This is a genomic window from Larsenimonas rhizosphaerae (genome assembly GCF_026240105.1).
Classification (GTDB): Bacteria; Pseudomonadota; Gammaproteobacteria; order Pseudomonadales; family Halomonadaceae; genus Larsenimonas; species Larsenimonas rhizosphaerae.
On record NZ_JAPIVE010000001.1, the window covers coordinates 577,873 to 803,576 of the forward strand.

Sequence of the window (225,704 nt, forward strand, 5' to 3'; positions counted from 1 at the left end):
ATGGCGGTGTTCAGGTTGGACTGGGACTTGTTCAGGTTCTGCTGAGTCTGGAGAGACAGGGTATTGGTGTTGATGACCATTGCCATGATGTCGATTCCTTAACGCTGTGTTATGGAAATGGCGGTGGTTCGCCATTTTTGGTGCGGCTGTTCTCGCCGCTGGTGAAGTTATCGACGCAGGTAATATTTGCTTTAGTCCAAGAATAAAAAATGTTTGTATCTAAATGTATCATTGTGCTACGCGTGTGTAGCGCAAAAAGGGAAAGAGCGGGCTCAAGGTGGGGCTTATCAGCGAATCAGGTTTCATGGATGGACGTAAGATAGCCTGCATGGGGAGTGCTGAACTTTGGTTTTCAGTGGCATCAGCACTTCAGGACCAATCGGGCAGGCTTGCAGAGTACCTCATTATGTATACCGCCGAAGGCAAATTGAGTCAGTCGAATGTGGTCGAACAGTATATGCCTCTGGTTCGACGGCAGGCACTTCAACTTCAGGTGAGACTTCCTTCAAGCGTTGAGCTGGACGATTTGATACAGGCGGGCATGGTGGGTCTGCTGGATGCTTATAATCGATTCGATTCCGGGCAGGGCGCTACCTTTTCCACGTATGCATCTCAACGTATTCGTGGTTCGATGATTGATGAGCTTCGAAGTCGTGACTGGTTGCCCCGGAGCGTTCGTCGTACCAGTCGTGATATTGATCGAACCATCCATCAACTCGAACAACAGAACGGAAGGGCTGCAACGGAGCGTGAAATAGCAACCGCACTGGATATGTCCCTGGAGGACTATCGCAAGGTGCTGACAGATACCAATAACGGCTATCTATTGCCGTTTGAAGATACCAGCACGGATGAAAGCGAGGCTTCTCATGTTTCCCGGGATGTGGCTTTCATGGATACACCTCAGGATGCCTGTTTTGCCAATGCTGATCGCCAGCAGCTGACAGAAGCAATTGATCTACTGCCCGAGAGGGAAAAGCTGTTGCTGAGTCTCTATTATCAGGAGGAGTTGAACCTCAAGGAGATAGGCGCGGTGTTGGGCGTGAGTGAATCTCGCGTTTGTCAGCTTCACAGCCAGGCGGTCGCCAGGCTGCGTGTGAGTATGGTGGAGCAGTTTGCCTGACTCTATTAAGTGGCGTTTGAAAAAACACCCGCTCAGGCGGGTTTTTTTATGCCTCCATATCCTGCCCTTCATATCATTGCCAGGTAATGGTGACTGGATACATGGCTAGTAAATATCGCCATTAAGGTTGTTGTTTATATCCAGAAAGTAACATTGAATATATTTTTGTTTTAAAAATGGAATTTTATGTTTTTAAAGTAAAATTGTTATGTTTTTGTATTTAAAGGTTTTTTTATTTATATCGTATAAATAAAATTAGACGTCTAGTACTTTTTATTTACCTTTCCTTGGTTCTTTGTTGGCGAATAGACTTATCATTAGTCCATTAAACAACCCCTCAAAGCGCCATTTTTATAAGCATACCAGGATTCATTCTTCCTTTGTCTCATAGGCAACGATAGGCTTTGCACAAGTTCGGGATTGGTGACCACTGCTGACGCCCTGCAAGGGATAACGGGCGGCTTCAGTGAGAGGGCAAGGATGGCTTCGCGTCCCCAATCAAATGACCACGATCCGAACCATAAAAAATATCGCCTAAGGGATGGGAAACGATATGAACTGCAAAGAATTCGATGTTGCTGCAACAGAAGTCATTCTTCACGAACATACCAGCGAATTGCTACCGATGACGGTTGTGGCAAAACAGGTCGGGCTATCTACTTCCCACCTGCGCCGCAAGTTCAAGCAATCGTTCGGCGTGACGCCTACTGACTATCATGCCACGATCCGTCTTGATCGCGCTGCACTGCTTCTTGTTTATACACGCAAGAGCATCATGGAAGTGGCGCTGGAGTGTGGTTATCAGGATCACGCGGCGTTCAGCCGGGTTTTCCGCCGCCACTTTGAAATGTCTCCGCGGGCCTACCGCGACACGGTGCGCATGACACTGGGTGCTGGCGCCTCTGCACAGAAGTCCGTGCGTCCGGTGAGTGTTGTAGAAAGTACGGAAGAGTCCTTCTTTCTTGTCATGCGCTCCTTTGGTAACGAGCAGGGCAGTGATGAAAGCATTCGTCGCCATCTGCTGGATCTGTGCCCGCATGGTACGCGTGAAAGTATTCTGGAGCCTGTCTGTTTTGTCTATGATGATCCGCGCATTACGCCGGAGCATCGTACTCGCAAGGACGTCGGTTACCGGATGTCTCGCCGTGAAACGTGGAATCCGCCTCTGCCGCTTCGCTGGCTGCGTGTAGAAGCCGGTCGTGAAATGCATACTACCCTGACGCATTGGGATCAGCTGGAATCAACATTTCAGCATATGGCGCTGGACTGGGCCCTGACCCATGGCGAGCAGATCAAGGTGGACCATTCACGCATTACCTTTCACGACGGCCAGAAAGACGCCAACGGTGAAAGCGCCATGACATTGACTATCCCGCTGGAATAAATGGCGGCGACTCCAGATACTAAAAGGCAGCCTTCAAGGCTGCCTTTTTTATATCAATGCGCTCTGCGACTTATTCAGCCTTCAATACAGTGAACAGCATATTCAGCATGCTGGCACCTTCAGCCTTCAGATCAAAGGCGGTGGGTTCTCTCAGCCAGTCATAAATGATGCCCTGAAGTGCAACATGTATCAGGCGCGCTGCGCAGTGAGGTGATATGCAGGATTTAAGCCGGCCTTCACTGGCAGCCTGTTCCATCATCTTGAGCATATGATCAAAGCTTTCACGCACGATACTGGTGTGCGTCTTGAGGGGATCGATGTCATCGGTCTGCTCGCACCGGTAAAGAAGAATCGTGTAAGTGCGGCGATAGCGTGGCTGGACTATTCGTTGAAATGCAACGTTGATGGCCCGCTCAAGGTCAATCAGGGGATGGCCTGCATGTTCGGATTCCTCGAGGTCCTGGATCAACTGATTCAATGGCAGTTTGACGCGGTCCAGCAGGGCATTGAACAGGTCGGCCTTGTTCTTGAAATGCCAATACACAGCGCCGCGCGTCATGTTGGCACGCTGAGCGATCTGCTCCAGAGACGTACGTGAAACCCCCTTTTCATAGAACAGGTTTTCCGCAGCATCCAGCAATACCTGACGAGTCTCTTCCGCCTCGATTTTTGTTCGTCGCGCCATTAACGATAAATCTCCATGAATAAGCGGCTATAGTATAAGGCAGAATAGTCAGTTTACATACATACATGAATGCATCTAAACTGGCTGTTATCCTTTATGATCGGAGTGTAAGCCAACATGAGCTTGGGAAAAGTACGTGCCTGGCCAGGGCGGCCTGTATGGGTGCTATGCGTAATCGGCCTGCTGATGGCGGGCTGTGGTGACGGCGAGAAATCCTCGCAGAAGAACCAGGCCAGCGCAGCGTCTGCAAAGCCGGCTCAGGTGGAAACGGTTGCGCCGATGGATTTAACGCTTGAGCGTGAGTATCCGGCCAAGATTCGTAGTGATCTTTCAGCAGATATCGTGGCCAGGGTCAGTGGCGTGCTCGAAAAGCAGCTTTACACTCCCGGAGATACGGTAGAGAAGGGGCAGACCCTCTTTATTATCGAGCAGGCTCAGTACAAGGCGGCTGTTGAACAGGCTCGAGCGGATGTTGAAAGTGCCAGGGCCACGCTTGAAAACAATCGCAGGGATTACGAGCGCTACAATGAGCTTTACAAGCAGCGTTCTGTCAGCCAGCAGCAGCGGGATTCAGCGCTGAGTGCCTACCGTACGGCCAGGGCTTCGGTTGCTCAGGCTCAGGCCGCCCTTGATGATGCTCAGATCAGTCTGGACTATACGACGGTCAAGGCACCGGTCAGTGGCCGGGTGGGGCTGAATGAGGTCAATGTCGGCAATTATGTAGCAGTTCAGACTGAATTGACGACGGTCACTCCTCTTGATCCTCTTGAAGTGCGGTTTGCGTTACCTCAGTCCGACGCCTTCGCCCTGAGACGACAGCGCACTAATGACCCTGAGTCCATTAAGGCCAGCCTCGAGTTTCCCTATGCCGACCAGAGTGGCAGCACCGATACCAGTCTCAAGGGAACCTTGAACTTCCTTGGGTCGCGGGTTGACGATACAACCAGCACAGTGCAGGCGCGGGCGGTATTCAAAAACCCGGGCGACCTGTTCCTTCCCGGGCTGTTCGTCCGTGTCAAATTGCTTGGTGTGAAGCATTACAGTGCGCTGGCTGTACCGGAAGTTGCTGTTACCGAGGGGCTCAAGGGGCCTCAGCTTTATATCCTCAATGACAAGGACGTAATCGAAAATCGCTTTGTATCACTCGGCGAGCAGGCCGGCGGATGGGTGGTGATCAGTGATGGTCTTGCAAAGGGTGACAGGGTCGTTGTGTCAGCCATAGGCAGTGTATCGCCGGGTGACAAGATCAAACCTCAGGCATTTGATGGTCAGCCTACCACCACTCCAACGGATCCGTCCGGCAAGAATGGTGCGTCGACGCATCAGGCGATGCAGGGGACCAGTATCAGTGGCCAGGACACTCAAAAAGATGCGCCATCACAGCAACAGGATCAGTAAGCGGGTTAATCGATGAATATATCCAGCTTCTTTATAAACCGGCCTATCTTTGCGACGGTGGTGTCTATCATCATCACGCTGGTAGGCTTGATGGCGATGCGGACGCTGCCCATTGAGCAGTATCCGCAGGTAGTACCCATCACCGTCTCCGTTCAGGCCACGTTTCCCGGAGCAGATGCAGAGACGGTGTCTGAGACTGTGGCCTCACCTCTGGCCGAGCAGGTCAATGGTGTGCAGGACATGATCTACCTGACCTCGGCAAGTGCAGATAACGGGGTCATGAACATGAAGGTGTACTTCAGGATTGGTACCGACCCTGATATAGCCACCATCAATGTTAACAACCGAGTCCAGCGAGCGCTGTCACAGCTGCCATCATCCGTTCAAAGTCAGGGTGTTACGGTTGAGCTTCAATCCAGCAGTATCCTGTTGTTTGCGGCCCTGTTGTCGCCGAACAATCAGTATGACTCTCTTTATCTGAATAACTACGCCAACATTAATGTTGTCGATGAGCTTAATCAGCTCAACGGTGTGGGCAAGGCAGAAGTTCTGGGTAATCAGAGCTTTGCCATGAGGATCTGGCTCAACCCTGACAAGATGGCCCAGTACGATATCACTCCCGCTGAAGTATCAGCGGCCATTCAGGCCCAGAATACCGTGGTGTCGGCGGGCAAGCTGGGTGGAGAGCCTCAGCGTACGCCGGTGGTCAATACTTATACCATTACCACTCAGGGTCGTCTCAAGAGCGTTGGTCAGTTTGAAAATATTCTATTAACCACGAAGTCGGACGGTTCCTCGCTTTATCTGAAGGATGTTGCCCGCGTCGAGCTGGGGTCGACCCAGTATGGTATCCAGGCGCGTACCAACAATAATCCGATTGCACCGATCGCGGTCTATCTGCAACCCGGCGCCAATGCGCTTCAGGTGGCCAGGGAAGTCAAGTCCACCATGAAGGAGCTGAAAACGCGCTTCCCGGCGGGCCTCGACTATGTCATTCCCTATGACACTACGCTGTTTATCAATGCCTCGATCGAGTCGGTTGTCCATACCTTTGTCGAAGCCCTGATTCTGGTGGCGCTGATTGTCTTTATCTTCCTGCAGAACTGGCGCTCGACCCTGGTGGCAATGTCGGTAGTGCCCATCTCGGTGGTAGGTACCTTTGCCGGCATGTATATGCTCGACTTCTCGATCAACCTGTTGTCGCTGTTCGGGATGATTCTTGCTATCGGGATCGTGGTGGATGACGCCATCGTGGTCATCGAGAACGTTGAACGTATTCTCGAGCATAATCCGGATGTCAGCCCCATGGAGGCGGCGTTCGAGGCCATGAGGGAGGTAACCGGTCCGGTACTGGCGACGGCATTCATCATGGCTGCCGTATTTGTGCCGGTTGGGTTCCTGACTGGACTGACCGGGAAAATGTACCAGCAGTTTGCCATTACCATTGCAATCTCGGTCAGTATCTCGGCGCTGGTAGCCCTGTCCTTTACGCCGGCCATGTCAGCGATCTTCATCAAGCGCAAGGATGATCTCAAGCAGTCGCGTCTTGCAAAAGTGCTTCACAAGCCGTTCGAGTGGTTCAACCGTGGCTTTGACAAGCTGACCAACGCCTTCATGGTGGTAGTCGGCTTTTTGATCCGCCATGTCATCGTGTCACTGGCTCTTCTGGTGGGATGTTGTGTTCTGTCAGCCTGGGTATATATGCGACTGCCCGGCGGGCTTATTCCGGCGGAGGATCAGGGGGTGCTGGTAGCTTCCGTTTCCCTGCCGGCCGGCTCGTCGGTGGCGCGTACCGATGAGTATGTGCAGAAGCTCAATGCCGAGATACAGAAAAACCCGGCGGTGGAATATACGACGTCAATTACCGGGTTCGATATTCTGACCAGCGCGTCGAATACCGCCAAGGCCAGTGTGTTTGTGTTGCTGAAACCATGGGGTGGGCGCGATATAGATATCACTCAGATGATTGGCAATGTCATGCAGGCTGGTGCCAGTATTCCCGGGGGCAAGACCATTGCGTTCAACCTTCCGCCAATTCAGGGGCTGTCCACCACCGGTGGTTTTACCGGTTATCTTGAATCCCTGGGAGGGGACTCTCCACAGCAGCTTTATCAGGCATCACTCAAGGTCATGCAGGCGGCTGGTAAACGGCCGGAACTGGCGCAGGTTTTCACAACGCTTAATGTCAGCATTCCCAATTATCGGGCGCATGTGGATGAAAACAAGGCCAAGAGCCTTGGCGTCGACCTCAATGACCTGAATACAACGCTGTCGAGCACGTTCGGCAGCAGCTTTGTCAATTACTTTACGCGCAATAGTCGTAACTTCCAGGTTTACCTGCAGTCCGAGGATCAGTTCCGCCGGTCGCCGGATGATCTGAGCAAGGTCTTTGTTCGTGGCGGCGATGGCAGCCGTATTCCGCTGTCCACTCTGGTAACCCTTGAGCGCACACATGCACCGACCGTTGTGGACCGGTTCAATGTGTATCCTGCCGCTCAGTTCCAGGGGCAGCCTGCACCAGGCTATAGTTCGGGTCAGGCAGTTCAGGCCATGAAACAGGTGGTAAACGAGACGCTGGGCAGCCAGTACAAGATGGGCTGGACCGGTGAAGCCTATCAGCAGGAGAACGCTGGCGACGCATCAACACTGGCCATTGTCTTTGGTCTGATCATGGTCTTTTTGATTCTGGCTGCTCAGTATGAGCGTTGGACGCTGCCGATCGCCGTAGTATCTGCCGTGCCCTTTGCCTTTGTCGGTTCGGTTCTGGCGGTATGGATGCGGGGGCTTGAAACCAGTGTTTATCTGCAGATCGGCCTGCTGGTTGTGGTGGGGCTGGCGGCGAAAAACGCGATTTTGATCGTGGAATTTGCCCAGCAGCAACGTGACGAAGGCAAAAGCATTGTCGATGCTGCGACAACGGCGGCCCGCATGCGTTTTCGTCCTATCGTCATGACCTCACTGGCCTTCATTGGCGGTACTCTGCCACTGGCGCTGGCTTCAGGCGCGAGTGCTGCCAGCCGCCACCACATCGGCACCCCGGTGGTTGGGGGCATGCTGACGATTACCATTCTGGCCAGTGTGTTTGTTCCGGCGTCCTATGTCTTCATCATGACGGCACAGGAGAAAATGGCCAAACGGTTCGGTCGTGGCAATAAAGCGCAGGATCAAGCCTGACATGGCAGGCAGGTGGAGTTGCCACCTGCCTTTTCTGTTCTATTCCCACTAAAAAGCCGCCTCGAAAGGCGGCTTTTTAGTGGGAGCGTGATTTTTACAAATCCTCGTCCGACACATCTTCCGGAGCAAGGCGCAGCCCTGAGGCCGGAAGCGGATGACCATCAAGCGTTGGTCCCTTGTCAGCCAGTTGAAGGCGGCCGTCGAGAAACCAGCGCACTGTCATCGGATAGATCAGGTGTTCACGCGTCAAGACGCGCTCTGCCAGAGTTGATTCATCGTCATCGGCCTCCACCGGTACGGCAGCCTGTACCACAATCGGGCCGCCATCCAGTTCCTCGGTGACGAAGTGCACACTGGCGCCATGCAGTGTGGCGCCTTCTTCCAGCGCCCGTTGATGTGTATGCAGCCCGCGGTACTCTGGTAAAAGTGATGGATGAATGTTCAGCAGGCGACCGTGATAGCGAAGCACGAAGGCCTTTGACAGGATGCGCATGAAACCGGCCAGCACGACAAGATCAGGCTGGTGATGGTCAATGATACGAATCAGTTCGGCATCGTAAAGGTCGCGGTCACGCTCGTCATGAAAATGACGAAACCGGGCCGGGTCGACGACTTCTGCGATGACGCCAGCCTCGCGTGCGCGCTCCAGACCGTAGGCATCGGCCTTGTTGCTGATCACGGCAATGATGTCACCGCCGAGTTCATCATGTTCCTGGGCATCAAGCAGGGCCTGCAGGTTACTGCCACTGCCTGAAATCAGCACCACGACCCGGCGAGGGTCGGCTGTTTCTGCTTCAAAACTCATGCCTTCACAGACCCCAGCTGAACCTGTTCCTCATCACTCTGACGCTCGGTAATGCAGCCAAGTGTATAAACCGTTTCGCCGCAGGATTCGAGGTGGGCACGGGCCTTGTCCGCATCTTCGGCCGGGACCACTACCACCATGCCGATACCGCAGTTGAGTACACGGTACATTTCACGCTCTTCAACCTTGCCCCGATCCTGCAGCCAGTCAAAGACGGCAGGACGTGCCCATGCGCTGGTATCGACCTGCAATGTGGCATGTGCCGGAAGCACCCGCGGCAGGTTTTCAAGCAGGCCGCCGCCGGTAATGTGGGAGAGGGCATGTACCCGGGCATCGCTGTCCCTGAGCAGCGACAGCAAAGACTTGACGTAGATGCGCGTGGGCGCCATCAGTGCATCACCAAGGGTGGTGCCATCAAGATCCTGCTCCAGTGATTCGCCGCTGCGCTCGATGATCTTGCGGATCAGGGAGTAACCATTGGAATGCGGGCCACTGGAGGCCAGGCCCAGGGCCACATCGCCGGTGGATACCTTGCTGCCATCCAGGATATCGGCCTTTTCAACAACACCGACACAAAAGCCGGCCAGGTCGTAATCGCTGCCTTCATACATGCCAGGCATTTCAGCGGTTTCGCCACCGACCAGTGCACAGCCCGCTTGCAGACATCCTTCACCGATCCCGGTCACTACATCCGCGGCGATATCGATGTCCAGACGCCCCGTGGCGTAATAATCCAGAAATTGAAGTGGTTCGGCCCCGGCAACCACCAGGTCGTTGACACACATGGCGACCAGATCAATGCCGATGGTGTCATGACGGCCAAGCTCCATGGCCAGACGAAGTTTGGTGCCGACGCCATCGGTGCCGGTGACCAGTACCGGCTGCCGGTAACCGGCCGGCAGCTCACAAAGAGCCCCGAAGCCACCCAGACCGCCCATGACTTCAGGGCGATGGGTGCGTTTGGCGACGCCCTTGATGCGCTCAACCAGTGCGTTGCCGGCATCAATATCGACACCGGCGTCTTTGTAGCTGAGGGGAGCATCGGAAGAGTGCGAAGTCATGTGCGTTCCTGTACTAAGCGATGGCCGTGGTCTGAGCGACCTGGAAAGAAAGCGGGAGTATATCACTGCCTCTTGTGGCTCGCATGGGGTCACCATGCAAATGGAGGGATGGCAGCTGCAGAGAAAGTCCCTAGAATGCAGGGCAGGCTTTATTCATCGTTTTCAGGAAAACCCGTATGTCGAAGCGTTTCTGGTGGGGAATCGTCAGTTCACTGGCGGCGCTGTGGTTGTTTGTTACCTTGACACCTATTTTGATGCCCTTTTTTGTGGGCATGATTCTGGCGTACCTGGGGGATCCGCTCGCAGACAGACTTGAAGCGCGAGGCCTTTCACGGCGCCTCGCGGTGTCGGTCGTGTTTGTGCTGCTGTCGGTAGTGGTGATCGGGTTGACCATCATTGTCATTCCGGTGATGTGGCGACAGCTGGTGCAACTGGCTGACGCTGTTCCAATGATGATCAACTGGACGCAGCAAACGGTGTTGCCCCGGATTCAGGAATGGACCGGTTCCGACTTTACCGCCGATCTTAATCAGGTGCGTGATATGGTTACCGGCCATTGGAAGGAAACCGGCTCCGTGGCCGCGCAGCTTCTCGCACAACTGTCTCGTTCCGGTCTGGCGCTGGCCTTCTGGCTGGGCAATCTGGCCATTATTCCCGTGGTAACCTTTTATCTGCTGCTGGACTGGGATCGGATGAAGGCACGGATACGTGACGCTATCCCGCGCGACTGGGTGGGTACCGTTACCGGGCTGGCCCACGAGTGTGATGAGGTATTGAGCGCGTTCATGCGAGGGCAGTTACTGGTTATGCTGGGTCTTGGGGTTGTTTACGCGACCGGCCTGACGCTGCTGGGGGTCAAGTTCGGCTTTTTGATCGGTGTATTGGCAGGACTTGCCAGTATCGTGCCTTATCTTGGTGTCATCTTTGGCGTGGTGCTGGCGGAGCTGGTGGCATTTTTCCAGTTTCAGGCACTTTGGCCACTGGCCGCCGTAGGGGGCGTATTTGTGCTCGGTCAGATTCTGGAGAGCACCGTGTTCCAGCCATTGCTGCTGGGAGATCGAATCGGTCTGCACCCGGTAATAGTGATTTTTTCCGTTATGGCGGGAGGCCAGCTGTTCGGCTTTGTGGGGGTGTTGCTGGCACTGCCGGTGGCCGCCATGCTCATGGTAGTATTGCGCTATCTCTTTACACAGTACAAGGCGAGCCGCATGTATACGTCCAACACTTCCGTTTATATCGATCAGGACTGATAGCGACATGATTTCAGGGCCTGCACAGTTACCTCTGGGCGTCGGGCTTCGCGATGATGCGACCTTTGCCAATTTCATGGGCGAGGGCAATCTTCCGCTGGTCAATCAGCTCGAGTGCCAGCTGACTCCCGCCGGGGAACCCTTTCTCTATGTGTGGGGTGCGTCGGAATCCGGCAAAAGCCACCTGCTGCAGGCCGCCTGTCACGCTGCCAGTATCAATGGCGTGTCTACCCTGTATCTGCCGCTCGCTGATATCGGCCACTTCCCGCCGTTGATGCTTGAGGATCTGGAAAACCTCGAACTGATTGCCATTGATGATCTGGATGTGGTGATAGGGCGCAAGCGGTGGGAGGAGGGGCTGTTTCATTGCTTCAATCGCCTGCGGGATGCGGGGCGTCGATTGATCATTGCGTCGGAAAGACCGCCTCGCCAGTTACCGGTCAAATTGCCGGATCTGGCATCTCGTCTGACCTGGGGAGCCACGTTTCACCTTCACCCGCTGGATGACGAACAGCGGCTGGGTGCGTTGAGACTCCGCGCCAGAGAGCGCGGCATGTTTCTGCCCGACGAAGTGGGGCGGTATTTGATTCACCGTGGCCCGAGACGGCTGTCATCGTTGTTTGAAACGCTGGCTCGGCTGGATGATGCGTCACTTTCTGCGCAACGCAAGCTGACTATCCCGTTTGTCAAACAGGCGCTTGAGTGGTAGGTCTCTACTGTTTTCTGCGCCGCTTTTCTCTTTCTTTCATGGTATATCGGCCCCGCCCGGGGTGGCAGTCCTGCTGTAATATCAACTGCCTGCATCGAATAACCTCCTTTTTCCCTGCTGCTGATAGAACTTTCGCGTAAGTCGAAAGCAACTTTAGTCATAGCCCGGAATTTCCTTCCTGCGCCCCTGTACGCACCGAGTATGGTCTTGCACTTCATTGATATCAGAAATGATATGGGTAGCAGGCCTAAACGCTATTAGTCGGTTATCACTTTGCAGATTAATGTCGTGACATGAACTTTCTGTATTTTCCTGCCAATAACAACTGAGCCTCTCTGGGCCGGAGATTGCCAATGATTCGCTTTATTACCACTTCCTTTTTGACGCTGGGTATCAGTCTGGGCGCAGGCTTGAGTGCCGCCCAGGCGCAGGATGATGTGAAAATCGGGTTTATCGTTAAAAAACCCGAGCAGGCCTGGTTCATCAATGAGCAGAAGGCGGCCAGTCAGCTGGGCGAGGAAAAGGGCTTTTCAGTCGTACGGCTTGCCGGTGAGGATGGTCAGCAGGTATTGAGCGCCATTGATAATCTGCATTCTCAGGGGGCGCAGGGGTTTGTCATTTGCCCGCCGGACGTTCGTCTTGGGCCGGCCATCGTCAACCGGGCTGAACGGTATGGCATGAAGGTGGTTACGGTCGATGATCGTTTTGTCGGTTCGGATGGCGAGCCCATTGCCTCCGTGCCGCATCTTGGCATGTCCGGGTACAAGATCGGGCAGCAGGTCGGTGAGGCGATTGCAGCAGAAATGAAGGCGCGCGGATGGGATCCTGAGACCGTCGCGGCGCTGCGTATCAGCAATTATGAGCTGCCTACTGCCAAGGAGCGCACTGATGGCGCGACCCAGGCCTTGCTGGCGTCCGGATTTGTCGAAGGCAATATCTATGATGCCCCTCAGCAGAATACGGATACCAGCAGCGCCTTTGCCGCCGCATCCCCCATTTTTTCCAAGCATGGTGATTTCGATCACTGGGTGATCTATGCGCTGAATGAAGAAAGCGTATTGGGTGGCGTACGTGCCAGCGAACAGTATGGTCTGTCGCCTGATCAGGTGATCGGAGTGGGTATCAATGGCTCCGGTGCGGCCTTTGCCGAATTTTCTCGCCAGAAACCTACCGGCTTCTACGGCACGATGGCTGTCAGCTCAACCATGCATGGCCGTCAGACTGCCGACAATCTGTACACCTGGATCAAGGAGGGAGAAAAGCCCCGGGACAATACTGAAACCACCGGTACGCTGATGACCCGTGATAACTGGGAACAGGTGCGTGCTGACCTCGGGCTGTGATACGGGGCCTGGTCTGCCACCGGGCATTACATGAAGTGGGAGTAGGTTCATGACGGATGCATATCTGCGTGTTGAAAACGTCACGGTAGAGTTTCCCGGTGTAAAGGCTCTTGATGGTGTCAGCTTCTCTGCTCATGAGGGGCAGGTGCATGCCCTGATGGGGGAAAATGGGGCCGGAAAGTCAACGCTGCTCAAGGTGTTGAGTGGCGTAAACCGATTGTCCGAAGGCTGTCTTTATATAGGGGGCGAGTCGTACGCGTTCAGCAATGCCCGCGAAGCCCTCAAGAGCGGTATTGCCATCATCTATCAGGAGTTGACGCTGGCGCCGAATCTGTCGGTGGCAGAAAACCTGTTGATGGGTCAGCTGCCTGCCCATCACGGGTTTGTGGATCGGCGGCGTTTGCGTGACAAGGCGCTGGCCATTCTGGAGGAGCTCGGGGAGGGCAAGCTTCACCCGTCCACCAGGGTGCGAGAGCTGTCTGTTGGTCAGCAGCAAATGATTGAAATCGGTCGGGCACTGCTGCGCAATGCCCGCATCATCGCCTTTGACGAGCCCACCAGTTCACTGTCCGTTCAGGAAACGCGTCATCTCAAGCGGATTGTGGCCCGCCTTCGTGACGAGGGGAAGGTGGTGCTTTATGTCACCCACCGAATGGAAGAAGTCTTTGAGATGTGCGATGCCGTCACGGTATTTCGTGATGGTCGCCATATTCGCACCCACGACACGCTGGAAGGCCTCGATCACGATGCGCTGGTCAGCGAGATGGTAGGGCGTGACATCAATGATGTGTATGGCTATCGCCCCCGTGAACAGGGAGATGTACTGCTTCGTCTGGACGGTATCAAGGGGCGCGGCGTTACCGCGCCTGCCAGTCTGGATATCCGCCGCGGTGAAGTGCTGGGGCTGTTCGGGCTGGTCGGGGCGGGGCGCAGTGAGCTGATGCGACTGGTCTGTGGGGCTGAGCATGCCAGTGAAGGGGCCGTGGTATTCAAGGGGGCGGCCTGCCGCTTTGAATCGGCTCAGGCGGCGATTCGGGCCGGTATTGCCATGTGCCCGGAAGATCGCAAGACACAGGGTATTTTTCCGGTAGCCAGTGTATCCGACAATCTCAATATCAGCTGTCGTCGCTTCTTCAAGCGCCTTGGCCTGTTTCGTCACCCGCGTCGGGAAACGGAGAACACACTGAAATACATCCAGGAGCTCAGTATCAAGACGCCCGGGCCTCGAACGCCTATTGCGAACCTCTCCGGAGGCAACCAGCAAAAGGTAATTCTGGCTCGCTGGCTGTCCGAAGATATTGATCTTTTTGTCATGGATGAGCCAACCCGCGGCATCGATGTCGGGGCGCGACGAGACATCTATTCGTTGCTCTATGATCTGGCGGAGCAGGGCAAAAGTGTTCTGGTGATTTCAAGCGATCTGGCCGAGGTAAGTTCGATTTGCGACCGAATTGGGGTCATGAGAGGCGGGGAGTTGCTGGAGATCATCCCTCGTGAGCAGGCCACACCAGAGCGGCTTCTGGGGCTGGCACTGCCCGCCTGATTCAGCTCATACAACCAGTCAAGAGCCTTATTCTAACAAAGGGATAACCCATGTCTCAGGACAAGATAGCCTCCATGGCGCCAGTAGAACCTGCCCGAAGTGGTTTGCCCAAGCCACTTCGTACCCTGCTGGATACTTCCGGGCTTATTGCAGTATTTGTATTGCTGTTTGCAGGGCTGGCCATATTCGTGCCGGACTTCCTGACCGGCCGTAACATTGTAGGTCTGTTGCTTTCGGTCACGCTGATTGGCTCCATTGCCACCACCATGATGATGGTTCTGGCCCTGGGGGAGGTAGATCTATCGGTAGCCTCTATAGTGGCTTTGGCAGGGGTGGTCGCTGCGGTCGTAACCTCGGCCAGTGGCAGTGTCACGATCGGGGTCATGGGTGGGATTGCCGCTGGTGCGGCCGTCGGTGCCTTCAATGGTTTTGTGGTAGCCCGGTTTGGAATCAATTCGCTGATTGCCACTCTGGCAGCCATGGAGTTCGTGCGCGGTCTGGCTTACATCACGTCAGGTGGTGATGCGGTCATGATTACCGTGCCGGAATTCTTTGATCTTGGCAGTGCAGCATTTCTTGGGTTGACGTTACCGGTGTGGACGATGATTGCCTGTTTCATCGTCTTCGGGGTTATCCTCAACATGACAAGCTTCGGCCGCAATACGCTGGCTACCGGTGGCAACGCCGAGGCAGCGAGTCTGGCCGGGGTGAACGTACGCAAGTTGAAGATTACGGTATTTGCCCTGCAGGGGCTGATCGCTGGTATCGCAGGTGTGCTATTGACGTCCCGCATGGGGCTGGGTGATCCCAATACTTCACAGGGGCTTGAGCTTGCAGTGATTTCAGCCTGCGTGCTGGGGGGAGTTTCCCTCTCGGGCGGTGTGGCCTCGATCACCGGTGTGCTGGTGGGTGTATTGATCATGGGCTGTGTGCAAAATGCCATGGGGCTTTTGAATGTTCCCACGTTTTATCAGTATCTCGTACGAGGAGCGATCCTGTTGCTGGCGGTCATGTTTGACCGGTGGAAGCAAACGCGTCGGGCAGGTGGTTAGCGCGTTGGCTTCTTCAGTACTACACCACTGGGCCGTCCGTAGGGACGGCCCAGTGGTGTGTACGCGTTGTGCTGGCTCATTCACCGTTAAGCGTCAGCATCAGCCTCCTTGACCCGCCGTGGTCGCGGTGTTCTCCCAGCCAGATTCCCTGCCAGGTACCGGTTGCCAGTCCACCGTTTCGTACCGCCAGTGTCAGTTCCGTTCCAAGGAAACTGGCCTTGATATGGGCTGGCATATCGTCGTCGCCTTCCAGTGTGTGGCGAAAGTAGGGCAGGTTGCCGGGAATTCGATCATTGATGAATGCCTCCATGTCATGACGCACGTCCGGGTCTGCATTCTCGTTCAGGGTCAATGAGGCAGAGGTATGCAGCAGCTGCAGATGAAGCAGGCCCACCTTCAGCTTGCGTAGCTCCGGCAGGAAATCGATCACCTCTGATGTAATGAGATGAAAGCCACGTTTTCTGGGCCGCAGCTCAAGCGTGTCCTGTTTCCACATAATGACTCCATTTGCAAATGAGACGAATTATACTTTTCGGCATGCTTCCCGTATTCGGTCTATCCTAGGGCCGACACGCGATGTACCTTCATTGTACGGGAGAATAGATCATGGCCAATACACGCACCGAGCGTGACAGCATGGGGGAACTTGAGGTTCCTGAATCCGCACTGTATGGCGCGCAGACCCAGCGTGCGATCAATAATTTCCCGGTGAGCGGACAGCCACTGCCCTTTGCCTTCATTCAGGCCGTAGCCCGCGTAAAACGGGCTGCTGCCCAGGCTAATCTGGATCTTGAGCTACTTGATGATGCTCGTGCCAATGCCATCATCAAGGCGGCTGATACGTTGCTTGCCGGCAAGCACACGGATCAGTTTCCCGTCGATGTCTTTCAGACCGGCTCCGGCACATCGACCAACATGAATGTAAATGAAGTGCTGTCTCATCTGGCCTCTACCGATGCGTTGAGTGTCAATCCAAATGATCACGTCAACATGGGGCAAAGCAGTAATGACACCATTCCGACAGCGCTGCATGTGTCTGCTTCACTTGCGCTTCACCAATCCCTGTTGCCGGCACTGGCGCATTTGAAGTCGGTCATTGATGACAAGGCGGCTTCACTGGATGACGTTGTCAAGACCGGCCGTACGCATTTGATGGATGCCATGCCGGTACGCATGAGTCAGGAGCTGGGCGCCTGGTCCGCTCAGGTCCAGCAGTCGGTGGAGCGTCTGAAAGATGTTCAGAAACGCCTGTTGCGTATTGCCCAGGGCGGTACGGCGGTTGGAACAGGGATAAATGCCCATCCAGAGTTTGCAGGCCGTGTGGCCGCCGAATTGAGCGAGCAGACCGGACTTGAGTATTCACCCGCGGATAGCTTCTTTGCCGGGCTGGGGTCTCAGGACGCCACGGTAGAGCTTTCCGGCCATTTGAAGGCTTTTGCCTGTGCTCTGATGAAAATCAGTAATGATCTGCGCTGGATGAACTCCGGCCCTCTGGCCGGACTGGGCGAAATCGAGCTGGAGGCATTGCAGCCGGGAAGCTCCATCATGCCGGGCAAGGTGAACCCGGTTATCCCCGAGTCCGCGGCTCAGGTAGCTGCTCAGGTAATAGGAAATGATGCTGCCATCACCGTTGCCGGGCAGTCCGGAAATTTCCAGCTTAATGTGATGTTGCCGTTGATGGCGCACAATGTACTTTCATCCATGACGTTGTTGAGTAATGTTTCGCGCCTGCTGGCGGACAAGGCCATTGCGACCTTTAATGTGCGCCGAGACAACATTGAATCGCCGTTATCAAAAAATCCGGTTCTGGTGACGGCGCTCAATCCGGTCATTGGTTACGATGCTGCGGCAAAGGTTGCCAAAAAAGCCTATCAAAATGGCCGTCCCATCATTGACGTGGCAGAAGAAGAGACAGAGCTGTCACGAGAAGAGCTTGAGCGTTATCTGGACCCGGCACGTCTGACCGATGGCGGTCTTCAGTAACTGCCCTGTACCCGGCATGAAAAAAGCCCCTTTCGGGGCTTTTTTCATGCTGCATGAGTCTCAGGACGTTGTGCTTTCAGCGGACGCAGTGCTGTTTCTGTAATCGGCGCAACGGGCATCGATATAACTTTCGAGCACTTTCTTTTCCGCTGCGTTCAAACGCAGATCCATTTTGGTTCGGCGCCAGATGACATCTTCAAGCTCTCTGGCCCACTCATGGTCCATCAGGTAGTCCACTTCGCAGGCCGTCATGCCGGCACCAAAATCCTGCCCCATCTCATCCTGACTTTTAACCTTCTCAAGGAAGATCTCGCACAGGCGGCCGTAGCTTGACGCGTAGCGAGATGCCTGTTCCTCCGTCAGGAACGGGTACTGGCTCTTGAGTGTTCGTGCATACGCTGCACGACTTTCGATGTTCCCGCCAGGCATGACAGCCTCTGCCGTCCAGCTTTCCTTCATCTTCGGGAAGTAGGGTGATAGTTCCTTCATGGTGGCTTCAGACAGCTTGCGGAACGTCGTGATCTTGCCACCGAAGATTGACAGCAGCGGTGCGTTTTCAGTGTCCAGATGCAGTGTGTAATCCCGAGTCATGGCTGAGGGATCGTCAGATTCGTCATCACACAGCGGGCGCACGCCGGAATAGCTGGTGACCACATCATCTTCAGTGATCTCGGCACGGAAGTGACTGTTCAATACCTTCAGGAGGTAGCTGGTTTCTTCCTCGCTGATAACCACCTTGGAAGGATCGCCTTCATAAGCAACGTCCGTGGTGCCGATCAGGCTGTAATCGTTCTGGTAGGGCAGGACAAAAACAATCCGATTATCTTCATTTTGAAGAATATAGGCCCGGTCATCTGTATTGATGCGTTTGGTGACCAGGTGACTTCCCTTGATCATCTTTATGCCGTAACGCGGCTTGCGGCTGGTTCCCTTCTTGATAAAGGACTCCACCCACGGCCCGGCTGCGTTAACCAGAGCCTTCGCGCGACGTGTTATCGTCTCGCCGCTCAGGGTATTTTTCAGGGTCAGCTCCCAGTGGCCATCGCTGTTGACCGTGGCGGCTTCACACCGGGTGCGTACCAGAATTTCAGCGCCCTTTTCCTGAGCCTGAAGTGCGTTCAGTACGACCATGCGCGCATCATCAACCCAACAGTCCGAATATTCGAATCCCGTGGTGATGGCCGGGATCAGCGGTGTATCCGGGCCAAACTTGATTTTCTTGGCGCTGGGCAGGCTGTCGCGGTGGCTCAGATGGTCATAAAGGAACAGACCTGCACGCAGCATCCATGCGGGGCGCAGATGGGGCTGGTGGGGCAGGATGAAACGCATCGGCCATACAATGTGCGGGGCTTTTTTAAGCAGCACTTCACGCTCGTGCAATGCTTCACGCACCAGCCTGAATTCGTAATGTTCCAGGTAGCGCAGGCCGCCGTGAATCAATTTGCTGGATGCGGAGGACGTCGCGCTGGCCAGGTCTGCCTGTTCACACAGGCCTACAGTCATGCCGCGTCCTGCTGCATCGCATGCGATGCCCGTGCCGTTGATCCCTCCGCCGATGACATAGAGGTCCAATAAGGGCGTTGCCTGATCTGACATGACGTTCTCCGCCGAAAAATAGGTGTACATGGACGCGCGTTGGAGCGGCTGTCCACGAATGTTCGGAATAGAACATAATTGATGTTCGTTCGAACATCAATAGGTCTTTGGCCTATATTGCCGGTGTGGCTATGGTCAGGCGGACATCATGCTGCTCCATGATCCTGCACAGGGATTCAGGGGGGTGCTGGTCGGTAAAAAGCGCTGTGATCTGGCTGATATGGGCCTGGCGTACTACGGCATTGCGCATGAACTTCGAGTGATCTGCCGTGAGAAACACATTGCGGGAGTTATTGATAATGGCCTGGGCAACTCGTACTTCCTGATAGTCGAATTCAAGCAGATCGCCATCCTGATCTATGCCGCTGATACCAATGATGCCAAAGTCGACCTTGAACTGATTGATGAAGTCGATGGCTGCCTCTCCGATGATGCCGCCGTCTCGTGATCTGACGACGCCACCCGCGACGATTACGTTGAAGTCCTCCTTCTTGTGCAGCATGGCGGCGACGTTGAGGTTGTTGGTGATTATCTCCAGTCCCTGATGATTCAATAGCGCTTCAGCCACAAGCTCGGTGCTGGTGCCGATATTGATGAACAGTGAGCTGCGATCGGGGATGCAGGCTGCCAGCGCTTCCGCGATCGCCTTCTTTTCATTGTAGTGCTGGGTCTTGCGCGTCGTGTAGGCAGTATTCACCGTGCTTGATTCAACGGCACCGGCACCGCCGTGTACGCGGCGAATCAGGCCGCGCTCGGCCAGCGCATTGAGATCTCGTCGCAGTGTCTGCGGGGTGACATCAAAGCGGGCTGTCAGCTGTTCGATGCTGACGTACTTCTGCTGTTCGATCAGATTGACCATCTCGGTCTGACGTTTCAACTGTGCCATTTCACGCGCTTCCTTACCTGATTGTGCTGATCTGCGTGTTCCGGGGATTACATACCTGTTGTAGTAAGGCGTGTCTTGACGATACCAATGTCTAACGACAATGAGACATATTTTGTTTGTTATTCAGCGAGGCGAGCCAGTACTGTAGCCAATGTTCGGAATCGAAAATAAGTGAACATGTCTTTGTCGCTATCAAGGATCCCCGTATGACTTCATTAATACTAGCTATAGATCAGGGCACTACCAGTTCTCGCGCTATTCTGTTCGACAAGGGAGGGAATATTGTTTCCCTTGCGCAGGAAGAATTTCCGCAGCATTTTCCCAATAGTGGCTGGGTAGAGCATCATCCCGATGATATATGGGGATCCACACTCAGGACCGTCAAGCAGGCCATTACCAACAGTGGCAAGACGGTTCATTCCGTGGCTGGTATCGGTATTACCAATCAGCGCGAAACAACGCTGATCTGGGACAAGAATACCGGTGAAGCCGTTTATAACGCCATCGTCTGGCAGGATCGCCGTACCGGTGATTATTGCCGATCCCTTCGTGATGCGGGCCATACGGATATGATTCAGGCCAAGACCGGTCTGTTGATCGATCCGTATTTCTCGGCCACGAAGGTGCGGTGGATTCTTGATAATGTGGACGGCGCTCGCGAGCGGGCTGAAAAGGGCGATCTGCTTTTCGGCACCGTCGATTGTTACCTGATCTGGAAACTGACAGGCGGGGCGGTTCATCGTACCGATGCCACCAATGCGTCACGCACCTGTCTGTTCAACATTCATGATCAGACCTGGGACAAGGAGCTGCTTGATCTGTTTGGTGTGCCCGAGTCGATGCTGCCAGAGGTCATGGATTGCAGCGATGACTTTGGACGCAGCGAAGCACAGTTGCTGGGCGCGAGTCTTCCCATTGCCGGGGTGGCTGGTGATCAGCAGGCAGCACTGATCGGCCAGACATGCTTTGAACCTGGTATGGTCAAGAGTACGTACGGTACCGGCTGCTTCATGATCATGAACACCGGTGAGCACTCCGAAACGTCTCATAACAAGTTGTTGAGCACGGTAGGCTATCGTATCGATGGCAAGGTTACTTATGCGATGGAGGGCAGTATTTTCATGGCTGGTGCCACCATTCAGTGGCTCCGTGACGGCCTGAAGCTGTTTTCCAATGCTTCCGAGACCGAGAAGCTGGCCCGTGCAACCAGTGAAGATCATGGTGTTTATCTGGTGCCTGCCTTTACCGGGTTGGGTGCGCCTCACTGGGATCCCAATGCACGCGGGGCCATTTTCGGTCTGAACCGCAATTCAGGTATTCCTGAATTGGTGGCGGCCGGCCTGCAGTCCGTGTGCTATCAGACGCGTGACCTGCAGGAATGCATGAACCGTGACGTCAAGGCCTCCACTGACACGTTGCGTGTAGACGGTGGCATGGTAAGCAACAACTGGGTCATGCAGTTTTTATCCGACATCTTGGGGGTTCAGGTTGATCGTCCCACTGTACTTGAAACCACTGCACTGGGCGTGGCCTATCTGGCCGGTCTCAGGCTGGGCTGGTACGACTCGCTCGAAGAGATCGCCACCCTGTGGCACAAGGATCGGTCATTTACACCTCGTCTGCCCGAAGACCGCCGTGAAAAGCTCTATGACGGTTGGCTTGATGCGGTGGCTCGCGTCAAATCAGACCATAACGACTGAGCAACCTTCCAATTTGGTTCGGCACGCCGACCCAGGCGTGCCAGCGGCCTTATAATTAAAAAAAGGGGCGAGCTTCATGCATGCGTTTATAGGTGAGTTTTTTGGGTCCATGACATTGATTCTCTTCGGCGATGGGGTAGTAGCGAACGTGCTGCTGCAGCGCTCGAAAGGAAAGGATGGAGGATGGATGGTGATTGCCACGGGCTGGGGGCTGGCGGTCATGGTGGCGGTCTTTGTGGCCAATGCGATGGGATCGCCGGGCGCTGATATCAATCCGGCGGTAACCGTAGCGAAGTGGGTCATGGGCATGTATACGGATCCGGCCGTTGTGGGTGGTTTCATTCTGGCCCAGATAGCCGGGTGTTTTGCCGGTGGTGTGCTGGTCTGGCTGATGTATCTGCCTCACTGGAAGGTAACCGATGATCCCGGACTCAAGCAGGCCGTTTTCTGTACGGCACCGGCGATCAACCATCCGGTCGGCAATATCATCAGTGAAGTCATCGGCACGATTGCACTGATCGTGGGGATCGGGGCGATTGTAAGTGCCGGTGATATCGCTGGCGGTATGCTGCCGTTTCTTGTGGGCGGGCTTGTATGGGCAATCGGTCTGTCGCTGGGTGGCCCTACCGGTTATGCGATCAATCCTGCACGTGATCTCGGGCCGCGACTTGCCCATGCCATACTTCCCATTGCAGGCAAGGGCGCATCCGGATGGGGCTATGCCTGGGTGCCAATTGTGGGTCCTGTACTCGGTGCGTGCATTGGTGCCTACATGTGGATGCAACTGATGTGATTATTTTGCGCTAAACGGTTGCATGAAAAGAAAAAATCCGTAGAATAGCGCATCGTTACTTGGGCATGACCCGGCAGCAGGACCGTAGCTCAGTTGGTTAGAGCGCCACGTTGACATCGTGGAGGTCAGCGGTTCAAATCCGCTCGGTCCTACCATGCTGGAAGTAATGACAAGTGAAGGACCGTAGCTCAGTTGGTTAGAGCGCCACGTTGACATCGTGGAGGTCAGCGGTTCAAATCCGCTCGGTCCTACCAGAATATTAAAAGCCCGATCCTTATGGATCGGGCTTTTTTTGTTTTTAACCCCTTCCACAAGTTGCAGACCGCTATTAATCGCGGTGCGGGGTGTAAGCCTCTCGGAAACCCGCAGTATTAAAGGCAGAAAAGTGCTGGTTTGTTAAAACTATGGATTTAAGCATCGATTCATTCTTTTGCATTTTCCTGTTTCAAGTAATTACCTGAGGGGCGCTCGTGACTGATCAGACTGCATTCGACACGATTGTTACGATCGAGCACATCGAGGCGCTGCGCGCCTATGAACCGTTGTTGGACGGTCAGGTGGTGCAAGTGCTTTATCACACCTACTTCTGCCACGGTGGTGGGCGATTTGTGGCTTCCGATGACACATCCAGCGGGGATGACAATGGTCTTGTGATTGTCTCTCGCAAGGGATGCCGCTGGAAGCGCCTTTTAGAGCACCATGAACGGGGGAATATTCTGAATTGGGGGGCAGATCCATCAGGCGAGAAGGATAGTGCTCCTGCCTTCATAGCAGCAGTGGCCGACGAGGAAGCTCGCACTGTGGTTGTTCCTCATGAGGGCTTTTACAGGATAGGGCAAAGCGTGGATCTTGTTGGCCATGTCAGCCTTTTAGGTGGGGCGTGTGATGAGTTTGGTCAGCGGTCTGCCTATTCAAATGTGGTAGCAGGTATAGGCCTTGATGGCCCGATGTTCATTAATGTGGGCGGGAGCGTACAGGGTATTGCCTTCGATGGCTGTAATCAAAAGGGAGGCGGGCTGCATTTACTGGGTTACGGCAATGTCATCAAGGATTGTACCTTCAACTCCTTCAAGGAAGCTGTTGTCATGCCGGATGGGGGTGAAGTCAGTCTTGTTGATAACATCTTTACTCGTACGGGCATGGCTATCCGCATTACTGGCGCTGTCACTTGTATGGCAGGTCGCTTTATCCGTAACAGGTTCCAGTGTGTGCATGACTGTATTGTGGCTGAAGGTGAGCTTGTTGGTTGGAATTTTGTAGACAACAGCTTTGAACATGTTTCCGGCAAGGGCATTCATGGGCGGGCGGTGCATGACTGCTACTTTCAGGGTAACTGGTGGGAATGCCGTAATGGTGCCGAAGATGGTAGTTGTATCAGCGCGGATAATTATCAGCAGTTTTTCAATAATACGGCCTGTGCCAATTACTGTATTCATGGATGGGTCAGTATTTTCTCGGATGAAAGATGCGATAACCGCATTGGTGGCGTCATGACAGGATCCGGGCAGGTGATAGCTCGTTTACCTGTTGAACACGCCATCCAGAACGGCAGTAGTAGTGCGTGCGGGAATGACGGGGTTATCAGCTCATCTGAAGGTGAAATGTAGAGCTGGGAAGGCAGGCTGCAATGCATTGCCGGTGACGATGGCAAAAAACCGGTGGAAGCGCATGATTTGATGTCATGCCGATTGGCTTGTCCGATTGGCGAAGCTGGCGTGCCGTGTGATGAAAATGCCCGCACTGCAACATTTGTGACTCTTTGGCAGGTGATGTGGGACTCTGGTCATTTTACGGGAGGATCCTGTTTCTCATCCATTGATGCCTGCCAGCTTGCGCCGTGAGTACTCTCAAAAGGAAAGGGCGCTTGAGGGCGCCCTTTTTTCTGCTCAGGAAATAAAGGCTGTCTGCTGTATAAATACGCGGCACAGGGCTTCGATGCCGGCAGCATCTTCTTCAGAAAAACGGTCAGGTTCAGGGCTGTCAATGTCCAGTACTCCCCAAAGCCCGCTTTCGAGTGTGATGGGGATCACCAGCTCCGAGCGTGATGCGGCATCACATGCAATATGGCCAGGGAAGTCATGCACATCGGCAACGCGTTGCGTTGTCAGGGTGCGAGCAGCCTTCCCGCATACGCCCTGATCGAACGGTATTGGGTTGCAGGCCGGTTTGCCCTGAAAGGGACCCAGCCTCAAAATGCGGGGCTCTCGTTGAATATAAAAGCCAACCCAGTTTACGTCTTTGAGCTCCTGAAACAGGAAAGCGCTCATTTGGGCAGCATTGGTAGTAACGTCAGTGGTATCAAGCAGCGCGGCAAGTTGCTTTTCCATCATGGCATAAGACATGACTCTTTCCCTTTACAATAAAAAATGACCAGGCAGGCCTGGTCATTTTTTCGAATTTAAAGGCTTACTTCCAGCCGGCAACCGCGCCGCCCTGGAAGAGTTCCTTCGCTTTCTCGACAACAGTATCTGTCTGATAGGCTTCTACCAGATGCTTGATCTTTTCACTGTTCTCATCGCCCTTGCGAACAACGATCAGGTTGACGTAGGGCGAGTCTGCGCCTTCACGAATCAGTGCGCTGCTAAGTGGCAGGCCAGCAGGTTGTGAATAGGTGCTGTTGATGAAGGCCATGTCCACGTCATCCAGGGTGCGTGGCAGCTGAGCAGCGTCTATTTCGCGGAACTGGTAGTCATGCGGATTCTTTTCGATATCCATCGGCGTGGCGTTGAGGTTCGTGTTGTCCTTCAGCGTCAGCAGGCCTTCCTTGTCCATCAGGATCAGGGTGCGCCCTTCGTTGGATGGATCATTGGGCAGAGCTACCGTGGCACCCTCCGGGATATCATTGATATCGGAATATTTCTTGGAATAGGCTCCGATAGGATACACAAAGGTGTTACCGGCAATGGCGAAGTCATAACCACGGTCGTTGACCATGTTTTCAAGGTAGGGCTTGTGCTGATAGGCATTGGCATCAAGGCTGCCATCAGCCAGCGCCGCATTGGGCGAGTTGTAGTCCGTGAATTCAACAATCTGAACATCGAGATCGTACTTTTCCTTGGCTACCTTTTTGGCCGCTTCCATGACACTGGTTTCGGGGCCGGCCATGGTGCCGACCTTGACAACATTGTCATCGCTGGCGGTATCGCCGCCACAGCCTGCAAGGGTCATGGTGCCAAGCGTAACGGCAGCCAGTGCCATGGAACGAAGTGGAAAACGCATAGTAAGTACTCTCCCTGCGAGTAAAAAGGTGAAGGCTTGCCGCCTTCTACTTATGACTGGCCTTTTTGACCAGTTGATCACCCAGTGTCTGGATGCCCTGGACCATGATCACCAGAATGGCCACGGTGATAAGCATGATGACGGGTTCGAAGCGATTGTAGCCGTATCGAATGCCGACATCGCCCAGGCCGCCGCCACCCACTGCACCTGCCATGGCGGAATAGCTGATCAGCGTCACTGCAGTAATGGTGAAGCTGGTAATGATGCCACCCTTTGCCTCGGGAATCAGAACCTTGGTCATTATCTGCCAGGGGGATGCCCCCATTGCCTGGGCTGCCTCGATCAATCCGGAGGGGATCTCGTTGAGCGCACCCTCGATCAGGCGAGCAACAAAGGGAATGGCAGCGATTGTCAGGGGAACCATTGCCGCATTGGTACCGATGGAGGTGCCGGCGATCAGTCGCGTAAAGGGAACGATGGCAACCATGAGAATGATGAAGGGAATGGAGCGCCCGATATTAACGATGGCACTGATGATTAAAAAGGCCGGTGGGCATGCCAGGAAGCGGCCCGGACGAGTGGTATAAAGAGCCAGCCCCAGCGCCAGTCCCAGTACGCCGGAAATCAGCCCGCTGATCAGTACCATGTAAAGGGTCTGCAGTGTTGCCTGGCCAATCAATGTCATCATGCTACTCGACATATCCCAGTACCTCCGTGGTCAGTTGCATGGATTCAAGGTGGGCGAGTGCTGTTTGAATCTGGTCAGGACTGCCTCTGAATTCGGCGATCATCAGCCCCAGAGTGTGGCCCTGAATGTCTTCGATTCTTGCCTGCAGGATGCTGATGTCGAGTTCGAATTCTCGTGCCAGCTGCGAGATCAGCGGTGAAGAGACATTCTCGTCGTTGAAGACCAGCCTGACGATGGGGTGAGGTTTATCCGGCGCGCTGCTTTCCAGGCGTTCGCGCAGGGAGCGTGGCGGCTCGATACGCAGAAAGTCTTCCAGAAAGGCGCGCCCCAGCTCGGTACCCGGCCGCGTAAAGAAGGGGCCGACACGAGAGGTTTCCACCAGACGCCCATCACTGATCAGTGCCACGCTGTCGCAGATCGATTTAACGACTTCCATCTCATGTGTAATCAGCAGGATTGTCAGCCCCAGTTCCTGGTTGATCTCACGCAATAATTCAAGAATCGAAGTTGTTGTCTGAGGGTCAAGCGCTGATGTTGCTTCATCGCACAGCAGTACCTTGGGTCGACTCGCCAGCGCTCGTGCAATGGCTACACGCTGTTTCTGCCCACCGGAAAGCGCTGATGGATAGTTGTCACGCTTGTCGGTCAGGCCGGTCAGCTCAAGCAGGGGCGTAATGCGCTGCTGGATTGCCGCCTTGTTGAGTCCCATGAGTTCCAGAGGAAAGGCGATATTGCGGTAGACCGTACGGGAATCCAGCAAATTGAAATGCTGAAATATCATTCCAATATCGTGGCGTGCCTTTCTAAGGCCCTGTTCATCGAGGCAGGTCAGATCCTGACCGTCAACCCATACCTTGCCGCTGGTGGGGCGTTCAAGAAGATTGACGCAGCGGATCAGGGTGCTTTTGCCCGCTCCGGATACTCCAATGACGCCTGTAATACTTCCTTCGGGGACGTGAAGCTCCACATCCTGCAGGGCAGCAACCGCTGATTGGCCGGAGCCATAGAATTTACTGAGATGTTCAAGTCGTATCATGGTGCCTGAGGGAAACCCTGTTCTTGAATGGGTGTTTGAGCATAAAAAAAGCCACCCGTGAAGGGTGGCTCAACGCTGGACACACCCTTTTAGCAGTATTTGATAATGCGCCCCGCAATCCAGGTACAAATCGGCGCTAAAATTGGAGCGCAATCTTAGGAGGCTCGTCTCGCCCTGTCAACGCGTGGCAGAATGGCAAGTATACACGGTTGTAGTGGGCTAAAGGGCGGTCACTGGCCGGATACGTGGATAGGCCTTATTCAAAAACATGCGGGGAAGAGTGCGATGTTTACAGGAATCGTTCAAGGATGTGCCGAGGTAGTGAGCGTTGAGTTGCTGCCCGGACTTTCCCGGCTTGGCCTGCGCCTGCCGGAGCATATGCTGGAGGGTCTGGAGCTCGGGGCATCGGTGTCGGTTGATGGATGCTGCCTCAGCGTGACATCGATGAATGGGGCGATAGTCACATTTGATCTGATGCGGGCAACGCTGCACCTGACGACACTTGAAAAGTGCGAGCCTGGTCATCTTCTCAATGTCGAACGCGCGGCTCGATTCGGTGAGGATATCGGAGGGCATTTGATGTCCGGACATATTTCATGTCGTGCCACCATCACCGAGCTGGATGTGGCGCCCAATAACCTCCGTATCTGGTTTAGTGTGCCGGACGGATTTCAGAGCTTTATTCTGGACAAGGGATATATTGGTATTGATGGCATCAGCCTGACCGTGGGAGCGCTGCGTGAAGGCGCCTTTTGCGTCAATTTGATTCCGGAAACGATGGCGCGTACCACGCTGGCTGACAAGGAAATGGGGGATGAGGTCAATATTGAAATTGATCCTCAGACTCAGGCGATCGTGGAAACCGTTGAGCGAGTGCTCAAGACACGCAGTATGGTTTGATCGGCTCGATTAAAACGCCCGTTTTGGGTAGTATGCTCGGTTTTTCATCCGGTATGGATCGATATAGGGAAGGTGCTCGACGAATGAGTATTTACGGTGACTACATCAAGTCGGTGATTCGTACCGTGCCTGACTGGCCGCAGGAAGGTGTCAATTTCCGCGATATTACGCCGCTTTTGCAGAACAGTTCGGCCTTCAGGAAACTGATTGACAGTTTTGTACATCGCTATCAGGAGCTTGATCTGGATGCGATTGCTGCGATCGATGCGCGTGGCTTCATTATCGGCGCGCCACTGGCATATGAGCTGGGCTGCAGCTTTGTACCGGTACGAAAGAAAGGCAAGTTGCCGTTCAAGACCATCAGTGAAACCTACTCGCTGGAGTATGGCCATTCATCGGTTGAACTGCACTCTGATGCCTTTCAGAAAGGGGATCGAATCCTTGTGATGGACGATTTGATCGCCACCGGCGGCACCATGCTGGCAGCGGCCAAACTGATACAGCGCAGTGGTGGACAGGTGGTGGAAACCGCCACGATTGTCGATCTTCCCGAGCTGGGTGGGTCCCGCAGGATTCGTGAAGAAGGCCACAACGTCTTTGCGGTATGCAGTTTTCTGGAAAGTGAGTAAAAGTAATTGTCATGACAGATACATTGGCGCGGAGTGTCCATGAGTACTGAACGTTATCAAGCACACCTGACTATTTCATGGGATCGCCTGCATCGTGATGTACGCGCTCTTTGCCATGGATTGCTGGCCCGGCAAACCTCTTTCAAGGGGATTATTGCCATTACGCGGGGCGGGTTGATACCGGCAGCTCTGGTTGCGCGCGAACTTGATGTCCGGTTGATCGATACCATATGCATCAAAAGCTATGACCATATGGATCAGGGCGGCCTTCAGGTACTGAAAGGCATCGACCATGATGGTGACGGCTGGCTGCTGATCGATGACCTTGTGGACACCGGCAAGACCGCTCGCGCGGTACGTGACATGCTGCCCCGTGCCTTTTTTGCCACCATTTATGCCAAGCCCGAAGGCAAGCCGCTGGTGGATTATTGCCTTGAAGACGTGGGGCAGGATACCTGGATTCAGTTTCCCTGGGATATGGGGCTTTCCTATATCGAGCCGCTGGTGTCTCGCCAGCATGGTGAGCCGGAGTCCTGAGTCATGCCCAACCCGCTGCCGCCGAGCTGGAAGCGCCATCTTGGAGATGAGCTGGAAAAGCCTTACATGCAAGCGCTTCGCCATTTTCTGGCCGAAGAGAAAGAGGCTCGCAAGGTGATCTATCCGCATTCCGCTCACTGGTTTGATGCCTTTCACCTTACGCCGCTTGATCAGGTCAAGGTTGTTATCCTCGGACAGGATCCTTATCACGGCCCGGGTCAGGCACATGGATTATGCTTTTCCGTGCGGCCAGGTGTCCGGGTGCCACCGTCGCTGGTCAATATCTATAAGGAATTGCAGGCGGATGCGGTTGATTTCGAGCCGGTCAATCATGGCTTTCTGGAAGCCTGGGCCCGGCAGGGGGTGCTGATGCTCAATAGTGTGCTGACTGTAGAGCAGGGGCAGGCTGCTTCGCATCGAAATCAGGGGTGGGAAACCTTTACCGATCAGGCGATCGACACTGTCAACCAAATGTGTGATCACGTGGTGTTCATACTGTGGGGCAGCTATGCCCAGAAAAAGGCTGCCTTTGTTGATCAGGAGAAACACCTCGTGCTTCATGCACCGCACCCCTCACCGTTGTCGGCCCATCGCGGCTTTCTTGGGTGCCGGCATTTTTCAAAAGCCAATCAGTTTCTGACTGAGCATGGTATTGCGCCAGTGGACTGGCGGTTGCCGACAGTGCCCGATACGGCCACTACAGCATGAACGGCACGGACATGATCTCGTTTATGCATGATACTAACGTCAAATATATCTAAAGAGGACGCCGCATGAGCGTACATGAAATCGATCACCCACTGATCAAGCACAAGCTTGGCTTGATGCGTACAGCTCGTGTCAGTACCAAGAACTTTCGCGAGCTGGCCTCCGAAGTCGCAGAACTGCTGACCTATGAGGCTACCAAGGGGTTTGAAGTCGAGAAAACCATGGTGGATGGCTGGAGCGGCCAGCAGATCGAAGTCGAACACATCAAGGGCAAGAAGGTCACGATTGTCCCGATACTTCGTGCCGGCCTGGGCATGATGGACGGTGTCATGGCATTGCTCCCCAGTGCACGTATCAGTGTCGTGGGACTGTACCGTAACGAAGACACGCTTGAGCCAGTTCCTTATTTCGAGAAATTCGTCAGTGATCTTGATGAGCGTCTGGCAATTGTCATTGATCCAATGCTTGCCACCGGCGGGTCAATGGTTGCCACCATTGATATGCTCAAGGCCAAGGGGTGTACGCAGATCAAGGTGATTGTACTTGTAGCAGCCCCGGAAGGAATAGAGCGGGTAGAGAAGGCCCATCCTGATGTCGAAATCTACACCGCTTCGGTAGATGAGCGGTTGGATGAAGCCGGCTACATCGTACCTGGTCTTGGCGATGCGGGTGACAAGATTTTTGGAACGCGCTGATTTCGGCGTGTTGTGAATGTCAAGAAGCGCTCATGCCTGTCATGAGCGCTTTTTTTTGTCAGGTCGACTCACTGCCATGATGGCGGAGGCCTTCTGAAAAGGAGGGCGGGGTATTGGCGCTGACAATGATGCAGGTGACGTTACTGGTATTGCGAAACCGGTGTGGCAGGGTAGAGTCGAAGTAATAGCCATCTCCCTTTGACAGGTGCCGGCTTTCGCCGTCCACGGTCAGTTCTATTTCGCCTTCTACGATGACGCCGCCTTCCTCGCCTTCATGAGCAAGCATATCGTCACCGGTGTCTGCTCCTGGCGGATAGTGCTCGTGAAGGATGGTCATTTTGCGGTTGCGCCTCGAGGCTCCAATCAGTCTGAATGACAAATGACCATCACCAAGCTCGGCAAGTTCATCGGCATGGTAGAAGAAGCGGTGGTGTTCTGCGGGTTCATCGGTAAAGAAATCGTTGAGAGATACCGGAATGGCGTCCAGTATCTTGCGCAGTGAGCTGACGGAGGGGCTGACATTATTGAGCTCTATCAGCGAGACGGTGCTGTTGGTCACGCCGGCACGCTTGGCCAGTTCCCGCTGTGAGAGATTGTGATGTTGTCGCAGCTGCTTCAGACGTTTGCCAACGTCCATCACCGGAGGCTTTTCTTGCATGAGTAGAGAAATGTCCTGTAGGGGTGGCTATGTTAAAGCGTTTTTCTTTTCGAACAGGATAACGCGTTGATTTAAGGTGATGTAGCCCATGAGCGAGAGATTTGATCCGGCGGCGCATTCTATCAGTGGGCTGATCCTGGCAGGTGGGCAGGCGCGTCGACTCGGTCATGTAGACAAGGGGCTTGTCAGGATCGGGTCGCGCGAGATGGTGCGCCATGTTGCAGCCGCGCTTGTGCCCCTGGTAAACAATGTTCTTGTCAGTGCCAATCGCTCCATCGATGTCTATCACACGCTGGGGCTGGATGTTGTCGAGGACTGTGTCGGCGAGTCTGCCGGCCCATTGGCGGGTATGCATGCCGGACTCAGTGCCAGTGAGTGTGCGTGGGTACTGGTCGTTCCCTGTGACGTGCCGCTGATCACAACGCTTGTTCTCGAACAGCTTTGCCGCGCAGCAATCGAGTCGCATGTCGATATTGCCTATGCCTGTGACAGTGAGCGTAGCCACCCTGCCGTGGCCATGGTGCGTTCCTGCCTGGTGGAAGACCTTGAAAAATTCCTGAATGCGGGGGGGCGCCGCATTCTGGCCTGGTATGAACGTCATGCCGTGATTGAGGTGAATGTTTCGGCTACTCATGAATTCATGAACGTAAATACGCCAGCGGATGTCGAGCTGGTCGCCAGATACTTGAGTTGAAAAGTCAGGTATCTGCTACAATGGTTAGCATGCTTTCAATATTGCCGGGGTGTCGTCTTGCCACATGACAGTAGTCCAGCGCCGGTAGTCACCCTGGGTATTTCGGGATTCAGCAACAGCGGAAAAACCACGTTGATCGAAGCAATGGTCTCACGCATGGCGGGGCCATCCTGCATCGTCGTTGTTATCAAGCATTCGCATCATCATGTGGTTCCCTTTCAGCCTGGTTCCGACAGTGAACGCTTTCGCTCTGCAGGGGCCAGCGATGTGCTTTTGAGTGCTGCCAACGGGCTTGAGCAGCAGGGGCAATGGTGCCCCGGCGTTTTGCCAACGCTGAAGGAACTTTTGAACTATGCTGGCAAATCTGCTCCTGATCTTGTACTGCTCGAAGGGTTCAAGGACGTGGCGGGTTTGCCACGGCTGTGGCTGCACCGGGGAAATCATCTGCCTTCCGAGCAGGAAGAAGCGTACTTGGCCAGGTCGCTGGCGGTAGTCACCGATTATCCCGCATTGTTTCCTGCGTTGACACGATTACCCCTCGACAACCCTGACGAAGTGGCGCGCTGGGTTCAGCTCTGGCGGGCAGGTTTTACATCAACGAATGAGTAGGTAAATGTCCCTGACACATATCAATCACCGCGGTGAGGCTCACATGGTCGATGTGGGCGACAAGTCGGTTACTTCACGTTCCGCTACGGCAACAGGCTTTATAACCATGCAGCCGAATACGTTACAGCTGCTGGTTGATGGGGCGCTTCCCAAGGGCGATGTGTTGGCAACGGCACGAATTGCCGGCATTCAGGCCGCCAAAAGAACGTCTGACTTGATTCCATTGTGTCATCCATTGCCCTTGACGCATGTCAGTATCGACATGGATATCGATATGACCAAAGGGGGTATTCATGTGATGGCGACATGCCGTACTGATGGCAAGACGGGTGTTGAGATGGAGGCATTGACGGCAGTCAGTGCTACATGTCTTACCCTGTTCGACATGTGCAAGGCTGTAGATCGTCGTATGGTGATTGGTGACATTCGTGTAAATGAAAAGACCGGCGGCAAGAGCGGTAGCTGGAGCAGGGAGGATACTGTCGCACCAGGGAATGCGGTACCCGAGGAAAAGGAGGATGCTGCTGGCAGCAGTATGTCGACAGCGCTGCTGTGTGTTCGGTTCTTTGGTGAGGCGCGTGATCATGCTCGGGCCGGCATGCTGGATATCAATATTGAAGCCGTCGAGCCATTGACCGTTGCAGGGCTGAAAGCCTGCCTGATCGCTCGGGGGGACTTTGATCCCTCTCGCCTCCAGGCAGGGCGTCTGATGGTCGCTGTCAATCAAAAAATGACCAGTGAAGACCATCTCCTTTCCCCGGGTGATGAAGTTGCCTTTTTCCCACCTGTAACCGGGGGCTGAATGATCCGTATCCAGCAGGAACCCTTTGATGTATCTCATGAGTATGACGTACTGGTGGGCGAAACAGGCAGTATTGGCGCGGTAGTCAGTTTCGTGGGTCGTGTCAGGGACCTGGCCGATGAACAGGTCTGTGGGCTTACGCTTGAACATTATCCGGGCATGACGGAAAGCGTGCTGGCTGACCTTGTTGACGATGCCATGATCCGGTGGTCACTTGAGGGCGTCAGTGTTATTCATCGCACAGGCTACCTGGGGCGCGGGGAAGATATTGTTCTCGTCATGACCGCATCCGCGCATCGCCACGCAGCGTTCGAAAGCTGCGACTACATCATGGATCATCTGAAGACCAGGGCGCCTTTCTGGAAAAAAGAGCACACGCAGGAAGAGGTCTGCTGGGTTGCTGCAAAAGAGCTGGATGACAAGGCCGTGTCCAGATGGAGAGATAAATGAGTAGCTTGATTGACGGCTTTGATCGCAGGATCCGTTATGTTCGCATTTCGATTACTGACCGCTGTGATTTTCGCTGTGTGTACTGCATGAGCGAAGAGATGGAGTTTCTTCCTCGAAGCCAGGTGTTGTCCATTGATGAGCTGGCTTTTGTGGCGGAGGCATTTGCATCACTGGGTGTGGAAAAGATTCGTTTGACCGGGGGAGAGCCACTGGTCAGGCGCGGTGTCAGTGATCTTGTCAGCCGCATCGGCAAGTTGCCGGGTGTGCGCGATCTTGCGATGACGACCAACGGGTCAATGCTGGACCGATACGCCGAGGAACTTCGGCAGGGCGGGCTGGACCGGCTCAACATCAGTCTCGACTCGCTCAGGCCCGATCGCTTCAAGGCACTCACGCGTACGGGTGATCTGAACAAGGTATTGGCGGGGATGAGAGCGGCCAAAAAGGCCGGGTTTGAACACATCAAGCTTAATGCCGTTATCCTCAAAAATCGCAATGATGATGAAATCCTTGATCTTGTGCAGTTTGCCTGTAACGAAGGGATTGATATTTCCTTTATCGAGGAGATGCCTCTGGGAGACGTGTCAGACCATCGTCGTGATGAGACATTCATGTCCAACGATGAAGTTCGCGCCCGTATCGAGGAAAGGTATGACTTGCTTCCCCTGGCTGAAACAACGCTGGGGCCTTCGCGATACTATCGACTGGTCGGCGAGGGCAGCAAGATTGGCTTCATATCACCGCACTCGCATAATTTCTGCGCCGACTGCAATCGGGTACGGGTAACTGTCGAGGGTAGATTGTTACTATGCCTGGGTAATGAGCATTCGGTTGACCTGAAGCAGGTGATCAGGGAGTATCCAGGCAACCTTGAATACCTGAAGCAGACAATAGTCGATGCCATGTCGCTCAAGCCCGAGCGCCACCATTTCACGACAGATGGTGATGTCCAGGTTGTTCGAATGATGAACATGACCGGGGGGTAGGTAGTGATGGGGACGTGCAGCCTGCCGGTACAAAGCGGCAGCTTCAGGTACAGACCTGTTTTATTGGTGGCTTGATTTGGTGCACCTGTCTTGAATTCTTCTGCTTTTGAACAATATCTGAGTACTGCCGTCCCGATAGGCAAGGGGAATGATCGCGTGGTATATCGATTACCAGCCTGTCCTGAGCGGTGTATAAAACTGCCTCGCTACCCTTTGCGAGGCAGTGAACAAAGTCGACGTGAAAAAAAATACTTCGAACGACTTGAAGCTCGCGGCATCCCTTACTGGGAATATATCCCGCGATATCATGGTGCAATGGTAGTAGAAAATCATGGTGAAGGGCTCATCTATGACCTCATTCTCGATAAGGAGGGTGGCGTCGCCAGAACCATACGCCATTACCGATCCAATCAATTTGACGTTTTCCAGGGCGATGCCTTTTGCAGGGCTTTTGAAGCATTATGTGTTTTCCTGATGAACTACTGGATTGTTCCTTCCGACATAAATGACCGAAATATTGTATGTGTTTTTACTGATCAAGAAGGGTGCCGTCTTTACTTGATTGATGGTGTATCCAATCCTGCGCTATTTCCCATAGCAAATTATTCTTCCTGGTTTGCCAGAAGAAGGATAAGGAAAAGATTAATAAAGTTGGCCGGGAAATTTAAAAACTATGGGTTGATCAACAATAAACAATGCAATATTATTATTGAAAAATTAACCCTGTAAGCTTTGAGAGTAAAATCATGTCTCTTTTGAATCAATATATGGAAAAAGAGCAGCTTTTGAAAAAGCTGCAGGATGAGCTCAGTTCGCTTGAGCAGGATCAGCGGCTCAAGAAGGAGCTTGAGTTCAAGTCCCGGCTTGAATCCCTGATGGATGAATATGACAAGCGCTCCGAGCATGTTATCGAGCTGCTCAGCCCGGGTGGCGCAGGCGCCAGTGCCAAGTCTGCACCGGCCAGCACTACCCAGCGTAAAAAAAGAAAACTGAAAGTATATAAAAATCCTCATACGGGTGAAGTTGTTGAAACTCGTGGGGGGAATCAAAAAACCCTGAAAGTATGGAAAGAAGAGTTTGGCCCCGAAACGGTAGAGTCCTGGCTTCAGGATTGAATGTTCAAAAAGGCGCCGCAGGCGCCTTTTTTTGATGTGATCGAAACGGCATATGCCTTGCCACCCCTTTCTGATATCGTACCCTCAAATTTAATCCCCATGCGCCGTTATGATCTCCATGTGAATATCCGCAGTTTCGGGGTGTGTGTTGAATGGCTTTTCAAAGGATAGTGAGCTGACCCAATGAAAAAAATATACGGTTGTGCGGTACTGAGTTCAGCGCTTCTGCTGGGTGGCTGTGTGATGGCTCCTGGTGGCGATATTGATTACAGCGCCGATCAGGGGCCGTCCATGGACGAGCATGTCGAAGTAAAAGGGATTACCTTTGACCTGATCCGGCAGCAGGAAGCCGAGCGCAAGAAAGTCGAGTCTCAGCAAACCGACAACAAGACCGTCTCACTGGACTTTGCCAATAAGCTGAGTTCATACGAGTATGAGATTGGTCGCGGTGATATTCTTAATATTATCGTATATGATCACCCGGAACTGACTATCCCGGCAGGTGCAGAGCGTAGCTCGAGCGACTCCGGTTATGTGGTACAGCGTGATGGCACCATTTTCTATCCCTATGTTGGTCGCATTCGTGTAGAGGGCAAGAGCGTTACTCAGGTGCGCAGCATTATCTCATCTGCACTGCAGGACTACGTGGCCGACCCGCAGGTGAATGTCAATATTGCCAGTTATCGTGCCAAGAAGGCGTATGTTACCGGCCGAGTACAAAATCCGGGGCCGCAGCCAATTACCAACATACCGCTGACGCTGGTTGATGCGGTAACCCAAGCCGGTGGTGTTACCAACGAAGCCGACTGGCACCATATTGTCCTGACGCGTCATGGCAAGCGCCAGGTTATTTCCCTTTACGATCTGCTCGAAGACGGTTATCAGGGCATCAACGGACTTATTCAGGACGGGGATATTATTCACGTACCTGATGTAGGCAGCCAGAAAGTATATGTAATGGGTGAGGTCAATCGTCCCCAAGCATTGCCGATGGGTGGCTATAACCTCAGCTTGACTGACGCCATCGCCCAGTCTGGCGGTATCGATGAGCTTCAGGCGCAGCCTTCCGGAATCTTTGTCATTCGTCGTAATGCTGATTCCGATACATCCGGCAAGGAAGCAACGGTTTATCAGCTGGATATTTCCAACTCGGCTGCCTTTGTTCTGGGTACGGAATTCGAACTTCAGCCGAAGGATATTGTCTACGTGACGGCAGCGCCTCTGGCGCGCTGGAACAAGGTTATCAGCCTGCTGCTGCCCAGCACCAATATCACGCGTCAGGGAACCAGTATCAACAACGACTTCTAACGTGACGATAATAAGGCGCCCGCTGCATTTCGCAGCGAGCGCTTTTTTTAATTTTCCCAGGTGTGCATAAATGGCTTCATACGAAAAAAGCGAGAACGCCGCGGGCGGTGAAGATCTGGATATCGGCCGGATATTAGGCCTTTTATTCGATCGGAAATGGCTGATTGTTGCGGTTACTTTGCTCTTTGCAGTAATCGGTATTGTATATGCGTTTGTTTCGACTCCCATTTATCAGGCTAACTCGCTGATAGAAATCGAGTCTCGTCCCAATGCCAGCAATGCTGCTGGTGACATGGGAAATATCTTTGGTAACACTGGCCCTAAATCAGTGGCAGAGATGCAAATCCTTCAGTCGCGGAAGGTACTTGGTACTGCAGCGGATCGCGTTAATCTGCAAACGGTTGTTCGTCCGAAGAAAATGCCGCTCATCGGTGAGTTGCTTATCCGCAAGGGTGTCAAGCGCCCCGGATTTGCTGATGGCTGGTCATATGTGTTCGGTGGTGAGGGCATCAACGTAACTCGACTGGTGCTTCCTTCTCGTTTGGTAGGTCGCCCACTTACCTTGCGTGTAACAGGAAAGACAAAGTACGAGCTGTTGTCCAATGGGCAGCGTGTACTGAGCGGTGAGGTCGGTAAGCTTGCACAGTCGTCTGATGGCACGGTCGAGTTGCGAGTGATGAATATCGATGCTCCGGCCGGTGCTGAATTCATAATGTACAAGCGTTCTGAATTGTCTGCGGTTGGAAGCCTTAAAAGCAGATTTAGTGTAGAGGAAACCGGTCGCTCCGGAACAGGTATTCTGCAGCTGACGCTTCTGGGACCGGATCCGGCCCTGACGGAAGCCAGTCTTCAGGCGATCAATGAAGTTTACCTCGAGCAGAATATCAACCGTCAGTCTGCAGAAGCGCAAAACAGTATCGACTTTCTTAAAAAGCAGATACCGGAAGTGCGTGCAAACCTGGCTGATGCAGAAAACAAGCTGAACGATTATCGTGTCCGTCAGGATTCCGTTGATCTTACTCAGGAAACTCAGTCGACCTTGAATCAGCTGGTTAACGTTGAATCACAGCTTAATCAGCTCAAATTCGATGAGGCAGATCTATCGCAGCGTTTCACCAAGAATCATCCGTCCTATCAGTCACTGCTCGAGAAGAAGAAGCAGCTTGAAAATGAAAAGGCGAATCTGCAGAAACGCATTGGTAATCTGCCTGAAACACAGCAGGAAATTCTGCGCCTTCAACGTAATGTATCAGTGACGCAGGATATTTATGTTCAGCTGCTTAACAAGTTGCAGGAACTCAATATCGCCAAGGCCGGCGCTGTAGGTAGTGTACGTGTGATTGACGATGCGGTTGTAAGGCCCGGTCCGGTAGCTCCGCGCTCAACCCTTATTGTCTTTATCTTTACCGTACTGGGCTTTGTGCTGAGTGTGCTGTACGTATTCATCAAGTCCGCCCTCAGCAAGGGGATCGAAGATCCAGATGATATTGAAAAGGCTGGTCTGCCGGTTTATGCCACTATTCCTCTGGCAGAAAAACAGCAGCAACTGACCAAAAAGGTCAAGAAGTCCAAGGTTTCCAAGGGAATCACGGTCGATACCGGTCTGCTCGCATTCCACGATTCCACGGACATGTCCATTGAAGCCATTCGCTCTCTGCGCACCAGCTTGCAGTTTGCAATGATGGAAGCACCCAACTCCATTTTGATGATCACTGGTGCAAGCCCTGATATCGGCAAGAGCTTCCTGACCTCGAACCTGGCGGCTGTCTGTGCTCAAGCCGGTCAAAAGGTGTTACTGGTGGATGCAGATATGCGAAAGGGCCATGTCCATCACGCTTTCCGCACCAAGTCTGAAAATGGCCTGAGTGATGTGCTTAGCGGTGCAGCCATGCCTGCAAGCGTTATCAAGGAAACATCGCATGAAAATCTTCACTTTGTTTCCAAGGGCAAAACGCCGCCTAATCCGTCAGAGCTTCTGGCCAATGAACGATTTGCTGAGTTTTCAGCCTGGGCAAACAAGAACTATGATCTCGTGATCATTGATACTCCGCCGGTTCTGGCTGTCACTGATGCAGCTGTCATTGGCAAGCATTCAGGTACCACCATGATGGTTGTCAAGTATGAGGGCAACTCTCTCAAGGAAGTGAATACCTCTCGTCGTCGCCTTGAGCAGAATGGCATCGATGTGAAAGGGTGCATTTTCAACGCTGTTGAAAAGAATATGCGCAATCAGTACAGCTATTATAATTACTCTTATAAGTAAGCATCAGGGCCGGCTCATTGGGCCGGCCTTTTTAAATTGTAAAGGGATATGACATGCAATCGTTCAAGGACAACCCTGGCAGGAATCGGCGCCACTCCCTCTGGTACGAAAGAATTTTATTCAGCCGCAGCGTGAATCTTCTTCTTGGCGTCGTGTTATGCGTCATTCTGCCGTTCTGGTTTTTCAGGGATTCATTTGCCACTAGTCCGCAATCTGCTACGTTCATAACGTTGTTTTTGTGTGCTGCTGCATTATTGGCCACTGTAAGTGTTGTTCGACAAATAGCTTCATATCCCGGTGCGCGCTCGTACTTTTATATTCTTCCCGTGGCTCTGGTGTCATTTGGTCTGGCGTATCTGGTTGCTTATGTCGTCAATCTGCCAGTGCTGGAGTCTGTTGTTATCGTTTCTCTGGTCTGCTCGATCATCTACTGCTTCGCGGGTAGTTATGTTGGAATAAAATATCAGTCCAGAAAGCTGGCTGTTGTTCCCTTTGGACGCATTAGTGAGTTTTGTGTCAGTAGTGATATTGACTGGCGCTTCCTTGAAACTCCTGATCTGCATTCCATGCGAGTGGATGGGGTCGTGGCGGATCTCCGTGCTGAAATCCCGGACGAGTGGCAAAAATTTCTGGCTGAATGCGCCATACACAGAATTCCCGTGTACAACGCCCGCCAGATCCATGAGTCCGTGACCGGCCGTGTACATCTTGATCATATGTACGAAAACAAATTCGGCAGCCTGCTGCCGCGCGAAGATTACGAGTTGCTTAAACGTGTCTTTGACGTTATTGCCGTGCTGCTGGTGTTACCTGCCGTAATCCCGGTCATGCTGGTTACTGCGTGGCTTATTCGTCGCGATGATCCGGGCCCTGTCTTTTTCAACCAGATCCGTATGGGGTTCAAATGTAAACCCTTCAAGGTTTACAAGTTTCGCAGTATGTACGTCAATCCAGGTACTACCTTTACTGCTGAAGGTGAAGATCCACGTATTACACGTATCGGCAAGGTTATTCGAAAATACCGTATCGATGAGCTTCCGCAGCTTTTTAACGTATTGCAGGGCAATATGAGCCTGATTGGGCCGAGACCCGAGTCACTCAGCCTGGCGGAATGGTACGAAAAGGATGTTCCTTTCTTTCATTATCGTCACGTAGTGCGCCCCGGCATTTCCGGATGGGCACAGGTTGAGCAGGGGTATGCCGCCGAAGTTGAAGGTATGACCAAGAAACTTGAATACGACTTTTATTACATCAAGCATTTTTCATTCTGGCTGGATATTTTGATTGTTGCGCGCACAATTAAAACCATGTTGACCGGCTTCGGTGCACGATAAAAAATACGGTACTTTGATGAAAATTGCTTTTTTTGTTACTGGCTTTCCCAAGCTTTCAGAAACTTTTATTCTTAACCAGATCGTAGGTTTGCTGGATAAGGGACATGATGTGCGTATCCTTTCCTTTGAAAAGGAGTACGGCATTTCACATGATACGATCGCAGAATACGGTCTGGTTGAAAAAACGACGTATTTACTACCTGAAAGTGAAAGCAGGTATATGAAAGTACTGAAACTGGCTTTTTGGTCACTTTCAGGAATGTTGAAAAAGGGTGTAGCACGCAAGGGCTCCCTTCGGGAAACCGTGAATCATTATGCCGCCCTGGGTAAGCATTCCCGGGTGGGGAATTATGATGTGGTGATAGCTCATTTCGGGCCTGTTGGCGTGCAGGCGTTGAATCTCAGGCTGGATGATTTCTTTACGGGTAAACTGGCTACCGTCTTTCATGGCTATGATATTTCACGATATCAGGTACTTGAAACGTACACGGAGCGGTACAGGAAATTATTCAGAGAAGGTGAGTTGTTTTTACCTATCAGCCAGCTTTGGTCTGACAGGTTGCAGTCACTGGGCTGCCCGCCTGACAAAATCATGCTTCATCGCATGGGCGTTGATCCCGAAAACTTTGCCTGGATTGATCGTTGCAAGCATGAATCGGGGGAAGCTCTTCGCTTTCTGAGTGTTGCCAGGCTGGCTCCTAAAAAGGGAATTGATGACGCTATCAAAGCTCTTGCCGAGCTAAAGGTGCGTGGGTACACATTTGAATATGAAGTGATTGGTGGTGGCGACCAGCTGGATCGCTACAAGACACTTGCAGCCTCTTTGAATGTGTCTGAAGAAGTATCCTTTCTTGGTGAGCGGACTCAAACGGTTATTCGGGAAAAAATGGCGAAGGCACATTTTTTCCTGTTGCCCAGCAAGGTTGCATTTGATGGTGATATGGAAGGTATTCCTGTGGCCTTGATGGAAGCCATGTGCTTGGGTTTGCCTGTGATCTCTTCTACACATAGCGGTATACCTGAACTGATTGAGCATGGTGTTACCGGGTTCCTTGCCATCGAAAACGATAGTGCTTCTCTAGCCAATGTTGTTCAGGAAGCTGTAGATACACCTCCGGACAGGATTGAAATCATTCGTGATGCAGCGCGGGAGAAAGTCAATAAGGAGTTTAACAAGGTGCATCTTATTGACGAGCTTGAGGAGATCTTGAGCAGGGTGGCTGCATCATGAAAGCAGGCGGGCTGGCAGGAAATGTCTCATGGACTTTTCTTGCTACAATAGTCAATTCCATCGTTCAAATTGTTCAGTTGGGGATTGTCGGGCACTATGTGGCTGTCTCCGACATGGGCCTGCTGTCGGTCGTTGTTGCTATTGTAAATATCGGTATTATTTTCCAGGACGTGGGGTTTTCATCTTTTCTTATTTATAAGCAGGATATAAAAGATCGTCAACGCCATCTCCTTTTTAGCCTGAATATTTTGCTTGGTATATTACTCTTTGGTCTGAGTATTGCTTCTTCCGGATTTATTGAGGATTTGATTAATAAGCCAGGATTTGCAGCACTGTTTTGTGTTGGAGCACTGAATTTTCTGGCATTGGGGTTGGGTAGCCAGGCTCAGGCCTTGATGATAAAGAGCAAGGCCCTTAACACGATGGCCCAGTTTGATATGTCGGCCAAATTTCTGGGACTTGGTGTTACCGTAGCACTGCTATTTGTCGGCTATGGTATCTATTCCCAGCTGCTGGGAATGATTGCTGCAAATCTGTTCATGAGTCTTCTGTGCTTTTTCAAGGTGAACAAAAGTTATCCGATACGGTTTTATTTTGGCCGTGACTGTTTGACGGATCTCAAGGAGCCTCTGGCGTTCGGTAGCTATCATCTTGGCAGTGTGCTTATTGGTGAGTTCCGTAAACAGTTTGATGTGTTTCTGGCGGCTCGCTTCTTGCCTGCTCACACACTCGGGCTTTATACAGTGGGTAAGGAGCTGGCACTGCGTTCCATGATGATTATTCGGCCTGTTATTCAGAAAGTGGTAATGCCTATTTTTGCGGAACAGCAGAGTACCCCTGATAAGCTTAGGAAGTCATATCTCACTACACTCTATGGTATTACGGCAGCATTCGGTATTCCTGCTGCCATAGGGATGATATTTTCAGGTTTCTTCCTAAGTGTTATTTATGGTGATAAGTATATTGAAGCCGATCAGTTCTTTTCAATATTTATTCTTATTGCCTATCTGCGTTGTCTTGGGCTGCCTACTGGCGTACTTGCTCAGGCCATGGGTAAAACAAATATCGAATTTTACTGGAATATTATTTCCACGATCGTTCTTTGTGCAGTGCTGGTGCTAACCGTATTTGTCGGTGTTGGCTATTTCGCCTTTGCCATTCTTGCCGTTCAGGTAGTGCTGACCATAATGCAGCGTCGACTTTTTCTGAATCGACTGATTAATGTGGGTCTATTCCAATATACGATCAGTTGGTTGGCTGGCTTTATTGCTTTGTCGTTGGTTTACTTTTTCTGGGTGGGTTTCTGATATGGACGTCAGTGTTGTTATTCCAACATATAATAGTTCGGAATTTATATACAAAGCGATCGATAGTGTCATCGTTGCGGCTGAAGGGCTTCAGTTTGAGGTCATTCTTGTCGATGATTTTTCCAACGATATCGATAAACTCAAGGAAGTGGTTCAAGGGTATGCCAGCGCTCGATTGATCCTGAAAGAGAGCAAGTCGAATGCTGCTGTATCACGAAATACCGGAATCATGAATGCTACTGGTAAACATATCTTTCTGCTTGACTCGGACGATGCGTTTGCACCGGATCATATTCGGAACCGCATAAGCCTGCACGCCGACACCGGTGCAGATTTTATTTTTGGCGCCTTCACAGAGCGGGGCAGCAGGGATCGTCATTTCATTGACAGGCACAAGGACTGTTCTGCGCGTGATTACCTGTTCGTACATGATGGCGACATAAGGACATCTACCATATCCCTGGCCAGTAATGCCCTATTGATGAATGGTTCTCTTGACAAGCATCAGGACTGGGGCTTTTTTCTGGATGTAGACGATGCCCAGGTCAAATGGGTATATGATGATCGTCCTACGGTCATTCTGTATGTCGACCGAACAACCAATATGAGTAGTTCGGCCAATACGAAAGCCAGCCAGTTTTTCATCGATGCCTATTTGCGTCAGAATGCTCATATTACAGGGTTTTGTAAAAGGCAATTTTTGAGCGCCATTGTCAGCAACGATGAGCAAAGCTACCGTTTCTTTACTCAACGCATGACGTTGTCCTGTCTTTCGACGCAGCTCAAGGCGATCAAGATTTTGGGCGATGCAAGCCTTAAACTTGGCCTTTTTTCGTCGTTTTCAGGCTTGCTGCGCCAACTACGATCCAATCGCTAGGAACTGCTATGACATTTGAACTGGCAGGCTATCTGTTGATCTGTGCTCTGACAATATTTGCAACACTATCAACGCGCAATGTTTTGTCAATTCTGTTTATCTATCTGTCAGTTATTGGTTATATGATAGCTGTACGATTTGCTGGATATGACTATGACATGTACTTGTATGCAAGGATGCTGGATGCAGGCCTTGATTTCAGTGCTGACAATGTATATTACGTCCGGGAATTTGTTTTCTGGTTTGGGCTTCCGAAGATTTTTGATCTGGTTCAGGATCAGAAGTGGACATTTATTGTTGTAGACATTATTTGGGTGTCATTGCTGTTTTATGCGTTGCTGAACAAGAAGAACAGCTCAAGAATCCCATTGTTTTGTGCTCCTTTCATGATAGTGTTTTTTCCTCTATTGATGGGGTATCAAAATATTTATCGGCAGTTCCTGGCCTCTATCTTCGTTCTTTTTGCCTTTTATGGCTTCAGAAACAAATATGTTGTTTACCTGCTGAGCATGGTTGCTTTCTTTATCCATAACTCTGCCATAATTTACCTGCCACTTTTGTACTTGTATGCAGCTAGAAAGGCATCGCCGACAGGCAAGCTCAATATCCTGCAGAAGGGGATGTTTGCCCTTTCATATGTGGTCATGGTGGGCGGTATATACTATTCCTCTCTTAGTGATACAGATCTGTCGAAGTCTTCCGACAGTACCGGCATTTCTCTGGGGCCGGCTTATGCAGCCCTCTTTGCAGCATTTTTTATAGCATCCATCTTCATGGCTCGCTTCAAGGTCAAGGAGCTGTTCTCTCAGTATGCGTATATCGTCTACTCATTCTTCTCGTTTTTGTTGATATGGCCAGTCCTGGGTGGTGCTCAAGGGGAGCGCGTTGGCATGATGCTTTTGATCATTATAGTGCCTATGTTTGTTACCCAGCTTGATGGTATTTTCAGGCAACCAACATTACGTATAACCGTTCGACTTTTATTTGTCTTGTTGGGTATTGCACCATCATTCTTATTTTCATCGGCGTTTAACTTCCTTTTGACTGGTAGCTGAAATGAAAACCCGTATTCTATACATCGTTACTACGATGAAACGCTCTGGGCCTATAAATCAGCTTTTTCAGCTGATTTCAAATCTTGATCCGGAGCGTTATGAATTACATATGATCTCTCTTTCAGAGGAGGGTGATAATTCCATAAAGGATAGATTTGAACCTTTCATGTTGACAATGTCCTGCCTGGGCTTGTCCAGATATTCATCCTTTTTCGTGGCAAGAAATTCCCTCAGGAGTGCGGTAGAAAGAGTTGAGCCTGATCTTGTTCATACTCAGGATCTGAGAAGCGATTTTTACTCGCTTTTTTTGAACGGGATTCCTTGTGTCAGTACAGTGCATAATTATCCCTATGGCGATTACCCTTACTCCTTTGGCAAGGTCAAGGGAAGGGGGCTCGCATGGTTACATTTACGTATCTTCAGCAGGAAGCAGCGTTGTATCACTGTTTCAAGAAGTATTCTGAAATTTCTGAACAAGCTTGATGATCCCAGATTTACATTTATACGTAATGGGGTTGATGACACGTACTTCATGCCTTCCACCCATGATGTTAAAATCCGGTTCAGACGTGACAAGGGGTTACCGGAAGATGCGACAGTTTATATCGTCAGCGCGCATCTAACCGAACTCAAGGATCCTGAAACAGCAGCTCGCGCCATTACTGAATCCAGTGGCAATAATATTTTAGTCTGCCTGGGTGATGGGCCACTCAGAGAGTCATTGGAACAGCGTTATGGTGGTGAGAAGGTAAGGTTTGTTGGTTATCAGTCCAATGTCATTGAATGGCTTCATGCCGCTGATGCCTACCTTTCTGCTTCGTTTACGGAGGGGCTGCCCATGGGAGTTATCGAATCCCTGGCCTGCGGTTTGCCAGCAGTTCTTTCTGATATACCTGCACATCGTGAGCTTCATGAGCTTAATAACGACGCGGTGGCGCTCTTTGAAACCGGAAATGTCGCGTCTCTTGTCCAGACGCTGAACAAGGGCCTGTTTTCTGATGCAGAACAGGTCGATTATCGTTCCCGGTGTGCACTTTCCATTGTTCGGGATCATTTAAGTGCCCGCGTCATGGCCGGTCATTATCAGACGGTCTATGACGAGGCCATCAAGAAGTATGCAGGAGCCTGAAACAATGCCGTTTTCCGTTTTAATGTCCATTTATGTCAAGGAAAAGCCGGATTATCTCCGACTGTGCCTTGAAAGTCTTGATGCTCAAACCCTGAAGGCCGATGAGGTTGTCATTGTTGAAGATGGCCCGATTGGTGACGATCTTCGGCGTATCATTGATGAATATCGTGAACGAATTTCCATCGTTTCCGTGCCACTTCAAACCAATGTGGGTCTTGGCGCTGCCCTGAATGCCGGTCTGGCGCAGTGTCATCATGAACTGGTGGCGCGTATGGATACAGACGATCTGTGTCGGCCCGACAGATTTGAAAAGCAGGTGCGTTATTTTGAGCAGTATCCTGATACAGATGTGCTGGGTGGGGCCATCTCCGAATTCAATGTGACGCCTCAACAGCCTCATGCGATTCGTGAGTTGCCGGTAGGTCGGGACAAGGTACGTGAATTTGCCAAGGCACGTTGCCCGGTCAATCACATGACCGTCATGTTCCGGAAATCGGCCATTGATGCGGCCGGGGGCTACCAGCCGTTTCTGGGGATGGAGGATTATTATCTGTGGGCAAGACTACTGGTCGCAGGTCAGGTCATGGATAACATGGCTGACATCCTGGTTGATGCACGTGTAGGTAATGGAATGCTTACGCGTCGGCGTGGCTGGCACTATTTCAAGCAGGATGTCATCTTGCAGAACAAGTTTCGCAAAATGGGGTTCATCAGTACGGGTGAGTGTGTTCTGAATGCTGCCAAACGGGCGCCTCTTCGTTTGGCACCCGAGTGGTTACTGGCGCTGGTGTATCAGCGGTTCCTGCGTAAAAGCGTGTCCTGAGCAATATTTTCGAATACGTTTATAGCTGAAGGCCATGCCTGTTCCAGGGCATGGCTGATCCTGTCAATCTGAGCTTCGCGCTCCTTTTCATAATCGTATTGTTCTCTCTGCCTTAGACCTGCCCATGCAAGTAATGAATCCAGTGCGTCGGGCGTATCAAAAATGCCATGAAGATAAGTGCCGGCAATCTGGTTATCTGCTGATAGCATGCCGTCTTCATGGCCATCGTCGCATCTGATCAATCGCCTGATGGTCTCGGTTGCCCTGCTTTGGCCAACATGAATTTCATACCCTTCACATCGCGTCTGGTCGTGGATGAATGCACCCTTTACTCGCGCCAGTGCCTTCCTGCTGCTCAGGGTCGTATGCAGGGGAAGCCATCCCAGCCCTGTACTGCTGCCGGCGGTACCTTCAACGCCATCAGGGTCATCAATGGCAAGCCCCAGCATTTGAAACCCACCACAGATTCCAATGACCTTTCCTCTATAGCGTAAATGACGTGCAATGTGTTCTTCCCACCCATGGCTTTTGAGCCACGCAAGGTCAGCGCGAGTATTCTTGCTACCGGGTAGAATAATCAGATCCGCTTCTCCGGCCTCATTGGGCGAAGTACAGAAACGTACGGCCACTTCAGGGTGGCGACGAAGCGGGTCAAGGTCAGTATGATTCGATATCCTGGGCACCAGAGGCACCACGACCTGCAGGGCACGTGTACTGTCGCCGGTATTGCCACCCCGGGATAGCCCATCCTCGGCTTCAAGATGAAATTCTTCAAGAAATGGAAGCACGGCCAGTACCGGTTTACCGGTGCGTTCTTCAAGCCATTTAAGGCCTGGTTCAAGCAGGGTGATATCCCCGCGGAAGCGATTGATGATAAAGCCGATAATGCGTTTCTGCTCAGTGGCAGACAGTACGTCAACGGTGCCGGTGAGGTGGGCAAACACCCCACCGCGATCAATATCTGCCATGAGAATTACCGGGCAATCCACGGCTTCGGCAAACCCCATGTTGGCGATGTCATGTTCTCGCAGGTTAACCTCACCGGCACTTCCGGCACCTTCAACAAATACCCGGTCATACTGATGTACCAGACGGTCGTGTGCTTCAACGACCTTCGTAAGCAGTTCGGGTTTAAAGTAGTGATAACGCTTTGCGTTCATATTGCCAACGGCCTGGCCATGTACAATGACCTGAGCACCTGTATCGGAATTGGGCTTGAGCAAGACCGGGTTCATGTCGGTGGTTGGCGCAATGCACGCCGCCATTGCCTGTACTGCCTGGGCCCGCCCGATTTCGCCACCATCAATCGCTACTGCACTGTTAAGCGCCATGTTCTGCGGCTTGAAAGGCGCAATGCGGTAACCCTGACGGGCAAAGAGCCGACACAATGCAGTGACCAGCGCACTTTTACCGGCATCAGAGGTCGTTCCCTGAATCATCAGCGTGGTGGGGGAGCGAAAGCGGGTCTTCGATACATCTGAAGTCATTGAGCCTGTTCCTGGCGTTGATCGAGGGTAAGCAGTAGGTGTTCTAGTTGTTCCTCCCGGATCCCCGGGGTCTGCCAAAGGCCTCGCTGGCAGGCTTCCAGCAGCCGCTCGCCCATTTCCTGAAGGGCCTGTGGGTTATGCGCTTCCAGAAAGTGGCGATTGTCAGTATCAAACAGCAGAGCCTGGGTAACCGCTTCGTACTGATAATCGGCGATCAGCATCGTGGTGGCATCGTAGGCAAACAGGTAGTCAACCGTGGCAGCCATTTCAAAGGCGCCCTTGTAACCGTGTTCACGCATGGCGCTGTGCCATTTTGGATTGAGTGCGCGGCTCCTGAGCACCCGGTCAAGCTCTTCCTTGAGCGTTCGGATCCTGGGATGGGCCGGCTGGCTGTGATCACCATGATAGACAGCCGGGGCATGCCCCTTCAGCGTGGTAACGGCGTTGGTCATACCGCCCTGAAATTGATAGTAATCATCGGAATCAAGCAGATCGTGCTCGCGGTTGTCCTGATTCTGTACGACGGCGTCCAACTGACTCAGCTGATAGGCCAGTGCCTGACGTGCCGGAGTTCCAAAGGCATGCTCGCCGTAGGCATAGCCCCCCCAGTTCAGGTATGCCTCGGTCAGGTCGCTGCGATCCGACCAGCAACGTTCGTCGATGAGTCCCTGCAGGCCGGCACCATAGGTTCCGGGTCGTGAACCGAAAACACGATGGCGTGCCGTTTCCCGAGCCTGATCAGCAGGGAGTGTAGCCTTCAATGCCGCTTCTCGAGCCGTGACATGCCGCCGAATCGTATTGAGCTCCGGTGGCTCCTCAAACTCGGCCAGTTGATGTATGGCCGCGTCCATTAAATGCATCAGATTGGGAAAGGCATCCCGAAACAGTCCGGAGACACGAAGGGTAACGTCTACACGGGGCCTTCCCAGCAGAAACCCGGGGATGATTTCAAAACCGGTAACGCGCTGAGAGCCTGCGGCCCAGCGGGGCTTGACGCCCAGCAGTGCCAGTGCCTGGGCAATGTCGTCGCCGCCGGTGCGCATGGTCGAGGTGCCCCATACGGAGATACCAATGTGTTCCGGATAGTCACCGTGTTCCTGCAAATGTCGTTCAATCAACAGCTCGGCAGACTGCTGGCCGAGTGTCCATGCCATTTTGCTGGGCACGGCGCGGCTGTCGACCGAAAAGAAATTACGCCCGGTTGGCAGGGTATCCAGCCGTCCGCGCGTCGGGGCTCCACTGGGGCCTGGTGGCACGAATCTTCCACTCAGCGCATGTCTGATGGCGTAAAGCTCGTTTTCTGCACTACGCTCCAGCGCGGGCATCAGCTGTTTTTCCAGCAGGTGGATTACATGGGTCATTGCCGGCCCCTGCAGGGGTGTTTCAACTGATAGCAGGTCAGTGTCAAGCCAGGCCTCGATCGCCTGAATGGCCAGTTGCTCAAGCCGTTCCCGAGTATCGAATTCGGTGCGCCAGGCTGCACCGCTGACGTCACTCAGCCGTTGCGGTCGAGGGCCTGCCCAGGTAGCGGCTGTCGCTGTCAATGGGTCAAAGTCGGGGGGAAGCAGCAGGTCCGAAGCGAGTGCATGCAGGATTCCCTGATCTTCATTGCCATCGCCTCTGGGTAATCTGAGCAGGGCAACCAGTGTCTCGATCAACTTGTCACGCTCCGGCAGAGTGCCGAGACGGTGCAGGCCATGCCGAATCTGCGATTCCTTGATGTCGCACAACCAGGTATCCAGTGCTGCCAGCGTATCGTCTTCTTCAGTGGACGGTGATAACTCTTCCAGTACGTGAGATTCCCGGGCCTTGTCCAGCAGAGCATTTTTCAGGTGTTCGGCTCGGCGGTCGTCCATGCCCAGCGCCTGGTAATATTCATCTGCAAGCTCTTCGAGTTCCGAAAGGGGGCCATAGAGCTCTGCTCTGGCCATGGGAGGCATCAGGTGGTCGATGATAACGGCCTGGGTTCGTCGCTTGGCCTGAGCGCCTTCACCCGGGTCGTTGACGATGAAAGGGTATAGATGGGGCAGGGGAGCGAACGCGGCTTCCGGCCAGCATTCGGATGACAGGGCCGTTCCCTTGCCGGGCAGCCACTCCAGGTTGCCGTGCTTGCCTACATGAACCACGGCGTTTGCCCCCCAGGTCTCCGTCAGCCAGAAATAAAAGGCCAGATAGGCATGGGGGGGCACCAGATCCGGGTCGTGATAATTGGCATCAAGGTCAATATCAAATCCTCTGGCCGGTTGAATGCCGATAAACACATGGCCAAAAAGGCGGCCGGCAATCATCAGGCAGCCGGCACGATATTTAGGGTCCTGTTCCGGTGTGCCCCAGCGCTCGTTCACGGCCTGCTGGAGCGTAGCCGGCAGTCGCTTGAAACGCATGTGATAGGCATCAAGGGTCATGCTTTGAAAGCAGGGGCGCTGGTCGAGTGTATCGAGGTCATTGGTGATGCCCTCGCATAGCCGCTGGATCAGCGCATCCCCGTCATCAGGAAGGTGGCCTGTCCTGTAGCCTGCATGGGACAGCATTTTCATGATGGCCAGAGTCGATGCCGGCGTATCAAGGCCTACGCCATTGCCGATGCGCCCTTCCCGGGTAGGGTAGTTGGCCATGACAAGCCCGATGCGCTTGTCTTCATTGGGAAGTGTGGATAATGCAGCCCATCGGGCGGCCAGAGTCAGTACGTGACGGGCGCGATCGGGCTGAAGGCGAAAGCGAATGACCGGGCTTTGTGTCCGTGTGCTATAACGTTCAACGTGCTTGAAGGCCATGGCACGACTGATGATCCGGCCATCCATTTCCGGCAGGGCGACCTGCATTGCCAGATCCCGGTTGCGTAATCCGCGGGTCTGACTTTGCCAGTCTTCCTCGGTGGTACTGGCAAGAATCGCCTGGATAACAGGAATATCGGCCTTGAAGACGCGCTGGTCCTCTCGAGGCAATGAAGACATGGCAGCATTACCGTGCTGGGCGAGGGAAAATCCGGTGGTATTGATAATAACCTGCACGTTGGCGCGCTCGGCAATATCGGTGATCAGTGCCATGCAGTCATCGCGCTTGAGCGAGGTAACTGCCACCGGCAAGACAGTCAGCAACTGTTGCCGAGCTTCCTCGAGTAGTGCATCGAACAGCCCGGTGTCCAGAGCCTGCAGATGGCTTCGATAAAAAATCAGTAATGCTGTTGCCTGATTCTTCTCTCGGTGCTGCTGCCATTCACTGAAGGTGGCTCCCATGGCGTGATCGGGATGATAAATCAGTGCCGGGGGCAAGGCACGAGGCGGTGGCGGTAGTGGCAGGCTGTTATCCTGGCAATGACACAGATACCCGATGGCCTGATTCAGGTTCCAGGCACCCCCTTCCCGAAAGTACCGCCATAAGGTGTGCGCCATTTCCATGGGTACCGATCCATCGGCCCAGAGCTCGGGATCATCCTGGTCATCACCGGGTACGAGTATCAGCTGGCGTTCCGGTTGAGCATGCTGCCATGACTGGAGCTGCTCCAGACCGTACGGCCAGTAGTTTTTGCCGCCCAGCAGGGAAACGACCACGATCCGTGCCTGAGTCAGCACATTATCAGCATAAAGATCGAATGAGGCCGGTTTGGAGAGGTTAAGCCAGTTGGCCAGCCGAATGCTCGGCAAGGGGCGATCATATTGATCAATGCAGTCGGCCAGGCCGGCAAGAAGGCTGTCGGCCGCGGCCAGAATGATGATTTCGGCGCTTTCCTGAGCCAGATCGATAATGCCGTCGTCGTCGCCAAAACCGCCGGGTTGGGCAGCAAAAAGATGCATGGGAAGTAGTGCTCTCAGCGTCGCGGGGGAAGGCCACCAAAACGTTGAGCATACCATACCGAAACGGCCCCTCAGAGGGGGCCGTCAATGCGATATCTGGTAATTATATGCTTTGTGACAGGTACGCCTTCTGCGCCTTGCCCTGCTGCTGCTGTCGTGTGGACTCTCTGGTCAGATGGTCCTTGTTCTGATTCAGAAGCACTGCGATCTGCTCGTTTTTGGCGATCAGAAACGCCAGAACACGTGCCTTGTCCGGAAATTCAGCATCCGTACCGGCCGCCTCGTCGGCAGCTTTTACTGCCTGGATGGCATCATCATGCTGTGTTCGAAGGGCCGCCAGTCGCTCCATATCTTCATTATCAGCAGCATCCAGCACACTATTGGTAATCCTGACCAGCGCCTGGTAGCTTTTTTCCACGTCGTTCATGAGTACACCGCGCCATCGACGGTCTGGCCTATTTCCTTCCAGGCGCCACTGATATCGCTCAACAGGGCGCTGACCCTGCGGATCGCGTCAGCATCATTACGAACATTGGCTTTTGTAAGCTCTCGGGACATGTAATCGTAAAGGCTGTCGAGCTGCTCTGCCAATGGGCCACCCTGTTCCTTGTCGAGGCTGGCGCGCAATCCTTCTTCGATAATGCGAATGGCCTTGGACAGTGATGTTCCCTTGAGCGCGATATCCTTGTTGTCGATGGCCCAGGTGGCTTTCATCAATGCCGCCTGGGCGCCATCAAACAGCATGACAATCAGTTGATGTGGCGTAGCGCTCATGACACCGGTTTCAAGGCCGATATCGGCGTATGCACTGGCTCGAGTACGTGCAAGCATGTTGCAACTCTCCCTTAATTTTGAGGCGTATTCAGTGCTGAAAGCTGCTGACTTAGATAGCTACTGGTGGAGTTGATATTCGACAGGAGCAAATCCAGGTCATTGAACTGCTTCCTGTAACGATCCACGGTAGAGTCAATGCTTCTCTGAATGGTTTCCTTGCGATCCTTCAACGATTCCAGTCGGCTATCAATACTGCCTGTGACCGTATCAAGTACCCCTCCGTCATCCAGCATGCTGCCCAGTGTAGTGCTCAATACTGACGTTACTCCGGATTCTCCATCTGCTCCGATCATCAGGGTAGAAAGGCTGGAGACATCCGCCATGGCCTTGTCAAAACGAGTATTGTCAATTTCCAGTTTGCCGTCCTTGTTCAGGGATATGCCGGCCTGTGTGAGATAGTTGAGACTATCGCCACTGACACTGGTATTGAAGGCACCCCGAATCTGGTTCTGGATGGAGCGAACCGTGGACTCCCCCAAAAGTGAGCCGTTACTGCTTTTGCTTTCGGCATCATAGGTGGTCTGAATATCGATCAGGTCCTGCATGGAGTTATAGCTGCTGACCAGCGTCTCGAATGCTTCACGTATCGTGCCATCATCCTGAGCCACCACCATGTTTTCAGCTGTGTCATTGACCGAATTCAACGTAAGTGTCACACCCTGAATGGCTTCTTCAACGGTATTGGTATCGCTGGTAATCGCCAGGCCGTTGATCTCAAGATTGGCGTTTTTGGCCTCACTGGTTTCCGTCAGATTACCGCTATTATCGGCACTGTTGTAATTGAGAAGATCCTGAAGTGACGTGTCTGTATTCAGGATATCGTCATTGGTGACCGACATGTTGATCTGAGAGGATTCACCTGTCTTGTCAGATGTCATGACCAACCGATAGGGCGTGCCGCTGCCATCATTGATAATCGAGGCCGTCACGCCTGCATCAGCAGTATTGATGGCATCCCGGATACCTTCGAGGGAACTGTTGGTGCTGTCCAGCGCAATATCTGTCGTACTGGAAACATTGCCAGCGCCATCAGTGATCGACAGCGTCAGTGTGCTGTTGCCGCCAGTACCAATGGTGTCCGTGCGGCTGGCCTGACCTGTAGTGGCCAGCGACTGCGCAGACGCCAGGTTCAGAACCTTGATGCTGTAATTGCCTTCCTGGGCATCTGTGCCGCTGGTAGCGGAAAAGGCGGTACTGGTGGTGGTAATACTCTTGCTTTCATAAAGCGCCGGGTCGGCCAGTGCATCGACAGCTCCCTGAAAACCTTCCAGGGCACTGGAGAGGCGGTTGTAGCCGTCCAGCTTGTTGGTGTAGCTTTTTTCCTGAATCTTGATGGGCTCCAGACGAGAACTCTCTGACCTTTCAAGTCCCTTGAGAAGGGTGGTCAGGTCCAGCCCTGAGCCAACGCCGAGCGATGTAATTGAAGGCATGATGTCCCCTGCAGCACATGAAGAACTGATTGGCTGTATTATCTTCGCGCGACATGAGCGAAGTTCCATGGTGCAGTTAACGGCATAACGTGTAGCGGCTTTAGACTTTCATTCGGAAAATTCACTGCCTGTTTTCACAGGCAGTGAGCCGGGTGATTCAGCACTCGGCCTGTCTTAGTGCTTCCTCGAGGATCGAGGCATCAAGTCCCTTGCCAATCAGTACCAGGCGGGTCTCTCGAGGTTCGTCACTGTGCCAGCGACGATCAAAGTGTTGCGTCAGGCGCTGGCCCACGGCGTGGACTACCTGACGCATCGGCTTGCCGACATCGGCAAAGCCCTTGGCCCGAAAGATGCGATGCGTTGCAACCAGCTTCGCAAGGGCAGACTCCAGTGCCACCGGATCGACCTGGCCTAGCCGAACAACAACATGGTCAAAGTCATCGTGGGCATGGTGATGCTCATGGCCATGATCATGGTGATGGTCGTGATGGGTGGATAGATCCTCGATTCGGGTTTCGCTGGCGAGCCCCAGCCCCATGAGAACCTCGGCATCTACCTGGCCATCACGGATGCGCAGGGTCTTGACGTGATCAGCGAGCTTTGATGACAGCATCTGTTCCACGCGGTCGATATCTTCCTCTGACATCTGATCGGTCTTGCTGATGGCGACCAGGTCAGCGGAGGCGAGCTGGTCGTCCAGTAATTCCTGCAGGGAAGGGTCATGATCCAGGTTTTCATCCGCCAGACGCTGGGAGGCCACTCGCGCTTCATCATGGGCTACCTGCCCATCGGCCAGCGCCGGGCCATCAACGACCGTAATGACCGCATCGACCGTGCAGAACTGCCTGACTTCCGGCCAGTTGAAGGCTTGTACCAGTGGCTTGGGCAGTGCCAGCCCTGACGTTTCGATCACGATGTGGTCAATTCGATCACGCCGAGCGACCAGCTTCTTCATGACAGGCAGAAATTCCTCTTCTACCGTGCAGCAGATGCAGCCGTTGGCCAATTCATAAATGCCATCATCATCGTCGACTGCCGCACAGGCAGCGTCACCATGATCGAGCTGGCAGTTCTTCAGCAAATCAGCATCGACATCCATCTCGCCGAATTCATTGACGATTACGGCGATTCGCTTGCCACTGGCTTGCCGCAGGACATTGCTCAGCAGGGTAGTCTTGCCGCTGCCGAGAAAACCGGTTACCACGGTGGCGGGAATCTTGTTGAGATGCATGGGGGAATCCTTGGAGTATCAACGCTTGACCCGGCGAGGGGTCTGCGTACTGAATTTAGGGCGATAAATGTGGGCCTGGTCGGCGTCGTACAAATAGGAGTCGCGGAAGTCCTGCGGGTCGAGCACTTCACCGACCAGAATCAGGGCCGTACGCGTAATCTTCGCCGCACGCACCTGCTCAACAATGTTCGACAGGGTGCCGACAAGGTGTTGTTCATCAGGCCAGCCCACGCGGTAACAGACCGCAACCGGCGCTTCAGCACCATAGTGGGGAATCAGGGTCTCGACGATGCGATGAATGCGGGTAATGCCCAGATGAATCGCCAGTGTGGCGCCATGGCGTGCGAGTGCATCCAGATTTTCCCTTTCGGGCATCGGCGTCTTGCCGGCAAAACGGGTCATGATCACCGTCTGGGTCACACCGGATAGCGTCAGTTCACGCTTCAATGCAGCACTTGAGGCACTGGTGGAGGTGACGCCCGGGACGACCTCGCACGCAATTCCCAATGCATCCAGTCGACGCATTTGTTCACCTACAGCGCCATAAATGGATGGATCGCCTGAATGCACACGGGCCACGTCCTGACCATCGGCATGCGCCTGCTTCATTCGGGCAATAATGGCGTCCAGTGACATGGAGGCCGTATCAATGACATCTGCCCCCTCTGCGGCTTCACCCAGAATTTCCACCGGCACCAGCGAGCCGGCGTAAAGAATGACCGGACAGCGCTTGATCAGGCGTAACCCCTTGACGGTCATCAGCTCCGGGTCGCCGGGGCCGGCACCGATAAAGAACACGGTCATGAAGAGGCTCCAGCGCGTTTCTGTTCGTAGCCGCGTGGGGTATAGACCCACTCGTTGCGGCCAAAGCGGATGTGCCGGGTCGTAGTGCTGCCGACCATTACCAGCGTCAACATGTCAATATAAGCTGCATCCAGATCTGCCAGCCGTACTACGGTAACAGCCTCATCGGTTCGGCCAAGGTCGCGGGCAATGATGACCGGCGTATCCGCCGAGCGCTGTGTGAGCAGCACGTCACGGGCATGATTGAGCTGCCAGTCCCTGCGTTTTGACACCGGATTGTAAAAGGCAATGACGAAATCGCCCATGGCAGCAGCCTCGATGCGTCGCTCGATGGTTGGCCAGGGCGTCAGCAGGTCCGAGAGTGAAATGGCACAGAAATCGTGCCCCATGGCGGCGCCCAGTCGGGCAGAAGCCATCTGCATGGCACTGATGCCGGGGATGACCCGGATATCAATCCTTTCCCATCCCCGGCCGTTTTCCTCGCCTTGGTTGGCCTTGTCGAGCAGCTCGAACACCAGCGTTGCCATGGCGAAGATGCCGATATCACCACTGGATACCAGTGCGGTGACGTGACCGGCGCTGGCAAGGTCGAGCGCCAGACGGGCACGCTCGGTTTCCTCGCCCAGATCGCGCTTGTGATGGCGCTTGCCGTTCATGCGCTCACCAAGCAGATCCATGTAAAGGCCATAGCCGACGATATCGCTGGCGTGCTCGATGGCATCCAGGGCTTCGGGAGTGATGTGGGCCGCGTCGCCGGGGCCGATACCTACAAGATACAGGGGAGTCATGGCATTACTCGTAATAGCTGCGGGCGATGGCACAGGTCGCCCGGCGGGTTTTCTGTTTGGGTAGCACCAGCTCGGCCGGGCGGTGGGTCAGTCGGGTCGCTGCAACAAGGGCCGCTGCTTCCGCGACGCCATAGACACCAACTTCACGAAAGACCACGTCGGAGCGCTGGCTCAGCAGGTGTTCGACATCGCGCAGTTCAGGCACGCTGAAGGTATGATAAGGCCAGCCATGGTGCGCGGCTGACTGGATCAAACCGATTTCATCGGCCTTGACCGCGATGCTGGCCAGGCCGGCGATATCCTGATGATGCAAGTGACACTGCATCAGGCAGTCGGTTATTAGTGCATCCAGGTGGGCCTGGTCGCAGTGACGCTCACAACCCATGCCAAGGGTATACACGGGACGGGTGTAGCGCGCAGCGCTGGTCGCGACTAGCGTGGCTCCCAGACACGTGGCCAGTTCATCTCCCAGCGCATTGGCACCACCTTCGTGGCCTGAAAGCATTGGAATCACGAATCGGCCGGCTTCATCAAGCACCAGTACCGGCGGATCCTGATACTTGTCGGTCAGCACTGGCGCCAGTGTGCGCATCACGATGCCGGTAGCGCAAATGAACACCAGGGGGCGCCGTGTGGCACGGCTGTCAATAAAACGGGTCTGTATCTGATGGCCGAACGGCGAAGGGCGGTGCCAGTGTTCGGCGTTTGGCCAGTGTCGGCAAATGCGCTCGGCCAGGCCACGGCCTGCCTCGGTCAACGATACCAGAGTGGTCATCGGGCGCCTCCCCTGTGTCGGCGGCTGACAACGAATAGCGAAAAATAGGGGCCTGGACCCTCGGGCAGACGGGTAAGATCAGGGTAAAGCGCCTGCCGCGGGGTACTCAGGTGCTCAAGGTAATACCCTTCATTCAGGCGGCCGGCGGCGGCGATGGCTGCCGTAATGGTGTGGCGCTTGCGCCCCCCCTTCATGATGACCAGCGTATCGAAGGTATCCAGTGCCTGACGCAGTCGGTCGTCATCGTCTCTTGCGCTGATGATTGCCAGGTGTTCGCCCAGCATGGTCAGCGGCAGGCCGGTGGCGGCACTGGCGGCGTGCAGCGAGCTGATGCCTGGAATGGTTTCACAGGGAAAGTCATCGGCGAGGCGGGCGAGCAGGTAGGCAAATGACCCGAAAAAAAGGGGATCACCCTCGCATAGAAAGGCCACATCCTGGCCGTTTTCAAGCGCCCGACGAATCTCGCCGGCGGTGCGCTCATAGATGATGTCGATGGTGGTGCGGTCATGACTCATATCGATCTGTACGGTCAGATGACGCTGGCGCCGGGTGGCCGGCAGGCTGTCACGGGCAATATCTGCAGCCAGCGAATAGCCTTTGGCATTGGTGATATAGCACACCACATCGACCCGCTGCAGCACGCGGTGTGCCTTGAGGGTCATGAGCTCCGGGTCTCCTGGACCTACACCAATGCCATAGAAGGTCGCACTCATGTCGGGAGTCCTTGCTCGGTAGGCTGGTCTGGTTTGATGAAGCGTACCAGGGTGACCGGCAGGCGGGGGCGCAGCAGGCGCTGGCCGCCGAGCAGGCTGCCGCGGCTGATGTCGATGCGACACCAGTGACCGTCCAGGCCGTGTTGGCCTTCAAATCGCGTCAGACAGGCCTGGCTGGGTTCCGTGACGCCACTGGCGATCAGTCGTCCGCCGACCGGTAACCGCTCCCAGACCTGTTCCAGCAGGTCATCCAGGGCTCCGTCACTGCCACCAATGAATACCACGGTCGGGTCAGGCAGTGTCGCCAGCAGCGACGCTGTAGCCGTGGCATCGTGCAGTACCAGTTGTCGGTCAAGCCCGAAGCGACCCTGGTTGGTCGCAAGGGCATCAAACCGCTCGGGATGATGTTCAATGGCATGAACGTATCCTTTGGTCAGCCGCCTGGCCCATTCGATACTCACCCCACCACACCCTGCGCCAATATCCCAGCCGGTCTCGGTTGGGTTCGGGTCAAGCATGGCCAGCACCTGCTGGCGGACTTCCTGCTTGGTCAGCATGCCTTGGCCCGGCGTGGCGTGATCCGTCTGATACTGAGTGTCGGTCAGGGCTGTGCGGGCCCATGCCTCAGGCGCCCTGTCCGGCAGTGCAAGCCAGACCACGTTGAGGGCATCAAAGTCGGGAGCTGTCGCGATCAACGCGTTCAGGCTGTCCCACTGCGTGACGCGCTCTTCGGGGTAGCCCAGTCGTTCTCCCACGGCGCAGCGAACGTTCTGCCAGCCCAGTGCGCTCACGTATTCGGCAATGGCCAGGGGATGGGTATTTCCGTCAGTAAGAAGGGCCAGTTGCCTGCCTGGTACCAATGCGTTGTAAAGGCGTGACAGGGGGCGGCCGTGCAGGCTGATGGTGGTCAGCTCGTGCAGATTTTCCTGCAGCCGGTGTGCCAGAGCCTGAACACTCGAAATATTCGGGTGGCTTACGAAGGTGATGTCGGGCCAGCGCATCTTCAGCGTATTACCGATGCCATAAAAGAGAGCATCTCCAGAGGCCAGTAGCGCTACCTGACCCTTCAGTTTCCTTAGCAGGGTGCCCAGATCATCAAGGGGACGGGGCAGCAGGTGCTGCCGTGCCGGCAGGTCCAGATGAGTCACCATGTCGAACTGACGGGCGCTACCGACAATGTGGTCTGCCTGCTTTATCGCCTCGTACGCGGCACGGGAAAGCACGGCCGGGCTTTCAATGCCAAGGCTTACTACCTGTAACGGCTGCATCAGTAGCGCTCTCCGACATCAAGGCGTAACAGGGTATTGAAGGCTGCAGCCGTCAGTGCACTGCCGCCCTGGCGGCCCAGCAGAGTCATGCAGGGAACACCGAGAGACTGACTGGTATTCCATAGCAGCGCCTTTGATTCCGCGGCGCCCACGAATCCTACCGGCATCCCGATGATCAGTGCCGGCTTCGGCGCGCCGTCGCGAATCATTTCCAGCAAACGGAACAGCGCCGTCGGAGCGTTGCCGATCAGCACGATGGCACCCTCCATGTGCGGACGCCAGGCGCTCAGTGCGGCCATGGTGCGAGTTTCCTGGCGTGCGCGGGCCTGCTCGATGGTGGCAGGGTCACGCAGAAAGCAGGAGGGGGTAATACCGCGCGCTTCGAGAAAACGCTGGGTCAGGCCAAAGCGAACCATTTCCACATCACACAGCACGGCTGCCTGCGCGCAAAGGGCTGCCCGCCCGGCGTCGGTAGCGCCCGGGCTGATGCGAAGAACATCAACAATGTCCGGCTGGCCGCAGGTATGTACCAGTCGCAGAGCGACCTGAGCGTCATCCTCGGTCAACCCGTCAAGCGGTGTCAGCTCACGGATGCGCCGAAAGCTTTCGGCTTCGATCGCCCGGGGGTCATGCTCATATGCTGGCCAGTCCGATACAGTCATGACTTGTCGCTTGCAATCGTGTCGTGATGGTGGGGATGGCCATGATCATGGTGATGCCCGTGGCTGTGATGAGCATGATGATGCCCGTGCCCATGATGATGGTCGTGATGGTGATCGGCATCCGTTCCCGCACCGCGGACGTGGTGATGGTGGCCTTCCTGCGGTGCTCCGACCTTGTGCTCATTGCCCACGATCTGAACCCGATACTGACACAGCTGACAGTTCATGTTGGGTGTGCCGTTTTCGATGTCATTCAGCCGGTCTGCAAAGGTTTCTATGACCAGCGGATGATCATTGAGGTAGCCGGCCTTGACCACCCTGACGTCCGGATGCGCGCCCTGATACTCATCTGCCCAGGCGTATATCTTCTTGATCAGCCGTCCCGTAAACAGAAAATAGGGGAACACGATGACCTGCTTGTACCCCAGTCGATGGGCCTTGTCGAAGGCTTCCGGCAGCAGGGGCGTGGTTACGCCACTGTAGCCGGTAGTGGCCCAGCCAAAGCCCATGCCTTCTTCAAGCATCCGCGTGATCTTGCTGATGTTGGAATTGGCATCCGGGTCGGAGGCGCCGCGGCCTACCACCATCAGCAGAGTATCTTCGCGCCGGTAGTCTTCGCCGAATTCAGCTTCGGCGTCTTCAATGCGGTCACGTGCGGCCTGCAGCATATTGGCGTTAACGCCCAGTTCTGCCCCGTAATTGATCGTTACGCCTTCAAACTCGGCCTGCAGGGCATTCAGTTCGCTTGGAATGTCATTCTTGGCGTGGCCAGCGGCCATCAGCATGCCGGGAATGGCCGAAATGGTGGTGGCGCCCTGATCCACCAGTTTCTTGACCCCGTCATAAATCACCGGGCTTGCAAACTCCAGAAAGCCATAGTCACACAGGCGGTCAGGATAACGGGCGCGGAAATGCTCGGTCAGCCGGGTAAATTCCTGCACGGCGTCCACATCTCGGGAGCCGTGTCCTACAAACAGGATGGCGGGTTTATCAGTCATGATTTCTCCTCGTTACACGCTCGAGCCGGCCGGGCGCACAGCGCCCTGATCAGGTCAGCCGGCTGATCGAATTGGCGCGATGTCACCGGCAGGGCCGGGCGGCGCAGTAAAAGTACGGGCAGTTTCAGGGCGCGGGCCGCGTGCAGCTTGGCCGAGGTGGCATGACCACCACTGTCCTTGGTGACGACACAATCGATGCCGTGGTGCCGTAACGTGGCCAGTTCATCGCTGACGTTGAACGGGCCGCGGGCAATCACCAGCTCATGTGGCGGCGGTACGTGCAGTGTCTGGGCGCTGCGTATCACCATCTGCTGGCTGGGCAGGGCCCTGTTCACCAGGGGCAGGCCGCTGGCTCCCAGAGTGATCAACGGACGCTGCCAGGCGTCGAGTGCCTGTCCAAGTGCCTCGATATCGGGCAGATAGTGCCATTGGTCGTCGGGATGCGGTTGCCAGTACGGGCGTATCAGTTGCCAGCAGGGTAACCCGGCTGCCTGTGCGGCGGTGGCAGCCGTTTCGGAAATGCGGGCGGCAAAGGGGTGTGTGGCATCCAGTACATCGGTGATGTGATGCTTGCGTAATAAGGCGTCCACCCCCTGACGGCTGGTGTGTTCAGGACCTGAAAACCCACCGACCCTGGTCGGAAAGGGAAAGTCATCCACCGGCAGGCGTCCGGCGATGCTGTAAAGCAGTGGAACTCCGAGTCTGTTCAGTGCCTCGGCCAGCCGACGGGCCTGGCCGGTACCGCCAAGTATCAGTACCTTCATGAAGCCTCCGATGGCCAGCGGGCCAGGGGCTGGCCCTGCCGGTCGACAGCGGTCACGTCCAGTACGGTGCCTGCCGGCAGCCGACGGTGTGCCTGTTGCCAGGCGCGGTGGCAAAGCATCGTCGCCAGAGGAATGTCGGAGGCACGAGCAAGGGCTTCCCCGGTAGTGTTGGCGGCAAGAATGGCCTGCTGAACGGCCTCGCTGGCCCCGGCAGCCTCGGCGCAGGCCCGCATGAATTCAAAGTTGATCGATGAGGCGCGACTGTGCAGGTCAAGATGGCCGTCAGCCAGCTTGCTGATCTTGCCAATGCCCCCTACCAGAGAAAGGCGAGCCATGGGAACGCGTTTCAGATGCTTGAGTACGGCACCCGCAAAATCCCCCATCTCGATCAGTGCCATATCGTCCAGGCCAAGCGCCGTGCGGGCATAGCGCTCGCTCATGTTTCCGGTCGTTGCCGCGATATGGCTCAGGTGATTGGCGTGGGCCACATCGATGGCCTGATGAATCGAGGCAATATAGGCAGCGCAGGAAAAGGGGCGAACAATGCCGGTAGTGCCCAGAATCGACAGGCCTCCAGTAATGCCCAGGCGGGGGTTCATGGTTTTCAAGGCCAGGGTTTCGCCCTGTTCGACACCTATGCCGACATGAAATCCACCGCGATAATTCAGCTCGCTGGCCAGTGCCGTCAGGTGCTCTTCCAGCATGCGGCGCGGAACCGGGTTGATGGCCGGTTCACCGACCGGCACGGGCAGTCCGTCACGCTGAACAATCCCGACGCCCCGCTCGGCATGAAAAAAAACGCCCGGTCCGGGGCTGCAGGTGATCACTGCGAATACAGTAGCGCCATGCGTTACATCCGGGTCATCGCCCGCATCCTTGATGGTGTCCGCCCGGGCCTGGCCCGCTCGGGGGCAGCTCAGCGCCGTAATCGGCAGGCTGACCCGCTTGCCCGGCTGGCCACGCCGTGAAGGAAGGTCAATGTCGCACTGCTCGGTGCGCTGGCCCGTAAGCAAAAAACGCGCCGCTGCCAGGGCGCAGGCTGTCGCACAGCTCCCTGTCGTTAGACCGCTTCTCAGCGGGCGGGCGGATTCATCGCTCTCGGGCCACATGATCAGGCGTCAGCCATTGCAGCGATCGGTGCACTAGTCGTGGCTACGAACAGCTTCGCGATTGCCACCGGATGGGAGGCGAAAAACAGGTGTAGATAGCTCGCTGTCAGCCGACCCTGGCGGTAGATGGCCTCACCCGGCGCCGTATGAAAGGCCCGCCGACCGTGAGCGATGGGCGGCAGGGTGTCATGGCTGCGTGAGTGATGATGAGCATGGCCCCTGATCTCGCCCTCCGGCAGGGGCGCGGCTTGCATACCCTGGCAGCCGCGTTTGGTCCGCATTTCACCGTGGCCGGGTAACAGGCCCGACATCGGGTAGCAGTGTCCATCCAGATCAGTGAGGGTCTGTTGCAGCAGTAGCATGCCCCCGCATTCGGCCAGAATGGGACGTCCGGCCTGATGATGGTCTGCCAGGGAGGTATGCAGCGCGGTATTGCTGCTCAGTGTGTGGGCATGAAGTTCGGGATAGCCGCCGGGCAGCCAGCAGGCATCTGCCTCAGGCAGGGCCTCGGTCAGGGGTGAAAAATACGATAGCCTCGCGCCCATGGCCTCGAGCAGCCGCAGGTTGGCTGCGTAGATAAAGCTGAAGGCCGCGTCTCGACCAACGGCGATATGGGTCCCTGACAGCAGGCGGGGCGGCGCGGGAATATGCTGATCCGTAAAACGGCACGCGGCCGGCAGGTCGGCCAGCGGGCTGTCGGCAAGGTGATCGGCGGCGGCGTCAAAGCGTGCATCAAGGGCCTCCTGCTCATCCGGCGGCACCAGCCCAAGGTGACGGGAGGGCAGTGCCAGCGCCTCCTCACGGGGGAGGTTGCCCAGCAGAGCGATATCCGAGGGCAGGCTGTGCTCGATCAATTCCCGGTGACGAAGGCTGCCCACGCCATTGGTGACGATACCGGCCAGATGGTGCCGGTTGTCTGCCGAGCGAGGCAGATGCTTGAGACCAAAGGCGACAGCGGCTACGGTCTGGGCCATCCCGCGTGCGTTGATCACCGCGACCACCGGAATATTGAAGGTGGCGGCCAGGTCCGCGCTCGAGGGCTGACCGTCGAACAGCCCCATGGCCCCTTCAATCAGAATCAGATCATGGTGTCTGGCGGCATCAAAGAGTTGTTGACGGCAGAATTCGGGGCCGGCCATCCATAGATCCAGCGGCTCCACCGGACCGCCGGCAGCGTGGGACAGGATCAATGGGTCGAGGTAGTCCGGGCCGGTCTTGAAGACGGCCACACGGCGACCCTGGCGGCGATGAAGGCGCGCCAGTGCCGCGGTCAGTGTGGTCTTGCCCTGACCGGATGCGGTCGAGGAAATAAACAGTGCCGGGCAGTCCACGTGGCGTTCACTCATCAGTATTCGATTCCCGGTTGTGCCTTGACGCCCTGGCGAAAGGCGTGGCGTTCATCATTGATGATGCTGATGGTATCGGCGCAGTCCTGCAGTTCTCGGGCCATGGTGCGACCGGTCACGATCACGTTCTGATGGCGAGGGCGCGCTGCGATCGCTCGGGCAACCCGTTCAGCCTCCAGATGGCCGTACTTGATCATGTAGGACAGTTCATCAAACAGCAGGAAATTGACCCGTTCATCCTGCAGGTAGCGTTCTGCCAGTGTCCAGGCCTCAAGGGCGGCCTGGCGGTCCTTGTCTGCATCCTGGGTCTCCCAGGTAAAGCCGTGCCCCATGACGTGAAATTCCACCTGCGGGTGATCCTTGAAAAACAGGTACTCGCCCGTGGCCTTGCGGCCCTTGATGAACTGGATTACTGCTGCGCGATGGCCGTGTCCCAGGCTTCGGGCCATGGTGCCGAAGGCCGAGCTGCTTTTGCCCTTGCCATTGCCCTTCATCAGAATAAGAACGCCTCGCTGCTCGGTGGCATTGGCAATGCGCTCATCGACGATGCGCTTCTTGGTCGCCATGCGCTGGCGGTAGGCATCGTCCTGGGTGTCGGTATCCGTCATTGCCGGGGCTCCTGCAGGGAAGTGGCGGCCATGGGCGTGTAAGCATCCAGCCGGGTGTAACGGGCACCGAGTTCGGTGGCCAGGGTGAGGCAGCGGCCGAGTCTGACCCGGCCCTGCTCGGTATCAATCAGCGTCATCTCGCCAGGCCAGGGACGCTGTGAAGGAAGCGCGGGGGCGCGACCATCGGTCAGTAACACGCTGTGTATGGGGCGAGGCATCTTCGCCTGCCAGCGGGTAATGCGCTGTCTGGCGGTGTCCAGCGCCTGCAGCAGTGGTGTGCCGCCGCCGGCATCGAGGCCGTCAAGCCAGACGGTGGGGTGTTTGGGCGGTCTGCCGGCAGGCCAGGCCCAGTGTACCCGGTTCTGGCCGAACCCGAGTACTGCCACGTGCTGGCGCCTTTTATAGGCCTGGTCAAACAGATCAGCCAGCAGGCCCTTGGTCTGAGCGAAGCGGGTGGCGCCCAACAGGGACGCTGAGCAGTCCAGCAGGATGAGCATCAGTGTCTTCTGCCCCTGACGTCTGGGATGGCGGTGCAGGGTAGGTGACGCATCCATGCGCCGTGACAGGGCCGTGCGGGCCCAATGGATAGCGCCCTGATGGTGTAGCCCCTGGCGTTTCTGGCCTCTGGCATTTCCCCCGGTTCGTGAACGCTCAGCCTGCGGTGAATGCTGGTCGGCAGGCGATGTTTCCGAGGTCGCCCGAGGCTGCCAGCGACGACGCTGACCGGTGGCTTGCCTCGTGGGGGGAAGGGCACCGCCCTGACCCTCTGCGTCGGGAGGCGCGTTTGAGTCCTGGGTATCCTTGCCTGGGTCGTTGGTATCCGGAGGGGCCGCGCCGGCAGTATCCTTGTCGCCCTTGTCGCCCTTGTCGCCCTTGTCGCCCTTGTCGCCCTTGTCGCCCGGGGTCTCCGGTGGCGGTGATGAGGTGCCGGAAGGCGGCTTCGGGGTAGTGCGACGGTGATCGAGTACCAGTGATTCCGTGGCATCCACATCTTCCCGGGTAACATGACCGCGACCCTGCCAGGCGGCGTGGGCGCAGCAGGCGCGCTGCCAGGCGATATCAGCGCGAACTCCTTCAACACCGGCACTCATGCACTGTTCAGCGATGTGCAGTTCCAGGGAGGAATCGAGTGTCACCCCTGACAGCATGGCGCGGGCCGTAGCGAGCCGTTCTGCAAGTGCCTGTTCCGTGGCACTGAAACCTGCGCAGAAATCGGCCGGGTCTTCATCAAAGTCGCGGCGGGCCCGGACAATGGCAACGCGTTCGGCTGCGGTCGGTTGTTCATCAAGGCTTACGCTCAGGCCGAAGCGGTCGGTCAGCTGCGGGCGCAGCTCTCCTTCATCCGGGTTCATGGTGCCGACCAGCAGAAAACGGGCCGGATGCTGGTGGCTGACGCCCTCGCGTTCAACGACATTGATGCCGGAGGCCGCCACGTCCAGCAGCTGGTCAACCAGGCTGTCAGGCAGCAGGTTGACTTCGTCCATGTACAGAATGCCCTGGTGGGCCTGCGCCAGTAACCCGGGCTGAAATCGGACGCCCTGACCGGACAGGGCATGATCAACGTCAATACTGCCGATCAACCGATCTTCACTGGCGCCCAGGGGCAACGTGACAAAGGCACCATCCTGGTGTGGCAGAAACGGTGTCATGCCTCGGGCGAGGGTTGACTTGGCGCTGCCTCGTGGTCCGCTGACCAGTACGCCACCCAGGCGAGGGTCCAGCAGGGCCAGTGTGAGGGCCAGCTTCAGGCGCGGCTGACCGATGACAGCGGTGAAGGGGAAGGCGAGAGGTTTACTCATGACGGTACCTCCGCCGAGTCGAACGCACCGCGCTGCAGAGCTGTTGCCCTGCCATGGTGAAATGGCCTGATATCATGATCGGTTCCCGCGCATCGCCCGTACGCGTTAAAGGTAGTGTCGAATGGAGTGCGCTCAGGCCGGTCTCCGGGCTTGCAGGGGCATGTTTCATGCGATGGCCTTCCCGCTTGATGGCAGTGACCTGTCGCGCCTTGCCTGCTTACCGTTGCGGGGACAGCAGTGAATTTGCATCACTTTCCCGATTATCCCGTCGCGTACGCCGGGCACCCGAGTGCAGGGCACCATCCTATGCAGGCCGGTGAGGGGAGTCAACGCGGTGACCATGGTTGTAAGCACCCGGGGGGGTTGGTATGTTTCAAGCGCTTTTCTTCCGCCGTCGAGACCCCCACCCATGTCCTTTACCATTTCGCTGCCCTCTGATGCGCACGATGCGCTCATTCAGGCTCGTATCGATAGCAAGACCAAACCGCCGGGCGCCCTTGGCATGCTGGAGCGTCTGGCCCTGCAGGCGGCCAGGGCGCTGGGGCCGGAGCAGCCTCGTGTCGAAAGGCCCCGCCTGCTTGTCTTTGCCGGTGATCACGGTGTGTCCGATGAGGGAGTCTCTATAGCACCTTCAATTGTCACTACCCAGATGGTGTCGAACTTTCTGGCCGGGGGCGCCAGTGTCAACGTGTTTGCCCGCCAGGCCGGGCTGCCGGTCACGGTAGTGGACTGCGGTATTCGGGTCCCGGTCGAGGATGAGCGGATCATCAATCATCGGCTGGGAGCGGGCACGGCGGCCATTCACCTCGCGCCAGCCATGAGTGAGGCGGCCATGCAGGAGGGGCTGGCCAATAGTCGCCGTCTGATCGGGACACTGAAGGCCGAGGGGACCAATGTCATTGCCCTGGGGGAAATGGGGATTGCCAATACGACGGCCAGTAGTGCACTGCTGGCTGCCCTGACTGGTGCTCCGGTCAGTGATTGCACGGGCCGTGGGACCGGCATTGATGCGCCGACACTGTTGCGCAAGAAGGCTGTCATTCGTCAGGCGCTGCAAAGACACCAGACGGCGCTGGATCAGCCGGAGACGTTACTGGCAACACTGGGTGGCTTCGAGATCGTCGGGCTGGTTGGCGCCATTCTGGCCGCTGCCGAAGCCGGCATGCTGGTACTGATTGATGGCTTCATTGTCACGGTTGCCGCGGCGGTGGCGTGCGCCATGGTACCTCAGGCACGGGCCTGGCTGATCTTCTCCCACTGCTCTGATGAACGCGGTCACCAACTGGCGCTGGACTGGCTGGAAGCCGAGCCATTGCTATCGCTGGGTCTTCGGATTGGCGAAGGCAGCGGGGCTGCCCTGGCTCTGCCACTGCTGCATGCCGCCCTGGCCTTTTATAACGACATGGCCACCTTTGAGCAGGCCGGGGTGACGGTGTGAGTGAAAAGGCGCCTACCGAGTGGCGCCGGCTGGGCTGGGCGCTAAGCTTTCTGACGCGGCTGCCTGCCATGACACAGGCAACGCCGCGTGGTAACGAGCTGGCCAGTTGCCCCCGTTATTTTCCGCTGATCGGCGCCGGACTGGGACTTCTGGCTGGAAGTATCATGCTGGCGGGGCAGGCCTTGTGGCCTGCGGCAGTAGCCGTACTGCTGGGGCTGGGCGTACTGATACTGGTTACCGGTGGGCTGCATGAAGATGGACTGGCCGATACGGTAGACGGTCTGGGTGGCGGCATGGATGTGACCGCCAGACTTCGCATCATGAAAGATAGCCGAGTGGGCAGTTACGGCGTGCTGGCGCTGGTGCTTAGCCTGATGCTTCGAGGCGTTCTGTTGACCCTGCTGGCCATGTTTTCGCCACTGGCCCTGCCAGGCATTCTGGTGGCCGGGCAGGGCGCCAGCCGTGCGCTGGCGGTATCGCTGATGCCGGCGCTGAATTATGTTCGCCTGGAGGATAGCAAGGTACGTGCCGTGACGCAGGAACTGGACCGACGATCACTATGGGTGGCGCTGGGTACAGGGGGGCTTTTACTGTGCCTCGGGCTGGGATTTAATGCAGCGCTGATCGTCGGGGTGGCGCTGGCCGTGCTGTGGTGGGGGCTGCGAAGCCTTTATTGTCGTCAGCTTGGGGGCTATACCGGCGACACGCTGGGAGCGGCGCAACAGGCTGCTGAACTGGTTATTTATCTGGTGGTGGCAGCATTATGGTTGAACTGATTCTGGGCGGCGCTCGAAGTGGTAAAAGCCGATTTGCCGAGCAGCGTGCCACGAAGGCGGCAGAGGCGGGCAAGGAAGTGGTGTACCTGGCGACTGCCACGGTAGGGCAGGACAGCGCGATGGCGGCGCGTATTGCACTGCATCGCGATCGGCGTCCGGCGTCCTGGGCCCTGCATGAACAACCACGAGACCTGCCCGAGGCACTGGATACCCTGATGGCGCCACAGCGACTGGTCCTGGTGGACTGCCTGACCCTGTGGCTGACCAATGAACTGCTGGCCGAGGCCGACATGTCTGATGCGCTTGACCGGCTTGATCAGGTGCTGCGCCGTGCCCGCGGCCAGGTTGTACTTGTCAGTAATGAAGTCGGTCAGGGGGTCGTGCCAATGAATGCTCTAAGCCGGCGTTTTGTTGATATCAGTGGTGAAGCTCACCAGCGAGTGGCGCAGTGTGCAACTTCGGTCTGGTGGGTGGTCGCCGGGCTGCCACAGTGCCTCAAGGGGCCGGTAAATGAGGAGCCATCCTGTTCATGAACGCTGCCATTGTCGATCTGGTGCGCCATGGCGCCTGTGAGGGCCCTGCCTGTCTGCGTGGCCACACGGATGTGTCGCTCAGTGCCGCAGGTCAGGCACAGATGGACAGTACCCTGGGGGTTCTGCCGCGGCCGCAGGCGCTTTTCAGCTCTCCGCTGATGCGTTGCCATGTGCCGGCACAGCGCTGGGCCGAGTACTGGGATATGCCACTTGATCACGTGGCCGCACTGGCGGAAATGAATTTTGGTGACTGGGATGGCGTGCCGCTGCCGGACCTTCATGCCCGCGCCCCGGAAGCGCTGGCTGCATTCTGGGCGCGGCCAGCCGCGGCGCCCCCTCCAGGGGCTGAGGGGCTGGCGGCATTCGAAGCCAGGGTCATGGCTGGCTGGCAGGCGTGTCTATCGAGCGATAGGGACTGCTCCCATCGTGTGATTATCACTCATGCGGGGGTGATCAAGGCACTGATGGCAACGCTTTTACAGCTTGGTCATACCGATGGATGCTATGTGCACGCGCTGGATATACCCTACGCCGGACTGGTAAGGCTTCGGCTGGACTGGCTTGAGGGTCGAACTGATCCGCTGGTTCGGCTGCTTCATCTGGGAATCGTTCAGGGAGCGATGCCCCTGCCGACTGATATAGTTGCTTAAATATACCGTTATCTTCGAGTAGATCACCATGTCCTTTCTGATTCTTTTCTTTGCCTTTCTGCTCGACCATACCCTGGGCGAACTCCGCCGCTGGCATCCGCTGGTAGGGCTGGGTAATGCCATCCTGGCCGTGGAGCGGCGGTTATATCGGCCCACACGGTGGGCCGGCGTACTGGCCGTGCTTGTACTGATGCTGCCATTGATGCTGCTGGGTATCTGGGTAGAGACCCTGCGTGACTCGTCCCCCACACTGTATGGCGTGATAGCGGTGGCTGTTGTGTATGTTGCGGTGGGTTGGCGCAGCCTCAAGCAGCATGCACGTCGGGTGGCAGGCCCGTTGCGCCGTGGCGAGCACGACCTGGCACGTCAGCGTCTGGCGCTGATTGTCAGCCGGGATACCGACTCACTGACGCCCTCGGAAGTGTCTGCCGCGACCACGGAATCCGTGCTGGAAAACGGCAGCGATGCCATTTTCGCGGTGGTGTTCTGGTTCATGGTGGCAGGTGTGCCAGGCGTTCTGGTTTACCGGCTGGTCAATACGCTGGACGCCATGTGGGGGTACCGGACACGTCGTTACGTGGCATTCGGCTGGGCTGCTGCACGGCTTGATGACGTGCTGAACTTTATACCGGCGCGACTGGTGGTCGTGAGTTATGGGGTGGCAACCCGGTCCTGGTGGCGCTTTCGTCAATCCATGGCCTGTGCCCTGCAGCAGGGACGAGGCTGGAAGAGCCCGAACGCCGGTCCGGTCATGGCAGCGGGTGCGGGGGCATTGAATGTCGTTCTGGGCGGTGACATGCCTTACCACGGCCGGGTGCAGTCACGGCCGGTGCTCGGGGTAGGGGATGCGCCCTCTGCCGGCACCATTGAAGCGGCCTGCAGGCTGGTCAACCGTACCGTGATTGTCTGGATGCTGGTGGTAGCTGCGCTGGGCGCCGTCGGAGTCGGCCTGTGACGCCCGCACCGACTCATGGTGGCAACCTCGAGGCAGCCATCCGTCGATTCGGCGGTGCCCCGTCGGACTGGCTGGATCTGTCTACGGGGATCAACCCCCGACCTTACCCGTGCACGCCGTTGACGGCGGCCATGCTGCATCGTCTGCCGGAGACACCGGAGGCACTTGAGGCCGTGGCCCGTTCGTATTACGACGTGTCAGATGTCGTGGCGGTGCCCGGCTCACAATGGGCCATCACGGAGCTGCCCCGACTCGTGCCGCCCGGGCGCGTGATGGTTCACTTTCCCGGCTACGCAGAGCATGGCTTTCGCTGGCAGGCAGCGGGGCACGAGGTGGTGACCTGTGCTGCTGAAGCAACCGTGGATGAGCTGATGGCCATGGCCGAGCGGTGGCGCGCATCGGCCATTGTACTCGTCAACCCCAATAATCCCGGGGGCGGATGTATTGCCGATGAGGATATAGAACGTCTGGTGCCGGCCTGTCAGGCTGCCGGGCGGCTTCTGGTGATTGATGAGGCCTTCATGGATGTTCATCGCGGCGCAGTACCAGCCGCTCTTCAGGCGCCTGGTGTACTGGTGCTGCGCTCGTTCGGAAAGTTTTTCGGCCTGGCCGGGGTGAGGCTGGGATTTGTGACCGGTGATACGGCGTTATGTGAGGCATTGCGTGCTTGTCGTGGCCCCTGGGCATTGACGACAGCAGCCCTTGTTACCGGTCTGGAAGCGCTGTCGGATACATCATGGCAGCGCAGAATGAGACTCCAGCTGGGGGAGTGGAGTCGTGCCCAGAGTGGTGCCTGGCAGAGGTTGTGGCAGCACGAGGCCGTCGATATTCGCAGCAGTGTGCTCTTTACCACGGCTCGCCTTGCAACAGCACGTGCATGGGGGTGGCAATCTGCACTGGCGGCACAGCGCATCTGGGTGCGTTGCTGGCCGGTCGATGAGCATACGGCGTTGCTTCGGGCCGGGTTGATCGATCCTGCCTGCGGTCTTCAACAGGATCATTTTCATGCCGCACTGGCGACACTGAAGCATGATCCTGACAGTGTTGCTGACCAAGAGGCATGTCATGAGCAGAAATAATGCGTTCAGTGCCGAGGAGCAGGCGGCTGTCTATCGAGCCATTTTCGAGCGTCGTGACATGCGCCATTTTCTGCCTGATCCGGTACCGGAGAAGGTCATGCTACGGCTGCTTGAGGCTGCTCATCACGCGCCAAGCGTGGGCTATATGCAGCCATGGCGGTTTGTGCGGGTGACATCCGACGTGCTCAGGGATCAGTTGGCGTGTCTGGTGGATGAAGAGCGCATGTGTACGGCGGCAGCACTGGGAGAGCGTGGTGAGGACTTCATGGCGCTCAAGGTCGAGGGAATTCGGGAGTGTCCCGAGCTGTGGGTCATGGCGCTGGCGGATCAGCGTGAACATCATATCTTTGGGCGTCGTACCATGCCGGACATGGATCTGGCATCCGCGAGCTGTGCCATTCAGAACATGTGGCTGGCCGGGCGGGCCGAAGGAGTAGGGCTGGGGTGGGTATCGCTGTTTGACCCGGTACGGGCAGGCGCACTGATTGGCGCCCCGCAGGGCAGCCGCGTCATGGCCATTTTATGCATGGGGCAGGTAGAGGCCTTCTACGACAGGCCCATGCTGGATAGCCTGGGCTGGGACAAGCGCCGTGTCCTGTCGACGCTTGTCGCGGATAATCGCTGGCCTTCAGCCAGCCAATGATCAGCTGTCCTTTTTGGTCTTGCTGTCGCCCTTGCTCGTGTCCTTGTCGAGCAGGTCCGCGACTGACTGGAGTACCCATTTCGGCTGGAACGGATAACGGGCAATTTCGGCGTCATCGGCAATACCGGTCATGACCAGCACGGTATGCAAGCCGGCTTCGATGCCTGCTACCACGTCGGTATCCATTCGGTCACCGATCATGGCCGTGCGCTTGGAATGGGCACCAAGCTTGTTCATGGCCGAGCGGAACATCATGGGGTTGGGCTTGCCGATCACGTAAGGCTCGCGCTTGGTCGCGCTGGTAATCATGGCGGCCACGGCGCCGGTGGCCGGCAACGGCCCTTCGGCGCTAGGGCTGGTGACATCCGGGTTGGTGGCAATGAAGCGGGCGCCGGCATTGATCAGGCGGATGGCCTTTGTCAGGGCCTCAAAGGAATAGGTACGGGTTTCGCCCAATACGACAAAATCCGGGTCCACATCGGTCATCACAAAGCCGGCTTCATGCATGGCGGTGGTGATGCCTGCCTCGCCGATCACGAAGGCGGAGCCGCCGGGCGCCTGATCCTTCAAAAAGGCTGCGGTGGCCAGCGCCGAGGTCCAGAGCTGTTCTTCCGGTACATTGATGCCACTTCGGGCCAGGCGAGCACTCAGGTCTCTGGGGGTGAAAATGGAATTGTTGGTCAGGACCAGAAAGGGCTTTTTCTGGCGATGCCACTGCTCGATCAGTTCGGCGGCGCCCGGAATGGCCTTGTTTTCGTGAACCAGAACCCCGTCCATGTCCGTCAGCCAATAGTCGATGCTGGATGTGTCCACTGCGTCGTACTCCCTGTTATCGGGTGAGATAGTCTGGCCAGTATAGACCAGCCTGTCTTGTCACCTCTGGATGAATCATGGTTATGTTGAGCATGTCACAGCCGGTGCCTGCTGACTACATGCCTGCAGGCAGACCTCGGCGACCCGAAGGATTCGATAACAGGAGTGAGAGCATGTGGGAAGGAAGTTGTCTTTGCGGTGAAATTCGCTACACGCTGGCGCAGTCACCTGCCTCGCTGATGATGTGCCACTGCCAGAAATGCAGAAAGGCGTCCGGCACGGCCTTTGCGGTCAACGGGCTGGTCAGACGTATCGATATGACCTGGCAGGCGGGTGAGGCACTTGTCACGCGGTTTGAATCCTCACCGGGTGTGTTCCGGGTATTCTGTTCCCGGTGCGGCTCGCCCCTTTACAGCGAGCGCCCTACGGCAGACCCGGAACACGTTCGCCTGCGCATTGGATCACTGGATACGCCGATTGAGACAAGACCTCAGGCCCATATCTTCGTGGGGACCATGGCGGAATGGGACAGGATCGAAGATGACCTGCCACAGTTCAATGAGCGCCCCCCGGCATGAGTGAGCTGCTATTGCGCGCGCGCTGCTTTGCCACTGCGGCGCATGCCGCCATCGATCAGCGCCGCAAATATACCGGTGTGTCCTATATCGAGCATCCGGCCGCCGTCGCAGCCATGGTGGCCGAGCATGGCGGCAGCGATGTCATGATTGCGGCGGCCTGGCTGCATGACGTGGTGGAGGATACGGCGATTACGCTGGCACTGCTGCGTCAGGAGTTCGGTACGGAGGTTGCCGCGCTGGTGGAGTGGCTCAGCGACCTGCAGACGCCGGAAGATGGTAACAGGGCCGTGCGAAAGGCCCGGGAAGCCAAACGGCTTTCCGGCGCACCGGCAGAGGCGCAAACCATCAAGTACGCGGACCTGATTCACAATACCGCCTCCATCGTGCGCCATGATCCGGGGTTTGCGCGTGTGTACCTGCGGGAGAAGCGGCATGTGCTGGCGGGCATGACATCCGGTCATCCCGTGTTGTATCAAAAGGCGCTGGACAGTCTCCAGGCGGGCGAGCAGCAGCTCTCGCTGACGCCGCGACAGGCAGGCACGGCCTCTCAATAGGGGGCAAGGCCGTAGGCATCCGGGCAGACGAGTCCTTCCAGCCTGCCCAACTGGGCAAAGTCCACTCGATTGAGTACCTCATTGAGGACTGCACCATCCTGGCTCGTGTTTTTGACTACACGGATACGTGAGGGCTGGCCGGATTCATCAAGATGGATGACCCAGGCGAGGTAGCCTTGTGAAAAACGTATCAGACTGGCAATGGGATAAAACCCGTGGCGCTGAATATAACGTACAACCCAATGTCGATCGAAGCGCTCGGGTTGTCGATAAAGCAGCTGATAGGCTTCCATGGCGGTACTGGCGCGCCGATCGCCGCGGGGGCGGGTCATGGCGTCGATGGTATCTATGACCGAGGCCATGCGGGACATTGGTGTCATGCCATGTCGGTCCAGCCCCTGGGGGTAGCCTGTGCCGTCCAGGCGCTCATTGATCCCGCTGATGATCTCGGCCTGCATCTCGCTGGTAACAAGGCCACCATGTTCAAGTGCCTCGATCAGCACCGGTACGTGTTGGCGCAGTCGCTCGAGCTGGCCGGATTCAAGGGTGCCTTCAAGCGAGGGCAGTTCGGCACTGACCAGCATTGCCTTGCCCATGTCATGTACCAGCGCTGCGATGGTGGCCTCGCGCGCCCGGGGTGCATGCTCGGGTTCTACCAGCATCAGGTCGCATAACCTGCAGGCTACGGCCAGGGAATGCTGAACCCAGGCCGGTTCGTCGCTCAGGCAGCCCAGGGCATAGAAAAGCTGCTGTCGATTGTGCTGTAACAGCTGCATCAACGTATCGGCGCTTTCCGCCAGTTGTTTGTTCGGCAATGGGGCCTGCTGCTGAAGAGCCAGCAGAAAAAGGTGCTGTGTACGAACGATGCCCTTCAGGTCCTCGACCATGGGGGCACTGACGCTGATGGCTCTGGACTGATGTCGGCGCCTCCGGGTCCGGTCTTCGGCGTAAAGGGTCGAGGGGCCGGCAAGCTGCATGCCTTCTCCCTTTCGCCATGCCACTTCGCGGTCGGTTTCGTTGATGACATGGGAAAGCTGTTGGATGCCCTGCTGGTCGAGACCGGTAAACGCCAGGCCAATCGAGGCGTGATGTGAGCGCGCTGCCGGTTTGATATAGCGAATGCTGGCCTGAGTCTTGAACTGTTCGCCATTCGGGAAATGCAGGGATACCGACGGAAGATCCATGTTGCCTTTCAGCGAGCCACACCGTGAAAGCGGCATGTCCAGCATGCAGCCTCCATGCGAAATATTGCCAAGTGTGGCAATCAGTGGCTCCTGGTCTGTAAAGCATACGATTCTGGCCTGAACCTTCATGGCGCTGGTGAGACTGATACGGGCATCCTTGCGCTTGGAGCCGGTATGAAGAACCGTCGGAAGGGACACTTCAAGCGTCAGCCCCTGGGCTAGGTGGGTTGTCCTCTGGACGCGCAGTTCACCAAAGGAGACCAGTGTGCTGTCGGTTTCCGCTACCAGTGTCAGCAGGCATGATGCCAGTGAAGCGTCTTCAAGACCGGGAGCGTCACAAAGGCTCAGGTAAAGGAGATTTTCGCCGGCATCCATGCGCTCGATGTGCGTGGGATAGGATATATCCGAGACTTCGTTGAATTTCAGGGACAGGCTGTGCGGCTGATATTCCAGACGCTCCAGTACTTCAGTGATGTGGCGTACATCGCGTATTTCTATCTGCCCATTGACCTTCCCGGCGGAGGACGGTGGGGGTGAATCTGCCATGACAAGGAAATCCCGTGCTGGAAACAAGTGGACGCTTCCACGAATATCGGCCTGCAAGGATCAGCCTTTATTTCCACCTTGCGTGATGGTACCCGTACGGGATGAATCCCTGTCATTGCTACCGCTCCCGGTGCCTGCGTCATCACTGCGTCTATGGCAGGCTTCATGGGCCGGTCACGGATGCAACCAGCCAGCCGGTATAGGCTGAAAAGACGGCAAGCAGGAGTCCCCCTTCGAGCCGAGAGACTCGCCCTGGATGACGCGTACCCACGCCCATGAGCAACAGGGTGACCGTGAGTGCCATCATGATGCTCCAGTCTCTCATGATGATGTCGGGTGACATCGAGTGCATGGGGGAAATGGCGCCGGCAATACCGATAACCGCCAGGATGTTGAAAAGGTTCGAGCCCACCACGTTGCCGATAACGAGGCCGCTTTCCCCCTTGCGGGCGGCAATGACAGACGCGGCCAGTTCGGGAAGGGACGTGCCAATGGCGACCACGGTCAACCCAATGACCAGATCGCTGATGCCCATACCCTGAGCAATCACTACAGCCCCCCATACCAGCAGACGAGAGCTGGCAACCAGCAGTACCAGCCCGATGATCAGCCAGATAATGGCATGGCCCGGCGAAGCTGCCTTGCCATTCGGCGCTACCATGTCGGCCGCCAGTGGTTCATGTACAGCGTGGGAGGTCAACGCCGTTCTGATCGACCATCCGAGCAGTGCGGCAAGTGTCAGGAGGAGAATAAACGCTTCCATGCGCGTCAGGGCATTATTCCACAGCAGCAGGCCGGCCAGTGCACAGGCAACCAGCAGCAGTGGAAGTTCCCGGCGGACGATGGTTGAGTCGACCGTGATGGGGGCGATAAGCGCTGTCAGGCCAAGAATCAGGCCAATATTGGCAATGTTGGAGCCGAGAGCATTGCCAAGGGCGAGTTCCGGGTTGCCATCGAAAGCCGCTGAGGCCGAGACCACCATTTCCGGTGCCGACGTGCCAAATCCGACTACCACCATGCCAATGAGCAGAGGCGGCATGCCTGCATAACGTGCGGTAGCTGCGGCCCCATCAACAAATCGATTGGCGCTCCATATCAGTAGTATCAGCCCCCCGATCACTGCCAGTGATGCCGTTAGCATGACATTTTCCTGTTCATGACGTGCTGATTTAAAGAAAAATCGCTGGGAGAGCATGCTGGCAATGATTCAGCGGATCTTCCTTTTCGTGACACGCATCATGTTACAAGCGACCATGAACAATGCGCCAGGACAGATTCTGCATCGACAGATTGTGGTAGACATCAGGCATGTGCCGGCACCAGGGAGAAAAGCCTTGTGCGATCAGCAGGAGGAATGGCGTTTGGACGGCGATGACTTGAAAGGACTGGAGCGGGCAAAGGGATTCGAACCCTCGACCCTCAGCTTGGGAAGCTGATGCTCTACCAACTGAGCTATACCCGCTTCAAGAGGCCGTATCTTAGTGAGATCAGTGCAGAAACTCAAGCCATTAACATGCTCGATGAGCGAGGCCTGCACTTTTTTTAAACTTTTTTTCGCACATTAAGGATATAAACCGTGAAGCGGTGGTCATAGTAGGCAAGACGATGTGAATTTCAGTCAGTCGCTGATAGCAGCAACGTCTTGCTTACTGTTCCTTGTACTTGACCGCCACACCCTTGTGGCGGTTTTTTTATGCCTGATGTCTGGCCGAGGGTTGGTATGTGGTCGATCCATCCTCATATGTAGTATCAAGGGCAAAGGAGGTTCATCATGAATGCACGAGAGTATCTCGCCCGCCAGGGAATTTCCCTGGACAAGGAAGAAGACAAGCCCAACACGCTGGAAGAAAAGGCCTGGGCCCGCGCAAGGGCATCGGGTGCCCAGCGACCTCGTTCAGGCACACCGTTTGACTGGGAAGACTGGGAGCATTATCACGATGAGCTGGCGGGGGATGCCGAAGCGCTTGCTCGCAAGCAGATAAAACGTGATGATGACGGCGGGTCGGGATCGACCTGAATTCATTGACTTACTATGACAAGGAGCCGTCATGGACATTATTCGCATTATTCTGGCAATCATCTTTCCACCGCTGGGTGTGTTGATGCAGGTGGGGATTGCCAACAAGCATTTCTGGATCAATATTGTACTGACCCTGTGTGGCTTCATTCCCGGTATCGTGCACGCGGTCTGGGTTATCGCCAAGTACTGATGCACGCTGCGTGAAAAGGCCTGCCTATATGGCAGGCCTTTTTCATGTCTGCTCGTTCGTCAGGCAGTGCGGTAGTAGTAGCGAAGGTACTCGTTCTTGCGTGGCCCCTGGATATGCCAGTCAAGTTGCATATTACCTCTTTGGAGTGTGAGAGCTGCACTGTAGCGATCATCGCCGCACAGATGTGGCGTGTCCGTCACCAAGCGACGGGCATTCAGGGGATCGGCCACCAGGTCGAACAGCCAGACGGGATGTAATGGGCCACGGCGTTCGTGGTGAAGGGAAATGCGTTCAGCGGCATGAGTGAAGCGGAACACGTTGCGAGTGATGCTTTGATGGCCGGCGTTGTCGATGAACGTTCCGGTTTCATACAGGCGAACTACTGTACCGGTGGCGTCCTGTTCAGGCGTTGCGGTGCCTTCACCAGTACCCGACCAGCCGGAATGTGACCCGGGGCCGGGATGGGCCTCAAAGCGGTAGCGGCAGGTGTTTAACAGTGCCTGTCGGCACTCTATAATGGCTGTTAACCAATCATCGATTTCAGGTTGACAATGCAATGGGCTATCTCGTATTTGTTACCGGCCTGTGGGCCTTCTCACTCAGTTTCATCGGCGTTTATATCGCCGGACAGGTCGACAGCTACTTTGCGATCCTGACGCGTATCGTGCTGGCCTTTCTGTTGTTCCTGCCATTTTTGAAGCCCGGTTCGGTGCCTCATCGCGTCAAGCTGGGCCTGATGGCCATCGGGGCGATCCAGCTCGGGTTGATGTATGTCTCCTACTATCAGTCCTTCCTGCTGCTGAGCGTGCCGGAAATTCTTCTGTTCACCATCTTCACCCCCATTTATATCACGCTGCTCAATGACATGCTGGCCCGTCGATTTTCACTGCTGCACCTTGTAACGGCGTTGATCGCGGTGGCAGGTGCTGCACTGATTCGTTTCGAGGGGCTGACCGAGAACTACTGGCTGGGCTTCATGATGGTACAGGCCTGCAACCTGTGCTTTGCCATCGGTCAGGTCGCTTATCGTCATCTGATGGCACGTGAGCAGCTGGATGTGCCGGCCCGGACGGTATTTGGCTGGTTCTACGCCGGCGCACTGGTAGTCGCTGTACTGGCCTACCTGATACTGGGGGACAAGAGCGCCCCCGCACCGGCGCCGCTTCAGTGGGGTATCCTGATCTGGCTGGGGCTGATGGCGTCCGGGCTGGGCTACTTCCTGTGGAACGAGGGGGCACGGCGAGTAGACGCCGGTACCCTGGCCATCATGAACAACATGCTGATTCCCGCAGGCATCCTGGTCAATGTGCTGATCTGGAATCGCGATGCCGATCTCGTTCGGCTGGCTTTGGGCGGAGCGGTCATGGTGGTCGCGCTGGTATTCAATGAACTGCTGGACCGGCGGCGGCAGGCCGGATCGGCCGCCGCACCGGCCTGAGTGGTCAATCAGATCGATGGCCGTGATGTGCATGCTCATGTGCTGACCGGCCCTGCCATCGATGCACCAAACGTTGCCACAGGTCACTCACAATCGCCACGGCCAGCAGAACAGACGCGGTAACGCTGATGGCCGTGGGTACCAGCTGGCCGGCCCCGGTCAGCTCTCCCTGAATATCAACATGGCCCAGTGCTACCAGCGCGTTGGTGGCGTAGCCAAAGCCGATGGCAACCCCAATGACGCCCACCAGATAGGCGGCCAGAGCACGAGGCCCCATTTCACGATGCACGATACCCAGCGTGGCCATATTGGTCGCAGGTCCTGCCAGCAGAAATACCAGTACGGCGCCCGGGGATACTCCTGCAAGCATCAGCCCGGCGGCCAGTGGGGTAGACGCTGAGGCACAGATGTACATGGGTACGCCTACCAGGGCCATGATGATCATTGCGCTTGGGCCCTGAGTAACTTCCGCCAGGGCGTCATGTGGCACCAGTGCAACGATCAGCGCCGAGGCAATCAGACCTGCGATCAGCCACAGAGACAGATCTCCCAGCACTTCGGTAAAGGCATAGCGCTGCCCGTCCCAGAGCCGACGTGCCAGAGAAGGCGGTTGAGTGGCTGCCATGCTGTCCGCCAGGCGCGAATGACCGCAGCATCGGGTACTACAGCTGGTCTTCGACACATCATCGGCTGCCGGTAGAGGGGCAGACCGCCTACGGTCGCTGAACAGGACCAGCATGGCGGCGGCAAGCGCCGAGCAGGTAGCAGCCACCGGGCGAATTATCGTCATGAACGGGCCCAGCAGGGCCCAGGACACTGCGATCGAGTCGGCGCCGGTTTCAGGTGTGGAAATCAGAAAGGCTGTCGTGGCGCTGTTGGAGGCACCTGCGCGTTTGAGGCCGATCGCTGCGGGAATGACCCCGCAGGAACACAGGGGCAGGGGAATGCCGATCACTGCTGCCTTGATGGCAGGCCAGGGGCCATTGCCCTGCAGCTGACCCCCCAGGTGAGCGCTTTTGACAAATGTCTTCAACAGGCCGGCCACGACCAGCCCAAGCAGTAGCCAGAAGGCGGCCTCCTGCCAGAGTTCCAAAAAGGCGTTCAGAATATCAGTCATCATGTTCATGCGGGGCTCCAGGACGCTCGCCGTCGGCCAGGGCTGTCAGGATGGTGCAATGAGTGGCAGCGTGTGTGCCGCCACAGCAGCGTTCGTTGATAAGGCTCAGGGCGTCATGCATGCGGCTCAGTTCGCTCATGCGGGCCTTTATCTCGCGCTGCTTTGTCCGTGCAATTGCCTTGACCTCTTCACAGGTGTGCGCATCGCGGTTGACCTCAAGTGTCAGCAGCTCTGCTATGTCCTTCAGGCTGAATCCCATGTGCTTGGCGCGCTGAATAAAGGCGAGGCGCTCGATATTGGCGGGGTCAAAACGGCGATAGCCGTTGGGCTCCCGGGTTGGCGTGAGCAGCAGATCCTGCTGCTCGTAGTAGCGAATGGTTTCAACGGACAGCCCGCTTTCACGGGCCAGTTCCCCGCGCTTTAGTCCGATCATCGTTGGTTTCCCGCCATTAAGAATGCTTATCTTCCGACAGGATAAACCCTGTAGCCTACCCCAGGGTCAAGCCTGTTCTTGGCATGCCGGATCGAAGGGCGGCCAGGGCGGCAGTCCGATCCGCGATGGCCAGTCAGGGCTGGCCACCATCAGCCGGGTTATCGCACCGGAAGCGTGCTTGCACCAGAAGGGATGATGCTGTGTTTCGGCTATCTGCGAAAGTGCCGGGATAAGGTCGCCGGGTGGCCTGAAGTCCTCGAGTGATGGGGCCGCAAGCCAGTGAGGCTTGCCCATTCGACACAGCCCTTCGATGGCGTGGGCTTCCAGAAAGGCTGTCAGGGCTCGGGGATAGACCCAGTGGCCTCGCAGGTGTTCTGCTGCGGCCCCCCGAGGCGCTGGCAGCGAAGGTGCGCCATCCTGCCAGGGATAAAGCAGGGCACCTGTGACATGAACCTGCTGATGCAGGGAGATATCTGCCGTCAGGCCAAGGCGAGTGCCATCAACATGGCGTGCGATGGGGAGCTGATGACGCATCAGCCGTGCTGTTTTACGGGCTAGGCTATCCACGCCGCTGGTGCCAATCCAGCGCGACATGCTGTCCGGCTGCCCGGGCCCCTCAGGCAGGCCAAGAAAAAACTTGGCCGCCACTTCCAGGTGAAACAGGGAGTCATGGCGCTGATACAGCAGGTCCAGTTCGCCCAGCGTCACGGGGCGGGTGCCGGTGTCGTCGATCAGCGGCAGATTGTGGGCCAGCAGGGTGGTGTCACCCCGAGCCGCCAGTAGTGTTTGCCATAATTGCTCTACATAAAGTCCCAGCCGCGGCAGGCGAGGCAGCGGGCCCAGCAGACAGGACGGCGGAGCAGCGCCGGCTGCGGCCTGACCCAGCAATACCGATGTGGCCGGTGTGGGGGCGCCCAGATCGATCAGGCGGGGAGAATGGGCCAGCCACGCAAGGTCACGTGCAATTTTTACGGGGTCAAGCATTGCCCCGGTTTGCTCCGGGTCTGGTGTTGATCGCATAATGCGCGGACTCTGAAGGTTACTGGAAATAATCTCATGCCATCGTTCAAGACGATCGGCCTGATTGGCCGCCTGGGCAGTGCCAATGCACTGATTACTCTGAAGCGTCTGATCCGGTTTTTACAGGAGCGCGGCTGCCGCGTCATTATTGAAGACCATATTGCCGAATCATTGCTGGGGCAGGCTCCGGAAGTGATGAGCAGTGAGCAGATGGGGCGTACCTGTGATCTGGTGATTGTCGTCGGTGGTGATGGCAGTCTGCTGGGTGCGGCTCGCGTGTTGTGTGCCTATGGTACGCCCGTGCTGGGGGTCAATCGCGGTCGTCTCGGGTTTTTGACCGATATTGCCCCGGATGAAGTGGAAACCCGTGTCGGTGATGTGCTGGATGGCAACTTCGAAAGCGAACAGCGCTTTCTGCTTGAGATGGATATCGTGCGTGATGGCGAGCAGGTGGCCAGCGGTACCAGCCTCAATGACGTGGTGCTGCATCCCGGCAAGGCAATCCAGATGATCGAGTTCGAGCTGTTCATCAATGATCAGTTCGTCTATACGCTGCGCGCGGACGGCCTGATCATTGCGACCCCGACCGGCTCAACGGCCTACGCGCTGTCCGGGGGCGGCCCGATTCTGCATCCCGGGCTCGAGGCCATCGAACTGGTACCACTGTGCCCGCATACGCTGTCGAGTCGGCCGATCGTGGTCGATGCCAGCAGTCGGATTACGCTGCATGTCGGGGAGACCAACGATGCGTTCCCGCATGTCAGCTGCGATGGCCAGTCTCAAGCCGTGGCCCGGCCAGGCGATATCATTCATGTAGCACGCAAGGCGGCACGACTGAGGCTGATTCACCCCATCGGCCACGATTTCTACGATATCTGCCGAAGCAAGCTGGGATGGAGTAATCGACTTGGGGAGTAATGCCATGACCACCACCGGACAGGCCTATGATCTGATCGGCGATGTGCATGGCTGCGGCGCGACGCTTGCAGTGCTGCTTGAACGACTGGGGTACCGCCGGGATGACGGGGTTTACCGCCATCCCGAGCGCAAGGTCATCTTTCTGGGTGATCTGATCGATCGTGGGCCGCGGGTGCGGCTGGCCCTGAGTATTGCCCGCAGCATGGTGGAAGCCGGCGAAGCGCTGATCGTGATGGGCAATCATGAGTACAACGCGCTGACCTACTGCCTGCCGGCACACGATGGCAATACCTGGCTGCGCCCGCACACGCCGCGGACGACCCGGGTCATCCAGGAAACGCTGGACCAGTTTGCCGATACCCCGGCTGAATGGGACGACTATCTGGCCTGGTTCATGACCCTGCCGCTGTGCCTTGAACTTCCCGATCTTCGCGTGGTGCATGCCTGCTGGGATGAGGACCTTGTGCGCCGTTTTCTGGCTCGGCGCCCCGAGGGGAATATTGATCGCGCCTTTCTTGAGCGTACCGTGCGCCGAGACAGTTTCGAGCATCAGGTCATGGATCGCCTGACCCGGGGAGTGGACGTCATCATGCCGGATGGGATTCAGATCCATTCCGGCGACGGGTTTACCCGGCGAAGCTTTCGAGCCAATTTCTGGGCACAGTCGCCGCAGACCTATGGCGATGTTGTCTTTCAGCCGGATCATCTGCCGGCCGAGCTGGACGATCACCCGCTCAGTGAAGAGGAAAAGGCCCGATTACCGTTTTATGGTCCTGACGAACGTCCGCTGTTTATCGGGCACTACTGGTGTGAGGGCATTCCGGCCTTGCCGGCCCCCAATATTGCCTGCCTGGATTACAGTGCCGTCAAGTATGGTCGGCTGGTGGCTTACCGGTTTGACGGCGAATCCCGGCTGGATGCCAACCGATTCGTGTGGCTCAAGGTACTGTCCGGGCGGGATGCTGAAAAAAAATCCAGAGAATTTTACAGATAGCAGGAACTTTGATTCGCTGCCGCCATCTGAGTAAGTGTTCCCTTGAATGATCCCTTGCTCAAGTCCGGTGGTTTATCCCCCGGGCTTCTTTTTTTGCGCGCTATACTGACCGGCGTCGCTTCTGGACAGGTGGCAATGTTTTTTCATGACAGGGCACAAGGCCATGGCAAAAGTACTTCAATTTCCCACCGACATTGATCTCTCGGTGCTGCGCAAGGCGCTGTGGGATCACCGCATTTCTCACCATTATCGCCGCGACGACAATGAGCAGCTGATCTTTTTGATGGATGACAGTCAGCTCGATCAGGCCGTGACGCTGACCGAGCAGTTTCGCAACAATGACGCGCTGACGCTGTCGCCGGACACTGATCATCCCCGGACCTCTTCTGCAGGCAGCCTGCGCCATGCATTGGCCGCTGCTCCGCTGACCAGCGGCTGTATTGTCCTGTGCGCCCTGGTATACCTGCTGATGAATGTGGTGGGGGTGGAAGTGGTTACCCGGCTTACCATCGTTCCCATGATGCTGACCTCGGTCGGTCTTCAGGCCGGCACACTGGGCCAGGCCCTCACGGCAGGCGAGTTCTGGCGTCTGCTGACGCCGGTTTTTCTGCACTTTGGCTGGATGCACCTGGTCTTCAACATGGTGTGGCTCTGGTACTTCGGCCGCCAGATCGAGCAGCTTCAGGGGCAGTGGCGCTGGCTGCTCATTGTTATTCTGACCGGCATCGGCTCCAATCTGGCGCAGTATGCGATGGGCACGCTGTTGTTCGGTGGCATGTCCGGTGTGATTTACGCGCTGGTCGGGTACGTCTGGCTATGGTCACGGGAAAAGGACAGCGGGTTCAACGTGCCGACAGCGCTGGTGGTATTCATGGTGGGCTGGATGGTGCTGTGCATGACCCCCCTGTCAGCGGCTGTCGGCTTTCCAAACGTAGCCAATGAAGCACATCTGGCAGGCATGCTGGGTGGCCTGATTCTGGGTAAACTGACACTGCTGCTGCATCGCCGCTGAACTTCAGGAGATCTCATGAGCGATATGACCTTTGAAAAAATGATTGAACAGATGACGCCGGAAATGTACCAGCGCTTCAAGTCGGCCATCGAGCTGGGACGCTGGCCCGATGGCAACCGTCTCTCCAGAGAGCAGGTCGGGCTGTGCATGGAGGCCGTCATGCGTTATGAGCATGTTCGAGATATTCCGGAGAAGGACCGAATCGGCTATATCGAGCGTAATCAGTGTGCCTCGGATAGTGCGCCCGCCGACCAGGATGCTCCGATTAAATGGATGAACTGAACACACCGCATACCGGTGTGCTGGGCCGGATGCCATCGGTACTTTCCAACGGCACTGCCAGTTATCTGTTGCCGGTAGGCGATGCGCGGCTGCCCATCGATCAGTACCTGGGCGCGCATGTTTCATTATCGCCCACCGGCCGAATCTTCTGTCTGAACTGTGGCCGTAAAACGTCCAGAAGTTTTGCTCAGGGGCATTGCTACCCGTGCTTTACCTCACTGGCCCGGTGTGATCTTTGCATCATGAAGCCGGAAACCTGCCACTTCGAGCAGGGCACCTGTCGTGAACCGGAGTGGGGGCTGACGCATTGCTTTGCGCCGCATCTGGTCTATCTCTCCAATGCGTCCGGTCCCAAGGTAGGAATTACCAAACCCGGCCAGGTGCCGGTGCGCTGGATCGATCAGGGAGCCAGTCAGGCACTGGTCATCTTTCGTGTGGCCACGCGCTATCAGTCCGGACTGGTCGAGGCGCTGCTGCGGGAGCGGGTGAGTGATCGTACCCAATGGCAGAAGATGCTCAAGGGGGCGCCACTGCCAGTGGATCTGCCGGCCCTGCGCGATTCCCTGATGGACGAACTGGGCGAGAACATTGACGCATTGATCAATCGTTTTGCACCCGGCGAGATTCAGCCTGTCAATGAATCGGTGTGGTCACTGGAGTTTCCGGTCAGTACCTGGCCCGAGAAGGTCAAGGCCTGGAATCTGGACCGGCATGACCGGGTGGAAGGCGTGCTTCAGGGCATCAAGGGGCAGTATCTTCTGCTCGATACTGGTGTCATCAATATCCGCAAGTTCGGTGGCTATGAAGTCACGCTCGATATCGAGCCGATCGCCGGCCATGCGGCACCGGCGACGGATGATCTTTTTTCGTGATCAGGCGCGCCGTGCGCTCATTCGCGCCAGAAAGACCTGCATGACCGTGTCATAGAGCGTTTTACCTGCCACCACGTCCTCGATGCCGGCATCGAGGTTGGGGTTGTCGTTGACCTCGATGACCACAACCCGTTCACCGGACTGCTTGAGATCCACGCCATACAGGCCCCGCCCGATCAATCGAGCCGCTTTCAGTGCTACCTTCAAGACCTGGGGCGGTGCGTCTTCCGGTGCCAGGGTGTCAAAACCGCCGCTCTTGGTCTTGCCCTTGCTGTGATCATAGATCTGCCAGTGGCCTCGAGCCATGTAATACCGGCTTACGAACAGCACCTTGTCATCAAGAATGCCCACCCGCCAGTCATAGTCTGTGGGCATCCATTCCTGCAGCAGCAACAGGGCTGAATCCTTGAACAGCCCTTCGGCCTGCTCCAGCAATTCAGCAGGTGAGCGCACCTTGCTGATGCCGCGAGAGAATGCTCCATCGGGTATCTTGAGTACCTGCGGATAGCTCAGCGTTTCAGCCAGTGCCGCGAGCCCTGCATCGTGGCGCGACAGAAGGTGGCCCCCCGGGGCTGGTACGTGCCGGTCCCGCAGCATCGCATGCAGATAGACCTTGTTGGTACAGCGCAGAATCGAGGTCGGGTCATCAATCACCACCAGACCTTCATGCTCGGCGCGGCGAGCCATTCGGTAGGTGTGGTGGTCGATGCGCGTGGTTTCGCGGATGAATAAACCGTCGAATTCGGCCAGCCGCCCTTCGTCGTGTCGCGTAATCAGGCTGACATCAATTCCGATTTTTCGACCGGCGCGAATGAATGCCTTCAGCGCCCCCTTGTTGCTCGGAGGCATGGCTTCTTCGGGATCAATCAGAATGGCGAGGTCGAACCGGTAACGGCGTCTGGCGGCTGGCGTGCGCCAGATCTGGCGTGAGTGGTTGTTCAGGGCAGAGGCAAACCGCTCTTCCTCTGCCTGTGGCAGGGCGCTGAACGGCAGCGGCTGAAGGCCGGTCAGCTGCCAGCGTCCGTTATGGCGTGACAGGGTCACCTCCATCAGGGGGCAGGGCAGGTGTTCGAACAGGCGCCGTCCCAGAATGGCCAGGGAAGGCACATCGCTGTGGCCGAAGAACAGCCGCAGGACGAGCTCGTCTCCGGGCACGCTGCCCTGACGCTCCAGCACGGCCATCCAGCGTTGCAGGCCATCGAGCTCCAGTGCCAGCAGGTCATGGCGAGACATCTGGCTCAGGGTTTCAACACTGGGTTGAACGCGCTGACCGCGCGCCTGCGCCAGCAGTGAGACGTAATAACCGGTGCCCAGATAATCCAGCTCACTGCACAGGTTGATCACGTGGGTGGCCTTCATCGGCGCCGGAATATCCGTGTCCTGGGCGAGATACTCCTCGGCCGTGATCACATCATCACTGGGATAAAACGAGCGCCAGTCGGAGAGCTGGTCAACCACGATGCGAAGCCGGGACATGAATACCTCGAAAACGGCGATGAAAAATCGAAGCATGAGGCTGTACCGAGTCACACGCAACAGGGCGGGCGTGAAATAATTTCATGGCTCGGTCGATGGTCATCCCGACGCATTGCAGTAACACTACCGCTTTTCAAACAAGGATATGTTCATCATGACGGCCTCCGTGCGCCTTGCCACTCCGGATGATCTTGATCGTCTATGGCAGCTCGAAACGACCTGCTTCAGCGACGATGACGATCGGTTTTCCCGCCGGCAGTTGCGCTATCTGCTGACCCGCGCCAAAGCCATTACCCTGGTGTGTGGTGATGAAACGTTATGGGGCTACGCGACGCTGCTGATTCGTCGCGCGAGCGGTTTCGGCCGGATCTATTCCCTGTGTGTGGCACCGGATGCGCGTGGCCAGGGCGGCGGTGAGGCGCTTCTGGAGGCGCTGGAGGCGCAGGCGCAGAGTCTGGGGCTTGATCAGCTTCGCCTTGAAGTGCGGGTCGATAATGACCGCGCGTTGCGACTCTACCAGCGCCGTGGGTACGATCGTACTGCCTGGCTGGATGATTATTACAGCGACGGGTGTGCGGGCTGGAAAATGATCAAGTGGCTTACGCCCACAGCACCAGCACCGCAGCCAGAGACACAAGAACCAGGCCGGTAATGTCACGTCGGGTAAATGGATCCTTGAGCCAGTAACGCGCGATCAGCAGGGTAATCAGTATCTCGACCTGACCCAGGGTCTTGACCAGTGCCACCTGCTGGAGGCTGACGGCATTGAACCAGCCCAGTGACCCCAGAAAGCTGGCCAGACTGATTGGCAGGCTCAGGCCGGGGCGGGTGATCAGGGTGGTTAGAGTAGCCGGACGAGTGGCACCCAGCCACAGCGCCAGTATCAGTGTCTGAAAGACAATGGACGCGGCCAGTACCCAGCCCGCGGCATGCAGGAAGGGCAAGGCCGGCATCAGATGCGTTGCCTGGCGTACCGAGAGTGTTGTCAGGGCGAAGAAGATGCCACTGCCAAGCCCGATCAGCAGCGTCCGTCCTGTCGGCATGTTCTGCTGCTTGATGCCTTTCATGATCCAGACGGCAATCGCACCGATCACTACGCCGGCCCAGGCCATCAGCGAAAGGTGCTCGCCAAACACGATAACGCCAAGAATGGCGGCGATGAGCGCTTCGCTGCGGGCCAGACCGACACCGGTTGCAAACCCCTTCATGCGAAACAGCGTAATCATCAATACCGTGGCAACGATCTGAGCGACGGCGCCCCCCAGCACGTAACCCGCCAGTGGCAGGGTCAGGACAGGCAGCGGCGCCGGAACAATGGCATACATGGTTGCAAGCCATGCCACTGCCATCGGCCCGGCCCACAGAAAGCGGGCCAGGGTGACACCGTAGGCATCAACGCTGCCGCTCAGGCGTTTCTGGAAGGCATTGCGCCAGGATTGCATGAAGGCAGCCAGCAGGGTAAAGGCAACCCAAAGAGACATCGACCTGTCCTTGTAGTGGTTATAAATTAGCCACTTAGCCTACTGCGATGTTTTGCCCTCCACCAATGAAAAGAAGTGATACCGAGTATTCCTCGCGGTATGATGAGGTGCACATCTCAAACGATAACCATTCCTGTTAAAGTGGCATAGGCACCGCGAATGCAGCCAGACAAGCAGACAACCTCTCGTCAGCAGCACACTGATCCTCGCCGCTGGGGCATGCCCCGGCACTGCTGGGTAGGATTGGCGGTGGTGTGCTTTGTCATCGGTCTGGCAGGCATTGTCTTACCCCTGCTGCCGGCCACGGATTTCTTTTTGCTGGCGGTAATATGTGCATCCCGGGGCTCGGTACGCTTTGAGCGCTGGATTCGCGCCAATGCACTGGCAGGCCCCATGATCAGGGCCTGGGAAGAGGAGCGGGCCATTCCAGGGGCGGCCAAGATCACTGCGGTGATTTCGATGGTGCTGTCGTTGTCCCTGCTTTACTGGCATATCGGCACCCACTGGTCGTTCTGGGTTACCGTGGTAATACTGGTATGCGTTGCCGGCTTTCTGCTGTCACGTCCGTCTCCTCGCCGGGACCGACCTGACTCAGGGGTGTGACAGGCCCATGGCGTATGCCATGACCCGGCGGCGACCAAAGCCGGCGTGGCCTGCCAGCGCAAGCCCTGCGTTGCGGACAAGCTTGAACGGCAGGCCCTGATGGCGGAAGCCGTGGTAGAACGCATCCATCGTACTCATCATCAACTGATTGGCCCACTTGCGCTTCATGGCGTACTCCAGCAGTACATGCTGGCGCCACCACGGGCGGCCCTCGGAGAGGGCGTCATGGATGACCCTGGAGAGCGCCTCAACGTCCTGAAACCCCAGATTGACCCCCTGGCCGGCCAGCGGATTGATGACATGCGCCGCATCACCAATCAGTGCCACCCGGTCCTGTACGTAGCGTTCGGCATGCTGGCGGACCAGTGGAAAGCTGCCGACGCCGCTGATGTGATCAATCGGCGGCAGTTCGTCGGGAAAGGTCTGTTCGATCTCGGTCTGAAGGGCTTCAAACGAGAGGGACTGCAGGGCATCGATACGAGCCGGTGCGTCGTACCAGATCAGGGATGCCCATGCCTTGTCGGGTTGATCGGCCGGTGCAAACAGGGGCAGCAGTGCGTGTGGGCCACTGGGGGTGAAGGCCTGCCAGGTCATGTCGAGCGTCGGGGCAGCCGTCTGTACATTGACGATCATGGCCTTGTGTTCATAGGGCCGGGTATCAATGGAGATACCGGCCTGCTCTCGAACCGCGGAGCGGGCACCTTCGGCGCCGATCACCAGTCCGGCCTCCAGATCATGGGGCACGCCATCGCAATCCAGTGTCAGCCTGACGCTGTCTTCTCCCAGGGTCAGGCGTTCAAGCCGGGCAGGTGTCAGGCAGGACAGGGTATCGATATCGTCAAAGCAGGACCAGAGCGCGCTCTGGATCACCTGATTTTCCACCATTACACCCAGCCGGTCGGCCTTGATTTCACTGGCATCAAAGATGGTTCGGTTCCAGCGGCTGCGTGCTCCCGGCAGCGTAGTGCCTGCCAGGTCTTCCCAGACCGCCAGACGAGTGAAGGGATGAATGCGGCTGGCGTCCATGGCATCGAAGGCACCAAGACGGTCCAGAAAATCACAATTGGCCTGATTGAGGCTTGAAATGCGCAGATCCGGCGGGGTGCCGGCCTCGGCCGAAGCGGGGGGACGCGGTTCGATCACACATACCGACAGCCCGGTATCGCTCAGGGCCAGTGCCATGGCCGCGCCGGTCATGCCGCCACCGACAATGGCGATATCAACGTAGTTGGAGGTATCCATCCCGCATGTCCTTTCCTGATCAGTCAAGCGCGTATCCTGGCACTTTGGATGGGGTTTTGCATGCAGGCATCCCTCTCGGGCCCTGAAATGAATTGTCGGTGGCTGCTTCATGGCACTGGTCTATGCTGGAGGCGGCTACCTTTTCATCCTCGCACAAGGATACTGCGCATATGGATATGCAAATCACGGGCCGCGTTGCACTGGTTACAGGCGCCACGCAGGGCATTGGCTTTGAAACGGCGCGGATGCTGGCCGAAGAAGGCGTCACGCTGGTGCTGTCGGATCTAAGTATTGATGATCTCAAGCCGGCGGCGGAAAAACTGCCAGGCTCACCCCTGTGTGTGGCCGCCGATGTGACCTCTCAGCAGGCGCTGGATGATCTCGTTGCCAGAACCATCGAGGCACATGGTCAGCTGGATATTGTGGTGCATACCGCGGGGATCACCGGGGCCAAGGGCCATCCCCTGGAGGTGGGCGATGAGGATTACGAAGCATGCTGGAATATCAACTTCATGTCTTCGGTGCGGTTGGCAAGAGCCAGTATTCCTGCCATGCGCAAGGGGCAGTGGGGCCGGTTCATCTGCATCAGTTCGGAAAATGCGATCCAGCCCTACTGGGAGGAGGCTGTCTATAACGTCTCGAAGGCAGCGCTTTCTGCGTTCATCAAGAACCTCTCCTATGATGAGGCCGCCCATGGAGTGCTCTGCAATACGGTATCGCCTGCCTTTGTCGAATCGCCCATGACCGACGGGATGATGGAGAAGCGGGCAGAAGCGCTGGGTGTCAGTGTTGAAGAGGCCATAGACAGCTTTCTTGATGAAGAGCGCCCCGGCATTGTGCAAAAGCGCCGCGGCAAGGCGGAAGAAGTGGCAGCCACCATTGTCTTTCTGGCCTCCAGTCATGGGTCATATATCAATGGCAGCAATGTACGTGTAGATGGTGGCGCGGTGCTGTCGGTACAGAACTAGAGCTGATCGGGATGTGATGTGCTCACTGTGCAGCAGCAGCAGTGGGCACAATCTGCCGGTCAAGCACCTTTCGCAGTACAAAGCTTGTGTGAGACGCCGTAACACCGTCGATGCGGTTGATGGTTCTGAGCAGCAGGGCTTCGTATTCGTCCATGTCGCGTACCAGCAGTTTGAGCTGAAAATCCGCCGACTGGCCGGTAATGATCAAACACTCCAGTACGTTGGGCAATGCAGTGATGGCGGCCTCGAAGTTGGCAAAGCGCTCATCGGTGTGTTCATCCATGGCAATATGCAGGATAACCATTAATCCATACCCCATGCGCCGGGCGTCGACCATGGCTCGATACCCCTGAATGAAGCCGGCATCTTCCAGCGCACGCACGCGGCGCAGGCAGGGAGAGGGTGAGAGTCCGATCCGGTCGGCCAGTTCCTGATTGCTTACTCGCCCGTCCCGCTGAAGCTCGTCGAGAATGCGGCGATCGTAACCATCAAGGCTATCAGACAGTGAATGTGTGCTCATGAGCAATTTTATGCCTCGATATGATATTTGTCGGCAATTTACTGCCGGTGGGGCGAAAAATAAACCCTTACTTCGCAATCATTGACGGGCAGGGTCGGCGTAGCATGGGTGTTGTCGCCACAAGTGACACGGGGCCTGCCCCGATCGGCCCGCCAACCCGGCGGTGGCCGATGTAACGGAAAAGGGCTATCCGCCGTTCCAATCACTGCCCATTCACGGCAACATGACGTATGGCCCGGCTGCCTTCTGGCAGGCCGGGCCATGACTTCCACGGCACTTTGAGTAAAAAGGTTTCACCATGACATCGTCAGTTTCTTCCTTTGATCATCGCAAGTATCGCCCGGTAGCGCCGATTGAACTGGCCAATCGCCAGTGGCCTGACCGCCAGATCACCAAGGCGCCGCTATGGGCCAGTGTCGATCTGCGTGACGGCAATCAGGCACTGCTGGAGCCGATGAGCGTTGATCAAAAGAAGGCGCTGTGGGCGCTGCTGGTCAAGGTCGGTTTCAAGGAAATCGAAGTAGGCTTTCCGGCCGCCAGTCAGCCTGATTATGACTTCGTGCGCTGGCTGATCGAGGAAGATCAGATTCCGGAGGATGTCTATATCCAGGTGCTGGTTCAGTGCCGTGAGCATTTGATCGAAAAGACCTATCAGGCCCTTGAAGGGGTCAAGCGGGCGATTGTTCATGTTTATAATTCCACATCAGTGGCGCAGCGTGAGCGCGTCTTTGAAAAGGACCAGGCCGGCATCACCGCCATCGCCGTGCAGGGTGCGACCTGGGTCAAGCAGTATGCCGACCGTTATCCCGAGGTAGACTGGCGCTTTCAGTACTCGCCAGAGAGCTTCACCAGCACCGAGGTCGACTTCTCCATTGCGATCTGCGAAGCCGTCATGGATGTCTGGCAGCCGACCCCGGAGCGCCCCTGCATTCTGAATCTGCCGGCTACCGTGGAAATTGGTCCGGTCAATCATTTTGCGGATCAAATCGAGTACTTTATCCGGCACATGAAGTGGCGTGACTGTGCGCTTGTTTCATTGCATACCCATAACGACCGGGGGGGAGCCGCCGCCGCCGCCGAGCTGGGATTGATGGCCGGTGCCGACCGGGTAGAGGGCACGCTTCTGGGTAATGGTGAACGAACCGGCAACATGGATATCGTGACGCTGGGCATGAATCTCTATAGCCAGGGGGTAGACCCGGAGCTTGATCTGTCACGCCCCGATGAGATTATCCAGGTCTATACCCAGTGCACTCAATTGCCCGTGCATCCACGCCATCCCTGGGTGGGCGAACTGGTGTATACCGCTTTCTCCGGCAGCCACCAGGATGCCATCAGCAAGTGCCTTAAAAAGCAGCAGGCCGATGAGCCGTGGCAGGTGGCGTACCTGCCGATCGATCCTCATGATCTGGGGCGTGATTATCAGGCGGTCATTCGCGTCAACAGTCAGTCCGGCAAGGGCGGCATGGCCTTTTTGCTGGAGCGTGATCATGGTATCAGCCTGCCGCGCTGGATGACGCTGGAGCTGGCTCCGGCCGTGCAGCAGGCCAGCGAGAAGGTATCCGGTGAGCTGTCCAGTGACTCGATCCGTGAGGTGCTTGAAAGGACTTTCATTTGCCAGGATCCGATTGCCCTGACCGGCTACCGGGTGGACCGTGAAGATGCCCAGACCCTGAGCGCCCGGTTGAGTGTCACCGAGGCGGGCGAAGCGCGTAGCGTTGCCATCAGCGGCGATGGTAACGGTGCAATGTCGGCATTTTTGAATGCCTGGCAGCAGCACACCGGCATGAGTGTCAATATCGTTGATTACAGTGAGCACGCGTTGGGTGAGGGCAGTGATGCCATTGCGGTTGCCTTTGTGCAGCTTAATATCAATGGCCAGCGGGTGTCGGGGATGGCAGAGGATGGCGATACCGTTACGGCTTCTCTGAAGGCGGTCCTGTCAGCCATCAACCGCGCCTCGGCCAACGGTGTGAAAGTACGCTTTGAGGAACAGGCCACCGCCTGATCAATCATGGCGAAGGTGGTTCAGGGGCTCGCTGCCGGAAGGCAGCGGGCCCCTTTACTGTGTGTGTTGCGCGTCATATCAATCGGGGGGGGGCTTCAATGTGGGTACAGCGGCTGTGGGTTGTGCTGGCGGCGATCAGTTTTGCGCTGGGCATTGTCGGCGTTGTGTTGCCCATCATGCCCACGGCGCCGTTCATGCTGCTGGCCGTTTATCTGGCTTCAAAGGGGTCCACCCGCTTTGCCGACTGGATCCGTAATAATCGGTTTGCCGGGCCCCCCATTCGTCAATGGGAGCACGAGCGGGCCCTGTCACTGAAGGCAAAGGTGATGGCTGTTGGCGGGATCTCGGTCGGGGCGGTATGGGTGGGCGTGCTGATATCGGCCATATGGCTCAGGGTCGGCATCTGGTGTCTGCTTGCCGGTGTGGCGATATACCTTGCCTCGCGACCGCGACCCTCGCAATAAGTTGTTTTTTGGTTACCGTGCAGCGGCAGGCTAGAATGACTGTACTGTAACCAAGGAGTGCATCATGTCCGACCCCCGCGCGATTTATCTCAAGGACTACCAGGTCCCGACGTATCAGATAGAGCAGACCGAGCTGCGGTTTGATCTTTCCTCCGAGGCTACCCGGGTCAGGGCACGGCTATGTGTGCAGCGCGATGATACTACCTCCGTTTCCGAGCCACTGGTGCTTGATGGTGAAGCGCTGACCCTGATCAGTGTCGCCATTGATGGTCGACCACTGGATGCTGCCGAGTATGACGCGGATGAACACTCATTGACCCTTCATGCAGTGCCCGACCGTTTCTGGCTTGAAACCGAAGTCGAGATTGCTCCTGCGAGCAATACGGCGCTGGAAGGGCTTTATCAGTCCAATGGCATGTTCTGCACGCAGTGCGAGCCGGAAGGCTTTCGTCGCATTACCTTTTATCCCGATCGTCCGGATGTCATGTCACGGTTCACGACGACCGTGATCGGTGACAGGACGACCCTGCCGGTGCTGTTGTCCAATGGCAATCCGATCGACCAGTGCGTGATTGACGATGCGCGTCATTATGTTACCTGGGAAGACCCGCACCCCAAGCCGGCCTATCTCTTTGCGCTGGTGGCCGGAAACCTGGAAAAGCGTGAAGACCACTTCACCACGGCCAGTGGGCGTGACGTGCTGCTGCAGCTTTGGGTGGAAACCCAAAACCTGAACAAGACCGAATTTGCGATGAACGCGCTCAAGCGCTCGATGCGCTGGGACGAAGAGCGCTTCGGCCGGGAATACGACCTCGACCGATTCATGATCGTGGCGGTTGATGATTTCAACATGGGGGCGATGGAAAACAAGGGGCTGAATATCTTCAACAGCTCCGCAGTACTGGCCAACCCCGAGACCACTGTAGACATGATGTTCCAGCGTATCGAAGGCATTGTGGCCCACGAATACTTTCACAACTGGTCCGGTAACCGGGTCACCTGCCGAGACTGGTTTCAGCTGGCGCTGAAGGAAGGGTTTACGGTCTTTCGTGATCAGCTCTTTTCCTCGGACGTCAATTCGGCACCGGTCAAGCGGATCGAGGATGTTGCCCTGCTTCGTACCGCCCAGTTTGCCGAAGACAGCGGCCCGACGGCTCACCCGGTGCGCCCCGATCATTTCATCGAGATTACCAACTTCTACACCCTGACCGTTTATGAGAAGGGCGCCGAAGTGGTCCGGATGCTGCGAAACCTGCTGGGCTGGGAGCAGTTCCGTCAGGGCTCTGACCTCTATTTTGACCGGTTTGATGGGCAGGCGGTTCGGGTCGAGGATTTTATCGACTGCATGGCGGAAGTCTCCGGTCAGGACCTGACCCGATTCATGCTGTGGTACGCTCAGGCCGGTACGCCGGAAGTGACGGCCACCAGCGCGTATGATGCCGATGCCCGCTGCCTGACGCTTTCTCTTTCACAGCGCACCCCCCCGACCCCCGGCCAGACCGAGAAGGAGCCACTGCAGATTCCCGTGGCCATGGGGCTGGTCGGCGCTGATGGTAAGGACCTGCCGCTGATCATGAACGGCGAGTCCCTGGGAACATCCACGGTACTGGTCATGACCGATGCCGAGCATCGGTTCGTCTTCGAGAACCTCGATGCGGCACCTGTTCCATCGCTGTTGCGCGGTTTTTCGGCGCCGGTCAAGCTGCATCACGCTCTGAGCGATGAGCAGCTGGCCTTCCTGATGCGTCATGACTCTGATGGCTTCAATCGCTGGGATGCGGGACAGCAGCTGGCGCTGAGCGAGCTGGAGCGCCTGATGGCTGCCTGGCATGCGGATGAGCCACTGGTGGTGGGTGACAGGCTGATTGATACCATGCGGGCACTGATTACCGAGCCTGCCGATGACAAGGCCGTTCTGGCTGAAATGCTGCGTCTGCCCTCGGAAGCCTTTATTGCCGAGCAGCAGGCCGAAGTACACATCGATGCCATTCATCACGCGAGGCGCGCTGCCACCAGGGCGCTGGGTGAGGCACTGTATGATGAATTTGCAGCGCTGTATGACCGGGAGCGGAGCGATGCCCCCTATTCACCCCATTTCGAGCAGATTGCCCAGCGTAGCCTCAAGAATGTGGCGCTGGGGTATCTGTGTGCTACGGGGCGGCCGGATGCTCTTGCCCTCGCTCAGGCCCAGTTCGATGACAACGCCAACATGACCGATGTGCGCGCTGCCCTGACGCAGCTGGCTCATGCAGACGATACCGCTCTGGGAGAGCCGGCAGTGCGTGCCTTCGGGGAGCGCTGGGCGCATGATCCGCTGGTCATGGATCAGTGGTTTGCTACGCAGGTGTCTCGTCCCCAGCCGGATGCCCTTGAGCGGGTCCGCTTTCTGATGGGACACGAGGCCTTTTCCATCAAGAACCCCAACCGGGTTCGTGCGCTGATCGGCACCTTTGTCAATCAGAACCTGGTCAACTTCCATCGCGAGGATGGTCAGGGTTACCGGTTGCTGGCGGATGTGGTTATTGAGCTGAACCGGCTGAATCCGGATATTGCTGCTCGCATGGTGTTGCCTCTGACGCGCTTCAGGCGGCTTGACCCGGTGCGTCGTGCCGCCATGCGTGGTGAGCTTGAACGCATTCGTGGGGAATCGTTGTCACGCAGTGTGTTTGAAGTCGTGGAGAAGGCGCTGGCGGACTGATTCCGTGCGTCGGCAATGGCGATGAAAAACGGGCGCCTCGGGCGCCCGTTTTTCATGATAATAAACCCGTGCGGTGACGCGTCGGTCTAATGCATCAGCCAGCTCAGCAGCAGAGCCCCCAGCGCCAGTCGAATGGCGCCACCGATAATGGCGCCACGCAGTAGGGCGCGCAGGGCGCCATAAAGAAACAGCAGGCCGATCACCAGTAATGCCAGACTGAAAAAGGACGGATTGATGCCGAGGGACGTGGTCAATCCCTTGAAAAAGTCATCAATGGCGCCGAAGAAGTTGTGCCATATATAGCCGACAGCCTCGACAACATGCCTCAGGGCAGTGCCCAGAGCGCCGCCGATATCGCCGAAAAAGGAAGTGTCATCCTGCATCGAGAGGGTTCTGCCATTTCAATGAAACGATGCCAAGCATACCTGCCGCTACCCTGGCCTGACCAGTCTACGGGCAGATCATGGTCTGTACCGTCGCTCAGGACACGGCCGATGTACAGCTTCGTAGCCAGGCAATTTCCTGGTCCCAGATGGCCGGATCTATGGTTTCAAGCACCATGGGGATGCCCTTGAAACGGGCGTCCTGCATGATGAAACGAAAGGCCTCTGCGCCGATTTCACCTTCTCCCAGACTGTGGTGACGGTCCTTGCGACTGCCCAGACTGACCTTTGCGTCGTTGAGGTGCATGCCCCTCAGGTATTCAAACCCCACCACGTCTGAAAACTCGGCAAAGGTCGCCTCACAGGCCCCGGCTGTGCGCAGGTCATAGCCGCCGGCAAAGGCATGACAGGTATCGATGCATACCCCCACGCGGGTCTTGTCGTCGACCTGTTCGATGATGCGGGCCAGATGTTCGAAGCGATACCCCAGATTGCTGCCCTGTCCGGCCGTATTTTCAATGACGGCGGTGACCCCCGTGGTTTGCGACAGGGCCTCATTGATCGACTCGGCAATGATATCCAGACAGTCTTCTTCACTGATCATCCGCAGATGACTGCCCGGATGAAAATTCAGCAGGGTAAGCCCGAGTTGCTCGCAGCGTTGCAGTTCGTCGAGAAAGGCTGCACGGGACTTATCCAGCTTGTCCTTTTCCGGATGGCCCAGGTTGATCAGGTAGCTGTCGTGCGGGAGGATCTGCTCCGGCGTGAAGCGATAGCGCTGGCAGGCCGCCCTGAACAGACGAATTGTTTCATCAGTCAGCGGTTTGGCCGTCCATTGCCGCTGGTTCTTGGTAAAAAGTGCAAAGGCATTGGCGCCAATTTCATGAGCCCGGGCAACGGCCTTGTCCACGCCCCCGGCAGCACTGACGTGTGCGCCTACCAGATAATCCGTCATCATGTTCTCCTGCATTGGGCAGTCAGTATACCAGGTCAGGCGGTGACTGCGTGGAGAACCGTGATAGGCTGGATCAATGGTTTGGATCAACAGGGTAGATAACATGTTCAAGCGACTATTCAGAGCCCTCTCGGGAGGGGGCGCATCGTCAACGGGCGTCGAAGGAACCCGTGCAGAACCCACCGAGTACAAGGGGTTGTGGGTGGTGCCGATTCCACAACCGGCCGGCGGTCAGTTTCGGGTCAGTGGCGAGATACTGCGTGACCCGGATGACGCCGCTCCGTATCGCTTCGAGCGGTCCGACATGGTGCCGGACCGGGAGGGCTGTATCGAGTTGACTCGCCAGAAGGCGCACAGGCTGATCGATGAGCAGGGCGAGCGACTGTTTACGTCATCACGCTGATATCACAGGTCGACCTTGTCCCTGTATTCGCACAGGTCTTCAATGGTGCAGCTGCCGCAGCGCGGCTTGCGGGCGATGCAGGTATAGCGGCCGTGCAGAATCAGCCAGTGATGTGCATCCTGTTTGAACTCGCGAGGCACGACCTTCATCAACCGGGTTTCGACCTCGTTGACGTTCTTGCCCGGCGCCAGCCCGGTCCGGTTGGATACTCGAAAGATATGCGTATCCACCGCAATTACCGGTACACCAAAGGCGGTATTGAGAATGACATTGGCGGTCTTGCGCCCGACGCCTGGCAATGCTTCAAGCGCCTGTCGGCTATCGGGCACGGCTGAGTCGTGATGGGCGATCAATTGCTCGGCCATGGCCAGCAGGTTTTTGGCCTTGTTGTTGAAAAGCCCCAGAGTGCGAATATGCTCCTTGATGCCGTCCAGCCCCAGTTCGACCATGGCCTCGGGAGTACGTGCGACCTTGAAGAGTCGAGCGGTGGCCTTGTTGACGCCGACGTCAGTGGATTGAGCAGACAGGGCAACCGCCACCAGCAGTTCGAACGGCGTCGTCCAGTCAAGTTCCGTGGTCGGCTTCGGGTTCTCGGCACGAAGCCGCTCGAAGATCCGGTATCGCTTGTCAGCGTTCATGACGTGGAGGTCTCCCGTGCATTATCCAGTGCCTGTTGTGCCCGGGCACGGTTGCTCTCTGCCTGTTTCAGCTGTTCCCGTGCCTGCTGGCATTGTTGTGGGGTGCTGCTGTCCAGATTCAAAAGGCGTTTCAGCTGACGCTGCGCCTGCTGGACACGGCTGTCGGCCGCTTTCAGGGCGAAGGTCAACGGTTTGATGGCTGCTGCTGATGACGTTTCCGGCGTGTGCTGACCTGCACGGGCAATGCGCGCCGATAACTGCTCGATGTAAGTCGCGTTACTGGCTTTCTGCGCGTGTATCTGTGCTGATGATGCGTTATCTGCTGCTGCGAGCTTGCGGGACAGCTTTCTGTCCCTGGCCTGTGCCATGGCCAGGGCGGCCTTCAGCTCGGTCACATCGTCTTCCGCCGTGGCCTGATGGGCCGCAGGGTCAAACGTTTCCGCCCGGCGTGCCTCAGGGGCCAGCCGTGACAGCTCACGGGCCAGCCGTGCTTCAGGCCCGTTCTTGCGGGCCTTGACGCGAGCAGCCTCGCGGCGGTTTCTGGCTTCATGGCGCGCCCGCGCTCTGGCTGCACGGGTATCCAGAAAGGCGTCTTCACGGCCGTTGGCCGCCGCGGCGATGAATGCAGGGTCCGGGATGATATCGATACAGTCGACCGGGCAGGGAGCAACACAGAGGTCACAGCCGGTGCACTCGGTGCTGATCACCGTATGCATCTGTTTGGCTGCGCCCAGAATGGCATCAACGGGACAGGCCTTGATGCACTTCGTACACCCGATACATTCCTCCTCGCGAATCACGGCAATGCGAGGCTGCTCTGGATCGCCCTCCAGCGGTAATTCCGGACGATCAAGCAGTGTCGACAGGCGAGCCACCGTGGTTTGTCCGCCAGGGGGGCACTTGTTGATTGCTTCCCCTTCGATGATGGCTCGGGCATAGGGCCGACAGCCCGGATGGCCACACTTGCCGCACTGGGTCTGGGGAAGTTGCAGGTCTATTTCATCAATCAGCGGTATCGCGGTACTCATGGACGCTCTTCGGGTGGCGTTTGAAAAAACTGGCCCACAGTATACGCGTCATGGGCTCAGGCTTCATTCAGGGGCCTGGTAATTCCGGTTTCCGTCAATACGCGATCACGCCCCCGGGCCTTGGCAGCATAAAGCGCCACATCGGCAGCCTTTACCAGATGTCTTACAGAACGATGACCGGTGAGACCGGAGTTGCTGATTCCAATGCTCAGGGTCAGCCAGGGAGCAGTTGGCGATGTCGGATGCGGTATATAGCGCTGCTTGAGGCGATTTTTAAGGCGTGTACCCAGAATCATGGCCTCATCGGTAGAGGTATGCGGCAGCAGGACGGAAAATTCTTCTCCCCCGGTGCGCGCCACCAGATCATTGGGGCGATTAAAGCAGCCTTTCATCAAACGGGCTACGGTGATCAGGCATTGATCCCCCTCGGGGTGACCAAAGTGGTCGTTGTAGAGTTTGAAGTGATCAATATCAATTAAAATGATGCTGACCGGGTAATATTGTGCTGGGTTCATCAGATACGTCTCCAGCATTTCATCAAACTCCCGGCGATTGAACAGTCCGGTAAGTTCATCCGTCCGGGTCTGTTTCAATAACGTACCGCTTCGGGCGCGTTCCTCATTGACAAGCTGTTGAAAATCACGGGCCAGTCCGCCCAGTTCATCACGTCGATCGGTCAGCTCGGGCGGCAGGCACATGTCATCATGAATACGGCGACGCAGGGTGCGTGTTGCTTCATGCAGGGTTCTGGTTGGCCTGAGAACCATGCTTTCCACCAACAGGCTGATAACCACCATGATTGCCAGGAACAGGGTCATCAATGCCGTGGTAATGAAGAAGAAATGACGATGACTGGCGTGAAATTCATCGCGTGGGATGCTGATGTAGATTTCCAGTAACGAGGTGTCCGGCATGGCCTCGATGTAGTGCCTTACGTCCATGACATCGTTGTTTCTGGTGATGATGGTTTCGCCCGGGGGTGGCGCCTGGCCAGGAGGGGGCGCGACGACGGTACTTGTGAACCCGGTCTGCTTCGCAGCATTTTCAAGCCATGGCGTATCGATCAGTTCGATGACGGCCAGCCAGCCACTGCGTGCTGCCTGTCCCCGGTCGGTCGGTACGATCGGACTGGTAGCGACCATGGCCGGCAGGGGCGAGGACAGCAGCCATGTTTCCAGTTTGTCTGGCTGCGTTGACAGGTGGTGCTGAAGTGCCGTGATGAAGGGCGTCGCCCATTGGCAGCCTGTTTCAAGTCCGGGGCAGGAGCCATAGCGGCTGGTGGCAGGGTCAATGCCTGTTACCCAGGCCAGGCGGTTATCGGCATCGAAATAGGCCATCATGAGATGATGCGTGTCCTGCAGCATCTCTTCACTGAAGTTCTCTTCAGGATAGTGGGGCATGTTACCGACAATAAAGTCCACTGACTGATCCCAGCTGGCCCAGTCGCGAGTATCGCCACCCAGTGCATCCAGTCTGGTATTGATGGTACTGATGAGCTGGTCCGTGGCGGCAAGGCCACGCTTTTTTTCCGCTTCCAGCAAGCCGGGCACGACAAGGTACCAGGCAAAGGCAACCTGAAGGACGATGGCCACCAACGCTGTGATGGCCAGGGCTGCCAGTAATCGATGTCTAAGGGAGTGGAGCAATGCCGATAGCCTCATCATATAATGATCAGGTCAACTATCGGCACCGCGTGGCTAAAGTATAATCAGGTGTCAGCTGACGCGCTGGCCGGGTTTGGCTCCGCTGTCAGGGCTCAGCAGATAAATGCCATCGTTGTCACCTGCAGCCAGTACCATGCCTTCGGACAAGCCAAAGCGCATCTTTCGTGGTGCCAGGTTGGCGACCATGACGGTCAGCCGGCCTTCCAGGGCTTCCGGGCTGTACTGGGACTTGATGCCCGAGAATACCGTTTTTTCCGTGCCACCAAGGTCCAGTGTCAGTTTGAGCAGCTTTTTGGCGCCTTCGACACCTTCCGCCTTTTTGATCAGCGCTATGCGCAGGTCAATCTGACTGAACGCATCAAAGTCTATTTCGCTGGAAATCGGATCTTCGTCGAGTGGCGTGGGTCGGCCGGCGGTACCGTCCTTGATTTTCTGTTCCTCGATCAATACTTCCCTGGAAGCCTCGATCATCTGGTCAATCTTCTCGCGCTCGACGCGGGTCATCAGTGGCGTGAAGCGGTTGATTGCATGGCCTTCAAGCAAGGTGGTGCGGCTGTCCCAGCTCAGGGTATCCAGACCAAGGAATTCACGCGCTCCTTCCGCCAGGGACGGTACGATCGGGGCCAGGTACACCATCAACTGCCGGAAAAGGTTGATGCCGACGGAACAGATATCGAGTACGTCCTGCGCTCTACCTTCTTCCTTTGCCAGCGCCCAGGGAGCCTTGTCGGCAATGTAGGTGTTGGCATCGTCGGCCAGCGCCATGATGCGTCGTACGGCGCGGCTGAACTCGCGTGCCTCGAAATCGGCTGCGATGGCATCGCCTTCATCGACAAACCGCTGTACCAGGTCGGGCTCTGCGGTAGTGTCAGACAGGCGGCCACCGGCCTTTTTCACGAAACCGGCGCAGCGGCTGGCAATATTGACCACCTTGCCCACGAGATCGGCATTCACTCTGGCGGCGAAGTCATCAAGGTTCAGGTCCAGGTCATCGACGCCGGAGGTCAGCTTGGCCGCGAAGTAGTAGCGGAGATATTCGGGGTTCAGGTACTCGGCATAGGTCTCGGCCTTGATGAACGTCCCGCGGGATTTGGACATCTTGGCGCCGTTGACGGTGACAAAACCATGGCAGTTGACGGCCGTGGGTGTTCGCATGCCGGCGCCTTCCAGCATTGCCGGCCAGAAAAGAGCGTGGAAATAGACAATGTCCTTGCCGATGAAGTGATAGACCTCGGCGTCGGAATCCTTCTGCCAGTAACTGTCGAAATCGATGCCTTCGCGCTCGCACAGGTTCTGGAAGCTGGCCAGATACCCGATCGGGGCATCAAGCCAGACATAAAAGTACTTGCCGGGCGCGTCGGGGATTTCAAACCCGAAATAGGGCGCATCCCTGGAAATGTCCCACTGATTCAAACCGGACTCGAACCACTCCTGCAGCTTGTTGGCGATCTGGGGCTGGAGGTGATCGGAGCGGGTCCACTCCTGCAGGAACGTGGCGAAGCGGGGCAGATCAAAGAAGTAATGGGTCGAGCTTTTGACGACCGGCGTCGCACCGGAAATGGCTGATACCGGGTTGATCAGCTCGGCGGGTGTATAGGCGGCTCCACAGGCTTCACAGTTATCCCCGTACTGATCATCGGCGTGGCATTTCGGGCAGGTGCCCTTGATGAAACGATCAGCCAGAAACATTTCCCGTTCGGGATCGAACATCTGTTCGATGTCGCGGGTCTGAATATAGCCGGCGTTGTCCAGCGCCTTGTAAATCCGCTCGCTGTGAGCGCGATTTTCGGCAGAATGGGTAGAATAATAGTTGTCGAAGTTGACGTTGAACCGTGCAAAATCGGCCTGGTGCTCGGCATTGACGCGGTCAATCAGTGCCTGGGGTGTAATGCCTTCCTGTTCGGCGCGCAGCATGATGGCTGTGCCATGGGCATCGTCGGCGCAGACGTAGCGGCAATCGTTGCCGCGACTTTTCTGGAAACGTACCCAGATATCGGTCTGAATGTATTCGAGCAGGTGGCCCAGGTGGATGGAACCATTGGCATAGGGCAGGGCGCTGGTTACCAGAATCTTTCGCGCAGTCATGAGGCCTCGATGACGTCAACAGGATATAGAAGCAGATGCCGTGGGCGTCTGCCACGATGAATGCCCATGATTCTAGCGTGTTGATGCCCGTAGCGTAAGGTGAACGGCCATCAACCCGCATGGGCAGAACAGGAGAGCAGCATGTTTGATGCCATACAGCAGTTTTTTGACCGCATGATGTCCGACGATGATCAGCGGCGTAATCAGATCTCGGTCGAGCTTGCCAGTGCGGCGATTCTTTGTGAGGTCATGCGGGCTGATCAGACCGTAGCGCCGGAGGAAGTAGAGGTGATGAAGGCTGCACTGGTGCGTCAGTTCAACCTTTCAGCCCCGGATGTCAATGAGTTGATGACGCTGGCGCGTCAGGAAACGGATGCCGCGGTGGATCACTATCAGTTCGTGCGGCTGCTCAACGACCAGCTTCCCCAGGAGGATCGATTCCACCTTTTGTGCGCCATGTGGCAGATTGCCTGGGCAGATGGGGAGCTGGCACCGCTTGAAGAGGCCCGTATTCGCAAGCTGGCCGACTTGCTGTTTTTAAGCCACAGCGACTTCATTCGGGCCAAGGTTCAGGTGCAGTCGCAGCGTGACGCCGCTGGATGATAGTGCCGGGCTGTTGCCGTGTGCTTGTCGTCGGTGCCGCGTTATACTCGTCGGCCACGGACGTTGTATCGCGAGCGCGAGCGTTGCACTGAATTGAATGTTGCGGCAGGGAGAAGGGTATGACAGGCACTATTACGCACATTGTGGCAGTGGCTTCCGGCAAGGGAGGCGTTGGCAAGTCTACCGTGACGGCCAATCTGGCTCTGGCGATGGCGGCAAGGGGCAAGCGTGTCGGCGTGCTGGATGCCGATATCTATGGTCCGAGTCAGGCGCAGATGATGGGCATTGCGCCAGGAACACGTCCGAAGATTGTTGATGAGAAGACCATGCTGCCACTTGAGGCGCATGGCATGAAGATCATGTCGATGGCTTTTTTGACGGATATAGAGACCGCCATGGCCTGGCGAGGGCCGATGGTGTCAGGCGCCTTCCAGCAGCTGCTTGATCAGACCCGATGGGGAGAGCTGGATTATCTCTTCATTGACATGCCACCAGGTACCGGTGATATCCAGCTGACACTGGCACAGAAGGTGCCGGTCGCCGGTGCGGTGATCGTCACGACACCGCAGGATATTGCGTTGCTGGACGCCCGTCGTGGTATCGAAATGTTCCGCAAGGTCAAGGTACCGGTCCTTGGCGTGATCGAGAACATGAGTACCCACGTCTGCTCGCAGTGCGGTCATGAAGAGGCCGTATTCGGTGACGGAGGCGGCGAGCGCATCGCGGCGCAGTATGATACCCGCCTGCTGGGTCAGCTTCCGTTGACGATGTCCATACGCGAGCAGGTGGATGGCGGTCGACCAACGGTGGTTGCCGCACCTGACAGTGATATCGCGACTACCTTTGCCAGAATGGCCGGTGAGGTGGATGAGTCACTGGGTGCCCGGGTTGCATCGACGGGCCCTTCGATCAGTTTTGAATAGTTACTGCCTACAATGATTGACACAGGGCCATTTGCAGGTGGTCCTGCCTACCAAGGATAAAGCCAGTTCATGAGTATCAAGTCGGATAAGTGGATTCGCCGCATGGCCGAGCAGGAGGGCATGATCGAGCCGTTCGAGTATGATCAGGTCCGTCAGGAAGAGGGGCGACGGGTCATCTCCTATGGCACTTCCAGCTATGGTTACGACGTGCGCTGTTCGGATGAGTTCAAGGTATTTACCAACATCCACTCGGCAACGGTTGATCCCAAGAATTTTGATGAGAACAGCTTTGTTGATGTGAAGGGGGATGTCTGCGTTATACCGCCCAACTCCTTCGCACTGGCGCGCACCGTGGAGTATTTTCGAATCCCGCGGAGTGTGTTGACCATCTGTCTTGGCAAGTCGACCTATGCGCGCTGCGGCATTATCGTGAATGTCACGCCGCTGGAGCCCGAGTGGGAGGGACATGTGACGCTCGAGTTTTCCAACACCACCACTCTGCCGGCCAAGATCTACGCCAATGAGGGCGTGGCACAGATGCTGTTTCTGGAATCGGATGAGCCCTGTGATGTGTCCTACAAGGACCGGGGTGGCAAGTACATGGGGCAGCGAGGCGTTACGTTGCCGCGTACCTGAGCAGTTTGAGCCTGATATTGAAAAAGCCCGGGATGTTCCCGGGCTTTTTCATGTCCTGCTGCTGCATCAGGGAATGGCGGTCAGAACCAGCTTGCCGATGGCATGGCCATCGTCAAGTCGCTGATGGGTCTGTGCCAGGTTATCCGGTGTCAGGGGGCCCATGATCTCATTGAGTGTGGTACGAACACTGCCGGCATCCACCAGCCCGGCCAGTCGCGCAAGAGTCTGTCCCTGTCGTTCAGGCCGGAAGGCATACATGCTGCGCGTGAACATGAACTCCCAGTGCAGGCTGACGGATTTGGACTGGAGGTCCGTAATGTTGGGTGCATCACCGGTTTCCACAATTGCCACGATGCCGCCAAACGGGGCAATCAGATGAGCCATGTTGTTCCAGTGCGCATTCAGGTCATGGCAGCAGAAGATATAATCCACCTGGTCAATGCCCTGTGATGCCAGGTCATTGACCAGGTCGTGGTGGTTGACCACGTGATGTGCGCCAAGGCTTTCACACCACTGGCGTGACATGTCCCTTGATGCAGTAGCGATAACCTCGATGCCGGTCAGGGCGCGCGCCAGTTGAATGGCAATCGAACCAACACCGCCAGCGCCATTGATGATCAGCAGGCGTTCACCCTGGTGTGCCTGGCTGCCTTCATCAAGGCGCAGCTTGTCAAACAGGCCCTCCCATGCCGTCAGGGCCGTCAGGGGCAGGGCAGCGGCTTCCTCGGGTTCCAGACTGTCAGGCGCGCCGGCTACCAGCCGATGGTCAATGCACTGATACTCGCTGTTGCAGCCTGGCCGGGTAACATCGCCGGCGTAGTACACCCGATCGCCGTTTTTGAATCCTTGAACGTCAGGGCCCACTGCGCTGACCTGCCCGCAGGCATCCCAGCCCAGAGTGATGGGCGAATCGATCGGCTTGAGGTGGCCTGCACGTACCTTGGTATCGACCGGGTTGACCGAAACCGCTTCAATGCGTACCTGCAACTCGCCAGGTCCCGGGTGGGGCGTTTCCAGCTCTGAGATGCTGAAACTGTCCGGAGTGGGGCGTTCTGATCCGGTGGTGGTCACTGCTTTCATGAGAGGGTCCTGTACTGGTTTTTCCATGGGCTACAGCATAGATGGGAACATCCATGAATGCATGGCTGCTTCCTGTCTCATGGCGTACAGAAAAAGCTCGGGCCATTGACCGGGGTGCGTGGCGCACGGAAATGGGCGTTGAGCTCAGGCAGTATTTCATGCAGGAAGCGCAGGAAAAGCTCGGTCACCGGTGTCGGGTAACGATCGCGCGGGTAGACGGTGCACCAGGAGCGGCGTAGCGGGAACCCTGAAATATCCGGCGAAGCCAGCAGGCCGGAGGCCAGTTCGAGCGACACGGATAGCCTGGGAAGTACCGCCACCCCCAGATGCGCCATGACGCCCTGTTTGATGGCTTCGTTGGAACCCAGTTCGAGCGTGTGCAGAAGCGAGGTGCGCTCCCGGGTAATGAACTCCTCGAAGGCGGTACGGGTACCGGAGCCAGGTTCACGCATCAGTACAAAATAGCGGGTGAAATCCTCCAGCGTCGGCCGCTCGCTGGTCATCAGAGGGTGGCCCGGCCAGACGATGGGAATCATTTCGTTATCGAGAATCGGCATGAAGGTCAGATTACGGTCATCCGGCACCATGCCCATGATGACAAGGTCGTCACGCCGCTCGGCCAGCCGTTCAAGCGCCTGACCTCGGTTCACGACGCGAAGCCGAATCTGAACCTCGGGGTAGCGGGCGCGAAAGCGAGCCAGAATATGGGGTACGACATACTGGGCCGTACTGACAGCGGCAATATTCAGCTCGCCACGAATCTTGCCTGCCAGTTCGGAGAGTTCCATCTGAAGGCTTGATACTTCGCCGAAGATTGCACTGACGGAGGCTGCCAGCGCATCGGCAGCGGGCAGGATATGCAATGTCTTGCCGGCATACTTGAACAGTGACTGCTCAAGGGCCTGTTCAAGTTGGCGAATCTGAGCACTGACCGCGGGTTGCGTCAGCCCGAGTTGCTCGGCTGCACGCGAGTAGGACTGTTGGCGGTGAACTGCCTGAAATACCTGAAGCTGGCGAAAGGTCAGCCTGTTCAATAAGTTAACGCGGGACATGACGACCCCTGCCGTTGAGGTATAAGCAATACATTATAGTCTGGCAAAAAAATATCAACTTTGATATTGGTTGAACCTTCTCTAAGGTGGCTTGACATGGCCGGTGCCGGGTCAGCGTGCCTCTTGGCATGTATGACAGTGCACAATAATAACCTTCGGAGAGCCGCCAGAATGTTCAAGAAGATATTGATTGCCAATCGCGGTGAGATTGCTGTGCGCATTGTACGCACTTGCGCTGAAATGGGCATCCTTAGTGTGGCAATCTTTACCGACCCTGACCGATTTTCCCTGCATGTGAAACGGGCTGACGAGGCGCATTTCATCGGTGATGATGCCCTTGCAGGCTATCTTGATCCGAGGCGCATTGTGGATCTGGCACGTGAAGCCGGCTGCGATGCGATTCACCCGGGGTATGGCTTTTTGTCAGAAAATGATGAATTCGCCCGTATCTGCCATCAGGCCGGCATTGCCTTTATCGGCCCAGCCTCGGAAGTCATCGCCGGGATGGGCAACAAGACACATGCACGTGCTTCGATGATCAAGGCTGGCGTGCCTGTGACACCGGGCTCGGAAGGGAACCTTGCCAACAAGCAGGAGGCTCTGACACTGGCCGAGGAGATCGGTTACCCGATCATGCTCAAGGCCACCTCCGGCGGTGGCGGACGCGGCATCCGGCGCTGCGATAGTGCTGATCAGCTCGACCAGGCCTGGGATCGGGTTATTTCAGAAGCGACCAAGGCATTTGGCAGCGCAGATGTATTCATGGAGAAGTGTGTTGTCGATCCGCTTCACATTGAAGTGCAGATTCTGGCTGACAGCCACGGTAACGTGATTCACCTGTTCGAGCGGGACTGCTCGATCCAGCGCCGTAACCAGAAGCTTATCGAAGTAGCCCCCAGCCCGCAGCTGACGCCCGAGCAGCGTACCTACGTCGGTGAGCAGGCAGTCAAGGCGGCGAGAGCGGTAGGGTACGAAAACGCCGGTACGGTCGAATTTCTGGTGCGCGACAACGAAGTGTATTTCATGGAAATGAATACGCGAGTACAGGTCGAGCACACGATCACCGAGGAAATTACCGGTGTGGACATCGTACGTGAGCAGATCCGCATCGCCGCAGGCATGAAGCTGACCTATCGCCAGGAAGATATCATGCTGCATGGGTTTGCCATGCAGTTTCGCATCAATGCCGAAGATCCCAAAAACGACTTCCTGCCGACCTTCGGGCGTATTACCCGTTATTACGCTCCCGGTGGTCCTGGGGTGCGTGTCGATACCGCGATCTATACCGGCTATGACATTCCTCCCTACTTTGACTCCATGTGTCTGAAGCTGGTGGTCTGGGCCATGACCTGGGATGACGTGCTGGAGCGAGGCATTCGGGCCCTGAATGATATGCGGGTACAGGGGGTCAAGACGACCGCACCCTATTATCAGGAAATCCTGCGTCATCCGGAGTTTCGTGCTCGCCGGTTCAATACCGGATTTGTCCCGGCGCATCCAGAGCTTTTGAATTATTCCGAGAAGCGTCATCCCGAAGGGGTGGCACTGGCGATTGCCGCCGCCATTGCTGCCCATGCCGGGCTGTGATGGTGTGTCGAAGATTACTACAACGATAATTGTCTGATCAGGAGTAACCCCATGAGTTCAACCGTCCATATCACCGATGTGGTTCTGCGTGATGGCCATCAGTCCCTGATTGCTACCCGGATGCGTACCGAAGACATGCTGCCGATCTGTGACCGGCTGGACCGCATCGGCTACAACGCGCTGGAAGTGTGGGGGGGCGCCACCTTTGATGCCTGCGTACGGTTTCTGAAGGAAGATCCCTGGGCACGTCTTGCAGCTCTCAAGGATGCCTTGCCGAATACCCCGCTGCAGATGTTGCTGCGCGGTCAGAATCTACTGGGCTATCGTCATTACGCCGATGACGTGGTGAAGGCCTTCGTTGAGCGCTCGGCGGCCAACGGCATTGATATCTTCCGCGTATTCGATGCGCTGAATGATCTGCGTAACCTTGAAACCGCCATGAAGGCAGTCAAGGATGCCGGCAAGCATGCGCAGGGCACTATCTGTTATACGGTCAGCCCGGTGCATACCGTGGATCTGTACCTGCAGCAGGCGCGCGATCTGGTCAACATGGGCGCAGATTCCATCGCGATCAAGGACATGGCCGGGCTCCTGACTCCTTACGCAACCCATGATCTGGTCAAGGCGCTGGTGGATGCTGTCGACGTGCCGATTCACCTTCATGGTCACTCGACTGCCGGGCTTGCTTCCCAGTGTCAGATCAAGGCCGTGGAAGCAGGCTGTCGTCATCTGGATACCTGTATCTCGGCCTTTGCAGGGGGCACCAGCCATCCCGCCACCGAGTCAATGGTGGCCTCCTTCAAGGGCACCGAGTTCGATACCGGGCTGGATCTCGAGTCGCTCAAGGAAGTCGGCGATTACTTCCGCGAAGTGCGTAAAAAGTATGCCGGCTTTGAAAGTGAGTTTACCCGGGAAGATGTATCGGTTCAGATCAATCAGGTACCGGGCGGCATGATGTCGAACCTGGCCAGCCAGATGAAAGAGCAGAATGCCCTGTCACGCATTCATGACGTGTTTGCCGAAATTCCCCATGTGCGCAAGGACCTCGGTTATCCGCCGCTGGTGACACCGACGTCCCAGATTGTCGGTACCCAGGCCGTGATGAACGTACTGAGCGGCGAGCGCTACAAGACCATCACCAACGAAGTGAAGCGTTATCTGCAGGGTGGCTATGGTCAGGCGCCTGCCGAAGTGGATCCTGCCCTGCTGAAGCAGGCCATCGGGAATGCACCGGTAGAAGAAGGGCGTCCGGCTGATCTGCTGTCGCCGGAAATGGCGCGGCTGGAAGAAGCCAGTGCCGAGTGGGCCGAAAGTGCCGAAGATGTACTGACCTACGCCATGTTCCCGGATCTGGGGGAGCAGTTCCTCAAGGACCGTCGTAACGGCACGCTGGTGCCCGAAGCGATCCCCGGAACGTCTGCCACGGATCGGCCTGTCAGTGAAGGCGTGCCCACCGAGTTCGTGATCGATGTGCACGGCGAGTCCTATGAAGTGCAGATCACGGGGGTGGGCAGTGCCGATGGCAGCAAGCGTCGCATTTACATGACGCTGGACGGCATGCCTGAAGAGGTGGTTTTCGATGCACGTGGTGAGTATGTCCGTGACGAGTCGGGATCCGGCCGGCTTCAGGCCAGTGCGCCAGGCCATGTCACCACCTCGATGCCCGGCAATATCGTTGATGTGCTGGTCAGTGTCGGAGACAGCGTCAAGGAGGGGCAGGCCGTACTGGTTTCCGAAGCCATGAAGATGGAGACTGAAATTCAGGCGCGGGTGGCTGGAACGGTCAAGGCCATTCATGTTGGCAAGGGTGATCGGGTTGTTCCGGGTGAAGTGCTGGTCGAGATCGAGTAGGATCAACGCCATATTCAAGACAGAGCGGGAGGGGTGATGGAGCATGATTGGGTGACGTTCGCCAGGCAATTGCGCTCCATTGCCCAGACCGGACAGACCTATACCACCAATCACTTCGAGCTGGAGCGGTATCGCCAGCTCGAAGTATTGACCAACCAGATGTTCGCCGTGCTGGCAGATGTGCCGGTCAGCCGGGTAGAGAATTTCATTATTCCCGATGCCGGTTACGCGACCCCGAAGGTAGACGTGCGGGGCGCCGTGTTTCGGGAAGGAAAAATACTGCTGGTGCAGGAGCATCGGGATGGTCGCTGGGCTCTACCCGGGGGATGGGCTGATGTCTGTGAAGGGCCTTCCGAGGGGGTGATTCGCGAGATCTTCGAAGAGGCCGGACACGAAGCCATCAATCCGCGCCTGGTCATGCTGAAGGATCGCAGTATGCACCCCTATGCCTACCCCACGCCGGATCATGTCTACAAGCTGTTTTATCTCTGTGATCACGTGGGTGGCGAATTCGTACCCAATACCGAAACCGATGATGCCCGTTTTTTTGCACTGGATGACTTGCCGCCATTATCGCTGGGACGAACCATTGCTGAAGATATCCATCAGTGCTGGGCCTTTGCCACGGGCGAGGTGACCACAGTGAGCTCTGATTGATTGCGAGTCTGCTGCAGCCTAAATGGAAGACATGAAAAAGGCGGCTCTTGAGCCGCCTTTTTCCGTTCATTCAGTATCAGTCGCCGATGTGGCTGCCAATCTGAACGATTTTCATGCTGTTGGTGCCGCCCTGGGCATTGATGTGGTCGCCGCGGGTCAGGATGACGTAGTCGCCTTCCGAGGCAATGTTGCGGCTTTCGATCTCGGAAATGGCCCGCTTGTTGACCTCACTGTTCGGCATGTCATCGGTATCGAACAGAATCGGCGTCACCCCCCGGTACAGGGCCATGCGACGAAGCGTGCGCTTGTGGCCTGAAAGGGCAATGATCGGCAGGCCAGAGCGGATACGCGAGGCCAGCAGTGGGGTATAACCGGTTTCGGTCAGACAGGCGATGGCAGCGACACCCTTGAGGTGGTTGGCTGCATACATGGCAGACAGGGCAACGGTTTCATCGATGCGCGTGAAGCCTTCATTCATGCGGTGCTTGGATTCCTGTGCAGCGCGCTCACGCTCGGCACCCAGGCACAGACGGTTCATCGCTTCGATGGTTTCAACCGGGAACTTGCCCGCGGCCGTTTCGGCCGACAGCATTACGGCGTCAGTCCCGTCCAGTACAGCGTTGGCGACGTCGAATACTTCAGCGCGGGTCGGCAGTGGCGACTCGATCATCGATTCCATCATCTGCGTGGCCGTGATAACCGACCGGTTGAGCTGGCGTGCACGCGCAATCATGCGCTTCTGGACGCCGATCAGCTGTGCATCACCGATTTCAACACCCAGATCACCACGGGCGACCATTACCGCATCAGAAGCAATGATGATGCCATCAAGGGTCGCTTCATCGTTGACGGCTTCTGCGCGCTCGACCTTGGCGACCAGTGCAATGTGCTTGCCTTCCTCGCCCAGCAGCTGACGCGCCAGTTTCATGTCTTCACCCGAGCGGGGGAAAGATACGGCCAGGTAGTCCACATCAATTGAAATGGCGGTTTTCATGTCTTCCTTGTCCTTGTCGGTCAATGCCGACGCGGACAGGCCGCCACCCTGCTTGTTGATGCCCTTGTTGTTGGACAGCTTGCCACCGACCTGTACGCGGCAGTTGATCTTGCTGCCTTCGACCGATTCGACTTCAAAGACCACGCGGCCATCGTCAAGCAGCAGCACATCGCCGCTGGTGACATCATCAGCGAGCTGTTCGTAGTCGCAGCCAACCTGATGCTGATCGCCTTCATCGCGGCCCAGAGAGATGTCAATTACGAACTTGTCATTGTCCTGGACCGTAACCGGGCCATCCTTGAAGCGGGCAATACGAATCTTGGGTCCCTGCAGATCCCCCAGAATAGCCACGTTGCGGTGGTGGCGTGCTGCCGCTTCGCGAACGGCTTCAGCGCGCTGGCGGTGATCATCTGCACTGCCGTGAGAAAAGTTGAGGCGAACGACATCGACCCCGGCCTTGACCATGGCATCAAGCACACCGGGTTCGTCACTGGCCGGCCCCAGAGTGGCAACGATCTTGGTACGGCGAATGGGGTCGTGCAACGCATACGGCATAGGGTTTGTCTCCTTGGGCGAAAAATAGGATGTAGTCATGTTACTACATCTTGCTCCGCGTGAAGCGAAAAGACGCTTCTGTATCACGGTCATTGCGATAGGATCGTTTTGAACGGCAGGATCGACAAAACGATGAGTCCGTTGTTTATATAGGCTACTACTCTAGCACTGGATGAATGCCCTGTAGCGGTCGAGTATTCCAATGCCGGCCGGCGGCTGTCAAAACTCTCGGCATGAGATCGGTGTTGTCTACCCTGACTGGCGCTTGATAAAACGCCAGGGTAGTGTAGGCGCATTTTTGCACACTCAAGCAGCCCATGGCGCCGGTGTTGACGCATTCACGGCGGGGCTGCTCACGAAGAGATGGAGACCTATGGGTAAGTCACTGGTGATTGTCGAGTCGCCGGCCAAGGCCAAGACCATCAATAAATACCTTGGCAGCGATTTCATAGTGAAGTCGAGCGTAGGTCACGTACGTGACCTGCCCACCAGCGGTGCCGGCAAAACGGCGACTGACCCATCCGAGCGTGCCCGTCAGGCGGCCATTACCCGCAAGATGTCGCCGGAAGAGAAGGTCGCTCACAAGAAGCAGAAGGCGCGCGAGCAGCTGGTGCGGCGCATGGGGGTGGATCCCGACAACGACTGGGAAGCCCGTTACGAGGTACTGCCTGGCAAGGAAAAGGTGGTCGATGAGCTTAAAAAGCTCGCCGAGAAGGCTGATGCGGTCTACCTCGCGACCGACCTTGACCGCGAAGGGGAGGCCATCGCCTGGCATTTGAGGGAAATCATTGGTGGCGAGCCCGAGCGCTATCGCCGCGTAGTCTTCAACGAGATTACCAAAAATGCCATCCAGAGCGCCTTTGAAACCCCGGGTGAGCTGAATAATGATCGCGTATCGGCTCAGCAGGCGCGGCGTTTTCTGGACCGTGTCGTGGGCTTCATGGTGTCGCCCCTTTTGTGGAGCAAGGTCGCGCGTGGCCTGTCTGCCGGCCGGGTTCAGTCCGTCGCCGTTCGGTTGATTGTTGATCGGGAGCGGGAGATCAGGGCCTTTGTCCCTGAAGAATTCTGGGATCTGCATGCTGACCTGCAGGGGCAGGCGCATCAGTTGCGCTTTGATGTGGTCAAGGCCGGCGGGGTGGCGTTTCGACCTGCCTCCGGTGAAGAAACCCAGGCGCATGTGGAAGCGCTTGAAGGTGCCGAGTACCGGATTGCATCGCGGGAAGACAAGCCGACCAGCAGCAAGCCGGGTGCGCCATTCATTACCTCGACCCTGCAGCAGGCTGCCAGTGGCCGACTGGGGTTCTCGGTCAAGAAGACCATGATGATGGCCCAGCGTCTCTATGAAGCAGGCTATATCACCTACATGCGTACCGACTCGACCAACCTGTCAAAGGATGCCATCGAGATGGCGCGTCGTTACGTGACGGACCAGTTCGGAGAGACATATCTGCCCGACTCGCCGATGGTCTATTCCAGCAAGTCCGGTGCACAGGAGGCTCACGAGGCCATTCGGCCCAGTGACGTCACGCGCCAGGCAAGCGATCTGGCCGGGATGGAGCGTGATGCCGAACGGCTTTACGAATTGATCTGGCGTCAGTTCGTGGCATGCCAGATGGTGCCTGCCCAGTACAAATCGACCACGCTGACCATTCATGCCGCTGATCACGAGCTGCGTGCAAAGGGGCGGGTGCTGGTATTTGACGGTTATACCCGTGTTCAGAAGCCCGGTGGGAAACAGGACGATCAGGAGCTTCCCGATATCAAGGAAGGCGAAACCCTGTCGCTGATCAGGCTTGATCCGCAGCAGCACTTCACCAAACCGGTGGCACGGTACACCGAAGCGAGTCTGGTCAAGGAACTGGAAAAGCGCGGTATTGGCAGGCCCTCAACGTATGCAGCCATTATTTCGACCATTCAGGAACGCGGGTATGTTCGTCTCGAAAGTCGGCGGTTCTACGCGGAAAAGCTAGGCGAAATCGTGACTGACCGGTTGGTCGAATCCTTTGAAAACCTGCTTGATTACGGCTTTACGGCTGAAATGGAAGATGAGCTGGATGAGGTGGCAGACGGTGCGCGCAACTGGAAGGCCCTGCTGAACGATTTCTATACCGACTTCAGCAGCAAGCTGGCTCTGGCCGAAAGTGATGAAGGCATGCGGCCGAACCAGCCGGTCGAAACCGACATCGAGTGCCCCAACTGCGGTCGTCCCATGCAGATTCGTACTGCCTCGACCGGAGTATTTCTGGGCTGTTCGGGCTATAACCTGCCGCCCAAGGAGCGCTGCAAGCAGACCATTGATCTGCTGCCCGGTGAAGAGGCGGTGCCGGCCGATGCCGATGATGAAGCCGAGACCGATGCGCTTCGTGCCAAGCGGCGCTGCCCGATATGCAGCACCGCCATGGACAGTTATCTGATTGATGAGCATCGCAAGCTGCATGTCTGTGGTAACAGTCCGGACTGTAGTGGCCACGAGATCGAGGAAGGCAAGTTTCGCATCAAGGGATATGAAGGCCCGACCATTGAATGCGACAAGTGCGGCGCGGATATGCAGCTTCGCACCGGCCGGTTCGGCAAGTACTTTGCCTGCACCAATGACGAGTGCAAGAATACCCGCAAGCTGCTGAAAAGCGGGGAGGCCGCACCGCCGAAAATGGACCCGATCGACATGCCGGAGCTTGAGTGTCGCAAGGTCGATGATCACTACGTGCTGCGTGACGGCGCCAGTGGTCTGTTTCTGGCTGCCAGCCAGTTTCCTCGTAATCGGGAAACCCGACCGCCGTTGGTGAAGGAGCTCAAGGCGCATCGCAAGGCATTGCCAGAGAAGTATCATTTTCTGCTGCAGGCGCCTGATGAAGACCCGGATGGACGTGATGCGCAGATTCGTTTCTCGCGCAAGACCAAAACCCAGTATGTCATGACCGATAATGACAGTGGCAAGGCGTCCGGATGGAAGGCCACGTTTGAAAACGGTCACTGGCAGGTCGATGACAAGCGTAAATAAGAGGCGTACGGCATGAGCCAACGGGGCGAGACCAATCGACTGGTATACGAGGCTGACCTGTTGCTGCGCATTGATAGTGTGCCGGATGACGCCCTGGTCGCGCGTACTCGGGCACTGGAAGAGGGTGCAGCGTTGTTGCTCGAGCAGGCCCTGGTGAGTCTATTGGTCGAGATCGATGACAGTACTGTCTGGCAGTCAGGCCAGTGGCGTGGGCAGCTGATGGCATCGACCATTCAACGTGCAGAGCTGATCCAGCTGGCAGAATTGTTGCGCCGGCCCGACAGCTGGCTGTCACTGCTGCTGGATGAGTGTGCGGCGGTAGTGCCTGCCGGTCGTGCGGCTACGCCGGCGGCCGGTGAGGTCATGATCGCCACCACTCGCCTTTCCCGCCGGGAGGTACTGACCCAGGCTGTCATTGAATTCAAGGCACTGGCCGCTGCCCTGCGCCATACGAATGAGGAGTGGTGACGTCTGCGGCGCCGGAGTGGTAAACTTGTGTTATCAGCGACCATGGCTTTTGCCATGGTCGTTTTTTATTCATGGCGGGTAACTGCCGAGCAACACCGGCCAGACGCAAAAAAGGTGGATAATGACCGACACAGCCATACTGGAAATTGTTGAACTTGACGATGGCGAGGTCGTGCTGCGCTCTTCCGAGAGTGAGGATGAGCCCCTGGTCAGCATTCGTTTTTCCGAGGATGCGCTGGAGATGCTCAAGGACAGTCGTTTCGATATTGCGCGGGAAATGATCGATCATGCCCTGACACGTTCCAGGCTCTGGGAAGGGGGAGACCCTGCAGATGAAGACGACCAGCCGTCTTCCACCGTACATTGAAAAAAGCCGGCATTCGCCGGCTTTTTTCATGGGTGATCAGCGGTTGCGCTGCCGTTGCTGATAAAGCCATGCACCGCGTTTCCCCTGACGTTGAACATCCATGTCGTTACGAATCTGAGCATGGCTGATCAGGGCAAAGATGAAGGTGCCGCCCATGATGTTGCCGGCAAGGGTGGGCAGGCCGAAATGAAACAGGAAGTCGCCCCAGGTGGCACGACCGTCAAAGACCAGATAAAGCACTTCACTTGAGCCCACGATAATGTGGGTAAACTCCCCGATGGCCACGACATAGGTCACGATCAGGATAACCCAGACCTTGGCATTCTCGACCGACGGTAGCACCCAGACCAGCGTGGCAATCAACCAGCCGGCCACAATGCCCTTGGAAAACATTTCCATGGTCGTGTTTTCAAGGACGTGCTCGCCAATGGTGACAAAGGATGCCGATACTTCCGTGGAGAACATGGGCAGGTGAAGGAAGGTGAAGGCCGCCAGTCCTGCGCCCAGGATATTACCGATCAGTACCACTCCCCACAGGCGCATCAGGCAGACAAAGTTCTTGAACGTAGGGTGGCTCATGGCCGGCAACACGGCCGTGACGGTGTTTTCGGTAAACAGCTGTTGTCGGGCGAGAATGACAATGATGAATCCCAGGGTATACCCCAGGTTCTCGATGAAAAAGGCGGCACTGGAGCCTTCCGGCAGGTGGGTATGAAAGATGCCCTTGGCCATCATGGACGCGCTCATGGAGATGCCGGCGGCAATGGCAGACCAGAGCAGGGCAAAGGTGTCACGCTCCAGTTCCTTTTCACCATCAATACGCAGTCGCTCATGAACAGCCGCTGCCTGGGAAGGGAGTTGTTGTTCGTCCAGGGCTTCGCTGCCTTCCTCGCTGTCTCCCTCCAGCGCAGCTTCCTGCTCTTCTCGGGCCTGTGCCTGGGCACTGGCCTCATCATATTTATCCGCGGGAGAAGACGATTCCGTGTCCATGATATGTTCCGTTGTGTAGGGGCAGGGCCGCCTCATTATATAGGGTGCGCCTCGATCGCCATTCAAAAACGTGCATGACGTCAATGACAGGTCAGGAGATCTGGTCGGCATCGGGGCATTACAGACGTATTATCGTTGGATGCTCTTCAGTAGTCAGGGTGTAGTGCCAGCGCAGGGTGAACATCCACGGCCCTGCGCCGGTGTTGATATTCAGGCACCCTTGACCCATGTTGCCTTAAAACTAGGTTAGTCGTTTTTATTATATGCCACATGTGCGTTGTGGCATTTGTATTCAGAGGATGCAATGACCACTTTTTATGCAGGAAGTAACCGCATGAAACAGCATGCCCCTGCTCCGGTAATGGAGTTTCGGGCAGTAATGGTACCGGCGTTGACCCGATGGCTGATGGAGGCCTCGGATGCACGCTGACATGCGACAGGGCTGGATACTTCTTCTGATTGTACTGGTCATGCTGACGCCCATGGGGGTTGATATCTATCTGCCTTCCCTGGCGCAAATGCGCCTTGACATGGGGGGAGCCAATGCCGAACTTCAACTGACCATCACGCTTTTTATCTTTACCGTAGGGCTGGGCCAGCTGCTGGCTGGCCCATTGACGGACCGTTTCGGTCGTCGCCCATGGGCAATTATGGGGTGCCTTCTGTATACGCTGGGGGCCGTGAGCGGCATGTTGTCAAGCAGTCTGCCCTTGCTTTACGCAGGTCGAATCATTCAGGGCATCGGGGCCTGCATCGGGTCTGTCGTGGCCTTTTCAGCGGTCAGAGATGCCTTCTCTCCTCATCAGGGAGCGCGTGTCTATAGCCTGCTCAATGGCGCGCTGTGCATTATTCCTGCGGTCGCACCGGTACTGGGCGGAGGGCTGGCTAGTCTATACGGCTGGAGAACGACGTTTGCCTTCATGGGGCTGTTTGCATTGACGGGTGCCCTGGCCTGCCTGCGATTCATGCCTGAAACCCTGCCTGCCGAAAAGCGTCTGACCGGACCGTTGTACCGATTTCATCGTTTTTTGCCCATGCTGCTCAGTGCCCGGTTTCTGTTCCTGGCGCTGTTGGGTGCGCTCGGCATGGGGGGGATTCTTGTCTACGTCACGGCGGCACCGCTGTTGCTCATGGATGAACTGGGGTTTTCAAGGCTGGCCTTCGGGATGATCTTTGGTGCCAATGCACTGGTTAACATTGCTGCCTTTGCCGGGGCTACGCGCCTGATCGACCGGCATGGGCGTAATAATACGCTCAGGGCCGGGCTGGCGGTCGCCTTGCTGGCCGGCATCATGTTCCTGGTGAGCTGGTGGGGGCTGGCACCATCAGCTTGGAGCTTCATGGTGCCTGTTGCGGTCTTCACTGTTGGCTTTTCGCTGGCTCTTGGTTCAGCGCTGAGTCTGGCACTCGAGCCATTTTCCGATCGTGCTGGCAGTGCCTCGGCCCTGTTCGGCTGTTGCCAGATGAGTGGTGGTGCGGCACTGGCGACGCTGGTTACTCACCTGCCTTTTTCGCCATACTTAATGATGGGAACTCTTTGTACAGCAGGATTGGGGGCTGGTCTGTTGGTCGGACGGCATCGGGCCATCGGGGTCTTTCCATAGCGCCAGGCAGCCTGGCATGTCCATTTATTTTAGTATGGGGCATCTCTGATTGCCCGATGCCGCCGATAACAGGTTACAGGGGGCAGCCAGACTTCGGTCCCTGTGCATTCATGTAATGCTGGCATGAAGTTGTATCAGCGCAGCGATCATCCTGGCCGAGTTGCAAGCAGCTAATGAGTGGTAGAATACGATTAATCTGGATTAATTCGGCCCGTGACCTGTACGCAATATTGATGAACCGGGCGCCGTTCAAGCGGTCCAAAAGGCCATGCCGGGGCGCTACTCCCGGCAACAAGCGGTTACCAACCGATGCCTGCCGGGTGTGTGAAATTTGTTACGGTAACAGGTGAAATTTGATGATTTTCAGCGCCTTTTGACCATTTATTGCTGTGTAAACAGTAAAAGTGAATGAAAAACAGGGTGTTGATTCGATATGGCCTTTATAGCTTAATGCCGGATAGACTTTGGTGGTGGTGATGCCTGACATGGTCTGAAGCACGTGTTTCAGTCAGAAGAGGATCACCATATAAATGGAATTATAATCGCGCATGAGGAGTTTACCCGTGACGCTAGGTCAAGCTGCAATTACCCCGGTAACGGGGCGTCTTTCACGCCGTCTGCCTGTACTGGCCTTCGGCATCGCTTCCATCATGGCTGCCCAGCATGCCTTCGCCTTCGGGTTTGATGATGTGGCCGACAAGGCCAAGGCGCTGTCGGACCAGAACTACAGCCAGCCGGAAAGCAATCTGCCGGATCAATTGGCCAATCTGCAGTACAAGGACTATGCCAAGATCCAGTTCAAGGCGCAGGACTCCCTGTGGCGCGATGAAAACCTGCCTTTTGACTTGAGCTTTTTCCACGAAGGCATGCATTACGATACGCCGGTGACCATCAATGAAATCGATGGCCCGACTGCCGACGATGTGCACAAGGTAAAATACACGCCGGATGATTTTGATTTTGGCGACCTGAAGATCGACAAGTCCAAGCTCAAGGATCTGGGGTTTGCCGGATTCAGGGTCAACTATCCGATCAATAGCGAGACCAAGCAGGAAATCATGGTCTTCCTGGGGGCCAGCTATTTCCGCGTCATTGGTGAAGGGCAGCGTTACGGTTTATCCGGTCGCGGGCTGGCTATCGATACGGCGTTGTCTTCCGGTGAGGAGTTCCCTCGCTTCAAGGAATTCTGGATTGCCAAGCCCGAGAAGGGTGACAAGTACCTGACCATTTTTGCACTGCTTGATTCACCCAGCATGACTGGTGCCTATCGGTTTGTTCTGCGTCCGGGTGAAGACAGCATCGTTGATGTGAAATCCCGCCTGTTCCGCCGGCATGAAGTCACCAAACTCGGCGTGGCCCCGCTGACCAGCATGTTCCTGTTCGGTCCGAGCCAGCCCAGCAGCACAACCAACTATCGGCCGGCGATTCACGACTCCAATGGTCTGGCAATCAATGCCGCCGACGGCGAGTGGCTATGGCGTCCGCTTCAGAACCCCAGAAAGCTCCAGGTCAACTCCTTTGAGGCCAACAGCCCGAAAGGCTTCGGTCTGATGCAGCGTAGCCATGACTTCCATGACTACGAAGATCTGCACGACCGCTATGACCTGCGGCCCAGTGCCTGGATTCAGCCCAAGAATGACTGGGGCGAAGGTCAGGTCGAGCTGGTACAGATCCCGACGCCCAACGAAACCAACGATAATATCGTGGCCTACTGGCGTCCGACGACCTTGCCAGGCGTTGACCAGCCACTCAACTATGATTATCGCATCAGCTGGACGATGAACGAGCCGCGCTATCATGATCCGGACAATGCTTGGGTTTCCCAGACACGCAGGAGCGCCGGGGAAGTCCTGCAGGACAATCTGGTACGCAAGAGTGATGGATCCACCGAATTCGTGATCGACTATGTAGGTCCGACGCTCAAGTCTCTGGATGGCAATACCACGCCGAAGGCCAACGTGACGACTGGCGCGAACGGAGATGTCACGCGTACGGAAGTACAGCGCAACTCGGCCACTGGTGGCTATCGTCTGTCCATCAATGTCAAACCGAAGGATGCAGCCAAGCCCGTGGAGCTGCGCGCCAGCCTGACGAATGATCAGGGCGGTGCGCTCTCCGAGACCTGGAGCTATATGTTGCAAGCTGCCAATGAGTAACAATTCATCCCTTTCCAGTCCCGCCCAGGATTACCTCGAGCGCCTTGCGCTCGAGGTACGTCATCCCGGGCAGCGCCGTGACCTGCTGTCTGGCGGAGCGGCGCATTCGACCCTGTTCGAACTGCACCAGAGTCTGTCGCCTGATGCCACCTTTGAGGGCGAGGATGCGGCCAATGGCAGTATTCTCAAGCGGCTCGAGCTGGCCTATGGTGCCTCGCCACTGGCACCGCCTTCCGTATTGAAACCGGATGCGGATGGACGCAGCCAGATCAATACGGCGCCGCCACTCAAGCGCACGCCCATGGCTCCCAAGCCCTGGACGACCAGCCCGTTCGAGCGCTTTGCCAAATCCAGAAAGCTCAAGCAGGGCACGCTTAAACCGTGGCAGAGAAAGACAGAGGCGCCGGTCGCGCCCAGTCGCCATCACTGGCAGAAAGTCGGCTCCGCGCGTCGTTGGGTGCTGATATTGCTGACGGTAGCGCAGAGTGCCATGGCCGTTACCTACATGACCTCGATTCTGCCCTACAAGGGCACGGCACCGCTTGAAATCGCCATCCTGATTCTGTTTGCGCTGCTGTTTGCGTGGGTCTCTTCGGGTTTCTGGACGGCCCTGATGGGGTTTTTTCAGTTGCTCAAGGGACGTGACCGTTTCAGCATCACGGCCTCGGCGACGCCTGATACGCCCATCGAGGACAGTGCCCGTACCGCGCTGGTCATGCCGATCTGTAACGAGGATGTTGATCGCGTCTTTGCAGGACTCAAGGCCACCTATGAGTCGGTGCAGCGCAGTGGTGAAGGACGCCTGTTCGACTTTTATGTTCTGAGTGACACCTATGACCCGGAGCTGTGTCTGGCCGAGCAGCATGCCTGGATGCGCTTGTGCAAGGAAGTCGATGGCTTTGGCCATATCTTCTATCGCCGTCGCCGCCGTCGCGTGAAACGCAAAAGCGGTAACATCGATGATTTCTGCCGACGCTGGGGCGGCCAGTATCGCTATATGCTGGTACTGGATGCCGATAGTGTCATGACCGGCACCTGCCTGAAGCGTCTTGTTCAGCTGATGGAAGCCAACCCGAATGCCGGTATCATTCAGTCGGCACCGGTGGCTGCCGGCAGCAACAACCTGTATTCGCGGCTGCAGCAGTTTGCGACCAGCGTCTATGGGCCGTTGTTCACGGCCGGGCTTCACTTCTGGCAGCTGGGTGAATCGCACTACTGGGGGCACAACGCCATTATCCGGGTTGAACCCTTCATGTATTACTGCTCGCTGGCTCCGTTGCCTGGCAAGGGCGCGCTGGCCGGAGAAATCCTGTCGCATGATTTCGTGGAAGCGGCGCTTATGCGTCGGGCGGGATGGGGCGTATGGATTGCATATGATCTGCCGGGCAGTTTCGAGGAAATGCCGCCGAGTCTGCTTGAAGAGCTGCAGCGGGACCGACGCTGGTGTCACGGCAACCTGATGAACTTCAGGCTGTTCATGGTGCGTGGCATGCACCCGGTGCACCGTGCCGTGTTTCTGACAGGGGTGATGTCCTATCTTTCGGCGCCACTGTGGTTCCTGTTCCTGGTGCTTTCCACGGCGATGCTGGCGGTGCATACCCTGTCTGCACCGGTGTATTTCCCTGAGCCGGGCATGCTGCATCCCCAGTGGCCTGAATGGCACCCGGGCAAGGCAGTAGCCCTGTTCTCTACCACATTGACTCTGCTGTTTCTGCCCAAGATCCTGAGTGTGATCCTGATCTGGGTGAAAGGCGCCAAGTGGTATGGTGGTCGGGGGCGTCTGGGTCTCAGTATGGTGCTGGAATCGCTGTTTTCCATGATGCTGGCACCGGTACGGATGCTGTTCCATACCCGCTTTGTTCTGGCAGCACTACTGGGTATCAAGATCAAATGGACCTCGCCATCGCGTGACAGCAGTGAAACTCCCTGGCGGGAAGCCATTATGCGTCATGGGCCGCAGACGATACTGGGCGTTGTCTGGACCGCTGGCGTTTATTATCTTGACCCCCGGTTCCTGTGGTGGCTGGCGCCGATTGTCGGCGCATTGATGCTGTCGATCCCGGTATCGGTGATTTCGAGCAAGGTAGGTCTCGGGCTCAAGTCCCGCGCTTCCCGCCTGTTCCTTATTCCCGAGGAAGCCAACCCGGCGCGCGAGCTTCGGGCGACCAAGCGCTATGTTCGCCATGCCGAAGCACTGCGCGAGACGCCTCGTTTCATCGATGCGGTGGTGGATCCGGTCGAAAATGCCTTTGCCTGTGCCATGGGTGTGGCACGTCACGGTGTTTCACCGGCGCTTGAGCGCAGTCGTCGCCGTTATCTGGAAGAAGTGCTTGAGCATGGGCCTGAGCAGGTACCCAATGCGTTGCGTCTGCAATTGCTGGATGATCCGGTACTGCTCTCGCGCCTGCACTATACGGTGTGGAACGAACGGGATCGTTATCCGGCGTGGGTGGACGAGACCTACGAGCATCGTCCTCCGCCTCGTTTCGTGTAATGAAAAAACCGCCCGGGTTATCGGGCGGTTTTTTTATGCGTGGGCCATCAGGCGGTAGCGATCTCCAGTCCTTCGCGCGTGACCTCGGCCAGAAAGTCGATGTCGTGCTTTTCGATGATATAAGGCGGCATCCAGTAGATGACATTACCCAGTGGACGAAGCAGTGCGCCGCGACTGAGTGCATGCTGATAGACCTTCAGGCCGCGACGCTCCTCAAAGGGAAACGGCTCCAGCGTTTCCTTGTCCCTGACCATCTCTATCGCCACGATCATGCCATGCTGACGCACGTCGCCCACGTGCGGGTGATCCAGAAGCTCTCTGCTGCGCAGGCGCATGTGAGCGCTCAGCGCCTTGTTGCGCTCGATCACGTCGTCACGCTCGAAGATATCCAGCGTTGCCAGTGCAGCAGCACAGGCCAGAGGATTCCCGGTATAGCTGTGAGAATGCAGGAAGGCTTTCATGGTGGCGTAATCATCGTAGAACGCCTTGTAGATGTCGTCGGTGGTCATGACCACGGAGAGGGGGAGGTAGCCTCCTGTCAGGGCCTTTGACAGGCACAGGTAGTCCGGACTGACATCGGCCTGTTCGCAGGCAAACAGCGTGCCGGTCCGGCCGAAGCCTACGGCAATTTCATCAAAGATGACGTGGACGTTGTAGCGGTCACAGGCTTCTCTCAGCAGACGGAGATAGATGGGGTGGTACATGCGCATGCCGCCAGCACACTGAACCAGAGGTTCGATGATAACTGCGGCAATGTTGTCATGATTCCTGGCGAGCTTGGCTTCCATATGTTCGAACATGGCGCGCGAGTGTGCTTCCCACTGATCTTCCGGAAGGCCATAGCAGTCCGGTGAAGGAATGGCTTCAACCTCGAGCAGTAACGGCTTGTAGGTGTCACGGTAAAGCCCGACATGGCTGACCGACAGGGCGCCCAGCGTTTCACCATGATAGCCGTTTTGGAGCGATACAAATGTCTGTTTGTCCGGCTGGCCCTTGTTTTGCCAGTAGTGAAAGCTCATCTTCATGGCCACTTCGGTGGCCGAGGAGCCGTTGTCGGCATAGAAGCAGTGGCCCAGCCCTGCGGGCGCAATCCTGCCCAGCCGCTCGGACAGTTCAATGACCGGGGCATGCGTGAACCCGGACAGGATAACGTGTTCCAGCGAGTCAAGCTGAGCCTTGAGGCGGGCATTGATGGTCTCGTTGGCATGGCCGAAGATGTTGACCCACCAGGAGCTTACGGCATCCAGGTAACGCTGGCCTTCAAAGTCCTCAAGCCATAGCCCCTTGCCGTGTCGGATGGGAATCACCGGCAGCCATTCATGGTCCTTCATCTGTGTGCAGGGGTGCCACAGGCTGTCGAGGTCGCGCTGCATCCAGTGCTGGTTCGTGGTCATGGGGTTCTCTCTGACTCGATGTGTTTCAGATAATTTCCGACGGCAGTTGCAGGAAACTGCTGATATGGCGTGGTTCGGGGTTATCGCTGAAGGGCACCGTGCCCAGGCAGGGGGCATCCAGGGACTGATAAAGGCACTGCAATGTATCTGACTGGCGCTCCATCATCGGATCAATGCCATTGGCCACCCAGCCGGCACAGACAAGGCCATCGGCCCGGATGGCTTCAAGTGTCAGCCGGGCGTGATTGATGGCGCCGAGCCGGACGCCGACGACCAGAATCACCGGTAGACTCAGTGCCGGAGCCAGCGCGCAAAGATCTTCCTGTGCGTTGATGGGCACTCGCCAGCCACCAGCGCCTTCGATCAGGGTCAGGTCTGCACGCTTGTTCAGTATTCGCTGCATGGCTCGGGCCAGTTCGGCTATATGCAGGGGGGTATCAGCCTGGGTGGCCGCCACGTGGGGGGCGATGGCCGGGGCAAAGCACCAGGGGGTTATGTCCTGCTCGGTCAACGGCAGGGAGCACTGTGCTCGCAACGCGCGTGTATCACTGTTGGAAAGCCCGGCTGCGGTCAGTTCCGACCCGGAGGCGATCGGCTTTCCGGCAGCCGTGGACAACCCTTGCTGTTGCGCGCGGTACAATAGTGCCGCGCTGATGGTGGTCTTGCCGGCATCGGTATCCGTGCCGGTGACAAAAAAGGCCGATGTCATGGCGTTGTCCTGTTCTTCGAGGGGCGTGTCAACTGCAGGAAGCCCACTCGGTAGCTGATGGTGTAGCGTTGACCGCCACTGGCTTCCTGCCAGACCGCCTGCAGCCGTCTGGCGGGCAGCGGATGGCAGGTGCCCTGCAGGCGGGTATTGGCACCTATGCCTCGTAAATGTCGCAGGGCATCGGTAAAGACGTGACTGTGTTCTGACAGCGTACGTAGTTGCACTCCGGCAGAGACAAGCTGGGTCATGGCAATGGTTCGCTCCACGTCAGCCAAAGACATGAAGGAATTGATCGGGCTTTGGTGGCCCAGTGCGTGACAGGCCTGATTGAATTCGTGAAACGAGCCACGAAGGAGAGTGCAGATGAAGGCTGTTCCCCCCGGCTTCAGCACGCGTTCGATCTCGGCCAGGGCCAGAGACAGATCGCACCACTGTAGTGCCAGACAGGAGGTGACGTAATCCATGCCCTGCTCTGCCAGTGGCAGCATTTCAGCATTACCCTGTACCCAGCGGACGGGGCTGTCGTCGGACCAGGTCCGGCGTGCCTGATTCAGCATGCCGGCTGCCAGATCAAGGCCGTAGAGTGAGATGTCCTGATGCTGCTCAGCCAGATGGTTCAATACGGCGCCGGTTCCGCAGCCGATATCGAGTATCCTGCCCGCATGGAGCGCAGGCATCATTTCAACCAGATGACGCGCGGCGGTGTGCTGCAGGGTAGCGTGACGATGATACTCGGGGGCAGCACGCGAAAACGCGTCACCGATCTGCTGTCGAAGGGCCGTGGGTGTCATGATGCTCCTCCAGTCAGTATCGATGCAATCGAGGCTATCGTCGCCGGATTGGTGACCAGATCAGCGTGGGTCATGCCGGGCATGAGTGTGCCGTGAAAGTGGCTGGAATACAGGTGTTTCATGTCATTACGGGCGGTAGATGGCACCAGGGCGTCAAGCTCTGCAAAAAATGCATCATGGCGGCAGTGAGTCATGTCGGAGCGGTTATCCAGCCGGCCAAGCAGGTGGAGCCCCCTGGCCAGCTCAGCGGCTGGAGCGGTGGACAGGTACTGCTTGAGGGTCGGCGCCCCTCGGTGCGGGTAAGCACATAGCGCCAGAAACCGTTTTATTACCCTGTCCGGTGTATCGCTGAATTGACGAGTGAAATGATGCAGTGTGTCGGCTGGCAGGGCACTGCGCCACTCGGTGGATTGGGTAAAGCGGGCATTGGCGCCCAGCGTGATTACGCGGGCTATGGTGGTGCCGGGGCGCTGAGCCAGGGCGTGTGCCAGCATTCCCCCCAGCGACCAGCCCAGTACCCAGGCGTGATCAGGCAGCTGATGGGCCAGAGTGTCCAGCCATCCGGTATCATCCGGCTCGATATGCCAGGGCAGCTCAAGGCAGTGGGTTGAATATCCGTGGGTCTGGAGGGCCTGGGCCAAGGGGTGCATGACCTCGGCTCTGAATGGCCAGCCGGGTAACAGATAGAGTGCCGTGTTCATGCGGTGCCTGCCATGATCATGGGCCACACTACTGCAAGATGGTCCATCAGCTGGTCGATATCATCCATGGTATGTGCCGCTGACAATGTAATGCGCAGGCGAGCACTGCCCGGCGCCACTGTCGGCGGTCGAATGGCACCGACCATGATACCGCGCTCGAACAGGGCATCCGCCAGCGCCATTACTCGTGTTTCATCACCGACCACGATGGACTGTATCGGCGTGGTCGAAGGCAGTAACGAGGCTTCGGGAAGCGATGCCATGCGAGCATGGAAGTAAGCAATCAGTGCGTTCAGGTGGCTACGGCGCCATCCCTCGTCCCGAGCAATGGCAATGGCGGCCACACTGGCCCACGCCAGGGCAGGAGACAGCCCCGTTGTAAAGAGGTAGGGCCGGGCAAACTGGGTCAGGGCGTTGATCAGGTCATCATCGCCGCTGATGAATGCGCCCTGGGTGCCGAATGCCTTTCCAAGAGTGCCGGTCAGCAGCGGTACATCCTCCGTGCCAAGTCCGGCAGTTGCAACGCAGCCCTGGCCCTGGGCTCCCACTACGCCGAAACCATGGGCGTCATCCACCATGAGCAGGCTGTCATGTTCATGGCAGGCCCGGGCAATCTGCGAGAGTGGCGCCTGGTCTCCCTCCATGCTGAACACCCCGTCACAGATGGTCATGACCGGGTGGTCTCGCGTCAGGCAGTGAGCAAGGTGACCAATGTCATTGTGCTGATAGCGTGTCAGTCGGGCGCCTGCCAGCACGGCGCCGTCCAGGAGGGAGGCATGATTCAGCCGGTCCTGAAGTACATGATCCCCTTTCTGCACTACAGCACTGATGGCCGCCAGATTGGCCTGGTATCCGCTGGAAAAAAGCAGCGTGCGAGGCCGCCCTGACAGTGCAGCAATGGCTTCTTCAAGGGCATCATGGGCCTCGCTGTGGCCACTGATCAAATGCGCGCCGCCACTGCCTGTGCCATAGCGTCTGGCGCCCTCATGGAGGGCGGTTGCCAGGCGCGGATCATCCGAGAGACCCAGATAGTCGTTGCTGCAAAATGCCAGTACGTCGTGATCATCCACGCGTGTCCGGGTCTGGCTGGATGCACGGCGAGTGCGATGCAGACGTTCACGTCTGTCGGCGCGGTGTGTCTCAAGCCTCAAGGCAAGCCGTTGCCGGGCGTTCATCAGACCGCCACGTTATGGGCCAGTGTCTCCAGACGCTGATGATGAAGTGCATCATCTATTGCGATCTGGTGAGCTTCATCACTGACGCCATGGCGGTGTTCCGGATGCAGGCCAAGTTTTTCGAACAGCACCGTATCCTTGTTGATGCCAGGATTGGCTGCTGTCAGCAGGCGATCACCATAGAAGATGGAGTTGGCACCGGCCATGAAGGCCAGAGCCTGCATTTCTTCGCTCATGTTCTCACGCCCTGCGGCGAGGCGAACATAGGATGACGGCATCAGCAGGCGCGCTACCGCAATGGTGCGGATGTAGTCGATGGGATCGAGCTCTTCCACGTTTTCAAGGGGAGTACCCTTGATGCGGATCAGCATGTTGATGGGAACGCTTTCCGGATGAGTCGGGAGATTGGCCAGCTGCTGAAGTAGTCCGACTCGATCGTTTTCCGATTCGCCCATGCCCAGAATGCCGCCACAGCATACCTTCATGCCGGCCTGGCGAACGTTATCGAGGGTCTCCAGCCGGTCGGCATAGGTGCGGGTGGTGATGATCTCGCCGTAATATTCGGGAGAGGTATCCAGGTTATGATTGTAGTAATCAAGGCCGGCATCAGACAGCGCCTGAGCCTGCTCCGGTGTCAGGGTACCCAGCGTCATGCAGGTATCAAGACCGAGAGCCTTGACGCGTCTCACCATTTCAAGCACAGCCGGAAAATCCTTTTGAGTCGGGGCCTTCCAGGCTGCTCCCATGCAGAAGCGGCCGGCACCTGCTGCCATGGCCTGTTTGGCATCAGCTTCCACGCGGTCGATTTCGAGCAGTTTTTCCTTTTCAAGCCCGGTAGCGTAGTGTCCTGACTGAGGGCAGTACTTGCAGTCTTCCGGGCAGGCGCCGGTCTTGATCGAGAGCAGCATCGAGACCTGAATGGCATTCGGATCAAAGTAATGACGGTGAACGGTTTGCGCCTGAAACAGCAAATCGTTGAACGGCAGTGCAAGCAGGGCGCTTATCTCGTTACGGGACCAGTCATGGCGCAAGGCAGTCATCCCATTTCCTCATTATTTTGTAGACACGGATAGCGCTATCCTAAAAGTGCTGTCTCGTTTGTCAACCATATAAATTCTTCATGGTTAACATCATTGCGGCGGGAGCTGGCGCGAGTTGTTGATTTTTCTGCGAGGAGAGCGAAACGGATAAAAAGGCTGTCTCTATGAATATGACGCGCTACAGTGATTCAACAGCATCATGCAGGGTACTAGTAATGACGAATGAGCATGACCGGATGCACTGGGCAACGGAGGGGAGCCGATGACCCTGCGGTTACTATTGAATGGAAAGTCATCGGGCAATGAAGAGCTGCGTGCGGCAATCTTTGAAGCGCGTGATGCGGGGCATGACCTTGATGTGCGCGTGTCCTGGGAGGGGGGAGACATTGAGCAGTTTGTCATTGATGCTCACCGGGATGGAATTCAGCGCATTATTGTAGGTGGAGGCGATGGAACGATTAACGAAGCTGCTACAGGGCTTATGGCACTGCCGGCCGCAGAGCGTCCCGAGATGGGGATTATTCCCATGGGTACAGCCAACGATTTTGCGACCGGATGCGGTGTTCCTCTGACTCCTGACGAGGCGTTGATGCTGGCCATTCGCGGCCAATCCGTGGATGTGGATGTCGGCCAGATCAATGACAAGGTCTTTCTCAATATGGCGTCCGGTGGATTCGGGGCCAAGATCACGACCTCCACGCCGCCGCTTCTGAAGAAGATGCTGGGCGGCGGGGCCTATTCACTGGTAGGTGCGATTCGTTTCTGGAGCTTTGAGCCCTATGCGGGGCGGCTGGAATGGGATGGAGGTGCCAGGGACATTCGTGCCATGGTGCTCGCCATAGGTAACGGGCGCCAGGCCGGTGGGAGTCAGGAATTAACGCCACGGGCCAGTATTGATGATGGCTTGCTGGATGTGATGGTGGTCGACGCGTTTGGCTATCGCAACATTCCAGCTGTCGTGCGTGAAATGGAAGCACTGGGGCCCCATGGCCGGTTTGTGCATTATTTCAAGACGCCCTGGGTATCCTTCAAGACCACGGCAAATCCACTACCAATCAATCTGGACGGTGAGTTTCACGAGTTTGAAGCGCTTGAATGCAGTGTGAACAAGGCAGCGCTGCGGATTGTATTACCTGAAACATGTCGTTTACTGACGAGCAATACAGGCCAGGAGGATCCTTCATGAATGAATTTATGGACGCAGCCATTGCCGAAGCCCGGCTCGGTCGGGAAGCCGGTGGTGTCCCCATCGGCTCCGTGCTGGTGCACAACGGTGTAATTCTGGGGCGGGGACATAATCAGCGTGTCCAGAAGGGAAGCGCCGTACTCCATGCCGAAATGGCCGCGCTTGAAAATGCCGGGCGGCTGCCGGCACGAACGTATCGGGAATCGACGCTTTATACTACGCTGTCTCCTTGTCCAATGTGTTCCGGCGCCATTGAGCTTTACGGTATTGGCCATGTGGTCATTGGTGAGCATCAAACCTTCATGGGCGCTGAAAAGGCGCTGGAGATGAAGGGCGTAGTACTTGATGTGCTGGATAATGACGAGTGTATTCAACTGATGACAGAGTTTATTCGCGAGCGACCCGATATCTGGAATGAAGACATCGGTGAAGAATAATCGCTGACATGAAAATTGAGCTGATACTTAACCCGGCATTATTCACTTTCTCGACAATATCGTCGTCTGGTGTTACAACTTCAGGCACTTTTGCATTATCCCGGCAGGTTTAATAATAAAAGTCGTCCGGGAACGTTCTGGTGGTCGCAGGGAGCGAGGATATTTTGCACTTCATGGAGAGAATGACATTATGAGTATTAAAAAGATTTCAGCAGCAAGCATGGCACTGGCTCTGGCACTTGGTCTGAGCGCCTGTGGTGACAACGGTGATGAAGACAAGGGCACCGAGCAGCAGAACCAGGCCACCACCGAGCAAAGCCAGCCTGCTACAGAGCAGAATCAGTCCCAGATGACGGATGACAAGGCGGATACAGCGACTGATTCCAGCACCATGGACTCCTCCAGCACCGAAGGCGACATGACATCTGATGTTCCCGATGCCACCGAAGACAGCACCATGGATGGCATGCAGGAAGACCATGACATGGATGACAAGCATGGCATGAAGGAAGATGGCATGTCCGCTGACGACGGCTCCATGGCAGGCGATGAAACGCATTCTTCTGCCACCATGAGTGGTGCCGAAAACGCCGAACAGATGAATGATACTGACACTCAGACTCAGTAATATGTCGGTGTGGTGCCTTGCGCCGCGTTCCAGGAACCCTCGCTTCGGCGGGGGTTTTTCGTGTGTGGGACAGGCCCGTTGCCCTCGTTGGTTATTGAGGATAGTTCGCCGGTAACGTTGAGGGGCAGGCTGGTCAGTGATGTTTCAGGCATGAAAAAAGCCCACATGTGTGGGCTTTTCTGTCGCCAAGCTATCGCTTAGTTGACGAGTTTGATATTTGCAGCCTGCAGGCCTTTCTTGCCCTGTGTCACTTCGAAGGACACCTTCTGACCATCCTGCAAGGACTTGAAACCGTCCGCCTGGATTTCGGAGAAGTGTGCAAAAAGATCATCGCCACCATCATCCGGAGAAATGAAGCCGTAGCCTTTGGTGTCGTTGAACCATTTGACAGTACCAGTTGCCATGTCTATTTCCTTTCTGACTTGCTAGAGACTAATCGAGCCGTAGCTCGTTAATGCGCTGGGCCTGCCAGGTACATATCACGTTTGAATGGATTACCGTTCACCGTGATCGATATTGTTCCTGCAAACCTGCAATTTCAGAATGCGACAGTCGGATTACCTCGTCAAGCTTATTTTTGGCGTTCACTGCGTTAGTATAAAGCGTCGCTTAAATTAAAAGTGGAGCACACTATGCCGGTACAAAATGTAGATTATAAAAAGGACGGCGCCGCTGAAGATTTCGTGGCGTCATTGAAGGAAACCGGTTTTGGTGTCATTCGAAATCATCCGATTGATATGGCGCTCGTGGAGCGTATCTATGAGCAGTGGGCTGCATTCTTTGATTCCGAAGAGAAGCAGCAGTGGCGTTTTGATCCGAAGACGCAGGATGGCTATTTTCCTGCCGATGTATCCGAAACGGCGAAGGGGGCATCCCAGAAGGATCTGAAGGAGTATTACCACGTATACCCCTGGGGCAAGGTCCCCGATGCGCTTGAAGAAGACATTCGGTGCTATTACCGGCAGGCAAATGCCCTGGCCGGTGAATTACTGTCCTGGATCGAGAGATACAGCCCGGCGCAGATTGCGAAGGATTTCAGTGAGCCGCTGTCCGACATGATTGCCGACAGCCAGCAAACACTGCTCCGGATCCTTTATTACCCTCCCATGGCGGCAGAGACACCTGTTGATGCCGTTCGCGCCGCCGCGCACGAAGACATTAACCTTATTACCCTGTTGCCGGCAGCCAACGAACCCGGCCTTGAAGTAATGGGGCGAGACGGTGAGTGGATGGCTGTGCCCTGTGACCCGGGTCAGTTGATCATCAATGTCGGAGATATGCTGCAGGAAGCGTCCGGCGGGCACTTCCCCTCGACCACGCATCGCGTCGTTAATCCCGAAGGTGACAGCGCACGCAAGGCAAGGCTTTCCCTCCCGCTCTTTTTGCATCCCCGGCCGGATGTTCGTCTTTCCGACCGCTATACTGCTGACAGCTATCTCAAGGAACGACTGAAGGAGCTGGGTGTTATATGAATGCATCATGGCCGGCGTACTGGCGAGAAGCAGTCTCTCCCGAGGATGCTGAATTCGCCTGTTCGCTGGTCAATCACACCATGACGCCTTACTGGCGTCAGCGACGAATGGCCTTCAGCCGGCGCAAGTTCATGCAGCTGTGGCCGGAAATGCAGGCCTGTATCATTGAGTTCCATGGGCGTCAGGACGGATTCATCGGCTGGGATTTACAGGGTGAGATCAGTCACCTGCGTGAACTTCACCTGGTTGACGGCCTTCGTGGGACCGGGCTGGGAACCCGCATATTGCGTGACTGGATGGCCCTGCAATGGAATAGCGGGGCCAAAGAGGCACGGCTGAAGGTATTCGAGGATAACCCCGCTCGACGTCTTTATTATCGAATGGGGTTTCGCGTCAGCCATTATTTCGAGGATGATACCGGTCTGCTGGGCATGCGCTGCGTTCTGGCAGAGCATCCCGGGCATACCTGGTCACTCAATACCTGACGGAATTTACTGATGACACAGCCATCTTCCACTCCCTCACATAACCTGTTTCTCGGCTACGTGCTGTGGATTTTCGGGTTCATGGGGGCGCATCGTTTCTACTATGGCAAGCAGCTGACGGGCACGCTCTGGTTTTTTACCCTGGGGTTCTTTCTGATCGGCTGGCTGGTGGATCTCTTGCTGATTCCTGCCATGTCCAACGAAGCCAACCGGCGCTTTCTTACCGGACGCGTCGATTATTCGCTGAGCTGGATCCTGCTTACCTTCACTGGCATTTTCGGCCTGCACCGGTTTTACATGGGAAAATACCTGACTGGTATCGTGTATCTGCTGACCGGCGGTCTGTTTCTGATCGGCGTCCTGTATGATTACTGGACCCTCAATCAGCAGGTGTCTGATATCAATGGCGATATAGCCGGCGCAGCTCGCCTGAACTAGGCACTCTTCCATCTTTCTACATTACAAGGACGTATCATGGCCTCCGAGTCAAAAGCCGTGATTTATGCCGCCATGGGCGGCAATCTACTGATCGCAGTTACCAAATTCATTGCGGCGGGCATTACCGGCAGTTCCGCCATGCTGTCGGAAGGCATTCACTCGGTAGTGGATACCGGTAACCAGGGGCTGCTCCTGCTGGGCATGAAGCGTGCCAAGCGGCCTGCGGATGCGAAGTTTCCGTTTGGCTACGGCAAGGAAGTCTATTTCTGGAGCTTTGTCGTCGCAATGCTGATCTTTTCGATCGGTGCCGGGGTGTCCCTTTATGAGGGGATTGCGCACGTCATGCATCCTGAGCCCATGAGCTCACCCATGATCAATTACATTGTGCTGGGGCTGGGTATCCTGTTTGAAGGAGCATCCTGGGCGTTCGCTCTGCATCAGTTTCGCAAGACCAAGGGCAAATGGAGCTATGTGGAAGCCGTGCAGCGTGGCAAGGACCCATCACTTTTCATGGTGGTCTTTGAAGATTCGGCAGCCCTGCTGGGTCTTTTCATTGCCCTGCTGGGCGTCATGCTCAGTCAGTGGACGGGAAATCCGGTATTTGACGGGGTTGCCTCGATTATCATTGGCCTGATTCTGGCGGGTACGGCAATCTGGCTGGCCATCGAAACCAAGGGGCTATTGATCGGTGAAAGTGCCAACTCGCGTGTGGTCGAAGGTATTCGGCGTCAGGCGGACGATGAGCCGCTGATCGAGGCGGTTCATGAGGTGCTTACCATGCACATGGGCCCGGATTTCATCCTGGTCAACATCAGCGTTCGATTCGATCGTGAGGCCACTGCCGAGCAGATCGAGCAGGTGGTAGTAAAGCTTGATCGCGCCATCAAGGCAGAGTTCGAGGAAGTGAAGCGGATTTTCGTGGAAGCGGAATCTGCACGCGGGATAGATTCAGGCCGGGCCGAGCATCAGCCGGGACAATGAATGTCCCGCTGATCGGAAAGGGATTACTCACGAAGTCTTCAGGGAAGAACATGGCTGAACGAATCAAGTTGACAGGGTTGCTGGAAGCGCTCGATGAACAGGTGGATGCGCGCAAGAAAGAGGTGACGCTGGGCGACGTCGTTTCCATTTTCAAGGGGCGAGGGTTTGGGCCCCTGATTACATTGCCGGCCCTGATTGCATGGCTGCCCACGGGGGCCGTGCCGGGGGTACCTTCCTGCTGCGGGATCATGATTGCACTGGTTTCAATACAGTTGATGCTGGGCAAGTCATCTCCCTGGCTGCCCAAACGGCTTCGCGAGGTATCCTTTGGTCGGGACAAGCTGGAAACGGTCATGGACAAGGTGACGCCGGTGACCCGCAGGGTTGACCGGCTGATCAAGCCGCGAATGGAATGGATCGTGGATGATGGTGCCCTGCGCGTGCTGGCAGCGTTCACAACGCTGCTGGGGATCGCCATGATACCTCTGGAAGTATTGCCCTTTGCTGCAGCTGTCCCGGGAGTCACACTGACATTGATTGGTGTCGGTGTGGCTGCCCGGGATGGGGCGGCGGTCATGCTCGGACTGGTGATCTCCCTGATAGGGGGAGTGTGGATTGCAACGATGATCTAACGGTTTACCAGCATGGAGCGGTCGTAATCGACCTGCCGCTCCCGTGGGGTCAGCATCACGACATCCCGGGTTGACCCCTTGGCCAGACTTTCGAAAATGGCTTGATAGGCCAGCACCGCCTGAACATATTCACGGGTTTCCCTGAACGGAATACTTTCAACGAATAGATCAAAGGGCTGGGTGCCGCCCATCAGCCAGCGATCCACTCGTCCGGGGCCGGCGTTGTATGCCGCTACCGCCGCGACACGGTTGCCACTATAGCGATGCAGCATATCGCTGATATAGGCACTTCCCAGCGCAATATTGACCGATGGGGTCATGAGGCTGTCAACCCCTTCGTAGGCGATTCCCTTCTGGCGGCTCACGTGAGCGGCGGTTCCCGGCATCAACTGCATCAGGCCCCGTGCGCCGACAGGCGATTGGGCTCTGGGGTTGAAGGCGCTTTCACGTCGGGCTATGCCCATCAACAGCCACGGGCTGACATCACGCTTTTGCCCCCATGCACCGAATTCACTGGCATGAGCCGGTGGGAACCGCCAGTGCAGGGCATCCCATTCGCGGGTCTTGATCGAGGTAAAGACCGCGAGTTCGTACCATTGCCGAGACAGGGCGTAATGGGCCAGTTTGTAGACATCGTTTGGTTCACTTCGATCAATCAGATAGCTCCATTCGCTGCGGGCCAGGCCTGTTTCGCCGATTCGCTCAAGTGCATTGATGCGCTGGATGGCCGGCAGGGCCATTATGCTGTTCATTGAAGCCGGTGGTGTATCTCGGGCATCCTGTTCCAGGCTGTAGGGCACACCCAGGTGATCTGCTGCAGCAAATCCGAAAAAGCTGCGCTGGCCGGCAGCCTTTTGATAATGCTCCAGTGCCTGGCTGGGTTGTCCCAGTTGCTGTTGAGCGCGGGCCAGCCAGTATTGCCAACGGGCATCATCGCGCTGGTCGGGCGCCATCTGTTGAACCCAGTGACTGACCTGTCCCCATGCGCGCTGTTCAAGGGCAACTCGAACGCGCAGCTCAAAAAGGTCGCTGTCACTTAATTGCGGCAGCATCCGATCGACTTGAGCAATGTTATCGGTGTGTCCGCGTACCAGCGTATAAAATGCCAGATCGTGTTCTATGTCGTGGCGCTGCTTGCTGTCCAGCGGGGCCTTCGGGCTCAGCTGCTGCCAAAGGGCCAGAGCCTTGCGAGTATCCTTTCGAGTCAGTGCGTGGAAGGCAGTGGTGTACAGTGCGCCGGCTACCGGGCGTGAGAACCGTGCAACCGAGAGATGGGCAATGGCGTCGGGCGACTGGTCAATCTGGTGATATGCGGTAATGGCCGGTTCCCACCCTGAATTCAGGCGACCGGCAAGGTAATTGGCCAGACTGTCATTGCCGGCCTCCTTGGCAAGTGTCAGGCGGTGCCAGATATCCTGCTGGCTGAGACGGCCATCGGACAGAAGCGTATTGAACAGGGGGTCACAGGCATTGTCCTGCGAGCGTCCTACATTCCAGAGCGTGCGAGCCCCCTCAACGGCCATGTCCGGTTTTTGAGTCAGCCAGGCCCGATAGAAGTAACACTGACGTTCGGCCCCCCCCGGGGGCGTGGCAAGGCTGATGTCACGCAGGGCCTGAAAGCGTCCTGCACGACCGTAGGCACCGATGGCCACGGAACGCATCCATTCGCTGAGAGGCGAATCCTGGTATTTGTTGATAAAGGCCAGTGTCTGGTCGGGCGCAAGTGCAGGAAGCTGTTGTTTGATGCGGTGATATTCTATATATCCCTCAAGAGCATGGCCCTTGATGCCCTGTTGGTTGATGCTGCTCCATTGATGATGGCGAGCGGCGTCCAGAGCGCGTCGCATGGCCTGGTCATCGGCCTGTGCTTCGGGCAGGGCCAGAAGACACAGGGCGCTGGTCAGGCAGACGGCAGAAAGTCGTGTCAAAAACGTCACCGGTGCTTCTCCTGCAGTAGGACCGTGGAAACCGATCAATTTACCAGGTAATAAGGACATCAATTCAGCGTGATGGTTTATCGATCACGCCGGATGCATGGCCAGAGTGTCAATCAGCCTACCGGAGAATATGAATCATGAAAGGATCCAAAAGGGGCCTGTTGGGGCGTCTAATCACAGGGCGAGCGCGTTTTTTCTTCCGCATCGGGCGAGCACTCAGAACCTATGGCATGTTGTTGAAGGACTGGTGGGCCGGCCGTTATCGACCTCTGCCCAAGCGGGCCACGGTATTGATGGTGCTGGCGCTGTTGTATGTTGTTTCCCCGTTTGATCTTATACCGGACTTTATTCTGGGCTGGGGCTGGCTGGATGATATCGTCATCGGTGGCTGGCTGTTAACCCGCCTGGATGATTCGCTGGAGGACTATCGCGCGTGGCGTGCCGGTCAGGCGTCTCGTGACACCCTTCGCCATTCCTGAATTACAGCAGCAGGCAGTGCAATGAGTAATGAGGTGGATTGGCATTACGCTCTGACGCGGTACGTCAGAGGGATGCCACACACGTATGAGGCGGGCATGAACGTCGTGTCCGCCGGGCCATCCGGTGTCGAGATGAGACTGCCCTGGAAGGCCGATTTTCTGGGCGATGTATCCCGCCAGCTGATCCATGGTGGCGTGATTACCATGGTCTTGGATACGGCGTGCACCGGCACCGTACTTTGTGGTCTGGGTGATCCTCCCGAAATCTGCCCGACACTGGATCTTCGTGTTGATCATTTCCGTCCCGCGGTGGCCGGCCAGGCCCTGCTGGTGCGAGCTCGTATCACGGAAATCACGGCATCGGTCGTGTTTGTGGAAGGTGAGCTGTGGCAGGAGAATGACCAGAAGCGGGTGGCACGCGCTACGGGCTCCTTTGCCCGTCTGCCGGCCGAGGCCACGCCTGCCAATTTTGGGAGACTGCTGTGCGGACGGCCAGGTGCCGGCACGCAGGGGGTGAAACATGCCTGACACGTCCGTGGATCTCTGCTGGCTTGAGCAGTCACGTGATCGGGGCGATCCCGCTCTTGTTCTCGAGAACATGCCCTACGCCAGGGCGCTGGGCCTCGAGGTGAACGAGGATGAGCGAGGGCGCCTTTTTGTATTGCCACCACGCCGTACCAATCTGGGGAACCCCCTGCTGCCGGCCATTCATGGGGGGGTCATGGCGGCATTCATGGAGTCGGCAGCGATCATCGATCTGATGTTGTCGCTGGGCAGCCCGCGGATGCCTGCCATCATCAATTTTTCGATCGATTATCTGCGTGCCGGTCGGTTGGAGCCGGTATATGCCCGTTGCGAGCTGGTAAGAGAAGGGCGGCGGCTGGCCAATGTGCGTGTGTGCGCCTGGCAGAAGGATGAACAGCATCCGGTAGCGACGGCCAGAATGCATATCATGCTTGCCGCGCTCGATGGTATGTCATCGACTTCTGCTGATCGAAGCGCTTGAAAAATCACATCATGTTCCCCATCTAGCAGGTCAACTGGTGCTCGTAGCAACGAGCATGATTACCCTTGATCGAACGAGGATGGGTCAATGACTACTGCCACCGACGAACAGACTCTCGGCTTTCAAACGGAAGTGAAGCAGCTTTTGAATCTGATGATTCACTCGCTGTACTCCAACCGGGAAATCTTCCTGCGCGAGCTCGTGTCCAATGCTGCCGATGCCTGTGACAAGCTGCGTTACAAGGCACTGAACAACGATGCGCTGTATGAAAACGATTCCGAGCTGCGCATCGAAATCGAACATGATAGTGAAAACAATACCGTGACCCTGCGTGACAACGGTATTGGCATGAATCGCGATGATGTCATCGAAAATCTGGGCACCATTGCACGCTCCGGTACGGCTGAATTTCTCAAGCAGCTCTCCGGTGAGCAGCAAAAGGATGCACGACTGATCGGTCAGTTCGGCGTCGGATTCTATTCAGCCTTTATCGTGGCTGATGAAGTCGTCGTTCGTACCCGCAAGGCCGGTGATCAGCAGGAAGCCGGTGTGGAATGGCGCTCTCGCGGTGAAGGCGAGTTCACCATTTCAACCATCGAGCGGCCGGTACATGGCACCGAGATCGAACTTCATCTGAAGTCCGATGCAACCGAATTTGCCGATGATTATCGGTTGAAGTCACTGATTCGAAAGTATTCCGATCATATCGACATTCCCGTTCGGATGCCGACGACCCAGGAAAGCGACGAGGGTGAAAAAACCGTTACCTGGGAAACCGTCAACGAAGCACAGGCGCTGTGGGTCAAACCCAAAAGCGAGGTGACTGATGACGAATACAAGAACTTCTACAAGCATGTGTCGCACGACTATACCGACCCGCTTGGCTGGAGCCACAACAAGGTAGAAGGCAAGCTAGAGTACACCAGTCTGCTGTACGTGCCGGGCCGTGCTCCGTTTGACCTTTATCAGCGTGATGGTGCCCGTGGTCTGAAGCTGTATGTTCAACGTGTCTTCATCATGGATGACGCCGAGCAGTTCCTGCCGCTGTACCTGCGCTTTATCAAGGGTGTAGTCGATTCCAACGATCTATCCCTTAACGTATCCCGCGAGATTCTCCAGCAGGATCCCAAGGTAGAGTCGATCAAGTCAGCCTTGACCAAGCGTTCTCTGGACATGCTGAAAAAGCTGTCGAAGGATCCCGAGGCCTATCAAACCTTCTGGACCCAGTTCGGTTCGGTGCTGAAGGAAGGCCCGGGTGAGGATTACGCCAATCGCGAAAAGATTGCCGGTCTGTTGCGTTTTGCCTCGACCCATTCCGACAGCGCGCAGCAGGATCAGTCCCTCGAGGATTACATCGGGCGCATGAAGGAAGGTCAGCAGAAGATCTATTACCTGGTGGCCGATGGCTACAATGCTGCCAGCCACTCTCCGCACCTTGAAATCTTCCGCAAGAAGGGCGTGGAAGTGCTTCTACTGTCCGACCGGGTCGATGAATGGCTGATGAGCCATCTGACTGAATACGATGGTCGCCAATTTGCCGACATTGCCAAGGGTGATCTTGATCTTGGCGATGTTGAAGACGAAGAAGAGAAACAGGCGCAGGAAGAGAGTGCGAAAGCGAAGGAAGGTCTGGTCGGTCGTCTTCAGGGGGCTCTGGAAGAGCGCGTTCAGTCCGTCCGCGTGACTCATCGTCTGACCGATTCTCCGGCATGTGTCGTGCTGCCTGAAAACGAAATGGGCTATCAGATGCGTCGGATGATGGAAGCGGCCGGTCAACCACTGCCGGACGTCAAGCCCATCCTTGAAATCAATCCGGATCACGTACTGGTCAATCGCCTGGATGGCCAGAACGATGAGCATTTCAATGACATGGCGGTAGTGTTGCTGGATCAGGCAATTCTGGCCGAGGGTGGCCAGCTGGATGACCCGGCTGCCTATGTCAAACGGCTCAACAAGCTGCTGGCGCTGTAAGCGTTTCATGGCGAGTTCAAGGGCCCGCATCATGCGGGCCCTTTCACGTCTGACATCGGTGGCGATTGTGTCGCCGGGCCTGCATCTTTTGATTGATACACTCCGGGCGCCGTGGCGACGATCGTTGACAGCTCTGAGTGTTTCCTGAAATTGCCGCACATGGCCTGACAGGGTCAGACCATATACTCCCTTCGGCATGATTTTAAGATAGATCACACGTTCAACGGCATCGAAATGCTGTTAAAATCGCGATCCCTCTCAAGTGGTATGTTGTTATGTGGAAGGCATGTGTTGCACTCATCATGGCGGCAGTGTGTACGTTGCCACTGGCGCCGGCGCAGGCAGATGCCTTTACTGAATCCGGTACAATTGATATGCCGGATCTGCGTCAGTACCCAGCAGGACCACGCCGCAAGGCGGCATTTTTCAACCTGCTGATCCCAATCATTCAGACTGCCAATCAACGCATTGCGGATGATCGCCAGTGGCTGATGTCGGCGCGAACGCATCATCTTTCAAGCATTAACGATCAGATCCGGCTGGTGAGTCTGTGTGAGTCCTACAAGGTGGCATGCGATGGCAGGGGCGCTCCTCCCTGGGACAGGCTGCTCGAGCGTGTGAATACCGTGCCCATGCCGCTGGTGCTGATTCAGGCCGTGGAAGAGTCGGGCTGGGGCACATCACGCCTGGCACGAGATGGCAATAACCTCTTTGGCCTGCGCTGTTTCGGCGCCGAGTGTGGCATGGCGCAGCGCGGTACTTCCCGTCGGTTCCAGCGCTTCGAGAGTATTCAGGCAAGCGTTGATGCCTACCTCAATAACCTCAATACCCACCGGGCCTATCATTCCATGAGAGTGCGCCGGGCGACGCTCGTACAGGCTGGGCATTCGGTCAGGGCCGAGGCATTGATTCCGACGCTGCATCGGTATTCCACGCGAGGCAGTACCTATCTCAGTGCACTACGCTCCCTGCTGGGCGATAACGCGGCATTGATCAAGCGTATAAGGGATGATCAAACCGCCTGAGGATCGGGTGTCTCAGGAGCGGTCAGTGGCCAGGCCATTCTGGCACACAGGCCGCCTTCTTCCCGGTTGAAAAACGACAGCTCAGCCCCTTGCTGTCTTGCCAGCGTACTGACAATGGAAAGGCCCAGCCCGCTGCCGGACATGTGCTGGTGGTTTTGTCTAAAAAAGCGCTCGGTCATTTTGGACAGCACGTCCTCTGGCACACCCGGACCTTCATCCAGTACATCAAGAATGGCGTGAGAGGTAGTGTGGTGAAGTGACAGGGTCACTGTCGTGCCGGGAGGGCTGTAGCGCAGGGCATTATCCAGCAGATTACGGATCAGCACGCCGATTTCGGTCGCGTTTCCGGCCACTTCGATCCGCTGTTCGCCATCAATCACCAGCTGCTGCTGACGCGAGTCTGCCCAGGGCCATAGTTCCCCGGCCAGCTGGGCGGCCAGCGGATACAGGTTGATGCGTTCCTGACGCTGTGCGGCAGTATGTTCGAGCCGTGCCAGGGTCAGCAGCTGTTCTACCACTCGCTGCAGCCTTTCGATGCCCTGATAGGCCTTGCTCAGCGACTGCCTGGCTTCAGGGTCGGCGACCCGGGCGTTGTCGAGGTGAATCTTGACGCTGGCCAGCGGCGTCCGAAGTTCATGAGCAGCGTCCGAGGTGAAGCGTCGCTCCCGCTCGAGCGTGGTATGCAGGTGGCTCATGAACGTGTTGAGCGCTTCCCTGAGCGGTTCAAGTTCCAGAGGTACCTGCTCGGTGATCGGATCAAGTGCCTTGTGATGGCGGCGGCTGACCTGGCGTGACAGCCGTTCCAGTGGCTGCAGGCCGCGCAGGACCAGCATGCCGATCAACAGGGCCAGCAGCGGAATGGCAATGACGTAGGGCAGTGTATTGCTCAGTGCAATCTTGCGAGCCAGTTCCCGCTCGAATTTCTTGCGAAGTCCGATGGAAATCCAGCCCTCATCGTCGGGCAGGGGCATGCTGAAGACGCGCCATGACTGCCCGTCGTATTCCTGCCACCGATATCCGCTTTCGGTCGGTGCCGGAAAGGGCCCGTTGTCATGCCACTCGCCATCCAGCACGCGTGGGTGTCCGGCACTGTTCCAAAAACCTATCGAGATCATCCGCTCTTCATCGTAATAGCGGACTGCCTGTGCTTCCGCAGTCGGGTCAACCGGTGTCAATTGACCATCGGCCGTGTAATAACGGGCCGGATGCTTGGGTTGATTCAACTGCCGGGCGATGCGCCGGTAATCCAGATTGTCCATCCTGCCCTGGTGCAGACCCGAGACAATCCGGCTGAACTTTGCCAGTTCGGCATCGAACATCTCATCCATCTCATGCTGGCTGGTGAAATAGGCTGCCGTGATGGCCAGCCCGGCACCGGTCAGCAGTGTCAGGGTAATGGTGCGGTGCAGGTAGCGCTTGATGGACTTCATGGTGTATTCCGGTCGCGTCAGGCAGTAATCAACTGGTCATTGAGACGGTAGCCGATACCGCGCAGCGTCAGAATCAGTTCGGGAGCCAGCTTTTTTCTCAGGTGATGAATGTGGACTTCGAGCGCGTTGGACTCGATATCGTCCTGCCAGCCATACAGGACATTTTCAAGCTGAGGCCGAGTCAGAACCTGGCCCGGATGATTGGCCAGCTCACGCAGCAGGGCATATTCCCGCCGGCTCAGTGAGACCGGACGCTGCTGCCAGGTCACCTCATGGCGTGCCTCATCAATGGCCAGCGCGCCCAGTTCGATGACCTGGCGTGCCCGGCCGCTGGCCCGACGGATGACAACGCGCAGTCTGGCCAGCAGTTCATCGAGCTCGAAGGGTTTGAGAACATAGTCATCGGCCCCGGCATCCAGCCCTGCAACACGCTCATCGACATGGTCGCGTGCGGTCAGAATCAATACCGGAAGATTGGCTCGGCGACGCAGACGTGTCAGTACTTCCATGCCATCCATGCCGGGCAATCCCAGATCCAGAATCACGGCACTGAATTCGTTGCAGCGCAGTGCGTCGTCAGCCTGTCGACCGTCGGTCAGCCAGTCGACCATGTAGCCCTCGCGCACAAGTGCGGTGCGAACGCCATCTCCGAGCAGTGGATCGTCTTCTACCAGTAGTACACGCATCGCATGAGTCCTGTAGCCTGTCTGAAACACGCACTGTGCCCTTCGTGCCTTAACGTTACATTAAACCAGCAGAGCGGGCCCGTGTCGCTGGTTCGCACCTGTATATGCTGATTCGGCGGATGACCGGATCAATGTCATACTGATGGCCTGTTTACCTGACACTCTGGAGTTGTATGTTCAGCCAGCTTGTTTTCGACAATGCCTATACGCGTTTGCCGGACACCTTCTATGTTCGTCAGATGCCGGTGCCGCGCGCCGGAACACGGATTCTGGATGTCAGCCCTGCCTGTGCCGAACTTCTGGGGCTGTCCGGGCTGAAGACCGATGACCCGGAGCTGCTTGGCGTCATGTCCGGCCAGTCCCTGCCGGCCGGGGCTGACCCTCTGGCGCAGAAGTACACCGGTCACCAGTTTGGCTCCTATAATCCGGCGCTGGGCGATGGGCGCGGGTTGCTACTGGGCGAGGTTGTTACGCCATCAGGAAGCATGGATCTTCACCTCAAGGGGGCCGGCCAGACTCCCTTTTCACGGTTTGGTGACGGCAATGCAGTCCTGCGTTCCAGCCTGAGGGAGTATCTGGCCAGTGAGGCCATGGCCGGGCTTGGTATTCCTACTACACGAGCCCTGGCCGTGGCAGTCAATGATGAACATGTCAGGCGTGAGCGCGTAGAGCCCGGTGCCACGCTGCTTCGCGTGGCCGAGAGCCATGTGCGGTTCGGCCATTTTGAATGGCTGGGATTCAGTGGTCGAACCGAAGAACTTCAGGCCCTGATTGATCATGTGATTGCGCGTCACCGGCCACATCTGGCGGGGATAGAGGCGCCCGGCGCCGCCCTGTTTGACGATATCGTTCAGCGCACGGCGCAGCTGGTGGCCGACTGGCAGGCGTACGGATTTGTTCACGCTGTCATGAATACCGACAATATGTCCGCCCTGGGACTGACGCTGGATTATGGCCCCTATACGTTTCTGGATGCCTATATTCCCGACCGTGTTCCCAATCTGACGGACAGTAGCGGGCGTTATGCCTTTAATCAGCAGCCGGGGGTTGCGCTCTGGAACCTGGTGCGCCTGGCGCAGTCACTGGTGTCCTGTGCGCCTCAGGAGCAGCTTGAGGCATCGCTGCAACGCTATGAAGCGGTACTTCAGGCACGGTTCGCAGAGCGTATGCGGGCACGCTTTGGTTTGACTGGTATCGATGCAGGTGACAGTCAGCTGTGTCAGGACTGGTTGACGCTGCTGGCCGATCATCGGGCAGATTATCACCTGAGTTTTCGTGCCCTGTGTGACTATGATGGCAGCTCTGAGTCTCGTCAGGCGGTGGCACAGGTAGTGACCGCCCCGGAGTCGGTGGTATCAGACTGGTTGGATGCCTATGATCATCGCCTGTCACTGGAAACCCGTACACAGGAAGAGCGTCATACGGCAATGCGCAGCTGTAATCCCTGCAATGTATTACGCTTGCATCATATACAGGCAGTCATCGACGCAGCCACTGACGGTGATACGCGTCTGCTGAGTGAGTATCGTGCCTGCCTGCAGGCCCCCTTTACTCCCATGAGTGGCGGGCTGCGTGACTGGCAGGCACCGCCTGCGCCGGGCAGTGTATCGGTGGCCATGTCCTGCTCCTCCTGATGGGGCTGACCGGATTTTTTGCAAAGGTATCAACAGCCTAATGACTGACATGAATGAAGAGGGTCGCCCGGCGCCAGGCAGGATTGCCGTGCTGGGCGGCGGAAGTTTTGGCACGGCGCTGGCCAGCATTGCTGCGACCAAGGGTGCCCGCGTGCGCCAGTGGATGCGTGATGCAGCCCTGGCTGATGAGATTACCGCTCGTCATCACAATTCACGGTACCTGCCGGATATTGAGCTGCACGAGTCCCTGCGGGCCTCGACCTGCATGCAATGGGTGCTGGAAGATGCCGAGCTGGTGTTGATCGCCATACCCTCGGGGCATTTTCGCACGGTGGTGCGCCAGGCTCGCCCGTGGCTGAAGGCTGATCAGGTATTGCTCAGCACTACCAAGGGGATCGAGGAGAGTACCTTTTCCCTGATGAGCGAGATCCTCGTCGAGGAAACGCCCAGTCGGCATATCGGGGTGCTGTCCGGTCCCAACCTGGCTTCCGAACTGGCTGCCAGGCATGTGACGGCTACTGTAGTGGCCAGTGATGATGGGTATACACGCGCTGCTGCGCAGGCCAGTCTGAGTTGCGACTACTTTCGCGTCTATGCCAGCAATGACCGATATGGCGCAGAGCTGGGTGGAGCACTCAAGAATATCTATGCCATTGGCGTCGGTATGGCGGCCGCCATGGGTATGGGTGCCAATACCAAGAGTATGCTGATTACACGTGCACTAGCGGAAATGAGCCGGTTTGCCGTCAACCTGGGGGCCAGCCCGCTGACCTTTCTGGGCCTTGCCGGCGTCGGCGACCTGATCGTGACCTGCTCGAGCGAACTGTCGCGCAACTATCGGATCGGCTTTGCCGTGGGGCAGGGTGTGGCGCTTGAAGATGCCGTAGCCTCGCTGGGTCAGGTGGCCGAGGGGGTCAATACCGTGCGTCTCGTGCATGAGCGTGCCGAGCGTGAGGGGATTTACATGCCGCTGGCCAGCGGGCTTTATCATGTGCTGTTCAATGGGGTGCCACCTTCGGAAATGGGGCTTTCCCTGATGCGCAGCGAGCATAGCAGTGACGTTGAATTTACATTGTCCCGGCAGGATGCACAGCGGGACCATCATACGTTGTCCAAAACCAATCAGGAGTCTCGCTCATGAAACTGTTTGTCATGCGTCACGGTGAAGCCGCGTCGGGTACGCCGGATGCGTCCCGCCCGCTGGAACCGCTGGGCGAAGAAGAAGCACAGCGAACAGCACAGTGGCTGAAACATTATTTGAGCGACGACGAGATGGCGGAGCTCAACATCATTGCCAGCCCCTACAAGCGTGCCCGTCAGACCGCCGATATCGTTGCGCGTACGCTTGGTCTGTCATCCAGTCTGGCGTTGCCCCTGATCACGCCGGATGCACCAGCCGAGTCAGCCATTGACTGGCTGGCCGAGCATGCCTCCGACGGCAGCCCGTGGCTGCTGGTCAGTCATATGCCGCTGGTGGCCGATCTGGTGGGGCGTCTGGTGGATGGTGGTCCCCATGCCAGACTGCCGCTGGGTACGGCAGATATCGTGGCTCTTGAATCCGAAGTATGGGCAGCCGGGTGTGCCACGCTCAGGGTTCATCAATCACCGAATCAGATTGAGAGGCCGGATCATTAATGAGTTATATCGTTACCAATCGCGTACCGGTCAAGGCAGCGTGGCACGAGGAGTTTGAGCGTAGGTTTCGCGCCCGGGCCGGCCAGATTGATGCCCAGCCCGGATTTGTGAGGATGCGTATCCTGCGTCCAACCGAAGAATCAACGCCATGGGTGGTCGAAACCGAATGGGAAAATGAATCGGCGTTCCGGCAATGGGTCGGCAGCGATGATTTTCGCAAGGCCCACGCCGATCCGATGCCGAAAGAGGCGTTCGGTGACGGTGGAGGCCTTGAGCAGTTCGATGTGGTCATCGACTCCGATCACTCAGAGTAATCCGCCGGCCTGAAGTAAAAAGATCCCGAGGGTGATGACAAGGCCGGTCGACAGTGTGGTGATGGCGATGATGTTGGCTGCCAGGACATGGTTACCGTTCATCGCCTTGGCCATGACAAAGCTGGTTGCGGCCGAGGGGCTGGCGAAATAGAGAAACAGGATGCCAAGCTCCTCGTTGCGAAAGCCCAGCAGGGCAGCCACCGACACGGCTCCCAGGGGAATGGCGACCATCTTGATCAGGCTGGCCCCCAGCGCTTCCCGGCTGGCGTGCATGACCGACGCCAGAGAAAGGGTGCCGCCAATGCATATCAATGCCAAAGGCAGGGTCATGCGGGCAAAGTATTCCGCTGACGTATGCAGCCATTGGGGCAGGTGCAGCCCTGTGGCAACAAACACAAGTGCTGCCAGAACGGAAATGATCAGCGGGTTTTTGGCAATCCGTGCCGCAATGCTGACAGGGCTGATGCGAGCGCCCGGTTGATAAAGCGCCAGCACGATGACCGACAGCACGTTGTAGATGACAATGACGGCACCGGCCAGAATGCCGCCGATGGATAGCCCCGTATCGCCATACATGCTGGCAGCCAGTGCCAGCCCCACGATACCGCAGTTGCCACGAAAGGCTCCCTGAACGTATACCCCTCGATCCGCCGGGGGGATTCGCCGGCAGGCCCAGCCCCAGGTCAGCATGAAGCTGATGACAGTGGCCATGACAAAATAAAGAATAACGGCAGGGCGAAAGGCCTGACTGAAGTCGGCATCAGCAATGCTTATGAAGATCAACGTGGGCATTGCACCCTTGAATACCAGTGATGATCCGGTATCGATGAAGGCGTGGTCAATCCAGTTCAATCTTTTAAGCACGATCCCCAGAATGACCATCGCAAAGACCGGCAGGGTAATATTGAGGGTTTCGATCAACAGCGATAACAGGGGCATGGCAGATTATCCGGGCAGCGTCATGAAGGCATAGGCGATCGCAATCACCACGATGATCAAGAAAAGGCCATAGCGGCGTGGGCGACGAGGTCCTGAAGTCATGAGACACTCCTTGTTTTAGCGGCAATAACGTACCGGGGCTCCGGCGCGAGGCAGTTTACGTGATGTGGCTGCTGCCGCCTATTCTTGTGATGAACCTTGAGCTGACCATGACGACTTCCTTTAATCGATCCCTTCCCGATGACGTAGCTCCACACCCTGTCAGCCTTGCCGATGGTCGGCTGGCAGGTCTTGCCTGGGGGCGTGCTGGCGCACCTCTTGTTATCGCGCTTCATGGCTGGCTGGATAATTCCATGAGCTATTCCCGGCTGGCGCCGGCCCTGGTTTGCCAGCATGACATCTACCTGGTGGCACTCGATCTGTCCGGTCACGGCCATTCCGACTGGCTCCCCGGGCGGCTTGACTATGCCCTGTGGGACTATGTCCAGGATGTGCTGGATACTCTGGATCATTACACACAGGACGAGGTCACGGTGATCGGCCATTCCATGGGGGCCAGTGTGGCGCTGCTTGCCAGTCTGGCTGACACGCGTATCCGGCAGTTATGGCTGATCGATGGTCTGGGCATGTTGACTACACCTGCCACGGAGGCCGCCGAGCAGCTGAAAAGGGGGATTCGTGGCCTGCGCCGTTCGACTCCCCGGCGCCCCACTTATCCGGATGCTCAGGCAGCAGTGAGGGCGCGGGTGAAAGGCGGCGTGACGGCTGTTGATGATGATGTGGCCTGGCAACTGGTTCCCCGCAATCTGGAAGCCATTGATGGTGCCGTGCGTCTGCGGACTGATCCACGATTAATGCGCCCGTCACTGGTGCGCTTCACGCCTGCCCAGCGCGATGCCATCCTTCAGTCAGTGACAGTGCCGGTTGCGCTGATTGAAGCCGATCAGGGCATTCTGGGTGAAGCCCCTCATGCAGTGCGTTCGCGGGCGTGCCTGCCGACTCTGACACGGCACTGCCTCCCGGGGGGGCATCACCTGCATCTTGAGTTGGATCGTATCGACGAGGTGGCGTCGCTGTTTCATTTCCGAACCGGCAGTGTCGATAGTATGTAAAGCGCACGACAGAGGGCAGGACATGGCACGTATTGCGTTGGTGCTGGGCAGCGGCGGGGCGAGAGGCTACGCCCATATCGGGGTCATTGACGAGCTTGAGGCGCGAGGGCATGAAATAGTCGCTGTTTCAGGATGTTCGATGGGCGCAGTCATCGGGGGAATCTATGCTGCCGGGCGGCTGGAAGAGTACCGGGACTGGGTTACTCGATTGAGTTTTCTGGATGTATTGCGGCTGGTGGACATTGCCTGGGGAGCCATGGGGGCCATGCGGGCCACCAAGATCATGGGACGGCTTGAATGCCTGCTCAGTGATATCTGCATCGAGGACTTGCCGCTGTCCTTTACGGCAGTAGCCACTGACATGAGTGCCCAGCGCGAAGTGTGGTTTCAGCGTGGTTCGCTGCTGGAGGCCATTCGGGCCTCCATTGCCATTCCCGGGCTCATTACGCCGCTGCGCCATGAAGGCCGCCTGCTGGCGGACGGGGGGCTGCTTAATCCCCTGCCGATCATTCCGGCCATGGCCGCCAGTGCCGAGTGGATTGTAGCCGTCAACGCGACAGCGCCGTCGCCCCGTAACGTGACGCTGGAAGAGCTGTTGCCGGTGGCCTTGCCGACGCCGCGCGAGGACAGGTCAAGCTGGATTGCTCTGGTCAAGCAGCGCTGGATGCCTGCTGGAGCAGGCGATGACGGGGTGGCTGCTTCCGAGCCGCAGGCCGAGCCGGAGGGACGTGCCGAACGTGCCTGGGGCAAGCTCGATCTGATGCTGCGCTCCTTCGACATTACTCAGGCCGCCCTAGCACAGTACAAGATTGCCGGTTATCCGCCGGACGTGCTGGTCAATATTCCCAAGTCGGTCTGTGGCTCTCACGAATTCCAGCGCGCCGGGCCCATGATCGAGCTGGGGCGTCACCTGGCCCGTGATGCACTGGACCGGTTCAATGCCGGTTACAGTGAAGCCTGACCCCGGCGCTTGAGCAGCACATAAACGGCGCCGGTTCCACCATCCTTCTCAAGGCTCGAGCAGAAGGCCAGCACTTCGGGAAGTTCGCGAAGCCAGGCATTGACATGGCTTTTGATGACCGGATACCCGGCGATGCCGGAGCGAGCCTTGCCGTGTACCACAATGACGCAACGAAGCTGCTTGCCCACGGCTTCGCTCAGAAATCCTTCCAGTTCCAGCCGTGCCTCATCGACCGTATATCCGTGAAGGTCAAGCCCGGACTGCCAGCTGATGGCACCGCGCCTGAGTTGCTGCAACGTGCGGTAGGGCATGTCCGGCAGGGCAAAGTGAAGTGACTCGGACGGGCGCACCGGCAGCACCCGGCCATCGGAAGTGCGGCTTGAGACCGAGGTTGGATCATTATGGGATTCCGCCGCTGCGCGCCGTGCACGCCGGTCGATGGGAGGCTGTGTTCGGGGCAGGGAGGCCCTGTTGTGTTGTATCCGGCGAACGCCCATGCCTTTCATGTTGTTATAAAAGAGATCGGTATCGTCAGGGTCATCAATCGACATGGGGTACTCGTCGGTATATCGCGGCATGAATGGAAGTCGCCCGTTTCGAGCAGGACCTGCCCCGTAGTATAAGCCTGGATGGAACACTGTAAAACGCCGACGCCTGACAAGGGCGCATCGGGCGGTTAAACTGACGGCCAAAACCCTGCGGGGTGCCCACGCATGAATGTCAGGAGCCCTTAGGTGCTTTCTTCTTCCTTTCCGGAGGCTACTGCCCCGGTCGATGTACTTGCCCTGGATGATGCCACGCTGGCCGATGAAGTGGTCACGCTGCGCGATTGTATTCGTCTTGCCCTGAGCTGCTTTCAGGCCCACCGGCTCTATTATGGTCATGGTACGGCATCTGCCTGGGATGAGGCTGTCGCACTTGTACTGGGAGCACTTCATCTTCCCCATGATGTGGATCCTGCCGTCATCGATGCGCGTGTTCTGATGGCCGAGCGCCGCCGGATCATCGCCTTGATTCGTCGTCGGGCGCTTGAGCGCGAACCCCTGCCGTACCTGCTGGGAGAAGCCTGGTTTGCAGGACTGCCGTTTGAAGTAACGCCGGATGTGCTGATTCCGCGTTCCCCGATTGCCGAGTTGATCGAAGAGGGGTTCATCGACTGGTTTGACGACGCGCCACCAGCACGTGTGCTGGATCTGTGCACTGGTTCGGGCTGTATTGGTATTGCCACGGCGATGGTGCTTTCCACTACCGAGGTGGTGCTGTCTGATATCAGTAATGAGGCGCTGGCGGTGGCACGACGCAATATTGATCGCTTTGATACCGGTGGTCGGGTCAGTGCCGTGCAAAGTGATGTATTTGATCATCTGGCCGGAGAGCGATTTGATCTGATTGTCTCCAATCCGCCTTACGTTGATGCGCGTGACATGACCACCATGCCGGCCGAGTTCGGTCATGAGCCGGAGCTCGCGCTGGCAGCCGGCGATGACGGGCTGGATATCGTGCGTCGAATTCTGGCGGATGCTCACCGGCACCTGACCCCTCAGGGAGTGCTGATTGTCGAGGTCGGCAACTCGGCACAGCACCTTGAGGCGGCCTTCCCGGACGTGCCGTTTCACTGGCTTTCATTTGAACGCGGTGGTGAGGGCGTGTTCGCGTTGACCTTCGACGCCCTGGTGGTCTGTCAGGACATACTGGCGATCTAAACCGATGGCAGGCGGCGCCTGTCTTATTGCTCGATCAGGAATCTTTCATGTCTGGAAATACCTTTGGCCGCTTGTTTACGGTCACCACCTTTGGTGAGAGTCATGGTGCTGCGCTGGGCGCGATCGTTGACGGGTGCCCACCGGGCATCGAGCTCAGTGAAGCCGACCTGCAGGGGGATCTTGACCGGCGTCGCCCTGGTACGTCGCGCCATACCACCCAGCGGCGCGAACCGGATCAGGTACGTATCCTGTCCGGTGTATTTGAAGGCCGTACTACCGGGACCAGTATCGGTCTGCTGATCGAAAATACGGATCAGCGCTCGAAGGACTATTCCAGCATCAAGGATATCTTTCGTCCGGCCCACGCAGACTATACCTATCACCACAAGTACGGTGAGCGGGATTATCGTGGTGGTGGGCGCTCCAGTGCACGTGAAACGGCCATGAGAGTGGCTGCCGGTGCCATTGCCAGGAAGTTTCTGGCAACCCGCGGCGTCATTATCCGTGGTTATATGAGCCAGCTGGGGCCGATAAAAATTCCCTTCAAGCGCTGGGAAGGAGTCAACGATAACCCGTTCTTCTCACCGGACCCTGATATTGTGCCCGAGCTTGAAGCCTATATGGACCAGCTTCGTCGTGATCAGGACAGCGTGGGCGCGCGTATCACCGTGGTGGCAGATAATGTGCCGGTCGGGCTGGGAGAGCCGGTCTTTGATCGGCTGGATGCTGATCTGGCTCACGCCATGATGGGGATCAATGCCGTCAAGGGCGTTGAAATAGGGGATGGCTTTGACGTTGTATCCCAGCGCGGCAGTGAGCATCGAGATGAAATGACGCCGGAAGGCTTTTTATCCAATCACGCCGGCGGCGTACTGGGCGGCCTGTCATCGGGTCAGCCATTGGTCGTGCATCTGGCGCTGAAGCCGACCTCCAGCATTACCACGCCCGGACGGTCCATCGATGTGCATGGCAATGGCGTTGATGTCATCACCAAGGGGCGACATGACCCGTGCGTCGGCATACGTGCCACGCCCATCGCCGAGGCCATGATGGCTTTGACGCTGGCCGATCATCTGATGCGTCACCGTGGTCAGAACGCCGATGTTCAGGTCAGCACACCGGTCCTTGGCATGAAAGAGTAGTCTGCTATCTTATTGCCCATCGATGCTTTGATCAGGACACCGTGATGACTGTGTGTGACCAACACATGTTTGACACTCTTTGCAGGGAAGCAGGGGATGTTGTAGCGACCGAGCCGCTGCTGGCCTCGGCCATGCACTCGCAGGTACTGTCGTGCCGTAATCTGGCCGGCATAATGGCCAATGTGCTGGCGCGCAAGCTTGCCAATGAAATGCTGCCGCTGACGTCGCTGCTGACGCTGTTCCAGGAAATCTACCAGGCGCATCCCGAACTGCTGGACCATGCGGTGCTTGATATCACTGCAATTCTGGAGCGTGATGCGGCTGCAGAGTCCGCGCTGGCCGTGGTGCTGTACCAGAAGGGGTTTATCGCCCTGCAGGTTCATCGCGGTGCACACGTGCTGTGGAAGGATAAGCGCATCATGATGGCCGGCATGCTGCAAAACCGTAGTTCCGAAGTGTTCGGTGTGGATATTCATCCGGCGTGCCCGATCGGGCACGGTGTCATGTTTGATCACGCAACAGGTATTGTTATCGGTCAGACTGCCTCGGTCGGCAATAATGTGTCGATCATGCAGGGTGTTACGCTGGGCGGAACAGGCAAGACAGCCGGTGACCGACATCCAAAAGTGCAGCACGGCGTACTGATCGGTGCCAGTGCCACTGTGCTGGGCAATCTGATGATCGGCTCAGGCGCGCAGATCGGCGCGGGCAGTGTAGTGCTGGATGATGTGGCGCCTCACACGACGGTGGTGGGCGTTCCTGCTCGGCGAGTAGGCCGGCCCCGATGCCCGAGTCCGTCCGTCACGCTTGAGCATGGTGCCTTTGAACGGGATGTACCTGATGCCTCTGACTGGCAGTCAGCCAGTGGGCGTTAGTAACAGGAATACTGTTGTAAATAAAAAAGGTCGCCTGGAAGGCGACCTTTTTCATGCCGGATACTTTTTTAGAACTGCCAGCCGACACCCAGGTAGTAGCCCCAGCCGGTGGAGCGAACGTGGAACGGCCCATCACCGAAGTTCAACTCGGCATCATCGTTCCATTGCCCCCCATTATGGAAATAACGGGCCACGGCCATGAACCTCAGGTGCGTGAATGAATACAGCAATACGTTGGTGGCCACTACGGATTCGTTGGTGCGTGAGGCATCGCGGTCGCCCAGGTCCGAGCCGAAATCGTAGTTGGTGAACCCGACGTAATCGAGCTTGGCGCCGTTGCCAAAGGTGGCCAGCGGCAGGAAGTACTTGGCCTGTGCCCGGTAGCCGTCCCACTGATCTTCATTGGCGGCGCCGTAGTTATCACCCTGGTAGCGCTTGTAGAAATTGAATGACAGGCCGACCGGGGTATGCGTGTCAATATCGGTGCCAATCCCGGCATACAGTGTACTCTGACGGTTATTCGAGTTGTGGCCCCAGTCGAAGATATAGTCCACGGCCAGGTACCATTCCTTGATGGGCCCCAGACTCAAATCCATGTCACTGGCCTTGTTCAGGGACAGGCGAGGTTCAAGCTCGGCAAACAGGGGAGAACCGTTGTCGAAAATGCCGCTGTCGGCCCCATTACCCGTACCAAAGAACTTGGGTAGATCGATATAGCCGTACAGATCCCAGGGTCCCTTGCGACCGAAGAATTCGTATTCCAGATAGATGTCATCAACCTGCTGTGGACCAAAACGAATATTCTTGCTGCCGATGATGGTGACATTCTGGTTGTACCAGTCAGACAGGTATTCGCTGCGAGGTGCCTGCTCGGTGGTTTCGTAACTGGCAGTCTGGCCGGCAGCATCTTCGCCGGTGGCCTGATCTGCGGCCTGTGAGGTCAATGGCAGCAAGGTGAGCGCGCCGAGTAACGGCAGGGTACGGGCAAGAGGAAAGGCCCTGACATGGCCGTCAGCGCGGGAGCAGGTTTTCAATGTCATGGTAGGTAACCGATTATTGTCGTTGTCGTGCCAGTATCAGTAAGATCTGATCATCTGGTCAGAACGCCAAGATTGCCCGCCTATCCATTGAAATTCAAGCAGATTGCTGCGCTTCATTAATGGCATGTGGCAATCGCCGTGCCTGCTCCAGTAGATCGATCATGGCCCTGGCCGCATTGGACAGTGTGCGGTGACGATGAAACAGATAGCCCAGTGGGCGCTCGATGGGCGGGTGCTCCAGCGGCAGGACGACCATATCATCGCTGATCATGGTCTCTGGCATGACGCTCCAGCCCAAACCGATGGTTACCATCATCTTGAGGGTTTCGAGATAGTTGGTCGACATCGCCACATCAATATTTAGCTGCTGTCGTGCGAAGCTTTCCATCACAATGCCGCGGGTAAAGGTCATTTCGCCGGGGAGCACGGCCGGATAATGTGACAGGTCAGCCAGCTGGCTGACGGGATGTGTTGCCAGGGGGTGATCCTGCGCGCAGACAAACCGCAACCGATCTGTCCAGACCGGAACGCTGACAAGGGCGGGGTTGGGGGCAGGGGACATGGTGACGATGCCCAACTCCAGGTCTCCTGACAGTACGCCGGCATAGGCTTTTTCAGAATCCAGAAAGCGCATGTCGAGACGTACGGCAGGGTGTTTGCGGGTAAAGTGCTTCAAAAGTGGCGGCAGGCGATGAAGGCCGACATGGTGGCTGGTAGCCAGCACAAGGCTGCCCTGCACATCCCCCTGCAGGTTGGAGAGTGCCCGTCGAGTGTCATCGAACATGGCCAGAATCTGGTGAGCGCGAGGCATCAGCAGGCGTCCGGCTTCGGTCAGGTTGATTCGTCTGCCGATGCGGTCAAACAGTCTACTGCCGACCTGTGTTTCAAGTACGGCAATGCGCTTGCTGATGGCGGGCTGCGTCAGGTGAAGCTGTTCGGCCGCCTGGGAAAAGGAGCTGGTTTGCGCCACGGCCAGAAAGGCCTTCAGGCTTTGTGTATCCATTGCTATTCCTTACTGGAATCCATGGGATAAAAAACATGAATTGATTTTATGGTAGCACGGCCTTACCGTTGATCCCATGATATCGGGCCATGCCGGCCCACCGAGGCAGCCTGACGATGGCCGTACTGGCTGCCCATAAACAAGGGCGACAGCCTTGACCGGGGCTGGGGAGAGAGAGATGGCAGGACGTACCCTGTATGACAAGTTGTGGGACAGCCACCTGGTGCAGCAGCGCGACGATGGCACATCGCTTATTTATATCGATCGCCAACTGCTTCATGAAGTGACCTCGCCGCAGGCCTTTGAAGGTCTGCGCCTCGCAGGGCGCCGGCCGTGGCGGCTGGATTCCAACCTGGCTACGCCGGATCACAATGTGCCTACCACGCTCAAGGAGCGCAGTGTCGGCATTGGCGGGATCGAGGACGAAGTCTCTCGCATCCAGGTGCAGACCCTCGATGACAATTGCCGTTCCTTTGATATCGAGCAGTTTTCCATCAATGATGAGCGGCAGGGTATCGTGCACGTGGTCGGTCCCGAGCAGGGGGCAACACTGCCGGGAATGACCGTGGTCTGTGGTGACTCTCATACCGCCACGCACGGTGCCTTTGGCGCGTTGGCGCACGGTATCGGGACCTCCGAGGTTGAGCATGTGCTGGCTACCCAATGTCTGATTCAGCGCAAGATGAAAAACCTGCTGATTCAGGTCGATGGTGAGCTCGGTGAGCGCATCACTGCCAAGGACATCGTGCTGGCCGTGATTGCTCGTATCGGGACGGCGGGCGGTACAGGGTACGCGATTGAATTTGCCGGCTCGGCCATTCGCGGGTTGTCCATGGAAGGTCGCATGACCATTTGCAACATGGCCATTGAAGCCGGGGCACGTGTTGGTCTGGTAGGCGTGGATCAAACCACGATCGACTACGTCGCCAGGCGTCCGTTTGCACCGACCGAAGAACAGTGGGGGCAGGCGGTAGCTGCCTGGCAGGATCTGGTCTCGGACAAGGATGCCGTGTTTGACAAGGTCGTAACGCTTGATGCCAGTGAGATCGAGCCTCAGGTCAGCTGGGGAACCAGCCCTGAAATGGTTACTGGCATCAACGGTCAGGTGCCTGATCCGGCCTCCATCAGTGATGAGCCGCGTCGGCGCGGCATCGAGCGTGCGCTTGAATACATGGGGCTTCATGGTGGTCAGAACATCAAGGATATTCACCTTGATCGTGTATTCATCGGCTCCTGCACCAACTCGCGTATTGAGGATCTTCGTGCTGCCGCTGAAGTGGTCAGAGGGCATCATGTGTCCTCCAGCATCAAGCAGGCGATGGTGGTGCCGGGGTCGGGGCTGGTCAAGCGGATGGCCGAGCGTGAAGGGCTGGATACCATCTTCAAGCAGGCCGGCTTTGAATGGCGCGAGCCTGGTTGCTCCATGTGTCTGGCGATGAATGCTGACAAGCTTGGCGCGGGCGAGCACTGTGCCTCGACGTCGAACCGCAACTTTGAAGGGCGTCAGGGGTATGGCGGTCGGACGCATCTGGTGAGCCCTGCGATGGCTGCCGCCGCCGCGATTGCCGGTCATTTCGTGGATATTCGAGAGTGGTCCTTCAATCCGGACAGGGAGACAGCCTGATGAACAAGTTTGTACGCCATGACGGTCTTGTTGCACCGCTGAACCGGTCCAATGTTGATACTGACCTGATTATTCCAAAGCAGTTTCTGAAATCGATCAAGCGAACCGGCTTTGGCCCCAATCTGTTTGATGAACTGCGCTATCTGGACGAAGGCTTTCCGGGACAGGATGCGAGCAATCGTCCGAAAAACCCCGAGTTTGTCCTCAATCAGCCGCGTTACGAGGATGCCAGCATTCTGCTGACGCGAAGCAATTTCGGGTGTGGCAGCTCGCGTGAGCATGCCCCCTGGGCGCTGGAGGATTTCGGGTTCCGTGTCATCATTGCCCCAAGCTTTGCAGATATCTTTTTCAACAATGCCTTCAAGAACGGTCTCTTGTTGATCACGTTAAGCGAGGCGCAGGTCGAGTCGCTGATGAAGCAGGTTGAAGCCACACCGGGTTACCGGCTTGATATCGATCTTGCCGAGCAGGTCATCCATTGCCCGGATGGCACTACGCTGGCGTTCGAGGTGGATTCATTCCGCAAGTACTGCCTCGAAAACGGGCTGGATGACATTGGATTGACTCTTCAGCAGGCAGATGCGATCAAGCAGTTTGAAACCACCTACCGTCAGAACAACCCGTGGTTGTTTCGGGCGCCGGTCGCCTGATGTAATGAGTGCACATTGAACAGCCTCCGGACAGTGCCCCATTGCACTGTCCGTCAACCGTTAATGAGCGCATGGTGCGCTCATTTTTTATAGTCATGAGCAAGAGGCAAAGGAATGAGTCAGCATATTCTGGTACTTCCCGGCGACGGGATCGGCCCTGAAATTACCCGTGAAGCGGTCAGGGTACTGGAAGCCTGTCAGGCGCAGGGGCTCGATATCACCATCGAGCACGATATTGTAGGCGGTGCTGCCATTGACCGGCATGGCGTGCCACTGGCTGATGAAACCCTGGAGCGTGCCCGGCGTGCCCAGGCTATTCTGCTGGGGGCCGTTGGCGGGCCGAAGTGGGATACGATGGAAGATATCAGCAAGCGTCCTGAAAAGGGGCTGCTGGCTCTTCGCAAGGAGCTCAATCTCTTTGGTAACCTGCGCCCGGCGCTGCTGTATCCGCAACTGGCCGAGGCATCAAGCCTCAAACCGGAAGTGGTGTCAGGGCTGGATATCATGATTGTCCGTGAGCTGACCGGTGGTATTTACTTTGGTCAGCCGCGTGGGTTCGGCGAGCGCGAGGACGGCACGCGTTACGGTTACAACACCTATATCTATGATGAGAAGGAAGTCGAGCGGATCGGTCGAATTGCCTTTGACATGGCTGGCAAGCGTGGCGGCAGGCTGTGCAGCGTTGACAAGGCCAACGTGCTGGAGGCCACTATCCTGTGGCGTGAGGTCATGAATCGACTGGCTCCGGAATACCCGGAGGTCGAGCTGTCTCACATGTATGTCGACAACGCTGCCATGCAGCTGGTACGGGCACCGAAACAGTTCGACGTCATCGTCACCGGCAACATGTTCGGCGATATTCTGTCTGATGCGGCCGCCATGCTGACCGGCTCGATCGGCATGCTGCCCTCTGCATCGCTCAATGAGCATGGCTGCGGCATGTTCGAGCCCTGCCATGGCAGTGCTCCGGATATCGCCGGGCAGGGCCTGGCCAATCCACTGGCCACTATTCTTTCAGTGGCCATGATGCTTCGCTATTCACTGAATGCCCCGGCGATGGCGGATCGTATCGAGCGGGCCGTCGGGCGTGTACTGGATAATAACCTGCGTACGGCAGATATTGCGTATGACGGCACACGCCAGGTCACGACCCGGGAAATGGGTGATGCCGTGGTGGCTGCGTTTGAGCAGGACAGTCAGTAGAGAAGGCGCCGACGCTGATAACACCATTGACGAATAACAACGGGAGCAGGATATGTTAAGGACTGGATTTGTTGGCTGGCGCGGCATGGTAGGGTCCGTGCTGTTGCAGCGCATGCAGGAAGACGGTGATTTCAAGCACATCGAGCCGGTATTTTTCTCTACCTCCCAAGTGGGGGAGCCTGCGCCGGAGGTTGGAGTGGATGCTCCGCCATTGCAGGATGCCCACAGCATCGAAGCGCTTAAATCCCTCGACGTTATCATTACCTGCCAGGGTGGCGATTATACCTCCAGCATGTATCAGCCCCTGCGCGACAGCGGCTGGGATGGCTACTGGATCGACGCTGCCAGTACCCTGCGCATGGCCGATGACGCTGCCATCGTGCTGGATCCGGTCAATCGGAAGGTGATTGACCAGAAGTTGAGTGATGGCTGCAAGACCTTCTGTGGGGGCAACTGCACGGTCAGTCTGATGCTGATGGGGCTGGGAGGGTTGTTCGACGCCGGACTGATCGAGTGGATGACCTCCATGACCTATCAGGCTGCTTCCGGTTCCGGTGCGAAGAACATGCGTGAGCTGTTGTCACAGATGGGGCAACTTGGCGATGTGGTGCGCAGTGACCTGGCAAACCCCAGCGCGGCCATTCTGGACATTGATCGCAAGGTAACCGCTGCAATGCGGGGCAGTGACTTCCCGATCGATCATTTTGGTGCCCCGCTGGGCGGCAGTCTGCTGCCCTGGATCGACAAGAAAATGGATAACGGCCAGAGCAAGGAGGAATGGAAGGGGGGTGTGGAAACCAACCGCATTCTTGGCACGGGTGACCGCCCGATTCTGATCGACGGCTTGTGCGTGCGTGTTGGAGCCATGCGCTCTCACTCCCAGGCCTTCACTATCAAGTTGAACCGGGATGTGCCGATGGATGAAATCGAGGATCGCATTGCACGGCACAACGAGTGGGTCAGCGTCGTGGCCAACGACAAGGAAGATACCCTGTCTTCCCTGACGCCAGCCGCAGTGACCGGCACGCTGAATGTCCCTGTCGGTCGGTTGCGCAAGCTGGCCATGGGGGGAGAGTATCTGACGGCGTTCAGTGTGGGTGACCAGCTGCTGTGGGGCGCTGCCGAGCCGCTCAAACGAATGCTGATGGTGCTCAGGGAGCACAAGGGGCTTTAAGCCACTCAGTGTGCCTGCGGTACTGCGCCTCCTTCGGGAGGCGTTTTGGTATGCGATCCCGAACTCTGCTTACGGCCGCTGTGCGGCAGGCTATCAAGGATTGCCATGAACCATTTTGCAGGTCGCATGCTGCTTGTTTCGCTGCTTCTGTCGGCCTCCCCGGCATGGGCTCTTGGTGTGGGGGAGCCGCGTCTGAGTTCCTCCCTGAACATGCCTCTGGCTGCTGCATTACCACTGACAGACACCGGCAGCCTGACGGCTGATGACATCCATGTCGGCCTGGCCAGCGCTGCCCGCTTCAATGAGGCCGGTCTTGCTCGTACGGCACAAACCGATACGCTTGATTTTGCCGTGACCGGTGGGCCGGGGAATCTGCAGATTACTATTGCAGGGCGGGCGCCTCTGCGAGAGCCGGTGCTGGATACCGTGCTGGATATAAGCTGGCCCGGAGGGCAGCTTCAGCGTCATGTGGCGTTTCTGCCGGGCCTGAACCCGGAGGGTGTTCGGTCAGCATCGCTCCCTGCGCCATCTCCAGTGCCGGATGTCCGTGTGGCGCCCTGGCCGGTCACCGCCCAGGCGCGCAAGGGTGAGGATCTGGCCGCCGTCGCCGCTCGCCTTGCCAACGAACGCAGCGTGACGCCGGCGCAGATGCAGTGGGCACTCATGCAGGCCAACCCCTCGCTGTCCACCTTTGAACAACCTCTCAAGCGCTTTGGTCCGCTGGTTGTTCCGAGTGAAGGCAGTGTGCTCTCACAGCCGACTGCACAGGCACGGACAGGTCTTGCAGCTGCCTTGAAAAAAACACCGGCTGACGCCTCGCCTGTCCCTGATTTGCCGCTCGCCGGTGATGTGTCTGCCCGGCTGGATCAACTGGAAAGTCGCACGGCCCTGTTGGATGATCTCGCGACCTGGGGGGCCAGATTGTCCGAGTGGCAAAATCGCCTTCAGATAGTGGAGGCGCGCCAGGCAGAGGCGCGCGACTCACTTGAAGCGCTCGAAACCCGGCTGGCCGGAGAAGAGGCACGCCTCGGCAAGCGTCTCGATCAGCTTGCCTATCAACAGTCATCGTCTGTTTCTCAGCGTCTGGCCGAGCCTGATACCTCGCGGTGGAAGGTCGGTGACAGCATGCTGGCAGCCGGCGCGGTCTTTCTGGTCATTGCATTGAGCAGTTTGCTGGTTCTTCGACGTAGGCGCCGTATCAGCGAACAGAACGAGGACGTCGTGGAGCCTGTTATTCAGCAGGCACCCCATGCTCCTGAGCCTGTCACGCCGTCGCCCCGGCATGCAGCCTCTGAGCCGGTCGTAAATGCACCTGTAGTAGATGCTCTGAAGGTGGCAGCACCGCTTGACGCTGCAGCAGTCGAGGATGTCTTTGAAAAGGCGGTTGCTGACAGGGAGGTTTCCGGAAAGACGGAGCAGGCTACGCCCGAAACTACCGACAATGCCCCCGCGCCCTTCAGCACACCATCCCCGGCCATGCCTGAACTGGAGTTCACCATGGGCTCGGGGGCCAAAAAAGCAGAGGCTCCTCCTGAAAGCGAACAGCAGGATATCGTGGATATCTTTATTTCACATGGGCGTCTCGATGCAGCTCGTGAAATGCTGGAAGGTGAGCTGACGGGTACTGCAGGTCGGCCTCGAACGCGTCTTAAGCTGATGGAAGTGCTGGCAGCGCTGGGTCTAAGCGATGAGCTGGAACAGCATGCAGATGTACTTGCCACTCATGATGACGATGAGATACGAAAGCGCGCCATGGCATTGACCGGGCGTGATTTCATGGCAGGTGCGCCGCTGACGCTTGAAGGCGGTGATGGTGGACTTGCCGAATCATCGGTGATGGATACGGCCGGGTCATATGGTGAGTCTGATATTGTCGACAGCGATTCACCGACCTGGGCGCTGGAGGAGGTGGCATTTGATGGGCTTGATCAGGATAATGGCAGTCTTGCGGATACCGCCCCTGATGAGCGGTTGACCCGAGCCCATTTGCTCCTTGAGGAAGACAAGGCCGACGAGGCCATGGCCCTGTTGTTCGACGTCATGGATGACGGTGACCCGGCGTCAAGGGATGCTGCGCGTCACCTGCTGGAGCGTTACGAGACGAATTGATGCATGTCCCTGTTTGATTTTCTGGATGAAACCGCCCCGATGACGGGGCGTCTTGCGTTGGGCATTGAGTACAATGGCCAGCAATACATGGGCTGGCAACGTCTGCAGCATGGCCCATCCGTACAGGCAGCGCTTGAAAGGGCACTGTCTCGTATTGCTGCCGCGGAGGTGGAAGTGCTCAGCAGTGGTCGAACAGACTCGGGCGTGCACGCCACCCGGCAGATTGCCCATTTTGACGCCCCGTCTCCCCGGACTGAAAAAGCCTGGATGATGGGGGCAAACGCCATATTGCCGCGGGACATCACCATTCACTGGATTCGCGAAGTTCCCTCGGACTTTCACGCCCGCTTCAGTGCTCTTGGCCGGCGCTATCGGTATGTCATCTATAACCGCGCGTCGCCGCCGGCCCTTGAGCATGATCGCGTGACCTGGCATCGTACGCCGCTGGATCACGAGTTGATGCACCAGGCGGGACAGGCACTGGTTGGCGAGCATGATTTTTCCGCCTATCGGGCTTCCAGCTGTCAATCCGTCACTCCCTGGCGATTTCTGCACCATCTTGAGGTTAGCCGGCATGGGCCGCTGGTGGTGATCGATATTCAGGGAAATGCCTTTCTGCACCATATGGTACGCAATATTGCCGGTGTGCTGATGGCCATCGGCGACAGGAGTCGTCCGGTGGCCTGGGCCGAGGAAGTGCTGCAAGGGCGAGATCGGACGATAGGTGGCATCACGGCTCCGGCAGCCGGCCTTTATTTCATCGACAGCTGTTATGACGATTATTACGGTCTGCCTGCAGAACCGCTCGGCCCTTCATTTCTATGGCATACCGGTGAGTGGAGTGGTGAACGTGCAGTGCCCGTCAATGCCGTTACGCAACACAGGAGGCATTCATGAACCAGCGTTGTCGTATCAAGATCTGCGGATTGACGCGTCCCGAGGATGTGGATCACGCCGTGATGTCAGGGGCTGATGCGCTTGGATTTGTGCTGTGGCCGGGTAGTCGCAGAGCCATCGAGCCGGACACACTGCAAGCCCTGTCTGCCCGTGTCCCTCCTTTTGTAACGCGAGTAGGTCTGTTCGTGGACCAGTCGGCGGAGTTGATCGCCGCCTGTCTCCCGTTTCTCGATATGCTGCAGTTTCACGGCGATGAGCCGCCGGAGGCCTGTCGGCTTTATGGCCGTCCCTGGCTCAAGGCGCTGCGGATGAAGGACGACCTTGATGTCGAGGCCGCCATGGATCGATACCACCAGGCGCAGGGCATTCTGCTTGATGCCTATCGTCCGGGTGTGCCCGGGGGGACCGGTGAAGCCTTTGACTGGGCGCGAGTACCTGTCGCCGGTCGAGGGCGTATCGTGCTGGCAGGCGGGTTGACGGCGGATAATGTTGGCCTGGCCATCCGAACTGCGCACCCGTTTGCCGTGGATGTTTCAGGTGGTGTTGAACAGTCACCTGGTCAAAAGAGCGCCGAGCGCCTTGAAGGCTTTATTGATGCGGTCAGACAAGCCGAAATGGCACCATATTAGTGTATTTGAAATGCATGACGCCGCCCCTTGCGATAAACTCACGCCTTTGGTTATAGCCGCATGCGGCGTCGCTGTTTGGCAGCGTTATCTGATTATCAGGCATCCGGCATGTCCGGGTGTGACAGTTTGAATCTGAATACGGAATCCTTTGCGTTATGAGCTGGCTGGATAAAATTGTCCCGTCCATGGGACGTACGCAGCGCGCTGATCGCCGCAACAATATCCCGGATGGACTGTGGCACAAGTGCCCCAAATGTGAAGCTGTGCTGTATCGGCCCGAGCTCGAGCGTAACAGCCACGTTTGCCCGAAATGTGATCATCATCTGCGCCTGAACGCCCGCAAGCGTCTGGCCTGGTTTCTGGATGAAGATGGCCGGGACGAAGTGCTGACGGACCTCGAACCAGTGGATCGCCTGAAGTTTCGTGATTCGAAGAAGTACAAGGATCGTCTGGCCGCAGCCCAGAAAGGGACGGGCGAAAACGATGCTCTGATCGCCATGAAAGGCACGCTCAAGCAGCTCCCGGTGGTGACCGTAGCGTTCGAGTTCAATTTCATGGGGGGGTCCATGGGTAGTGTGGTCGGTGAAAAATTCGCACGTGCCGCCACCATCGCCCTTGAAGAGCAGCGTCCGTTGATCTGTTTTGCGGCCAGTGGCGGTGCTCGCATGCAGGAAGCCCTGTTCTCGCTGATGCAGATGGCCAAGACTTCTGCAGCACTTGAGCGCCTGCGCATGGCCGGTATTCCCTATATTTCCGTACTGACGGATCCGGTATTCGGCGGTGTGTCCGCGTCACTCGCCATGCTGGGTGATCTGAACGTGGCAGAGCCCAATGCCCTGATCGGCTTTGCCGGCCCGCGTGTCATTGAACAGACCGTGCGTGAAAAACTGCCGGAAGGCTTTCAGCGCAGTGAGTTTTTGCTGGAGCATGGCACGGTCGACATGATTGTGCATCGCAGTGAAATGCGCGATCGGCTTCATAATGTACTGAGCATCATGACCCATCAGCCCATGACGGCTCTCGATGACGAGCCCGTAGAACCCGTTGAGGCAGACCGGGCTGACGGCGACGTTTCTACGCCATCATGAGTAGTGGCCGGACGCTGGAACAGTGGTTGACGCTGCTTGAGCGCCGCCACCCGGTCGCCATAGACATGGGGCTGGACCGCATTCGTGTTGTTGCTGATCGGCTGGGCCTGACCGACAGGCCCATTGCCGATCGGGTGGTCACGGTGGCCGGTACCAATGGCAAGGGCTCTACCGTAGCAATGTTGAATGCGCTGGCAAGCCATCATGGTCTGCGTTGTGCGGTGTATACCTCTCCGCATCTTCTGCACTATAACGAGCGGATCAGGCTGTCGGATGGCCTGGTGCGTGATGCCGAGCTGGTGCGTGCCTTTGAAGCAATCGATGACGCCTGCGGCGAAACCTCCCTGACGTATTTCGAAGCCGGCACACTGGCAGCGCTTTGGTTGATTCAGCAGGATGCCCCCGATATAGCGGTGCTGGAAGTTGGCCTGGGTGGCCGGCTTGACGCCGTTAATCTGGTGGATGCCGATGTGGCCGTGGTCACTACCGTGGCACAGGATCATGCTGATTATCTTGGCAACGATCTTCAGAATATCGGCCGCGAAAAGGCCGGTATCATGCGTGCCGGCCGCCCGGCGGTGCTGGGCAGTGAGCATCTGCCGTCGTCCGTGGCCGCCCATGCAGAAGAGATTGGTGCCGTGCCGGTTTACTGTCTGGGACAGGACTTTCGCCGTACCGAGCCTGATGGCGAGTTTTGGCACTGGCAGGGGCGTGATACCGATGGAGAGCGTGTCGGGCTGAGCGATCTTCCTGACCCTGGACTGCCTCTGGATAATGCTGCGACTGCGCTTCAGGCTTTGATGCTGGCTGACGTTTCGCTGACGGCCAGTGCCGTCGAGCAGGCCTTCAAACAGGTGGAATTACCGGGGCGCATGCAGTGGCTGCATCGTGCCGGTCGTCAGTGGTGCCTGGATGTGGCACATAACCCTCATGCCGCCGGATATCTGGCGCAGCGGCTGTGCCAGCGTCCGCCCGGGCATCGCATCTGCATTCTTGCCATGCTGGGTGACAAGGATGCCGAGGGCGTTATTCGCGCCCTGATGCCGGTGGTGGACGAATGGAGAGTGGCTGGTCTGCCCGGTGAGCGTGCCCGCGACGCCGCCTCGCTTGCCCTGGAGGTTCAGCGGCTGGGTGGTCACGTGACAGCCTGCCACGAGACGCCGGGCAAGGCGGTCAGTAACGTGCTGGCGTCATCCGATCATCCATCGGCAGACGTTCTGGTGTGCGGGTCTTTTTTCACGGTGGCTGATGCACTTGCGGTCATGTCGACCTCGGTGTGAACGTCGCCGTACGATGAGTCGGATTTACTGGGCAAGGAGATATCATGAAATACGGGAAGCGTGAGCGCATCATTGGTGCAGTAGTGCTGGTGGCGCTGGCCGTTATCTTTCTTCCGATACTGTTCGATAAGCCGGACAGTGACAGCGGCGGGCCCGAGCCCACTCTGACCATCGAACAGCCGATCGATATGCCGGAGGATCAGAGCGTACCGGCCCCTCAACCGCCGCAGGACACCCAGGGCATTGACGCCGGTGTCAATACCGGTATGGCTGAAGGTGAGCCTGCGCCAGGTAATACGGATGATATGCCGCCACCTGACGCGATTCCCAGTGAACCTGTCCTTCCGGCGGATGAGGACAGTACGGAGACGTCCACGCCTTCGTCTCAGGCGTCTTCATCCTCACAGGCTTCCTCGTCCAGGCAGACGCCGCCTTCCTCAGGTCGTGAGCGTGCTCCGGCGGACAGGGAAAGCGCTGATGCCCGTGCGCGTCACAGTGCTGAAAACGACCCCATTCTTGAAGCCGCACGCAAGGGATCGGATGGTTCGGGTAATCCACCGTCAGCCGTCAGTGGCGGCGGCTGGGCGGTACAGTCCGGCAGCTTCAGTAATCCGGAGTATGCCAAGGGGCTGGCCGACAAGCTCAAAGGTAATCACTTCCCGGTCTATACCCTGGCACGCAACAATTTGACCGTCGTACTGGTTGGACCCTATGACAGCAGTGAGTCGGCAGAAAAGGCCAGCACTCAGTTACAACAGCAGGCCAATATCAAGGGGCTGGTCGTGCGTCGCAAGGATGACGAATGAGCTGGACCTGGATTGACTGGGCCTTTGCTGCGGTACTGCTGATCTCCGTACTTTCCGGCATGGCAAAGGGATTCATTCGCGAGGGGTTGGGCCTGCTGGCCTGGCTTGCTGCGCTTGTCGCTGCCAGAATGTTTGCCGGCCCGGCTGGCGAAATCTTTCGTGATTATGTCGCCAGTGCCAACATGCGCCTTGCGATCGGCTTCGTGATCGTGGTGTTTGTGGTCATTGTTGTCTCGGGCATGCTGATTCGCTTTCTTGATGCGGTCATTGAATGGGCCGGCATGGGGCGCTTCAATCGGTTGCTGGGAGCCCTGTTCGGGGCACTTCGTGGGGCTGCGGTGCTGGTGCTCATCTCCGCGGTAGTCGGGCTTACCCCATGGCGGGATGCGCCGGACTGGCAGCAGTCACAGCTTCGACCACTGGTCGGTCAGGCACGTGATGCGCTGATGGCGCACTGGGACAATTGGGAACAGGAAAACGCGGGTGATGTTCAGGCAACATCATCCACTGCTACTGACACATCCGGATAGGAATGTCGTCATGATCTATAAAGCGAGGGTGTACTGATGTGCGGTATTGTCGGCCTTATGGGCAACTCCATGGTCAATCAGGCGCTCTACGATGCGCTGACTGTGCTGCAACACCGCGGCCAGGACGCCGCCGGAATGATGACCTGGGATGATGGTCGCTTTTTTCTTCGCAAGAGCAATGGGCTGGTGCGGGATGTATTTCACACTCGTCACATGAAGCGCCTGCAGGGGAATATCGGTATCGGGCATGTTCGTTATCCCACTGCCGGTTCTTCTTCCGAAGCTGAATCCCAGCCGTTTTATGTCAATTCTCCCTATGGCATCACGCTGGTGCACAACGGCAACCTGACCAACTCGGATCAGTTGGTCAAGGAGCTGTTCAATACCGATCTACGCCACATCAATACACGCTCCGATTCGGAAGTCCTGTTGAATGTGTTTGCTCATGAGCTTGGCAAGCAGGGCCATCGCCTTGATGCCGAAGATGTGTTCGATGCCGTACGTCGGGTCCATCGTCGGTGCCGGGGTGGGTATGCTGCGGTTTCGATCATCAGTGACCTGGGCATGGTGGCCTTTCGCGATATCAATGGCATTCGTCCGGTTGTTGTCGGCAAGCGTTGTATCGAAGGTGGTCAGCCGGAATACATGATTGCGTCAGAATCCGTGGCGCTGGATGTGGCCGGGTTCGAACTGATTCGCGACCTTGCTCCGGGTGAAGCGGTCTTTATCAATAACGATCGCGAAATGTTCATGCAGCAATGCTCCGAATCGGCCCGGCTGCGGCCCTGCATCTTTGAATATGTATACCTTGCCCGCCCGGACTCCATCATGGACGGGGCCAACGTGTACGGGACCCGCATGCGGATGGGGCAGAAGCTGGCGCTGAAGGTGGAGCGTGAATGGCCTGACCACGATATCGACGTGGTGATCCCTATTCCGGATACCAGCCGTACCGCGGCGCTGGAGCTTGCCCAGTATCTGGGGGTGAAGTACCGGGAAGGCTTCGTCAAGAACCGCTACATCGGTCGTACCTTTATCATGCCGGGGCAGACGCAGCGCAAGAAGTCGGTGCGTCAGAAGCTCAATGCCATGGATGTCGAATTCGACGGCAAGAACGTGCTGCTGGTGGATGATTCGATTGTACGCGGCACAACCTGCCAGGAAATCATCCAGATGGCGCGTGAGGCCGGAGCCAAAAAGGTCTACTTTGCGTCGGCGGCCCCCGCAGTGCGTTACCCGAACGTCTATGGTATCGACATGCCGGTGGCCATGGAGCTGATTGGTCATGATCGCACCGACGAGGAGGTCTGTACGCTGATCGGGGCGGACCGCTTGATCTATCAGGACCTCGAAGACCTCAAGGATGCCTGTCGCGAGATCAATCCGGCTCTGGAAGCCTTTGACTGCTCCGTCTTCGATGGTCAGTACGTGACCGGTGATATCGATGGCGACTACCTGGCTCGGCTGGAAGCCGCGCGCAATGATGCTGCTCGACATGGCGGGTCCGTGAGCAGCGCCGTGGTCGAGATGCACAACGATATCGAAGAAGTCGAGTAATGGCTTTCCCCGTCGTCGCTACAGGGCGGCGACGGGCCAGGCCGGTCTTTGCATGGCAGTAACAAGGACGATTCATGGACAACGAACACCCGCAATGGCATCCGGATACCCTGGCCGTGCGTGCCGGACACGAGCGCACCTTCGAGCAGGAACACGGTGAGCCGATTTTCACGACATCAAGCTTCGTATACAGCAGTGCTGCCGAGGCTGCCCGCAAGTTTTCCGGTGAAGAGGCCGGTAACGTCTATTCGCGGTTCACCAACCCGACGGTTCATACGTTCGAGCGTCGACTGGCCGCCATGGAGGGGGGCGAGCGGTGTGTTGCGACAAGCTCCGGCATGTCAGCGATCCTTTCCATGGCGCTGGGACTGCTTGAATCCGGGGACGAAATTGTAGCCTCCCGGTCACTGTTTGGCTCAACCATTGGTCTTTTTGACAAGTACCTGGCCAAATTCGGGGTCGTCATTCGATATGTCCCCCTGTCGGATCTATCGGCCTGGGAAGCCGCCGTGACGCCGAAAACCCGGCTGTTCTTTGCTGAAACGCCTTCCAATCCGCTGCAGGAACTGGTTGATATCCGCCGCCTGGCGGATGTAGCACATCGCCATGACATCAAGCTGGTGATCGATAACTGTTTTTGTACGCCTGCGCTGCAAAAGCCACTGTCACTCGGGGCTGATCTGGTCATTCACTCGGCTACCAAGTTTCTGGACGGGCAGGGGCGTGCCATCGGCGGTGCGATTGTTGGCGATCACGATACCCTTGAAAAACTCTACGGGGTGGTACGTACCTGTGGACCATGCATGAGTCCGTTCAATGCCTGGATTTTTCTCAAGGGGCTTGAAACCCTGTCATTGCGCATGAAGGCTCATTGCGACAATGCTCTCGCGCTGGCGCACTGGCTTGAAGCGCATCCCTCCGTTGAGCGAGTGCACTACGCAGGGCTTGAGCATCATGCTCAGCACGCCCTGGCGGTACAGCAGCAAAGTGGATTTGGTGCGGTACTCGGTGTGGAGATCAAGGGAGGAAGGGAAAACGCCTGGTCGGTAGTTGATGCGACACGGTTGATGTCGATCACCGGAAATCTGGGGGATACCAAAACCACCATTACGCATCCGGCCACCACGACTCATGGCAAGCTTTCCGATGAGCAGCGACGCATCGCCGGAATCAGTGATGGCCTTTTACGTATTTCAGTCGGTATTGAAGCACTTGAGGATCTGAAGGCTGATCTGGCCCGAGGGCTTGATCAGCTCGGCGGCTGATCCTCTGCGTCCAGTGCCGTTGCCGGCCCCCGAGCCGGCAACCACTTTTCCCAGAACGGTGGTGTGCCCACTGCTTCCTGCAGGCACTCGATAAAGCGTCTGGTTTTCTGGGGGAGATACCGCCGGTGCGGATAAACGATCTGCACGGGCGGGGCATCTGCCAGACGCAAGTCCGGCAGTAAGGGCACCAGTTGCCCGTCCCGCAGGTCCTCTCCGACCTGAAATCCAGATGTCATGCCATATCCCACACCTGCCATGATGGCATTGCGCAGGATCTCCGGGTCATTGGTCTTGATCTTCGGGATCACCCGCAGGCTGCGTTCGATACCTTCATCATCAATATAGCGCAGCCGATCAAGCTCGAAGCCATCTCGCGAGTACACTGCCGCAGGCAGGGCAATCAATTCTTTCAGTGTCTGTGGCATGCCGTGCTGCGCCACAAAGGCCGGGCTGGCACACAGCACGCGCTGATGGCGCGCCAGATGGCGAGCAATCAGGTTGGAATCGTTCATCGGACTGATGCGTATGCCGAGATCGAAACCGCCACCAATCAGATCGACCAGTGTATCGTCCAGACGCATTTCGATCTGCATGTGCGGGTAGCGCTGTAGATAAAGTCGCAGGCCGCTGGCGACATGGCGTCGCCCGAAGTGTACCGGGCAGGAAATCCTGAGCGACCCCATCGGCTCTGTCTGATAGGCATTGATGACGTCTGATGTTTCGTCCAGGGCTTCCCGCATCTTCAGGCCGCGACGATAGATTTCCTGGCCGATGTCCGTCAGCGAGACGCTTCGCGTAGAGCGATTGAACAGCTGCACCTTCAGCTCACTTTCCAGTGCCCGGATCTGCTTGGAAATGACGGAGCGATTGACCTGCCTTAGATCTGCCGCCCGCGTAAAGCTGCCGGCATCCACGACATCCATGAAGAGAAGCAGTCGTGTGCTTCGTTCCATGCTTATCCCCTGTAGTTATAGTTATTGTTGCCAAAACGGCACTACTGTAATGCCGCCTGCTCTGTTCCAACATCTTAGTTAGCACACTAAACTTCTTGTCATTCGATGAGAGCGTCATCAGCACCTGGCTCAAGGCCGATGGTGCCGGCTTTTTCTCATCAAAAGCGAGTTTTATCAAGAAAAATGCAAGGAGTACACAGTATGCGTAATCTTCTCACTATCGTTCTTTCAGGTGCCCTGCTGGCAGCAACTGCCACCCACGCTGTTGCCTCTACCGCGACGCGCGCTCAGGAAGGGATGCTCAATGCCAGCACTACCGGTGAGAATGTAGAAGTGCTCAAGCAGGGCTGGAGTGACACTCGTATGGCGACTCAGGGCCACCCGAATCAGTTTCTGATCCATGTCAGCCAGCCGCAGACCATTGTGCTGTCAAGCAGCCACTTTGCAGGTGACCATGGCGACAGCTATCGCTTGAGTGCAAAGGTATTCAATGAGCAGCGTGAGCTGGTGGCCACAGCCATCAATTCCGATGGCGGTAACTTCAAGCTCAGCCAGCCTCTGGCGGCAGGGGATTACCTGGTTCAGGTCAATGGACAGACGCTCCATAACGAAAATCACACCGATGCTTCCTACCAGCTGCATCTTGATCGCCTGTAAATTCCGCAAGGGCAAGGTTCTGTCTTGCCCGGCAACGCGTTATCATGCCGTATCGACTGCCGTTATCCTTGGATAGCGGCTTTTTTATGTGTTTGTCAGGAGCATTGTGTGTCCCGTTCGACGTCGACTTCTCCTCTTTCCCCCATGGGGGCTCAGCTTTGGCAGACCACCTGGCCAATGGCTATTGGGGTCATGTCCCTGCTGGGATTCAATCTGGTAGACAGCCTTTTTGTCGCTCACCTGGGGACGGCACCGCTGGCGGCTCAGTCCTTTACCATGCCGGTCTCCTTTATTGTCATCGGCATTCAGGTAGGTATTGGTATTGCGACAGCCGCACTGATTTCTCGAGCTCTCGGCCGGGACGAAAAGGCTCGGGCTCATCGTTTGGGGAGTCTGGTAATGATCGGCGGGGGCGTCACCCTTGCTCTGGTGATGATGCTGTTGTGGTGGTTACGGCGCCCGATCTTCTCGGCCATGGGAGCACAGGACAGCCTGAGTGGATTGATCGATGCCTACTGGGCACCCTGGCTGGTTACAAGCTGGATCGGCGCCATGCTGTATCTGGGCTATAGCCTGTTTCGGGCACATGGATATACCCGGTTTCCGGGGCTTGTGATGGTGATTACCAGCCTGATCAACGTCGTTATGGACCCGCTTTTGATCTTTGGTATGGGCCCGTTTCCCGATCTTGGTCTGCCGGGTGCGGCCTGGGCGACCATGATTTCCTTTACCGCAGGGCTGATGATCGTGGGGGTCGCCCTGAGCCGACGTGACTGGTTGACGCTGGCAGGTATCAAGGAGGAGTGGCGCGTCTCCTGGCGAGAGTTTACCGGTATTGCCGGGCCGGCCATGATTACCCAGTTGATGCCACCTCTGGCTGCGCTGTTGGCAACCTCGATTGTCGCTACTCAGGGTAATGCGGCCGTGGCCGCCTGGGGCCTGGCCAATCGAATGGAGAATTTTGCGCTACTGGCGGTGCTGGCCTTGACCATGTCGCTTCCTCCCTGGCTGGGGCGGTGCTTCGGGGCAGGGCGATGGAATGAAATCCACGACCTGATGATCTTGAGCTTCAAGGTAGTGCTGGTCTGGCAATTGGTGGTAGGAGTGGTCATGGCGGGTGCCTCGCCCTGGTTGTCGCACTGGATGGCGGCCGATGACGAGGTGAGCCATGCGCTTTCCATTCTGATTCCGTTCATGTTGCCAAGTTATGCCCTGCTGGGGCTTTGCATGGTGGTTGTCTCATCCAGTAACGCACTCGGATGGCCTCGACGCGCCATGATCATTGCCTTTGCTCGGCTGTTTGTCTGCTATCTGCCGTGTGTGGCTATAGGCGCCTGGGTGGCAGGGATCTGGGGTATTGCTGCCGGGGCCGGAATCGGCAATGTGCTGGCGGGGCTGCTGGCCGGCAGCATGTTCTATCGAGGGCTGAAACAAAAACACGCCGCGTCATAGCGGCGTGTTCAGGGGGCTGGCCTGTCACCTCTCAGGTGTCGGAGACGTCAGCAATTGCCTGGGCGACATATTCGAGAACATCACTGGACAGGCCGGCGACATTGGCACGCCCGGAACTGACCATGTAAATGCTGTAATCGTTTCGGAGCCGCTCCACCTGGTCCCTGCTCAAGCCTGTGTAGGAAAACATGCCGCGTTGCTGCTTGATAAAGTCGAATTTTTCCGCCAGACCATGAGGGGCCATGGCATCAACAAAGCCGGAGCGCAACTGGTTGATGCGTCCCCGCATGTCATCGACTTCTTCCAGCCACATGCCACGGAGTGCCTCGTCCCCCAGGATGGTGCTGACGACGGCCGCGCCATGGGACGGCGGGTTGGAGTAGTTTTCCCGTGCAACGATGGCCACCTGAGAGCGTACGTTATTCATCTGCTCTTCGTTTTTGGCAACCAGAATCAAGCAGCCGGTGCGCTCGCGATACAGGCCGAAATTCTTGGAGCATGAGCTGGTAATGATCACTTCATCCAGCTGTTCTGCCAACAGGCGTACGCCGTAGGCATCCTCGTCCAGCCCATCGCCGAACCCCTGATAGGCGAAGTCGATCAGGGGCATCAGGTTGCGCTGCTTGACCACATTCAGCACCTGCTGCCATTGCTGTTTGTCCAGGTCAAACCCGGAAGGGTTGTGGCAACACGCATGCAGCAGCACGATATCACCTTCCGGGATCCGGCCAAGGCTGTCCATCATGCCGTCAAAGTCCAGCGTATTTGACGCGCTGACATACGGGTAGCTATGGCGTTCGATACCGGCAGCATCAAAAATGCCGTGATGGTTGGGCCATGTCGGATTGCTCATCCAGATGGCCTTGCCGGGCAGGTTGGTGCGAATGAAGTCCGCCGCCAGGCGCAGGGCGCCGGTCCCGCCGGGTGACTGGGTAGCGCTGGCGCGTTTGTCGGTCAGAAGGGGGGAGCCTTCACCCAGTACCAGCGACAGGATGGCATTACCGTAGGCCGGGTCACCGTGAGACCCGATGTAGCTTTTGGTCTCCTCCTGTTCAAGAAGGCGCTCTTCTGCGGCCTTGACCGACTTGAGTACCGGTGTGTTGCCATGTGCATCGCGATATACACCCACCCCCAGATCCACCTTGCGAGGATTGGTGTCCTTCTTGAAGGCCTCGATCAATCCGAGAATCGCATCACCGGGTACGCGCTCTATGTGCTCAAACATGTTGATGCCAAAGCCTCACTGTTGCCAAAGGAAAAAGACGCTCGAACGTCGTTGCACATTTATCATAACGTGTCATGTGCTACCCCGCACCAGGCAGTGTTGGACTGCTGATCTCCGATGCCTCCCGGGGACGTGCTAGGATAAACTGAGCATGCAAGGTATCGTGTCTGGCAAAGGTATTTATCTGCCCGCGGAGGGGCTGTTGACGTGATCAATATGGATGAATTCGAGCAAATGAGTCTGGGCATGCAGCTGGCCATGATGACGCGGGGCTGGCGAGCTGCCGTCGACAAGGCAATGGAGCCGCTGGGATTGACTCAGGCGCGCTGGGTGGCACTGCTGCATCTTTCCCGACTTGGTGAAGGCACGACACAATCCTGCCTTGCCCAGCATGTAGGCATCGAGCTTCCGTCACTGATGCGCACACTGGACTGTCTTGAAAAGCAGGATCTCATCACACGGCATCGCTGTGACAATGACCGTCGTGCCCGTACGATTCACTTTACCGATGAAGGACGTGTGCTCATGCAGGCCATTCAGGGGCGTTCTCATGAAGTCCATCAGCACCTTCTTCAGGGGTTTTCAGCGGACGAGGTGGCAATACTCGAGGGCATGATCGCGCGGATTGCATCCAATACCGTTGATATTACCCAGGGTGATACACCCGGCTGCTGCGATAAGGCAGAAGAGCGCTCATCGTAGTGGCAGGAATTAAGTGAGCGAGGCTGAATCATCATCAGAGGAGTGAATCATGCACGTCATTATCGATTTATGCGTGGTGCCACTGGGCGTCGGCGTTTCCGTATCAAGCTACGTTGCCCTTTGCCAGCGTGAGATTTATGCGGCCGGCCTGTCGTATCGAATGCATGCCTATGGCACCAATATCGAAGGCGAATGGGATGCGGTCATGGCGGTAGTCAAGCGCTGCCATGAGGCTGTACACGAGGCAGGGGCGCCGCGTATTACAACCACCATGAAGCTGGGTACGCGTACAGACCGTCATCAGAGCATGGATGACAAGGTAACCAGTGTTGAGCAGGTGTTGTCCGGTGAGCAGTAACAGGAGCCTGACAGGTTATTCGGCAGGGGCATCCTTTTACTGCTCGTGCATGTCGAGTGATGTCAGCTGCAGCGGACAAGCCAGTTGACCTGAAAGCCATCACCTTCCTGAGTTGCTGCTTCAAGGTCCGTGTCTTCACTGATCATTGCATCTTTCTGGCGGGCGCTCGCCATGATGGCGCCCGGCCCATCGGCCGGAGCTTCAATCGTCTGATCGATCACCGTATAGTCAGAGCGGTCCATGCGTTTGCAATAGGTGCTTGCCTGTGATGCTGCTTCGGCCAGGGCGACGTCCCGATCGGCATCCATGGCTGCGATGGCATGTGGGCGAGCCTGAGCTGAAGCCATATCGGTTCCGGTTGATGCGCAGCCTGACAGCAGCAGTGGGCTCAGCAGAAGAAGCGCCAGCGAGGCAGGCGTACGAAGGGTAGTCATGGTCATTCCTTGTGCATTAAATGGGCTCATGGCGCTTCTCGGCATGGTTGATCAACCAATCTGAATCCTGCCCTTGGCATAGCGAAGCCCCGGGGTTTGCCGCGTGGCCAGAAAGTACCCCAGTGACAGCGATCCGACGCGGCCGAGCAGCATGGTCAATACCAGCAGTAGCTGACCCTCACCACTGAGATGTGGCGTGACTCCGCGCGACAGACCTACCGTGCCGAACGCTGATACGGTTTCAAAGGCCAGATCCAGAAACGGTTTGCCTGGCTCGGTGATACTCAACCCGAACAGTACCGTAAATACCAGGATCATTGCGCTCAGGGCAACGGCGACCGCCTTGAAAACGATTTCGCTTGAAATGCGTCGGCTGAAGATGACTGGTTCCGTCGACCCTCTCAGGAAGGCGCGTGCGGTCAACAGCAGCACGACAAAGGTCGTGACCTTGATGCCGCTGGCGGTAGAGCCGGGTCCGCCGCCGATGAACATGTACAGCATGGTCAACAGGCTGCTGGGCGTGGTCAGGTCACCTGTATCGATGGTATTGAATCCGGCGGTGCGTGGTGTCACGGCCTGAAACCAGGCCGCCAGCCACTTGTCGCTCAACGAGGGCATCCCCCCCAGCGTGTGCGGATTATGCCATTCGAGAAGGGCAAACATCAGGGTGCCGACGACGTTCAGCCCGACGGTGGTCAGAATGACAAGGCGCGTCTGCATTGACCAGGGCGTGTGCCTGCGATGCTTGAGCAGTTCCTGCACGACGGCAAAGCCCAGACCACCGATGATGAAGGAAGCGGTAATGGTCAGTGTTACCAGTGGTGAGCCAGCGTAATGGACCAGGCTGTCACTCCACAGTGAAAACCCGGCATTGTTGAAGGCGGAAATGGCATGAAACACGCTGTACCACAGTCCCTTGTGCCAGCCGAGATCGGGCACCCATGCAATGGCCAGCAGCAGGGTTGTCAGCAGCTCGACCACCAGGGCAAACACAATGACCAGCCGTACCAGTTGCAGTAAATCACTGTAGGAAGACTGGTTGAGTGATTCCCTGACCACGTTCTGTTGCTGGATCGGCAGGCGAGCGCCCAGAAAGACCATGGTGAGCGCTGCAAAGGTCATGAACCCCAGACCGCCAAGTTGTATCAGAATCAACAGGATCACCTGACCCCAGGTGGTCAGATGCTGGCCTACATCCATGACGCCAAGCCCTGTGACCGTAATGGCCGATGTGGCGGTAAACAGCGCTTCCATCCAGGTAATCGAAATGGTGGTCGAGCCAGGAAGCTGAAGAGCAAGCGTGCCCAGAATTGCCAGCACGGTAAAGCCGGTCAGCAGCATCAGTGGCGGATTGAGCTGCAGCGCTCGGTGCCGGAACAGATGGCTGCGTTTGGAGTGCTGCAGGGGGTGGGGCAATGGCATGGTTTGTCTGTCCTACAGTTTGTCGCCGAACTGGCGCAGGATATCCAGTTCACCCATCAATATCAGTTGCCCGCCGGCCTGTATTTCCATGTCTCCGGTCGGACTGCAATGAAGTTTTCCATCCTGCTTGAGGCCGACTACCCGGGCCTTCTCATTTTTGAGGCCCAGATCATCGATGGTGTTGCAGCTGGATACCAGGCGCTCGGTGAGCTCTATTTCCACCACGTACTGCTGATCACCGAGATGAATGAAATCCATGACCGCATGATAGCTGAGGCTTTCCGCTACACGGATACCGATGTCGTATTCCGGATGAATAATACGGTCGGCGCCGATATAGCTCAGCAGTTTATGGTGATCATCGCTCAGTGCCTTGACCCACAGTTCCTTTACCTTGAGCTCCTTGAGATAAAGGGTGGTCATCATGCTGGCTTCGATACTGTCATCCACATCTACCAGTACGGCATTGAACTCGCTCAGGTTCAATTCCTGCAGGGCCTTTTGATCGGTGGGGTCGGCAATAACAGCCTGGGTAATATGTTCGGCCAGTCGATCAACGCGTCTTTCGTCGCGATCAACGCCGAGTACCTCATGTTTCTGGCGATGCAGTTCAAGTGCAACTGTGCTGCCGAAGTAGCCCAGTCCGATAACGGCAAATTGACGGCTCATGTGATTCCTGTGAAGTAGCAACGGACAATGAATAGGAGCATAGCGGGTGATGTGGTGTCATGTATCGCGCTGCTCGCGGCTTCGCGATAAAATGCTCGGCTTGCGCGTACCGAGCAGGGCGCATTGATACAACAAAATGAGTGAACAGGGACATGAGCAATTCATCGACAGCCACCACCCAATGGGTCGGTCGGTGGGGCTTTGTGCTTGCTGCAACAGGGTCGGCAGTAGGTCTTGGCAATATCTGGAAATTCCCTTACATGACCGGGGAATATGGTGGTGCTGCTTTTGTACTTGTGTACCTTGCGTGCATTCTGGCCATCGGTGTACCGGTAATGATGGCCGAGATCGTCTTCGGGCGCCGGGGGCGTGGCAGTCCGGTGGACGCCTTGAAGGCAATGGCTCGCGAATCACGCTGCAGTCCGCTCTGGTCGCTGACTGGCTGGATGGCCATGCTCTGCGGGTTCCTTATCCTCTGCTTTTATGTAGTGGTGGCCGGCTGGGCATTGTCCTATGTCTGGAAATCCATCAGTGGCGGGCTGGGACTTGGTAATGTCGAGGCTTATCAGGCCCTGTTCGGGGCAACCAACGCCAGTCCCTGGACGCTCGGTGGATGGAGTACCCTGGTGACATTGATCACGATGCTCATTGTCGGCAAGGGGGTGCAGGAAGGTATCGAGAAGAACGTCAACTGGATGATGCCAGGTCTGGTGGTGCTGCTGGCCGTCATGATCGTTTATGCGTTCTTTTCCGGCGGCTTCGGTGAGGGCGCACGGTTCCTGTTTGCCTTTGATCCGAGCAAGCTGACGGCAGGTGCCCTGCTGGCAGCACTGGGGCATGCGTTCTTTACGTTGAGTCTGGCCTCCGGTGCCATCCTGACCTATGGCGCCTATCTGCCGGCTCATCGCTCCATCGCCAGTACGACGGTACTTGTGGCACTGTGCGATACGCTGATTGCCCTGATGGCCGGTCTTGCGATCTTCCCGATCATCTTTGCCAATGGCATGGATCCGTCGTCCGGTCCGGGGCTTATCTTCATGAGTCTGCCGATGGCGTTCGATCACATGCCATTTGGCGGCATCATCGCGACCGTTTTCTTTATCATGCTTTCGCTGGCGGCCCTGACGTCTTCCATCTCGATGGTCGAGGCAACCATTGCATTCCTTGAACGGCATACGCGGTACAGCCGGCGTGCTCTCAGCGTGATGGTGGGCGTTGTGCTGTGGATTATCAGCATGATGGCCATGCTTTCATTCAATGCAGGAGCCGACTGGACGCCAGGGGGCAAGACGGTGTTTGACTGGCTGGACTATCTGACGTCGCGCTGGATGATGCCACTGGGTGGTCTGCTGACAGCCATCATGGCCGGATATGTCTTCAACCGGCAGGCCCTGAAGGATGAGCTGGCTGTATCTTCACTGGTATGGGGGTTGTGGCAGTTCGCGCTGCGTTATATCACCCCGGTCGGCATTGTATTGATCTTTATCGACGCCCTTGGCTGGTGGGCGATTGACCTGGAGCAGCAGTGGATGTACCTGCTTGCGCTGGTTGCTGTATTCGCTCTGGGCGGTGAAGTCTGGCGCCGTCGTCAGACCGGCTGACTCATGCAGTCCGATCCACGGACATGATGTTCAACGACAAGGGCCCCGCATTTGCGGGGCCCTTGTCGTTGCTTTCCATCTCCATCGGGTGTCACGGCGCCGAGCGAATGCTCCAGCGGGTGTTGACGCTGGCCTCGATGCTGATCATTCCAGGTTCAAGTGCCGGGGCACTTTCCTTGGCCGAGCGTGCCTGCATCATGCTGTAGCGGGGCATGGGTGGCGCCCCGGGAGTGGAGGCATCAGCCTGCTCCAGGGGGCCCAGATGTACGCTGGAGGCCTGTGCAATGGCTTCTGCCTTCTGGCGCGCCCGGGTGATGGCGCTGGCCAGGGCCTTGTCTTCAAGTGCCGCACGCTGACTGGTATCAAAGGCCGGCTCGCTCAGTCGGTCTACCTGTTGATCAAGCAGGGCATTGACGACCTGTGGCAGGTGATCCAGTTGTCGAAGTGTAATGCTGATCGGTCGCGTAATTTCCCATCGGGTCTGTACGGTGTCGTCCTTTTCAGTCCGTGTCTGCCGGTTTACCGACACGGCTCCGGCGCGAATATCGTTTGAGGCTATGCCGGCCTTTTTCAGCGCGTCCAGCAGTGCGGTGGCACGGGCCATGACCTTGTCGCGGGCAGCATCAAACGGCGCTGACGACATATTCCCGGTGTCCATGGTGGTATAAGGCGTGTGATTGACCAGCCAGGCGTCCAGTTTTACTTGATCCGGCGCTGCCTCAATATTGGCCTCGGCACTGACGGTAATGGCCGGTGAGGGCGTGTCGGCAGCATGGCCGGGAAGAGGCAAAAGGAGCAATGCCAGCAAAGGCATGTAAATGATAGTATTTTTCATTGGTGGTCTCGGGCCATGGATACGTGAGTGGCAAGGGTAAAGTTGTAAGGCAATGTGACAAAATATTTTAACTTAACTCCTTTGGCACATTTGTGTAGTAGATCAAGTGATAATATTTCGCAACGTAGTGTGCACAATTGCTTATTCGACTGTGCTGATGAATGCATGCCCCGGCGTTTCTGCCGGTGGTAACAGGTTGGTGAAAAAGGTATTACATTGATGACATCCGGGTGTTTCAGGTCTTCCTCACCTCGTTCGACGACGTCTCCCAGACGGCTGTGGCTTGCCTTTGGCTGTGTGTTTCTTATCCTGGTGATGCCGCTCAAGGCCCGCTCGGTAACCAATGCCTCCTATGCCGTGACCGTTCCCAATACAACACAATGGAACATGACTTCGCCCGGTGGCGAGGACTATCAGGTCATGGTATATGCACCGGACCAGCCACCGCCACCTGGCGGGTTTCCGGTCATTTACATGCTGGATGGCAACGCCACGTTTCCCATGGCGGTAGAGTCGATGCGGGTTCAGCAGGCCTCGGCCCATGGCAGTTTGTCTGCCGCTATTATAGTAGGCATCGGATATCCCGGAGATGAGCCCTTCAATATGGTGCGCCGGGCGCATGATTACACGCCCATGCCACGAGAAGGTGCTCGTCATGCCATGACCGAAGAGGGGCAGGAGGTCAGCTATGGCGGTGCCGAGGCGCTGTATCGGTTCATTCAGCAGCAGGTCAAGCCGGCCATCGAAAAGCGATTCAGGATCAACCCGGGCCGCCAGGCATTATTCGGCCATTCCTATGGGGCGCTGTTTGCGCTGACAACCCTGTTTCGCCATCCTGACGCCTTCAATATCTACATTGCTGCCAGCCCATCACTCTGGTGGGGCGAGGGAATGATGAAGACGCTGGAAAAGGAATTTGACCCCACGACGATCACCCTGGACCGGCCGGTACGTGTACTGATTACGGTCGGTGAATATGAGCAGGCGCTGTCGCCAGCGGAAAAAAAGAGTGACGATGCCAGTGAAACTGCTGCTCGTCGGCGTGAACACCAGATGATCAACAATGCGCAGGATCTGGCGCGACGCCTCAAGATGCTTGACAGTCAGCGTCTCGATGCCAGTGTCATTGTCTTTCCTCAGGAATATCACCGCTCGGTGCTGCCGGTTGCGTTGAACCGGGCGATGCGGTTTATATTGTCGCCGGATACGCCCTGATTTTACTGGACGAGAGCTGGATACCATGTGGAAACGTTTTGGCCGCGCTGCGGCCCTTCTTGCTTTGATGGGCCTGATGATCGGCACTGCTCGCGCAGACGGGTTCGATGTTACCGATATTACCGGCCGTCAGATTCATTTTGACCACCCCGCCAGTCGAGTGGTTCTGGGCGAAGGGCGCAATGTAATTGCACTGTCGATGCTGACGGCAGATCCATCATCAGTGCTGGTCGGATGGGGCAGTGACTTCAAGCGATACAGAACACTGTATCAGCGCTATACCGACCGTCTGCCGGCGCTTTCATCCATCCCGACGGTAGGTAGTGGTCAGGGCAGCTCGGATCTGTCCGTCGAACACATCATTTCGCTGTCTCCTGACGTGGTGATCCTGAGTCGCTCACAGACGCCACCCTCGGAAAATACATTGATGACGCAGCAATTGTCAGCGGCTGGCATCAAGGTGGTCTATGTGGATTTTGCCACTGACCCGTTGAATGACACTACCACCAGCCTGTCCATCATGGCGCAGGTCATCGGACGTACCGACAAGGCACAGGCGTTCAATCGGTTTTATGCAGAGCATGAGGCCCGCATCAAGGCGATGTCCCAGGCGCTGGGCGAGAACGGCACACGACCGCTGGTCTTTCTGGAAACGCATGCCGGCGGCATGAATGCCTGCTGCTATACGCCCGGTGACGGCAGCTTTCAGGGCTTTATCTCGCTGGTGGGGGGGGAGAACCTTGGTGGTCGCACCCTGAAAGGAAAAAGCGGGCAGCTGACTCCGGAATACATTCTGGCCAGTCAACCTGACATTTATGTGGCCACCGGCGGATCTTATCTTGAAGGCACATCTGGTCTGGTGCTTGGTCCCTACGAGCCCATCGACAAGGCACGGGCTTCGCTTGAAGGTGTTACCCGGCGCCCTGGGATTGCTCAGATGCCTGCCGTACATCATGGTGATGTATACGGGCTGTATCATCACCTGATCAATACGCCCTACAACATTGTGGTGCTTGAACTGCTGGCCAAATGGATCCATCCGGAGGTGTTCAAAGCGCTTGACCCGCAGGCCACGCTCAAGACCATCAATGAGCGATTCGCCGTTGTTCCCATTACCGGAAGCCTCTGGATCGATCCATCCGACACCAGTGTGCGCTGATCAGTAATCAATGCCCCGGCGCGCTTTCAATCCTTCATTGAAGGCGTGTCGGACCTCCTGCATCTCTGTCACGGTATCGGCCACACTCAGCAGGTCGCGGTGAGCATTGCGGCCGGTGATGATCACGGTTTGTTCTGTCGGTCGTCGTCCCAGGGCATGCAGTACATCCTGAATATCCAGATACCCGAACTTGAGCATGTAGGTCAGCTCGTCCAGCACCACCAGATAGACACTGTCATCTTCAAGCAGTGTTCGAGCCTGAGCCCAGACGGCCTGACAGGCTGCCCGGTCCGATGCCTTGTCCTGAGTATCCCAGGTAAACCCCGTGGCCATGACATGCACCTGAAGGTGCTCGTCATGCTCGAGGCGCTCCCGTTCGCCGCATTCCCACGTGCCCTTGATGAACTGCACGACACCAACGTTGTAGCCATAGCCCAGTGCACGGGTGACGGTGCCCCAGGCTGCGGTGGTCTTGCCCTTGCCATTGCCGGTAAATACAAGTACCAGGCCTCGCTCCTCGGTGGCCCTGGCTACGCGCTCATCAACGTGAGACTTGAGCCTTTGCATTGCGCGTTTGTGGCGCTGTTGGCGTTCATCATCGCTCATGAGGGTCGTCTCCCTGTGGGTGATACAGAAAAAAGCCCCGTCGAGCGGGGCTTTTGTTTGAAGCAGGCCTGTCAGACTACATCGACAGAAACAGTCCCGCCAGTGCCGCACTCATCAGGTTGGAAAGGGTTCCTGCGGCGACGGCCTTCAGGCCCAGTCGCGCGACATCGCCGCGACGGCTGGGAGCCATGACACCAAGTCCACCCATCAGGATGGCAATGGATGACAGGTTGGCAAAGCCGCACAGGGCAAAGACGACAATGGCCTGGCTGTGAGCAGACAGGGCCGTGCCGACATCGGCAAAGCTTGCGAAGGCCACAAATTCGTTGAGGATGATTTTCTGGCCGATAAAGCTGCCCGCCGTCACTGCCTCGCTCCAGGGGACGCCGATCAGAAAGGCGATGGGCGCAAAGCAGTAGCCGAGAATTTCCTGAAGTGTCAGCTGCTCAATGCCGAACCAGTTGCCCACACCGCCCAGAATGATGTTGGCCAGCGCAATGATGCCTACGAATGCGAGCAGCATTGCCCCGACGTTGAGGGCCAGCTGCAGGCCGGCACCAGCGCCTTCGGCGGCAGCATCGATGACATTGGCCGCGGAATCTTCCATCTTGCCGTTGATGTCGTCGAGGCCCTGACGAGGCGTCTCGGTTTCCGGAATGATCATCTTGGCCATGAGCAGGCCACCGGGTGCTGACATGAACGAGGCCGCAATCAGGAAGTTGAGGTCCACACCCATGGCTGCATATCCACCCAGTACCGAGCCAGCCACGCTTGCCAGTCCGCCACACATGATGGCAAACAGTTCCGAGCGAGTCATGGTGTCAATGAAGGGCCGCACGACCAGAGGGGCCTCTGTCTGGCCGACAAAGATATTGGCCGCCGCCGAAAGGGATTCCGGCCGACTGGTGCCCAGCACCTTCTGGAGAAAACCGCCCAGGATAGTGATGATCCAGCGCATGACGCCCAGGTAATAAAGCACGGCGATCAGTGATGAGAAGAAGACGATGAAGGGCAGTACGCGAAAGGCAAATATAAACCCGCCGCCGCCAAACAGTTCAAACATCTTGTCGGACACCAGTCCGCCAAACAGAAAGTCGATCCCGGCCTGACTGGCATTCATGACGGATTGAACGCCTGAGGACATGGCCAGTAGCACGCGCTTGCCGAAAGGGGTGTACAGCACGAAGGCGCCGAGCCCGGCCTGAATGACAAAGGCACCGACAATGGTTCTGTAATTGATGGCCCTGCGGTTTTCAGACAGGAGGAAGGCGATCAGCAGTACAGTAACTATACCGACAAGGCCCATGATGACGGCCATAGGAAATCTCCACAGCTATTGTTGGTTGTGTTTGTCGTGTGGTAAATCAAAAGCTGCCCGTTTGGACAGCTTTTAACGTTACCTTAATGACAATACCGGCAAATGGCGAGTGCTGATTGCGGCATGGCCGAATCAGTCAGGCGTTGACAGCATCTCGGGTGAATCCGGATAAATGAGGCTGACAAGTCGCTCTCCGGATTTCGGTGCCAGGGGGGTCGAGGCCTCGGCCACGCGGATTTTGCCTTGCGCGCTCAGTACGAACAAGGGTAATAGCTGCCCTCCGTGAATTTCTTCATAGGCAGCCATGTCAAAATTGTCGGTAATGCTGGCGGTACGTACTTCAGCCCCCCGTGCTACCAGGCTTGCGAGCTTGGCATAGGTGGCTTCGGTGTCGAACAGCAATGGCAGATGCCCCAACGCCTTGTCCTGCTGCCGCTTGGCCTGCTTGCCGGTATCTTCCGGCAGTCTGAACACCTTGCCATGCCCCAGAAGGTGTTCGAAGTGAAGCCCGGCCAGGTTATTGAGTTCGCGATAGGGCGACAGTGGCAGCAGGCGGCCGATGCCGGTCAACTCCAGGTGCTGGGTCGCGTGTTCGGACAGCGGGTTGCCGTAATAGACCGGCAGGCCTGCCATGCGGGCTTCCTGCACCGCATCCCAGCTGGTATCGGTCAACCGGACGGTAAAGCCGAGATCCACCAGCTCGCGTGCCACGGCTCGGGCCACGGGATTGGCGCCAATGATCAGAAACCCGGTGGGCGGCGGCTCATCGACCTTGAGTGCCCGTACGATGGGCCGGGACAGCAGGCTCTGGATTACCACGGTGCCAATGATGACCAAAAAAGTAATGGGAACCAGCGTTTCCGCGCCTTCAACACCTGCCTTTTCAAGCTTGATGGCAAACAGCGAGGCAACGGCGGCGGCAACAATGCCACGAGGAGACAGCCAGGCCAGCAGGGCCTTTTCCCGCCAGTTGAGCCCCGACCCGATCGTGCATATCCAGACAGAGAGGGGGCGCGCTACCCACATCAGGATGCCCAGCATCAACCAGTAGGGCCAGGTCAGTGACATCAGCTGTTCCGGCGAGATGCGTGCTGCAAGGAGGATGAAAAGGCCTGAAATCAGCAGGACCGAGAGTGTTTCCTTGAACTCGATGATCGGGCCGGTAGGGACGCCTCGCATGTTGGCCAGCCAGATGCCCAGCACCGTGACGGTCAGCAGGCCCGACTCCTCAAACAGCGTGTTTGATCCGGCAAACACGGTCAGCATGAACATCAGGGTGCCGAAACTGTGGAGCTTTTGAGGCAGCCAGTAGTGTCTGAGTACCAGCCCCCACAGATAGCCCCCGATGCCCCCGACGCCAAAGCCGAGTGCCACGGTCTTGGCAAACAGCAGGACGGTATGTGACGCCGCACCGTTGCCCTGGCCTATGGCAACAAATTCGTAGACCAGTACCGCCAGCAGGGCTCCCACCGGGTCGATCAGGATACCTTCCCAGCGCAGGATCTGGCTCAGGTTCTCCTTGGCGCGCAGGGTCTGAAGCAGGGGCGTGACCACCGTGGGACCGGTGACAACCAGTACGGCACCGGCTACCGCTGCAATCTGCCAGGATACTCCGAGCAGCCAGTGGGCGGTAAGCGTACCGATCACGCCCGTGATCAGCACGCCCCAGGTCACCAGTCGGCTGACGATATGGCCATGCCCGCGAAGGTCCTTGTGATACAGGGTCAGGCTGCCCTCGAACAGGATGACAGCTACCGATAGCGAGACCAGCGGGAACAGGAGATCCCCCATCAGGACATCAGGCTTCAACAGACCGGTGGCAGGACCAAAGATCAAGCCTGCAATCAACAGCGGCAAAATGGCCGGTAGACGCATCTTCCATGCCAACCATTGGCAGATCAGGGCCAGTAGCCCGATCATGGAAATAAACAGTGCAGCATGTTCCATGCGGTAGGTCTCGTCGGTGGATGGCAGGCAGTTATCGGCGCAAGACTAGCGACCTCGTACCGGAGTAGCAATCAACGCATCCTGTTTTTAGCGCGATGCTGCCGGGCTGGCATGCCGAGTACCTTCAAGTGCTTCCAGCAAACCCTGCAGCGGGTGCATCAACTGCGTCTGCGAAAACCGGCTGACCTGGCTGCGGCAGGAATAACCGGTAGCCAGCAGACGAGTATCCATGGCCGTTTGTTCCACTATCGGCCGCCACGACATATCATAAATCCTTTCAGACAGCTCACGATGTTCCGCTTCATGGCCATAGGTGCCTGACATGCCGCAGCATCCGGCAGGGACCAGCTCCAGCGAGAGGCCAAAGGCCTTGAACACCTGCTGCCAGGCCTGAGGGCTGCCACCGGCACTGGTTTTTTCCGTGCAGTGACTCAATAGCCTGAAATGGCGAGATGACGAGACTGGTGACCCGGACCAGCGGCCTGCCAGGGTAACCAGCCATTCCTGCAGCAGTAAAACCTCGGGGCAGGCACCTTGTCCCAGTACCTTGGGATACTCCTGACGATAGGTCAGCGTCATCGCCGGGTCGACACCCACCAGTGGTACATCAAAGTCGGCCAGCGCCTTGAGATGACGTGCATTGCGACGGGCTATTCGCTCAAAGCGTCCCAGTTGTCCCATGACCTGAGCCGGTTTGCCGTTGGGCAGAAACGGAGCCACGAACACCTGAATGCCCAGCCGATTCAACAGTGTGACGACATCTCGGATCACCTGGCTGTCAAAGTAACGGGTAAAGGCGTCCTGCACCATGATGACGCTTCGAGCCCGTGCTTCAGGTGTCAGTCTGGCCAGTGTGATCGGGGTGGCTACCGGCACGCCCCAGCTTTCAAGCACCTTGTCCAGCGCTGCCCGGTCTATGGCGGGGGTATCTACCATGCCTGCCGCCTTGAAAAGGCGCTGGCCTGCCCGGCTGTTGATCCAGGCGTTATATAGGGGAGTAAACCGCGAAGCGAAGGGCAGGAGTCCTTCAAGTGAGCCGACGAGATGATTGCGCAGGGGCTGACCATAGCGTCCCTGATAAATGGCCATGAACTGACTTTTGAAGTCCGGCACGTTGACCTTGATCGGGCACTGGCCGGCACAGGACTTGCAGGACAGACAGCCTGACATGGCCTCATGTACTTCGTGTATGAAGGGATCTGCTACCGGGGGGGACAGCCGTCGCTGGAGTGCCTGGCGCAGTTTCTGCCACCGGCCGGCCTGCTCCTGCATGCGGGCTTCCTCGACAATATCCTGTCCGCGATGGCTCTCGCGACGAAGCCACTCCTTGAACAGCATGGCGCGCCCCTTGGGCGAATGAACCCTGTCTCGCGTCGCCTTCCAGCTCGGGCACATGGCATCGTCGGGATCATAGTTGAAACAGGCCCCATTGCCGTTGCAGTACACGGCGCTGGAGTAGTGGTTCCAGAGGGCATCATCAATATTACGGTCCAGGTCGCCACGAAACGTGACGCCATCAATCTTCAATAGCTCATCGGTACTTGCCGGCGGCGTGGCGATCTTGCCCGGGTTGAGTTGATTATGGGGATCAAAGGCTTGCTTGACCTCCTGCAGCAGGGGGTAGAGCGCGCCAAAGAAGGCCGGCGTGTACTCCGAGCGTATGCCTTTACCGTGTTCGCCCCATAACAGGCCACCGTGGCGCTGTGTCAGTGCTGCCACGGCATCGGAGATGGGCCGCACCAGCGCGGCCTGCGCCGGGTCACGCATATCCATGGCCGGCCGGACATGCAGCACGCCGGCATCCACGTGACCAAACATGCCGTAGCGCAGTCCGTGGCTGTCAAGCAATGCGCGAAACTCCTGTATATATTCGGGCAGACGGTCCGGCGGTACGGCGGTATCCTCGACAAAGGGCAGGGGGCGCTGTTCGCCGCGAGCATTGCCAAGCAGGCCTACCGCGCGTTTTCGCATGGCATAAACGGTCGAAATGGCCGAGCGGCCCCAGGCCTTTGTATATCCCAGGCGAGTCGGGCCTTCTCCCTTCTCAAGCGTCGCGATGAATGCCGCAACCTTGTCGGCCAGGGCCTGCTCGTCATCATCGTTGAATTCCACCAGGTTGATGCCACGGGTCTGTGGCGTATGGCCGTTCGCCGAGGTGGCGTTGGGCGGAAAATAATCGGCGACGCTGTCCCAGACCATATCGTCCATCGCCAGTAGCAACACGGTGTCGTCGATGGTTTCAATGGAGGTCGGCTGACAGGCCATCAGGGCTCTGGCATCGCTCAATGCATCCATGAATCCTTCATAACGTACATTGATCAGGGCGCTGTGGCGTGGAATCGGCAGAACGTTCAGGGTGGCTTCGGTAATCAGGCCCAGCGAGCCTTCGGCGCCACACAGGACACTGTTGGGATCAAGGCGGCCATCCTCGGTGCGAAGGTGTGGCAAGTCATAGCCGGTCAGGCAGCGGTTGAGCGGGGGGAAGCCGGCCATGATGGCGTCATGATGCTGATCAATCAGCTTGCGCAGCGTGGCATGAATTCGGCCACTGGCAGAGGGCTGTTGGCAGATATCGTCAAGCGTCCTGTCATCCACCGGGGCACTTTCCATCACTTCGCCGCCTATCAGGGCGGTTTTAAGACCAAGCACGTGATTACGTGTCTTGCCGTAGCTGCAGCTGCCCTGACCGCTGGCATCGGTGCTGATCATGCCACCGATGGTCGCCCGGTTGGACGTGGAAAGCTCCGGCGCAAAAAACAGCCCATGAGGCTTGAGCGCCGCGTTGAGCTGGTCCTTGACCACGCCAGGTTCGACAACCACTCGACGGCCGGCAACGTCGATATCCAGAATGCGGTTCATGTACCGAGTGACATCCACTACCAGCCCCTCGGTCAGTGACTGCCCGTTGGTGCCGGTGCCTCCTCCCCGGGGCGTGAGGACAATCGTCTGAAAGCGTGACTCTCCGGCAAGGGTGGCAATCCGGACCAGATCGGCCTGATGACGGGGAAACAGCGCCGCCTGTGGCGTGCGTTCATAAATCGAGTTGTCGGTTGCCAGCACGGTACGATCTGCGTCGCGCGTGGCGATATCACCCTCGAACCCGGTGTCTTTCAGGGCAGTGAGGAATGCGCCATAAACGTCGGCATGATGGGGGGTGTGTTCCGTGGAAATCGTGGTCATGGGCGCTACATACTGGTTGTCGACAGGAGTGTGTTCATTCTAAAGGGGTGCGTCGCTGCCTGCGAGTCCTGTTACTGAACGGTTTCAGTAAAAATGCTCATAAGATCAGGAGGAAAGTTCACCCGTGGAGCTTGATGGCGGTTTTCCATACAATGGAGTGCAGCAACAGCCGTTACAGGCTGTCGATCCATGTTTATTGACCAGGGAATGAATCACACCATGCTTGATCCCAAAGGGCTTCGCAGCGATCTGGAAGGCGTTGCCGCACGTCTTGCTACACGTGGTTATACGCTCGATACCGCTGAATTCGAGGCGCTGGAGACGCGTCGTCGTGAGCTTCAGAGCCGTACCGAGGAGCTTCAGAACGAGCGCAATACCCGGTCAAGGTCCATCGGACAGGCGAAGTCCCGCGGGGAAGATATCGAGCCGCTACTGGCTGAAGTCAGCGATCTTGGTGAACGGCTCGAAGAAGCCAAGGCAGCCCTGTCGGACACTCAGGAACAGTTTGATGCACTGCTGGCAGGGCTTCCCAATCTGCCCCATCCGGAAACACCGCTCGGCAGGAACGAAGATGATAACGTCGAGCTGCATCGCTGGGGCACACCGCGCGACTTCGACTTCACGCCGCGCGACCATACCGATCTGGGTGCGCTGCATGGCGAGCTTGATTTCGAGGCGGCAGCAAGGCTCACCGGTTCACGCTTTGCCGTGATGCGTTCCGGCATTGCCAGGCTTCACCGTGCACTGACCCAGTTCATGCTGGACACTCATACGCTCAAGCATGGCTACAATGAAGCCTACGTGCCTTACCTGGTCAACAGCGACAGTCTGTTTGGCACGGGCCAGTTGCCCAAGTTCGAGGAAGATCTGTTCAAGCTGGAAGGCGACTCCGGGTATTACCTGATCCCGACGGCGGAAGTCTCGCTGACCAATCTGGTTCGTGACAGCATTCTCGACGAGAGTGAGTTGCCTCTTCGGCTGACGGCTCACACTCCCTGTTTCCGCAGCGAGGCCGGAGCTTATGGCCGCGATACCCGCGGGATGATTCGCCAGCACCAGTTTGACAAGGTTGAAATGGTGCAGATTGTTCATCCGGACCATTCCTGGGAGGCGCTGGAAGAAATGCGCGGGCATGCCGAGGCGCTGCTTCAGGCGCTGGAGCTGCCTTATCGAGTGGTTACCCTGTGCACCGGAGACATGGGATTTGCTGCTGCCAGAACCTATGACCTGGAAGTATGGCTGCCTACGCAGGATACGTATCGGGAGATTTCTTCCATTTCCAACTGCGAAGACTTCCAGGCGCGGCGGATGCAGGCCCGCTTCCGGCTCAAGGGTCAGAAAAAGCCTCAGTTGGTGCATACTCTGAATGGGTCCGGGCTGGCGGTAGGACGCTGTCTGGTGGCCATCCTTGAAAACCATCAGCAGGAAGATGGCTCCGTACGCGTACCTGCCGTATTGAAACCTTATATGGGCGGTCTTGAGATCATCAATGCGACTGACTGATTACACGATCGGGTTGGGGATCTCTGTATGGATGTCTTGACGGTCCACTATACGCCAACAGCACTCAGGCTGCGGCTTCTGGGCGAGGGACGGCGTGCCGAGGTGCTGGCGCGTCAATGGGTAGGGCTTGGCGTAACGCTGACGCTTCACCCGCGCCAGCCACCCGAGGCATCGCTTTCTGCGCTGCTGGACGCATGCCACTGGCAGCAGGTGAATACCCCACCGGCGCCTGCGCCGGGAGATATCTGGGTCATCGCGCATGAGCAGCCGGAAGATGATCTGGTATGGCTTGACGAAGCGGAACGTGCAGGCGTACCGGTCTTTGCTCCCGGCTTTCCTGACCGGTCCACCGTGCATCTACCTGGGCGCTATGTTCAGGGGCAGCCCGTCCGACCAGGCGTTGCCGGTCGTGGGCGGGTGACCCTGGTCGGGGCCGGTCCGGGTGATCCGGGGCTCTTGACCCAGAAGGCAGCGGTTTGTCTTCGAGATGCCGACGTGATCGTGCACGATCGACTGGTATCGCGTGAAATCCTGGCTCTGGCTTCTCCTGATGCCCAGCGGTTTTATGTGGGCAAGGAACGTTCCAATCACAGTGTGGCTCAGGACGATATCAATGATTCGCTCGCACGCTGGGCGCGGGCCGGTTATCACGTGGTGCGTCTCAAGGGCGGTGATCCCTTTATCTTCGGGCGTGGTGGTGAAGAGCTTGAGGTACTTGCCCGCGAGGGGGTGCCATTTGAAGTGGTGCCGGGTATTACTGCCGCGCTGGGGGTGTCCGCCTGTACGGGAATCCCTCTGACACATCGAGATCATGCCCAGTCGGTACGCTTTATCACCGGGCACCTCAAAAATGGTAGTTGCGATCTGGACTGGCCTACGCTGGCGCACCCCGGCCAGACGCTGGTGTTTTACATGGGGTTGGGAACCCTCTCTGCGATCTGCGATAACCTGATAAGTCACGGTGCCTCACCCGAACGGCCGATTGCGCTGGTGGAGCAGGGCACCACGGCGCGTCAGCAGGTGCATGTAGGTACTCTGGCAGGCATTGCCGAGCAGATAAAATCGCTTGTTATCGCCCCGCCAACCCTGATTATCGTTGGAGACGTGGTGTCACTGCATGAAACGCTGGCGTGGTTCGATCCTGAAACCGCTCCAAGCCTGGGGTGGAGCCATGGCAAGCATCCAACGCCATCCACCACCTGAGATATGCCGGATGTGCATCTGGCCGATTAAATCATGAAGGAGCGGTTCAGGATCATGACGATCAGGCAAAGCAGCAGGGGAGACAGGAAGCCGCCTGCCAGCATGGCAAAAAGCTTCAGTTCTTCTCCTCTGACCGTGTGCCGATAGTTGCGACTGCTGATATGGGGGGACGGTGAGGTAAGGGTTGGTCTACTCATGAGGCAAGATCCATCTGCGCCTGAATCAGCATGTCCATCAACCCCTCGTCATTGGTCTCCGGGCGTGTGGCGCGAAGAATGATAAAGGCTGTTCTATGCGCTGATTCAAACAGGCCCCAGGCATCTTCCGGGGTTTTCCGGAACTGGCTGACCCATTGGGAAAGCCAGTGCTGGCAGGGCGTAAACTGCTCCATGTAGGCATGACCCTGATCATTCATGAGGTCCTCCAAGGCGTCGTCACCGACAGCGGTCCGGTTCTTGAGCGTACTGTTACCAATGTACTATGCACTACGTGGTTCGTACAGGAAGACCGTTACGCGACGTCACGATAGCTCATGTCTCTCATGCGACGCTCCCGTCCTTGCTGGTAGAGGGCGATTTCCTCGCTCAGGGCCAGTTCTCTGGCTACCTGGCGGAATTCGCCAACCGTGCACAGGGGGTGATTATTGGGGCAATAGAGCCAACGCGAAGCCGGGGTATGGCTGGTCAGCGTCGGCCAGTCGAGTGAACATCCGCACTCAGGGCAGCAAACATTTGAAGTGTTCATGAGCGTTGTCCTGTAAAAGGGCGCATCCTTGCGCGCTATCTCTGAAACTGTCCGTAACAGAATACAAAATATTATACGTCATCTTGCTTTTAGTTGTACACATCCTGTGCAAAACATGCTGTCCAAAGCGGGTGCCATTAGAGCAGGGGGGTATGACAAATAAATGACGTATTTAATCGATCACGTGATGAACTTATTTGTTTAACCCAAGTCAATGTGAGTGCTGCCCATGGCGGCAGCATTCCCTGCGTATTTACGCCCAACACTGTGTTGGGCGTTTTTTTATGCCGGAATAACGGGACCGGGAGGAAGGTAGTCAATCAACAGGCCGCCGTGAGCGGGGGAAGTCGCAACGCGTGCATTGACCCTGTAGGTGCGTTTGATCAGCTCGGGGGTAAGTACCTCCCCTGGAGTGCCCTGTGCGATCAGTTGCCCTTGATCAAGAACAATCAATTGATCGCAGTAACCGGCGGCCAGGTTCAGATCATGCAATGACACGATGCAGGTGACCGGCAGGGTATTGATCAGTGTCAGGAGTTCGAGCTGGTGTTGAATATCAAGATGATTGGTAGGTTCATCCAGTAGCAGTATATCCGGCTTCTGCGCCAGCGCCCTGGCGATCTGGGTCCTTTGACGCTCACCACCGGAAAGGCTGTGCCAGCGGCGATGCTGAAGGGCTGTCAGACCGGTATGTTGGAGGGCGCACTCAAGAGCCTGCTGGTCCACCTGTTGCCAATGACTGAAGGCGCCCCGGTGGGGTATTCGCCCCAGCGCGGCCACCTCCTTGATGGTCAGGTCTACATCGGTCACGGCATGCTGCTCTACCAGTGACAGGCGCTGTGCGATATGACGCCTGCCGAGCGTATCGAGACGGACGCCTTCCATTGTCACGCCGCCGCTGTCTGGCCGCGTCAGCCCGGCCAGACAGCGGAGCAGGGTTGACTTGCCCGACCCGTTCGGGCCCAGCAGGCCGACGGTCTGATGGCGGTTGACGGTCAGGGTGATATCGTCAAGCAGCAGATGGGCCTGAGCCTTCAGGCTCAGGTGGTGTGTACTGAGCATCATGGTCCGGGTCTGTGTCGATAGAGAATAAGGGCAAAGGCAGGGGCTCCCACCAGAGCAGTAACTACCCCGATGGGCAATACCTGTTGTGGCACCAGCATGCGAGAGCCTATATCGGCCAGTACCATGAAGTTGGCACCAATGACCACCGAGGCAGGAATCAGACGGAGATGGTTCGGCCCTGCCAGAAAGCGGGCGGCGTGCGGGATCACCAGGCCAATAAAGCCGACAGCCCCGATGATACTGACGATAATGGCGGTCATCAGCGCCGTTATCGTCAACAGTACAATGCGTACCGTCGTGACCGGTATGCCCATTGATGCGGCGCTGTCCTCCCCGAAGGCAAAGGCATCAAGCGCCCGGGCAAACAGCAGAACCACGACCGTGCCACAGGCTACCGTTCCCAGGGCAAGCAGGGCATCAGGCCAGCGTACGCCGGACAGGCTACCCAGCAGCCAGAACATGACGCTGCGGGACTGTTCAGCGTTGGCGGATGTACTGACCACCCAGGCGGTGAGGGCATTGAACAACTGAGCTCCTGCCACGCCAGCCAGGATGACGCGCGTGGTGCCCCCCTGTAATCCTCGAGCCAGCATCAGCACCAGGGTAAAGGCCAGGATGGCGCCTGAAAAGGCACCCGCCGATACCCCAAGTACGCCGCCGCCGACACCAAGCAGCATGACCATGACCGCGCCGGTGGACGCGCCTGCGGAAATGCCAAGTACATAAGGTTCGGCCAGTGCATTGCGCAGCAGCGCCTGAAGGATGACACCACACAGGGCCAGGCCGGCACCGGCGCAGGCAGCCATCAGGGCTCGGCTCATGCGGTATTGCCACACGATCCCTTCCTCGATGGGTGCAATATCGAAATGACTTATGCCGGTACCGTTGGCGATGGCCTTGAGTGTCGTATCAAGGGAAATGGGCATGGTGCCAATGGACGCCGCCAGCGCCATCATCAGCCCCAGCATGGCACACCCACCGGCCAGTAAAAGCCAGCGTGCACGGGGATGTCCGGCCAGCCAGCGGATCATGACGCCGGAGCAATATCAGGCAGCGCCTGACTGATCCGCTCGAGTGCATCCACCATTCGCAACGAAGGATTCAGGGACTGGGCCGGCACAATGACAACATGATTGTTCCTGACGGCGCGAAGCTCTCGGGTCACCGGATCCGCGCGCAGAAACGCAAGTTTTTGTGCAATATCATCAGCGGGGTACAGGCGTCGCTCCATGTCCGCCAGCACAATGATATCCGGGTCTGCCGCGGCAATACGTTCCCAGCTGACAGTGGGCCACTCCTGAGTGGAATCGATCACGTTCTCAAGGTGCAGTTCACGGTTGATCCATGCCGGGGCGCCCATGTTGCCGGCCACCCAGGCATCGCCCTGAAGTCGCGGGCTCGAGAACCAGTACACCACTTTCAGTGGCGCTTTTTCAGGCAGGGAAGCGGCTTGTTGACGGGCCTTCCGAATGCGCTCTTCAAGCGCCCTGCCGAGGGCTTCACCCCGGGCAGGGACATCAAATATCCGGGCCAGTTGTCTGATTTCCAGCAGGATCTGCGCCATGGTGAATGGGCGTACTCTGGCCCCGTCACTATTGGATGTATCGGTGACCTGCTTGCCGATGCAGTCACTGGGCGAGACCCAGGTCGCAATGCCCAGCTCCTCGAACTGGTGACGTGTCGCCACTTCACCATGGGGCCCCAGATGGTAGGTGTACTGCGCGGCGACAAAATCAGGTCGCCGTGCCGCGACGGCTTCAAGGCTCGGTGCATTGTCGGACAGGCGAGGAATATCGCGTCCCCTGGCAGCAAGGCGTTCCGGCAGCGGGCCAAACCAGACGCCGGTGCCTGCCATCCTGTCATCAAGCCCCAGTGCCAGAAACAGCTCGGTTTCATGCTGGCCCAGAGTGACTACACGCTCGGGAGGGCGGTCAAGGGTCACCTGATGGCCGCAATTATCGATGACAAGCGGCCAGCTGGTATGGGCGGGTGCTGACCCGGCAGCGGCCAGTGAACACCATAGGGTCGTTATTCCTCCCATCAGCCAGCCCCGAATACCGATACGCATGCATTTTCCTTTTGTTATCTTATAACAATTAACGGTGACGGCGCATGATAAAGGAATTTATCCCTGCGTGCAGTGATGTGGTGATGGCCTGGCCGCGTGTTGCGCCTGGCAAAGCCTGGGTTGATCTTAATATTGGAACCTGGCAGAAAGTAACCTTGGTGCTCATGTTTAACCATAGTTAATCTAGTGAACCACGAATTGACATGATACAGGGTAATGCCATGCCATGGACGACGCGCTCACCAGTGATATCAGCCGCCCGAGGGTGGCCGGCCGGCCTTTGTGCCCTGGTATTCGGCCTGCTTTCAGGCCCTCTCATGGCGGAGTCCCGGCCTGTTGTCGTCACCACGTTCACGATTCTGGCCGATATGGGGCGGGAGGTGGCGGGGGACAAGGCGGAAGTTGTCTCGATGATTCCTGCCGGGGCTGATGTCCATGAATATGCACCGACGCCCAGAGATATTATTCAGACTCGTCGTGCGGATCTGGTGGTATGGAACGGACTGGGGCTGGAGCGCTGGTTCGAGCGGTTCTATCAGGGGATGTCGTCGGTGCCGTCGGCCGTACTGTCTGACGGGGTGACGCCGATCCTGCTGGGTGAGGGCCGCTATCAGGGCAAACCCAATCCACATGCCTGGATGGCACCTGCCAACGCGGTCATTTACGTCAATAATTTCCGTGATGCCCTGATTGATATTGATCCGACAAACCGCGACGCTTATACCATAAATGCGGCGCAGTATGTGGCCCGCATCCAGGCCATCGATACCACCCTGAAAGCGCAACTTGCCCGTATTCCGGCGTCGCAGCGATACCTGGCCACCTGTGAGGGGGCCTTTTCCTACCTGACCACGGCCTATGGCTTCAATGAGTTGTATCTCTGGGCCGTGAATGCAGAACAGGAAGGCTCTCCACAGCAGGTTCGCCACCTGGTTGACGCCGTGCGCACGAAGCAGGTGCCGGTAACCTTCTGTGAAAGCACGGTCAGTGATCGGGCAATGCGTCAGGTTACTCGGGAAACCGGCGCCCGTTACGGGGGTGTGCTGTACGTTGATTCCCTGACCTCTGCCGAGGGCCAGGTACCTACCTATCTTGCGCTGCTGGCGCACAACGCCAGGGCCATGGCTGCCGGATTCGGTGTCGAGCAGAACGAGGTGACGCCATGACCGGTACGCCATCGACTGAAGGTGTGGCAGCCATCGATATCCAGCACCTTGGGGTGCGATATGCCAACGGCCATCTGGCCCTCGAGGATATTACCCTGACACTGGCGCCTGGTGAGGTCTGTGCACTGATTGGTACCAATGGCAGTGGCAAGTCCACCCTGTGCAAGGCCCTTCTGGGTCTGATCAGGCCGACGACGGGCAGCATTTCAGTGCAGGGCGGGCCGATTGCCCAGGCGCGCCGCCGCGGGAGTATCGCTTACGTGCCGCAGGCCGAGGACGTGGACTGGGACTTTCCGGTATCCGTGCGTGATGTAGTCATGATGGGACGGCAGGGGCACATGAACTGGTTGCGTCTTGCCCGACGTCATGATCACGCTCTGGTAATGGCAGCCCTTGAACGGCTTGATATCACGGCACTGGCGGATCGTCAGATAGGCGAGCTGTCGGGCGGCCAGAAAAAACGGGTATTTCTGGCGCGTGCGCTGGCACAGCAGGCGGCCATTCTGGTACTGGATGAACCCTTTACCGGGGTGGATGTTGGCACCGAGCAGTGCATCCAGTCGCTGGTTCGTGACCAGGGGCGGGAGGGCATGGCGGTGCTGGTCGTGACGCACGGGCTGGCATCCCTTGCACAGTACTGTGACAGTGTTGCCATGATCCACCAGCGCATGATCGCGGCTGGGCCGGTCGACACGACATTGACACAGGCCAATTTTCAGGCGGCCTTTGGTGGTCATCCGATGATGATGACTGACGAGGCCCATTGATATGCTGGAATGGCTGACCGCTCCCTTCGCCTATGACTTCATGAGTCGCGCCATCATGTGCGCCACACTGATCGGCGCGGTATGCGCGCTGCTGTCCTGCTTTGTAACGCTCAAGGGGCTTTCCCTGATGGGGGATGCGCTTTCCCATGCGGTTGTACCCGGCGTGGCGATTGCCTGGTGGGCCGGGTGGCCGCTGACACTGGCGGCCTTTATCACTGGCCTGCTGGCGGTTGGGGCCATGGGCGTGGTGCGCCGGCACACGGCGTTGAAGGGGGATGCTGTCATCGGGGTTGTTTTTACCGCCTTTCTGGCCCTTGGGCTGGTGATCGTATCGCTCAACCCGGCTGGTGTGCAGCTGTCGACCATCCTGTTCGGCAATCTGCTGGGCATCGGTGACGGCCAGGCGCTGCAACTGATGCTCATGAGCCTTGGGTGTGTGCTGGCCATTGGCCTGTGCTGGAAGGATCTGCGACTGGTCTGTTTCGATGAGCGTCACGCCTGGTGTATCGGCCTGCCGGTGCGTCGTCTCAATGCCCTGCTTCTGGCCCTGCTGTCATTGATGACCGTGGCCGGGCTGCAGGCGGTAGGGGCGTTACTGGTCATGGCGATGCTGATCACTCCCGGTGCGACGGCCTGGCTTGTCAGTCATCGGCTGGGACATATGCTTTGTCTGGCGCCGGTGTGCGGCGGAGGCAGTGCCTTTCTGGGCAGCTGGCTCAGCTTTCACACCAACACCTCGGTAGGAGGCACCATTGTGCTGCTCCAGACCGGATTATTTCTCGTGGTGTTGATGATCTCATCCTGCCTTGGCCGGCGTCGAACGCGCCGAATGGTGGCCGCAGTGGAGGCCACATCATGAGCCTGTTGCTGGAGGGGCTGCTGCTGCCCTTCACCTTTGATTTCATGCGCGAGGCGCTGTGGGTCGGTGTGGTGATTGCGGCCCTGTGTGCCTGGCTGTCCTGCTTTGTGGTGCTGAAGGGCTGGGCGTTGGCTGGTGATGCAATTTCACACGGTATCCTGCCTGGTGTTGTCATTGGTCACTGGCTTGGCGTGCCAATGGTGCTCGGGGCGGTAATCAGCGCACTGGGGTGTGTACTGGGCGCCGGGGCCATCACGTCACGATGTCGCATCAAGGAAGATGCCGTGCTGGGTATCGCAATGACCGGGTTTCTGGCGCTGGGCCTGGTACTGATTGCAGCCTCCCAGAGTACTATCCATTACATGCATATTCTGCTGGGCAACCTGCTGGGTGTTGAAGCCCATGTGCGCCAGCAGGTATGGCTGATGAGTGCCATGACCGCTGCGTTACTGGTACTGAAACATCGGGACCTGGTGCTGTACTGCTTTGATGCTTCGCAGGCGGCAGTGCTTGGAATGCCGGTAGCCCGTCTGCACCTGCTGCTTTTGACCTTGCTTGCCATGACGTCGGTGGTGGGGTTGCAGGCTGTCGGTGTCGTGCTGGTGGTGGCCATGTTGATTACACCTGGCAGTACAGCCTTTCTCTGGACACGCCGATTCGTACCCATGGTCATGGTAGCCATGGGTACGGCAGTGATATCGGTGATGCTTGGTCTGTGGGCGAGTTTCTACGCCAATGTGGAAACCGGTGCTGCCATTGTGCTGGCGCAGTCAGGCTTTTTTCTGGTTTCTTTCCTGCTGGCGCCTCGCAAGGGCGTGCTGGCTCGCTATCTGAGCTTTCGTCGTGCGGTGCGCACGGACCGCCGTCGTGCGGCGGCGTCCTGCACTGACTGAGTGTGTCGTCATGGAAATGTCATATCCTGCCGTCAGGATGTCCCCGACGCCCAGAGAGGCGAATCGATGATGACATGACCGATGGGGAACCTGCATGAGCAGCGAGATTGAAAACCATAACGACCTGAATCCTTCTTCCAATGCACCGTTTTCAACCGTGCTGGCGCGGCAACTGTCTCGTCGCCGTATCATGCAGGGCGGTCTGGGAATGGCTGCAGCGACCATGTTTGCAGGGTTCGGCCTGCCGGGAGCGGTCAGAGCCGCCATGACCCAGACCGGCACGCAGGCACCGTTGACACTTGGATTCAAGGCCATTTCCGGCTCCACCACCGATGCGGTCGTCGTTCCGCCGGGTTATCGTGCGCAGGTGCTGGCACCGTGGGGGACATCCCTGTCTTCCGCCGGAAGGCAGTGGTCTCCCGATATGGTACTGACGCCCGAGTATCAGGCCGGAGCCATGGGGATGCATCACGATGGGATGTATCATTTTCCGCTGAACGACGCCGATGCCTCTCGGGACTTTCTTCTGGCCGTAAACCACGAATATATCGATCAAGGCGCATTGTGGGCGCCACGCAATGGGCCGACCAATAATGCCTCGGGCGCCAGACCGGCGGATGAAGTGCGTACTGAAATCAATGCGCATGGGGTCGGGGTCGTCCGGATTCGTCAGAATGACAATGGCCACTGGCAGGTGGTACAGGATGACCGGCACAACAAGCGTTATACCTCACAGTCTCCCATGATACTGACCGGACCGGTGCGCGGAACGGATCATGTCAGGACGGCGTGGTCTCCCGATGGTACCCGCGTGCGTGGAACAAACAACAACTGTGCCAGCGGGTATACCCCCTGGGGCACCTATCTGACCTGTGAAGAAAACTGGCCGGAAGTATTCATCAATCGCGGTGAGCTGAGCGCGGACCAGAAACGATTGGGATTTCCCACGGATCGAGGCCGCTACGGCTGGGAAACGGCCACCGGCGGCAAGGAGGGTGAGTTTGAACGGTTCGATAATACACCCACTGCTGACAGTGCCACCGGGGACTACCGGAACGAGGCGCGCGCCTTTGGCTATGTTGTCGAAATTGATCCGTACAACCCGGAGAGTGCCGGCCACAAGCGCACGGCACTGGGTCGGTTCCGCCATGAGGGATGCTGGCCGGGGAGGGTCGTCGAAGGGCAGCCGCTGACCTTTTATACCGGTCATGATTCGCGCAATGAATATATTTACAAGTTTGTTTCCCGCAAGCGCTGGCAGGCGGCTGATGCCAACCGGCCGGGTGAGACCTATGACCGTCATGCCATCGGTGACAGTTACCTCAATGACGGTACGCTTTATGTTGCGCGATTTGATGATGACGGCCGGGGTCAGTGGCTGCCACTGACCCCGGAATCCTCGATTCCAGGAGGGGGCCCCGAGGGAGCCGGCACGCTGGGCGAGGTGTTTGGCGATCTGGCGGGTATCATCATCAATACCTGTGACGCCGCGGACCTTCTGGGTGCCACGCCGATGGATCGACCCGAGTGGGGTACGGTAGATCCCGCAACCGGTGAGGTATACATGTCGCTAACCAATAATTCCAAGCGTACGGCACAGGGTACCGAGGCCAGCTATACCGAAAAAGGGACCGATATTGATCAGATGGGTGTCGGGTATGCTACCGCACCGGTCAATGCACCCAACCCGCGCCCGGATAACGAGTATGGGCAGGTGCTTCGCTGGAAGGATGATGCCGATAGCCCGACCCGGTTCCAGTGGGAGGTCTTTCTGTTCGGCAGCGCCGCCAATGAGGACCCGCGGGTCAACCGCTCAGGGCTGACGGCAGACAACCAGTTTGCCAGTCCGGATGGGCTCTGGTTCGATCAGCGGGATAGTGCCGGCCACGGCATCCTGTGGATTCAGACCGATAACGGCCTCGACAAGGGGCGCGGCAATGCCGTTGCCGAGGCGACCAATGACCAGGTTCTGGCCGTGGTGCCTAGTGCCATGGGCAGCGGCAATGCGGGTGAGTCACTCAAGCGGTTTGCTGTCGGTCCGAATGACTGTGAAGTTACCGGCATCTTTGCCACACCAGACCGGACTGCGCTGTTTATCAATATTCAGCATCCAGGTAACTGGCCTGCCATGAACAGTGATGATGCCACGGTTGCTGCTGATGGCGCTGTGCGACCGCGCGCGGCCACCGTGGTGATTCAGCGCGATGATGGCGGTCCGGTAGGGGTGTAGGTGTCGCAGGATGGGAAGGGCAGGCCTGTAATGGCCTGCCTTTTTCATGGCCCCGGTAATTGTGCAGGTTGTGCCTGTTGCCCGGTGAGCGGTAGTGTTTGAACGTTACCGGGCGTAACCTTTAGTCGACAACAAGTTACATTTATCGGGTCGGCTGCCATGAAAAAAATTCCTTTCCTGTGCCGTATCGGCATGCATCACACTGAATTCCTGTCTGCTCGTGAACGTCGCTGTATCCGGTGCGGTCAGCTTGAAATCGGGCACTGCGACGAGCATGGGCGGGTCACTCGCTGGACGGTTGTTTACCGCCCGCTGAAACGCTCATTATCCGGCCCTGTCTTCGCCTCGCCGCGCTTCCATCCGGTATCTGTCGTTCAACATCTTCCCGCTGGATGATAACGGCACTGAAAGGCCGTGCGGCAGGATATGTCATGAGAGTGAACGTTGCCGCCTGGCCCGCTTCAACCAGCGTAGCCGTGCGTACTTTCTCAGATTCTGTACGTGATCGGTCTCATCGACGATATCCTGACCCAGGATCGTCTCAAACACGTCTTCCATCGTGATCAACCCCACCCAGGTACCGTTGTCATCGTATACCACGCTCAGGTGGTTATGCTCCTTGAGCATGGTGGTGAAAACCTTCTCGACGCTGTCGCTTTCCTGCATGGCCGTTACCGGTCGCATCAGCGTTCCGATCTGACCATCGGGATCAGCGTGGTAGGTATCAGCCTTGTGAATATAGCCGGCTGCATGTTCATCCTCGTCCATGACCGGAAAGCGAGTGAACTGCATATGGCTGTAGTGTGCGTCGAACTCGCTGACCTTCATGGCAGGGGTGACGGTTTCACATACCGTACGCGGGGTCATGGCGTCACTGATACTGATTTCATGCAGGTTAAGCATGTTGACGATGGTACGGGCCTCATCCTTGTCGAGTGCCTTTTCCTCCAGGCCGATGCGGGCCATGGTTGATATCTCGCTGCGCAGGTCCACGTCATCGGTCTGTCGGCTGATGCGGCGTGTAATGATTTCCGACAGCCAGATAAACGGTGACAACACCCAGATCATGGGCTTGAGCAGTACTGGCAGCAGCGGTGCCAGCCCTCGCCAGTAATTGGCGCCGATGGTCTTGGGGATGATTTCGGACAGTACGAGAATCAACAGTGTCATGATCGCCGAGGCCACTCCGATGTAGGTCTCGCCAAACAGCGCCGTTACCTGTGCGCCCACCCCGGTAGCCCCGACCGTATGTGCCACGGTATTGAGGGTCAGAATTGCGGCAAGTGGCCGGTCTATGTCCTTTTTCAGTGCGGAAAGGGCGCTGTGAAGCTTTGGACGCGTATCCTTCAACTGGGCAATGTAGCTGGGCGTCAGCGACAGGATTGCGGCTTCCATGATCGAGCACAAAAAGGAAATAACGATGGAAATCAGTGCAAAGACAATGAGCAGGATCATGAAAATCGCTATCCGGGGAAATGAATACTCATTCAAGAAGGCATCGACAGGTTAGTCAATGAAAATACCTTCGGCAGGCCGGGAAAATCCACCGTCCCGGCCGAGGCGATAGCCTGTGATATTGACCCTGGCGAACAGGGCGCGTTGCGTTACACCGCTGGCGGTGTCGCAGGCGTTACACCAAGATCACAGGCAATGGCATGACGGCCTGTCAGCAGGTTGGCCAGACTGGCCAGACACAGCACTGCCAGCAGTTTCAGTCGTGCGCCTTCGCCGACGCCGACAAGACGCTTTGAAGCCTCGATCGGGGCTACATTGGCCCGCATGTCACCACGCCACCGCACTACAAGGGAGGCCCGCGGCGCATCGATATACTCGATACGACGTACGCTATCGATCATGAAGCCCACGGCACAGTCACCACAGCTGACCACCAGGATCTGATCGGCAGGCGATTGAGTATCGCGGCCCAGCAGCGCCCTGAGATCCACCATGGAGACGGTTCGGTCCAGATGACGGAATGTTCCGATAAACAAGCCCGAATCAGAAAGTGGCGTAATGGTCTCCGGAATGGGAAGTACGGCATCAATCTGTGTCAGCGGCGTTACGAAGTCGCCCCCGGCGCCGTAGCTCATGAAGGCAAAACGCTGCCACTCCTGTGCCGTCTGATGATATTCATCCACGGCACTCAGGCTGGCATGTATGGCGGCCAGTCCGGTCAGAGCCTCGGAGTCAAACAGTGAGCGATGATCCAGCAACAGCGCGTCCTTGAGTCCGGGTGGGGCCAGCAGGCCACGGACATGACGGATGCCTTGCTGGTCATCGGCGGTCAGCAGGCGGCAATTGTCTTCCGTGTAGTCCGCCATCCTTTCCAGCCGTGTGATGGCCAGGGCGATACGCCCCTGCGGGCTGTCGAGGACCACGAGCTGATGGTTGTGTGGCGGGGTGGCCTTGTAACCCATCAGCACGCGGGGGTCGAATACCGGGATGATATCCTTTCGAACCTGTTGATTGCCCAGATAACCGGGCAGCCGTGTCGAGGGCTCCTTCAGGGCATGACTGTTGAGGACTTCGCGCACCACGACCGTATCCACGGCAAAGCGGAGGTCACCGCATTCCATGATCAATGCCCTGTGACGGTCGGGCAGTTCGGCAACGGCGGAACTTTCTGCCTCGGAAGGGCCTCTTTGCGCGGTGTTGTCAAAGCTGAGCAGCATGCCTTCGAGGGCGAACAGGGCATCCATGTCAAGTACATGGATCGGGCGCTGTTCATCGGGGTGAATGAAGACGTGGGGCGTCAGGGCATCAGTGGCACCCTGTGCGCCCCCGAGCTCCTGCAGATCGGATGATTCGATACTGACCACATCACGAACATGATGCACTCGCAGCCCGAACCGTCCCCCCCTGTAACTGACGATGGCGATTTGATCGCTGGTCTGCTGAGCACTCTGGCTGCTGTCAAATCCCAGTAGCCGCGACAGATCGATGGTCGGAATCAATGCCCCTCGCAGCGCAAAGCTGCCCAGCGCCCATTCCGGCATGCGGGGCCTGGGCGCCAGCGGTCCGGCCAGGGTGGTGACCTCAAGCAGGTTGTCGGCACTCAGTGCAACATCCGTGGCGCCAAGGTTGAGAATGCCGAAGATCCGAATGCTCATGAGACCGTCCCGGTTTGCCTGGCACTGGCATGAACGACCTCCGAGATGGATGCGATGGAGGTCGCCTGGGTATCCGCCAGCTTAGTAATCAATTGATCAACCTGTCTGGCGGTACTTAATTGCGATGCGGTCGTTCTGGCAATGGTTTCAATGGATTCGGTGGTTTGCTCAACACCTTCGGCAATCCGGTTGAACGAATCCCGGGCCCTGGCGGAAATATCATTGCCCTGTTGAATGCGCTTGTTGGACTCGTTCAGCAGACGGGTAATCTGGCGGGTGGCTTCGGCAGATTTTTCAGCCAGCTTGCGCACTTCGTCAGCGACAACGGAAAAGCCCAGTCCATGTTCTCCGGCGCGGGCGGCTTCGATGGCGGCATTGAAGGCCAGAAGGTTGGTCTGAGAAGCAATCTCGCCAATGACAGCCACAATTTCGCCAATGTCTTCAGACGACTTTGAAATGGCTTCCATGGCATCCGCGGACTGCTGCAGGGACTGGGTGCCGGAGGACGCATCACGCTGGGTGGCGCGTGCCAGTTCACGAGTCAGCTGTGTATTTTCGGCAATCGAGCTGATGGACTGGTTGAGTTCTCCGACAGACTTGCGCATGGCGTCGGACTGCGACTGGATATGCTCTTCCAGCTCGACCTGCGCAGTAATGTCGGTGGCAAACTTGACCACGCGACAGGGGTTGCCATCGATATCGAAAATCGGGTTATAGGTCGCCTGAATCCATACGCGGCGGTCAAACTTTCCAAGCCGCATGAAGCGGCCGGTAAAGAACTCGCCACGGCTCAGGGATTGCCAGAAATCACGGTACTCCGTGCTTTGAATGTAAGCACGTGGACAGAACATACTGTGATGCTGCCCTTCGATATCATCTGCCTGGTAGCCAAGGGTATTCAGAAAGTTCTGGTTGGCCTTGAGGATATTGCCCTTGAGGTCAAATTCGATCACCGCCTGAGCACGATCAATGGCATTGACCTTGCCTTCATAGTCGATGTTGAGGCTCTTCTGCCGGGTAATATCGGAAGCCAGCTTGATGATGCGTACCGGCCTGCCGCTGGCATCGAGAATGGGGTTGTACGTTGCCTGCAGCCATATATCCCGTCCGCGCCGGTCCCGGCGCCTGAATTCACCGGACAGAAAGGCGCCTTCCGCCAGCTTCTCCCAGAAGTGCTGATATTCTTCGCTGTTGGCATAGGATGGCTCGCAAAACAGTCGGTGCGGTTGCCCCTTGATCTCTGCCAGGGTATACCCCGTCGCCTTCAGGAACCCTTCGTTGGCATCAAGCACTCTGCCTTCCAGGTCAAATTCAACCACCGCCTGAGAGCGGTTGATGGCTTCTATCTTGCCTTCATATTCAGCGGCGCGCTGCTTTCTTGCCGTGATGTCGGAGGCAAACTTGATCACCTTCACGGGACGATCATACTCATCAAGAACCGGGGTATAACTGGCCTGAATCCATACTTCACGCCCGCCCTTGGCCAGCCGACGAAACGATCCGGTTTCATGCTTGCCATCGGCCAGCCGGCGCCAGAAGGTCTGATAGGACGGGCTGGAAACCGTCTCGTCGTCACAGAACAGACGATGATGCTCACCAACCACTTCCTCGAGGGTATACCCCATCAGGTCCAGAAAATTCTGATTGGCATCCAGTACCTTTCCGTCGAGTCCGAATTCGATCAATGCCTGAGAGCGGCTGATTGCCTGCCTGAAAAAATCCTGTGGGATCGAGCTATCCTGCGTCATGGACATCATGTTTCTCCAGTAATACTGGCCTGAGAGGGTCAGGGAGTGGGTCTGCATCTGTCGCTATTATCGGTATCACCGGGCATGGCTTGAGGAGGTACTGTCTGGTAGGGCAAATAAAACAGAGGCATTGGCATGACATCGTCCGAGTCGCTCCCTGCGATAGCCTCGGGTCGAAATGAGGTATGGAACGTTCAAAAGGGCCTGCCCGATAAACGATGTCATCGGGCAGGCCATGATGGTGTGATGCAACCGCGCCGCTTGATCATCATGAGATCATGAAGGTTGTGGCTGGCGGCCGGTCATTTCATGACGATCATCTGGAGGCTGGTTATCCTGGTGACCTCACTGCTTCAAGAGTGGATGAAGCCTCGCGTTGACAAAGCCCTTTATATCCGACGTCAGTATCCGGTTATGTCTCCCGCTTCCTGCAATGCATGACAGGGGGACACCCAGCTCACGGGCCAGTTTTCTGGCCGAGGGCGCTGCATGGGGTATCTTCGGGGTATGAGTGATAGTGCTCATTTCAGTGACTCATTGCTCAGCTATCGAGGGGGTTGGTTTTTTTACTGGAGACAGAGAGGGATACCCGTGCATCTTCCAGGGTCTGCTCCGATATCAGGCCGGCATCCGTGAGCGCGGTCAGTGCCTTGAATGCGATGTAATACCGGTCCACTTCAAAAAATGACCTCAGCGCCTGGCGGGTATCGGAACGGCCAAACCCGTCCGTGCCCAGTACATGAAAGTCGTTTGGAACCCATGGCCTTATCTGGTCAACATAAAGCTTCATGTAGTCCGTGACGGCAATGACCGGGCCGTGGTGGGCTTCAAGCTGTGACATCACCCATGGTTTTTCATGAATTTCACCGGGGCGGTGAAGCCTCTTATGGTCGTAATCAAGTCCGTCTCGGCGAAGTTCGTTGAAGCTGGTGGCGCTCCACACGTTTGCGGCGACATTGAATCCTGCCAGCAGGCCGGCCGCTGCCTCGGCTTCCGGCAACAGGGCACCTGATCCCATCAACTGCACGGCGGGCCATTTTTGCATGTCGCGGGCTTTCTTCAGCAAGTACAGGCCCCTGATGATGCCTTCTTCACAGTTCTCCGGCATCGCCGGGTGGGTATGGTTTTCATTCATTACCGTGAGGTAATAAAACCGCTCATTGCCTTTTTCAAACATGTCTACCAGGCCATGTCGGATAATCACGGCCACTTCATGGGCGTAGGTAGGGTCATAACTGCGGCAGTTGGGGATGAAGGAGGCCGATAGATGGCTATGGCCATCCTGATGTTGCAGCCCCTCACCATTGATGGTGGTTCGTCCGGCGGTCCCTCCGATGAGAAATCCGCGAGCCAGCATATCGCCGGCCGCCCAGGCCAGATCGCCTACGCGTTGAAAACCGAACATGGCATAAAAGATATAAAAGGGAATCACTGCCGTCGCGTGATTGGCCTCGGCGGTGGCCGCCGCCAGCCAGGACGACATGGCACCGGCTTCCGTAATACCTTCTTCAAGTATCTGCCCCTGCCGGTCTTCGCGATAAAACATGATCTGGCCCGCATCGGCTGGCTGATATTTCTGCCCTTCATGGGCATAGATACCCACCTGTCGGAACAGGCCTTCCATGCCGAACGTTCGGGCTTCATCCGGCACGATCGGAACGATGCGGCTGCCCAGCTCCTTGTCCTTCAGTAGACCGGAAAGAATCCTGGCAAAGGCCATGGTGGTGGATACCGTCCGTTCACCGGTCCCCTTGAGCTGGCTTGCAAATGCCTTGTCTGTCAGTGATGGGATCGACAGGGAACGTCTGGTGGTTGAGCGTGCCGGCAGATAGCCTCCGAGCAACTCTCGACGAGCATGAAGATAACGCATATCCGGGCTATCGGTATCAGGTCGGTAATAGGGCATGCCATCCTGAAGCGCTTCATCGCTGAAGGGCATGTGGAGGCGGTCCCTGAGGGTGCAGCGTCCCTTCACCGACATGGTCTTGATATTGTGGGCTTCCATGTCCGCCTCACCATTGTCGCTGCCCAGCGCATAGCCCTTGACGGTATGCGCGAGGATGACCGTAGGCCGGCCGTCATTATTGCGGGTTGCAGCCCGGTAGGCCGCGTAAATCTTGCGGGGGTCGTGTCCACCACGCTGCAGTTGTGCAATCTGTTCATCGGATAGTGATGAGACCCGCTCAAGCAGTTCCGGAAACTTTCCGAAGAAATGCTTGCGCGTATAGGCCGGACCCTGTGCCTTGTAGCTTTGGTATTCGCCATCGACGGTTGAATCGATGCAGTGTTGCAGCAGACCATCATGGTCGTTGTCCAGAAGGGTATCCCACGCACTTCCCCACACCACCTTGATCACATTCCAGCCACAGCCTCGAAATGTACTTTCCAGCTCATCCATGATCCTGCTGTTACCCCTGACCGGACCATCCAGCCGTTGCAGGTTACAGTTGACGACAAAGATGAGGTGATCAAGGCGCTCTCGACTGGCGACGTTGAGTGCTCCCAGTGTTTCAACTTCATCGCATTCTCCATCTCCCAGAAATGCCCACACCTTGCGATTGTCCAGCGGACAGAGGCCGCGATGATCCAGATACTTCATGAGCCGGGCCTGATAAATGGCCTGCAGAGGACCAAGGCCCATGGAGACCGTCGAAAACTGCCAGTACGCTGGCATCAGGTATGGGTGAGGGTAGGAGGACAGGCCACTACCGCCAGCCTCCTGACGAAAGCCATCCAGCCTGGCTTCATCGAACCGGCCTTCCAGAAAGGAACGGCTGTATATGCCCGGGGCGATATGCCCCTGAAAGTAGATCAGATCACCCTGATGATGCTCGGTGGAAGCCTTGAAGAAGTGGTTGAAGCCAACGTCATATAACGTGCAGCTCGACATGAAGCTTGCCAGGTGGCCCCCCAGGCTTTTGTCCTTCTGATTGGCGCGTACCACCATGGCAATACTGTTCCAGCGAATCGCCGCGCGCAGTCGTTTCTCAGCGGCTAAATCACCCGGGTAATCAGGTTCATCTGCCCGAGCAAGGGTGTTTCGGTGGGGCGTACAGGCATGGCCGAGTGACATGTCATGTTTCAAGCATTCACGTGTCAGGCTCGAGAGCACAAGCTCGGCCCGATCCTTGCCCTCGAAGTGGATGAGCGATCGCAGCGCTTCCAGCCATTCCCGGGTTCCGTGTGTATCTGTATCCCGCACCATGTTCAGGTATCTCGCGTTGTCAGTGTCCCTGAAACGCTACTCCCTGGCGGAATGCTTCAACAATCCCTTCTCGTGGGAATCAGTTGCCCATTTTCGGTAATAATGACGTTGCCTTTGCTATCTTCTCGGGCGTATTCGGGAGTCAGCTTTCCTTCCCGGTAAATCGAAGTTGTCGAGATTTCAGGCACGCTGACCGCTGTGTTATACAGCCTGCTGAACAGTCAACAAGGCATGAGCGCGCGTGAATCTTGATCACCTCAAACTGTTTGTAGCCGTGGCTGAGCAGGAGTCGATTCTTGCAGCATCGAAAATGCTGGATATACCCAACTCGACACTGTCTCGTCAGATAAAAAACCTCGAAGGACAGCTCGGCCAGCAACTTGTACTGCGAAGTACCCGGCATTTGCGCCTGACCGCCGAAGGCCGGGCGCTGTATGAACGGGCGCGGCCACTGGTGGCAGCATTAAGTGACATTGGCCACGAGGTGAAAAGCCGACATGGCCGACTCAGTGGTACGCTCACTGTCGCCATTCCTTCCGAGTTCTGTGTGACGTGGTTGAACCGCGGTATTGCCGAGTTTTCCCGTCAGCATCCGGAGCTGGCCCTTGAGTGCATTACCAGCATGGCGCCGCTGGACCCGGTGCGTCGCGACGTTCATGTTTCGATTGCCTACCATCGTGGCGACCGCCAAAGCAGCAATATGGTTGTTCGTCCGCTTCTATCACTGGCAAGCTCGGTCGTGGCGACCCCGGAATTGCTCGCACAATACGCCGCACCGTCTCGAATCAGCGAGCTGGCAGAGCTGCCATGTATTTCGACCCTGACAGCACTGAAATCAAATCCCTGGGTATTCATTGATGACAAGGGGCAGGCGGTCAGCCTGAAACTGCCTTCGCGCTACAAGGTGGACAGCAGCCAGATGCTGATTTCAGGCGCGCTGGCCGGCATCGGGTTTGCCATTATTCCCACGGCCTTTTGCGCCTCTCACCTCGCCTCGGGTGAGCTGGTTGAGCTCACGCTTGATTGTCAGCCTGCGCCACTTGATATCGTGGCGATCTATCCGAACCGAAACAGTATTTCAGTGCGTGCCAGAGCCTTTGTGGATATGGTGAAAACCGAGCTCAGAGACAAGGCGCTGGCGTAGCCTCACCGTTGGTTCAACCGAACCCGGGGTGCTGATCAGCAGGGCGCCTGCCTGTCATGGGTAGCGCCCCTCACGCCGATTGCTGATCAGTTCCTTCATGATCCTGTTGGTCTGGATCATGGCGGGGGTGTCGGGTTCGCGCCGGCGGCTACAGATGATGGGGGAGGTGATATTGGGTTCGGCCAGTCGCACATAGGTAATTTCATCGCGCTGCATACGCATCACCTGTTCCGGTACCAGACTGAAACCAAGATCCGATGCCACCAGGCCGATCGCGGTCTGAAGTTCGTTGGTTTCCTGAATGACCCGCACCCTCAGCCCTCGCAGGCGAAACAGGCTCAGAATCGTATCGGCGTAGCTGGGGCGTGGCGTGGCCGGGTAGATGATCAACGGGTACTCGGCCAGCTGGGCCAGAGTCGGCGTGGTGTTTGCCAGCGGATGAGACACCGGCAGCGCTGCCACGATTGGCTCATCAAGCAGCACCTCCTGCACGATGTCGGGATCATCGACCCTGAGCCGACCGAAGCCAATATCGATTCGGCCGGCCTTGAGCGCCTGAACCTGGCTGACCGTGGTCAACTCCAGCAACAACAGCTCGATGTTATCCGTTTGCCGTAGACGCCGAATCAACTGCGGTAACTGCCCGAACAGCAGCGAGCCGACCATTCCTATACCGAATACCTGATGCCCGCGTCGTGCCATCCGCCGCGTGGCGGCGACGGTGGTATCGATCTTTTCCAGGATCTGCAGCGCATGCTCCAGAAAGAACTTCCCTTCCGGTGTCAGTGCCAGTCCGCGCGCCTGGCGTTCGAACAATGACGTGCCCAGCTCGGTCTCCAGCTGCTTTATTCGGCGCGACAAGGGCGGCTGCGCCATGTGCAGCCGCTCGGCCGCACGAGTCATGTTGAGTTCTTCGGCGACAGTGCAGAAGTAGCGCAGTTGGCGTATGTCCATTGATACCTTCCGGGTATGGGTGGCGACCCAAACGATATTTTTTTGATGGGAGATGTGCAATCAGACTTAGGTCATCGCTGAATTGCCACAAGAGACTGACCATGTCCGCCATTATCGAGTCGATAACCACCCAGATTGTCGACCTGCCGACCATCCGACCGCACCGACTGTCCATGACTACCATGGCGTGTCAGTCGCTGGTCATCGTCCGTCTTCGAAGCTCCGATGGCATCGAAGGCCTTGGCGAAGCCACCACCATCGGTGGGCTGAGCTACAGCGCGGAAAGCCCCGAAAGCATCAAGTGCAATATCGATGCATGGCTGGCTCCACTACTGATCGGCCAGCCTGCCGACAACATCAACGGCCTTGCAGCCCGTCTTGACCGCCATGTGCGCGGTAACGCCATTGCCCGCTCGGCGCTTGAGACGGCACTGCTGGATGCTCAGGGCAAGCGTCTTGGTGTCTCGGTCGCCTCGCTTCTGGGCGGAGCCGTGCACGACCACCTGCCGGTGCTCTGGACACTCGCCAGCGGCGATACCCGAAAGGATATCGATGAGGCCTTCCAGCGCCTTGATGAACACCGGCATCACCAGTTCAAGCTCAAGCTGGGCGCCAATGCCCTGCGAGATGACCTGCGCCATACCGAAGCGATCTGCGATGCGCTCAAGGGCCGGGCGGGCGTGCAGGTCGATATCAATCAGGCCTGGGATGAGGCGACCGCGGTTGAAGGCATCGCCGCGCTTGAGGCGGCGGGTGTCGAACTGATCGAGCAGCCGATTCCTGCACGCAATGTCCATGGCCTTGCTCGGCTGGCCAACCGCTTTCGGATCACGATGCTGGCCGATGAAGCCGTTCAGGATGCCGGCGACGGTCTGACATTGCTGGACGCCGGCTTCAGCGGCGCCTTTGCCTTGAAGATCGCCAAGGCCGGTGGCCCCCGAGGCGCGCTCAAGTTGGCTCATCTGGCCCAGAGCGCCGGTCTCGGTCTCTATGGTGGCACCCTGCTCGAAGGTACCATCGGCACTGCCGCCTCACTTCACGCCTGGTCCACGCTGGCCTCCCTCCGGTGGGGAACCGAAATGTTCGGTCCACTGCTTCTGAAGGACGACATTGTCACCGAAAGCCTTCACTACCACGAGTTCGGGGTCGAGCTGCCTCGTGGACCGGGACTTGGTATCACGCTTGATGAAGATCGGCTGCGCTTTTACAGCCGCCCCTGACACAGGAGAAGACCCATGCTGTTTCATGTCGAAATGACCGTCAATCTGCCAGCCGATATGCCCGAAGCGCGGGCCGCCGAGATCAAGGCCACCGAAAAGGCCTATTCCCAGAAGCTTCAAAACGAGGGGACCTGGCGTCACCTGTGGCGAGTGGCTGGAAGTTACTCGAACGTCAGCATCTTCGATGTTGAGGACAATGAGACCCTGCACCACATCATCAGCGGCCTGCCACTGTTCCCGTACATGGAGATTCGCGTACGTCCGCTGTGCCGTCATCCGTCTTCGGTGCGTGACGACGACAGTTGAATACCCGGGCCCTTGAGCGTGCCGAAGTCAATTTCAAATAAAGAGGTGGTTTCCATGAGCGTGAAGATCTTTGATTCCCCTGACGTGCAGGACTTTCTCGTTAAACTCAGTGGGCTGGAAAATGCCGGGGGCAGCGATCGCGCCAAGCAGATCGTTCACCGCCTGGTAAGTGATCTGTTCAAGCTGATCGACGATTTTGACATCAGCGAAGAGGAGTACTGGGCCGGCATCAACCTGCTTAATGCCCTTGGCAGCCAGACCCAGTTCGGTTTGCTGTCGCCGGGGCTCGGGTTCGATCACTTTCTCGACATGCGTCACGACGCTCTCGATGCCGAGGCTCAGCGCACCGGCGGTACGCCACGCACCATTGAAGGGCCGCTGTACGTAGCAGGTGCCCCGGAAGCCGAGGGTTTCGCCCGTATGAATGATGAGGTTACCGAAGGCGAAACCATGTGGCTGACCGGTCAGGTTCGTGATGTGGATGGTACGCCGATCAAGGGGGCCAAGGTGGAAATCTGGCACGCCGACGACAATGGATGCTATTCCTTTTTCGATCCGTCACAGTCCGATTACAACCTGCGCCGCACCATCTACACCGGTAGTGACGGCCGCTACACTGCCCGCAGCATCATTCCCTCCGGGTATGGCGTGCCCGAAGGCGCCCCGACCGATATCGTGCTCAAGTCGCTTGGCCGTCACGGTGAACGTCCGGCCCATATCCACTTTTTCATTTCGGCGCCGGGGCACCAGCACCTCACTACCCAGATCAATCTGGCCGGCGATCCATACACCTTTGATGACTTTGCCTTCGCCACCCGCGAAGAGCTGGTGATTCCCGCCGAACGCATCGATGACGTGTCCGAGATCGAAAAACGTGCGCTGGAGGGGCCGTTCTCACAGGTAGTGTTCGATATTGAGTTGTCGCCGACCGACGAGGTCGAGCTTCAGGCGCGTCACGCTCGCCCGCGGGCGAAGGAAAACGAGCACGATCTGGCCAGCCAACTGGCTGGCACCGCGAAGGTCTAGATGTTGATTAACGCCGTCACCACCTCCGGACTGCCTGATCAATTAGAATCCGGTGCCTTCGGTCCTGGCAGCAGGCCTGCAGTAGCGTAGTCATCTGCGTCAAGGAAAAACGCGCCCGACATGTGAATGTCGGGCGCGTTTCATGGTGGCTGGATTGCCTTTACGCCAGGTGTTATAGCCTCACCGATGGAGCACGACGCTCCAGTTCATGAGGTGACAGCGCGTCCCTTTGCCTTGTGGTGAGTGGCCGGTGGGTGGTCCTGCCACGCGGCTTCCCTGTCATCCAGTGCACGGTGCGCGGACTCCGGCAGACGTGAGCCACCAATGAGGGCCAGCACTGCAATCGCAATGAGGTAGAACGCAGGTGCCAGCGAGTAGCCTGTCAGCGAGATCAACCAGGTGGCGACCAGTGGTGCGGTCCCGCCAAAAATCGTATACGCCACGTTGTAGCACAGGGCTGATCCGGTATAGCGAACCCGCGTCGGGAATTGTTCTGCCAGCAGTACCGCTGTCACCACGCCGCACATGACGGCTCCCACGGCCAGCATCGAGGCGCCCAGCATGGCCGGCCACAGTTCGCCGCTGCCGGCCAGATAATAGGCGGGGAATACGGCCACGATCAGGGAGATACAGGCCGTTTTGATGGTGTTGCGCCGCCCGATCCGGTCCGAAAGACGGCCCACCACCGGACACAGGAGGCCCGAAAATACCAGAGCACCCAGGCTGGCCAGCAGGGCAGTCGTGCGTGTGGCGTTACCGGCTACCTGCATATAGGTCACCAGATAAGTGGTGAACATGTAAAACGACAACGCAGTGGCCGAGATGAAGGCGCTCAGGCACACGATGGTTCGTCCATGCACCTGTACCGTTTCCTTCACGGTGGCATGTTCCGTTTCGGGAGCCTTTTGCAGGGCCTTGAAGGCTGGCGATTCTTCCAGATGCAGGCGCATGTAAAGTCCGATCAGGCCGAGCGGGGCGGCAATCAGAAAGGGAACGCGCCAGCCCCAGGACTGCATGGTTTCATCCGACAGTGTTGTGCCCAGCACCAGCGTCAGTCCGGCCGCTGAGGCAAAGGCCATGAAGGTGGATACTGGAATCAGACTGCCATAACGTGCCTTTTGCCGTGTAGGGGCATGCTCCAGCACATAGGTGCAGGCGCCTGCATATTCGCCACCGGCCGAGAACCCCTGAATGCAGCGGGCCAGTGCCAGAAGCAGCGGAGCAATGAAACCGATGGTGTCGTAGGTGGGCAGAATGCCGATTACGGCGGTGGCGCCGGCCATCATCAAAATGGTGATAGCGAGCACTCGTTTGCGGCCAATGCGGTCGCCCAGCCGGCCAAAGAAGATGCCGCCCAGCGGTCGCAGCGCAAAGGAGATGGCGAATACGGCAAAGGTCTGCAGTAATGCCAGAGCAGGCTCTCCCTGAGGGAAAAAGTGCTGAGCAATGATCAGTGCCAGAAAGCCATAAATGGCGAAATCAAACCATTCAACGAAGTTGCCGATGGTCGAGGCAATAATGACCTGGCGCATGGCCTTTCGACGGCCTGGCGACAGAGGTTGGGACAAGGGGGAGCGGTGGTTGCCGCTGTTCGATGAGCCGGCATAATTGTTATTGGACACGGTCGCTTTCCTGGGCAGGTGATAAGCATACGCAAGATGCTCACGACCTCAGTCTGTCATCAAGCCCTTCACGACGGGACACACCAAAGCGTCGTCGACGTTGTCAGCTGCGACCTTTTGAATGCCCGATGTTCCAGTGCACCACGGCGTTGCCGATATAGGCAGGTCGTGCACGGATAAGGTGCGTGTCAAACTGGTTGCTGCAGGCGGGGCAGGGAGTGCGCAGGCATAAAAAAGGCCCTGAATCATCAGGGCCTTTTTTATATAAACTGGCGGAGGGACAGGGATTCGAACCCTGGAAGGGCTATAAACCCTTGCCGGTTTTCAAGACCGGTGCATTCAACCGCTCTGCCATCCCTCCGAATACGGGTGCGTACACTAACACGCTATATTGCTGTACGCAATTTTAAAACGCCACGGTTGCTTCATGAGTAGTGATTCAGAGGGGTATTTCATATGCCATTAAAAAAAGAGCGAGGCCGAAACGAAAATGCCCCGAGTCGATAGGATCGATTCGGGGCATTGGTGTTCGAGGTGGCGGAGGGACAGGGATTCGAACCCTGGAAGGGCTATAAACCCTTGCCGGTTTTCAAGACCGGTGCATTCAACCGCTCTGCCATCCCTCCGTCTCACGGCGATGCATGCTACCAGCTTGTCTGCACGCGTCAAGTATCTTTTTAACGATCATGGACTTAACCGGTGTTGAATGGTGGCTTGCGCCGGGTGCAGCCTCGTAGCATGCTGGATGGTAGAAATCGGTACTATGGGAGCATTACCATGAACGAGCGTTACCATGTTGCGCAGTCTGAAGCCCGGCAGGAGGTCAGTCCGGCTTACAAGGTGCTTCGCAATACTTACATGCTGCTGGCGCTGACTCTGGCCTTTTCGGCAGTTACTGCAGGCGTTGCCATGTCGATGGGCGTGGCTCATTTGAACATCTTTGTATTTTTCATCGGGGCCTACGGCCTGATGTTTCTGGTTCACAAGCTCAAGAATTCCTCGGCAGGGCTGCTGGCCATCTTTGCCTTTACAGGCTTCATGGGCTTTACCCTGGGCCCCATTCTGACAAGTTATCTGACCCTGTCGAATGGCGCGCAGTTGATCATGACGGCGCTGGGGATGACGGCCACGACCTTCATCGGACTGTCAGCGGTGGTTCTGATCACCAAAAAGGATTTCAGCTTTCTTTCCAACTTCCTGATGGCGGGAGCAATCGTTTTGGTGGTGGCCATGCTGGTGGCCATGATCTTCAATATTTCCGGTCTGGCGCTGGCGGTTTCGGCAGGCTTTGTGCTGTTCTCGAGTGCGATGATCCTGTTTGAAACCAGTCAGATCATCCACGGGGGGGAGCGTAATTACATTCTGGCGACCCTCGGTTTATACTTGTCGATCTACAACCTGTTTGTCAGCCTGTTGTCGATTCTGGGCGTGGTGTCCGGCGACGACTGATGATGCGGTTTGATCATTCTGCGCAACAAGGCCCCTTTGATGGGGTCTTGTTGTTTTTGGACAGAGACTTTTTGACCGGGTAGCGTCAGGGGCTCAGGCTTCTTTCGCCCCATGGCAGTGAGGTTACCTTGAACTATACGCTGGTGGTTTACGGGGCGCCCTACAGCACTCAGGCGTCGCATTCGGCGTTGCGCCTTGCCGAGGCGTTGCCCGCGCAGGGGCATCGTGTGACGACGGTTTTTTTCTACCATGATGGTGTTCACAATGGCTCGTCGCTGATGCAGCCGCCTCAGGATGAACCTCATCTTCTGGCGCGCTGGCGAGCACTGCATGCCGATCAGCAGTGTGAATTGCTGGTCTGTGTGGCGGCGGCAGTCAAGCGTGGCATCCATGATGCCTCGGAGGCGACGCGCCATGGCCATGAGGCACATGCGCTGGAAGCGCCCTTTGAATTGACAGGCGTGGGGCAGTTGCTTGTCGCTTCGCAACACAGTGATCGCACGGTAACCTTTGCACCATGACACGAAAAACACTGATCATTGTTCGTCATCCCCCGCACGGTAGCAGCTGGGCGCGAGAGGGTATCGAGGCGGTACTGGTTGGCGGTGCGCTGGGCGTGCCGGTGGATGTGCTGTTCGACGGCGATGGCATCTTTTGCCTGCTGCCGGGCCAGGAAGCCGGTGCACTGGGGCAAAAGGGCACGTTGCCCATGCTCAAGGCGTTCCCGATGTACGATATCGACACGGTGCTGGTGAGTCGTCCGGCGCTTGAAGCTCGAGGGCTGAAGGCTGACGCGCTGGCCATTGATGGTGACGTGGTCGAACCTCGTGACTGTCTGGCCCATTATCATTCCATTTTGACGTTCTAGGCTCATGATTCTGCATATTCTCAATCGCAGCGCCTTTGGTTCCCGTGTTCCTGATGACATGGCTTCGGCGCTGTTGCCCGGTGACACCGTCATCCTGATCGAGGATGGGGTCTTCACCGGCATGGCGCCTGATTATTCACGCATCGAGACCGTACGCTGGCATGCCTTGCGTGAAGATGCCGTTTCCCGTGGGGTGGCGGGTCGTCTGCCCGATGATGTTCATCTGGTGGACGTTGACGGGTTCATTCGCCTGACCGCCGAGGCCACATCCACCATCAGCTGGTTCTAGTCATGACACATGCCAACGCAGCAACGTTTATCGATGTTCAGGGCGTGAGTGTCGCGCTGGACAGTGAGGGATGTCTGGTGGATCGAACCCAGTGGTCCCGTTCCGTGGCCGAGGCCATGGCTGCACGGGAAGGCCGTGAACTGACGTCGGCGCACTGGGAGGTACTGAACGTCATTCGTGATTTCTACGCCACTTATGAGCTGTCACCGGCGATGCGGCCACTGGTCAAGGCCACGGCGCTGGCACTTGGAGCCGAGAAGGGACGTTCCATTTATCTGATGCGGCTGTTTCCTGACAGCCCGGCTCGCGTGGCGGCGCGGCTTGCCGGGCTGCCCAAGCCCGATAACTGTCTCTGACTCATGAATTTTCTGGGACACGCCGTAGTCGCGCAGCATGGCAGTGATGCCTTCCTGCTGGGCAATCTGATTGCTGATGGGGTGAAGGGAGCGCTGCCGACCTCAGGCTGGCCGTCAGACGTCATTGACGGGATGCGATGTCATCGCGAAATTGATGCGTGGATTGATCACCATCCGGCCGTGATGGCCCTCAAGACCCGGGTACCACCCGCCACCCGCCGGGTGGCCGGTATCGGTCTTGACATGATCTGGGATCACTTTCTGGCTCGCGACATGCTGGATCCTTCCCTTCAGGTGCCGGAACTGCAGCCTGCCCTGATGGATCGAGTCTATGACACTCTGACCGAGCATGAAGCGCTGATCCCGCCTGCCATGAAGCCAATGTTCGAAGCCCTTGTTCGTGAGCGTTGGCTGGAATCCTATGCTCGCTACACTACGACATGTCATGCCATCGGACGCATTGGATTGCGGCTTCGCGGAGAGAATCGGCTTCAACAGCTGACGCCCTGGCTGATAAGGGAGCAGGCACTGCTTGAAGAAACCTATCATGAGCTGTGGCCCGACCTGTTGCGCCGGGCCACTGCCGTGAAGGGTGGCTGATGGTCAGCCGGGCAGTTCGAGGCAGGTAATGTCATCTCCGGGCTGTATATGCCGGTGTGGGTCGATCACGGCCAGTGCGGTTGCATCGACACAGGAGCTCAGCATGGAAGAGTCCTGAGCACCGGTTAGATGTGCCTTGCCATGCTCGTCGATGACAACCCGCAGATAGTGGCATC

The 225,704-nt window shown here is 57.1% G+C and carries 219 protein-coding genes, 5 tRNA genes and 1 riboswitch (1 of these 225 running past the window's edge); of the genes, 133 read left to right on the plus strand and 91 right to left on the minus strand.

What is annotated here, in order from left to right:
- From OQ287_RS02635 to OQ287_RS02645, 3 genes are all read left to right on the plus strand, one after another.
- Positions 1–206, plus strand: a 206-nt coding sequence (locus OQ287_RS02635; protein ID WP_265895489.1) for a hypothetical protein, incomplete at its 5' end; no start/stop codon positions are given.
- Between the two features lie 200 nt (positions 207–406).
- On the plus strand, positions 407–1,123 hold the full coding sequence (locus OQ287_RS02640; RefSeq protein WP_250936465.1) for an RNA polymerase sigma factor FliA: 717 nt from the start codon (positions 407–409) through the stop codon (positions 1,121–1,123).
- Between the two features lie 553 nt (positions 1,124–1,676).
- Positions 1,677–2,507, plus strand: a complete 831-nt coding sequence (locus OQ287_RS02645; RefSeq protein ID WP_250936466.1) for a helix-turn-helix domain-containing protein — start codon at positions 1,677–1,679, stop codon at positions 2,505–2,507.
- A 70-nt stretch (positions 2,508–2,577) separates the two neighbouring features.
- On the opposite strand, the gene OQ287_RS02650 is transcribed toward OQ287_RS02645, so the two are convergent.
- Positions 2,578–3,192, minus strand: a complete 615-nt coding sequence (locus OQ287_RS02650; RefSeq protein ID WP_284732664.1) for a TetR family transcriptional regulator — start codon at positions 3,190–3,192, stop codon at positions 2,578–2,580.
- A gap of 117 nt (positions 3,193–3,309) precedes the next feature.
- Between OQ287_RS02650 and OQ287_RS02660 the strand changes: the two genes are divergently transcribed.
- Together OQ287_RS02660 and OQ287_RS02665 are read left to right on the plus strand one after the other, a co-directional pair.
- Positions 3,310–4,590: an efflux RND transporter periplasmic adaptor subunit gene (locus OQ287_RS02660; protein ID WP_265895491.1), complete on the plus strand. Its 1,281-nt coding sequence runs from the start codon at positions 3,310–3,312 to the stop codon at positions 4,588–4,590.
- 12 nt (positions 4,591–4,602) lie between these two features.
- Positions 4,603–7,764 carry an efflux RND transporter permease subunit gene (locus OQ287_RS02665; protein ID WP_265895492.1) on the plus strand — a complete coding sequence of 1,054 codons (3,162 nt, stop codon included), beginning with the start codon at positions 4,603–4,605 and terminating at the stop codon, positions 7,762–7,764.
- Positions 7,765–7,858: 94 nt separating this feature from the next.
- Here the strand turns inward: OQ287_RS02665 and purN are convergent, their stop codons facing one another.
- Both purN and purM read right to left on the minus strand, forming a co-directional pair.
- Positions 7,859–8,569 (minus strand): phosphoribosylglycinamide formyltransferase, encoded by a 711-nt coding sequence (purN, locus tag OQ287_RS02670; RefSeq protein ID WP_265895493.1) that lies wholly within the window; start codon positions 8,567–8,569, stop codon positions 7,859–7,861.
- Positions 8,566–9,630, minus strand: a complete 1,065-nt coding sequence (gene purM / locus OQ287_RS02675) for a phosphoribosylformylglycinamidine cyclo-ligase (RefSeq protein ID WP_265895494.1) — start codon at positions 9,628–9,630, stop codon at positions 8,566–8,568. The genes purN and purM overlap by 4 nt, the downstream gene beginning before the upstream one ends.
- 176 nt (positions 9,631–9,806) lie before the next feature.
- Here purM and OQ287_RS02680 point away from each other — a divergent pair, with 176 nt between their 5' ends.
- From OQ287_RS02680 to araH, 5 genes are all read left to right on the plus strand, one after another.
- On the plus strand, positions 9,807–10,880 hold the full coding sequence (locus OQ287_RS02680; protein WP_265895495.1) for an AI-2E family transporter: 1,074 nt from the start codon (positions 9,807–9,809) through the stop codon (positions 10,878–10,880).
- 7 nt (positions 10,881–10,887) lie between these two features.
- Positions 10,888–11,589 carry a DnaA regulatory inactivator Hda gene (hda, locus tag OQ287_RS02685; RefSeq protein WP_250936472.1) on the plus strand — a complete coding sequence of 234 codons (702 nt, stop codon included), beginning with the start codon at positions 10,888–10,890 and terminating at the stop codon, positions 11,587–11,589.
- A 353-nt stretch (positions 11,590–11,942) separates the two neighbouring features.
- Positions 11,943–12,932 (plus strand): arabinose ABC transporter substrate-binding protein, encoded by a 990-nt coding sequence (locus OQ287_RS02690; RefSeq protein WP_250936473.1) that lies wholly within the window; start codon positions 11,943–11,945, stop codon positions 12,930–12,932.
- Positions 12,933–12,981: 49 nt separating this feature from the next.
- Positions 12,982–14,475, plus strand: a complete 1,494-nt coding sequence (araG, locus tag OQ287_RS02695) for an L-arabinose ABC transporter ATP-binding protein AraG (RefSeq protein WP_265895497.1) — start codon at positions 12,982–12,984, stop codon at positions 14,473–14,475.
- A 50-nt stretch (positions 14,476–14,525) separates the two neighbouring features.
- Positions 14,526–15,527 carry an L-arabinose ABC transporter permease AraH gene (araH, locus tag OQ287_RS02700; RefSeq protein WP_322974087.1) on the plus strand — a complete coding sequence of 334 codons (1,002 nt, stop codon included), beginning with the start codon at positions 14,526–14,528 and terminating at the stop codon, positions 15,525–15,527.
- A gap of 76 nt (positions 15,528–15,603) precedes the next feature.
- Here the strand turns inward: araH and OQ287_RS02705 are convergent, their stop codons facing one another.
- Entirely contained in the window at positions 15,604–16,023 is a 420-nt protein-coding gene (locus OQ287_RS02705) for a secondary thiamine-phosphate synthase enzyme YjbQ (RefSeq protein ID WP_265895498.1), read from the minus strand.
- A 110-nt stretch (positions 16,024–16,133) separates the two neighbouring features.
- On the opposite strand from OQ287_RS02705, the gene OQ287_RS02710 reads away from it, so the two are divergent.
- Positions 16,134–17,510 (plus strand): class II fumarate hydratase, encoded by a 1,377-nt coding sequence (locus tag OQ287_RS02710; protein WP_265895499.1) that lies wholly within the window; start codon positions 16,134–16,136, stop codon positions 17,508–17,510.
- 60 nt (positions 17,511–17,570) lie between these two features.
- Here OQ287_RS02710 and glpD read toward each other — a convergent pair whose 3' ends face one another.
- Both glpD and OQ287_RS02720 read right to left on the minus strand, forming a co-directional pair.
- Positions 17,571–19,106 carry a glycerol-3-phosphate dehydrogenase gene (gene glpD / locus OQ287_RS02715; RefSeq protein ID WP_265895500.1) on the minus strand — a complete coding sequence of 512 codons (1,536 nt, stop codon included), beginning with the start codon at positions 19,104–19,106 and terminating at the stop codon, positions 17,571–17,573.
- Between the two features lie 112 nt (positions 19,107–19,218).
- Entirely contained in the window at positions 19,219–19,992 is a 774-nt protein-coding gene (locus OQ287_RS02720) for a DeoR/GlpR family transcriptional regulator (RefSeq protein ID WP_250936478.1), read from the minus strand.
- A gap of 206 nt (positions 19,993–20,198) precedes the next feature.
- Between OQ287_RS02720 and glpK the strand changes: the two genes are divergently transcribed.
- The 5 genes from glpK (at position 20,199) to OQ287_RS02745 (ending at position 24,092) form a co-directional block, all read left to right on the plus strand.
- On the plus strand, positions 20,199–21,692 hold the full coding sequence (gene glpK, locus OQ287_RS02725) for a glycerol kinase GlpK (protein ID WP_250936479.1): 1,494 nt from the start codon (positions 20,199–20,201) through the stop codon (positions 21,690–21,692).
- A 76-nt stretch (positions 21,693–21,768) separates the two neighbouring features.
- The gene (locus OQ287_RS02730; protein WP_250936480.1) at positions 21,769–22,485 is read left to right on the plus strand and encodes an MIP/aquaporin family protein; all 717 of its coding nucleotides are present in this window, start codon (positions 21,769–21,771) and stop codon (positions 22,483–22,485) included.
- Between the two features lie 78 nt (positions 22,486–22,563).
- A tRNA-Val gene (locus OQ287_RS02735) sits at positions 22,564–22,640 on the plus strand.
- Positions 22,641–22,662: 22 nt separating this feature from the next.
- Positions 22,663–22,739 (plus strand) — tRNA-Val (locus tag OQ287_RS02740).
- A 216-nt stretch (positions 22,740–22,955) separates the two neighbouring features.
- Positions 22,956–24,092, plus strand: a complete 1,137-nt coding sequence (locus OQ287_RS02745) for a hypothetical protein (RefSeq protein WP_265895503.1) — start codon at positions 22,956–22,958, stop codon at positions 24,090–24,092.
- Between the two features lie 279 nt (positions 24,093–24,371).
- On the opposite strand, the gene OQ287_RS02750 is transcribed toward OQ287_RS02745, so the two are convergent.
- The 4 genes from OQ287_RS02750 to OQ287_RS02765 all read right to left on the minus strand — a co-directional run bounded on the left by OQ287_RS02750 (position 24,372) and on the right by OQ287_RS02765 (position 27,428).
- Entirely contained in the window at positions 24,372–24,827 is a 456-nt protein-coding gene (locus OQ287_RS02750) for a GAF domain-containing protein (RefSeq protein ID WP_265895504.1), read from the minus strand.
- Between the two features lie 64 nt (positions 24,828–24,891).
- Complete coding sequence (locus tag OQ287_RS02755) at positions 24,892–25,653, minus strand: MetQ/NlpA family ABC transporter substrate-binding protein (RefSeq protein ID WP_284732724.1); 762 nt, start codon at positions 25,651–25,653, stop codon at positions 24,892–24,894.
- Positions 25,654–25,750: 97 nt separating this feature from the next.
- Positions 25,751–26,404, minus strand: coding sequence for a methionine ABC transporter permease (locus OQ287_RS02760; protein WP_250936483.1), 654 nt, complete (start codon positions 26,402–26,404; stop codon positions 25,751–25,753).
- A complete protein-coding gene (locus tag OQ287_RS02765) occupies positions 26,394–27,428 on the minus strand; it encodes a methionine ABC transporter ATP-binding protein (RefSeq protein WP_265895505.1) in 1,035 nt (344 codons plus the stop codon). The genes OQ287_RS02760 and OQ287_RS02765 overlap by 11 nt, the downstream gene beginning before the upstream one ends.
- Positions 27,429–27,713: 285 nt before the next feature.
- On the opposite strand from OQ287_RS02765, the gene OQ287_RS02770 reads away from it, so the two are divergent.
- The 5 genes from OQ287_RS02770 to upp all read left to right on the plus strand — a co-directional run bounded on the left by OQ287_RS02770 (position 27,714) and on the right by upp (position 30,897).
- Entirely contained in the window at positions 27,714–28,328 is a 615-nt protein-coding gene (locus OQ287_RS02770; RefSeq protein WP_265895506.1) for a riboflavin synthase subunit alpha, read from the plus strand.
- A gap of 83 nt (positions 28,329–28,411) precedes the next feature.
- Positions 28,412–28,957, plus strand: a complete 546-nt coding sequence (locus OQ287_RS02775; RefSeq protein ID WP_250936486.1) for an adenine phosphoribosyltransferase — start codon at positions 28,412–28,414, stop codon at positions 28,955–28,957.
- A gap of 39 nt (positions 28,958–28,996) precedes the next feature.
- Positions 28,997–29,494 (plus strand): xanthine phosphoribosyltransferase, encoded by a 498-nt coding sequence (gene gpt, locus OQ287_RS02780; protein ID WP_250936487.1) that lies wholly within the window; start codon positions 28,997–28,999, stop codon positions 29,492–29,494.
- A 3-nt stretch (positions 29,495–29,497) separates the two neighbouring features.
- Entirely contained in the window at positions 29,498–30,202 is a 705-nt protein-coding gene (ung, locus tag OQ287_RS02785; RefSeq protein WP_265895507.1) for a uracil-DNA glycosylase, read from the plus strand.
- Between the two features lie 65 nt (positions 30,203–30,267).
- Positions 30,268–30,897, plus strand: coding sequence for a uracil phosphoribosyltransferase (upp, locus tag OQ287_RS02790; RefSeq protein ID WP_250936489.1), 630 nt, complete (start codon positions 30,268–30,270; stop codon positions 30,895–30,897).
- A gap of 58 nt (positions 30,898–30,955) precedes the next feature.
- On the opposite strand, the gene OQ287_RS02795 is transcribed toward upp, so the two are convergent.
- Complete coding sequence (locus OQ287_RS02795; protein ID WP_265895508.1) at positions 30,956–31,555, minus strand: cupin domain-containing protein; 600 nt, start codon at positions 31,553–31,555, stop codon at positions 30,956–30,958.
- 88 nt (positions 31,556–31,643) lie between these two features.
- On the opposite strand from OQ287_RS02795, the gene mobA reads away from it, so the two are divergent.
- From mobA to OQ287_RS02875, 16 genes are all read left to right on the plus strand, one after another.
- On the plus strand, positions 31,644–32,249 hold the full coding sequence (gene mobA / locus OQ287_RS02800; RefSeq protein ID WP_265895510.1) for a molybdenum cofactor guanylyltransferase MobA: 606 nt from the start codon (positions 31,644–31,646) through the stop codon (positions 32,247–32,249).
- A 57-nt stretch (positions 32,250–32,306) separates the two neighbouring features.
- Positions 32,307–32,858 (plus strand): molybdopterin-guanine dinucleotide biosynthesis protein B, encoded by a 552-nt coding sequence (mobB, locus tag OQ287_RS02805; RefSeq protein ID WP_265895511.1) that lies wholly within the window; start codon positions 32,307–32,309, stop codon positions 32,856–32,858.
- 4 nt (positions 32,859–32,862) lie between these two features.
- Positions 32,863–33,660, plus strand: a complete 798-nt coding sequence (gene moaC / locus OQ287_RS02810) for a cyclic pyranopterin monophosphate synthase MoaC (RefSeq protein ID WP_250936493.1) — start codon at positions 32,863–32,865, stop codon at positions 33,658–33,660.
- The gene (locus OQ287_RS02815) at positions 33,661–34,110 is read left to right on the plus strand and encodes a molybdenum cofactor biosynthesis protein MoaE (protein WP_265895512.1); all 450 of its coding nucleotides are present in this window, start codon (positions 33,661–33,663) and stop codon (positions 34,108–34,110) included. It begins immediately after the preceding gene.
- Positions 34,107–35,096 carry a GTP 3',8-cyclase MoaA gene (gene moaA / locus OQ287_RS02820; protein WP_250936495.1) on the plus strand — a complete coding sequence of 330 codons (990 nt, stop codon included), beginning with the start codon at positions 34,107–34,109 and terminating at the stop codon, positions 35,094–35,096. Before OQ287_RS02815 ends, moaA begins: the two co-directional genes overlap by 4 nt.
- 90 nt (positions 35,097–35,186) lie before the next feature.
- Entirely contained in the window at positions 35,187–35,825 is a 639-nt protein-coding gene (locus OQ287_RS02825; protein WP_265895513.1) for a YrbL family protein, read from the plus strand.
- A 17-nt stretch (positions 35,826–35,842) separates the two neighbouring features.
- On the plus strand, positions 35,843–36,211 hold the full coding sequence (locus OQ287_RS02830) for a histone-like nucleoid-structuring protein, MvaT/MvaU family (protein ID WP_250936497.1): 369 nt from the start codon (positions 35,843–35,845) through the stop codon (positions 36,209–36,211).
- Between the two features lie 183 nt (positions 36,212–36,394).
- Positions 36,395–37,519 carry a polysaccharide export protein gene (locus OQ287_RS02835; protein ID WP_250936498.1) on the plus strand — a complete coding sequence of 375 codons (1,125 nt, stop codon included), beginning with the start codon at positions 36,395–36,397 and terminating at the stop codon, positions 37,517–37,519.
- 70 nt (positions 37,520–37,589) lie between these two features.
- On the plus strand, positions 37,590–39,782 hold the full coding sequence (locus OQ287_RS02840; RefSeq protein ID WP_250936499.1) for a polysaccharide biosynthesis tyrosine autokinase: 2,193 nt from the start codon (positions 37,590–37,592) through the stop codon (positions 39,780–39,782).
- Between the two features lie 53 nt (positions 39,783–39,835).
- Complete coding sequence (locus OQ287_RS02845) at positions 39,836–41,116, plus strand: exopolysaccharide biosynthesis polyprenyl glycosylphosphotransferase (protein WP_250936500.1); 1,281 nt, start codon at positions 39,836–39,838, stop codon at positions 41,114–41,116.
- Between the two features lie 16 nt (positions 41,117–41,132).
- Complete coding sequence (locus OQ287_RS02850; RefSeq protein WP_250936501.1) at positions 41,133–42,347, plus strand: glycosyltransferase; 1,215 nt, start codon at positions 41,133–41,135, stop codon at positions 42,345–42,347.
- Positions 42,344–43,654, plus strand: a complete 1,311-nt coding sequence (locus OQ287_RS02855) for an oligosaccharide flippase family protein (RefSeq protein ID WP_265895514.1) — start codon at positions 42,344–42,346, stop codon at positions 43,652–43,654. Before OQ287_RS02850 ends, OQ287_RS02855 begins: the two co-directional genes overlap by 4 nt.
- A gap of 1 nt (position 43,655) precedes the next feature.
- Positions 43,656–44,531, plus strand: coding sequence for a glycosyltransferase family 2 protein (locus OQ287_RS02860; protein ID WP_265895515.1), 876 nt, complete (start codon positions 43,656–43,658; stop codon positions 44,529–44,531).
- A gap of 8 nt (positions 44,532–44,539) precedes the next feature.
- Complete coding sequence (locus OQ287_RS02865; RefSeq protein WP_265895516.1) at positions 44,540–45,586, plus strand: EpsG family protein; 1,047 nt, start codon at positions 44,540–44,542, stop codon at positions 45,584–45,586.
- Position 45,587: 1 nt separating this feature from the next.
- Complete coding sequence (locus tag OQ287_RS02870) at positions 45,588–46,715, plus strand: glycosyltransferase family 4 protein (RefSeq protein ID WP_265895517.1); 1,128 nt, start codon at positions 45,588–45,590, stop codon at positions 46,713–46,715.
- A 4-nt stretch (positions 46,716–46,719) separates the two neighbouring features.
- On the plus strand, positions 46,720–47,538 hold the full coding sequence (locus tag OQ287_RS02875) for a glycosyltransferase (protein WP_250936506.1): 819 nt from the start codon (positions 46,720–46,722) through the stop codon (positions 47,536–47,538).
- Here OQ287_RS02875 and OQ287_RS02880 read toward each other — a convergent pair.
- The 18 genes from OQ287_RS02880 to OQ287_RS02965 all read right to left on the minus strand — a co-directional run bounded on the left by OQ287_RS02880 (position 47,508) and on the right by OQ287_RS02965 (position 67,948).
- Entirely contained in the window at positions 47,508–49,025 is a 1,518-nt protein-coding gene (locus OQ287_RS02880; RefSeq protein WP_265895518.1) for a cobyric acid synthase, read from the minus strand. The two genes, OQ287_RS02875 and OQ287_RS02880, sit on opposite strands and share 31 nt — an antisense overlap.
- Entirely contained in the window at positions 49,022–52,819 is a 3,798-nt protein-coding gene (gene cobN, locus OQ287_RS02885) for a cobaltochelatase subunit CobN (protein ID WP_265895519.1), read from the minus strand. Before cobN ends, OQ287_RS02880 begins: the two co-directional genes overlap by 4 nt.
- A 103-nt stretch (positions 52,820–52,922) precedes the next feature.
- Complete coding sequence (gene fliT, locus OQ287_RS02890) at positions 52,923–53,246, minus strand: flagellar protein FliT (protein ID WP_265895520.1); 324 nt, start codon at positions 53,244–53,246, stop codon at positions 52,923–52,925.
- Positions 53,243–53,650, minus strand: a complete 408-nt coding sequence (gene fliS / locus OQ287_RS02895) for a flagellar export chaperone FliS (RefSeq protein ID WP_250936510.1) — start codon at positions 53,648–53,650, stop codon at positions 53,243–53,245. Before fliS ends, fliT begins: the two co-directional genes overlap by 4 nt.
- A 14-nt stretch (positions 53,651–53,664) precedes the next feature.
- The gene (gene fliD, locus OQ287_RS02900) at positions 53,665–55,083 is read right to left on the minus strand and encodes a flagellar filament capping protein FliD (protein ID WP_265895521.1); all 1,419 of its coding nucleotides are present in this window, start codon (positions 55,081–55,083) and stop codon (positions 53,665–53,667) included.
- A gap of 157 nt (positions 55,084–55,240) precedes the next feature.
- A complete protein-coding gene (cobW, locus tag OQ287_RS02905; RefSeq protein ID WP_265895522.1) occupies positions 55,241–56,314 on the minus strand; it encodes a cobalamin biosynthesis protein CobW in 1,074 nt (357 codons plus the stop codon).
- Between the two features lie 18 nt (positions 56,315–56,332).
- Entirely contained in the window at positions 56,333–57,118 is a 786-nt protein-coding gene (gene cobM / locus OQ287_RS02910) for a precorrin-4 C(11)-methyltransferase (protein ID WP_250936513.1), read from the minus strand.
- Positions 57,115–57,906 (minus strand): precorrin-3B C(17)-methyltransferase, encoded by a 792-nt coding sequence (gene cobJ / locus OQ287_RS02915; RefSeq protein WP_250936514.1) that lies wholly within the window; start codon positions 57,904–57,906, stop codon positions 57,115–57,117. The genes cobM and cobJ overlap by 4 nt, the downstream gene beginning before the upstream one ends.
- Before the next feature lie 4 nt (positions 57,907–57,910).
- Positions 57,911–58,681 carry a cobalamin biosynthesis protein gene (locus OQ287_RS02920; RefSeq protein ID WP_265895523.1) on the minus strand — a complete coding sequence of 257 codons (771 nt, stop codon included), beginning with the start codon at positions 58,679–58,681 and terminating at the stop codon, positions 57,911–57,913.
- Positions 58,678–59,394, minus strand: a complete 717-nt coding sequence (cobI, locus tag OQ287_RS02925) for a precorrin-2 C(20)-methyltransferase (RefSeq protein ID WP_250936516.1) — start codon at positions 59,392–59,394, stop codon at positions 58,678–58,680. Before cobI ends, OQ287_RS02920 begins: the two co-directional genes overlap by 4 nt.
- Entirely contained in the window at positions 59,391–60,662 is a 1,272-nt protein-coding gene (gene cbiE / locus OQ287_RS02930) for a precorrin-6y C5,15-methyltransferase (decarboxylating) subunit CbiE (RefSeq protein WP_265895524.1), read from the minus strand. The genes cobI and cbiE overlap by 4 nt, the downstream gene beginning before the upstream one ends.
- The gene (locus OQ287_RS02935; protein WP_265895525.1) at positions 60,662–61,324 is read right to left on the minus strand and encodes a precorrin-8X methylmutase; all 663 of its coding nucleotides are present in this window, start codon (positions 61,322–61,324) and stop codon (positions 60,662–60,664) included. Before OQ287_RS02935 ends, cbiE begins: the two co-directional genes overlap by 1 nt.
- Positions 61,321–62,322 carry a sirohydrochlorin chelatase gene (locus OQ287_RS02940; protein ID WP_265895526.1) on the minus strand — a complete coding sequence of 334 codons (1,002 nt, stop codon included), beginning with the start codon at positions 62,320–62,322 and terminating at the stop codon, positions 61,321–61,323. The genes OQ287_RS02935 and OQ287_RS02940 overlap by 4 nt, the downstream gene beginning before the upstream one ends.
- Positions 62,319–63,086, minus strand: coding sequence for a precorrin-6A/cobalt-precorrin-6A reductase (locus tag OQ287_RS02945; protein ID WP_265895527.1), 768 nt, complete (start codon positions 63,084–63,086; stop codon positions 62,319–62,321). The genes OQ287_RS02940 and OQ287_RS02945 overlap by 4 nt, the downstream gene beginning before the upstream one ends.
- Positions 63,083–64,195, minus strand: coding sequence for a cobalt-precorrin-5B (C(1))-methyltransferase (locus tag OQ287_RS02950; protein WP_265895528.1), 1,113 nt, complete (start codon positions 64,193–64,195; stop codon positions 63,083–63,085). Before OQ287_RS02950 ends, OQ287_RS02945 begins: the two co-directional genes overlap by 4 nt.
- Before the next feature lie 2 nt (positions 64,196–64,197).
- The gene (locus tag OQ287_RS02955; RefSeq protein WP_265895529.1) at positions 64,198–65,541 is read right to left on the minus strand and encodes a cobyrinate a,c-diamide synthase; all 1,344 of its coding nucleotides are present in this window, start codon (positions 65,539–65,541) and stop codon (positions 64,198–64,200) included.
- Positions 65,541–66,149: a cob(I)yrinic acid a,c-diamide adenosyltransferase gene (cobO, locus tag OQ287_RS02960; protein WP_265895530.1), complete on the minus strand. Its 609-nt coding sequence runs from the start codon at positions 66,147–66,149 to the stop codon at positions 65,541–65,543. The genes OQ287_RS02955 and cobO (OQ287_RS02960) overlap by 1 nt, the downstream gene beginning before the upstream one ends.
- Positions 66,146–67,948, minus strand: coding sequence for an ATP-binding protein (locus OQ287_RS02965; RefSeq protein ID WP_265895531.1), 1,803 nt, complete (start codon positions 67,946–67,948; stop codon positions 66,146–66,148). Before OQ287_RS02965 ends, cobO (OQ287_RS02960) begins: the two co-directional genes overlap by 4 nt.
- A gap of 118 nt (positions 67,949–68,066) precedes the next feature.
- A riboswitch (cobalamin riboswitch) is annotated at positions 68,067–68,252 on the minus strand.
- 105 nt (positions 68,253–68,357) lie between these two features.
- Between OQ287_RS02965 and cobT the strand changes: the two genes are divergently transcribed.
- The 7 genes from cobT to bluB are packed head-to-tail and all read left to right on the plus strand — an operon-like array spanning position 68,358 to position 74,022.
- Positions 68,358–69,386, plus strand: coding sequence for a nicotinate-nucleotide--dimethylbenzimidazole phosphoribosyltransferase (gene cobT, locus OQ287_RS02970; protein WP_265895532.1), 1,029 nt, complete (start codon positions 68,358–68,360; stop codon positions 69,384–69,386).
- Positions 69,383–70,162: an adenosylcobinamide-GDP ribazoletransferase gene (locus tag OQ287_RS02975; RefSeq protein ID WP_265895533.1), complete on the plus strand. Its 780-nt coding sequence runs from the start codon at positions 69,383–69,385 to the stop codon at positions 70,160–70,162. Before cobT ends, OQ287_RS02975 begins: the two co-directional genes overlap by 4 nt.
- A complete protein-coding gene (gene cobU, locus OQ287_RS02980) occupies positions 70,150–70,695 on the plus strand; it encodes a bifunctional adenosylcobinamide kinase/adenosylcobinamide-phosphate guanylyltransferase (protein ID WP_265895534.1) in 546 nt (181 codons plus the stop codon). Before OQ287_RS02975 ends, cobU begins: the two co-directional genes overlap by 13 nt.
- Entirely contained in the window at positions 70,692–71,345 is a 654-nt protein-coding gene (locus tag OQ287_RS02985) for a histidine phosphatase family protein (RefSeq protein WP_265895535.1), read from the plus strand. Before cobU ends, OQ287_RS02985 begins: the two co-directional genes overlap by 4 nt.
- Positions 71,346–71,373: 28 nt before the next feature.
- The gene (cbiB, locus tag OQ287_RS02990) at positions 71,374–72,300 is read left to right on the plus strand and encodes an adenosylcobinamide-phosphate synthase CbiB (protein WP_250936529.1); all 927 of its coding nucleotides are present in this window, start codon (positions 71,374–71,376) and stop codon (positions 72,298–72,300) included.
- The gene (locus OQ287_RS02995) at positions 72,297–73,379 is read left to right on the plus strand and encodes a threonine-phosphate decarboxylase (RefSeq protein WP_265895536.1); all 1,083 of its coding nucleotides are present in this window, start codon (positions 72,297–72,299) and stop codon (positions 73,377–73,379) included. Before cbiB ends, OQ287_RS02995 begins: the two co-directional genes overlap by 4 nt.
- Positions 73,366–74,022, plus strand: coding sequence for a 5,6-dimethylbenzimidazole synthase (gene bluB / locus OQ287_RS03000; protein WP_265895537.1), 657 nt, complete (start codon positions 73,366–73,368; stop codon positions 74,020–74,022). Before OQ287_RS02995 ends, bluB begins: the two co-directional genes overlap by 14 nt.
- Here the strand turns inward: bluB and OQ287_RS03005 are convergent, their stop codons facing one another.
- Positions 74,023–74,835, minus strand: a complete 813-nt coding sequence (locus tag OQ287_RS03005; protein WP_265895538.1) for an HAD-IIA family hydrolase — start codon at positions 74,833–74,835, stop codon at positions 74,023–74,025.
- A gap of 173 nt (positions 74,836–75,008) precedes the next feature.
- Here OQ287_RS03005 and OQ287_RS03010 point away from each other — a divergent pair, with 173 nt between their 5' ends.
- Both OQ287_RS03010 and OQ287_RS03015 read left to right on the plus strand, forming a co-directional pair.
- The gene (locus tag OQ287_RS03010) at positions 75,009–75,413 is read left to right on the plus strand and encodes a GFA family protein (protein WP_265895539.1); all 405 of its coding nucleotides are present in this window, start codon (positions 75,009–75,011) and stop codon (positions 75,411–75,413) included.
- Positions 75,410–75,967 (plus strand): HD domain-containing protein, encoded by a 558-nt coding sequence (locus OQ287_RS03015; RefSeq protein WP_265895540.1) that lies wholly within the window; start codon positions 75,410–75,412, stop codon positions 75,965–75,967. Before OQ287_RS03010 ends, OQ287_RS03015 begins: the two co-directional genes overlap by 4 nt.
- On the opposite strand, the gene OQ287_RS03020 is transcribed toward OQ287_RS03015, so the two are convergent.
- From OQ287_RS03020 to OQ287_RS03030, 3 genes are all read right to left on the minus strand, one after another.
- Positions 75,961–77,697, minus strand: coding sequence for an HD domain-containing phosphohydrolase (locus OQ287_RS03020; RefSeq protein ID WP_265895541.1), 1,737 nt, complete (start codon positions 77,695–77,697; stop codon positions 75,961–75,963). The two genes, OQ287_RS03015 and OQ287_RS03020, sit on opposite strands and share 7 nt — an antisense overlap.
- A gap of 163 nt (positions 77,698–77,860) precedes the next feature.
- Complete coding sequence (locus OQ287_RS03025; protein WP_265895542.1) at positions 77,861–78,838, minus strand: calcium/sodium antiporter; 978 nt, start codon at positions 78,836–78,838, stop codon at positions 77,861–77,863.
- Positions 78,839–79,083: 245 nt separating this feature from the next.
- Positions 79,084–79,159: transfer RNA gene (locus OQ287_RS03030), tRNA-Gly, on the minus strand.
- 309 nt (positions 79,160–79,468) lie between these two features.
- Here OQ287_RS03030 and OQ287_RS03035 point away from each other — a divergent pair.
- Both OQ287_RS03035 and OQ287_RS03040 read left to right on the plus strand, forming a co-directional pair.
- On the plus strand, positions 79,469–79,714 hold the full coding sequence (locus OQ287_RS03035) for a hypothetical protein (RefSeq protein ID WP_250936537.1): 246 nt from the start codon (positions 79,469–79,471) through the stop codon (positions 79,712–79,714).
- A gap of 31 nt (positions 79,715–79,745) precedes the next feature.
- A complete protein-coding gene (locus OQ287_RS03040) occupies positions 79,746–79,907 on the plus strand; it encodes a YqaE/Pmp3 family membrane protein (RefSeq protein ID WP_250936538.1) in 162 nt (53 codons plus the stop codon).
- 59 nt (positions 79,908–79,966) lie between these two features.
- On the opposite strand, the gene OQ287_RS03045 is transcribed toward OQ287_RS03040, so the two are convergent.
- Positions 79,967–80,464 (minus strand): DUF6314 family protein, encoded by a 498-nt coding sequence (locus OQ287_RS03045; protein WP_265895543.1) that lies wholly within the window; start codon positions 80,462–80,464, stop codon positions 79,967–79,969.
- Between OQ287_RS03045 and OQ287_RS03050 the strand changes: the two genes are divergently transcribed.
- Complete coding sequence (locus OQ287_RS03050) at positions 80,464–81,345, plus strand: EamA family transporter (protein ID WP_250936540.1); 882 nt, start codon at positions 80,464–80,466, stop codon at positions 81,343–81,345. The two genes, OQ287_RS03045 and OQ287_RS03050, sit on opposite strands and share 1 nt — an antisense overlap.
- A gap of 4 nt (positions 81,346–81,349) precedes the next feature.
- Here the strand turns inward: OQ287_RS03050 and OQ287_RS03055 are convergent, their stop codons facing one another.
- The 3 genes from OQ287_RS03055 to OQ287_RS03065 form a co-directional block, all read right to left on the minus strand.
- On the minus strand, positions 81,350–82,471 hold the full coding sequence (locus OQ287_RS03055; protein ID WP_265895544.1) for an SO_0444 family Cu/Zn efflux transporter: 1,122 nt from the start codon (positions 82,469–82,471) through the stop codon (positions 81,350–81,352).
- Positions 82,455–82,895, minus strand: coding sequence for a Zn(2+)-responsive transcriptional regulator (gene zntR / locus OQ287_RS03060; RefSeq protein ID WP_250936542.1), 441 nt, complete (start codon positions 82,893–82,895; stop codon positions 82,455–82,457). Before zntR ends, OQ287_RS03055 begins: the two co-directional genes overlap by 17 nt.
- Positions 82,896–82,961: 66 nt before the next feature.
- Positions 82,962–83,879, minus strand: a complete 918-nt coding sequence (locus OQ287_RS03065) for a DUF1853 family protein (protein WP_265895545.1) — start codon at positions 83,877–83,879, stop codon at positions 82,962–82,964.
- 72 nt (positions 83,880–83,951) lie between these two features.
- On the opposite strand from OQ287_RS03065, the gene OQ287_RS03070 reads away from it, so the two are divergent.
- The 5 genes from OQ287_RS03070 (at position 83,952) to OQ287_RS03090 (ending at position 87,993) form a co-directional block, all read left to right on the plus strand.
- Positions 83,952–84,833: an NAD(+) kinase gene (locus OQ287_RS03070; protein WP_265895546.1), complete on the plus strand. Its 882-nt coding sequence runs from the start codon at positions 83,952–83,954 to the stop codon at positions 84,831–84,833.
- A gap of 4 nt (positions 84,834–84,837) precedes the next feature.
- The gene (locus OQ287_RS03075; protein WP_265895547.1) at positions 84,838–85,827 is read left to right on the plus strand and encodes a metallophosphoesterase; all 990 of its coding nucleotides are present in this window, start codon (positions 84,838–84,840) and stop codon (positions 85,825–85,827) included.
- 163 nt (positions 85,828–85,990) lie between these two features.
- Positions 85,991–86,839, plus strand: coding sequence for a rhomboid family intramembrane serine protease (locus OQ287_RS03080; RefSeq protein WP_250936546.1), 849 nt, complete (start codon positions 85,991–85,993; stop codon positions 86,837–86,839).
- 15 nt (positions 86,840–86,854) lie between these two features.
- Positions 86,855–87,121 (plus strand): YeaC family protein, encoded by a 267-nt coding sequence (locus OQ287_RS03085; protein WP_250936547.1) that lies wholly within the window; start codon positions 86,855–86,857, stop codon positions 87,119–87,121.
- Positions 87,109–87,993, plus strand: coding sequence for a DUF2797 domain-containing protein (locus OQ287_RS03090; protein WP_265895548.1), 885 nt, complete (start codon positions 87,109–87,111; stop codon positions 87,991–87,993). The genes OQ287_RS03085 and OQ287_RS03090 overlap by 13 nt, the downstream gene beginning before the upstream one ends.
- Here the strand turns inward: OQ287_RS03090 and OQ287_RS03095 are convergent, their stop codons facing one another.
- Entirely contained in the window at positions 87,994–89,505 is a 1,512-nt protein-coding gene (locus tag OQ287_RS03095) for a RimK family protein (RefSeq protein WP_322974088.1), read from the minus strand. It lies immediately after the preceding gene.
- 118 nt (positions 89,506–89,623) lie between these two features.
- On the opposite strand from OQ287_RS03095, the gene OQ287_RS03100 reads away from it, so the two are divergent.
- Positions 89,624–90,121, plus strand: a complete 498-nt coding sequence (locus OQ287_RS03100; protein WP_250936549.1) for a GNAT family N-acetyltransferase — start codon at positions 89,624–89,626, stop codon at positions 90,119–90,121.
- Here the strand turns inward: OQ287_RS03100 and OQ287_RS03105 are convergent.
- Positions 90,069–90,950: a DMT family transporter gene (locus OQ287_RS03105; RefSeq protein WP_265895549.1), complete on the minus strand. Its 882-nt coding sequence runs from the start codon at positions 90,948–90,950 to the stop codon at positions 90,069–90,071. The two genes, OQ287_RS03100 and OQ287_RS03105, sit on opposite strands and share 53 nt — an antisense overlap.
- A gap of 159 nt (positions 90,951–91,109) precedes the next feature.
- Here OQ287_RS03105 and OQ287_RS03110 point away from each other — a divergent pair, with 159 nt between their 5' ends.
- Positions 91,110–91,553 (plus strand): YbaN family protein, encoded by a 444-nt coding sequence (locus OQ287_RS03110; protein ID WP_250936551.1) that lies wholly within the window; start codon positions 91,110–91,112, stop codon positions 91,551–91,553.
- Here the strand turns inward: OQ287_RS03110 and OQ287_RS03115 are convergent.
- Positions 91,542–92,795 (minus strand): FAD-dependent oxidoreductase, encoded by a 1,254-nt coding sequence (locus OQ287_RS03115; RefSeq protein ID WP_265895550.1) that lies wholly within the window; start codon positions 92,793–92,795, stop codon positions 91,542–91,544. The two genes, OQ287_RS03110 and OQ287_RS03115, sit on opposite strands and share 12 nt — an antisense overlap.
- 170 nt (positions 92,796–92,965) lie before the next feature.
- On the opposite strand from OQ287_RS03115, the gene OQ287_RS03120 reads away from it, so the two are divergent.
- Complete coding sequence (locus tag OQ287_RS03120; RefSeq protein WP_265895551.1) at positions 92,966–93,763, plus strand: SDR family NAD(P)-dependent oxidoreductase; 798 nt, start codon at positions 92,966–92,968, stop codon at positions 93,761–93,763.
- 22 nt (positions 93,764–93,785) lie between these two features.
- On the opposite strand, the gene OQ287_RS03125 is transcribed toward OQ287_RS03120, so the two are convergent.
- A complete protein-coding gene (locus OQ287_RS03125; RefSeq protein ID WP_265895552.1) occupies positions 93,786–94,283 on the minus strand; it encodes an Lrp/AsnC family transcriptional regulator in 498 nt (165 codons plus the stop codon).
- Positions 94,284–94,581: 298 nt separating this feature from the next.
- Between OQ287_RS03125 and leuA the strand changes: the two genes are divergently transcribed.
- From leuA to pepN, 3 genes are all read left to right on the plus strand, one after another.
- Entirely contained in the window at positions 94,582–96,291 is a 1,710-nt protein-coding gene (gene leuA, locus OQ287_RS03130) for a 2-isopropylmalate synthase (RefSeq protein WP_250936555.1), read from the plus strand.
- Between the two features lie 98 nt (positions 96,292–96,389).
- A complete protein-coding gene (locus tag OQ287_RS03135; protein WP_250936556.1) occupies positions 96,390–96,755 on the plus strand; it encodes a YbaN family protein in 366 nt (121 codons plus the stop codon).
- 64 nt (positions 96,756–96,819) lie between these two features.
- Positions 96,820–99,453: an aminopeptidase N gene (gene pepN, locus OQ287_RS03140; RefSeq protein WP_265895553.1), complete on the plus strand. Its 2,634-nt coding sequence runs from the start codon at positions 96,820–96,822 to the stop codon at positions 99,451–99,453.
- Between the two features lie 86 nt (positions 99,454–99,539).
- Here pepN and OQ287_RS03145 read toward each other — a convergent pair whose 3' ends face one another.
- Positions 99,540–99,836: a hypothetical protein gene (locus OQ287_RS03145; protein ID WP_250936558.1), complete on the minus strand. Its 297-nt coding sequence runs from the start codon at positions 99,834–99,836 to the stop codon at positions 99,540–99,542.
- 97 nt (positions 99,837–99,933) lie between these two features.
- Positions 99,934–100,794 carry a deoxyribonuclease IV gene (gene nfo / locus OQ287_RS03150; RefSeq protein WP_407658217.1) on the minus strand — a complete coding sequence of 287 codons (861 nt, stop codon included), beginning with the start codon at positions 100,792–100,794 and terminating at the stop codon, positions 99,934–99,936.
- Positions 100,795–100,894: 100 nt separating this feature from the next.
- On the opposite strand from nfo, the gene OQ287_RS03155 reads away from it, so the two are divergent.
- Positions 100,895–101,194, plus strand: coding sequence for an HlyU family transcriptional regulator (locus tag OQ287_RS03155; protein WP_265895554.1), 300 nt, complete (start codon positions 100,895–100,897; stop codon positions 101,192–101,194).
- Between the two features lie 2 nt (positions 101,195–101,196).
- On the opposite strand, the gene nth is transcribed toward OQ287_RS03155, so the two are convergent.
- From nth to metG, 4 genes are read right to left on the minus strand one after another with little or no spacing between them, the layout of a single operon-like run.
- Entirely contained in the window at positions 101,197–101,832 is a 636-nt protein-coding gene (gene nth / locus OQ287_RS03160) for an endonuclease III (protein ID WP_265895555.1), read from the minus strand.
- Positions 101,829–102,860, minus strand: coding sequence for an RnfABCDGE type electron transport complex subunit B (locus OQ287_RS03165; RefSeq protein ID WP_407658218.1), 1,032 nt, complete (start codon positions 102,858–102,860; stop codon positions 101,829–101,831). The genes nth and OQ287_RS03165 overlap by 4 nt, the downstream gene beginning before the upstream one ends.
- A gap of 56 nt (positions 102,861–102,916) precedes the next feature.
- On the minus strand, positions 102,917–104,524 hold the full coding sequence (locus tag OQ287_RS03170) for a diguanylate cyclase domain-containing protein (protein WP_265895556.1): 1,608 nt from the start codon (positions 104,522–104,524) through the stop codon (positions 102,917–102,919).
- Positions 104,525–104,575: 51 nt separating this feature from the next.
- Positions 104,576–106,609, minus strand: coding sequence for a methionine--tRNA ligase (metG, locus tag OQ287_RS03175; protein WP_265895557.1), 2,034 nt, complete (start codon positions 106,607–106,609; stop codon positions 104,576–104,578).
- A gap of 141 nt (positions 106,610–106,750) precedes the next feature.
- Between metG and OQ287_RS03180 the strand changes: the two genes are divergently transcribed.
- From OQ287_RS03180 to dcd, 3 genes are all read left to right on the plus strand, one after another.
- Positions 106,751–107,212, plus strand: coding sequence for a tellurite resistance TerB family protein (locus OQ287_RS03180; protein WP_265895558.1), 462 nt, complete (start codon positions 106,751–106,753; stop codon positions 107,210–107,212).
- A 119-nt stretch (positions 107,213–107,331) separates the two neighbouring features.
- Positions 107,332–108,135: an iron-sulfur cluster carrier protein ApbC gene (gene apbC, locus OQ287_RS03185; RefSeq protein ID WP_250936565.1), complete on the plus strand. Its 804-nt coding sequence runs from the start codon at positions 107,332–107,334 to the stop codon at positions 108,133–108,135.
- Positions 108,136–108,204: 69 nt separating this feature from the next.
- The gene (gene dcd / locus OQ287_RS03190; protein WP_250936566.1) at positions 108,205–108,771 is read left to right on the plus strand and encodes a dCTP deaminase; all 567 of its coding nucleotides are present in this window, start codon (positions 108,205–108,207) and stop codon (positions 108,769–108,771) included.
- Between the two features lie 66 nt (positions 108,772–108,837).
- Here dcd and OQ287_RS03195 read toward each other — a convergent pair whose 3' ends face one another.
- Positions 108,838–109,851: a zinc-binding alcohol dehydrogenase family protein gene (locus tag OQ287_RS03195; protein ID WP_265895559.1), complete on the minus strand. Its 1,014-nt coding sequence runs from the start codon at positions 109,849–109,851 to the stop codon at positions 108,838–108,840.
- A 77-nt stretch (positions 109,852–109,928) separates the two neighbouring features.
- Positions 109,929–110,903, minus strand: coding sequence for a LysR family transcriptional regulator (locus tag OQ287_RS03200; RefSeq protein WP_250936568.1), 975 nt, complete (start codon positions 110,901–110,903; stop codon positions 109,929–109,931).
- Positions 110,904–111,074: 171 nt separating this feature from the next.
- On the opposite strand from OQ287_RS03200, the gene OQ287_RS03205 reads away from it, so the two are divergent.
- From OQ287_RS03205 to OQ287_RS03215, 3 genes are read left to right on the plus strand one after another with little or no spacing between them, the layout of a single operon-like run.
- The gene (locus OQ287_RS03205; RefSeq protein WP_250936569.1) at positions 111,075–112,490 is read left to right on the plus strand and encodes an acetyl-CoA carboxylase biotin carboxylase subunit; all 1,416 of its coding nucleotides are present in this window, start codon (positions 111,075–111,077) and stop codon (positions 112,488–112,490) included.
- Positions 112,491–112,541: 51 nt separating this feature from the next.
- On the plus strand, positions 112,542–114,341 hold the full coding sequence (gene oadA, locus OQ287_RS03210) for a sodium-extruding oxaloacetate decarboxylase subunit alpha (RefSeq protein WP_250936570.1): 1,800 nt from the start codon (positions 112,542–112,544) through the stop codon (positions 114,339–114,341).
- A 36-nt stretch (positions 114,342–114,377) separates the two neighbouring features.
- A complete protein-coding gene (locus tag OQ287_RS03215) occupies positions 114,378–114,998 on the plus strand; it encodes an NUDIX hydrolase (RefSeq protein WP_265895560.1) in 621 nt (206 codons plus the stop codon).
- Positions 114,999–115,074: 76 nt separating this feature from the next.
- On the opposite strand, the gene pyk is transcribed toward OQ287_RS03215, so the two are convergent.
- On the minus strand, positions 115,075–116,547 hold the full coding sequence (pyk, locus tag OQ287_RS03220; protein WP_250936572.1) for a pyruvate kinase: 1,473 nt from the start codon (positions 116,545–116,547) through the stop codon (positions 115,075–115,077).
- Positions 116,548–116,920: 373 nt separating this feature from the next.
- Between pyk and topA the strand changes: the two genes are divergently transcribed.
- The 3 genes from topA to OQ287_RS03235 all read left to right on the plus strand — a co-directional run bounded on the left by topA (position 116,921) and on the right by OQ287_RS03235 (position 120,383).
- On the plus strand, positions 116,921–119,548 hold the full coding sequence (gene topA / locus OQ287_RS03225; protein WP_265895561.1) for a type I DNA topoisomerase: 2,628 nt from the start codon (positions 116,921–116,923) through the stop codon (positions 119,546–119,548).
- 12 nt (positions 119,549–119,560) lie between these two features.
- Positions 119,561–120,016, plus strand: coding sequence for a DUF6586 family protein (locus OQ287_RS03230; protein WP_265895562.1), 456 nt, complete (start codon positions 119,561–119,563; stop codon positions 120,014–120,016).
- Between the two features lie 121 nt (positions 120,017–120,137).
- The gene (locus OQ287_RS03235; protein ID WP_250936575.1) at positions 120,138–120,383 is read left to right on the plus strand and encodes a hypothetical protein; all 246 of its coding nucleotides are present in this window, start codon (positions 120,138–120,140) and stop codon (positions 120,381–120,383) included.
- Between the two features lie 36 nt (positions 120,384–120,419).
- Here OQ287_RS03235 and OQ287_RS03240 read toward each other — a convergent pair whose 3' ends face one another.
- Positions 120,420–121,373: a formate/nitrite transporter family protein gene (locus OQ287_RS03240; RefSeq protein WP_250936576.1), complete on the minus strand. Its 954-nt coding sequence runs from the start codon at positions 121,371–121,373 to the stop codon at positions 120,420–120,422.
- A 419-nt stretch (positions 121,374–121,792) separates the two neighbouring features.
- On the opposite strand from OQ287_RS03240, the gene OQ287_RS03245 reads away from it, so the two are divergent.
- From OQ287_RS03245 to mdoH, 3 genes are all read left to right on the plus strand, one after another.
- Positions 121,793–122,977 (plus strand): multidrug effflux MFS transporter, encoded by a 1,185-nt coding sequence (locus OQ287_RS03245; protein WP_265895563.1) that lies wholly within the window; start codon positions 121,793–121,795, stop codon positions 122,975–122,977.
- Between the two features lie 563 nt (positions 122,978–123,540).
- Positions 123,541–125,133: a glucan biosynthesis protein G gene (locus tag OQ287_RS03250; protein ID WP_322974089.1), complete on the plus strand. Its 1,593-nt coding sequence runs from the start codon at positions 123,541–123,543 to the stop codon at positions 125,131–125,133.
- A complete protein-coding gene (gene mdoH, locus OQ287_RS03255; protein ID WP_265895564.1) occupies positions 125,126–127,627 on the plus strand; it encodes a glucans biosynthesis glucosyltransferase MdoH in 2,502 nt (833 codons plus the stop codon). Before OQ287_RS03250 ends, mdoH begins: the two co-directional genes overlap by 8 nt.
- A gap of 47 nt (positions 127,628–127,674) precedes the next feature.
- On the opposite strand, the gene OQ287_RS03260 is transcribed toward mdoH, so the two are convergent.
- The 6 genes from OQ287_RS03260 to bioB are packed head-to-tail and all read right to left on the minus strand — an operon-like array spanning position 127,675 to position 133,437.
- On the minus strand, positions 127,675–129,021 hold the full coding sequence (locus OQ287_RS03260) for an adenosylmethionine--8-amino-7-oxononanoate transaminase (RefSeq protein ID WP_265895565.1): 1,347 nt from the start codon (positions 129,019–129,021) through the stop codon (positions 127,675–127,677).
- A gap of 25 nt (positions 129,022–129,046) precedes the next feature.
- Positions 129,047–129,730 (minus strand): dethiobiotin synthase, encoded by a 684-nt coding sequence (bioD, locus tag OQ287_RS03265; RefSeq protein ID WP_265895566.1) that lies wholly within the window; start codon positions 129,728–129,730, stop codon positions 129,047–129,049.
- Positions 129,727–130,521, minus strand: a complete 795-nt coding sequence (locus tag OQ287_RS03270; RefSeq protein ID WP_265895567.1) for a methyltransferase domain-containing protein — start codon at positions 130,519–130,521, stop codon at positions 129,727–129,729. The genes bioD and OQ287_RS03270 overlap by 4 nt, the downstream gene beginning before the upstream one ends.
- Positions 130,518–131,222, minus strand: a complete 705-nt coding sequence (locus tag OQ287_RS03275) for an alpha/beta fold hydrolase (RefSeq protein WP_265895568.1) — start codon at positions 131,220–131,222, stop codon at positions 130,518–130,520. The genes OQ287_RS03270 and OQ287_RS03275 overlap by 4 nt, the downstream gene beginning before the upstream one ends.
- The gene (gene bioF / locus OQ287_RS03280) at positions 131,219–132,397 is read right to left on the minus strand and encodes an 8-amino-7-oxononanoate synthase (RefSeq protein ID WP_265895569.1); all 1,179 of its coding nucleotides are present in this window, start codon (positions 132,395–132,397) and stop codon (positions 131,219–131,221) included. The genes OQ287_RS03275 and bioF overlap by 4 nt, the downstream gene beginning before the upstream one ends.
- Positions 132,397–133,437: a biotin synthase BioB gene (gene bioB / locus OQ287_RS03285; protein WP_250936584.1), complete on the minus strand. Its 1,041-nt coding sequence runs from the start codon at positions 133,435–133,437 to the stop codon at positions 132,397–132,399. The genes bioF and bioB overlap by 1 nt, the downstream gene beginning before the upstream one ends.
- 262 nt (positions 133,438–133,699) lie before the next feature.
- Here bioB and yegS point away from each other — a divergent pair, with 262 nt between their 5' ends.
- The 3 genes from yegS (at position 133,700) to OQ287_RS03300 (ending at position 135,688) form a co-directional block, all read left to right on the plus strand.
- Positions 133,700–134,623 carry a lipid kinase YegS gene (yegS, locus tag OQ287_RS03290; protein ID WP_265895570.1) on the plus strand — a complete coding sequence of 308 codons (924 nt, stop codon included), beginning with the start codon at positions 133,700–133,702 and terminating at the stop codon, positions 134,621–134,623.
- Positions 134,620–135,060 carry a nucleoside deaminase gene (locus OQ287_RS03295; protein ID WP_265895571.1) on the plus strand — a complete coding sequence of 147 codons (441 nt, stop codon included), beginning with the start codon at positions 134,620–134,622 and terminating at the stop codon, positions 135,058–135,060. Before yegS ends, OQ287_RS03295 begins: the two co-directional genes overlap by 4 nt.
- Before the next feature lie 190 nt (positions 135,061–135,250).
- Complete coding sequence (locus OQ287_RS03300; RefSeq protein ID WP_265895572.1) at positions 135,251–135,688, plus strand: hypothetical protein; 438 nt, start codon at positions 135,251–135,253, stop codon at positions 135,686–135,688.
- A gap of 197 nt (positions 135,689–135,885) precedes the next feature.
- Here OQ287_RS03300 and OQ287_RS03305 read toward each other — a convergent pair whose 3' ends face one another.
- Positions 135,886–136,092: a cold-shock protein gene (locus OQ287_RS03305; RefSeq protein WP_106477230.1), complete on the minus strand. Its 207-nt coding sequence runs from the start codon at positions 136,090–136,092 to the stop codon at positions 135,886–135,888.
- 228 nt (positions 136,093–136,320) lie between these two features.
- Here OQ287_RS03305 and OQ287_RS03310 point away from each other — a divergent pair, with 228 nt between their 5' ends.
- From OQ287_RS03310 to OQ287_RS03330, 5 genes are read left to right on the plus strand one after another with little or no spacing between them, the layout of a single operon-like run.
- Positions 136,321–137,160 carry an isopenicillin N synthase family dioxygenase gene (locus OQ287_RS03310; RefSeq protein ID WP_250936588.1) on the plus strand — a complete coding sequence of 280 codons (840 nt, stop codon included), beginning with the start codon at positions 136,321–136,323 and terminating at the stop codon, positions 137,158–137,160.
- A complete protein-coding gene (locus OQ287_RS03315) occupies positions 137,157–137,645 on the plus strand; it encodes a GNAT family N-acetyltransferase (protein ID WP_250936589.1) in 489 nt (162 codons plus the stop codon). Before OQ287_RS03310 ends, OQ287_RS03315 begins: the two co-directional genes overlap by 4 nt.
- 12 nt (positions 137,646–137,657) lie before the next feature.
- Positions 137,658–138,083, plus strand: coding sequence for an NINE protein (locus tag OQ287_RS03320; protein WP_265895573.1), 426 nt, complete (start codon positions 137,658–137,660; stop codon positions 138,081–138,083).
- 36 nt (positions 138,084–138,119) lie between these two features.
- Positions 138,120–139,064, plus strand: coding sequence for a cation diffusion facilitator family transporter (locus tag OQ287_RS03325; RefSeq protein ID WP_250936591.1), 945 nt, complete (start codon positions 138,120–138,122; stop codon positions 139,062–139,064).
- Positions 139,065–139,114: 50 nt separating this feature from the next.
- Entirely contained in the window at positions 139,115–139,696 is a 582-nt protein-coding gene (locus OQ287_RS03330; RefSeq protein WP_265895574.1) for an exopolysaccharide biosynthesis protein, read from the plus strand.
- Here the strand turns inward: OQ287_RS03330 and OQ287_RS03335 are convergent.
- A complete protein-coding gene (locus OQ287_RS03335; RefSeq protein ID WP_265895575.1) occupies positions 139,693–141,633 on the minus strand; it encodes a transglycosylase SLT domain-containing protein in 1,941 nt (646 codons plus the stop codon). The two genes, OQ287_RS03330 and OQ287_RS03335, sit on opposite strands and share 4 nt — an antisense overlap.
- Before the next feature lie 137 nt (positions 141,634–141,770).
- Between OQ287_RS03335 and OQ287_RS03340 the strand changes: the two genes are divergently transcribed.
- From OQ287_RS03340 to OQ287_RS03360, 5 genes are all read left to right on the plus strand, one after another.
- Positions 141,771–142,112: a YkvA family protein gene (locus OQ287_RS03340; RefSeq protein ID WP_250936594.1), complete on the plus strand. Its 342-nt coding sequence runs from the start codon at positions 141,771–141,773 to the stop codon at positions 142,110–142,112.
- A 96-nt stretch (positions 142,113–142,208) separates the two neighbouring features.
- The gene (locus OQ287_RS03345; RefSeq protein ID WP_250936595.1) at positions 142,209–142,640 is read left to right on the plus strand and encodes a PaaI family thioesterase; all 432 of its coding nucleotides are present in this window, start codon (positions 142,209–142,211) and stop codon (positions 142,638–142,640) included.
- The gene (locus tag OQ287_RS03350; RefSeq protein ID WP_250936596.1) at positions 142,633–143,118 is read left to right on the plus strand and encodes a PaaI family thioesterase; all 486 of its coding nucleotides are present in this window, start codon (positions 142,633–142,635) and stop codon (positions 143,116–143,118) included. The genes OQ287_RS03345 and OQ287_RS03350 overlap by 8 nt, the downstream gene beginning before the upstream one ends.
- Before the next feature lie 87 nt (positions 143,119–143,205).
- Complete coding sequence (htpG, locus tag OQ287_RS03355; RefSeq protein ID WP_265895577.1) at positions 143,206–145,089, plus strand: molecular chaperone HtpG; 1,884 nt, start codon at positions 143,206–143,208, stop codon at positions 145,087–145,089.
- 302 nt (positions 145,090–145,391) lie between these two features.
- Positions 145,392–146,114, plus strand: coding sequence for a protein bax (locus OQ287_RS03360; protein WP_265895578.1), 723 nt, complete (start codon positions 145,392–145,394; stop codon positions 146,112–146,114).
- On the opposite strand, the gene OQ287_RS03365 is transcribed toward OQ287_RS03360, so the two are convergent.
- Together OQ287_RS03365 and OQ287_RS03370 are read right to left on the minus strand one after the other, a co-directional pair.
- The gene (locus OQ287_RS03365) at positions 146,102–147,544 is read right to left on the minus strand and encodes an ATP-binding protein (protein WP_265895579.1); all 1,443 of its coding nucleotides are present in this window, start codon (positions 147,542–147,544) and stop codon (positions 146,102–146,104) included. The genes OQ287_RS03360 and OQ287_RS03365 overlap by 13 nt on opposite strands.
- A 17-nt stretch (positions 147,545–147,561) precedes the next feature.
- Positions 147,562–148,230, minus strand: a complete 669-nt coding sequence (locus OQ287_RS03370; RefSeq protein WP_250936600.1) for a response regulator — start codon at positions 148,228–148,230, stop codon at positions 147,562–147,564.
- 173 nt (positions 148,231–148,403) lie between these two features.
- Here OQ287_RS03370 and OQ287_RS03375 point away from each other — a divergent pair, with 173 nt between their 5' ends.
- From OQ287_RS03375 to OQ287_RS03390, 4 genes are read left to right on the plus strand one after another with little or no spacing between them, the layout of a single operon-like run.
- Positions 148,404–149,864: a protein adenylyltransferase SelO gene (locus tag OQ287_RS03375; RefSeq protein ID WP_265895580.1), complete on the plus strand. Its 1,461-nt coding sequence runs from the start codon at positions 148,404–148,406 to the stop codon at positions 149,862–149,864.
- Positions 149,865–149,904: 40 nt separating this feature from the next.
- Complete coding sequence (locus OQ287_RS03380; protein WP_407658219.1) at positions 149,905–151,005, plus strand: NAD(P)H-dependent glycerol-3-phosphate dehydrogenase; 1,101 nt, start codon at positions 149,905–149,907, stop codon at positions 151,003–151,005.
- The gene (gene sixA, locus OQ287_RS03385; RefSeq protein ID WP_265895581.1) at positions 151,002–151,499 is read left to right on the plus strand and encodes a phosphohistidine phosphatase SixA; all 498 of its coding nucleotides are present in this window, start codon (positions 151,002–151,004) and stop codon (positions 151,497–151,499) included. Before OQ287_RS03380 ends, sixA begins: the two co-directional genes overlap by 4 nt.
- Positions 151,499–151,813: an antibiotic biosynthesis monooxygenase family protein gene (locus OQ287_RS03390; RefSeq protein WP_265895582.1), complete on the plus strand. Its 315-nt coding sequence runs from the start codon at positions 151,499–151,501 to the stop codon at positions 151,811–151,813. The genes sixA and OQ287_RS03390 overlap by 1 nt, the downstream gene beginning before the upstream one ends.
- Here OQ287_RS03390 and OQ287_RS03395 read toward each other — a convergent pair.
- Positions 151,805–152,752, minus strand: coding sequence for an AEC family transporter (locus OQ287_RS03395; RefSeq protein WP_265895583.1), 948 nt, complete (start codon positions 152,750–152,752; stop codon positions 151,805–151,807). The two genes, OQ287_RS03390 and OQ287_RS03395, sit on opposite strands and share 9 nt — an antisense overlap.
- Positions 152,753–152,961: 209 nt before the next feature.
- On the opposite strand from OQ287_RS03395, the gene OQ287_RS03400 reads away from it, so the two are divergent.
- Together OQ287_RS03400 and OQ287_RS03405 are read left to right on the plus strand one after the other, a co-directional pair.
- A complete protein-coding gene (locus tag OQ287_RS03400) occupies positions 152,962–153,864 on the plus strand; it encodes an alpha/beta fold hydrolase (protein ID WP_265895584.1) in 903 nt (300 codons plus the stop codon).
- A gap of 22 nt (positions 153,865–153,886) precedes the next feature.
- Complete coding sequence (locus OQ287_RS03405) at positions 153,887–154,825, plus strand: patatin-like phospholipase family protein (protein WP_265895585.1); 939 nt, start codon at positions 153,887–153,889, stop codon at positions 154,823–154,825.
- On the opposite strand, the gene OQ287_RS03410 is transcribed toward OQ287_RS03405, so the two are convergent.
- Positions 154,810–155,403 carry a Smr/MutS family protein gene (locus OQ287_RS03410; protein WP_407658220.1) on the minus strand — a complete coding sequence of 198 codons (594 nt, stop codon included), beginning with the start codon at positions 155,401–155,403 and terminating at the stop codon, positions 154,810–154,812. The two genes, OQ287_RS03405 and OQ287_RS03410, sit on opposite strands and share 16 nt — an antisense overlap.
- A 156-nt stretch (positions 155,404–155,559) precedes the next feature.
- Here OQ287_RS03410 and prmB point away from each other — a divergent pair, with 156 nt between their 5' ends.
- The 3 genes from prmB to epsC all read left to right on the plus strand — a co-directional run bounded on the left by prmB (position 155,560) and on the right by epsC (position 158,545).
- Entirely contained in the window at positions 155,560–156,528 is a 969-nt protein-coding gene (gene prmB / locus OQ287_RS03415) for a 50S ribosomal protein L3 N(5)-glutamine methyltransferase (RefSeq protein WP_265895586.1), read from the plus strand.
- Between the two features lie 47 nt (positions 156,529–156,575).
- On the plus strand, positions 156,576–157,670 hold the full coding sequence (gene aroC / locus OQ287_RS03420) for a chorismate synthase (RefSeq protein ID WP_250936608.1): 1,095 nt from the start codon (positions 156,576–156,578) through the stop codon (positions 157,668–157,670).
- 65 nt (positions 157,671–157,735) lie between these two features.
- A complete protein-coding gene (epsC, locus tag OQ287_RS03425; RefSeq protein ID WP_265895587.1) occupies positions 157,736–158,545 on the plus strand; it encodes a serine O-acetyltransferase EpsC in 810 nt (269 codons plus the stop codon).
- A 68-nt stretch (positions 158,546–158,613) separates the two neighbouring features.
- On the opposite strand, the gene OQ287_RS03430 is transcribed toward epsC, so the two are convergent.
- Positions 158,614–159,585, minus strand: coding sequence for a nucleoside-specific channel-forming protein Tsx (locus OQ287_RS03430; RefSeq protein ID WP_265895588.1), 972 nt, complete (start codon positions 159,583–159,585; stop codon positions 158,614–158,616).
- Positions 159,586–159,679: 94 nt separating this feature from the next.
- Positions 159,680–160,588, minus strand: a complete 909-nt coding sequence (locus OQ287_RS03435; RefSeq protein ID WP_265895589.1) for a LysR family transcriptional regulator — start codon at positions 160,586–160,588, stop codon at positions 159,680–159,682.
- 178 nt (positions 160,589–160,766) lie between these two features.
- Here OQ287_RS03435 and leuC point away from each other — a divergent pair, with 178 nt between their 5' ends.
- The 13 genes from leuC to OQ287_RS03500 all read left to right on the plus strand — a co-directional run bounded on the left by leuC (position 160,767) and on the right by OQ287_RS03500 (position 175,400).
- The gene (leuC, locus tag OQ287_RS03440) at positions 160,767–162,212 is read left to right on the plus strand and encodes a 3-isopropylmalate dehydratase large subunit (protein WP_265895590.1); all 1,446 of its coding nucleotides are present in this window, start codon (positions 160,767–160,769) and stop codon (positions 162,210–162,212) included.
- Positions 162,212–162,862 (plus strand): 3-isopropylmalate dehydratase small subunit, encoded by a 651-nt coding sequence (gene leuD, locus OQ287_RS03445; RefSeq protein WP_250936613.1) that lies wholly within the window; start codon positions 162,212–162,214, stop codon positions 162,860–162,862. The genes leuC and leuD overlap by 1 nt, the downstream gene beginning before the upstream one ends.
- Positions 162,863–162,976: 114 nt before the next feature.
- The gene (gene leuB / locus OQ287_RS03450) at positions 162,977–164,065 is read left to right on the plus strand and encodes a 3-isopropylmalate dehydrogenase (RefSeq protein WP_250936614.1); all 1,089 of its coding nucleotides are present in this window, start codon (positions 162,977–162,979) and stop codon (positions 164,063–164,065) included.
- Positions 164,066–164,117: 52 nt separating this feature from the next.
- Positions 164,118–165,239, plus strand: a complete 1,122-nt coding sequence (gene asd, locus OQ287_RS03455; RefSeq protein WP_265895591.1) for an aspartate-semialdehyde dehydrogenase — start codon at positions 164,118–164,120, stop codon at positions 165,237–165,239.
- A gap of 105 nt (positions 165,240–165,344) precedes the next feature.
- Positions 165,345–167,348, plus strand: a complete 2,004-nt coding sequence (locus OQ287_RS03460) for a type IV pilus assembly protein FimV (RefSeq protein WP_265895592.1) — start codon at positions 165,345–165,347, stop codon at positions 167,346–167,348.
- A gap of 3 nt (positions 167,349–167,351) precedes the next feature.
- A complete protein-coding gene (truA, locus tag OQ287_RS03465) occupies positions 167,352–168,245 on the plus strand; it encodes a tRNA pseudouridine(38-40) synthase TruA (protein WP_250936617.1) in 894 nt (297 codons plus the stop codon).
- On the plus strand, positions 168,242–168,874 hold the full coding sequence (locus OQ287_RS03470) for a phosphoribosylanthranilate isomerase (protein ID WP_265895593.1): 633 nt from the start codon (positions 168,242–168,244) through the stop codon (positions 168,872–168,874). The genes truA and OQ287_RS03470 overlap by 4 nt, the downstream gene beginning before the upstream one ends.
- A 155-nt stretch (positions 168,875–169,029) precedes the next feature.
- Positions 169,030–169,962 (plus strand): acetyl-CoA carboxylase, carboxyltransferase subunit beta, encoded by a 933-nt coding sequence (gene accD, locus OQ287_RS03475; protein ID WP_265895594.1) that lies wholly within the window; start codon positions 169,030–169,032, stop codon positions 169,960–169,962.
- The gene (gene folC, locus OQ287_RS03480; RefSeq protein WP_265895595.1) at positions 169,959–171,242 is read left to right on the plus strand and encodes a bifunctional tetrahydrofolate synthase/dihydrofolate synthase; all 1,284 of its coding nucleotides are present in this window, start codon (positions 169,959–169,961) and stop codon (positions 171,240–171,242) included. The genes accD and folC overlap by 4 nt, the downstream gene beginning before the upstream one ends.
- Positions 171,243–171,286: 44 nt before the next feature.
- On the plus strand, positions 171,287–172,048 hold the full coding sequence (locus OQ287_RS03485) for an SPOR domain-containing protein (RefSeq protein ID WP_265895596.1): 762 nt from the start codon (positions 171,287–171,289) through the stop codon (positions 172,046–172,048).
- The gene (locus tag OQ287_RS03490; RefSeq protein ID WP_250936622.1) at positions 172,045–172,578 is read left to right on the plus strand and encodes a CvpA family protein; all 534 of its coding nucleotides are present in this window, start codon (positions 172,045–172,047) and stop codon (positions 172,576–172,578) included. The genes OQ287_RS03485 and OQ287_RS03490 overlap by 4 nt, the downstream gene beginning before the upstream one ends.
- Before the next feature lie 36 nt (positions 172,579–172,614).
- Complete coding sequence (gene purF, locus OQ287_RS03495; RefSeq protein WP_250936623.1) at positions 172,615–174,135, plus strand: amidophosphoribosyltransferase; 1,521 nt, start codon at positions 172,615–172,617, stop codon at positions 174,133–174,135.
- Between the two features lie 74 nt (positions 174,136–174,209).
- Positions 174,210–175,400 (plus strand): O-succinylhomoserine sulfhydrylase, encoded by a 1,191-nt coding sequence (locus tag OQ287_RS03500; protein WP_265895597.1) that lies wholly within the window; start codon positions 174,210–174,212, stop codon positions 175,398–175,400.
- Here OQ287_RS03500 and OQ287_RS03505 read toward each other — a convergent pair.
- Positions 175,385–176,353 (minus strand): LysR family transcriptional regulator, encoded by a 969-nt coding sequence (locus OQ287_RS03505; protein ID WP_265895598.1) that lies wholly within the window; start codon positions 176,351–176,353, stop codon positions 175,385–175,387. The genes OQ287_RS03500 and OQ287_RS03505 overlap by 16 nt on opposite strands.
- Before the next feature lie 201 nt (positions 176,354–176,554).
- Between OQ287_RS03505 and OQ287_RS03510 the strand changes: the two genes are divergently transcribed.
- Positions 176,555–177,010, plus strand: coding sequence for a hypothetical protein (locus tag OQ287_RS03510; protein ID WP_250936626.1), 456 nt, complete (start codon positions 176,555–176,557; stop codon positions 177,008–177,010).
- A 108-nt stretch (positions 177,011–177,118) separates the two neighbouring features.
- On the plus strand, positions 177,119–178,462 hold the full coding sequence (locus OQ287_RS03515) for an MATE family efflux transporter (protein WP_322974090.1): 1,344 nt from the start codon (positions 177,119–177,121) through the stop codon (positions 178,460–178,462).
- Between the two features lie 31 nt (positions 178,463–178,493).
- Here OQ287_RS03515 and OQ287_RS03520 read toward each other — a convergent pair whose 3' ends face one another.
- Positions 178,494–179,687, minus strand: coding sequence for an amino acid aminotransferase (locus OQ287_RS03520; RefSeq protein WP_265895599.1), 1,194 nt, complete (start codon positions 179,685–179,687; stop codon positions 178,494–178,496).
- Positions 179,688–179,903: 216 nt separating this feature from the next.
- Here OQ287_RS03520 and slyA point away from each other — a divergent pair, with 216 nt between their 5' ends.
- Together slyA and OQ287_RS03530 are read left to right on the plus strand one after the other, a co-directional pair.
- Positions 179,904–180,389, plus strand: coding sequence for a transcriptional regulator SlyA (gene slyA / locus OQ287_RS03525; protein WP_250938025.1), 486 nt, complete (start codon positions 179,904–179,906; stop codon positions 180,387–180,389).
- Between the two features lie 49 nt (positions 180,390–180,438).
- Positions 180,439–180,747 (plus strand): MTH1187 family thiamine-binding protein, encoded by a 309-nt coding sequence (locus OQ287_RS03530; RefSeq protein WP_265895600.1) that lies wholly within the window; start codon positions 180,439–180,441, stop codon positions 180,745–180,747.
- Positions 180,748–180,809: 62 nt separating this feature from the next.
- On the opposite strand, the gene OQ287_RS03535 is transcribed toward OQ287_RS03530, so the two are convergent.
- Genes OQ287_RS03535 through OQ287_RS03545 form a run of 3 tightly spaced genes read right to left on the minus strand, consistent with a single transcriptional unit; the run spans position 180,810 to position 183,272 of the window.
- Positions 180,810–181,181 (minus strand): hypothetical protein, encoded by a 372-nt coding sequence (locus OQ287_RS03535; RefSeq protein ID WP_265895601.1) that lies wholly within the window; start codon positions 181,179–181,181, stop codon positions 180,810–180,812.
- A gap of 51 nt (positions 181,182–181,232) precedes the next feature.
- A complete protein-coding gene (locus OQ287_RS03540) occupies positions 181,233–182,603 on the minus strand; it encodes a TrkH family potassium uptake protein (RefSeq protein WP_250936630.1) in 1,371 nt (456 codons plus the stop codon).
- 12 nt (positions 182,604–182,615) lie between these two features.
- Entirely contained in the window at positions 182,616–183,272 is a 657-nt protein-coding gene (locus tag OQ287_RS03545) for a potassium channel family protein (RefSeq protein WP_250936631.1), read from the minus strand.
- 152 nt (positions 183,273–183,424) lie between these two features.
- Here OQ287_RS03545 and OQ287_RS03550 point away from each other — a divergent pair, with 152 nt between their 5' ends.
- Complete coding sequence (locus OQ287_RS03550) at positions 183,425–184,873, plus strand: sodium-dependent transporter (RefSeq protein ID WP_265895602.1); 1,449 nt, start codon at positions 183,425–183,427, stop codon at positions 184,871–184,873.
- A 91-nt stretch (positions 184,874–184,964) separates the two neighbouring features.
- On the opposite strand, the gene OQ287_RS03555 is transcribed toward OQ287_RS03550, so the two are convergent.
- A complete protein-coding gene (locus OQ287_RS03555) occupies positions 184,965–185,708 on the minus strand; it encodes an SIMPL domain-containing protein (RefSeq protein ID WP_265895603.1) in 744 nt (247 codons plus the stop codon).
- Positions 185,709–185,927: 219 nt separating this feature from the next.
- On the opposite strand from OQ287_RS03555, the gene OQ287_RS03560 reads away from it, so the two are divergent.
- Positions 185,928–186,923 (plus strand): alpha/beta hydrolase, encoded by a 996-nt coding sequence (locus OQ287_RS03560; protein WP_265895604.1) that lies wholly within the window; start codon positions 185,928–185,930, stop codon positions 186,921–186,923.
- A gap of 25 nt (positions 186,924–186,948) precedes the next feature.
- Positions 186,949–188,082, plus strand: coding sequence for an ABC transporter substrate-binding protein (locus tag OQ287_RS03565; protein WP_265895605.1), 1,134 nt, complete (start codon positions 186,949–186,951; stop codon positions 188,080–188,082).
- On the opposite strand, the gene cobO (OQ287_RS03570) is transcribed toward OQ287_RS03565, so the two are convergent.
- The 4 genes from cobO (OQ287_RS03570) to ydiJ all read right to left on the minus strand — a co-directional run bounded on the left by cobO (OQ287_RS03570) (position 188,083) and on the right by ydiJ (position 195,133).
- Complete coding sequence (gene cobO / locus OQ287_RS03570) at positions 188,083–188,688, minus strand: cob(I)yrinic acid a,c-diamide adenosyltransferase (RefSeq protein WP_265895606.1); 606 nt, start codon at positions 188,686–188,688, stop codon at positions 188,083–188,085.
- A gap of 76 nt (positions 188,689–188,764) precedes the next feature.
- Complete coding sequence (locus OQ287_RS03575; RefSeq protein WP_250936637.1) at positions 188,765–190,006, minus strand: NupC/NupG family nucleoside CNT transporter; 1,242 nt, start codon at positions 190,004–190,006, stop codon at positions 188,765–188,767.
- 132 nt (positions 190,007–190,138) lie between these two features.
- On the minus strand, positions 190,139–191,953 hold the full coding sequence (locus OQ287_RS03580) for a cation:proton antiporter (protein ID WP_265895607.1): 1,815 nt from the start codon (positions 191,951–191,953) through the stop codon (positions 190,139–190,141).
- Between the two features lie 87 nt (positions 191,954–192,040).
- On the minus strand, positions 192,041–195,133 hold the full coding sequence (gene ydiJ / locus OQ287_RS03585; protein ID WP_265895608.1) for a D-2-hydroxyglutarate dehydrogenase YdiJ: 3,093 nt from the start codon (positions 195,131–195,133) through the stop codon (positions 192,041–192,043).
- A gap of 219 nt (positions 195,134–195,352) precedes the next feature.
- Between ydiJ and serS the strand changes: the two genes are divergently transcribed.
- A complete protein-coding gene (gene serS, locus OQ287_RS03590; protein WP_265895609.1) occupies positions 195,353–196,636 on the plus strand; it encodes a serine--tRNA ligase in 1,284 nt (427 codons plus the stop codon).
- A 27-nt stretch (positions 196,637–196,663) separates the two neighbouring features.
- On the plus strand, positions 196,664–197,839 hold the full coding sequence (gene cobA / locus OQ287_RS03595; protein WP_322974091.1) for a uroporphyrinogen-III C-methyltransferase: 1,176 nt from the start codon (positions 196,664–196,666) through the stop codon (positions 197,837–197,839).
- A gap of 26 nt (positions 197,840–197,865) precedes the next feature.
- Here the strand turns inward: cobA and OQ287_RS03600 are convergent, their stop codons facing one another.
- The 6 genes from OQ287_RS03600 to OQ287_RS03625 all read right to left on the minus strand — a co-directional run bounded on the left by OQ287_RS03600 (position 197,866) and on the right by OQ287_RS03625 (position 201,716).
- Complete coding sequence (locus tag OQ287_RS03600; protein WP_250936641.1) at positions 197,866–198,036, minus strand: hypothetical protein; 171 nt, start codon at positions 198,034–198,036, stop codon at positions 197,866–197,868.
- On the minus strand, positions 198,033–198,254 hold the full coding sequence (locus tag OQ287_RS03605; protein ID WP_250936642.1) for a hypothetical protein: 222 nt from the start codon (positions 198,252–198,254) through the stop codon (positions 198,033–198,035). The genes OQ287_RS03600 and OQ287_RS03605 overlap by 4 nt, the downstream gene beginning before the upstream one ends.
- A gap of 95 nt (positions 198,255–198,349) precedes the next feature.
- Positions 198,350–198,583, minus strand: coding sequence for a hypothetical protein (locus OQ287_RS03610; protein WP_265895611.1), 234 nt, complete (start codon positions 198,581–198,583; stop codon positions 198,350–198,352).
- A gap of 282 nt (positions 198,584–198,865) precedes the next feature.
- Complete coding sequence (locus OQ287_RS03615; protein ID WP_265895612.1) at positions 198,866–199,648, minus strand: ABC transporter ATP-binding protein; 783 nt, start codon at positions 199,646–199,648, stop codon at positions 198,866–198,868.
- A complete protein-coding gene (locus OQ287_RS03620; RefSeq protein WP_265895613.1) occupies positions 199,645–200,679 on the minus strand; it encodes a FecCD family ABC transporter permease in 1,035 nt (344 codons plus the stop codon). Before OQ287_RS03620 ends, OQ287_RS03615 begins: the two co-directional genes overlap by 4 nt.
- Complete coding sequence (locus OQ287_RS03625) at positions 200,676–201,716, minus strand: ABC transporter substrate-binding protein (RefSeq protein ID WP_265895614.1); 1,041 nt, start codon at positions 201,714–201,716, stop codon at positions 200,676–200,678. The genes OQ287_RS03620 and OQ287_RS03625 overlap by 4 nt, the downstream gene beginning before the upstream one ends.
- A gap of 317 nt (positions 201,717–202,033) precedes the next feature.
- On the opposite strand from OQ287_RS03625, the gene OQ287_RS03630 reads away from it, so the two are divergent.
- From OQ287_RS03630 to OQ287_RS03655, 6 genes are all read left to right on the plus strand, one after another.
- Positions 202,034–202,882, plus strand: a complete 849-nt coding sequence (locus OQ287_RS03630; RefSeq protein WP_265895615.1) for a metal ABC transporter substrate-binding protein — start codon at positions 202,034–202,036, stop codon at positions 202,880–202,882.
- Positions 202,879–203,649: a metal ABC transporter ATP-binding protein gene (locus tag OQ287_RS03635; protein WP_265895616.1), complete on the plus strand. Its 771-nt coding sequence runs from the start codon at positions 202,879–202,881 to the stop codon at positions 203,647–203,649. Before OQ287_RS03630 ends, OQ287_RS03635 begins: the two co-directional genes overlap by 4 nt.
- A gap of 1 nt (position 203,650) precedes the next feature.
- Positions 203,651–204,508 (plus strand): metal ABC transporter permease, encoded by an 858-nt coding sequence (locus tag OQ287_RS03640; RefSeq protein WP_250936658.1) that lies wholly within the window; start codon positions 203,651–203,653, stop codon positions 204,506–204,508.
- On the plus strand, positions 204,505–205,401 hold the full coding sequence (locus OQ287_RS03645; RefSeq protein ID WP_265895617.1) for a metal ABC transporter permease: 897 nt from the start codon (positions 204,505–204,507) through the stop codon (positions 205,399–205,401). The genes OQ287_RS03640 and OQ287_RS03645 overlap by 4 nt, the downstream gene beginning before the upstream one ends.
- A 94-nt stretch (positions 205,402–205,495) precedes the next feature.
- Positions 205,496–207,631, plus strand: coding sequence for a PhoX family protein (locus tag OQ287_RS03650; protein WP_265895618.1), 2,136 nt, complete (start codon positions 205,496–205,498; stop codon positions 207,629–207,631).
- Between the two features lie 159 nt (positions 207,632–207,790).
- Positions 207,791–208,027, plus strand: a complete 237-nt coding sequence (locus tag OQ287_RS03655; protein ID WP_265895619.1) for a hypothetical protein — start codon at positions 207,791–207,793, stop codon at positions 208,025–208,027.
- Positions 208,028–208,060: 33 nt separating this feature from the next.
- Here the strand turns inward: OQ287_RS03655 and OQ287_RS03660 are convergent, their stop codons facing one another.
- The 5 genes from OQ287_RS03660 to aceE form a co-directional block, all read right to left on the minus strand.
- Entirely contained in the window at positions 208,061–209,086 is a 1,026-nt protein-coding gene (locus OQ287_RS03660; protein ID WP_250936675.1) for a CNNM domain-containing protein, read from the minus strand.
- Between the two features lie 149 nt (positions 209,087–209,235).
- On the minus strand, positions 209,236–210,741 hold the full coding sequence (locus OQ287_RS03665) for a chemotaxis protein CheW (protein ID WP_265895620.1): 1,506 nt from the start codon (positions 210,739–210,741) through the stop codon (positions 209,236–209,238).
- The gene (locus OQ287_RS15280) at positions 210,738–212,498 is read right to left on the minus strand and encodes a methyl-accepting chemotaxis protein (RefSeq protein ID WP_322974092.1); all 1,761 of its coding nucleotides are present in this window, start codon (positions 212,496–212,498) and stop codon (positions 210,738–210,740) included. Before OQ287_RS15280 ends, OQ287_RS03665 begins: the two co-directional genes overlap by 4 nt.
- Positions 212,499–212,834: 336 nt before the next feature.
- Entirely contained in the window at positions 212,835–213,014 is a 180-nt protein-coding gene (locus OQ287_RS15325; protein WP_350355162.1) for an E3 binding domain-containing protein, read from the minus strand.
- 16 nt (positions 213,015–213,030) lie between these two features.
- Positions 213,031–215,694, minus strand: coding sequence for a pyruvate dehydrogenase (acetyl-transferring), homodimeric type (aceE, locus tag OQ287_RS03680; RefSeq protein ID WP_265895622.1), 2,664 nt, complete (start codon positions 215,692–215,694; stop codon positions 213,031–213,033).
- A 241-nt stretch (positions 215,695–215,935) separates the two neighbouring features.
- Between aceE and OQ287_RS03685 the strand changes: the two genes are divergently transcribed.
- A complete protein-coding gene (locus OQ287_RS03685) occupies positions 215,936–216,838 on the plus strand; it encodes a LysR family transcriptional regulator (protein WP_265895623.1) in 903 nt (300 codons plus the stop codon).
- A 54-nt stretch (positions 216,839–216,892) separates the two neighbouring features.
- Here OQ287_RS03685 and OQ287_RS03690 read toward each other — a convergent pair whose 3' ends face one another.
- Positions 216,893–217,792 carry a LysR family transcriptional regulator gene (locus OQ287_RS03690; protein WP_250936681.1) on the minus strand — a complete coding sequence of 300 codons (900 nt, stop codon included), beginning with the start codon at positions 217,790–217,792 and terminating at the stop codon, positions 216,893–216,895.
- A gap of 101 nt (positions 217,793–217,893) precedes the next feature.
- Here OQ287_RS03690 and OQ287_RS03695 point away from each other — a divergent pair, with 101 nt between their 5' ends.
- From OQ287_RS03695 to catA, 3 genes are read left to right on the plus strand one after another with little or no spacing between them, the layout of a single operon-like run.
- Positions 217,894–219,012: a muconate cycloisomerase family protein gene (locus OQ287_RS03695; protein WP_265895624.1), complete on the plus strand. Its 1,119-nt coding sequence runs from the start codon at positions 217,894–217,896 to the stop codon at positions 219,010–219,012.
- Between the two features lie 15 nt (positions 219,013–219,027).
- Positions 219,028–219,318 (plus strand): muconolactone Delta-isomerase, encoded by a 291-nt coding sequence (gene catC / locus OQ287_RS03700; protein WP_265895625.1) that lies wholly within the window; start codon positions 219,028–219,030, stop codon positions 219,316–219,318.
- A 54-nt stretch (positions 219,319–219,372) separates the two neighbouring features.
- The gene (catA, locus tag OQ287_RS03705; protein WP_265895626.1) at positions 219,373–220,344 is read left to right on the plus strand and encodes a catechol 1,2-dioxygenase; all 972 of its coding nucleotides are present in this window, start codon (positions 219,373–219,375) and stop codon (positions 220,342–220,344) included.
- A gap of 206 nt (positions 220,345–220,550) precedes the next feature.
- On the opposite strand, the gene OQ287_RS03710 is transcribed toward catA, so the two are convergent.
- The 3 genes from OQ287_RS03710 to OQ287_RS03720 form a co-directional block, all read right to left on the minus strand.
- The gene (locus OQ287_RS03710; RefSeq protein WP_265895628.1) at positions 220,551–221,966 is read right to left on the minus strand and encodes an MFS transporter; all 1,416 of its coding nucleotides are present in this window, start codon (positions 221,964–221,966) and stop codon (positions 220,551–220,553) included.
- Positions 221,967–222,236: 270 nt separating this feature from the next.
- Positions 222,237–222,327, minus strand: a tRNA-Ser gene (locus OQ287_RS03715).
- Positions 222,328–222,501: 174 nt separating this feature from the next.
- A tRNA-Ser gene (locus OQ287_RS03720) sits at positions 222,502–222,592 on the minus strand.
- Positions 222,593–222,743: 151 nt separating this feature from the next.
- Here OQ287_RS03720 and OQ287_RS03725 point away from each other — a divergent pair.
- From OQ287_RS03725 to OQ287_RS03750, 6 genes are all read left to right on the plus strand, one after another.
- Positions 222,744–223,415, plus strand: coding sequence for a Bax inhibitor-1/YccA family protein (locus OQ287_RS03725; RefSeq protein ID WP_250936694.1), 672 nt, complete (start codon positions 222,744–222,746; stop codon positions 223,413–223,415).
- A gap of 128 nt (positions 223,416–223,543) precedes the next feature.
- Positions 223,544–223,936 (plus strand): sulfurtransferase complex subunit TusD, encoded by a 393-nt coding sequence (gene tusD / locus OQ287_RS03730; RefSeq protein WP_265895629.1) that lies wholly within the window; start codon positions 223,544–223,546, stop codon positions 223,934–223,936.
- Positions 223,933–224,283, plus strand: a complete 351-nt coding sequence (tusC, locus tag OQ287_RS03735; RefSeq protein WP_265895630.1) for a sulfurtransferase complex subunit TusC — start codon at positions 223,933–223,935, stop codon at positions 224,281–224,283. Before tusD ends, tusC begins: the two co-directional genes overlap by 4 nt.
- A 4-nt stretch (positions 224,284–224,287) precedes the next feature.
- Positions 224,288–224,572 carry a sulfurtransferase complex subunit TusB gene (gene tusB, locus OQ287_RS03740; RefSeq protein ID WP_265895631.1) on the plus strand — a complete coding sequence of 95 codons (285 nt, stop codon included), beginning with the start codon at positions 224,288–224,290 and terminating at the stop codon, positions 224,570–224,572.
- Positions 224,573–224,574: 2 nt separating this feature from the next.
- A complete protein-coding gene (locus tag OQ287_RS03745) occupies positions 224,575–224,928 on the plus strand; it encodes a TusE/DsrC/DsvC family sulfur relay protein (RefSeq protein ID WP_250936702.1) in 354 nt (117 codons plus the stop codon).
- 3 nt (positions 224,929–224,931) lie between these two features.
- Positions 224,932–225,528, plus strand: coding sequence for an acyl carrier protein phosphodiesterase (locus tag OQ287_RS03750; protein ID WP_265895633.1), 597 nt, complete (start codon positions 224,932–224,934; stop codon positions 225,526–225,528).
- A 3-nt stretch (positions 225,529–225,531) separates the two neighbouring features.
- On the opposite strand, the gene OQ287_RS03755 is transcribed toward OQ287_RS03750, so the two are convergent.
- On the minus strand, positions 225,532–225,704 hold the 3' end of the coding sequence (locus OQ287_RS03755) for a molybdopterin molybdotransferase MoeA (protein ID WP_265895634.1). It continues 1,012 nt past the right edge of the window; only the last 173 of its 1,185 coding nucleotides appear in the window; its start codon lies off the right edge, out of view; its stop codon occupies positions 225,532–225,534.

What these genes read in the sequence shown, in the direction of transcription:
- OQ287_RS02640 (WP_250936465.1), top strand. Translation starts at nt 407, where the DNA reads ATGTATACCGCCGAAGGCAAATTGAGTCAGTCGAATGTGGTCGAACAG.
- OQ287_RS02645 (WP_250936466.1), top strand. Translation starts at nt 1,677, where the DNA reads ATGAACTGCAAAGAATTCGATGTTGCTGCAACAGAAGTCATTCTTCAC.
- OQ287_RS02650 (WP_284732664.1), bottom strand. Translation starts at nt 3,192, where the DNA reads ATGGCGCGACGAACAAAAATCGAGGCGGAAGAGACTCGTCAGGTATTG.
- OQ287_RS02660 (WP_265895491.1), top strand. Translation starts at nt 3,310, where the DNA reads ATGAGCTTGGGAAAAGTACGTGCCTGGCCAGGGCGGCCTGTATGGGTG.
- OQ287_RS02665 (WP_265895492.1), top strand. Translation starts at nt 4,603, where the DNA reads ATGAATATATCCAGCTTCTTTATAAACCGGCCTATCTTTGCGACGGTG.
- purN (WP_265895493.1), bottom strand. Translation starts at nt 8,569, where the DNA reads ATGAGTTTTGAAGCAGAAACAGCCGACCCTCGCCGGGTCGTGGTGCTG.
- purM (WP_265895494.1), bottom strand. Translation starts at nt 9,630, where the DNA reads ATGACTTCGCACTCTTCCGATGCTCCCCTCAGCTACAAAGACGCCGGT.
- OQ287_RS02680 (WP_265895495.1), top strand. Translation starts at nt 9,807, where the DNA reads ATGTCGAAGCGTTTCTGGTGGGGAATCGTCAGTTCACTGGCGGCGCTG.
- hda (WP_250936472.1), top strand. Translation starts at nt 10,888, where the DNA reads ATGATTTCAGGGCCTGCACAGTTACCTCTGGGCGTCGGGCTTCGCGAT.
- OQ287_RS02690 (WP_250936473.1), top strand. Translation starts at nt 11,943, where the DNA reads ATGATTCGCTTTATTACCACTTCCTTTTTGACGCTGGGTATCAGTCTG.
- araG (WP_265895497.1), top strand. Translation starts at nt 12,982, where the DNA reads ATGACGGATGCATATCTGCGTGTTGAAAACGTCACGGTAGAGTTTCCC.
- araH (WP_322974087.1), top strand. Translation starts at nt 14,526, where the DNA reads ATGTCTCAGGACAAGATAGCCTCCATGGCGCCAGTAGAACCTGCCCGA.
- OQ287_RS02705 (WP_265895498.1), bottom strand. Translation starts at nt 16,023, where the DNA reads ATGTGGAAACAGGACACGCTTGAGCTGCGGCCCAGAAAACGTGGCTTT.
- OQ287_RS02710 (WP_265895499.1), top strand. Translation starts at nt 16,134, where the DNA reads ATGGCCAATACACGCACCGAGCGTGACAGCATGGGGGAACTTGAGGTT.
- glpD (WP_265895500.1), bottom strand. Translation starts at nt 19,106, where the DNA reads ATGTCAGATCAGGCAACGCCCTTATTGGACCTCTATGTCATCGGCGGA.
- OQ287_RS02720 (WP_250936478.1), bottom strand. Translation starts at nt 19,992, where the DNA reads ATGGCACAGTTGAAACGTCAGACCGAGATGGTCAATCTGATCGAACAG.
- glpK (WP_250936479.1), top strand. Translation starts at nt 20,199, where the DNA reads ATGACTTCATTAATACTAGCTATAGATCAGGGCACTACCAGTTCTCGC.
- OQ287_RS02730 (WP_250936480.1), top strand. Translation starts at nt 21,769, where the DNA reads ATGCATGCGTTTATAGGTGAGTTTTTTGGGTCCATGACATTGATTCTC.
- OQ287_RS02750 (WP_265895504.1), bottom strand. Translation starts at nt 24,827, where the DNA reads ATGTCTTATGCCATGATGGAAAAGCAACTTGCCGCGCTGCTTGATACC.
- OQ287_RS02755 (WP_284732724.1), bottom strand. Translation starts at nt 25,653, where the DNA reads ATGACCCTTGCAGGCTGTGGCGGCGATACCGCCAGCGATGACAATGTT.
- OQ287_RS02760 (WP_250936483.1), bottom strand. Translation starts at nt 26,404, where the DNA reads ATGTCGAGTAGCATGATGACATTGATTGGCCAGGCAACACTGCAGACC.
- OQ287_RS02765 (WP_265895505.1), bottom strand. Translation starts at nt 27,428, where the DNA reads ATGATACGACTTGAACATCTCAGTAAATTCTATGGCTCCGGCCAATCA.
- OQ287_RS02770 (WP_265895506.1), top strand. Translation starts at nt 27,714, where the DNA reads ATGTTTACAGGAATCGTTCAAGGATGTGCCGAGGTAGTGAGCGTTGAG.
- OQ287_RS02775 (WP_250936486.1), top strand. Translation starts at nt 28,412, where the DNA reads ATGAGTATTTACGGTGACTACATCAAGTCGGTGATTCGTACCGTGCCT.
- gpt (WP_250936487.1), top strand. Translation starts at nt 28,997, where the DNA reads ATGAGTACTGAACGTTATCAAGCACACCTGACTATTTCATGGGATCGC.
- ung (WP_265895507.1), top strand. Translation starts at nt 29,498, where the DNA reads ATGCCCAACCCGCTGCCGCCGAGCTGGAAGCGCCATCTTGGAGATGAG.
- upp (WP_250936489.1), top strand. Translation starts at nt 30,268, where the DNA reads ATGAGCGTACATGAAATCGATCACCCACTGATCAAGCACAAGCTTGGC.
- OQ287_RS02795 (WP_265895508.1), bottom strand. Translation starts at nt 31,555, where the DNA reads ATGCAAGAAAAGCCTCCGGTGATGGACGTTGGCAAACGTCTGAAGCAG.
- mobA (WP_265895510.1), top strand. Translation starts at nt 31,644, where the DNA reads ATGAGCGAGAGATTTGATCCGGCGGCGCATTCTATCAGTGGGCTGATC.
- moaC (WP_250936493.1), top strand. Translation starts at nt 32,863, where the DNA reads ATGTCCCTGACACATATCAATCACCGCGGTGAGGCTCACATGGTCGAT.
- OQ287_RS02815 (WP_265895512.1), top strand. Translation starts at nt 33,661, where the DNA reads ATGATCCGTATCCAGCAGGAACCCTTTGATGTATCTCATGAGTATGAC.
- moaA (WP_250936495.1), top strand. Translation starts at nt 34,107, where the DNA reads ATGAGTAGCTTGATTGACGGCTTTGATCGCAGGATCCGTTATGTTCGC.
- OQ287_RS02830 (WP_250936497.1), top strand. Translation starts at nt 35,843, where the DNA reads ATGTCTCTTTTGAATCAATATATGGAAAAAGAGCAGCTTTTGAAAAAG.
- OQ287_RS02835 (WP_250936498.1), top strand. Translation starts at nt 36,395, where the DNA reads ATGAAAAAAATATACGGTTGTGCGGTACTGAGTTCAGCGCTTCTGCTG.
- OQ287_RS02840 (WP_250936499.1), top strand. Translation starts at nt 37,590, where the DNA reads ATGGCTTCATACGAAAAAAGCGAGAACGCCGCGGGCGGTGAAGATCTG.
- OQ287_RS02845 (WP_250936500.1), top strand. Translation starts at nt 39,836, where the DNA reads ATGCAATCGTTCAAGGACAACCCTGGCAGGAATCGGCGCCACTCCCTC.
- OQ287_RS02850 (WP_250936501.1), top strand. Translation starts at nt 41,133, where the DNA reads ATGAAAATTGCTTTTTTTGTTACTGGCTTTCCCAAGCTTTCAGAAACT.
- OQ287_RS02855 (WP_265895514.1), top strand. Translation starts at nt 42,344, where the DNA reads ATGAAAGCAGGCGGGCTGGCAGGAAATGTCTCATGGACTTTTCTTGCT.
- OQ287_RS02860 (WP_265895515.1), top strand. Translation starts at nt 43,656, where the DNA reads ATGGACGTCAGTGTTGTTATTCCAACATATAATAGTTCGGAATTTATA.
- OQ287_RS02865 (WP_265895516.1), top strand. Translation starts at nt 44,540, where the DNA reads ATGACATTTGAACTGGCAGGCTATCTGTTGATCTGTGCTCTGACAATA.
- OQ287_RS02870 (WP_265895517.1), top strand. Translation starts at nt 45,588, where the DNA reads ATGAAAACCCGTATTCTATACATCGTTACTACGATGAAACGCTCTGGG.
- OQ287_RS02875 (WP_250936506.1), top strand. Translation starts at nt 46,720, where the DNA reads ATGCCGTTTTCCGTTTTAATGTCCATTTATGTCAAGGAAAAGCCGGAT.
- OQ287_RS02880 (WP_265895518.1), bottom strand. Translation starts at nt 49,025, where the DNA reads ATGACTTCAGATGTATCGAAGACCCGCTTTCGCTCCCCCACCACGCTG.
- cobN (WP_265895519.1), bottom strand. Translation starts at nt 52,819, where the DNA reads ATGCATCTTTTTGCTGCCCAACCCGGCGGTTTTGGCGACGACGACGGC.
- fliT (WP_265895520.1), bottom strand. Translation starts at nt 53,246, where the DNA reads ATGAACGACGTGGAAAAAAGCTACCAGGCGCTGGTCAGGATTACCAAT.
- fliS (WP_250936510.1), bottom strand. Translation starts at nt 53,650, where the DNA reads ATGCTTGCACGTACTCGAGCCAGTGCATACGCCGATATCGGCCTTGAA.
- fliD (WP_265895521.1), bottom strand. Translation starts at nt 55,083, where the DNA reads ATGCCTTCAATTACATCGCTCGGCGTTGGCTCAGGGCTGGACCTGACC.
- cobW (WP_265895522.1), bottom strand. Translation starts at nt 56,314, where the DNA reads ATGCATCTCAACAAGATTCCCGCCACCGTGGTAACCGGTTTTCTCGGC.
- cobM (WP_250936513.1), bottom strand. Translation starts at nt 57,118, where the DNA reads ATGACCGTGTTCTTTATCGGTGCCGGCCCCGGCGACCCGGAGCTGATG.
- cobJ (WP_250936514.1), bottom strand. Translation starts at nt 57,906, where the DNA reads ATGACTCCCCTGTATCTTGTAGGTATCGGCCCCGGCGACGCGGCCCAC.
- OQ287_RS02920 (WP_265895523.1), bottom strand. Translation starts at nt 58,681, where the DNA reads ATGACCACTCTGGTATCGTTGACCGAGGCAGGCCGTGGCCTGGCCGAG.
- cobI (WP_250936516.1), bottom strand. Translation starts at nt 59,394, where the DNA reads ATGAGTGCGACCTTCTATGGCATTGGTGTAGGTCCAGGAGACCCGGAG.
- cbiE (WP_265895524.1), bottom strand. Translation starts at nt 60,662, where the DNA reads ATGCAGCCGTTACAGGTAGTAAGCCTTGGCATTGAAAGCCCGGCCGTG.
- OQ287_RS02935 (WP_265895525.1), bottom strand. Translation starts at nt 61,324, where the DNA reads ATGACTGTATCGGACTGGCCAGCATATGAGCATGACCCCCGGGCGATC.
- OQ287_RS02940 (WP_265895526.1), bottom strand. Translation starts at nt 62,322, where the DNA reads ATGACTGATAAACCCGCCATCCTGTTTGTAGGACACGGCTCCCGAGAT.
- OQ287_RS02945 (WP_265895527.1), bottom strand. Translation starts at nt 63,086, where the DNA reads ATGAAGGTACTGATACTTGGCGGTACCGGCCAGGCCCGTCGGCTGGCC.
- OQ287_RS02950 (WP_265895528.1), bottom strand. Translation starts at nt 64,195, where the DNA reads ATGTGGCCCGAGAGCGATGAATCCGCCCGCCCGCTGAGAAGCGGTCTA.
- OQ287_RS02955 (WP_265895529.1), bottom strand. Translation starts at nt 65,541, where the DNA reads ATGAGTGAACGCCACGTGGACTGCCCGGCACTGTTTATTTCCTCGACC.
- cobO (WP_265895530.1), bottom strand. Translation starts at nt 66,149, where the DNA reads ATGACGGATACCGACACCCAGGACGATGCCTACCGCCAGCGCATGGCG.
- OQ287_RS02965 (WP_265895531.1), bottom strand. Translation starts at nt 67,948, where the DNA reads ATGAGTAAACCTCTCGCCTTCCCCTTCACCGCTGTCATCGGTCAGCCG.
- cobT (WP_265895532.1), top strand. Translation starts at nt 68,358, where the DNA reads ATGTCCTTTACCATTTCGCTGCCCTCTGATGCGCACGATGCGCTCATT.
- cobU (WP_265895534.1), top strand. Translation starts at nt 70,150, where the DNA reads ATGGTTGAACTGATTCTGGGCGGCGCTCGAAGTGGTAAAAGCCGATTT.
- OQ287_RS02985 (WP_265895535.1), top strand. Translation starts at nt 70,692, where the DNA reads ATGAACGCTGCCATTGTCGATCTGGTGCGCCATGGCGCCTGTGAGGGC.
- cbiB (WP_250936529.1), top strand. Translation starts at nt 71,374, where the DNA reads ATGTCCTTTCTGATTCTTTTCTTTGCCTTTCTGCTCGACCATACCCTG.
- bluB (WP_265895537.1), top strand. Translation starts at nt 73,366, where the DNA reads ATGAGCAGAAATAATGCGTTCAGTGCCGAGGAGCAGGCGGCTGTCTAT.
- OQ287_RS03010 (WP_265895539.1), top strand. Translation starts at nt 75,009, where the DNA reads ATGTGGGAAGGAAGTTGTCTTTGCGGTGAAATTCGCTACACGCTGGCG.
- OQ287_RS03015 (WP_265895540.1), top strand. Translation starts at nt 75,410, where the DNA reads ATGAGTGAGCTGCTATTGCGCGCGCGCTGCTTTGCCACTGCGGCGCAT.
- OQ287_RS03020 (WP_265895541.1), bottom strand. Translation starts at nt 77,697, where the DNA reads ATGGCAGATTCACCCCCACCGTCCTCCGCCGGGAAGGTCAATGGGCAG.
- OQ287_RS03025 (WP_265895542.1), bottom strand. Translation starts at nt 78,838, where the DNA reads ATGCTAACGGCATCACTGGCAGTGATCGGGGGGCTGATACTACTGATA.
- OQ287_RS03035 (WP_250936537.1), top strand. Translation starts at nt 79,469, where the DNA reads ATGAATGCACGAGAGTATCTCGCCCGCCAGGGAATTTCCCTGGACAAG.
- OQ287_RS03040 (WP_250936538.1), top strand. Translation starts at nt 79,746, where the DNA reads ATGGACATTATTCGCATTATTCTGGCAATCATCTTTCCACCGCTGGGT.
- OQ287_RS03050 (WP_250936540.1), top strand. Translation starts at nt 80,464, where the DNA reads ATGGGCTATCTCGTATTTGTTACCGGCCTGTGGGCCTTCTCACTCAGT.
- OQ287_RS03055 (WP_265895544.1), bottom strand. Translation starts at nt 82,471, where the DNA reads ATGAACATGATGACTGATATTCTGAACGCCTTTTTGGAACTCTGGCAG.
- zntR (WP_250936542.1), bottom strand. Translation starts at nt 82,895, where the DNA reads ATGATCGGACTAAAGCGCGGGGAACTGGCCCGTGAAAGCGGGCTGTCC.
- OQ287_RS03065 (WP_265895545.1), bottom strand. Translation starts at nt 83,879, where the DNA reads ATGCTTGACCCCGTAAAAATTGCACGTGACCTTGCGTGGCTGGCCCAT.
- OQ287_RS03070 (WP_265895546.1), top strand. Translation starts at nt 83,952, where the DNA reads ATGCCATCGTTCAAGACGATCGGCCTGATTGGCCGCCTGGGCAGTGCC.
- OQ287_RS03075 (WP_265895547.1), top strand. Translation starts at nt 84,838, where the DNA reads ATGACCACCACCGGACAGGCCTATGATCTGATCGGCGATGTGCATGGC.
- OQ287_RS03080 (WP_250936546.1), top strand. Translation starts at nt 85,991, where the DNA reads ATGGCAAAAGTACTTCAATTTCCCACCGACATTGATCTCTCGGTGCTG.
- OQ287_RS03085 (WP_250936547.1), top strand. Translation starts at nt 86,855, where the DNA reads ATGAGCGATATGACCTTTGAAAAAATGATTGAACAGATGACGCCGGAA.
- OQ287_RS03090 (WP_265895548.1), top strand. Translation starts at nt 87,109, where the DNA reads ATGGATGAACTGAACACACCGCATACCGGTGTGCTGGGCCGGATGCCA.
- OQ287_RS03095 (WP_322974088.1), bottom strand. Translation starts at nt 89,505, where the DNA reads ATGCTTCGATTTTTCATCGCCGTTTTCGAGGTATTCATGTCCCGGCTT.
- OQ287_RS03100 (WP_250936549.1), top strand. Translation starts at nt 89,624, where the DNA reads ATGACGGCCTCCGTGCGCCTTGCCACTCCGGATGATCTTGATCGTCTA.
- OQ287_RS03105 (WP_265895549.1), bottom strand. Translation starts at nt 90,950, where the DNA reads ATGTCTCTTTGGGTTGCCTTTACCCTGCTGGCTGCCTTCATGCAATCC.
- OQ287_RS03110 (WP_250936551.1), top strand. Translation starts at nt 91,110, where the DNA reads ATGCAGCCAGACAAGCAGACAACCTCTCGTCAGCAGCACACTGATCCT.
- OQ287_RS03115 (WP_265895550.1), bottom strand. Translation starts at nt 92,795, where the DNA reads ATGGATACCTCCAACTACGTTGATATCGCCATTGTCGGTGGCGGCATG.
- OQ287_RS03120 (WP_265895551.1), top strand. Translation starts at nt 92,966, where the DNA reads ATGGATATGCAAATCACGGGCCGCGTTGCACTGGTTACAGGCGCCACG.
- OQ287_RS03125 (WP_265895552.1), bottom strand. Translation starts at nt 94,283, where the DNA reads ATGAGCACACATTCACTGTCTGATAGCCTTGATGGTTACGATCGCCGC.
- leuA (WP_250936555.1), top strand. Translation starts at nt 94,582, where the DNA reads ATGACATCGTCAGTTTCTTCCTTTGATCATCGCAAGTATCGCCCGGTA.
- OQ287_RS03135 (WP_250936556.1), top strand. Translation starts at nt 96,390, where the DNA reads ATGTGGGTACAGCGGCTGTGGGTTGTGCTGGCGGCGATCAGTTTTGCG.
- pepN (WP_265895553.1), top strand. Translation starts at nt 96,820, where the DNA reads ATGTCCGACCCCCGCGCGATTTATCTCAAGGACTACCAGGTCCCGACG.
- OQ287_RS03145 (WP_250936558.1), bottom strand. Translation starts at nt 99,836, where the DNA reads ATGCAGGATGACACTTCCTTTTTCGGCGATATCGGCGGCGCTCTGGGC.
- nfo (WP_407658217.1), bottom strand. Translation starts at nt 100,794, where the DNA reads ATGATGACGGATTATCTGGTAGGCGCACACGTCAGTGCTGCCGGGGGC.
- OQ287_RS03155 (WP_265895554.1), top strand. Translation starts at nt 100,895, where the DNA reads ATGTTCAAGCGACTATTCAGAGCCCTCTCGGGAGGGGGCGCATCGTCA.
- nth (WP_265895555.1), bottom strand. Translation starts at nt 101,832, where the DNA reads ATGAACGCTGACAAGCGATACCGGATCTTCGAGCGGCTTCGTGCCGAG.
- OQ287_RS03165 (WP_407658218.1), bottom strand. Translation starts at nt 102,860, where the DNA reads ATGAGTACCGCGATACCGCTGATTGATGAAATAGACCTGCAACTTCCC.
- OQ287_RS03170 (WP_265895556.1), bottom strand. Translation starts at nt 104,524, where the DNA reads ATGATGAGGCTATCGGCATTGCTCCACTCCCTTAGACATCGATTACTG.
- metG (WP_265895557.1), bottom strand. Translation starts at nt 106,609, where the DNA reads ATGACTGCGCGAAAGATTCTGGTAACCAGCGCCCTGCCCTATGCCAAT.
- OQ287_RS03180 (WP_265895558.1), top strand. Translation starts at nt 106,751, where the DNA reads ATGTTTGATGCCATACAGCAGTTTTTTGACCGCATGATGTCCGACGAT.
- apbC (WP_250936565.1), top strand. Translation starts at nt 107,332, where the DNA reads ATGACAGGCACTATTACGCACATTGTGGCAGTGGCTTCCGGCAAGGGA.
- dcd (WP_250936566.1), top strand. Translation starts at nt 108,205, where the DNA reads ATGAGTATCAAGTCGGATAAGTGGATTCGCCGCATGGCCGAGCAGGAG.
- OQ287_RS03195 (WP_265895559.1), bottom strand. Translation starts at nt 109,851, where the DNA reads ATGAAAGCAGTGACCACCACCGGATCAGAACGCCCCACTCCGGACAGT.
- OQ287_RS03200 (WP_250936568.1), bottom strand. Translation starts at nt 110,903, where the DNA reads ATGTCCCGCGTTAACTTATTGAACAGGCTGACCTTTCGCCAGCTTCAG.
- OQ287_RS03205 (WP_250936569.1), top strand. Translation starts at nt 111,075, where the DNA reads ATGTTCAAGAAGATATTGATTGCCAATCGCGGTGAGATTGCTGTGCGC.
- oadA (WP_250936570.1), top strand. Translation starts at nt 112,542, where the DNA reads ATGAGTTCAACCGTCCATATCACCGATGTGGTTCTGCGTGATGGCCAT.
- OQ287_RS03215 (WP_265895560.1), top strand. Translation starts at nt 114,378, where the DNA reads ATGGAGCATGATTGGGTGACGTTCGCCAGGCAATTGCGCTCCATTGCC.
- pyk (WP_250936572.1), bottom strand. Translation starts at nt 116,547, where the DNA reads ATGCCGTATGCGTTGCACGACCCCATTCGCCGTACCAAGATCGTTGCC.
- topA (WP_265895561.1), top strand. Translation starts at nt 116,921, where the DNA reads ATGGGTAAGTCACTGGTGATTGTCGAGTCGCCGGCCAAGGCCAAGACC.
- OQ287_RS03230 (WP_265895562.1), top strand. Translation starts at nt 119,561, where the DNA reads ATGAGCCAACGGGGCGAGACCAATCGACTGGTATACGAGGCTGACCTG.
- OQ287_RS03235 (WP_250936575.1), top strand. Translation starts at nt 120,138, where the DNA reads ATGACCGACACAGCCATACTGGAAATTGTTGAACTTGACGATGGCGAG.
- OQ287_RS03240 (WP_250936576.1), bottom strand. Translation starts at nt 121,373, where the DNA reads ATGGACACGGAATCGTCTTCTCCCGCGGATAAATATGATGAGGCCAGT.
- OQ287_RS03245 (WP_265895563.1), top strand. Translation starts at nt 121,793, where the DNA reads ATGCACGCTGACATGCGACAGGGCTGGATACTTCTTCTGATTGTACTG.
- mdoH (WP_265895564.1), top strand. Translation starts at nt 125,126, where the DNA reads ATGAGTAACAATTCATCCCTTTCCAGTCCCGCCCAGGATTACCTCGAG.
- OQ287_RS03260 (WP_265895565.1), bottom strand. Translation starts at nt 129,021, where the DNA reads ATGACCACGAACCAGCACTGGATGCAGCGCGACCTCGACAGCCTGTGG.
- bioD (WP_265895566.1), bottom strand. Translation starts at nt 129,730, where the DNA reads ATGACATCGGCCTTTTTTGTCACCGGCACGGATACCGATGCCGGCAAG.
- OQ287_RS03270 (WP_265895567.1), bottom strand. Translation starts at nt 130,521, where the DNA reads ATGACACCCACGGCCCTTCGACAGCAGATCGGTGACGCGTTTTCGCGT.
- OQ287_RS03275 (WP_265895568.1), bottom strand. Translation starts at nt 131,222, where the DNA reads ATGAACACGGCACTCTATCTGTTACCCGGCTGGCCATTCAGAGCCGAG.
- bioF (WP_265895569.1), bottom strand. Translation starts at nt 132,397, where the DNA reads ATGAACGCCCGGCAACGGCTTGCCTTGAGGCTTGAGACACACCGCGCC.
- bioB (WP_250936584.1), bottom strand. Translation starts at nt 133,437, where the DNA reads ATGACTGCCTTGCGCCATGACTGGTCCCGTAACGAGATAAGCGCCCTG.
- yegS (WP_265895570.1), top strand. Translation starts at nt 133,700, where the DNA reads ATGACCCTGCGGTTACTATTGAATGGAAAGTCATCGGGCAATGAAGAG.
- OQ287_RS03295 (WP_265895571.1), top strand. Translation starts at nt 134,620, where the DNA reads ATGAATGAATTTATGGACGCAGCCATTGCCGAAGCCCGGCTCGGTCGG.
- OQ287_RS03300 (WP_265895572.1), top strand. Translation starts at nt 135,251, where the DNA reads ATGAGTATTAAAAAGATTTCAGCAGCAAGCATGGCACTGGCTCTGGCA.
- OQ287_RS03305 (WP_106477230.1), bottom strand. Translation starts at nt 136,092, where the DNA reads ATGGCAACTGGTACTGTCAAATGGTTCAACGACACCAAAGGCTACGGC.
- OQ287_RS03310 (WP_250936588.1), top strand. Translation starts at nt 136,321, where the DNA reads ATGCCGGTACAAAATGTAGATTATAAAAAGGACGGCGCCGCTGAAGAT.
- OQ287_RS03315 (WP_250936589.1), top strand. Translation starts at nt 137,157, where the DNA reads ATGAATGCATCATGGCCGGCGTACTGGCGAGAAGCAGTCTCTCCCGAG.
- OQ287_RS03320 (WP_265895573.1), top strand. Translation starts at nt 137,658, where the DNA reads ATGACACAGCCATCTTCCACTCCCTCACATAACCTGTTTCTCGGCTAC.
- OQ287_RS03325 (WP_250936591.1), top strand. Translation starts at nt 138,120, where the DNA reads ATGGCCTCCGAGTCAAAAGCCGTGATTTATGCCGCCATGGGCGGCAAT.
- OQ287_RS03330 (WP_265895574.1), top strand. Translation starts at nt 139,115, where the DNA reads ATGGCTGAACGAATCAAGTTGACAGGGTTGCTGGAAGCGCTCGATGAA.
- OQ287_RS03340 (WP_250936594.1), top strand. Translation starts at nt 141,771, where the DNA reads ATGAAAGGATCCAAAAGGGGCCTGTTGGGGCGTCTAATCACAGGGCGA.
- OQ287_RS03345 (WP_250936595.1), top strand. Translation starts at nt 142,209, where the DNA reads ATGAACGTCGTGTCCGCCGGGCCATCCGGTGTCGAGATGAGACTGCCC.
- OQ287_RS03350 (WP_250936596.1), top strand. Translation starts at nt 142,633, where the DNA reads ATGCCTGACACGTCCGTGGATCTCTGCTGGCTTGAGCAGTCACGTGAT.
- htpG (WP_265895577.1), top strand. Translation starts at nt 143,206, where the DNA reads ATGACTACTGCCACCGACGAACAGACTCTCGGCTTTCAAACGGAAGTG.
- OQ287_RS03360 (WP_265895578.1), top strand. Translation starts at nt 145,392, where the DNA reads ATGGCGGCAGTGTGTACGTTGCCACTGGCGCCGGCGCAGGCAGATGCC.
- OQ287_RS03365 (WP_265895579.1), bottom strand. Translation starts at nt 147,544, where the DNA reads ATGAAGTCCATCAAGCGCTACCTGCACCGCACCATTACCCTGACACTG.
- OQ287_RS03370 (WP_250936600.1), bottom strand. Translation starts at nt 148,230, where the DNA reads ATGCGTGTACTACTGGTAGAAGACGATCCACTGCTCGGAGATGGCGTT.
- OQ287_RS03375 (WP_265895580.1), top strand. Translation starts at nt 148,404, where the DNA reads ATGTTCAGCCAGCTTGTTTTCGACAATGCCTATACGCGTTTGCCGGAC.
- OQ287_RS03380 (WP_407658219.1), top strand. Translation starts at nt 149,905, where the DNA reads ATGACTGACATGAATGAAGAGGGTCGCCCGGCGCCAGGCAGGATTGCC.
- sixA (WP_265895581.1), top strand. Translation starts at nt 151,002, where the DNA reads ATGAAACTGTTTGTCATGCGTCACGGTGAAGCCGCGTCGGGTACGCCG.
- OQ287_RS03390 (WP_265895582.1), top strand. Translation starts at nt 151,499, where the DNA reads ATGAGTTATATCGTTACCAATCGCGTACCGGTCAAGGCAGCGTGGCAC.
- OQ287_RS03395 (WP_265895583.1), bottom strand. Translation starts at nt 152,752, where the DNA reads ATGCCCCTGTTATCGCTGTTGATCGAAACCCTCAATATTACCCTGCCG.
- OQ287_RS03400 (WP_265895584.1), top strand. Translation starts at nt 152,962, where the DNA reads ATGACGACTTCCTTTAATCGATCCCTTCCCGATGACGTAGCTCCACAC.
- OQ287_RS03405 (WP_265895585.1), top strand. Translation starts at nt 153,887, where the DNA reads ATGGCACGTATTGCGTTGGTGCTGGGCAGCGGCGGGGCGAGAGGCTAC.
- OQ287_RS03410 (WP_407658220.1), bottom strand. Translation starts at nt 155,403, where the DNA reads ATGCCGCGATATACCGACGAGTACCCCATGTCGATTGATGACCCTGAC.
- aroC (WP_250936608.1), top strand. Translation starts at nt 156,576, where the DNA reads ATGTCTGGAAATACCTTTGGCCGCTTGTTTACGGTCACCACCTTTGGT.
- epsC (WP_265895587.1), top strand. Translation starts at nt 157,736, where the DNA reads ATGTTTGACACTCTTTGCAGGGAAGCAGGGGATGTTGTAGCGACCGAG.
- OQ287_RS03430 (WP_265895588.1), bottom strand. Translation starts at nt 159,585, where the DNA reads ATGACATTGAAAACCTGCTCCCGCGCTGACGGCCATGTCAGGGCCTTT.
- OQ287_RS03435 (WP_265895589.1), bottom strand. Translation starts at nt 160,588, where the DNA reads ATGGATACACAAAGCCTGAAGGCCTTTCTGGCCGTGGCGCAAACCAGC.
- leuC (WP_265895590.1), top strand. Translation starts at nt 160,767, where the DNA reads ATGGCAGGACGTACCCTGTATGACAAGTTGTGGGACAGCCACCTGGTG.
- leuD (WP_250936613.1), top strand. Translation starts at nt 162,212, where the DNA reads ATGAACAAGTTTGTACGCCATGACGGTCTTGTTGCACCGCTGAACCGG.
- leuB (WP_250936614.1), top strand. Translation starts at nt 162,977, where the DNA reads ATGAGTCAGCATATTCTGGTACTTCCCGGCGACGGGATCGGCCCTGAA.
- asd (WP_265895591.1), top strand. Translation starts at nt 164,118, where the DNA reads ATGTTAAGGACTGGATTTGTTGGCTGGCGCGGCATGGTAGGGTCCGTG.
- OQ287_RS03460 (WP_265895592.1), top strand. Translation starts at nt 165,345, where the DNA reads ATGAACCATTTTGCAGGTCGCATGCTGCTTGTTTCGCTGCTTCTGTCG.
- truA (WP_250936617.1), top strand. Translation starts at nt 167,352, where the DNA reads ATGTCCCTGTTTGATTTTCTGGATGAAACCGCCCCGATGACGGGGCGT.
- OQ287_RS03470 (WP_265895593.1), top strand. Translation starts at nt 168,242, where the DNA reads ATGAACCAGCGTTGTCGTATCAAGATCTGCGGATTGACGCGTCCCGAG.
- accD (WP_265895594.1), top strand. Translation starts at nt 169,030, where the DNA reads ATGAGCTGGCTGGATAAAATTGTCCCGTCCATGGGACGTACGCAGCGC.
- folC (WP_265895595.1), top strand. Translation starts at nt 169,959, where the DNA reads ATGAGTAGTGGCCGGACGCTGGAACAGTGGTTGACGCTGCTTGAGCGC.
- OQ287_RS03485 (WP_265895596.1), top strand. Translation starts at nt 171,287, where the DNA reads ATGAAATACGGGAAGCGTGAGCGCATCATTGGTGCAGTAGTGCTGGTG.
- OQ287_RS03490 (WP_250936622.1), top strand. Translation starts at nt 172,045, where the DNA reads ATGAGCTGGACCTGGATTGACTGGGCCTTTGCTGCGGTACTGCTGATC.
- purF (WP_250936623.1), top strand. Translation starts at nt 172,615, where the DNA reads ATGTGCGGTATTGTCGGCCTTATGGGCAACTCCATGGTCAATCAGGCG.
- OQ287_RS03500 (WP_265895597.1), top strand. Translation starts at nt 174,210, where the DNA reads ATGGACAACGAACACCCGCAATGGCATCCGGATACCCTGGCCGTGCGT.
- OQ287_RS03505 (WP_265895598.1), bottom strand. Translation starts at nt 176,353, where the DNA reads ATGGAACGAAGCACACGACTGCTTCTCTTCATGGATGTCGTGGATGCC.
- OQ287_RS03510 (WP_250936626.1), top strand. Translation starts at nt 176,555, where the DNA reads ATGCGTAATCTTCTCACTATCGTTCTTTCAGGTGCCCTGCTGGCAGCA.
- OQ287_RS03520 (WP_265895599.1), bottom strand. Translation starts at nt 179,687, where the DNA reads ATGTTTGAGCACATAGAGCGCGTACCCGGTGATGCGATTCTCGGATTG.
- slyA (WP_250938025.1), top strand. Translation starts at nt 179,904, where the DNA reads ATGGATGAATTCGAGCAAATGAGTCTGGGCATGCAGCTGGCCATGATG.
- OQ287_RS03530 (WP_265895600.1), top strand. Translation starts at nt 180,439, where the DNA reads ATGCACGTCATTATCGATTTATGCGTGGTGCCACTGGGCGTCGGCGTT.
- OQ287_RS03535 (WP_265895601.1), bottom strand. Translation starts at nt 181,181, where the DNA reads ATGACTACCCTTCGTACGCCTGCCTCGCTGGCGCTTCTTCTGCTGAGC.
- OQ287_RS03540 (WP_250936630.1), bottom strand. Translation starts at nt 182,603, where the DNA reads ATGCCATTGCCCCACCCCCTGCAGCACTCCAAACGCAGCCATCTGTTC.
- OQ287_RS03545 (WP_250936631.1), bottom strand. Translation starts at nt 183,272, where the DNA reads ATGAGCCGTCAATTTGCCGTTATCGGACTGGGCTACTTCGGCAGCACA.
- OQ287_RS03550 (WP_265895602.1), top strand. Translation starts at nt 183,425, where the DNA reads ATGAGCAATTCATCGACAGCCACCACCCAATGGGTCGGTCGGTGGGGC.
- OQ287_RS03555 (WP_265895603.1), bottom strand. Translation starts at nt 185,708, where the DNA reads ATGAAAAATACTATCATTTACATGCCTTTGCTGGCATTGCTCCTTTTG.
- OQ287_RS03560 (WP_265895604.1), top strand. Translation starts at nt 185,928, where the DNA reads ATGACATCCGGGTGTTTCAGGTCTTCCTCACCTCGTTCGACGACGTCT.
- OQ287_RS03565 (WP_265895605.1), top strand. Translation starts at nt 186,949, where the DNA reads ATGTGGAAACGTTTTGGCCGCGCTGCGGCCCTTCTTGCTTTGATGGGC.
- cobO (WP_265895606.1), bottom strand. Translation starts at nt 188,688, where the DNA reads ATGAGCGATGATGAACGCCAACAGCGCCACAAACGCGCAATGCAAAGG.
- OQ287_RS03575 (WP_250936637.1), bottom strand. Translation starts at nt 190,006, where the DNA reads ATGGCCGTCATCATGGGCCTTGTCGGTATAGTTACTGTACTGCTGATC.
- OQ287_RS03580 (WP_265895607.1), bottom strand. Translation starts at nt 191,953, where the DNA reads ATGGAACATGCTGCACTGTTTATTTCCATGATCGGGCTACTGGCCCTG.
- ydiJ (WP_265895608.1), bottom strand. Translation starts at nt 195,133, where the DNA reads ATGACCACGATTTCCACGGAACACACCCCCCATCATGCCGACGTTTAT.
- serS (WP_265895609.1), top strand. Translation starts at nt 195,353, where the DNA reads ATGCTTGATCCCAAAGGGCTTCGCAGCGATCTGGAAGGCGTTGCCGCA.
- cobA (WP_322974091.1), top strand. Translation starts at nt 196,664, where the DNA reads ATGGATGTCTTGACGGTCCACTATACGCCAACAGCACTCAGGCTGCGG.
- OQ287_RS03600 (WP_250936641.1), bottom strand. Translation starts at nt 198,036, where the DNA reads ATGAGTAGACCAACCCTTACCTCACCGTCCCCCCATATCAGCAGTCGC.
- OQ287_RS03605 (WP_250936642.1), bottom strand. Translation starts at nt 198,254, where the DNA reads ATGAATGATCAGGGTCATGCCTACATGGAGCAGTTTACGCCCTGCCAG.
- OQ287_RS03610 (WP_265895611.1), bottom strand. Translation starts at nt 198,583, where the DNA reads ATGAACACTTCAAATGTTTGCTGCCCTGAGTGCGGATGTTCACTCGAC.
- OQ287_RS03615 (WP_265895612.1), bottom strand. Translation starts at nt 199,648, where the DNA reads ATGATGCTCAGTACACACCACCTGAGCCTGAAGGCTCAGGCCCATCTG.
- OQ287_RS03620 (WP_265895613.1), bottom strand. Translation starts at nt 200,679, where the DNA reads ATGATCCGCTGGCTGGCCGGACATCCCCGTGCACGCTGGCTTTTACTG.
- OQ287_RS03625 (WP_265895614.1), bottom strand. Translation starts at nt 201,716, where the DNA reads ATGCGTATCGGTATTCGGGGCTGGCTGATGGGAGGAATAACGACCCTA.
- OQ287_RS03630 (WP_265895615.1), top strand. Translation starts at nt 202,034, where the DNA reads ATGGCGGAGTCCCGGCCTGTTGTCGTCACCACGTTCACGATTCTGGCC.
- OQ287_RS03635 (WP_265895616.1), top strand. Translation starts at nt 202,879, where the DNA reads ATGACCGGTACGCCATCGACTGAAGGTGTGGCAGCCATCGATATCCAG.
- OQ287_RS03640 (WP_250936658.1), top strand. Translation starts at nt 203,651, where the DNA reads ATGCTGGAATGGCTGACCGCTCCCTTCGCCTATGACTTCATGAGTCGC.
- OQ287_RS03645 (WP_265895617.1), top strand. Translation starts at nt 204,505, where the DNA reads ATGAGCCTGTTGCTGGAGGGGCTGCTGCTGCCCTTCACCTTTGATTTC.
- OQ287_RS03650 (WP_265895618.1), top strand. Translation starts at nt 205,496, where the DNA reads ATGAGCAGCGAGATTGAAAACCATAACGACCTGAATCCTTCTTCCAAT.
- OQ287_RS03655 (WP_265895619.1), top strand. Translation starts at nt 207,791, where the DNA reads ATGAAAAAAATTCCTTTCCTGTGCCGTATCGGCATGCATCACACTGAA.
- OQ287_RS03660 (WP_250936675.1), bottom strand. Translation starts at nt 209,086, where the DNA reads ATGATCCTGCTCATTGTCTTTGCACTGATTTCCATCGTTATTTCCTTT.
- OQ287_RS03665 (WP_265895620.1), bottom strand. Translation starts at nt 210,741, where the DNA reads ATGAGCATTCGGATCTTCGGCATTCTCAACCTTGGCGCCACGGATGTT.
- OQ287_RS15280 (WP_322974092.1), bottom strand. Translation starts at nt 212,498, where the DNA reads ATGATGTCCATGACGCAGGATAGCTCGATCCCACAGGATTTTTTCAGG.
- OQ287_RS15325 (WP_350355162.1), bottom strand. Translation starts at nt 213,014, where the DNA reads ATGAGCACTATCACTCATACCCCGAAGATACCCCATGCAGCGCCCTCG.
- aceE (WP_265895622.1), bottom strand. Translation starts at nt 215,694, where the DNA reads ATGGTGCGGGATACAGATACACACGGAACCCGGGAATGGCTGGAAGCG.
- OQ287_RS03690 (WP_250936681.1), bottom strand. Translation starts at nt 217,792, where the DNA reads ATGGACATACGCCAACTGCGCTACTTCTGCACTGTCGCCGAAGAACTC.
- OQ287_RS03695 (WP_265895624.1), top strand. Translation starts at nt 217,894, where the DNA reads ATGTCCGCCATTATCGAGTCGATAACCACCCAGATTGTCGACCTGCCG.
- catC (WP_265895625.1), top strand. Translation starts at nt 219,028, where the DNA reads ATGCTGTTTCATGTCGAAATGACCGTCAATCTGCCAGCCGATATGCCC.
- catA (WP_265895626.1), top strand. Translation starts at nt 219,373, where the DNA reads ATGAGCGTGAAGATCTTTGATTCCCCTGACGTGCAGGACTTTCTCGTT.
- OQ287_RS03725 (WP_250936694.1), top strand. Translation starts at nt 222,744, where the DNA reads ATGAACGAGCGTTACCATGTTGCGCAGTCTGAAGCCCGGCAGGAGGTC.
- tusC (WP_265895630.1), top strand. Translation starts at nt 223,933, where the DNA reads ATGACACGAAAAACACTGATCATTGTTCGTCATCCCCCGCACGGTAGC.
- tusB (WP_265895631.1), top strand. Translation starts at nt 224,288, where the DNA reads ATGATTCTGCATATTCTCAATCGCAGCGCCTTTGGTTCCCGTGTTCCT.
- OQ287_RS03745 (WP_250936702.1), top strand. Translation starts at nt 224,575, where the DNA reads ATGACACATGCCAACGCAGCAACGTTTATCGATGTTCAGGGCGTGAGT.
- OQ287_RS03750 (WP_265895633.1), top strand. Translation starts at nt 224,932, where the DNA reads ATGAATTTTCTGGGACACGCCGTAGTCGCGCAGCATGGCAGTGATGCC.